A 221,995-nucleotide genomic window follows, 5' to 3' on the forward strand; every position below is an offset into this window, starting at 1 on the left:
GTGAAAGATGTTCGCTTCATCGATGGAGTGAAAGAAATGGAGACTCATCAACAGGCTACTGCATGATCTCCATACACCACATTTGACAATAGCTCGAGCAAGTGACGTTCAAGCGCTAAGGTTCGTAAGAATACCGACTAAAACGAAAAAGGGTCTGACGAAATCATCAGGCCCTTTTGCTATTGGCAAACGTCACTGCTGTTCTGTGTCTTACCACCTTAATAGCCAACCGAACGCACAAAAATGCTATTTAAGATGACCCGAGACTCACTAAGTTGCATAAGGTTCTGATGGCTAAATCTCAATTACACTATCGAACTTGGAAATTCCTCTCTGTGTTCGGCATACTTCTGCCTTCACTTTAGTTGTAGATATAACTCATGACCTTATTAAGCCAGATAGAATCGCAATTTTTGGAATTTATGCAGCAAGAGATGCAAGTCGATGCGGCGCATGACATAAGCCATGTTCAACGGGTCGTAAACACTGCAAAAAAACTGGCTATAGAAGAAGGCGCCGACTTATCTATTGTGCTTCCCGCAGCCTATTTACATGATTGTTTTACCTATCCGAAAGATCATCCTAACCGCAAGCAGAGCTCAATCATTGCAGCCAAAAAAGCGGTCGCGTTTTTAGAAAGTATCGATTATCCGCAGCAATACCATGATGCCATTGCCCATGCGATAGAAGCACACAGCTTTAGCGCTAATATCAGACCCAACACATTGGAGGCAAAAGTCGTTCAAGATGCCGACCGTCTGGACGCTTTAGGCGCAATTGGCATTACTCGCTGTATACAAGTGAGCACTGAGTTTGATGCGCAACTTTACGATGACAAAGACATCTTTGCTCAACAGCGAGAGCTCGACGATAAACAATTCACTCTGGATCACTTTCAAACCAAGTTATTCAAAATCGCTGAAACTATGAACACGGAGTCAGCGAGACGCGAAGCTCAAAAACGCAAAGCCTTTATGCAAGCGTATATAGAGCAATTACACGACGAGGTGACAGCATAAATGTCAGAAAGCTATACGTTAATTAAAGAGCTTAAACGCCAACTAAAGTTAGCTGGGCTGCATTATGCCGATGTTGCACAACACCTTGATTTAAGTGAAGGAAGCGTCAAACGTTTACTCGCTGAAGGTCAACACATTAGCCTTGAGCGCTTAGAGCGAATTTGCCAATTGATTGGCTTAGAAATGGCGGAACTGTTTAAGCTCGCGGCTGCGCACAATAAAGGTCTAGAGTCGCTAACATTAGAGCAAGAAAAGCAGTTGGTTGACGATAAAGCCCTGCTACTCGTGGCGATCTGTGTTGTAAATGGCTATCAGTTTGAACAAATCGTTCAGCAATACACCTTCAATGAGTTGGAACTGGTGCAAAAGCTTGCTCAGTTGGATCGTCTGAACATCATCGACTTGCAGACAAATAACAAAATTCGTTTGCGTATATCTCCGACATTTAAGTGGCAGATGGGCGGCCCTATTCAACGGTTCTTCCAACAGCAAGTTCAAGACGCCTTTTTCCAAAGCTACTTTTCTGGTGAAGATGAACAGTTATCCATGGCAACAGGATTGATGAGCGTACCAACCAACAAGAAGCTGCAACAGAAACTGCAAAAGGTCATCGATGAGTTTTATCAGGCTTGCCAAAGTGATAGCTCTCTCGATATGGACGAAAAGCACGGCACCTCTCTGATTATTGCGATGCGTCGCTGGACGTTCCCTCTGTTTGAACCATGGGAAAGAAAACCTACTCAAAAGTCTCGAAATTAGTAACTCAATAAACAAATGGAGATGAAAGTAACGAATTTCGTTACTTTTGGTGACACCCAACGTCACTTGACAGAGAAAGCTGGTTTAATCGTTCATTGAGCATAAAGTGCTCCCATCTCATTCGACTTTGTTTAATCGGGGCCAGCATGTTTTTCTCAAAACGCTTTTTTCCTTACTTTGTGACGCAGTGTCTTGGCGCACTCAATGACAACATCTACAAAAACGTTCTGTTATTGATGGTGACATACAGCCAAATTGATAACTTACCAATATCCGTTAATCTATTTGTTAATTTGGCGGCAGGCTTATTCATCCTACCTTTCTTTCTATTCTCTGCGCATGCTGGTGCCGTCGCTGACAGCATGGACAAAGCCAAATTAATACGACGTCTAAAGCTCATCGAGCTGGCTATCATGTCTTGCGCAGCAACCGCTATTGCGACCCAAAGTGCTATGCTGATGCTGGTTCTGCTGTTTATGACAGGCACTCAATCGGCCTATTTTGGTCCCGTGAAATACGCCTTGCTACCACAAGCGCTCAAACCAAATGAGCTTGTTAAAGGAAATGCTTGGGTTGAAATGGGCACGTTTCTTTCGATTCTTATAGGTACGCTTAGCGCAGGCCTGCTGCTAGCCATTCCTAATGGTACCTTGATTGCCTCTTGTACCGTGATTGCCTTGTCTTTGCTTGGGTTCATGAGCAGCGTGAATATTCCAACGATGCCTAGCCAATCGAATGACAAAGCGAGATTTGAACCGATTTCTGGTTTAAAGAACACGTTAAAAGTGGCAAAAAAACAGAGAGGCATCTGGATGTCTATTCTTGCCATCAGTTGGTTCTGGTTCATGGGTGCGACTTACCTAACTCAATTCCCTAAATTCGCACGCGAACATTTGTTCGCAGATAGCACTGTCGTTTCTTTACTGTTGGCATTGTTTTCCATTGGTATCGCTACAGGCTCTTGGTTGTGTGAAAAACTTTCCTTCAACCACGTTGAGCTTGGTATTTTGCCATTCGGTATCCTTGGTCTGACCGTCTTTGGCGTCGACTTGCTATGGGCAGTCCCAAGTTATCCATCACTTCCGGTGCACTTTTATGATGTGCAAAGCTTCGTTGCCGAATCCAAACATCTGCGCGTCATGATTGACCTGTTCCTTGTTGGTGTAAGCGGCGGTATCTTTATTGTTCCTCTTTATGCGTTCATCCAATCGCGTTCAAACAAAGGGGAATGTGCACGTGCCATTGCTGCTAACAACATCATGAATGCGTTGTTTATGGTGGTGTCTGCTTTGGTTTCGATCGTTGTACTCAGCGTACTAGAGCTTTCTATTGTGGAACTGTTTGCCATGATGGCAATAGGCAACTTCTTCGTGGCAATCTATGTCTATCGTCAAGTACCGGAATTTACACAACGCTTTATCAGTTATTTACTCAGCCATTGTATGTATCGTGTGTCAGTAGAGGGGCGCCAACATATTCCTGAACAAGGTGCTGCGTTAATCGTGGCTAACCATGTTAGCTATGTCGATGCGTTGATTTTGATGGGAACCTCTACTCGCCCGGTTCGTTTTGTGATGGACAAGTCCATCAGCGAGCTGCCTGTTCTTAAATATGTTTTCCGTCATGCCGGTGTTATCCCTATCTGTTCCCCACGTAAGTGTGCCGATACTCACCGACGAGCATTTGAGCAGATTGAACAAGCGCTAAACGACGGTGAAGTTGTCTGTATCTTCCCTGAGGGTCGTTTAACGTCTAACGGTGAATTGGGTGAGTTTCGCCCTGGTGTGGAAAAAATCCTTGAACGTAACCCTGTTCCTGTCATTCCTATGGCGTTAAAAGGGCTTTGGGGTTCTTTTTTCAGCCACAAAGGCGGACATGCTCTCACAAAACGACCGACTCGTTTTTGGTCAAAAGTGGATGTTGTAATCGGTGAAGTGTTAAGCCCAGCTTCTTTAAATCGTCATCAATTGCAACAACAAGTACAGGATTTACTGGGCTGATACGCTTGCTATACCGATCAAACTTTGCAGCAACACGTAAATATGCACCACAAAGCACAAGTAGTTCCTTGTTAATTAGAGTAGGATATCTACGACGTCATAAATCTAGGAGGTATTATGAGAATCATCATCTTACATGGTCTTTATATGCATGGACTGGTCATGCAACCTCTTAGCCAAAAGCTGCGAAAACTCGGATACGAAACGCAAGTACTCAGCTATAACACTGTTGCTATCGATGAGTCTTCACTGTTTGATTCTATTGATCATTCGCTTAATCCACTGACCACAAACGTGCTCGTGGGGCACAGCCTGGGAGGCTTGATGATTAAGCGCTATCTCGCCAACAGAAAACCGAGCACTAGCTTAATCTCTCATGTTGTCGCTATCGGTTCGCCTCTTAAAGGCGCGTCCATAGTAGGTCGGATTCAAGATCTCGGGTTGGGTGCCATTTTAGGAAACTCGCCACACCACGGATTAAACAAACATGATGACGCGTGGGCTTTTCCGCAAAAACTCGGCAGTATCGCAGGAACGATGCCGATTGGTGCTCGCCCATTGTTGATCCGTAATGACAACACCATGTCGGACGGTACGGTTACCGTAGAAGAGACAAGACTGGAAGGTATGCAAGATCATATCGAAGTGAAACAAACGCATACGAGTTTGATTTACAACACCTTCGTGCCGCAGCAGATTGATCACTTTATTCGCACAGATTATTTCCGTCGATAGCACACTTTTCCATCATACAGATGGAATCGACTTTCCAAGCTATTCAGTTCGCAGTACTATCCTAGCTCCACTTCCTCACAATTTGGATGAAGTGGCACATTTTTAATTGTTCTCAGGGCGGGGCGAAATTCCCCACCGGCGGTATACTTTTCAAGTGAGCCCGCGAGCGCTCGATTCGTCGAGGTCAGCAGATCTGGTGAGATGCCAGAGCCGACGGTTATAGTCCGGATGAAAGAGAATAAGAATACACCAGTATCGCGAGTAAGATCGCGTTGAATGCTGGTGCACTTCTTTTTGATCGTATTTTACGACGATCTCTCATACCGCCCTGATTCTGGTGAAATTTAGGAGTTAACCATGAATCAGTCATCACTACTTGCCGAATTCGGCGACCCAATTACTCGCGTTGAAAACGCACTTATTGCTTTAAAAGAAGGACGTGGCGTACTACTTCTTGATGATGAAGATCGCGAAAACGAAGGCGATATCATTTATTCAGTCGAGCACCTCACCAACGAGCAAATGGCGTTGATGATCCGCGAATGTAGCGGCATCGTTTGTTTGTGCTTAACAGATGCTCAAGCAGACAAACTGGAACTGCCTCCAATGGTGGTAAACAACAACAGTGCAAACCAAACCGCATTTACGGTTTCTATTGAAGCGAAAGTTGGTGTAACAACGGGGGTTTCAGCAGCAGACCGGGTGACGACCATTAAAACGGCGGCAAACCCGCATGCGAAACCTGAAGATCTTGCTCGCCCGGGCCACGTATTCCCTCTGCGCGCACGTCCAGGTGGTGTAATGACTCGCCGTGGTCACACAGAAGGTACGATTGACCTGATGCAAATGGCAGGGCTTCAACCCGCTGGAGTACTATGTGAAGTGACCAACCCAGATGGCACGATGGCAAAAGCACCAGAGATCGTTGCGTTTGGTCGCCTGCACAACATGCCAGTGCTGACTATTGAAGACATGGTGATGTACCGCAATCAGTTCGAGTTAAAACTGGCATAATTAAATCCCAGCTCTGAAAGAAGCCGCGCATTTGTGCGGCTTTTTTGATCGATCCTCTTTGCGCTTGAGTAGTTATACTTATTGAAAACAAAGGGAACAACACCATGAAAGGATTACTGAAACTCGTCGCTCTCGTTGGCTTTATCTCCATGACTTCGCTTACTCTTGCATCTGAGTGCCCTGATATTCTTCAAGGTAAGCAAAGGTTGTTAAACTCAACAGAAGAAGTCGATCTATGCGAAAGCTTTAAGGGAAAGACACTACTAGTCGTCAATACAGCAAGCCAGTGCGGCTTCACTCCTCAGTTCGAACAGTTAGAAACCCTCTATCAAACTTACAAAGAGCAAAACTTCACGGTTATCGGTTTCCCGAGTAATGACTTCCGACAGGATAGAGGAAGCGAAACAAACACAGCGAAAGTCTGTTATCTCGATTACGGGGTCACCTTTCCAATGATGGCTCGCTCCTCAGTATTAGGCGTAGATGCAAACCCCGTATTCAGCGAGATTACTAACCAAGCTGGCATCAAACCAAAATGGAACTTCTATAAGTTTCTAATTAGCTCTGAAGGCAAAGTTATTGCCACTTTTCCAAGCTCCACATCACCGACAAGTACTACGCTTACCAATATGATAGAGCAACAATTGTAAGGTGACGACCATGACAACACGCTCAACCATGCAACAACTCGGTTACTTAGGCCTGGTTCCATTTGTGTTTAGTTTAGGGCTGATTTTCACTGACATTTCACTCTTCAATTTAAGTGGCCAGCAATTTTTCATCGCTTACAGTGCCGTAATATTAAGTTTTTTATCCGGCATCCTTTGGGGGAATGGCATTGAGCATTACTACCACCGCCTTAGCAGAAATATATTAATTCTCAGCAACCTTTTTGTCTTACTCGCTTGGGGCGCATTATTGCAGGGTCACAAACACTACGCGGTCGCTACCCTACTCTTAGCAATTGGGTATCTTGCTGTTTGGTATGCAGAAAAACTCGTGAGGAAAGTCGAACAAGACGCCGAGCCCAAGGGATATCAAGGAATGAGGAGCAAACTGACCTTCGGCGTAATCGTAATGCACGGATTGGCTTTAGTTTCATAACCTGGTCTGTCCAGTACTAAGATCACAAAAAAACGTCTTTTTATAAAACAATGTTCATTTCGTGAATGCACACATATTTTGAACACTGTTTTGTTTCATTTATGAATCAATCCACATATAAGTAATTCAAAGCATTCACAAAGGATATGAATATGTTTTTTCGCAAACTTTTGTTTAGCACTGCGATGATCAATGCAACGACAGGTTGCGTGTCTTACCAGGCACAACAAGCCGCCGCTCAAACAGTAAATAATACAGGAGCCGTGCTTACCAATGTGATTAAAACTACGATTGCTCAGCCATGTAATGTTGCAGTCACTGCTGCTAGCTTGTTTTATCCGCATGCCATATTTATGACTAGTGTTCCGACTCAAGCATGTACAAGCGTTCTTAGATAATACGAGTGTGATAAGCATAAAAAATGGCGACTCTACCGTCGCCATTTTTAAGCATCAATGCTATTTACAGTTACAGCGTCAATAAGTAATTAACTAATTGATTGTACTCGTCGTAAGTACGAATTTCGTTGGCCAAAACAATGTATTTATTGTTCACAACCACACCCGGAACCCCTCTTAACGTGCTGGCAGAGAATTGCTTATCAAAGCCCTTCTGCATTGAGTTTACGGCAAAGCTATTGTAAGCGGCATCAAACTTCTTACCTTCTACGCCATTATCAACGAAGAGCTGTTTCAGCTCAGCTTCATCTTTTGGCGCTTGTCGCTTTTGATGAATTTGGGCAAACATGGCAGGAATCATTGTATCTTCAACCCCGAGCGACACCATCGTCGCGTAGGACTTGGCCATCGGAATCGCCATATCTCCGCCCATGAACCCCACATGTACCTTTTCAAACTTTGCCTCTTTTGGCAGAGCAGGTTTTAAACGCTCAATAAGCGACTCAAACTTGTAACAATGTGGGCAATAAAAAGAAAAGAATTCCGTCACAACAGGTTTCGATGCTTTCTTAACATCCAGAACTTTGTAGTGCTTCCCTTCTTCAAATTGCGCTGCGTGAGCGGTAAAAGTCAGTAAAAGTGCACTACATAAGGCAAGTAGTTTTTTCATTGTTTATTTCCTCGTGGCATTCAAATGCCAAATCATTTCATTTGGTAAAAAGGGGGGGACCCCAAGTAATTTGAGATGGGAAATTAAACAATCGGAGGGCGATAAAGCTTGGTGATCACTGTCACTACTTTTTCGACTAGAGGCCTATCAATCAATGCAAGGCTATAAGGAAGAAGCAGTAAGTCGTTTTGAGATAAGTTGGCGGGAATTTTGACCATGCAGGAAGAGCTACAACTCGTGTGAGACTGTTGCACCTTATTGATAGTTGACTCATCGTGATGTGATTCTACGCAATCGTCATTGACGCCAAGTTGTTTGTGCAGAGCAGCCTGTTGAACAATAATATCGCGTACTTCAATTGTTTTCACCGGGGCTGAAGCCTTCGCCATAGGAGCGACACTGCTCAAAAGCATAGCGGCTAAACAAACTATCGCGGTCAACAATGTACGGTTAAACTTCAACATAGCTACATCAACAAAAATGGTGATTTAAGATAATACATGATAACGGTTTGACTTCAAGATACGAACTCTGAGTTCCGCCTCGCCTAAAAACTTGGTACGTTAACGGTTCCTTACCCTTGAGGCTTCTCAATACCGCTCCCCTCTCACAAGAACTCATAGCGATTAAGCTATTCATCATTTAGATAGTTCTTCACCTGATACCAGCGACAATTCGATAAAACTTGAAATCGTTATGAAACACGAGTAATAGTTAGAACAGTTTTTGTACGAACAAGGAAAGATCAATGCTTAAAAAGAGATTCTTTAAGACAAAAGATGAAGTTGAAGTCACGTTCGAGCTAGATAAAGACCAGTGGGACTCCATTCATATTGCTGGGGATTTTAACAACTGGCAGCCAGAACCGATGAAATTAGTGAAGAAAAGCCGTCAATTTAAATTTAAAACGCGCTTACCTAAAGAGCAGAATGTTCAGTTCCGCTACTTGCTCAATGATGCAAAGTGGGAAAACGACCCTCAAGCCGACGCTTATGTTCCCAATGCTTTTGGCAGCGACAACAGTGTCGTGTGCACCACCGAATAAAACGTAAGTTCACTCTAATATTCCATATTAAGGCGCAACAGTTGCGCCTTTTTTAGACACTTCATAATGTGATTAATGATTAAGTTTGAATCATTACTTGGGGTATTTATCGAATCAACTCATCCGATAACCTTATTCTGAGAAAGCTTTATTTGAAATAATTCGTAAATTTGTTTAAGTTCCAGTGATATTAAATATTGTATACATCACTCAAATGAACGCACAACAAGTCAAACCATCTTTAATCATTGTGGAAGACGATCCCAAATTACAAGCTATGCTGGGAGAGTATTTTGTTGAACAAGGTTTCCAGGTCAAATGTATCGACAACGGGACAGACGCACCGGAAGCGATTATTGACACACAGCCAGACGTGGTTTTGTTAGATTTGATGCTACCTGGACAAGACGGCCTGAGCGTATGTCGTCAAATCCGTGAATGCTACAAAGGCAAAGTGTTGATGCTGACAGCGAGTGATGACGACTTCGATCACGTCGCCGCATTAGAAATTGGCGCCGATGACTTTGTTACCAAGCCAATCAAACCTCGTGTGCTGCTGGCACGCATTCGCATGCTATTGAGAAGAAAAGAGGCAGCCTCTACCGAGTCCGAAAACGGTCTACAAATTGGAGTGCTGTGTTTAAACCGATTACGTAAATCATGCGTCATGAACCAGGAAGAAATTGCGCTGACTGACGGTGAGTTCGATTTATTATGGGTTCTCGCAACACACGCAGAAAAAACACTCTCACGTGAGTGGTTAACGAAAACACTACGTGGTATTGAGTACGACGGTACAGATCGCACCATTGACAACCGTATTGTGACATTGAGAAAAAAATTAGGCGATGCTTCTTGCTCTCCACAAAAAATCATTACGGTTCGCGGCAAAGGCTACCTATTTATGCCTGATGCATGGAATGAATAATGAGACGGATTTATCTGGAAAGCTTTGTCGGTCTTATCATTCTATTTATGGTGAGTTTGTGGGGTTACGAATTCTTAGTCTATGAGATCAACACAGATTACGATTACCTGCTACAAGAGCAAGAAGGTCAAGCTTTCCACGATCTTATCTATCCTATCTACGAAGAGCACGGACTAGAATACACTCAACAACAGCTTGAGCAATTTGCCACGTCCAGCCATCGCTTGTTGATTCCTCACACGCTCGAAGAACTTCCAGAGGACATCAGAAAAGCATTTGAAAGTGACACCTCTGTTAACGTTGCTTACGACGAAGAAAGGGATATATGGTTCCGCCTAGATGCGGACACCCCTATTTTCAAAATGATCGATGATCCAGATAGCTCAGTTATTCAGGCGATTAACTTTGATGACAACATTGTATGGTTATTCTTTTTAGCCGGATTTGCTCTGTATTGCATACTGCTGATCTGGTTTTTGAGTCGTCGAATTCGTGAGTTAGAAAGAGTCACGGTCGAGTTTGCTTCAGGCAACTTCAAAGCACGAGCAAGCACCTCAAGCGCCAAATCCGTTGGGACACTGAACAAAAGCTTTAATACGATGGCTGACAAAGTTTCTCGCCTGATCACTAGCAATAAAATGCTGACCAATGCAGTTGCGCATGAATTACGCACTCCTATTTTTCGTTTACAGTGGCAAGCTGACTTGTTATCGGACTCTACATTAACCGAACAACAGAAAAAGCATGTACGTAGTATCGTCGAAGACATTGACGAGATGGAAGACATGGTTGAAGAGCTGCTTTATTACGCCAAAATGGAACGCCCAGATACGGCGTTGCAAACAGAAAACGTAGCACTCGCCAAGTTAGTTAATGAGTTAAAACAGAGATGGCAAAAAGAGACCAAATTATCTATCTCAGTCAATGAAACAAACTCTGAAAACGCGCGCGCATTCGCCGATCCAAAACTGCTAAAACGTGCTTTGGATAATCTGCTACGCAATGCAATGCGATACGCAAATACTCAAATTATGGTTGAGATAAAAAGTGATCAGCAAAGCTACTTAATCCATGTACATGATGATGGTATAGGTATAGAAGAGCAGCATTGGCCTCACCTTTTTGAAGCATTTTATAGCGCCGATGAGTCCCGAAACAAAAACACCAGTGGATTTGGGCTTGGTTTGGCGATCGTCAGGCAGATAATGGAACTTCAACATGGTGAGGTTTCGATTTCTCATAGCCCACTTGGTGGTGCTTGCTTCACACTTCGTCTTCCAAAATCAGACAGTTAAGTTAACGTCTTTCCTCCTTTACAGAAGACGACACTTCAATACACTCCAGCGACAGAGCTCAACAATAAAACAGTGTACATTTAATCCATAAATTCACAGAACAAATGGATAATACTCATGTACAAACCTTTTATTCTGGTTATGACGTTTGCCTCTACTCTTAGCGCTTGTACTTATAATCAAAAGCCTGTTGTCGACATGACCAATGTTGATCCTGCTAAATATGAACAAGATTTTCTTTATTGCCAAGGGTATGCGGACAACGTAGACAAAACGGAAGCTGCAAAATCTGAAGCCGCTAATGGCGCAGTTACAGGTGCACTAATTGGGGCAGCAGCTGGAGCGCTAGAAAGCGGGATAGGTGGGGCTGCTGTGGGTGCCGCTGCAGGCGGTGCTGTAGGAGCAGGGGCCGGAGCGTTGAGTGGAAGCAATGACTCCACCAAAACACAATCTCTTGTACTGCGAAAATGCCTTCAGAATAAAGGCTATACCGTCTACGACCTTGATTAATTCAACTCTTTTTTCTTATTCAAACCCTATATCGTTGTGTGATGAATGCCATTCACAAATGTTTCACGCAAGAACGATTAGTCTCATCTCATCGTTTGGATAGATGCACAATCTAAATTATTAAGCTGTAGTAAGGTCATATTTTGAAGCCAGGAAAAACAGGTCTACGCCGTGTCATGGATGCGACCGGCTATTCATTTCAGGGATTGAAAGCCGCATGGAAATACGAAGCCGCCTTCAGACAAGAATTGATTCTAGCCTTAGTGCTTTCCGTCTGTGCTTTTTTCCTTCCAGTCACCACATTTGAAAGAGTACTGATGATCAGTAGCCTGTTATTGGTCCTGATCGTCGAACTTATTAATTCCGCCGTAGAAGCGGTTGTCGACCGTGTTAGCGATGACTGGCACGAGCTCAGTGGTAGAGCCAAAGATATCGGCTCGGCTGCAGTATTTGTTGCGCTCACTCTTGCCCTTTTTGTTTGGGCTTCGTTCTTGCTCTAATTTTGATTCAAGACATTTACTTATGAAGACACATAATTTGCAACAGAAAGGTATCTCGTACGTTACCTTTACTTTCTTGTTGGCACTCTATTTCGCGCTGGTTGTAAACATTCCTATTTACAAAGAGCTGAATGGTATTTTTTCAAGCCTAGATAATGTCAAAATTGGTTTTATTATTACGATACCCATTTTCTTTCTTGCCGCGCTCAATTTCCTTTTTAACTTATTTAGTTGGCCTTGGGTTGGAAAGCCATTCTTTATTATTTTGCTCATAATTTCGAGTATGGTGAGCTACGCAAGTTACAACTATGGCACACTTTTCGATTCTGGAATGATTGCTAATATTGCTGAAACCGACTCGAGCGAGGCAAGCTCTTACTTGAGTACTTATTCTGTAATCTGGACGCTACTTATGGGGGGCGTCCCTGCGATGATTGTCTATAAGGTCAAGTTGCAATCTCAGCGCCACCAATTGCTGTATTTTTCTCTCACGAAGTTGGTGTCGATGTTGTCATCTCTTGCAGTAATTGCTGTTATTGCCAGTGTTTACTACCAAGACTATGCATCTGTCGGGCGCAATAACAGCTATCTGAAAAAAATCATTATTCCCACTCAATTCGTTTACAGCGCGACTGGGTATGTAAAGGGGAAATACTTCACCACGCCAGAGCCGTATCGCGAGATTGGAATCGATGCAAAGCAGTCAGATAGCGCAGTAAAGCAAGCACAGAACAAGCCGACACTACTGGTGTTTGTTGTCGGAGAAACCGCTCGAACACAGAACTACCAACTCAATGGCTATAAGCGAGAGACAAACCCTTACACCAGTAAGCTGGATGTGATTTCATTTCAAGAGGTTGCGTCTTGTGGCACTGCAACTGCAGTATCTGTGCCTTGCATGTTTTCTCAGCTCACGCGAAGCGAGTTTGAACGGACCAAGGCAGATAACCAAGATAATGCTCTCGACATCATGCAGCGCGCTGGAGTTGACCTCATCTGGAAAGAAAATGATGGCGGAGACAAAGAAGTCTCCCACAAGATCAAGAAAATTGAAGTGAACCGAAAGCAAGCAAGTCCTCTGTGTAACGGTCAAACCTGTTACGATATGGCGCTGTTAGATCACTTTGATCAAGAAGTTGCGGATATGCACGGCAATCGCGTTGTCGCCATGCACCTTATAGGAAGCCATGGTCCTACCTACTTCCAGCGTTATCCTAGAGACAAAGCGTTTTTCAAACCAGACTGCCCACGTGCAGATATAGAAAACTGTAGCGTCGAACAAATCGTGAATACGTACGACAATACGATACGCTACACTGATCTTGTGTTGGCTGAAACCATCAACAAACTCAAAGCATTAGAGTCTCAATATAATACCGCTCTCATCTACGTATCGGATCATGGTGAATCATTAGGCGAAAACGGATTGTTCTTACATGGCATGCCTTACGGCCTTGCACCAGACTTCCAAAAACGTGTTCCTTTGCTCATGTGGCTATCTTCCGGCTTTAAGCAAGTGAAACAAATCAACACCGACTGTTTGTCGAATGAAGCGCAAAAGGCAGGACAGTACTCACATGATAACGTGTTCCACTCTTTATTAGGCATTATGGATGTACAAACCCAAGCCTACGACGGCAAGTTAGATATATTCAAAGACTGCCGCACGACTTCCTAAGTGGACCAATAAAGCCTGACTCAAAATGTGAGTCAGGCTCTTTTCTAACAAGGCATTTAAACTCATCAGCTTGCCAAGCGTTATACTACAACCTGCCATCCATACATCGAAATAAGGACTAGGATGAAAATTGGTATTATTGGTTTAGGAGATATTGCTCAGAAAGCATACCTTCCCGTTATCACTCAGCTTCCAAATATCGAACTTGTATTTTGTACCCGCAACGCAAATGCACTTGAGAGTCTGGCTACGCAATATCGAATCTCAGAGACCTGTCAAGACTACCAGCAGCTTCTGCACTTTGGCGTAGATGCTGTCATGATTCATGCTGCAACAAGCGTACATCCTCAAATCGCAGCATTCTTTTTGCAGAATGGAATCCCAACCTTTGTCGACAAACCATTAGCGGACAACGCTGATGACGTGGAAAAACTGTACGATATTGCCGAAAAAGAAAAACAACCACTTTATGTGGGCTTCAACCGACGTCATATTCCGCTTTACAACCAACACATGCCAGAGGTACAGCAAGGCAATATTTCTGACCTAAAATCGCTACGCTGGGAAAAGAACCGCCACCAACTACCAGGCGATATTCGTACCTTTATATTTGATGATTTTATTCATCCATTAGACAGTATTAACGTGACAGCCAAGACCGATTTAAAAGAGGCTTACATAACGCATCAGCTTGAAGGTGACCAATTGGCGCGTTTAGATATTCAGTGGCAACACGGAGATACTTTACTCCACGCTTCGATGAATCGTCACTTCGGTATGACTATGGAACGCGTTCAAGCTTGTTATGCTAACAAAGCAGTGGAATTCGACTCTTTCGTTGAAGGGAGACGATGGCAAGCGAACCAAGAGCAAAAAATCAATTTGAAAGATTGGACGCCAATGCTGACGAGCAAAGGTTTCCATGCGATGTTGCTCGACTGGTTTAACGTCGTTGAATCTGGAAAAATCGCCAGTGAAGTAGTGAAACGCAACATTGCTAGCCATCAGTTAGCAGAGCAAATTTGTCAATATATCGAGAAAGTTACCTCTAGGTAGCTTAATTCTTGGCTATATGCTTAATCGAGTATTACGCTCTATACTAAAACAAACGTAGCTTCAGGGAGTCATTCATTCTCTGTTAATACTTATGCGGCTATTCTATCAAGCAAGTGAATGAGGGAACGGATCACGTTTATTAACGGAGTGGTTCTAGTTTTACATTACTATACCCTCAGGAACCTGCATCGTCATATTCAAGAGTAAAGGAAATATAATGAGAACACTCGGTAACATCATTTGGTTTGTATTTGGTGGCGTATTTATGGGGTTGCTATGGTGGTTTTTCGGTATCTTAGCCTTTATTAGCATCATCGGAATACCTTGGGGGCGTGCGTGTATCGTTATGGGTAATTTTTCCTTTTTCCCATTCGGAAAAGAAGCCATTTCACGCGATGAATTGACCAATGAAATGGACATTGGTACGAGCCCTCTAGGCGTTATCGGCAACGTCCTTTGGTTTGTCTTTGCAGGTCTTTGGTTAGCAATCGGTCACGTACTTTCCGCCGCAGCGTGTTTTGTAACCATCATTGGTATTCCGTTTGCACTCCAACACCTGAAGCTTGCGGTTATTTCACTCGCACCAATTGGTAAAACGGTTGTGTCGTCAGAAGAAGCTGCAATGGCTCGGTACAATATCAACCGCTAACAAACAGCCAATATACTTTCTATCCTCTGGGCAATCGTGCTCAGAGGGCAACTCCCGTCAAAAGTAAGCCTATTATCGCTATCGCATATTCAATAATGGTTGATTGTATATCCATACCGTCACCTTTAAGTTGAAGTTCACCCTAGCTCTGTACTACTTTACTTTTTTATTAATCAATGGATTAGCTTAACCCTCCAAGCTCACCCACGCTCAAAAATCAGTATTATTTCCGCTCATCTAAATTGAGTTCATTTACGAAAAGTCGAACTATAAGCATAGTTGATATTAATGATTTTTGACGATAAATAACTCACACCAATCCAGCGATAGTTCCAGCGTTTACTTTTTCTCAATAAACGTAAGCCGTTACGAAAGCGGGTTTCTTCCCGATCAAAGCCACCACTTCGCATCACTATCGCTTTTCTTTAAAAGGCAACAAATATTCGTTGTTATCTTGAGTAAATTATTTTGTTTGTCGCATTTAAGTTCAATCAATATTATTCGCGACATCAGAGAAATAGACCATTGAGCTCCTTAGCATTTATCACAGACATAGAACGTAAAGCCCCTTTTTTGCTCGTTTTTCTTTTTACAAATGTTCTAACTCAACGTCTATTCAGACAGGAATACACCGTGGATAAATATCAAGCTGCTTATGCCAAACGTCTAGAGAAGTTAAAGGGTAATCAATCTCCAAAAACGATAGCCCGTCTTTCGGCTTGGGAGGCATTTCTTAACAAAGAGTACGAACTCCAAGACTTAGAATACCAACTATCAGACGCAGCACACCTACACTATGAACAATCTCATGTGAAAAATGATATTTCTTTTAAGGCGTTCAAGCGGGCGTTCTATAACGAATCCATCAAAATCTACAACCTAACCGATGGCGCCTCTATACAGAAAGTATTCACTCCGCTGCTCGCATTAACGACAGTTTGGGTGCTATTTATCTGCTTTTTTGACAAGTGATCATCACTTTTATTAGAACAATAAACTTAGGGCGCTTGCATCATGATTCAAAACGATAACCAGACGCACAACGCCCCACTTAAATATAAAAAAGGAGTTTGATCTTGTATGTCTAAGATGACACTTCTTTTAATTACAACAACGATCAGTATCGGAATTACAGGCGCCGCTTTCTGTGTGGGAGTGACATATTTATTCAGTGCGTTTTCACTAAATGAGCTGCTCAATAACCTGTAACTCCCTAGGCTTAATATGAAAAGGGCATCCATCGATGCCCTTTTCTTTTACTTAAGGAGATGCCCTAGCACTTGGGTATAAAACCGTTATGCGTTAAGCTGCATTCTATTCATCCAATAGGTAAAGAATGGAACACAGTGATGGAACAAGTAGGAGAGCGTGCGTTGATTGTCGAAGGTGGGGCGATGCGAGGCGTATTTTCTTGCGGCATACTCGATCATTTTCTCGCTAACGAATTCTCTCCATTTGATAGCTTTTGGGGCGTATCGGCGGGCGCAAGTAACTTGGCGGCGTATTTAGCTAAAATGCCCGGGCGCAACTTAAAAATCTATCTCGATTACAGTTTAAGGAAAGAATTCATCTCACCATCTCAGATTCTACGTGGCGGCGATATGATGAACTTAGATTGGATGTGGAACGTCACTCTCGAAGAGCTTGGCATCGACAAGTCCGCACTAAAAGCGGATTCGAGACCTTTCTTTTTAGGCGTAACACGTCAAGACAATGGCCAAGCCGAGTACCATACTCCTAATGTCGACGAGCTCGCAGAAACAATGAAAGCCAGCAGCGCACTTCCCGTACTTTACCGAAATGGTGTCTTACTGAACGGTACCCGATACGTTGATGGTGGGGTTTCTGATGCACTTCCTGTCGCAGAAGCAATAAAGCGAGGAGCCAAAAAGATTATGGTTTTACGCAGTCAACCCTCCAGCTATCAAAAGCCGAAAGGAAAGTTCAGCGCACTAACCAAACGGATGTTGAAAGAAACGCCAGGATTAATTGAGCCGATGTTGACGCGTGAAGTTCGCTACAATCAAACGTTAGCACTGATCGACAATCCACCATTGGGAGTCGAAATCATCCAAGTTTGTCCTCCTGAATCATTTAAATTAAAACGATTGAGTCGCTCGCCAGCACCATTGCGTCAAGCTTATGAGTTAGGTATTGAAGCAGGAAAAGAAGCCATCATGCGATGGAATCAGAAGTAGAAAAAAGCCACGTGGATTAGACGTGGCTAACGCAAATTCGATGGCAGTGGATTATCGTATTTGCTTCTGGTCGAGCCCAATGGTCAGGCTCAAAACTGTTGATAACTGCGCTACTCACAGAAAAGGGAATTAGGATATTGATGCTAGTAGGTTTCAAACAATCCTGAATTGTAATCTTGGATTGCTTGTTCTATTTCTTCCATGCTATTCATTACAAAAGGGCCATAGTGAACCACTGGTTCATTGATTGGTTCGCCAATAAAAATCAGAGCACCACTCTCCTTTTCGGCTTGTAATTCAACCCATTCACCTTTCGATAGAATCGCCATTTCGCCTTGATTGATCTCACGATCTTTTACCTGAATACGACCTTTATAAACGTAAATCATCATGTTGTGGTCTTGCTCCGTGGTCAAATTCAAAGCGTGACCAACCATCGCTCTCCAATCGGCCACCGTGGCAGCAACACCTGTTTCTGTTAGAGGCCCCTGAATACATTCGTTGTCTATAGTCAGATGACCAGCAATCAAGCGTACAACGCCCGAGCTTTGAGTTTCGAATTCCGTTATCGTTTCAGGTTGAAATTCATGATATTGAGCCGGTGCCATCTTATTTTTCGCAGGCTGGTTTATCCAAATTTGGAAACCATGCAATTCACCTTCCTGCATAATAGGCATCTCACTATGAATGACGCCTCTTCCTGCCGCCATCCATTGAGCGCCACCAGAACGAAGCTCACCAACATTATCCATGTGGTCACGATGCTGGAAATGACCTTTCAACATATAAGTAAGCGTCTCGATGCCGCGATGCGGATGAGGAGGAAAGCCACCCACATAATCAGCACGGTCGTCAGACTTAAGTTCATCCATCATCAAAAATGGAGAAAAACTCGCATTATTAAACCCTGCTACTCGACGAATTTTCACTCCGTCACCATCAGCAGTGGGTTGTGAGTGAATAAGCTGACGAATTTCTCTGAATGTGCTCATACTATTTCTCCTCGTTTACCTTTGTGGCCGCTTGCAAACCGCATGTTCAGCCATGGCTATCGATATGGTTCTATTTTAGATTGAAGAAAAATAATCATGAGCCTTGCTATTTGAGCTACTTATTCAAATTTTTCGAACAGCCCACTTATCCAAGCTGTCGACATATATTTAAAAATAAGTGTAGCTATTTCCTAAACAAGGTGTATAGTAGGCCTTGGCTCTTAGAAGAGAGCTGTTAATGCAACATTTAGTTTAAGTTTCCTCTCAGTAAAATCTTGAATCCCCCAATTCAGACACCTGCGTACAACTTCCTCTTGATTGAACATTCAATAGCTTAGAAAAGATCCACAAAACAAATTCAAATTTTAATGTTTAATTCAAAGGTATTTTTATGTCTAAAGTAAACGGCTCAGTAAAATGGTTTAACGAAACTAAAGGCTTTGGCTTCCTATCTCAAGACAACGGTGGTCAAGATGTATTCGTACATTTCAACGCTATCGTTTCTGACGGTTTCAAAACACTGACTGAAGGTCAGAAAGTAAGCTTCAACGTAGAGCAAGGTAAAAAAGGTCCTCAAGCGACTGAAGTAACTCCTCTATAAGACTGCTTTTCTTGGTGTAGCATGCCCATGCTGCACCAAATCTCTCTCCTTCAAAAATATTCTCACTTTAATCACTCAGCCTAATATCAGGCATTGCTTTGTGCTACCTAAAATAAATAGGATAGTACTGCTTAATTTATTATTTATAGGAAAAATCATGTCCTCAAAAAGAACAGGCCGTCAAAGGCATTGGTATCAATTACTTAACAAAGACAAAATCACTAAGAAACAGGAGAATAAATGTTAGAAATTGAATTTAATCTAGAACAACCTCACACCTCTTGGAACGCTAAAATACATCAATTAAATGGTGATATTTTACGAAGGCACGTATTACCTAAGCTTCATTCTCATAGCTACATGATCGATTTTGAATATTGTGAGAAAACGCAATCTGGAACTATTCTCTGTGATTCAGGTTCAAAGTTAGGAAGTTTTACTGTTAACTAATTCAGTTTTCATGCATTAATGAATGATGCAACTAATTTGGAAGGTATCCAATGGCTAGAAAAAGTAAGAAGCAAGCAGAAAAAGACAAGAAAGAGTCGGAGCAAAACGCGGCGGCGGTAAAACAAAAAACGCGACGCCGTATAGAAGACATTATGGAACAAAGAGAATTTGACAAGTTATTTGATCTATAAGCTATCCTTGACTCTTTCAATTCTCTCTCTGCTCCATCGTTGTGCAAGGTACCGCCACCTACCTTTGCTCAAACGAAGCCTCACTCTTTTCCTCGCTTATAACAACACGATAAGCCTCGTGCACGCCCAAAAACCAATTTGCTCCTCTATACCCAAGTGACTTATACGGTTGCCAGTTACTTTTCTTAGAAAAACCCTTCGACTACTGACAACTAGGTTATTTGCGTATAGCCAAATTGAGAATTTTGCGTATAATCGCCTCGTTTGCTTCGTATAACCCCAATGATATGGTTTGGGGGTCTCTACCAGTTCCCGCAAAGTGCTGATTACGAAGAGTTGAGATCATCGTGGGTCTTACTCTTTGTGATAGCGTTCGATTTATTCCTATCTATACCTATTCTTAGAGTAACTGCATCCACAATACACATAAGGTGGAATATGAACGCATTTATTCAAGGTCTTCCAAAAGTAGAGCTGCACTTACATATCGAAGGTTCACTTGAGCCAGAACTTCTCTTCAAGTTAGCACAACGAAACGGCATCGACATTCCTTACTCTTCTCCGAGTGAACTACGCAGCGCGTATCAGTTCGAAGACTTACAGTCATTCCTTGACCTTTATTACCAAGGGGCGGATGTTTTGCGTACAGAGCAAGACTTTTACGATCTCACTTGGGAATACTTACTGCACTGTAAAGCGGATAACGTTATTCATACCGAAATCTTTTTTGACCCACAAACGCATACAGAGCGCGGTATTGACTTTGACACCGTTATCCACGGGATCGCCCGCGCACTACAAGATGGGCACGAGAAGCTCGGCATTACTTCACAAATCATTGCGTGTTTCCTCCGTCACCTTTCAGAAGAAAGCGCTATGGAGACTCTGCAAGCCGTTCTGAAACACCGTGATAAGATCATCGGTGTCGGTCTAGATTCTTCAGAACAAGGCCATCCACCAGCTAAGTTCAAACGAGTATTTAAACAAGCGGTAGAAGCAGGCTTACTGACTGTTGCTCACGCAGGTGAAGAAGGCCCCGCACAAAACATTACCGATGCAATTGAAATGCTTCACGTCAGCCGCGTGGATCATGGTGTTCGCTGTGTTGACGATGAAGCATTAGTCGAGTCGTTAATTGAAAGCAAAATGCCACTGACGGTATGTCCATTATCGAACCTTAAATTGTGTGTATTTGACGATATGAAAGATCACAATATTGTCGAGCTACTGCGCAAAGGTGTCGCTGTGACGATTAATTCGGACGATCCGGTATACTTTGGTGGTTACATGGCAGATAACTTTTTAGCCGTCAACAACGCACACCCAATGAGTAAGAATGAACTAGCTCAATTCACAATGAATGCGATTGATGCTAGCTTCATCGATAATGAGTTGAAAGCGAAGTATCGCCATCTCGTTAGTCAATACGTAAGTCAGCATGAAGCGTTGTAATAAAGCCATCAGTGCTAAATCTTGGGTCAAACACTTAGGTGTTAAAACCTTACAAAAGCTCTGTGGTTAACCGCATTTATAAGCGCTAGACTGAGAAAGCTAAACTAGCACACAAAAAGGAATAAAATCATGATTCAACAAGGCCAAGCTCTACCAGTTGCGACTCTAAGCGAATTGACTGCCGATGGTATGGTTAACCACGACGTGACTGAGCTGTTTGCAAACAAGAAAGTCGTACTCTTCGCTGTACCTGGCGCATTCACCCCAACGTGCTCGGAAGCTCACCTACCAGGCTATGTGGTATTAGCCGACGAGTTGAAGGCAAAAGGTGTTGATTTAATTGCGTGTGTTTCTGTAAACGATGCATTTGTGATGCAAGCTTGGGGCGAAGCTCAAAACGCTTCAGAAATCCTGATGTTGGGTGATGGCGACGCAAGCTTTACTAAAGCATTGGGACTTGAAATGGATACCGGTGGCTTTGGTGGTATTCGCTCACAACGCTACGCCATGATCATTGAAAACGGCATTGTGACCAAACTTAACGTTGAAGAACCAAAAGAGTTTGAAGCAAGCAAAGCAGAAACGATTTTAGCGGCGCTTTAAGCTTACCCTTAGATACAAAAACGGAAGCCATCGCTTCCGTTTTTTGTTGGCTAACGCATTCTCACAACACTCGTTTGTTGCTTACGCTGCATTTCCGCAAAAGTCAGCACAAATGGGGATGATTGCTTTACGCGGCTCGGCAGTGAAGAAAGCGCATTGTAGGCATCCTGTTTCGTTTTAAAATCGCCAACAGTTACCGTATACCAACGCGTGCCTCGGCTGTTTTTCCAGTTAACCCAAACCGGATGCTTAGGATCGATATAACGAATGTAATCTTTCACATCTTTTTCTTGCTTTAGCGCGAGTACCTGCATCGTGTAATGGTTTGGGTTTAAATAACCATACGCATCCTGAGAGGTCATTACTCCAACACATTGGCCACTATCGACCTGCTGCTGGTAAGGCATAGCGCAGCCCATGAGCGATAAAATCAATGTCAAAGATAAAATCTTGTGCACGTGTCACTCCATTTTTGTTCTAGTTTCTTTTTTCTCGCACTCAAAAACACAAAAACGCTTCTAATTAGGCGAAAATAGCCCCTTACAAGAAGGTTCGATGTTTTAGCACAACGAGTATTCCAAAAAAGTAAGGCGACCACGTTGGCCGCCTTAGTAAATTGATTTAATAGAACAATAACAAGATAGAGTGATAATGGCAGAAGTTAGCTGTTTTTTAGAGCCAACTCGCGACCAATTGCTTAAACCAGTCTAAAATTCGCTTGAATAAGCTGCCTTCTTCCACTGATTCCAACGCAACAAGTTCGGCCTCATTCACAACTTTACCTTCGACTTTGTAAAGCACTTTACCAACCACTTGTTGTTGAGAAATTGGCGCTACCAAATCGCCATTATATTCAACTTCAGCTTTTAGCTTTTTCACATCCCCTTTTGGTAAAGTGAGATAAACGTCTTTGGCCACGCCTACTTTAAGCTCGTCTTGTTCGCCCATCCAAACTCGAGCGTTCGCAACTTCCGTTCCTGCCTCGGTTGGCATTACCGTATCGTAAAAGCGGAAGCCATAACTTAGCAGTTGTTTGCTTTCGGATTCACGGATATTCTCACTTTTTGCTCCCATCACAACAGCAATTAAACGCATGTCACCTTGAGTCGCTGAAGTCGCTAGACTATAACCAGCACCGCTTGTATAACCAGTTTTCATGCCATCGACATTCATACTGCGATCACGAAGCAAACCATTGCGGTTATATTGCGTAATGCCGTTGTAGGTAAACGAGGTTTCGCTATACAGTGGGTAGATATCAGGTAAGTCACGAATAATAGCTTGACCCAACTTGGCAATGTCATAAGGTGTTGAATATAAACCGTCACTGTCTAGACCATGAGGGTTGGTGAAAGCCGTGTTATTTAATTCAAGCTTAGCAGCCCAACTATTCATCAAGCTTACAAACCCTGACTCACTACCTGCGACATGTTCAGCAATGGCCACACTAGCATCATTACCTGATTGAACAACCAGGCCACGGTATAAGTCAGATAAAGAAACGGAAGTATTGACTTCAATAAACATCTTTGAGGAATCTGGGAAGTTTTTTGCCCAAGCATTTCGGCTAATGACGACCTCATCATCCAAAGTAATATTACCTGCGTTAATTTCTTGACCAGCCACATAAGCCGTCATTAACTTCGTTAAGCTCGCAGGATTTAGCCGTTTATGTGCATCACGTTCAACCAGCACTTTCCCAGTGTGAAAGTCCATCAAAACATAACCACGAGAACTGAGTTCCGGTGCATTTGGCACAACCGTTGGTGCTGCATAAGCCAACGAAGATACAGCAGCGAACCCTGTAATTAACACTGTGTTTAATATAGTACTTTTTCTCATCATGACATCTTATCTTAGTAGCATTTAAGGCTTACAAACGGTACCCGAATGAATTCAAAGCGCAGGGTTACCTAGGTAAAGAGCGAGTATATTGAAACGGCGCTCAGTTACAGCCACCTTGTTACGATTAGTTACTTTTACTCAATGTTTGTCGAGAATAATGAGAGGTAGGTAGAGCTTTCGTCTAGAAAGATGAGACAAGAGGCGAGAAATCATGCCGTTATGCTATGTAATTAGTGTTCAGAGAAAAAACCGTACAAGCCAGATCTAAAACTAAGCTTGTACGGGAAAAGATAGCTAAAAATTTTATCACTATCTAACTAGGGGCAACTAAAAAAATCTACAATTCAATTAATAATCCGAACTAATAATTTACTAACCAATGCTTCATCTCGGTCATAACAACATAATAATTTATTGTCAGAATTTCAGATAAAAATAAAAATTTAATTTATATATAACCTAAATATTATCTATTACTAGACAGGAGAAAAGTATAATTTCCCTTTCTTAAAACTAAGGGAGGCTTTTTTCGATGCCTTTGAGTTTGTATCGTCATCAGTAAACTGAGTGTAACAATGAGGGATAAGGCATCCGGCTTTAGCACGAAAAGATAAGCCACTGTTATTTAAGTTCACTCTCTGCTTTTTTATCACTAAAGACTTTAAATTTCGGTTACCTTCAGTTTGTATAGCAATTCTTTCACGTACCCCAACCCAGTACGAATCAAACGACGACATTATACATATCCTCTTTCATGGTATAAGCAGTTGTAATTAAACATTGCTCAAAGCTAGATGTAGAATTCAGTAAATTATTTAAATTTTATTTATCTATAAATTTTAATTTAAATAGATTAACCTGCACATTCCACACAAAATAAAAGGTTATGTCAAAGATTAATTATCATTAAGTTTATTTATACTAGATATAAAATTAAGTTATAAATTTAAGGTTATCTAAAGTATAAATTTTTAGAATATCATCAGCTAATAGTTAATAGAAATGCAGAGGGCTTGTTGAATATGAAAACGACAAATAGAAGCAAAGAACCATCTATAGATTGAATAATCCTCAACGAGGTTACAATTCAAATAAAAGTAGCGCATCTAGTAAGATGCGCTATGGATTTGATCAGTTTTGGAGTATGAGTTCGGATGAAAACAAACTTACTTGAAGTGACTGAGCCAAGATTGCTTATGGTTTAAGCTTCAATACCTTATCAATATCTTCTGCGCTGTGACGTTCAGGTAACTGCTCCCACTCTTCTCCCCATGAGCGATTCACAATACGACCACGCTGGACAGCTTCTCGCTCATCAATCGCTTTCGCCCAACGTACAACGTTTTTGTAACTCTCCGCATCTAAGAACTCCGCAGCATCATACGCGCGACCCAGTACCAAATTGCCGTACCATGGCCAAGTAGCGATGTCTGCGATACTGTACTCATCGCCTCCTAGGAATTCATTGTTTGCGAGGCGCTTGTCTAATACATCTAACTGACGTTTTGCTTCCATTGTAAAACGGTTGATTGGGTACTCGAACTTCTCTGGTGCGTACGCGTAGAAGTGACCAAAACCACCGCCTAGGTATGGCGCAGAACCTTGCAGCCAGAATAACCAGTTCATTACCTCAGCACGCTTAGCGCCTTCTTTTGGTAGAAAGTGACCAAACTTCTCAGCTAGATAAAACAAGATGTTGCCAGATTCAAACACGTTCACTGGCTCAGAACCCGAACTGTCAACCAATGCCGGAATTTTAGAGTTTGGGTTAACAGCTACAAAGCCAGAACCAAACTGGTCGCCGTCACCAATCTTGATCAGGTATGCATCATATTCTGCTGCCGTTACGCCTGCCGCCAAAAGCTCTTCAAACATGATCGTCACTTTCTGACCATTTGGTGTACCCATTGAGTAAAGTTGGAATGGGTGCTCACCAATTGGAAGCTCTTGCTCATGACGTGCGCCAGAATCCGGACGGTTGATGCTCGCCCACTGACCGCCGTTTTCATTATCGTTTGTCCAAACTTTTGGTGGAATGTATTCGTTAGCCATTGTTATCCCTTATTGTGTTTGAATGCATTATCAAACTGGCAAACTCAGTGCGCCAGCAAGCATGATGAAGTAACCCACCGCATTCGATAAATGGGCATATCCAAGATATTAGGCCGGAATCTTCAAATAAAAGTCCTGACCTTTCACTTAATTAGAACCTTTGGTTATGGGATTTTCTTTCACGCTATAAGGAAAAAAGTTGTGTTAATGTGAGTTAGGTTCGAGATGCTAACAATAATGAGTAAGCCCAACTCGGCGGCGCATCTCTGTTTGGTGATTTAGAACAACCGCTTAACTTTACAGTCACCAAGAGTGAAGTTGTTTTGGATACCTTAGTTCAAACCACTTACGTGCGTGAAAGGTAATCTACCTAGGTAATTTGAACAAAAGAAAAACGCCCTTCATAGAGATATGAAGGGCGTTTTTGATGCCTACTGAGGAACTCTTATATCAAAAGGCACGTATATCAAAAGGCACACCGCTTGATATGACCAATTATAAAGAAGACTCAAACAAGCCTGTAATACCTTTCAAAGGGAAAAGCCTTGCTTGCTCCAACCCTCTCAACGTTACCGTATTGAGGTCATCAATAAAGAAACGACTGGTCATCGTGTGTTTGCCACCATTAATGAAAATCTCGATGACAGAATTGTCGATATATATCTCAATCGTCTGCTTAGCGTCCAATCTTGGTGCTTTTCGAATGCTACCAAATTCTTCTGCGTACAAGTGCGACATGTGACGACGATCCAGCATAAACTCGTGCTCTGTCGCACTAAAGACGATGTTGTCACCTTTGAGGTTACTCAGCTCAAGTTCAAAACCATCACCCACAAGGTCTAATTGGATCAAACAACTTGTGCTTTCCAGTGTATGGGATTGTGCAAAGACCACCTCTTCTTTTCTTAAACTCTCCAGCTCAGGGAGTGGAGTTTGAACAAGAAAACCATCTTTCAACGTTAGTTCTCTAGGAAGAGACAACATTCCTGCCCACTGGTGTGTGACCGATGGTGTGTCGATTTCTGGCAACCCTATCCATGCAATAAGAATGCGACGCCCACTCTCATCTAAATAGGTTTGGGGGGCGTAGAAATCAAACCCATAATCTGGCTGTAAAATATCTTGGTGGTTTTCTAAAGTCATCGACTCTAGGTTCAACTGATCACCCACGATATACGCGACAGAATAGATGTTTTTGAAATCATAAGGATTACTACTGCTCACACCCTGTGGAGAAAACAGCATCACCGATTGACCATTAATCTCAAAGAAATCAGGACACTCCCACATGTACCCAAGGTCAGAAAACTTGGTCTTGATAGGACCTTTATGCTGCCACGTTTTCAAATCTTTGCTTTGATAAAGCGCCATTGAGCCATGCTCAGTTTTGGTTTGAGCACCCACCACCATCAAATAGTCGTCGCCTTTCTTCCAAACTTTTGGATCACGAAAGTGCTCCGTGTAATGTTCGTTCTCAATGACCACACCGTGCTTTTCAATGTTGCCGTCTGAATCCATGGTGGCAAAACACTGTGTTGGGATTCGATTCCAATTTTGGTCACGCTTGTTGCCAGTAAAAAACAGCAAAGCCTTGTTGTTTTCCACCAAAGCGCCGCCCGAATAGACACCATGTGAATCGTAGTCTTGGTCAGGATGAAGACCCACGCCATGATCAGTAAAATAGATGAAGTCTTTAGTAGAAAGGTGATACCAATACTTCATTCCATGGACTGGTCCCACAGGCGTCCACTGGTAAAAGATGTGGTGCTCACCATTGAAATAGCACAACCCATTTGGGTCATTTAACAGCCCAAATCTAGGGGCGATGTGAAAACTAGGAAAGCCTTTATCTTGCTGACGTAAAAGTGTCATTTCTTCGATATCACACTGAGGGATTTGCTCAAGTCGGCGATATCTTTGCTCTACAGTCCAACGGTTGTTTAAGCTCATAATTTTTCTCAACTGAAATTGGATCTGGAGATCATTGCCCAATAAATTGCAGCAATTCTGTCTGGGTCGGAAGCGCAGTCATTGCGCCTTTTTGCGTCGTCGCTAATGCACCACAGCCATTTGCCCATTGAATCGCAGAGCTAACAACAGGATGATTTTTCCAATCGTCATGCTGAGACAGACATGCCAGTAGCCCTCCGACAAAAGCATCACCCGCACCTGTGGTATCAATCGGACTAACGACTTGACCAGTGATCAGCTCACTCTGACTTTCAAAGACGCGCCAAACGCCTTTCGCACCTTGTGTCACCAAGACCAACGCAATATTCAAAGCGGCTATTTGTTGTAAACCCTGTGCCATCGATGTTGAGTCAGTTAAGAACAAAAGCTCCTCTTCAGAGAACTTAACCACATCAGCCATCGCTACAGCTTTCATTACGACAGCTTGGATTTCTGATTGATCTTGCCACACTTCATCACGCAAGTTAGGGTCAAAGCTAATGAAACCACCAGCGGCTTTTGTTCTTTTAATCGCCTCAAATGTGCTGCTTCGACTTGGCTCATTTGCCAGTGAAATCGAGCAAACATGTAGCCAGTCACCTTGCTTAAAGTTTGGGATGTCTTCAACAGACATAAACTGATCAGCGCTCGGTTTTACCATAAACGTAAAGCTGCGCTCACCTTGATCGTCTAAATCCACCACCACTGTTGATGTTCTTTGCTCAGGATCTTTAACGAGAAACTCCGTGCACACGCCCTCTTGATCCAGCGTCGATTGCATGAAGCGACCAAATGAGTCATCCCCCACACGTCCAAAAAACGCACTCTTACCAGATAGACGAGCAATTGCTACGGCGACATTCGCTGGTGCACCACCGGGACATTTGAGTAAAGAAGTCTCAGATTCCGGTATTAGATCGACAACAGCATCACCAGTTACCCACACTTGATTCATCTTGCTTACCTTAAAATTAAAGCCCTGATAGTCCAACGTGTTAAACACATTCACTACCAAGTAAAAATTGAAAAAGGCTAGCCAAACCATGAGTGCTTGGCTAGCACCCCAAACATTTAGGAAAAGAAGTGGATTTTGGGTGACTCCACCCTTCAGGAGTTCAGATTAAGCCGCTGCTTTTTTACCGACTTTAGCGCGGTCACGCATACCAAGAACAATGGTGAGAACAAATGCGGTCAAGAACGCGATCACCATACCCGCGATGTAGTACCCAATCTTATCTGGCGTGATGGAAATGATGCCAGGAAGACCAGCTGCACCCAATGCCTGAGCTTTCACATTAAACATTGTGATGAACGCACTTGATAACGCCGCTGCGCAAACTGCCGCAATAAATGGGTAACGTAGTTTTAAGTTAACACCAAACATGGCTGGTTCTGTAATACCCAGCAACCCCGTAACACCAGATGGAATCGCAATACCTTTCATCTTCTTATCTTTGCTCATCACGCCCACCGCCAACGCTGCCGCTCCTTGAGAAACGTTAGACATCGCCGCAATAGGAAAGATAAAGGTGCCGCCCGTCGTCGCAATATCCGCAAGAAGTTGAGTTTCAATCGCAATGAAGCTGTGATGCATACCAGTAATAACAAACGGAGCATAAATAAGACCAAATACCGCACCACCAACAAAGCCAGCTGTGTTGTATAGCCAGTTCAGACCATCACCCAATAGGAAACCGATATCACGCGTGAACGGACCGACGACAGTAAACGTCAGCAAACCCGCTATGAAAATCGCCAGTAATGGCGTTAAAAGGTTGTCTAAAACAGAAGGTATGACTTTACGTAAGCCTAGCTCAACCTTCGCAAGAATGAATGCCGATACCAAAACCGGTAACACTGAACCTTGGTAACCCACTTTTTGGATTTCAAAACCAAGAATATTCCAAACCGGAATGTTGCCAGACACAGATGCGCCGCCGAATCCCCAACCATTCAGCAAGTCAGGGTGAACCATCAACATACCTAGCGCTGCCCCTAAATATGGGTTACCGCCAAACTTCTTACTGGCTGAAAATGCCAGCAGAATAGGCAGGTAAACAAACGGAGCGTTCGCAAACGTGTTGATCATGTTCGCCAAGTCTGTCAGTCCTGGGTTGGCCTCAATCAAGGATTTACCATCAATAAACAAGCCTTGGGCAGTCAGTAGGTTGTAAATACCCATCAACAAACCGCCAGCGACGATTGCGGGAATGATTGGGACGAAAATATCAGACAGCCCTTTCACCGCGCGCTGAACGATGTTTTGTTTCTCTGCGCCAGCAGACGCAACGTCGTTGGTGGACATTTCACTCATCCCCGTCAACTTCGCCATTTCTGCATAAACTTGGTTTACGATGCCTGATCCAAAAATGATTTGGTACTGACCTGCAACTTTGAACTGCCCTTTTACCCCTTCAAGGCTATCAATCGCTTGTTCATCTATTTTTTGCTCATCTGCAACGGCAAGGCGTAAGCGTGTCGCACAATGCGCAAGTGCGGTGATGTTGCTTTTACCACCTAATAGAGTTAACAACTCTTTTGCTACTGCCGGATAATTCATTTCATACCCCATTGGATTATTATCTGAGCTTGCGAAATTTTCGGGAACGTTTGCAAAACAGATTTTTGCTCAATAAAACCAAATGATCAAAGATAAAGCAGAGAGAATGTGAGAATGATCGTCAAATTCTCTCCCTAAGAGCAGTATAGGAGGTTAGAATCGCTACTTATCAAAGAGCTTTTCATCTTCTCTTTGCAAACAATCCCAAAAACGAAAAACAGAATGGATAGGAATAATGGCGAGTCTGCATGATGTCGCCCGTCTGGCTGGCGTATCAAAATCAACAGTGTCACGGGTTATAAACGATGAGTATGGCGTAAAAGAAGCGACAAAACAGAAGGTCCGCCAAGCAGTAGCGGAGTGTGGCTATGTGCCGAACCAAGTCGCTAAAGATCTAAAATCTCAAAAGACCAATCTGGTTGGTGTCATTGTTCCTCGGGTTTCCTCTCATGCCACATCCCAAGGTGTCGATGGATTAACCGATGTCCTTGAAAAAGCTGGGAAACATGTCTTACTTGCTAGCACTCACCAAGCCCACGAAAAAGAACTGGAATACATTCAGATCTTTAACCAAAAACGGGTTGAAGGGATCATTCTTTATGCCACCCACCTCGATTCCAAGCTGGTAAAAGCAATTCAAAACTCAGCCGTCCCAGTTGTGCTCGTCGGTCAAGATGGTTCCATGTTTAATATTCCAAGCATCATTCATGATGACGCACGAGTAGGGTTTGAAGCGGGAAATAGACTGGTTGCAAAAGGTTGCCAAACCATGGGTTTTATTGGTGTGCAAGGTGACGATATCGCGGTAGATAAGCAACGCTCTGAAGGATTTGTTCAAGCGCTACAACACCATGGTTTTGAGCTCGCCTTCCATGCTCGTGGTGACTTTACAATCGATTCTGGCTATTCATTGGCAAAACAACACTTAACAAAGAACCCTAAGCTAGATGGCTTGTTCTGTGCGACAGACCGTATTGCTATCGGTGCGATGAGAGCGATTCAAGAGCTCGGGTTAACACCGGGTAAAGACGTTTTAGTGCTAGGAGTTGGTGATGATGAGCTCGCATCAGTGTGCACCCCAACCTTATCAACATTTAACTATGCATTTGATAAAGCAGGGGAAAATGGTGCGAAACTATTACTAGATAGAATTGCCAACAGAAGTTTTGAAATGAGTAAGATGGTACTAACCTTCAAAACAATTGAGCGTCAGTCCTGTTAATGAAAAAGCGCCAACTGAAATCAGTTGGCGCTTTTCTTATTACTCTTTTTACTCTTTTTACTCTTTGTCGGTTAAAGCCCTTTAGAACCAAGTTTCCATTTGCAGTGCAAACAGAACTTCACCGCCATCACCCATCGTTGCAGCGCCCGCATCCTGGCTAATCGAGTAGCCATTCAAGTCTTCGCTCCAATCAACGTAGCTAACAGCAAAACGTAGCTCCGGACGGTCAAAGAAACCTGCTGCGGTAGACATCTTAAGCGTTGGTGCAATTGTCGCTTTGTAAAAACTGCCACTTGCTTTATCAATCGCATTGTCTAGGTCCATGTATTGGTATGAGCCTTCATAAACCATCTCAAAGTTTTGTGTAAACTCTTGCGCTAAGCGGATGTTGAACGATGCCCAAGTAAATTCATCATTTTTAGCAAAGCGATCTTGGCTGTGTTCTGCTAGCAACGCAGGTGCTACACGCCAGTTGTCGCCGATGCGTGTTACACCATAACTGAACAAGCGTACGGCTTTTGCGTCTTCTAGCAAATCACCGTTTGAACCAATGCCTTTAAGTTCTGCACCCAGTCCATCACCCACCAAAATACCAGTTTTAGAGAAGCCTTCACTCATGCCAAAGAAGTTATCGCCATGGTAAGCAAACATCGCATGTAAACCTTTGTCCGCAGCTCCTTCTACGCGATCATTGTTATCAGCTGACGTCATGCCGCTCAGCATCAATTGCCAATTACCAAAGCGGTTGTTCATTGTCGCGATATAGTTTTCAACATCAGTTGACGAGCTATCAATCTCACCAAAATCACGACCATAGATCGAGAAGTTTGCTTTCCATGAATCGTTCATTTGGACGTCATACACGCCAGCACCAGTACCAGATAGGAAAACGATATCCGAGTCAAAGAAGTGAATGTCAAAGTTATCACGGTCAAATCGTTTACCTGCCCAAAACGTTGCGTCAGCAAACGCACTTGATTCAGAGAACATGCTCAACTTGTTTAGCTCAGCATATGCCTGACGAACGTTTAATTGACTCTCACTCGCTGTCCATTCGTTATTGGTTTCCGTACTATCTGCCAACATGATTCGGAACAATGCGCTGGAACCATCATCTGCAAAGCGTTTGTGAATAAGGTTTGCTTCCACATAATGATCATCCTCAACCCCTAATCGTCCAATTGGCGCGCCAATAGCACCAGCTGCCGTCATGTAAGGACCAGTACCCACTGCACCATTCAGATCATCATTAATGAGCAGCCCGGAACGAGCGTAGCCATGAAACTCAAAGCTTGAGGCTTTCTCATTTGCTTCTGTGGATACTTTTTCTGTCTGTTCAAGTCTCTGTTCTAATTCATTAATTCGCTTTTCAAGAGCGTCAACATCTGTTGTTGCGAATGCAGGTGCTGTAACCAGCCCAAGCGCTACTGCCATCGTCAAAGTGTGTAGTTTCATTTCCATAGTCTCACGTAAATTTATACTTAGGTTATTTGCAAACGCTCCCAAGTAAAATTGCAAACTTATGGTGACTTTAAATACCCATCTAAAGTCTGAATTTCAGAGCGCTCAGACTCAGAGCGTCTCTACCACTTGTATCAATGAAGGCGATAATATATAAAAATTTCGGGAACGTTACCGCAAGGAAGCGTTTTTGTTACTTCTATCACGTTCAATTGTGTTAATTACAGAAAAATCATTAACCAGCGCACATTTGAATGGTAATGAGAAACAGGCATTGAAATTCAGCCTTATTAACAGGTGGCATTGTGGCAGAGACGTTGGCTCAACGTCTTTTATAGATTGTCTTGTGGTTAGAGCGCACAAAAAACTTCATAGAATCAGTGAGAGCATTGGCTCCATGCATTTTAATATCTACAAAACTCATTTTTTGAACATAAATGAGTTTTGTAAAATCCAATAATCTTGCTCATGGTCACATCGGTTTCGAAAAGCCACTCATTACCAAAAAGTAATCAAGCTAATGTAGTCTAATGCATCTCAACGTTATTCTCTTTGGCGACTAGTAAGTATTTAATTTGATGTTGAAAATCTGCCTCAATTATCTCTTCTCGACCTTTGGACATAACGGTGTCGTAAACCATGTTTACATATTCATACGGCAGATATTTATCAAAAACATGAACTATATCGTCGTTAATTAAAATTTCACCGTAACAAGCTAAGTCTTCATCAAACGTATTTTGGTAACAAGATATTTTAGAACTATCCCATCCAGAGTAAAATTTGACACTCTTGACATCGTCATACATCGCAATGAATAACTTTTCGATTCCAAGCTTTCCTTCAGTCTCAAACCTCGACTCAAAGTTAACATAGCCGATAGCAATACCTTCATTAGAAGCTGAGTAATCTTTATTAACTCCGTAGTGGACTTGGTTTTCTCTAAGTTTAGAATTGCCAATAGCTTTCCAAGTTAGACGGTTCCCATCAATATTTTCACCAAATGTAAGCTCTTCTTTGACCTCAATAATTTGGTTCGCCAATTGGTAAGTTAAAGGCAGGTCAAGATCCGGAACGTTAGTGGCAAGACTTAGACCTTTCCTGCTATGTTTTTCGTAAATTACCTGATGTTTTCTTGGCTCGGAGTGAGAGCTTACAACTATCCATCCGCTTTCTTCAGTAGATGGGTTAGTTGATTCGGAGTTACAGCCCAAAATAAGAAGAGTTGACGCGCTAAACAGTACAGTTTTTAAGTACATAGTGAGTATTCAAAGTTAATTATTTAGTGGCATTATCATTTAAAACAATATCATGGGCAATAAAATCATACTTTAATACCTCAATAGTTATTCTATTTCGAAGTTAATATTTTTGATTAGCTAAATTGCTAGGTTAATAACAGAGAACGATGCCAGAATGAATTACGTGTTCTAACTCTATACTTAATCATACAAATCCGGCAGTGCGAAACGAATAAAGTGAACGAGTCAAAAGCCCGAATAGCGTTACCCAACAAAACGCCCTTCACATAAGTAAAGGGCGTTTGTTATTTGAGATTTTGGTTAGCGAGCTATAACACCAACCCACCATCAATCTTGAGCACTTGTCCGGTTATAAACGCACTTTTATCAGACGCTAGAAACGCAACGCCATTGGCAATGTCTTGCGCCGAGCCCATGCGTCCCAGAGGCGTTTTACTTTCCATCATTTGAATGACTTTTTCAGGCAAGCTCTTTGTCATGTCGGTAGCGATAAAACCTGGAGCAACACAGTTGACTCGGATTTGAGCGCCTTTTCTTGCGAACTCTTTCGCCCAGCCTTTGCTCATCGCTATCACGCCACCTTTACTCGCGCCATAATTACTTTGACCAATATTGCCATCCGTTCCCACGATAGACGAAATACTGACAATACTGCCTGCGCCTTGCTCTAGCATGACAGGTGCAACTCGCTGGGTGAGTAAAAACACCGCCTTTAGGTTCACGTCGATAACGCTGTCCCAGTCTTGCTCTAACATGTCTGGCAGCAGTGCATCTCTCGTTATCCCGGCGTTGTTGACCAGAACATCAATGCGTTGATGTTTCGCGACGATGCGGTCGACCACTTCACTTACCGCTGCGGCCTCACAGAGATTCACTTGATAACTTGAAAGGTTTGGCGACTGACTCCACTCCACAGGCGAGATATCTAGTCCCACGACGTGGAATCCATCTTCGAGTAATTGCTCGCAAATGGCCTGCCCTATACCGCGAGCAGCCCCTGTAACGACGGCGACTTTTTCGTCTTTCATCTTGGTCTTCCTTAAATGTTGAGAGTACAAATCTTGCTTGCTCCTAAGCGCTTATCGTTATGTGGTTTTGTGCTTCTCATACGCAAAGGGGTTTATTTAGATAATGAAACTATAGGAATATTCTGGAAGTAGGATGTGAATGAATCAAGACAACTTGATGATGTTTCAGCCCGTATTATTCCTAGAATCAAGATAGAAATACGATGGAGAGCCCTAAGCCTTTGAAGAAAAAAGCACCAACAATGCCAGTGGTGCTTTGAGTAAATGCCGTGTTAATGCTTTGTCTCTAACAAGACGTGCCTTTTGAAGGGTGGGAGCAGGTTAAATATCACTCCGATGATAAACAACGTAATAACAATCGTCGCACCGCTCGGTAAATCATACTTTGCAGAAGCTGCTATCCCCAGCAGAATACCAATTGTTCCGATACCTAAACTGGCGATTAAAAAACGTTTACCTTTAAGGCTTGCGGCACATAAAGCTGGAATCACAAGCAAGGCAAACTCCAAGTAAATCCCTGTCAGTTTGACGGTGATAGGCATCAAAATAGCGAAGATGAGGTAAAAACCGCAACCATGCATAAACTCCGGTTTCAGCGTTAGCAGCAATAACATTGCCCCCGTAATTGCAGCCAAAGGCCAAACATCTTGCCATGTTGACCACAGTAGCTGACCATTCAAGATCCCTTGAATAAAATCGGCACCGTGTGGGTCTTTGCTAACCAGTAATACTGCCAATGAAGCAGACACAACAAACAAGCTGCCGATCATCGATTCTAGGTGAGGATGGTTACGCTTTTCAAGCGCAGCAATAACACCACAAAGCACCAAAGACATCATCCAAGGACCAAGCATGCTGCCAAGCCATGATTCGGATAGCCAAGGAGAACCAGCATACCAAGAAGAAGAGTTCAGCCAATAGTGACTTAGCGCTGCTCCCAATGCTGCGACCTGAGCAACCGCCAGATCGATAAAAATGATCTGCCGCTGTAAGACTTGTTGCCCCAGAACGATGTTGCCAACTAACGCAATTAAGCCACACAAAACCGCTGGCGCTAACCAAAGGTATTCACCCATAATTAAAATTTCACTGAACTGGGTGATACCAACGTGGCGAGCAGATCAGTAATCACTTCATCATAGAGCTCATCTAAGCTTTGCTGTTTTGAGACCGTCAAAGGTAACTGCGCTACAGGCTTATCCGTTTGTTGCTTTAACCACATAGCCGGACGTTGATCTTGATGAGATGAAAACACAATAGCGTCAAACTGTTTGGCATCCAATTGAGTTAAAGATTGCAGATGCGACGTCGTTGGCGATATCCCCGGTTTCGGTTCAAGATCCGCGACTTGAACCATACCTAGCCAATCAAATAGGTATCGGTAAGTGGAGTGATATCCAACGACCCGTTTCCCCTGTAATGGTTGAGCTTTTTGTTCCCATTCATTGAGCTTTTTTTGCCACTGCGCGCGAAACTTCATACCATTCACTTGGTAACTTTGCGCGTTGTCGGGATCAATCGCTTTTAAGCGCTCCGTTACTTTGCGAGATAACGGAATCATGTCATTTGCCGCAAATTGAACATGTGGGTTTCCGTGCGCATGGATATCCCCCATGCTGCGGTCAACATGATCATGAGAGTCCAACATACGCACGAAATCGGTCGCATAAATCATGCTTTGAGCACCATTTTGAACGGCACTATTGCCACTTCGATTTTGAAGCATCGGCAACCAACCTACCTCCAACTCAGCGCCAGAGCACATCGCCATGTCAGCTTGGCGCATCTTGGCAATTAAAGACGGACGAGCTTGAACATAATGCGGATCTTGCTTAGCCGTGGTTGCTGAGTAAATGGTGGCGTTTGGGGCATGACTTTCAAGAAAAGCTTTCCATTCAGGCTCACAAACGAAAATGTTGAGAGCTAAAGCAGGCGAAGAGATGATGGCAGATCCCGCCGCCATCATCACTAAACTGCATTTACTTATCGCAAGTTTAGAACGCATGTGCACCGTGCGCTCCAAATGTCATCACGTATTGCAGAGTAAACACGTTGTCTGTTTCGCTGTCTTGGTTATCAATGCGAGTGTATTGCGCACGGATCGTACCGAAATGAGAAGAATCCCATGCGATCATCGCATCCATCTCTTTATCATTCAGTGCTGTGAAATGCATATGATCGCCGTGTGCGTGGCCATCATAGCTTTCTGCTTCGCCGTAACGTAGGCCTGCAGACCAGCTTGGGTTGAAGCGATAAACGCCCGAAACATAGTATGCGCTTAAGTTGTCTGGTGACTCTGCATCGTTCTTGTATTTGCTGTCTACTACACCGTCTAACAACATGTATTCCGCAGATAGCGTGAAGTTGCTGTACTTGTAGTTACCATCTGGTGCCCACTTCCACACAAAATCTGCGCCGTATAGGTTCGCACCCGTTACAGCCGCAGCGTGGCTGTGGTCATGTTCTTCTTCGTGACCATGACCATGGTCGTGATCTTCGAATTCTTTAACTTTACCATTTTCGTTACGCAGGTAACTTAAACCAAACTGCCAACTTGAAGATTCAGAGAAATCATTACCAAGCTTCATCGTTGTCGTGTAAACACCAACTTTAGAGCCATCTTCAACAGAAGACATCTTGTTGCCGCTTAATGCTTCTACACCAAACTTCACGTAAAGATCGGTTGGCAGAACGATGTTTGCGCGTACACCGTCATCATAGTAATGCGAACCAAGGAAAGTACGGTAAGCAATTGGGCGTTCAACGAAACTGTCAGTGTGCATATGTTGATTGTTGAGGTAACCGAAGTCAGATAGGAATCGACCTGCGCGCACGTTTACACCGTATGGCAATGCCAAAGTTTCGATGAATGCTTCTTCAAGCTCTAATTCTGTCTCATCGCCATGACTTTCAAGAACAGCGGTCAACGCACCGTGAAACTTATCGTCAATATTTGATGATAAGTTCAATTCCGTATGGCCTAGGCCAAAGCCTTCTTCGCGCTCAGAATTATGACGTTGACCATCTTGGTAGTAGCCATCAACAACAACACCAATCTGTGGGTTCGATAATGTATCGGCAAAAACAGGGGACGCAAAAATGCTACCGATCGCGAGAGAAACCAATTTCTTATTCACTACTTCTTTCCTTTTGTTATGTTATAACATTTAATTTTGCGATGTTATAATATAACAATTATCATTACACAAGCAGAAATTTAACTTGGTTCCGACAGCGAGCTCGTATTCAATCCCTGATTTTGACTATCAACAAGTGAATCAATTGATGTTTTTTATACGTATACTATTGAGAGTCAATCATTAGATAAGTAATGGAATTTCAGTATGTTGAATATGGATTTCTCGACAAGAATCGTGATAGAAACGGGGGAACAGAAGTGGATCGCCAGCCCTTCCAAAGGCGTGTGGCGTAAACCTTTGGAAAGAGAAGCCAAAGAATCGGGGCACACCACCAGCGTAGTGAAGTATGAGCCAAACTCGCACTTTTCGACTCATCCTCATCCTCACGGAGAAGAAATATTAGTGCTCGAAGGAGTGTTCTCTGACGAAGATGGTGACTACCCTGCTGGAACCTACTTGCGTAACCCTCCTGGAAGTCAACATGCGCCCTATAGCAAAGAAGGCTGTGTGATTTTAGTTAAACTAAATCAATTCAATTCTGATGATCTTGAAGCAGTTCGCATCAATACGAACGAAGCGAATTGGTTACCTGGCATTGGTGGGCTGGAAGTCATGCCATTGCATGATTTTCAGCATGAACATGTCGCATTGGTTAAATGGCCGAAAGGCGAGAAGTTTCAAGCACACCGTCACTTTGGTGGTGAAGAAATTTTTGTGTTATCGGGGGAATTTAAAGACGAGCTAGGAACCTATCCTCCCTACTCTTGGATACGCAGTCCACATATGAGTGAGCACTTTCCTTTTGTAGAGCAAGAAACGATCATTTGGGTAAAAACAGGCCACCTGCCACTCCAAGCTCCTGCTCAGCAATCCTAATGTTGGAATACTTGGCATCGTCCCTTGAAACTAAAATCGGCTCGTAGATTACGAGCCGATGATCATTGCGTCGCTAAGAGCCCATAATTCTCGAGTGGAGCCAATCTTTGAGCTCAGCTCGATTATGTTTTAACACGTTCATTTCGTGATCATCAATCGGGCTTCCTTGCAGTTCTAGTACGCGGATTTCCTTATCTAAAGCATTGTAGTTTTTAACGGTTTCAGCAAATGATGCATCGTTTTCGGCAAGCTGAGTAATGGTATCCAAATGTTCTGGGAATTCATGAGTTAATGAGTGATTTTCACCTAACATAGAGACCTCTTGGCTAGAGTTATTGATGTATATCTCCGCTCATTTTTTGAGCGACACATTCTTAACCATAGCACTTCATTGAGCACAATATCGTCGATTTGAGCACACTTTTACTGAACTTCTTAATGATGGTTCGTCGCTGTTTTCGGTCCGGTAACTCCGCTCGTTGTTATTCTGTACTTTGTCAATAATCGGCTACATTTAATACACTTCTCATAAAAAGGTACATCTAATGAACAGCATGAAAATTGGCCTAATCAGTGCATCAATAGCCGTTGCACTTATTGGCTGTAATTCAGACAGTGACTCTGTCAGTACAATGACTCCTGTTACTTTGTCCGTATCAGATGCCCCTATTGATGACGTATCAGAACTGGTGATCACATATAACAAAGTTGCATTTCTTCCTCTGGATGGTGGCACACCACAAGTATTCGATGTGTATAAAACAGACGAAGAAGGCAATTTGGTCGACGAAGATGGTAACCCCCTTCCCGAAGGTGAAGATCCACTCCCACTAAGTGTTAACTTACTCAACTTCCAAGGCAGTGACGCGCAGGAATTGGTGGATGATGAACTGATACCAACTGGTAATTATAAACTCTGCGTGTTTGCTAATGATGGCGATCATCCAAACTACCCATCGTATGTGATTGACGAAGCGACAGGAAATCAAATCCCACTAACCGTCAAAGGTGATGGGGCTTGCCCACAAGGTGTCGGAAAGGATCCTGATTCTGGGGTACTGTTCTTTAACAACACCTTTGCAGTCAACCCTGACAGTAATGAGTTCGTAGTTGAATTTGATCTGCGCCGTGGCTTAAAAGACGGAACAGGCCAAAATGAAGGCTACAGCATTCAACGCACCTCCGTCACTTTAATTAACACGGTTACAACGGGGGAGATTCAGGGTGATGTCGCAACATTGACCTATCAAAGCTGCGAAACGGATACCCCAAGTGCAAACGGATATGCGCACGCGATCTACTTATATCAAGGAAATATCGCTGAAGAAAACATGGGGCCATTTGCCGGCGCAGAAGGCCAAGCAATGCCAATCGCAGCAGCGAACGTGGTTCAAGATGTTGATGATGCAAATTACGAGTACGAATTCGGTTTTGTAGAACCTGGTACTTACTCGGTCGGTTATACCTGTACGGCAAATGACGATTCTGAAGAAGGTATTGTCGCTGGCGAAACTTTCAGCATTTATCAATCAACTAGCGGACTTAACGTATCCGTTGGTACTAATACAGACGCAAACTTTTAAGATCCCCTAGAAATGGCAGAGTCAGCACAAGCTCTGCCTTTTCTTCATGGCGTTCTTGGTCAGCTCTTTGCTCACCACAAATCGACTCACACGATAATACGTTCGTTTTCATCCTTAGAAGAAGCTAATGGGTAGATAGAAATCCAGCTCAAACGCCTCATCATGGCTGAGAAAGTGATTTTTATGATAATGGACATAAGCGGGCGTAGAACGCTGTTTAAAGCCAGAGTTAGGCAACCACTTCTCTAATACCATACTCAGTTGAGGAAGAAGCTCACCATATACTCCCGTTAAGCGAAAGACGGCATGTAAACCGCCTGGGATGGTCATTTGATTCACGACGCCACGCACTTTGAGCGGCGTATCAATCTCCATACAAGCCACATAGCGACACTTGTCGAGTTCTACCCAAGCAGGGTTGGAGTGATGCAAGCCGTATTGAACCGAAAAGTCCCGATTCTCAGAACTTGCCCACGCTTTCAAAATCAGCCACGCATTGCGAATGGAACGGTTATAGCCTTCATGCCGCACATACGCCGCAAAGCGTTGTGGAACCTCCATAATTTTAGGTTCTGGCAACTCGCGTTTAGCAACACGATGATAACCCGCTGCCACTTCCGGATCCTTCAAATACGGTTTTTCTGCGACTTGTAAATCATGCTTTCTCCACGCACCAGGTGACATAGCGAACGTTGCTTTAAACGCTCGGCTAAAAGAAGATACCGAGCTAAATCCGCACTTGTTAGCAATGTCTAACACCGATGAGCTGGTATCAAACATCAGTTGATTGGCGGCGTATTCCATTCTTGTACGGCGGATATATTGATGGATAGACTCCCCTACCACGTCTTTAAAAATACGATGGAAGTGTTGTTCAGAATAGGCTGCTACATCTGCTAGCTCTTTAGCCGATAACTCTCTGCTAATGTCCTGATGAATGTAAAACAGCACGTCATTGATTCTGGAAACTTGTTGATGGCTCACGGCGTAAACTTTCGCTCAAATAGCATAAATGGACATATTTAACAGCATAAATGGACACACCAAGCTTGGCAATTTACCTATACTATTTCTGACATAAAAAAAGACAATTACGAGAAGCACAGCACATGGAAATCGCACAGTCATTACAACAAACTAAGTCATCCTACATCCGAGAGATCCTCGCAGCAGCGAGCGATAAGAACGTCATTTCTCTTGCGGGTGGCTTACCGGACGAAAAAACCTTCCCGATCGACTTAATGAAACCGACGCTCGAAAACCTCGCGAACATGCCAGAGGTATTTCAATACGGCGCAACAGCAGGCTACGCACCGCTACTTAACTTTTTGACCGATTATTACCAGCTACCAGAATCTCATTTGGCGATGATCACAACGGGTTCTCAGCAAGGGCTAGATTTGATTGCGCGTGCGTACGTGAATCCGGGCGATAAAGTGGTGATGGAAGCACCAAGCTACCTTGGAGCCATGCAGGTATTTGGTTTAGTGCAAGCTAACATCGTGACCGTTTCGCAAACAGAATGTGGTCCAAACCTTGAAGAACTTGAGCAATGCTTTGCTACGCAGCAACCGAAAATGTTCTACGCCGTGCCCGATTTTCACAACCCAACGGGCGTATGCTGGGCGCTAGAGACTCGCCAAAAAGTTGCCGAACTTTGTATCCAATACGACGTTGCATTCATTGAAGACGCACCATACCGCGAGCTGCGTTTTTCTGGTGAAGCACTGCCGCTGGTTTCGGAGTTCTGCCCGCAGCACTCCATCGTATTGCGTTCATTCTCCAAAATCGCCTCACCAGGCTTGCGTATTGGTGTGGTAACGGGCAAACGCAGTTACCTTGAGCCACTCATCAAAATCAAACAAGGTGCCGATCTGCACTCTAGTATTCCTATGCAAGCTTTGCTGCATGGTCTACTGCAACATGACAACTTCGAAACGCACATTTCAACCATCTGTGCGCTTTACAAATCGCGTTACGATGTCATGTTTACTGAGCTGCAAAAACAGCTGCCGGAAAGTTGCGTACTCAAACCTGTCGATGGTGGTATGTTTGTCTGGGTAGAAATTCCAGAATGTGACACGTTCGAACTTGCGAAAACCCTTCTCGCAAACTGGGTTGCTGTGGTGCCAAGCCCGGTATTTTATCCGGAAGGTTCAAAGGTAAAAGCCGCTCTGCGTCTTAACTTTACCAATGCCACACCAGAAGAACTGACGACTGCTGTCACTCGACTTGCGGATGTACTCAACGCTTTGTAATTAAGCGCATGCGTTAGAATCTGCCTTTGAGATTCGAAAAAGTCTCAAAGGCAGCATCAAAAAAGTTCCCCAAAAAATTTTATATTTTTCTCTCAAATCAACTCTCTACAGTAAGTGCCTGTTTTCTCTTGATCCTCTCACTCATATAAAAATGAGAACCTAATCACGTATTTGATGGTTAGAAAAGTTACGTCTATCTTTCAAACAAAAGACATCAACTTCGCAGCATTAATGTTCTCAATTTCAGACACTTTACTCAGTCGTGGCTTAGCGATTGAGAAAACGACTAGAAAGCATCTGCGGGCATACCCACTACGAAGGATTGACCAGAACCATTCTGAATGTCGCGAGCCAATCTTTTGATTGGCAATTACGTCAGTGAATCGCACCAAATGACAGAGGGGTTATCAGGATGAACACTCGAACCACGACAGGACTCGTCGCCACTGGCTGGTCCGTTATCTTTTCACTTTTTACCGCATTCGCCGCGTATGCGAATACGTCTCCAAACTGTAGTGATGTTTTAGCGGGCAACACAACTGCCGTATCGCAAAAAATGATGGTTTTACTGGGCGAAGACATCACTAAATCCAACCGCATCACCACGGTGATTCCGGCCGAAAACAATCCATTTGTGACCGAAGCACTGGTCTCGGTTTCCAACGACGTGTCACCCAATGGACGTTTGCCACAAAAGACATTGGAAGAGATCAGAAAAGTACGCTCAGATTTAGAAAAAGCCGCACAGGAAGTGAACCGATTACAAGGTACTTTTGAAGTCGCATTTGTTAGCTTGATTGATGGTTACTGCCAGTTCTCGAACCACGAACTTACTCAGCATGCCAAAATCGACTTTGACCATTTGGAAGGTCTCACGTTATATTCAATCCCCGCTTTGTTAGCAATGGTGGATCAATCTTACGCCATGGCAGAAAATAGAATTGCTAGCGAGCAAGAACAGTTAAGCAACATCGAGAAAGAACAACAGAGACAGAAACAGCAAGCCAGTGCTGCCGCAGCAGCACGTTACCAAGACGGTAACGTGTTGGTGAAAGTCGAGAATTTTGATGGCTCTAATGTGACGTTTTCCGTCACTAACGTCGGTTCACAAGGTTCATTACAGCCAAACTTCAACACGTTTAATGCCTATCGCACCGAAAGCGGAGAGCTAGTATATAAATCGGAGTCTTTGTTGAACTTAGCAGATACTGCGGGTAACACGCTTGAAACCATGGGAATCGCAGAGCTCTCATCACGAGGGGGAAACAACTTGTCAATCTCTCCGGGTGAAACCCGAAAATTCGTCACCAGTATCGCGTCAGAAGTCGCACCACACGCACAGTTAAGCTTAGAGTTCCCGGCCAAAGTATTAAATACCGAACAAGACTTCACGCTGTCATTTTCTGACACGACGGCTGTGGCTACAGCGAATGTAAATTAGCTGAAAAGTGCTCATCACAACGCGCACAGACGTAAACTTGTTGTTTGGCAGCAAGATCAAAGACAGGCACATTTCGCCTGTCTTTACTTTCGGAAAAGTAAAATTATCACTGTTTGCACTTATAAGCATTAGCAAACATAGTAACCGATGTGGAGAAGTCCAACGGCTCATATAAATACAATGTATCTGCGCCCAAATCTGCCGCTTTGATGCGCATTTGGTTTAACGTACCCCAAACCATATCTTTATCTGCGTGCAGCCAATAATCATAAAAGTGCCCTTCCGAGCCAATTACCGTTCCCATTAGCTCGCAGTTTTCAATCGCATTCACGTTGTCCCAAAGCACTTGGACTTGCTCAGATTCTTGGGTCGGGAACGTCACACATCCCGTCAATGATGCCGCTAACGCAAGACACATCACTCGCTTTTTCATAGTCATATCGCCTAAAAATTATTTAGATGGCGGATTTTATGAATTGCTTATGTGATGACCAACAAAATATTTCTATCGCCCCTTTAAATAGAAATAATGGAAGCGAAGAAAACTCTAAAGGCAGCGTATACCGCTAGTAATCACATGACATCTAAGATAAAACAGTAGCGATAATATACGGATGAGGGATAGAGTTTGGTTTCTAAAAATAAGCTAATTCGCTATACGGCTACGGAAGTCGCTGATGCATTTGAAAAAGAAGATGAGCTCATTAAACAAGTTCAGTCCAACCAACTCTCGCAAGTGCTATTACTTTGGCAAGTAAAAAGCCCGACGCTCGTGCTTCCCGCAGGTAAAAAGTGGCCTATTTCTAACGACTTAGAACATGCGTTAAATGCGTCTGGCTGGAAACTCTTTTCCCGTAAAACTGGTGGTGCCCCCGTCCCTCAAGTACCGGGTATTATTAATCTATCCCACATCTATCACTGGCCAGACGGTGAGCCTTACGACATCAAGAAAGCGTATCTCGATTTGTGTGCGATTTTGACAGTTTTCTTTGAGCAGCAGGGCGTGAAAGTAGATGTCCATGCTACGCCTTATTCCTACTGTGATGGCGAGTACAACCTCAATATTGGTGGTCAAAAAGTTGTGGGAACCGCGCAGCGCGTTTTACTGAAAAAAGGCGGTGGACAAGTGGTGTTATCACAAGCATGCATTCTGATTGATGCCGACGTTGAAAAGGTTGTCGCACCGGTAAAATTGTGTAATCAACTTTGCGGTTACAACGATTATATTCGTGGTGATGTCCACACACCGCTCTTCAATCATATATCCGACCGCCCCTCGATAGATTCACTCTTTCAGCAACTGACTAGCGCGTTTTTAATGCATGCTAAAGGCAACTAAAGGCGCGTTAACAACCAAAAGGAAAGGAGCTTTTCGCTCCTTTCCTACTCAATCAACCGACGTTAAAAGCGAACTTCCACTTCGACCCCTTCGATCCATCGACTTTTTTCCAACGGCTCATCAAAGCTCAGTGTGACTTTTAAATAGGCAGGCTGCCCTTCAAATGGGCTTTGAAGTTCCGAAGGCAATTTGTTCACAACCTCAACCGGCTTCGATACCGTCGCATTAAACTTTCGACCATCAGGAAATACGACTTTTGCTTTGGTTTCCATATTGCTGTATTCGAGGTATTTAGGATTTAGAAAAGCCGTAATTTCAGGTGTCACGTTGCGAGCAATCGTGAGCAATGGCGTATTTTCCGATACATTTTGCCCCTCATGCACATGAATATCGAGTACACGACCGTTCATAGGAGAACGGAAGGTGAGATCTTCTTGTTGAGCACGCTTTACTACCAGCTCACGCATTAAAGAACGATACTCTTGTGTCACTGGACCAGCCAACTCTAACTCTTCCAAGTTACGCATCGCATCCACATAAGCAATTTTCTGACTGCTTAACTGATTACTCAGTGAGTTATTCACACTCACAATAGCCGCGTAATCCACCTCAGACACTTGCCCTTTCTTTCTGTAAAGGTCGTATTTTTTCTGAATATCACGGACCTTCTTCAAGCCTTCGGCTGAGCTCTCAATAGCACTTTTGTATAGCTCACCAGTACTTTGCACCTGATTTTTAGACAGTTTCACCAGCTCATCTTTAATGAAATCAATCTCTTTGTTCAACGCATTATCTTTTAATAACAGTAGCGCTTGATCCTGACTCACTTCCGTACCGACATTCACAGGCACTGGCCCAACAATGGCAGAGCGAGTTGCCGTCACCGTAAGTGGATGTGACGTGATAATGGCAGGCGCCGTCACTAACACTTGCGTTCTAAACAAGTAATAAGCCATAAACAAAAGCGGACTGATTACAATCGCTAAAATCAAGTACCAACGGAGACGATAACCGCCACGCTTTGCCTGTCCGTAGACGACTTTCATCCCGTTCTCAGACTGCGGTTTGTTTTTCTTATCTAAGTGAAAGTTAACTTTCATACTAAAACTTTTTACCTCGCTTCAATACCCACCAAGGTGCCATACTCGACTCTTCATGACTTCTCCTCACAACTTCATTAACCATTGAGAAAGCGGTAATCAAACGCATGAAAAACTGGTAGACAGGGTAAAGAAATAACCATTTCGCTGACTTCAAATCCTCTTTTTTTCTCTCTGATACAAGCCCAATGTAGACAACAAAAATCAGAGAAGATAAGAAGAGGTAGACAAAATAGAGCATTAGCATCAACGCCAATACAAATTTAGGTGGATAGACAATCACCATGTACACGCTAAATATCACCACAAGCAGCGGCAATAAAACGTTTTGAATCACGCCATAAGCCAAAGTGAATAAAAAGTTCCCCCAACCAAGTAGCCGTGGAGACAACCCTTCATTGTGTTTACGCAAAAACAAAAACAATAAATCGCCATCCCAACGCAGCCGCTGCAATACCAAACCTTTCAGCGTATCTGGTACATCAGTATGGCCGATGGAGTGCGTCGAAAAGGCCAATTTATTATCAGGGTAACGACGTTTGTATTGCTTCAAGCGCATAGTTAAGTCGAGATCTTCTGCGGTATGCGTATCCCAGCCCCCCACTTGCTTAAGCAAGTTCTTCCGAAACGCTCCGAAGGCGCCAGAAATGTTATTGAGCACTCCCCATGTCGCCATCCCCGTTTTACCGGCTTGCATCGACAGCATGTACTCCAAGGATTGCATTTTGGTCAACAAGTTGGCGTTGTGGTTGCGAACTCTTAACGCACCACCGCTCGCAATCACATTTTTATCCGCAAACTGTTTCATCATGGTGAAGACCATGTCGTTATCGAAAGACGTATCTCCATCCACGTTAATGACGATTTCACCGCTAGCCATTGATAAGCCGGCATTCAGTGTTGAAACCCGGCCTCCTCGTTGCCATTTTGGCAACACGCGTACTTTACGATTACGAACGCCTGCATGCCTTTTCTCACCATTTAACGCGGCATGATAGGTATCTTGGTTTTGTACCGCCCCATCAACCACAGCAAGTACTTCAATATGACCTGGGTAAACTTGCTCAACTAACGTATCGATAGTGATCCCAATCGCATCACCTTCACCATAACAAGTAATAACGAAACTCACTGAAGGAAACCGCTTTAATTCTCGGTCTTCTTGCGCATATGACCAACGAAATATCCCTGTTAGCACCAGCAAATATAGAGGTAGCTCGATAATGATCATGACGGGAAACAGTAATAGCCATAACTCTTCATTATGAAGTAGCATGCCTCGAAGATAGTCGAGCAGAACGAGACTATCTTGCAGCATAAATCTCACCCATCAGCGACTCCATCCAAACAGAAACACCGTCTTCAATGATCGGATCGGGCAGGTCCCAAGCAAAGACATCCAACTCAAACTCTTCGTCTTCAACAAGTTCACCCAGATCCGATAATTTTTGCTGTAAAATGGACAGGCTCGCGTTGGTCGTATTTGGCATTAGGACAAGCAAAACATCCTGTTTGTACTGACAACAGATATCGGTATCTCTAAACAAGCCGCTAAGACGACGCGTCAGTTGATCCATCAATGAGAATAATTTTGCATCGCCATATTGCTTACCGTATTCATCGATCGTCGGTAAATGCAGTCCAAGTAGAAGGTGCTGTTCTTTGTGTCTCAGCGCGACTTTATTTAACCATGCAAGCAAATTTTGGAAAAAGCTGACTTCCACTTTGCCTTTGATCGAGAGCTCAGGAGCTTGAATGGACTTGCCGTGTTGTAAAATGTATTCACCCACTTCACCAAGTCGATATTGGTAAATTTTCCGGACAACAAGCTCTTCGACTTTGATCTTTGAGCCACAACTTAAACATTGACTGATCGTCGCAGCTTCAACAAATAAACTGGAGCAACTATTACAAACGTGGTTTTCAAGCGGGCGATCATAATCAACGCCGATATGGCGCAGCTGGGTCAAACATTTAGGGCACTCAAGCTTTCCACGGCGCTGAAAGCTGTGTTGTTCACCAACATGGCCACAAGTGAAACAGTGCAAAGAGCTTTGAGAATCGATATCGATGCTGCTGCAATCCGGGCACACCTCTACATAATTCAAGTGTCCGCTGTTGCAATGAGAACAAACACGAATTCTATCGATCAGTACTTCCGCTTCTAATACTCCGCGACCTTGCTCTGAGAGCACGTATCGATAAGTCGAATAAATATCAGGAAACAACATATCGATGATTGGGTACGAATAAACCGACATAGACTCTAAACTTTTTAAAGCAGTCACTCTTCGCTGACGATTGACCCCAAGCCAACCAATCAAAGGGTCTAACACTTCCGGTTCATCAATGGCATCGAGCTTATTTTGAATAGATCGCCAAATTTTTATTGATTCTCTAACTTCAAATACACCGTCGGTAACGCATCGAGAATAAGGGGTTTCCACGGAGACATAAACCGCCCAAGACCAACGCCCTTTCTCCTGATAAAACGCTTTCAGAGCAGTATCTATTTGGTGTGGATCTTGATAAGCAATACACACCATGCCACCGAGTCCCGTTGCCACCTCATCAATATGATTAACCAAAACCATATCTTCAGCTAACTCACTGACAGGCTGTTCACCAACCCAGTAGAAATTGTTATTTATTGACGACATTTTATTAGTTCTCACAACCACAAAATTAATTCATAACATCAGAAATATAGAACTTGCAGTAACAAAGCACTCTAGGTAGACAAGCCTTGCCACCGTTAAATACAACAATAGAACAAATATTTAGAGAGCTTTAACTCAGGCAGTAAAAGCAGAAAGATCTCTGAATAAAGTGTGAAGGAGGCCGTGAGTAGAGAAATCGGATAGCAAAGCGCATAGTACAACCTTTTGTTAGCAAGCTGGGATAATAGTGCGATTTGATGCTGAATGAGATCCTTGCATTCACATCAAGCTCATTGTTTTATATCAGTCGATTCCTTTCTGCTCAGCATTTAACCATACCGTCATGTGTCAAATCTGAGACTTGGTAATACTTTACTAACTAATTTCCATTAAAATTGAGTGGCAAAACACTGAATAACATTCAATCATTCTGATTATTTATCAAACAAGTATTTTTAAGCCGTTTGAGTGATTAATAATCACCATTTGTCTCGCTGTTTTTTCCGAAAGAACACGTAACACATTAAAACTACAGAATGAATCTACGTCACTTTTCTATGCTCTTTTTTGTTCAAAAAAGAAATGAGATCCAGTTCAAATATTTATCCATAACAGAATTAGTTGAAGCCAGCGCGTAAAAGCCTCAGAATGTCGCACTTTTCGTACCGATTTGTTTCGGCGCGTTGTTATCTAACTCTACAATTGAGAATCATACATATGGGTTTTACCTCTTTAGGTCTATCTGCTCCAATCCTTAAAGCTATTCAAGAAAAAGGCTACGACACCCCTTCGCCAATTCAGGCAAAAGCAATTCCTGCTATTTTGGAAGGGAAAGACGTAATGGCAGCAGCGCAGACTGGTACAGGTAAAACTGCAGGCTTTACGCTACCGATTCTTGAGCGTTTATCGAACGGCCCTCGCGTTCGTGCTAACCAAGTTCGTGCACTGATCCTAACGCCAACACGTGAGCTTGCAGCTCAGGTACAAGAAAACGTATTTATGTACGGCCGTCATCTTCCACTAAGCAGTGCGGTTGTTTTTGGTGGTGTGAAGATCAACCCGCAAATGCAGCGTCTTCGCAAAGGTGCGGATGTGTTGGTCGCGACACCAGGCCGCCTGATGGATTTGTACAACCAAAATGCAGTGAAGTTCGACCAACTGGAAGTGCTAGTACTGGACGAAGCAGACCGCATGCTGGATATGGGCTTTATCCGTGACATTCGTAAGATCCTAGCTCTGCTACCAAAACAGCGTCAGAACCTACTTTTCTCTGCAACTTTCTCGGATGAAATCCGCGACCTTGCGAAAGGCTTGGTGAACAACCCGGTTGAGATTTCCGTAAACCCGGCAAACTCGACGGCGAGAACGGTTGAGCAAAGCATCTACCCAGCAGACGTGAAGAAGAAAGCACCGATGTTGGTTAAATTGATCAAAGACGGTGATTGGAAGCAAGTGCTGGTGTTTACGAAAACGAAACACGGCGCAAACCGTCTGGCGAAGTTCCTTATCGAACAAAACCTACCGGCTGCTGCCATCCACGGCAACAAGAGCCAAGGCGCGCGTACCAAAGCACTGGCGGATTTTAAATCGGGTGAAATTCGTGTATTGGTCGCGACGGATATTGCTGCGCGCGGTATCGATATTCCTCAATTACCACAAGTGGTGAACTTTGAGCTACCTAAAGTGGCAGAAGACTACGTTCACCGTATTGGTCGTACTGGCCGCGCGGGCGAAGTAGGTAAAGCGATTTCACTTGTATGTGCGCTAGAAGCATCTGAGTTGTTTGCGATTGAACGTTTGATTCAAGAAGTGCTACCACGTAAAGAGTTGGAAGGTTTTGCGCCAACCAATGTGGTACCAGAATCTAAACTGGATACTCGTCCAATCAAACCGAAAAAACCTAAGAAGCCGAAGAAACCAAAAGCGCCAAATGCTGCGGGTGAAAACGCTCCAGCAACCGAAAAGAAAGCAGGCAATGGTGCAAACAAACCTAAACGTCGCTTCAACAGTGGTAACAACGGCAACAAAAACAGCACCAACCAAGGCGGTGAGGGCAAGCCTAAAGGCAACCGTGAAGGCCAAGGTCGTGCAAACAGTAAACCAGATGACCGTAAACCTAACGGCAACAAGCCAAATGGCAATAAACCGAATGGAAATAAACCAAACGGTAATAAGAGTGGCAACGCTGGTAAACCGTCTGGTAACCGCAAGCCAAACAATGCTAAGCCTGCAGGAAACAAACCATCAGGTCAGCGCCGTAAACCTCGTCCGCAGGCTGCAAACTAATCTGTAAACGGCCACTGATAGCAAATACAACAAAGCCGCTGATAATCTCAGCGGCTTTGTCTTTCTTAGAACACAATTTTTAGAACAAAGCTTTGTTAAAACAGCCTACATTAAAGGTGTGATTCGAATATCTGCGATTTGCGCTTCGTTCTTTTCACCCTCAATACCACCAGCGTAGATGTAGGTTTCATTCGATGTGAGGTAACTCATATTGAAGTGGTCCTTCAGCGCGATCTGATAGGTTTTCCCCTGCTCCAACGTCACTTCAATTGGCGTTGAGTAACGCATACCTTGGTTTTCACCAATATGGCCCATCTGCAAGTAACCTTGACCAACCACTTTACCTGCATCATCCAATACCTCTAACAGTTTCACGGTGTTCGTGATACCGGTATTAAGTTGTCCTAGGTTATTGTTGTACCAAGCATCGAACTGGTAAGTGCCCGTTACAGGAGCTGTAAACGACTCTACACCTTTTACGATGCCGCTGTCTTTGCTCACCGTAACCACTGAGACATTGTCTTTGAGTGGCTGATATTCGCCAGCAAGTTTGATGCGGCTCTCTTCACCGACACAAACTGGTTGGCTTGGGTTAGAACGGAAGCCTTTATCGTTAATGCTTTCAGCCAAATAACAAGCAAAACCTGTTGGCGTATCGGAATAAGATTGAGCAATCACGTTCTTTTGAATCAGCTCGCCATTGCGATACAAGTTCACGTTGTACTTGCTCGTCACGTCAATCGAAACCGAATTATCAACGCTTTTTACTACCAGTTTTGGCTCTTGCGGAGAATAAACGCGGCTGTCTTCACTCACATACGGTTTCACACCAGAAACTAAAGTAATGCTGCTATCTACATTCACAAGCGCGCCCAGTGTCACGTGGAAATGCCCCTCTTCGTCCATCGTGACATTTTCAACTGGGTAGTAGCCTGTTTCATCTTTGCTTACTTCAGGCAAGTCAATCGTTACCGAGTAGTTCTTTCCTTTGAAGGCAAAGTTTTCCAACGTGATTTGTTCAGACTTAGCCAACAAGTTATTGCGCACCCAACTTGTGATAAATGGCTTCACTTCCAACTTACCTGTTTCGGTATGGATGCCAAATAGGGTCTCTACCACCATGTTCAAGTAGCCACCCACAGACCAAAGCTGACGCTGAGAGTTAATCACTGGGCCATCCAAGCTCGGATCTTCGCCATGATCACTATGGATGATGAATGACTTACCAGAAAGCCACTCTAAGTTTTCCATGTTGGATAAATTGGTCGCTGTACCACGAACCAACGATTGAATGGCATTGTTCGCCGCAGCCACGTTTTGTGTTTGATGCGCGGCGCGCAAGCTGTACGCGGTAACAAATGGCCAAATTGCGCGGTTATGGTACACAGGCACATCCGGTTGTTGAGGGAAATAAACCGGCACGCCAAACTCACTGTGTGGGTAATTGGCCATGATTTGTTTCGCCTGCGCATCACTTGCCACGCCACTGATGATCGCAAGTGCTTCGCCCAACATGTCGTATTTGTCGACCGCGATGTCTTTGCCATTATCAAACAAATAGCTTACGTACATACCGCGTTCGGCATTCCAAAACTGCTCGTTGATAGCGGTTTTTAACTGCTCAGCCCAATCGGTGTATTTGACCGCGTTGGTTGAATCGTACTTCTCTGCCAACTTAGCCGCGAGCTGAATCGCGCGGTAGTGAACCACGTTTGTCGATAACGCTTTGCTGCTACCAATCGCATTGACATCGTTTGGCGTCCACGTTGAATACGTTTGCTCACGCCAATCGAGGAATGATTGCTCACCAGTGTATAAACCAGATTTCGCATCAAAAGCCGCCAGGCGATCGGCTTCAAGTGTATTACTGATGGCTTTATATGCGCGCTCAGCAAACTGGTTGTACTCTTCTCCATCCAATGCCGAAAGTAAGCGTTCTGCACCAAGCGCCCAAGTCGTGCGGTCGGTACTGATTGGCCAGCTGCCGCCAGTGCCCGTGTCTTGCACAATCTGCTCGCCATCATATTGCTGATCAGTCGTGTCGCGGAAAGCAGACAATTTAAAGTTAAGACCATTTTGCACGCGAGTTGGATTCATCAAAGCAAGCGAAAGGTCTGCTGCGTACGCCAAATCACGCGTCCACACGTAATGCCATTTCGCGCCCGTCTCAAAAACTTCCGCTTTGATTGGGTTGTTGTAGTTGTAATTGCCATCTTTGATTTCAGAAACAGCAAGCTGGTCTAGCTCTTTCATCGTCAACGCAAACAACGCGTCAAACGCGACATCACCCGACACCACTCGCGGCCCTGTTTGTTCATTAATCACTAAGCCTTGGTCGAGCGCATCACGCAATTCTGTCGTCGTTGAAATACCAAATTCACGCTGCTTGGCTTTTGGGTCTTTCACCGAGAAAATCACGGTATCACTCGAGTCATCGTAATTGGCGAACAGTTTCACTTCTTTACTCTGATGCCCTTCATGCACCATTGCAGGGTCGAGAATCGCATCAGAGTAGTATTTTTCCGCTTCTTCTTGCGTTGCTTTTGTCACAGTCATTGTCGCGCGACTTTCATCGGCAAAGCTCACAGAAAACTTGTAATACCCTTTGTCTTCAAACGTGATCTCAGAGTTGCAATCATCGTTCATACACGCTTCATTTGTGTCTGGTTTTGGCAGGTACTCCTGAGCTTTATCGAACGCCGCGGGCTCCTCAAAATAGGTGTATTGGATCTGCCAACCCGGATCAGCAATCTTGAACTGATTGCTACCTCGAGCGACGCGCAGTACGGTTTCGTACTCGTTATTACCCAAATAGTTTAGCTTGGCATGCTCTGCCGTGCCCCAATCCCCATTTAAACCACGTAAATATAAGTCGGCTGAAATAATTGGTTTGTCGACCTGCACAGGCGCATCAGAGGAATCTGACCCACACCCAGCAAGACCAATACAAGACGCGACAGCAAGCGCAATAAAACTCGGTTTCATGTTCATCCCTTAGATTGTTGTTTTAGCGACAGTCTAAAGAACACCCTTTTGAGGGGAAAATAGGAAGTCAGGAGCGAGCTATAGATAACATCTATACGTCAAACCCCAACAGTGATGTAGATCTATGAAATGCGCATAATTTCAATCAAATGAGATTACAGATTTGTGATTTATAAATGAAATTGTGCAAAATACCCCTCGTTATTAGAGGGGAAAGAAAATGGACAAATCTCTGCAGCAATTTTTACTGGTTGCACGCTGCCAAAGCATCAGTGCTGCGGCAAGAATGGCAGGGTTAAGCCAGCCAACGGTAACAAGCAATTTAAAGAAGCTAGAAGAGAATCTCGGCGTGACGCTGTTTGAACGTCATCCTAATGGCATGGTGTTGACCGAATACGGACGCATCCTCTATCGCCATAGCAACGCGATGCAGCATGAATACAACCAAATGATGCAAAGCATTGATGAACGGAAACAGTACCAAGTCGGAAAAATTAAAATGGGTACTGGCGATGCGTGGTGGCCGCTGTTCGTCAAACAAGCTCTCAATGAACATCTGACCAAGCAGCCATCGGCATCTACGCACGTCGAATTTGGTAACCACTTAGGCTTGATGGATTCATTAATCAACGAACAGATTGAATTCTTCATCGGCCACGAGATTGTCGGCTTGTCGTCTAAATGCGATGTTACGTTTATTCCGCTATTTCAAACGGTTGATGCCTATTTTGTTTCCCCAAACCACCCACTTCTAGGGAAAACCGTCACCGAAGAGATGCTGCACGAATACCCCGCTCTTTCGGTCACTTATGACGCTAAGAAATTCGCTCACGTCATCGATAACCCAATCCCGAAACAAAATGAACGCGAAAGGCAGCAACTGGATGACAGACCGACTTACGAAGTGGATTCTCTGCTCGCCAGTATTGATGTACTGAAAGAAAGCGTCGCGGTGATGTCTTATACCGGCCACCTGAAACCATATTTGGAATCTTTTGGCTTACGATGCTTAACCATGGAAAACGAACCAAACCCTGGCACCGTCGGGATTTATCGCCACCGCCGAGAAACCTCGGAATCGCATCTAGATCTGATTGCTGGCATCACTCAGCGCGCTAAATTGCTCAACTAGAAAGTCCAAAAACAGGCGAACTCTTTTCGGTTGATATTGGCGGCTTTGATAAATGACATGCAGATCCGCTTCAGCGCCTTGCGAAAAGGCGCTGAAGTTTTTCATATACCCATCCAAAACCGTTACTAAACGTTGTTGTTTTAGGTCTTGCTGAATATCTAAAATCGATTTCAACGCAATCCCCGCACCGTCCAACGCCCATTGTCGAATCACTTCACCATCATCAGAAAAGCGCTTTGGCGTGACCGTGATCGTTTGGTGAGACTCTTCATCTTTAAAGTGCCACGTTTTTAATTCTTCATTGCTGCGCACCATGGCTAAGCAGCGATGATCCGCGAGATCTTGAGGACAGTTGGGGATACCTTGCTTCAACAAATAATCAGGTGACGCGCACAGTACGCGTTGACTCGATGCCAGCTTGCGCGAAATGAGATTGCTGTCCGCTAACTCGCCGTAACGAATCACTAAATCGAGCCCCGATTCAGCCAAGTTCGACAAATTGTCATTAAGATAAAGATAAGGCGTCACATCCGGATATTGCTCAGAAAAAGCCGACACCATCGGCGAAATAATTTGTTTGCCAATATCTCGTGGAGCTGAAATTTTCAACGTTCCGCGCACTTCCGAAATACCCGTTTGCAGTAAGTTTTCCGTCTCTTTCACGCTATCAATGATGTTCAGACAAGCTTGATGGTACATTGCCCCTGCGTCCGTAAGTGATACGTGGCGTGTGCTTCGGTTGAGCAGCTTTACGCCATAGCGTTCTTCTATCGCTTGCAGCCTTGCCGTTACCGACGCCGGAGACAAACCTAACTCCCTTCCCGCCGCTGCCAGACCTTGATGTTTAACGATGCTGACAAACAACGTCATATCCGAAAACTTATCCATCTTCGCGCCCTTATTATTTGGAAAAACTGAATAATCAATTCAGATATTACCCAATTATCAAATTAAATCGAATCCATATACTGACCCTATCGACATTGTTTAGACCCAGAACGTTATGTGACAGGGCAAAGTTAAACGCCGTAACGCTGTTCAACGCACAACAACACGCCCTGCCCAGCCAAGAGATAGGAAACAAAAATGAAACTGTACATTTATGAACATTGCCCCTTTAGCGCCCGCGTCCGTTTTGTTGCAGGCATGCTGAATATTCAGCTCGACGTCATCAACATTGCTTATGACGACGAGAGCACCACCACAAACATCATCGGCGCAAAACAAGTTCCTCTTTTGATCAAAGACAATGGTGAAGCCATGGCGGAAAGCTTAGACATCATCAACTACTTCCTTGAATTGGCATCTTCCAACGAAAGCAGCCAACCCTCAACACCGGTTTTAGACTGGCAAAAACAAGCGTTTTTACCGCTACAAAAAGTCGGGTATCCGCGTTGGTCAAACATGACATTACCGGAATTTGCAACAGAAACCGCTAAACAAGCATGGCGTGAAAAAAAAGAAACCGAAGCGTTAAATTTTGAAGCTTTGATTAACGATACACCTGCGATTGCGAAAGAAGTCGCCGCTTTGATAGAACAAACCAAACCCTTGCTCAACCTAAGTTCAGAAAAGCAAACATCACTGGTTGATCAGGCCATTATGTTCTCCATTCTACGCGGTTTTTTCAGTGCGCCCGAAGTGCAATGGGATCCAGCCGTACTTCACTGGATGGCAACCGCTCGTAAAGCGACCAACGTGCCAGTACTTATCTGAGGAGCGCAACATGAAACAAAGAACAAATAAGCTGTTTGAACCAGCTCAACTGAAAGCGTTGTCACTACAAAACCGTATTGTCATGGCACCAATGACTCGCGCACGCACCACTCAGCCGGGCAACATCCCGAATGAGATGATGGCAACGTATTATCAACAGCGCGCTTCTGCCGGGCTGATCATTTCCGAAGCCACACAAATTTCGGACGATTCTCAAGGTTATTCGTTCACCCCTGGCGTTTACACCGATGCGCAAGTGGCGGGCTGGCAGGGTGTGACCCAAGCGGTCAAATCACAAGGCGCAGCGATGTTTTGTCAGCTATGGCATGTGGGCAGAGTGTCTCATCCAACATTCCAAAATGGTGAACAGCCTATCGCGCCATCTGCGCTCGCTCCGGTAGAGACGCAAGTTTGGATTGCGGACGAACAAGGCAACGGCAATATGGTCGATTGTGTTGAGCCACGCGCAATGACACAAGCGGATATCAACCGAGTTGTCGGTGATTTCGCGAACGCAGCCAAACGCGCCATTGAATCGGGTTTTGATGGTGTAGAAATCCACGGCGGGAATGGGTATCTGATCGATCAGTTCTTAAGAACCAACTCAAACCATCGAACAGACAACTACGGCGGTTCACGAGAAAATCGTATTCGTTTTCTTATCGAAGTAGTGGATGCAGTTATCGCCGCTGTTGGTGCGCATCGAGTTGGAGTGAGATTGGCACCATTCATTACGTTTAAAGATATGGACTGCCCAGATATAGTGCCAACAATCTTAGAGGCATCAAAACAGCTACAGGAGCGCGACATTGCCTACTTGCACTTGTCCGAGGCCGATTGGGCCGATGCACCAACGATTCCCGAGACGTTTCGAATCGAACTTAGAAAGCGCTTTCGCAACGCTATTATTGTTGCAGGTCGCTACGATCCTCAACGAGCAAACGAAGTGTTAGAGAAAGGCTACGCGGATCTTGTCGCATTCGGACGGCCATTCGTAGCAAACCCAGACTTAGTCTCTCGCTTGCAACATCACCATCCGTTGGCAGAACTCGATGGCTCAACGTTGTTCGGTGGAAACGAACGAGGCTACACCGATTACCCTGCTCTGCAACAGGAATACGCAGAACAGGCCTAACAAAAAAAGCCCCAACCTAGCTGCTACGGTTGGGGCTGTCACCAAACTAGAATTGGTTTTAGCTAGCTTAATCTGGCTAAGAGTTAAATCACTTCTAACGCGCCGCTGCGCCAAGGTTCGATAACGACTTTGATGTGATCATTTGGCGTCATTAACTGTCTAAACGCATCTTCCACACCATCGATTCCCACTTTGGCGGTAAGCATTTTCTGCCAAGGCAACTTGTGTTCGGCAATCGCTTGTAGGCATTGCTCAAACTCGTGCGGTTGATAGTAGTAAGAGAATCTCAAATCGAGCTCTTTTACCGTCGCGTACGCGTAGTTAATGGTCGCTGGAGCCGTATGAATGCCTGATACAACGATTCGAGATCGGGCAGGAGCACGGCGCATGAAGTCATCAATTAAAGTATGTTTGCCCACACACTCATAAATGACCAGACGTGAGTTCATCGCGTACCGCTCAGCAACGGCGATCTCGTCTTCCTTGTTCGGGTTGATCAACCGATCTGCGCCAAACTCGCTGGCAAGTTGCAGCTTCTCTTCCTGAAGATCAACCGCAAGAATGTTACTCACGCCGCGTTGTTTGAGCGCTGCAATCACCGCCAGCCCTATAGGGCCACAACCGACAACCAGCGCTGTTTCTTCCGTTTCGATTTCACTGCGATTGACCGCATGCAAACCGACCGCCAGCGGCTCGGTTAACGCTGCCGCTTCAGACGGCATTTCGTCGGGCACTGGCAGTAGGAGCGCTTCATCAAGTAGGAAATACTCAGAGTAAGCGCCGTAAGTACCCGGAGTGACACCAACGCCTGCGCCATTTTGGCTGAGCAACATCGGCACAGAGGTGACTCGGCTACCGACAGGCAACGTTTGCTGCGTATCGGCACCGTATTCGACAATTTCCGCACAGAATTCATGTCCCAACATCACTTGAGCGTGCTCACCTACTTCATCAGGCATCAACCCGAGCTGGTGGAATACATCAAACACCTCATCCGCGTGTCGAGTAATGTGTAGGTCGGAGCCACAAATCCCACAGGCGAGACTACGAACCAAGACTTGTCCCGCTGCGGGTTTGGGGATTTCGACTTGCTTCAGGCGGACACTACCATCCTGCATTACGATACTGTTCATCTGTTGCATGGGGTTACTCCGCTAGCTCATCACTCAGGGCAGCAATCGCACCCGGTTTGATATAGCGCGCAGTGAAGCCTTGCGCTTTGGCAGCGGCAACCACCACTTGCTCAATCCAACCTGCATCCATGATGTTGATAAAGTTACCCTCTTCGTCAAAGTTAATGTTCGCACCTTGGATCACCATAAAGCCATCTGCGCCACCCGACTCTTCTGGACAGTGAAAGGTATGAATCGAACCGCCCGGCTCATATAAGTAGCTACCAGCGGTTTGGACTTGGTCTGGATACTCGATGTAGTGCCACGCGCCACTCAGTGTATAGAAATGCACCACACCAGTATGGAAGTGCTTAGGCAGAGTGATACCCGGTTTGAACTTGGCGCGAATCACCCACGTACCATTTTCTGGATCAAGAAACAGCGGGTAAACATCAACGCCCGGTAGCGCGTCTTTGATGATCGACTCTTCATTCGTATTAAAAGTTAATAGGAAATCTTGATGCTGAATAACTTCTGGTAATGACATAACTTACATCCTCACTATTGCTGTAATTTGGCGTGCTCGCCTATTCCATCTACCCCATGAGTGGGTACTTAAAATTCTCGAAACCGTCAGATGCGCTAATGGTGCAGCCGTTGATACAGTTTGCTTTTTCGCTGACAAGAAACGCCACCACGTTGGCAATCTCTTCTGGTTGCGTGAAGTTTTGACGCATCTGTTCTTTGCGGATGTGGTTCCACAAGCCAATCTCTTCGTATTGCCTTAACATCGGAGTATCAACGCGTCCCGGAGCGACCGCGCACACACGAATATCCAGAGGCGCTAACTCTAAAGCGGCGCATTTGGTCATCATATCGACTGCGGCTTTACTGACGTTGTAGGTAAACGTCATCTCGGAGGCCATTTGGGCGTAAACGGAAGAGGTATTGAGGATCACGCCCGGTGTCCCTTGCGCTTGGAATTGTCGTCCAGCGGCGAGAATTCCATAGTAAACGCCGTTTTGGTTGACTTTAGAGATAGGCTCAAAGTCGGCGATAGGATCATGTTCAAGCAGAGGTTTCGGTGCGCCGATGCCTGCATTGTTGACCATGATGTCAAGTGAGCCAAATTGTTCGACCGCGTACTTCACCATGGCTTCGACTTGTTGGTAATCGGTGACGTCCGCAACAAAGGTTTCCAACTGCTTAGAGCCAAAACTTGCGTACATTTGCAGTGATTGCTCTGAAATATCGACAGCAAGCACTTTGGCTCCTTGCTCTCTTAGCTTTGCAATAATAGCTTGCCCAATTCCACCCGCAGCGCCAGTCACGATGGCAGTTTTATTGATAAGTTCCATACAGCTTCTCATCCATGCGTTGTTGTTATCGAAATGTAACTTAGATCAACTCACTGGCACTCACTTGACCTTTTACGAAGTAAATTTGATATATTGCGATTTACAATCTGTTAACATTTAAAAATCGAGACATGTATATCGTACGAAGTGGCGCTGCCGATAAGTTTGATAGCTTGGTTTCAGAATTAGGTCAGAATCCGCAAGAGATAATGGCCGCTGCTGGCCTGTCTGCCGCGCAGTTTCGCGATCCCGATACCTATCTCGCTTATCCAAGATTGGCTGAATTGCTGGAGGAAGCGGCTGCTCGTTGTAAGCAACCGTTGTTTGGTGCGTTACTCGCCGAGCGCCAAAACCTGCAAAGTTTAGGCGATTTGCCGATGCTGGTTTCTCGTGCTGAAACGGTCGGTGATGCATTGGCGCGGGTGAATGATTATCTCTATCTGCATTCGTCAGGCGTTACTCTCAACATGACGCCACAAGATGATTGGGTACGATTGTCGCTCAATATTGATGTGAATAGTGACCGCGGTATTGCGCAGTTGATGCAGCTAAGTGTGTCACACTTAGCCATGTTTATCGCCAGTTTGCTCGATATTGAAGCAAGCCACTTCGCGCTACATTTGACTCAAAACGCAACATTGGAAGTAGAGCAAAGCAAGTTTGCCCAACAGAACAAACTGCGTTTTGGTGATAAGTTTGACGGTGTATTGCTCAAAGCCAACCTGCTCAACGCTAAGAATCACCAAGACGAAGACGCACTGGATCGCCACTTTCAACAGCACCTCAAGTATTTGCAAACCCGCTATCCTAACAATCTGAGTGATCAAGCAGCGAATATGATTGGTCGTTTGTTGTCGACGGGAGAATGCAGCGTGGAGCGCGTTGCAAGAGCATTAGACCTGCACCCAAGAATGCTGCAAAGCAAGTTAAAACAACAGGAAACAAGTTATCGACAGTTGTTACAACAAGTACGACAGGATTTCGCCGAGCAGCGTTTAAGTGAGAATATTCAGAGTATTACCGATATCGCATTGCAACTGGGCTATGCAGAAACTGCGGTATTCAGCCGCCACTTTCGCAGTTGGACAGGAAAGTCGCCCAGCCAATGGAGACTGGAGAACAGGATAAGTTGAACCAGTTTGAGAGCATAGATAAAAAGCCGCTGATATTCAGCGGCTTTGAGCGTTTAGTCGATACTATCGAAACGCTAGATCACGTAAGAAAAGTGAAATCGAAGGGAAGAAAATCAGCATCACGGAGACCAAAAGCAAGATGAACACAAACGGTGGTGTCCCGCGAATCACTTCCACATAAGGACGTTTAAACACGGCAATCGCGGTAAAAATATCACAACCGAATGGCGGCGTTGCAGAACCTATCGCTGCTTGCAAGGTCACGATGGTGCCGACCAGTACTGGGTCAATGCCAGAGGACTTAATCACAGGTGCAAAGATAGGGATCAAAATCAGCATCACTACGATTGGATCAACGAACATACAACCAATAAAGAACGCAATTGAGATAACGACCAGTAACTCGGTCTGCGAAAGATCATTAATCCCGATCATACCCAACAATTCTTGCGGGATCTGGGCAAATGAAATTACCCAAGAAAAAGCAGCCCCTGCTGCGACTAAGATAAATACCACCGCGGTAACCATGCCCGTAGAAAGCGCGATTTCGCCAAGCTCCTTCCATTTCACTTTACGGAAGATAACCATTTCTAATAACACAGCGTACAACACCGAAACCGACGCCGCTTCGGTAGGGCTAAATACTCCAGCATAAATACCGCCAACAGTAATGATCGGAAAACCAAATGGTAAAACCGCTTTACGTATTGTGGTCCAACGTTCTTTCCAGCTGGCTCGCGGGGCATTTTCTACAGAGCTTTTACCTGCATAAAAATAACAGTAGGCAGAAAACATCAATAAAATCACGATCGCCGGTCCAATACCAGCAATAAACAGCTCAGCAACCGATGTTCCAGACACCACACCATAGATGATCATACCGATACTCGGTGGAATAAGGAGCGCTAAGTCAGAGGCGTTAATAATCAAAGCCAGAGCAAAACTGTCTTTGTAACCATACTCCAACATTTTCGGTCGCATAATAGAGCCAACAGAAACAACGGTGGCTTGTGTAGACCCCGATACCGCACCAAACATCGCACAGCTAAGCGATGAGGTGATCGCCAGACCGCCACGAACGTGCCCAACAAACGCCATTGCGACATCTAGCAAGCGCGTTGCTGCCACGCCTCGGGTTATAATTTCTGCCGCGAGAATAAACATAGGCACAGCGATCAACGCAGCGGGTTTGATGCCAGCAAGCATTTGCTGGATCATAAAATCTGGCCCCAAGCCAAGAAAAACAATAAATCCCAACATGGTCGCCGCTAATAGCGGTACCAACATCGGAAAGCCAAAAGCCAACAACGTGATCATCGTTGCAACAAGAGCGGTCGTCATAGCGCTTTCTCCTGCTTAGTGGCAGAGCCGACGCCATCTGGTCGAGATGAGCGTGAAAGCTTTGTCAGCGTTATGAAACGTTTGATATGGCGACTACCCACACGCGCGAACTGAACCGTGCTAAAGAAAAGGCCAATCGGTGCGATTAAGTACACCCAACTCAAAGGTACTTGCATTGCAGGAGAAAGACGCCCCATTTGGCTCACCTTGCCAATGTATTGCCACGAATACCAAGTTAGCACCGCCACCAATGCTGCGGTGAGTAAATAAATAATGCCGTTGGCTAAAGTTTGTATACGCTTTGGAAGCATATCGGTAAATGCCGTCATACGGATATGGCGAGATTGGCGGGCAGCATAACTGCAACCAATAAACGTGACGGCGATAATGAGGAAATAATTGAGTTCTTCTGAAAAGTAGATGCTTTGGCTAAAGAGGTAGCGCCCTAACACGTTAGCAATTGAGTTCAACGCAATAAGAAGCACCGAGCCAATGAGCAGTGCCGCCTCCGCTTTCTGTATATATTTATCTAGCCACTGAAAAATCCCTTTCATCCGCGCTGCTCCTGATCAACAAAAATGTTAATGAAACGTTATCTTCTTCATGACAATCAAGTCAATCAGGTGAATAAGAAAGATTTTCTGAACTTGGCGCTTTCGCAGAAAAAATTGGTCAGAGCATACTGCTCAGACCAAAAAGTGAGAGGTTGGAGGGTTTGTATCGAGAATTTCTGCAATCACAGATAACCCATGCTTGATGTAGCCTCGATTAGTCTCTGCTCCCAAACTGATTCGCACGTAAGGCATTGGCTGATTAGTATCGAGAACAAAAGGTTTATACCCCGTGATCTGCACCCCAGAACGCTTAGCCGAAGCGACCAGATCATCACTGCTCCACTGCTCGGGTAACCTCAACCAAATGTGCTGACCATTCGGGTGTGAGCTATAAACATGCCCTTCTAAGGTGGCTTTTGCTATTCGCTGGCGCTTGGCAAATTCATTGACTTGAAATCGAATAAGTCGATTTAATGTACCGTTTTCGATCCACAAATGAGCGACTTCAAACGGTAACGGGGTCGCAGACCAACTCGTCGCAGCTAAACGGCCAATCGCATGCTGCAAAAAATGACGTGGGACCGTTAAATAGCCCGTACGCATACCTGGCGCTACGACTTTGGTTAAACTGGTAACATAGAAAGCCTGCTCGGGTAACAGTGCGGCGAGAGGTGGGACACGATTGGGCTCTAGTGCCCCATACACGTCATCTTCAATCACGTAGATCTCATACTGCTTCGCAATATTTGCTATCGCCTCTCGCCGCGAAATATCCATATGCGCACTATTCGGATTGGCCATGCTCGGTGTGCAACACAGCGCCTTGATTGGTTTGTGTTTACATGCCCATTCAAATGCATCCGGCGTGATACCAAACTCATCCATCTCAAGCGGCTGTAACTTAAATCCAAGCATTCTCGAGCGAGAGATCAAGCCATGATCGACTAAGTGACCACAAGCGACTAAATCACCGTGTTCAACAACGGTGCTTAAAGCCAAGGTCAAGCCATGGCATGCACCATTTGTGAGTAATATTTGATCGGTACCAACGTCTAACCCTTGGCTACTGAGAAATCGCGCTCCGGACTCAATATGATGAGGCTGACCTGTTACTGGCTTTGCTTTACTGATCAAACTGCGATTGTTTGTTTGCCCAGCAATGTCCATTAAAGCCTGATTAAAAAGCGTAATGTGGCGATCGGTTACTACCGGATGAGCGATCGACATATCAATTTCATCCGGCGTTTCTTTCATCTCTTGCGTCAGCATGAACTCCGTGTCCGTGCTTTCATCCACAAAGCCTGATTTTACAAACGTACCGTTTCCCACCCAAGACTCGAGCGCACCTTTTTTCTCTGCATAACCATATGCATGGCTGACGGTTTGTACGCTCACGCCAATTTGCTCCGCAAACTCACGATGTGTGGGTAGTCGAGTACCGGGTTTTAGGTAACCACTGCGGACACATTCGACAAGATAATTGCCAATGGAGATGTACTTAGCGGTGCCTGGGCGAATGATCGGGTTCAAAGAAATTGTCATGACACAATATTTTAATTGATTCATTTTTAATGCTCATTGTAACTTCAATTTAACAAATGGCGAGTTTTTAGCCATCAAATGCGGTGTAATGCACAAAAATGAGCCACAATTGTAATGATTGACATGAGAAATATAGATTCAACAAACATGTTAAATGGCATCGTTTAATCCAAACCCAGCCGCAGTGGTGAGTTGCAATAGTTTTAAACGCAGGTCTGGCTGACCTGGTGGAAGGTAGAAATACCTCAACGTCTCCGAAGGCCCATAAGGCGTCGGATTTTTAACAAGGAGAAAATATGAGAGGCGTTGCTTTGCATTTTACACTGGATGAATTCCAGGACCGATTAACAAAAGTTCGGCAGTCGATGGAAGAGCGAGAGCTGGATGTCCTTATCATTCACGATCCTTCTAACATGGCATGGCTGACTGGTTATGACGGTTGGTCTTTTTATGTCCCACAATGTGTCGTTGTAGGATCATCTGGCGAGCCTGTTTGGTTTGGGCGCTGCCAAGATGCCAATGGGGCATACAGAACTGCGTATATGTCGGCAGAAAACATCACCTACTACCCAGACCATTATGTAATGAACCCACCATTACACCCAATGGATTTTCTGGTAGAAGCGGTACTCGCTCCGCGTCTTTGGGATCGCGGTCGTATCGGGGTGGAAAAAGATAACTATTACTTTAGTGCCACCGCTTACGAGTCACTCACCACGCACTTGCCGAATGCTCAACTTCTCGATGCAACCGGGCTAGTCAATTGGTGTCGCGCCGTTAAATCTGATCAAGAACTAGCTTATATGTTCCGCGCAGCTCGCATTGTTGAAAACATGCATCGTGTCGCGTTCGATATGATCGAGCCAGGATTGCCGAAACATCACCTTGTCGCCGAGATTAACCGCCAAGCAGTACTTGGGCATGAAGATCACTTTGGCGATTACACCGCGATCGTACCGCTTTTGCCATCTGGTTCTGATGCTTCTGCACCTCACCTAACGTGGGATGATAGGCCTTTCAAAAAAGGCGAAGGTACTTTTTTCGAAATCGCTGGCGCGCATCGCCGTTACCATTGCCCACTCTCTCGCACTATTTTTCTTGGGGAACCAGACGACAAATTCAAACGTGCAGATGAAGCATTAACTTTAGGTCTCGAAGCAGGCTTAGAAGTCGCAAGACCAGGCAATACTTGCGCCGACATCGCCAACGCATTGAACCAAGTCCTCGATAAAGCAGGATTCTCACGTGAAGGCGCCCGCTGTGGTTACCCAATTGGTCTGAGCTACCCTCCTGACTGGGGCGAACGAACCATGAGCTTGCGAGACACCGATAAAACCGTATTAAAAGAAGGCATGACATTCCACTTTATGCCGGGGCTATGGTTTGAAGATTGGGGGTTAGAAACCACCGAAAGCATTGTGATCACCCGTGATGGTGCAAAAACACTGTGTGATTTTCCACGCCACTTATTTGTTAAACACTAATTTTTCAAACCGTAAGTTCTGTTGAACTAGGCTTAAGAACAAAAAGGACTTGATATGCAAAAGAGCTCGATCACAGCCACCGTAGACTTTGACCGAGAAGGCGTGCAGCACGGCTTTTTAGCGCTACCCTATTCCCATGATGACTCCGCTTGGGGAAGCATCATGATACCTATCACCGTGATCAAAAATGGTCTCGGGCCAACGGCGCTGCTTACTGGCGGTAATCATGGTGATGAATACGAAGGTATTACCAGCCTGCTTAAATTGGCAAACTCGCTTCAAGCAGAGCAAATCCAAGGTCGCGTCATTATTGTGCCAATGATGAACTTACCTGCGGTACAAAATGCCTCGCGCACATCGTCTATCGATAAAGGGAATTTAAATCGCAGCTTTCCCGGAAACCCTGTAGGCTCAGTTACCGAAAAAATCGCGGATTACTTTACTCGTTACTTAGTACCCATGTGCGATTTTGCGTTAGACATTCATTCAGGTGGTAAAACGTTAGACATCGTGCCTTTCGCCGCCGCCCATCGCCTCGACAACCTCGATCAAGAAGAAGCATGCATCTTAGGTGCGAAACTGTTTGGCGCACCTTACACCATGATCTTGCTCGAAATGGACGCCACCAGCCTGTATGACACCGCAGTGGAATCTCAAGGCAAAATCTTCGTAACCACAGAGCTCAGAGGTGGCGGAACCAGCACTCCAGAAACCATCGCTTATGCCGACCGAGGTATTCGTAACTTCTTGCGTTTTTCGGGCAACTTATCAGGTGATTACGAAAAACCAACCCTGCCAACCAGGCTGCTTGATATGCCCGATGCAAGTTGCTACGTGCAAAGCCAGCACAACGGTATCACCGAATACTTATTTGAGCTTGGCGATACCATCAAACAAGACGATGTACTGGCAAGAATCTATTCAACCGAGCGTACAGGGAGCGACCCAATCGAATACAAAGCGCAGCGCAGTGGGATTTTTGCTGCGCGTCGTTTCCCTGCCATGGTCAACATTGGTGACACGGTCGCCGTAATTGCCGAAGACTGTGGCGAATTAAACTAACTCTTACTAGGGCGTATTGACCTTTCGCGATTAAATTTTGTTCGAGGTAAAATCGTTTTAGGCGCGGCGAAGACTATGCAGCCTAGTCATTCTAAGCAAATGGTCTTCAACAAAGCATAAAACGATTTTTGCGGGGGCGCCTAGCTCGAACCCTTCGGGCAGCCTTTGTGGTTCATTTCTACTGCGTTATCGGCTTTTTATGTAGGCCACCCACAAAGCGCTGCAAAAATCAGCTCGAAAGGTCAACACGCCCTAAACACGACACAACATCGGGTCTGGTGTATCACCTGCCGTTGGTGAATTGACTCACAAACTGATTAAGGAAGAAATGGATGAATCCGATGAAACACAGCTACCTAACGAGTGCCGTATTGATCGCTGCCAGCTTTGCCACCAGCAATGTTTATGCAGAGACGTGGAAATTCGCTCTAGAAGAAGTCAAAGGCTCGGTGCAAGATGCTTATGCGCAAGAGTTTAAAAAGCGCATCGAAAATGCAACCGATGGCGACGTCACAGTGGAAGTCTATCCATACGGTACATTGGGTCAGTCAGAAGATCTTACCGAGCTTACTGCGAACGGTATTATCCAATTTACCAACGCATCGCCAGGTATTTTTGGTTCATTCGTGCCCGAAATGCAGGTTTTCTCCATCCCTTACCTTTTGTCGCAAGACAATGATGTGAATAAAAAAGTGCTGAGTTCAAGCCCTACTATCTATGACACACTCGGCGGAAAGCTAGAACAGAAAAACCTCAAACTTCTCACTATGTATCCAGAAGGTGAAATGGTGTGGACGACCAACCGTGAGATTCGTTCTCCAAAAGATTTTGATAACTTCAAAATACGCGTGATGGCATCGCCAATGCTGGTTGAGACTTATAAATCGTTTGGAGCCGACCCTACGCCTTTACCCTACTCAGAAGTCTATGGTGCTCTGCAACTTAAAATGATCGATGGTCAAGTAAACCCCGTTTTTGCTATCGAAGAAATGAAGTTCTACGAAGTGAATGACTACATGATCTGGGCAGGACAACAACAATTTACTACTACTGTCATTACCAACAACAGTTGGTTCGAAACCCTCCCACAAGCCCGCCAAGATCAGGTCAATAAAGTCATCGCTGGTATGACTGACTTTATATTTGAAAAACAGGATGAGTTTAACCAAAAACGTCTTGATCAAATTAAGCAAGCAAAACCAGATATGCAGATGATCAAACTCGACAGTGACGAACGTGCAGCATTTAAACAAGCCTCTATGCCAATGCGGGACAAATACATCGAGCTTACAGGCGACAGCGGTAAAGCGGTGCTGAGCTCACTGGAACAAGAGTTCAATCAATAACAGAAAAAGGAGTGGCCTTCGGGCCACCTTATAGCGGTTGACCAGTCATCAACTATTCTGAACTGATTGGTATTTTACAGGGAGACCAATTATGCGCCTCGATCGCTACGACGTAAAAATTTTACAAATACTTCATGACAATGGCCGTATTACCAAATCTCACCTTGCCGAGGCCATTAACCTATCTGTGAGCCCTTGCTGGGAGCGTGTCAAAAAACTGGAAGAAGCAGGCATCATTGAAGGCTATGGGGCAAAAGTAAATACCGATGTTTTGTTCAAACGAACGTCGGTCATGGTTGAAGTTACGCTCAAAGAGCACAGCGCCCAAGCGTTCAAACGTTTCGAGCAACTGGTTCAACACTCACCAGAAGTCACTGATTGTTATGCCACAGGCGGCGGTGTCGATTACATACTCAAAATTCAGTCGGAAGATATTGATCAATATCAGCGGCTTATCGACAACTGGTTAGAGTCAGAAGTGGGCATTGAGCGCTACTTTACTTACATCGTGACGAAAACAATCAAACGTGATGCAGGCACATTAGAAGTGAACCAAAACGCCTTGTTCTAAAAGGGAAAACACGCTTAAAAGACAACCAGAAAAATCACCATATCTAACGGTGTGGAAAAGAAAGTTTTGATGGTTTAAACCTCGGCATCAGAAATTATTTCGGTCACTTCTCCATTACAGTTTAACTATGGACAACGACGCTGGGAGAAGGACTCATGACAGCACTGCACAGCTCACATGCTGAGGAATTAAAAGCCTCGCACGACATGATGGCGATAATGAAAGACGTACGTTTGGTGAGAGGTTTAGCGTACGTAAATGGCAAATGGGTAAGTGGTGACCAATTTCATCCGGTGGATAATCCAGCGGATGGTACGGTCATCGGCTACATTACCAAGCTATCTCAGCAACAACTCTATCAAGCGATTGATGAAGCCGACCAAGCCTTTCGTCAATGGCGAAAAATGCAAGCAGAAGAACGCGCTGAAATTCTCATGCGTTGGCACGATCTGATTTTAGAATCAAAACAAGATCTTGCTCGTTTGATGGTTATGGAGCAAGGCAAAATATTAGGTGATGCTTTGGGTGAAATCGACTACGGCGCATCCTTTGTTCGCTGGTTTGCAGAGGAAGCACGCCGCAGCTATGGCGAAACCATCCCAAGTCATATTCCGAATGCGCAACTATCGACGATACGCGAGCCGATTGGTGTCGCAGCTCTGATTACACCATGGAATTTTCCTAATGCAATGGTCACCCGTAAAGCCGCCGCAGCATTAGCTATAGGCTGTCCGGTGCTCATCAAACCTGCCAGTGAAACGCCTTTCTCCGCATTGGCCTTGGCAGAATTAGCAGACCGAGCTGGCTTTCCACCTGGTGTATTTAACGTGATCACTGGCGATGCGGTGATGGTGTCACAAACCTTGTGTCACTCCGATAAAGTCAAAGCACTCTCGTTCACAGGTTCAACTCGAGTGGGTAAGTTGTTGCTGCGCGACGCGGCACAAACCGTGAAGAAGTGCAGCATGGAGCTCGGCGGTAATGCCCCTTTCATCGTGCTGCCAGATATGGATGTCGAGCAAGCAGCCAAAGCTGCCGTGGATGCCAAGTTTCAAACAGCAGGACAAGACTGCTTGGCCGCAAACCGTATTTTCGTCCCCGAAGATAAGTACGAAGCATTTTTGGAAGCGTTTGCCAAAGAAATGAGCCACATCGTTTTAGGCAATGGTTTAGATGAAAAAGCCACCATGGGGCCGCTGATCAATCGCACTGCGGTGGATAAAGCGCATGATTTGGTGCGTGACGCACTCGACAAAGGCGCGCGATTGGTAGCGGGATACCACCAGCCCGTATCAGGCGAAAACTTCTTTGCGCCGACATTGCTGGCCGATGTCACCCCAGACATGGCGGTGTATCGCGAAGAGAATTTTTGTCCTGTGGCAGGCGTGTTGCCTTACCAAGACTTAGATACCGTGATTGAAATGAGCAACGACACTGAGTACGGCTTAGCTGCCTATGTTTATGGTCACGATATTCACCAAATTTGGCGCTGCATGCGTGGTTTGGAATTTGGCATGGTGAGCGTGAACTCCGTCAAGATGACTGGCCACCCTATCCCATTTGGCGGTGTGAAACAGTCAGGGCTTGGACGAGAAGGCAGTCGCCACGGCTTTGAAGAATACAGTGAAATCAAATACTGCTGTTTAGGCGCTTTACCAACCGTCAGTGGCAGTTAAGGCACGAAATATGGATATCCAATTATTCGAGGAGAAGGATCATGAGCAACAAAACCCAACAACTTTTAGAGATCGACCGTCAGAGAGTATTTCATGCCTCAACCCACCTGAAGCAGTATGCGGCTGGGGAGCTTTCGGGAAGAATTATCTCGAGCGGAAGCGGAATACGCATCACCGATTCAGAAGGCATCGAGCTGATAGACGGCTTTGCCGGGTTGTATTGTGTGAACATTGGCTATGGCAGGACTGAAATGGCCGATGCTATTTATGAACAAGCCAAAGAGCTGGCGTACTACCACACTTACGTCGGTCATACGAACGAAGCACTAGTGACACTGTCAGATCGCATCATCAAAATGGCGCCTGAAGGCATGAGTAAAGTCTACTACGGCATGTCAGGCAGTGATGCGAACGAAACTCAACTTAAGTTGGTGTGGTATTACAACAATGCTCGTGGTCTACCAGAGAAGAAAAAAATTATCTCCCGTGATCGCGGCTACCATGGCTCAAGTATCGCTTCGGGTTCAATGACAGGGCTGCCTCTTTTCCACGCACATTTTGATTTACCACTTGAGCGCATCAAGCACACCATGGCGCCGTATTACTATCGCCGTGAAGACGAGAGCATGTCTGAGCTTGAATTCTCTCAATATTGTGCGGATCAACTCGAAGCGATGATCTTGGAAGAAGGCCCAGAAACGGTAGCAGCGATGATTGCGGAGCCAGTGCTCGGTACTGGTGGTATTGTGCCACCACCAGAAGGGTACTGGCAGGCGATTCGTAAAGTACTCGACAAATACGATGTACTCTTGATTGCGGATGAAGTGGTCTGTGGCTTTGGCCGCCTCGGCTCCGATTTTGGCTCACTGCACTACGACATGAAACCGGATCTCATCACGGTAGCAAAAGGGTTAACCTCAGCGTATCAACCGCTGTCTGGCGTGATCGTCGGTGAACGAGTTTGGAGTGTGCTAGAAAACGGCACCGACCAATGGGGCGCTATCGGACACGGTTATACCTACTCCGGTCACCCAATGGGAGCGGCAGCCGCGAACTGCAACCTCGATATCATTGAACGTGAAGGCCTGGTGCAAAACGCAGCCGAAGTCGGCGCTTACTTGCAGCAACGTATGGCGGAGACGTTTAACGATCATCCATTGGTCGGTGATACTCGTGGCGTTGGCTTGTTGCATGCGTTGGAGTTTTCTTCAGACAAACTCCGCCGAGCACACTTTGATCCAAACTTGAAAGTGGGTCCGCAAATCGCGGCAGCCTGCTTAGAGCAAGGCTTAATCGCTCGTGCCATGCCACATGGTGACATCCTCGGCTTTGCTCCACCGCTTATCGCGAATCGTAATGACATCGACACTATTGTCGACAAAGCGCACCAAGCGGTCAATAAAGTGATGGATAACCTCGTCACGTCTAAACAGTGGCAGCCAAAATAGCCGCGAATTAACCAACTCACAAACCTACCAATGATTACCGCCCCCTCTGACCAAATTAGAGGGGGCGGTCCTAAGAGACGTACTACATGGAAACACAAGCAATCTTTGCCGCAAAGAAAGCGATTAACGGATTAGTCAGTCGCACACCATTACTTCACTCACCACTGTTATCGCAACAATATCAATGTGAAATTTGGTTAAAACTGGAAACACTACAACCTATTGGTGCTTTTAAATTGCGTGGAGCGACTCATGCCATGAACAAACTGAGTGAGGAACAAAAACAACATGGCGTCGTCACTTGCTCTACTGGTAATCACGGCCGTGCCGTGGCTTATGCTGGGCAACGACTAGGAGTCCGCACCGTGATTTGTATGTCCAATTTAGTGCCACAAAACAAAGTCGACGCAATTAAAGCATTAGGCGCAGAAGTTCGAATTGTTGGGCAAGCTCAAGACGACGCGGAGCGAGAAGCATTGAGGCTAACAGAAGAAGCGTCGATGACCTATCTCTCACCATTCGAACACCCAGACATCATCGCCGGACAAGGGACCATTGGGCTAGAAATCATTGAAGATCTTCCTGATGTCGACGTCATTTTCGCCGGGTTATCTGGCGGCGGATTGATTGGTGGTATTGGCTTAGCCGCAAAATCAAACAGCAGCAAAGTGAACGTGTATGGCGTTTCCATGGACAAAGGCGCTGCGATGGTAGAAAGCATTAAAGCAGGAAAACCAGTACAAGTTGAAGAGCACGAATCGTTTGCTGACAGCTTAGGTGGCGGCATAGGTTTAGACAATCGCTATACCTTCAAACTCGTGCAAGAAGTCATGGATAAAGCGTTTTTAGTCAGTGAACACAACATCGCCAAAGGCATGGCAGATATTTTCGATGCAGAAAAATTTGCCGTAGAAGGCGCAGCCGCAGTGGGGCTTGCCGCCATTCACCAGCATCAACTGGACTTACGCGGTAAGAAAGTCGTTTTGGTGCTCAGTGGAAAAAACGTCTCTTCAGACACTTTTGAGACGGCATTAAAAATTGGCCGCCAAGTCAAAGAATAACCGAGGTCGTGCGAATGAAAATCTATAATAAATCTCAGATAGAGCAAGTGACTCAGTTAGATCTTAATGCGTTAGCGGCCGTGGAAAATGGCTTCAAAGCACTTGGGCAAGGCAACATCACCATGCCTCCGATTCTTAGTATGGCAATCGAAGAACATAACGGCGAAGTGGATGTAAAAACGGCGCATATCAAAGGCAATGAGCGCTTCGCGATAAAAATCAGCCCAGGTTTTTTTGATAACCCAAAACTGGGACTACCCAGCCTAAATGGTTTGATGGTGCTCTTTAGCGCGAAAACAGGGCTGGTTGATAGCGTATTGTTTGACGAAGGGTATCTAACCGACATTCGTACTGCTCTCGCCGGCGCTATCTCCGCGAAATACCTGTCGAACTCAGAAGCATCCAAAATTACGGTTATTGGCAGTGGGCTTCAAGCAGAACTCCAAGTCGCTGCAATAAAATTAGTTAGGCCAATCTCCCAAGTGAACATCTGGGCAAGAGACAACACAAAATCGCAGGCTTACAAACAACGTATGGAGCAACGATACGATCTATCCGTATCCGTACACTCCTCTATCCAGCAAGCATGCCAAGAAGCCGACATTATTGTCACGACAACACCATCAAAAGAACCTTTGCTGAATTGGGAAGATATCCCATCCGGAGCACACGTGATCGCTATGGGTTCAGACAGCCCTCATAAACGTGAGCTTGCCACCTCAGTCATCCTAAACGCTGAGCATCTGGTGGTTGATCGAATCAGTCAGTCAGAATCACTTGGCGAATTACGTGGTGTAGACAAACCGCTCACCCGTAGCCTAGTCGAACTTGGCGACATCATTTGCGGCAAGCACCTCTACTCAAGGCGTGTTGACGATGTTTCGGTATGTGATTTAACGGGAACTGGCGTTCAAGACACCGCAATCGCTGACTATACCGCTCAACAACTCACCAGCATTCAATCCACGATGTAACTTATTCCCTGTGACTTTGGCGGTGGGCAACCACCGCACTTTTTGAGGGCCGTAACATGCCAGAGCTCTGTACGTTTCAATCTTTAACCACTCAGTTTGAGTTTTCGGCGGATGTATCCGCTTATCAACGTTCAATCGGACTCATTCAACTCGCGACCGACTATGTGCTAGAAAACGAATGGCGCGAGCATTTACCCGCAGATGTTCGCTTATACACTTCACGCTTTCTCACTACAGGTACTGTCGATCCTCTGCACTTAACAGACATGCAAAACAGTATCCGCGAGTGTGTACGCACCATCGTGCCAATGTGGCCAATCAACGTCATGGCGTTTGGCTGTACGTCAGCTAGTGTGCTCATTGGCTCCGATAAAATCACTGATTTAATTCGTCAAGAGAGACCCGAAGCCATAACAACTAACCCTTGGCAAGCCGCACTGAGAGCGCTTGAACACCATCAAGCTCAAAGAATCGTTATGCTGACGCCGTATACTAATGACGTCAATCACCCACTTTATGAGTCCATGACCGAACATGGCATTGACGTTCTGGCCTTTGGGTATTTCAATCTCGACTACGATCCCCATATCCCAACCATTGGAGGACAAGACATAGAAAATGCCTTAGCGCAGCTGCTTGAGTCGATTGATTGCACTGTGGACGCGGTATTTATTTCATGCACGAACATGCGAGTCATGCATCTACTGCCTTATTTCTCAAGCCGCTTTGGTATTCCTGTACTAAGCTCCAACCAAGTGATGCTTTGGGACGCATTGCGTTTGCTTGAGTCCGATAATTTCTCCGACGTGTCATCATCGCCCTTTCCTTGCTGATAAGGACTCGCTAAAATGCACAAAATTGCGCACTAACTGGATGAAACATGGCAAAACTTACCCTTCAAGAACAAATGCTGAAAGCTGGCTTAGTTAATGAAAAGAAACTAAAGAAAGCGAAGAAAGGCTCTAAAAAATCACGCGTTCAAGCACGCGAAGTAAAAGCGGCGGTTGAAGAGAATAAACGCCAACAGTTAGAGCGTGATAAACAATTGAGCGAACAGCAAAATGCCGAGCGTTTGAATAAAGAGATCAAAGCGCAAATCAATCAATTGATTGAGATGAACAAGATCGACTTAAAAGATGGCGATATTAAGTACAACTTCACCCATGGCACCTTGGTTAAGTCACTGTATGTTGATGCTCTCATCCGTGAACAGTTGATTAAAGGCATTCTAGCCATTGCGATTGTCGGTGAAAGCTACGTTGTCATTCCACGCGGAGTAGCGAATAAAATTGCTCAACGTGATGAATCCGTCATCATCGAACAGAAAGAACCAGAATCGGACATTCCAGCAGAAGACGACCCATACGCAGATTTCGTCGTGCCAGATGACTTGATGTGGTAACAACAAACAATAGATGCATCAACGAAAAGAGCCGCTGATATAACATCAGCGGCTCTTTTTAATAGAAAAAATACGCTATAGAAATGATGTGCGTTATTGCTTGCTTAGTAGCAAATTCACACCAGATGCGGCTAAAAACAGCGAACATCCCCGATTAAAACGTTTTGCCATTTTTGGATTTGAAAACCAGTGTCTAAGGTACAAACCAAAAATCGCGTAAATTGAAATGGCGACCATTTCTAAAATCAAAAACGTGGAGCCAAGGGCAAAAAACTGCTCTTGAACGTTGGCGTTCACGTCTACAAACTGCGGCAAAAATGCAGTAAAAATAAGAATCGCCTTCGGGTTACCGGCGGCAAGCGTAAACTCTTGTTTCGCAAGCCCTGCATAGTTGCGTGAGTTAGTTAACTCAGAGATCGGGCTCGATTCCGAACGCCAAAGGTTGAATGCAATCCACAATAGATACAACGCCCCCACCAGCTTTAACGCTAAAAACAGCATTTCTGATGTGTACAAAATCACGGCGAGCCCAGAGGCAGACAGCGCGATCATGCCAGAAAATGCCGTAATACGCCCTAAACTAGCGACAAACGCGGCACGAAAACCGTAACAACGCGCATTATTCATTGCCAATAAGTTGTTTGGGCCTGGAGTCATATTCAGAGCAAAGCAAGCGGGAATAAAAAGGAGGAGCTTCCAAATATCCATGATAAAAAATGGCCTTAATTTTTAGTAATAGCCCGCACCGTAACATTGGCTGCTAGAATGAGTAAATAAAAATTCTACGCTAGAGCATTTCCGCTTCAAACCGAGCTGCTCTGGCTTGCGCAATCGTACAGTGCGTTTCTGTCATCAACTCTGCCAAGGTGATATTTGGGTTTTGCACCACCAACCGAATCAGTTTTTCTTCTAACGGTTCCAGTTTGTCCTGATGAACGGATAACCCTTTCTCCAACTTTTTCATCACAAACCTTAGCTCTTCACACTGCCCTGCTTTTAGCTGATCAAGTAACGCTTTTAAGTTCAAAGCTTCTCCAGAAACTTGCCAATGACGAGAACGCCTAACTCGCTTAACGTCACACCCGCAATCCGCCGCAATGACTTTAATGCGTTTAGCATTCTCACCGCCAATGCGATGAATCAGAGAGGGAAGCGAAACAATAATGTTGTCATCGTTCATCCGTTACTCTCCCACCACTGACACATTCTCTCCAACCCAACTGAGTAGCTGTTTGGCGGCTTTGGAGAGTACCTGATTTTGGCGCACAATGTAGCCGAAATCGGTGTTTGGAAAACTAGGTAAAGGCGTAACTTCTCGGGAAAGCATTAGCCTCGGATCAAGAGAGAAATCCGGCACAATGGCGGTCCCAAATCCTGCTTCTGCCCAGTCGATTTGTGCTTCCACACTGCCCACTTCCATCACGCGATGCTTAGGCAGATTTAACTCAGGTAAAGACGCATCTATCAGCTCACGGGTTCGCGTGTCGTGCCCTAGCAGAATCAACGTCTGGCTCTCTTTTCGATTGTCCTGCCACTCAAAAATGTTATCGCCAAACGCACACCAGTGAATTTGCGTGAGAGGCGTAAAATGCAGCGGTTGACTCTCTTTTTGTGCGATAACAAAGCCGATATCGGCACGCGCACTTTTCACCAAATCCACCGCTTGAGAAGACGTGGTATTGAACAATGCCAAGTCGATACCCGGGTATTCACTTTTGAATTGCTGGAACGGTTTGATAAGCAGTAAACGTGAAACGATATCGCTCGCCGCAATAGAAAGCGTCCCCTGCGTAAGATCGTTGATGGCATTGAGATCCGACTGACAAATTTGCAGCTCATTGAGCATTCGCTGAGCCGTATCTAACAAACGCTTTCCCGCTTGCGTCAACTGCACAGGATTTCGCTCAATCAGTTTAGTGCGCGTGGCCTGCTCCAACTGTTTGATATGCAAACTTACGTTCGGCTGCGTCATGTGCAGTTCCGTCGCTGTTTTGCCGAAATGTTTTACCTCTGCAAGAGTTACGAAGGTTCGCAGCCAATTCAAATCTAACATTGCCAATTCCGATATGAGATTCTTATCAAGCTAATGAGTATAATTAATTTCTCTTATTATGGCGAACACCTTAAGATTTTTGCATCTGTTTTTGGAGATTAAATTATGTCGTCTATCGTTGTTGTGGGTGCAAACTGGGGTGATGAAGGCAAAGGCCGCATCGTTGACTTTTTGGCAGAGCAAGCTTCTGCGAGCATTCGTTTTCAAGGTGGTAACAACGCGGGTCACACCGTGGTTAACGACCTAGGTACGTTCAAGCTGCACCAGCTACCAAGTGGCGTATTCAACCCTGACTGTTTGGCAGTATTAGGTCCGGGTATGGTTATCAGCCCTGCGTTGCTGTCTCAGGAGATTGCGGAAGTTGAAGAAGCGGGCGTAAAAGTGAATATGTGCATCTCTGATCGCGCAACACTGTGTCTACCTCTACACGCACTAGAAGATACGCTGGAAGAACAACGTTTAGGCGACAAAGCATACGGTTCAACTCGTCAAGGTATTGCACCTGCGTACGGTGACCGCGTAATGAAGAAAGGCATTCTTGTTGGTTGGTTGAAGCAACCAGAAGTATTGGTTGAACGCCTTCAATTCATGATGGATTGGAAACTTCCGCAACTGCGTGCGCTCTACCCAACATTCGAGTTTGAACAAACCGCTGAAGAAATGGCGAACTGGTTGCTAGAAGTGTCTGCACCTTGGCGCGATTCAATTTGCAACGTAACGCTTCCTCTGAAAGCGCTACAAGCAAAAGACAAAACTCTATTGTTCGAAGCGCAGCTTGGCGCGGGTCGTGACCTTGTTTACGGTGAGTACCCTTGGACAACGTCTTCTAACGTTGTATCAATGTACGCGGGTATCGGCAGTGGTCTTCCAGCACTTCGTCCTGAACGCGTTATTGCGGTTGCAAAAGCATTCAGCTCATCAGTAGGTACTGGTACGTTGATCACTGCAATGGAAGAGCAAGATGCTTTCCGAGAACTTGCAGGCGAGTTCGGTGCAACTACAGGTCGTCCGCGCGATATGGGCTACTTCGACGCAGTCGCTACGAAGAACGGTGTTGAACTGCAAGCAGCAACTGAAATTGCGCTAACTAAAGTAGACTGTTTGACTGGTCTTAACGATCTGAAAATCTGTGTTGGCTACGAAGGCGACCACAGCGAAAACCCAATCTGGCCTCAAACTGCATCTCTTGCGCCAATCTACGAGAAGATGGAAAGCTGGAGCGAGGACATCACAGGTTGTCGTAAGTTTGAAGAGCTTCCAGTAGCAGCACAGAAATACGTTCTACGCATTGAGGAACTGATGGGCGTACCAGTAAAAATGGTGTCTGTGGGTCCTGGTCGTGAACAAATGATTATGCGATAAGATGTGAATTAACACATCATTGGCAAGCGGCTTTTATCTGTTCCGGGGTAAAGCCGCTTTTTTTTACACTGTAAACTTTGAAGAAATTGCACTTCTCAATTCGTGTTTAGTAACCTAATCGCGCCTCCCTTCCCTCTTTATTTATCAATCAATAGATTAGAGCATATAACGCATTGTGCACGTTATTAGTACATCTCACTTGTTAAAGAAGCACGTTATTTAAGTTAATTGTTTGAATTAATGTTCTTTAACTGATTGCTTGATCACGATCTTCATCTGCAATTTGTTGAACTAGTGCTCAAAAAATCTAACCCGCTGTTTTTAGGATAGATGAGTTCCCCAACATCCAACCTAACAGCAGGTGATTCCCATGACGAAAAATCTTTTCCGCCTCAGTACGATAACTCTCGGTTTATGCATCAGTTCGTTCTCTTTTGCGCAATCCGATCTTCCGAACATTAAAATCCTTGCCACTGGTGGCACCATAGCTGGAGCAGGTCAATCTGCGACAGAGTCAAACTACACCGCAGGTAAAGTCGGTGTCGAATCATTGATTTCTGCCGTTCCGAGCATGACCAACATTGCCGATATTTCCGGAGAGCAAGTGGTCAGTATTGGTTCACAAGATATGAATGATGAGGTATGGCTTAAATTAGCCAAACGAGTCAACGAACTGCTCGCTCAAGATGATATTGACGGTATCGTCATTACTCATGGTACCGATACATTAGAGGAAACCGCTTACTTCCTTGATCTGACCGTCAAGAGCAAAAAGCCAGTCGTGATTGTCGGTGCAATGCGTCCTTCCACCGCAATGAGTGCTGATGGCCCAGTTAATTTATACAACGCCGTCGTGACAGCAACCGATGAAGATTCTGAAGGGCGCGGCGTGTTAGTCGCGATGAATGACACTATATTCGATGCGCGAGACGTAACTAAAACAAACACCACTTCCGTCAGTACTTTCCAGTCACCTAACTTTGGCCCTATCGGCTACATTCATAATAGCGATGCCAAATATCAACGAAGCCCAGAGCGTAAACACACCACAGAAACACCATTCGATGTATCAAAACTCAACACACTACCTAAAGTAGGCATTGTTTATAACTATGCAAATGCGTCGAGCTTACCAGTCAAAGCCTTTGTGGATGCGAAGTTTGACGGTATTGTAAGTGCTGGTGTGGGTAATGGTAACTTGTACCACACGGTCTTTGATGAGCTAGAAAAAGCGAGCAAAGATGGCCTTGTTGTTGTAAGAAGCTCCCGAACGCCTAGCGGCTCAACCACTTTGGATGCTGAAATTGATGACGACAAATATGGCTTTGTTGCCTCAGGCACACTAAACCCACAAAAAGCACGTATCTTACTGATGCTGTCACTTACTCAAACCAAAAACTATCAAGACATCCAAAAGATGTTCCAATACTATTAATTCTGTGTAAGGCATCTTTAGATGCACAAGAGGAGGCATTACTCGCCTCCTCTTGCACACGACAATGTTGGCGCCCCGTATTAACCAAACAAACGGCGTTTCATCCCTGCTTTTTCAAGAATACGCGTTGTGATCTCTTCCACAGATAGAGAGGACGTATTGATGTATGGGATCGCCTCTCTTCTAAACAACGCCTCTACGGTGTCTAGCTCCAACTTACACTGCTCAGTACTGGCGTAATCACTTCCAGACAAACGATTCTCACGGATTTCAGTCAAACGTTCAGGGTCGATAGTAAGCCCGAATAATTTATGACGATGGATCTCAAACTCAGGCAACAAGCGCATCATCTTCACGTCTTCCGCGATAAATGGATAGTTCACGACACGCAAACCAAACTGCATCGCCATATATAGGCTGGTGGGGGTTTTCCCGCTGCGCGATACTCCCAGCAGGATGATATCGGCTTGCTCCAACCCTTTTAGCGTGATGCCATCATCATGCGCCAATGTATATTCAATGGCCGCGATACGATCGAAATAGGTATCGGAATCTTTCCCCACACTGCGAGAACGCTGCAACTTGGGTTTTGGCGCCATCTGAATGTCGTCTTGCACTTTCTGTACAATGCTTTCCAACACATCGTAGCTGTATGCAGGCGCTTCCAGCAGCATTTCACGTACGTCTGGCACCACGATAGAGAAAAACACCAGAGGTTTGACGCCATTGCGTTGGTAGGAAGTTTCAATTTCTTTTACAACGTCAGCAACTTTGTCCTGGCTTTCTACGAACGGAAAGGTTTTTTCGTTAGGAATGAACGGAAATTGACCGAGAACAACATGCCCTAATGTCTCACATGTTATCGCCGTACCGTCAGAAACATAGAACACATCACGACTTTGGTTATTTATTTGCATTTCTGTTTAATTTTTCAAAATCTTTTGAGTAGGATGGTAAACATAATATTAATAAATCAGTTTGGCTTTCAGTTAGGTTCACCACAGCTTTAAAAATTCTTTTGAATTTTTTTCAGCCAGAACGTAATCGTTTGCCTTTGATATCAATCTAAATGAAGCAATGTATGGTCAAAGTGTAATAACAGCCAACATGCGATTGTTTAGAGCGATTTAAGTCCCCCTACTAAGCTGCAATGTTTCTGGAGAAAGACATGCAAAAGAACACCCTCTGGTTCAATGGCCTATCCATGGATGATGTCGACAAAGTCGGCGGTAAGAATGCTTCACTTGGCGAAATGGTTTCTAACCTAGCGAACGCAGGCGTTTCTGTACCAAATGGTTTTGCGACAACCTCATACGCGTTTAACCAATTCCTTGACCACGAAGGTTTGGATGAGCGTATTCACCAATTACTTGATGAACTAGACGTTGAGGATGTGGAAGCTCTGCGTAAGACAGGTGCAACCATCCGTCAATGGGTATTAGAGGCCCCTTTCCCTGCGGACCTTGAACAAGAAATCCGTGAAAACTACCAAGAACTGATTGAAGGCAACCCTGAGCTTTCAGTCGCAGTTCGTTCGTCTGCTACAGCAGAAGACCTGCCTGATGCTTCTTTTGCTGGTCAGCAAGAAACGTTTTTGAACGTGAAAGGCATCGATGCAGTACTAGAAGCAACTAAGCACGTTTACGCTTCTCTATTTAACGACCGTGCGATCTCTTACCGTGTACACCAAGGTTTCGACCATCGTGGTATCTCACTATCTGCGGGTATCCAACGTATGGTGCGTTCAGACAAAGCTTCTTCGGGTGTGATGTTTACGCTTGATACTGAGTCTGGTTTCGACCAAGTTGTCTTCATCACCTCTTCATGGGGCCTAGGTGAAATGGTCGTTCAAGGCGCAGTAAACCCTGATGAATTCTACGTTCATAAGCCAATGCTTGAAGCAGGTGAGCACCCGATCGTTAAGAAAACATTTGGTTCTAAGTTGATCAAAATGATCTACTCTGACAACCAAGAGATCGGCAAACAAGTTGATATCGTTGATACTTCTGATGAAGAGCGCAACACATTCTCACTGAACGACGAAGAGATCAAAGAGCTCGCCAAACAAGCGATGATCATCGAGAAGCACTACCAGCGTCCAATGGACATTGAGTGGGCAAAAGATGGCATCGACGGCAAGCTGTACATTGTTCAAGCGCGTCCTGAAACCGTATGTTCACAAACGGAACAAAACGTGATTGAGCGCTACGAGCTACAGAACAAAGCAGATGTTTTGATTGAAGGTCGTGCAATCGGTCAACGTATCGGTAAAGGTGCAGTACGTTTGGTTGACTCTCTGGACCAAATGTCATTGGTTCAAGAAGGTGATGTGTTAGTTACAGACATGACTGACCCAGACTGGGAACCAGTGATGAAGAAAGCTTCTGCTATTGTTACCAACCGTGGCGGACGTACTTGTCACGCAGCAATCATTGCTCGTGAACTTGGTATTCCTGCAATCGTTGGCTGTGGCGATGCGACAAGCAAACTGACTGATGGCGCAACAGTGACAGTATCTTGTGCAGAAGGCGAAACGGGTTACGTTTACCAAGGTGAACTTGAGTTTGATGTAAAACGCTCTTCTGTTGATGAACTGCCACTACTGCCGACCAAAGTGATGATGAATGTGGGGAACCCAGATCGCGCATTCGACTTTGCTCAGATTCCAAACGAAGGTGTTGGTCTTGCTCGTCTAGAGTTCATCATCAACAAGATGATCGGTATTCACCCGAAAGCATTACTTAACTTTGATGCGCAAAGCGATGAGCTAAAAGCAGAAATTAAACAGCGCATTCGTGGTTACAAAGATCCTATCGATTTCTACGTGAGCAAGCTGACTGAAGGCATCGCGACTATCGCTTCTGCTTTCTGGCCAAAACGCGTCATCGTTCGTATGTCTGACTTTAAGTCGAACGAATACAGCAACTTGGTTGGTGGTAATGCCTACGAACCGCATGAAGAAAACCCAATGCTCGGCTTCCGTGGTGCGTCTCGTTACATTTCTCCAGTGTTTGAAGATTGCTTCGAGTTAGAAACTCAAGCTATCAAGCGCGTTCGTAACGAAATGGGTCTGAAGAACGTTGAAATAATGATCCCATTCGTGCGTACACCAAGCGAAGCTGCATCAGTGATTGATTTGCTAGCGAAGTTTGATCTGCGCCGTGGCGACCAAGGTCTTAAAGTCATCATGATGTGTGAACTGCCATCCAACGCGGTACTTGCCGATGAGTTCTTGAAGTACTTTGACGGCTTCTCGATTGGTTCAAACGACATGACTCAGCTAACGCTTGGTCTGGACCGTGACTCTGGCGACGTTGCTCACCTATTTGATGAGCGTAACGCAGCAGTGAAAATCATGCTGAAAATGGCAATAGACGCAGCAACCAAAGCTGGTAAGTACGTGGGTATTTGTGGTCAGGGCCCATCAGATCATGAAGATTTGGCGGAATGGTTGATGGAGCAAGGCATCAGCTCTGTTTCACTAAACCCAGACACCGTTATCGATACTTGGTTACAGCTCGGTAAAGTTAGCAGCAAGTAACGCGCTAAAAACTCAAGCCCTCACACTCCCCTTGTGAGGGCTTTGTTATTCATACGTCATTTCGCAATCAGTTCGTGATTCCTCTCTCAAGATCGCCATTTAGTCAATTTCATTATCAAAGTCTGATGACCTAGAATGAATGATGTATCGACAACTCCAGAGAGAATTTGATGAAAAAGTCTATCGCACTCATTACCACATTGATGCTCCTAGCATCTCCCGCTTACGCAGATTGGGATGATATTTCCAACAAAATGTCTGAGCTAGGCGAAGCGGTTTCTGATACTGCGCAAGATGCTTGGGACGATACCAAAGCCTTTTCAAAACAAGCGTGGCAAGATTTCACGAACTGGTCCGAGGAAGCAATCAATACCGCGGGCGAGTGGACAGAAGCTAGTATCGAGAAAAGCAAAGAATGGATAGATGCAGCCGACAAGAAAATTGATGAACTGATGGAAGGTGACACGCCAGAAGAAGCTCGCCAAGCCGTAGACTTAATGGCGGATAGTGCTTTGCTCAAGTTGTTTAATGAAAAGCCGGAGGCCAAAGCCATTTACGACAACGCTTACGGCTACGCGGTCTTTGATTCTCGTAAATTGTCTTTATTGTTTCACACCAACTCAGGGTCAGGTGTCGCAGTCAATAAGGAAACAGAAAAACGCACTTATATGAATATGTTTGGTTTGGGCGTCGCACTTGGGGCTGGCGGCAAGTTTTACCAACAAGTGATTCTGTTTGAAAGCAAAGAAGACTTTGATACGTTCGTCAACGAAGGATGGGAAGCGACCAGTGAAGCCTCTGCTGTAGCTGGCGAAGACTCAGAGCAACTTTCAAAGCAATTTAACAGTGGCGTCGCCGTTTATCAGTTGAATGCAAAAGGCTTGCTCATCGATGCCAACGTGTCTGGTTCTAAATATTGGGTTAACGAAGAGCTCACCAACTCGCAGTAACGCATAGCAACTAATTGCTTAAACAGAACGGTTGTTATGCACCCTTATCAATAAGTTAACGCAGCTATGACTCCTCAAAACTGAGTACTTGTGCAACTTTCTCATGGGAAGTCACCAGAAGATGGTGACTTCCCTTTCTCGTTGGATGGCTTTTCGTTATGCTTGCCCAAAACCATCTGCGATTCGGTATCCCATGCCTGACAATAACTTTAATAATCTGCTGGCAGAAGCAATTTCTGCTCTTAATACGCCTAACTTTACTCCTAAGCTTATGCGTGTCATTCGCACTCTTTTTCATTTTGATTGCGCGGTTATTTTAGGTTATCGAGAAGGTAAACATCCTATTTATCTCTACGACTCGATTGAGAACGAGCGAGAGTTACTTTTTCAACGCTACCTTACTGACTCATTTCAAAATGACCCTTTTTTTCTCAAACTAAACGAGACAAAGCAACAAGGCGTATTTACGCTCAAAGACGTAGCACGCAAAGGCGTAGATTTTACTTCCTACTGCGAACAGTTCTACCATCAGACAGGGTGGAAAGACGAACTGAGCATGCTAGTCGAAGTCGAACCTGGCCGTTGGGTCATGCTGTACTTCGGGTATATGAATGATGGAAAATACTTTTCTCAACAGCAAATCAATAAATTAAAGCCCTACTTCCCGATAATTCAATCGCTTTGTCAGCAGCACTGGAAACAAACGGAGTTTACCTTTTCTGAGCCTGTTTTTGCCCAGAGTGCTTATTCTGGCAGTATGCGATTGGCCATTGAGCAAGCTTTAGCAACATTTGGCGTAGAATCACTCACTCGTCGCGAGCAAGAGGTGGCTTCACTTCTCGCTCAAGGGTTTGACACCAAAGAAATTGCCGCGCGGTTACACTTAGTGCAAGGCACAGTCAAAAATCATCGAAAACGCATTTACTCGCAGTTAAATGTGTCTTCATTGAGTGAGTTATTCCAGCTTTTCCTCAATCACCTCATTCTCCATTCAAGATAAAAAACTGTCCCTTAAGGGATATATCGACAAAAGGTGTCGCGTTTTAGTCTGAATACAACAACCACTAAGACAGACAAAAAGAATGACGACACCATTACTGCAAGATTTACAAGATCGTGGCTTGATCGCACAAGCCAGCGATTTGGAAGAAATTCAGACACTTCTCTCACAGCCACAAACCGTTTACTGCGGCTTCGATCCTACAGCAGGCAGCTTGCACATCGGCCACCTCGTGCCTTTGATTATGCTTAAGCGCTTTCAAGATGCCGGACACCAGGCTATAGCCTTGATTGGCGGTGCAACGGGCATGATTGGCGACCCAAGCTTTAAAGCGACCGAGCGCAGTCTGAATTCTTCAGAAATCGTCTCAGGTTGGGTTAACGATCTTTCGAATCAAATTCAGCAGTTGATGAATCACCAACTGGCCAAGCCAATGATCATGGTGAACAACGCTGACTGGGTGAAAGCGATCAACGTCATCGACTTCTTCCGCGATGTAGGTAAGCACTTCTCGATCAATACCATGATCAACCGAGAGTCGGTAAAACAACGCCTGCAACGACCTGACCAAGGTATCTCCTTCACCGAATTTAGCTACGCTCTGCTGCAATCGTACGATTTTGCCGAGCTAAACCGTCAATACGGTTGCCGTCTGCAAATCGGTGGCAATGACCAATGGGGAAACATCGTCAGCGGGATCGATTTAACTCGTCGCCAAAATGGTGAGCAAGTATTTGGCTTAACTCTGCCGCTGATCACGAAATCCGATGGCACCAAATTTGGCAAAACCGAAGGCGGCGCAGTATGGCTAGATCCTAGCAAAACCTCGCCTTACGCCTTCTACCAGTTCTGGCTTGGCGCAGAAGACGCCGACGTTTACCACTTCTTGCGTTACTACACGTTCTTGAGCTGCGAAGAAATTGCCAGCATTGAAGCGCAAGACCAAGCAAGCCAAGGCAAGCCGCAAGCACAACGTATTCTCGCTGAGGAAATGACGCGATTTGTTCATGGCGAAGAAGGTCTAGCCAGTGCCGAACGCATCACGCAAGCTTTATTCAGCGGTAATGTGCAACAACTGAGTTTGGGTGAATTAAAACAGTTGGAGTTAGATGGTTTACCAAGCATTGAGAGCGCACAACAAGATTTGGTTGAGCTGTTGATTGAGTCGGGCTTAGCAAGCTCAAAGCGTGTTGCACGCGAACACATCAGCAACAACGCCATCAGTGTAAACGGAGAAAAAGTGTCGGCTGATAACCCGAGTTTAAGCTTCCCACTGTTTGACCAATACTGGTTACTGCAACGCGGTAAAAAGCACTTCTGCCTCGTAAAGCGTGCCGCTTAACAAAGCATTGGAGTGACACCTCACAAGGCAAATTGATATAGCGAGTTAACTGACAAGACTTTATAAGGTTAGCTCGCTCTAGTATCGGCTGTGCATACCAAAATGATGAGACATTCCATCTTCCATTCGGCCGCCTTTCCAGCCACCAGCACCGAATAAATTAAGCACATCTTGAGCGGTATAATCGGCACCAGAAAAGAAGTCATTCGCCACATCAGAGCGGATGGCTTGCAACTCTGGTTGATTTTCCAAATCAAGATCTTGCGGATTCGCGAACAACGCCAACGCAATTTTTTGTTGGCACGAGCTTAACTCGCAAGTGCTCGTCTTTACCTGACCGACGGAAAAGTACTCACGACTGCCGTATCCCACCACCAATCTGGTACTCATTAGTTTAATCACTTTCTTAATGCGGCGACGTTGTATAAATCTCAACATGTTGAAGCCCTTATTTATATTTCGATAATTAATAATAAGTTTTGTATACCACACATCAATACTCTAGAGTGTCAGGGTTTAGCACGGCGCTCAAAGAGTATGGAGTTCAAGAGTGAAAATTGACGATCTAAAACTGTTCACCAAAGTCGTCCAACTTGGCAGCTTTACAGCGGCAGCCAATGCTTTGGACTTGCCACGAGCAAATGTTAGCCGACGCATTGGAGAACTGGAACGTTACCTCGGAACACAACTTTTTCACCGCACCACTCGCAGCCTTTCGCTGACAAACAAAGGCGATGCCTACTACCAAGATCTGCAAAAAGTGCTCACCTTGCTTGATTCGGCAAACCAGCAAGCCAGTAACGAAAGCATCGAGGTCAGAGGCAAAATCAAACTTGGCCTTCTGCCAGAAACCTATGAACCTCTTCAACCCATTTTGTTTGAATTTCAGGATCAATACCCGCAGGTTGAGCTCGACATTCGCAATATCAACAATGGCTTTATTGATATGTTTCAGCAGGGGTTGGACATCGCGCTGCACGGCGGCATGCTGTTTGATTCAGACATTGTCGCCAGAAAGATCTTAACGCTAGACCGATGTGTCGTTGCCTCACCGAACTATCTTCAAACTCACGGCACGCCCGCTACATTAGAAGAGTTGAGTGATCATCAGTGCATTTGTTTTCGTTGGCCAAATGGCAATGTCGACAACCTTTGGCACTTTCAGGAACAAAACGTAGCGCTCAAACCGAAACTCATTTCCAACAACATCGGCTTTATCAAAAGCTCCACAGTGCTTGACCGCGGCATCAGTTATATCCCAAAACTGTTGGTAAAAAATGAGCTCGAATCCGGTGCATTGGTGCAAGTATTGTCTCAATATGCCGTCACAGAAGAAACGGGGTGGTTACTCTACCCTAAGCCGAAAACGCTGAACCAAGCTAGCCGGTTACTTATTGAACATTTGTGCAATAAAATCCCAAAACTTTTGTAGCTTGCATTTATTGTCATAAAATTCGTGACATTGAATCATGCGTACGCATGATTATCTGAACATCTGTGAATTATAAGATGGCGCCGAAATTATGGAGCCATCTTATGAATCATCAAATTAAAACCGCCGCGCTGAGCACTATCGCGCTCTCTCTACTCGGCTGTAATCAAACTCAACCTCAGGTTGAGGAGCCTAGCGCATCCAGACCCGTTCAAGTGATTGAAGTCAACGAAAGGAATGAAGAACTCAACAAATCATTCAGCGGGATCGTAAAAGCAAAAGAAACCGCCTCACTCTCTTTTCGTGTACCTGGCACCGTGGAAAGCGTGTTCGTAAATAAAGGCAGCGTGGTAGAAAAAGGCCAAGTCATTGCCACGCTGGACAAGCACGATTACCAAGTCTCACTAGAAGAATTACAAGCGCGCATGTTAGAAGCGCAATCAGCACACAAACTCGCGAAAGCCGAGTTAAAGCGCGTAAAACAAGCAACTTCTGATGATGCCATTGCCAGCGTAAACTTAGATCGAGCCATCAGCAGCTACGAACGTAGCGTCTCTGCCGTCAAAGTGGTTGAGAAAAACATCCAACGTGCAAAAGATGCCCTACGTTACACCACTCTACGTGCGCCATTCCCTGGCATTGTTGCCGACGTTTCTATTGATCCACATGAGCAAACCTTGCCGGGTGGCAGTGTTGTGTCAATTCAGCAAGAAGGCAGCTGGGAAGTCGACATCGACGTGCCGGAAAATATGATTGCGCAATTCGCACTAGGTCAGCCAGCATCGTTGACTTGGTATGATTCGGAGCAATCCTACCGAGCAACCGTGGCAGAAATCGCGCCGAAGAAGCACCTGCTCAAACAAACCTATACCGTCACGCTAGACATCGATTCGATTTCCAGTGCGCTATTCAACGGTAAAGCAGTCACGGTTAATACCGCGCTCAACACCAGTCACTCAAGCCATTGCTTTCCTTACTCTGCAATTTTGGGTGAGAAACAAACTCTACACGTGAATGTGGTTCGTGATGCGGTTATTCATTCAGAGCCGGTCAACCTTGACTCTATCGACGCATACCAAGCGTGTGTGACCGGAAGTTTTGAGCAAGGCGATTATGTGGTGATCAGCGGTAGCCATTATCTGAGCGAGGGCGATGCCGCCCCAAACCTGACCATCAAGACGTTGTAGGTGCGAATCCATGATCAATTTAGCTGAATTCGCGATTCGCCAACGTAAGTTCGTTCTGTTCTTTATCGTATTGAGCGTGATCGCTGGCATCTATTCTTACTTCGACTTAGGCAAGTTGGAAGACCCGAGCTTTACGGTAAAAACTGCGGTAGTCGTGACCCTTTATCCGGGTGCATCTGCCGAAGAAGTCGAGCACCAAGTCACCGATACCGTGGAAACCAAGTTGCAGGAAATGGCAGAGTTGGATCGCTTGCGCTCATTGTCTCGCCCAGGTTTGTCTATGGTCTTTGTTGACCTCAAAGAGAGCCTTAACTCCAAAGCACTTCCGCAGGAATGGGACTTATTGAGACGCAAAGTGGACGATGTAAAACTGCAGCTGCCTTCCAGCGCGCAGATCAGCGTAGTACAAGACGAGTTCTCTGAAGTCTACGGCATGCTTTTCTCTATCCACAGCACAGATGCTGCGCCAGAAGAGTTGCGTCGCTACGCCGAAGAGCTGCAACGCCAAATCAAAGCCGTCGACGGCATCAAAAAGATCGAGCTACACGGCGTTCAACCTCGCGTTGTGCACATCGATATGCCAGACGAGCGCTTGGCTCAATATGGTTTGTCGATCGCACAAGTTTGGAACCAACTGAGCACACAAAACAGCACGTTCGAAGCGGGAAAATTCGATGCAGGTACAGAACGTATTCGTATTGCGCAAACCAGTGAGTTTCAGTCTCTAGAAGACATTCGCAATTTAATCATCAATGGTGGCACCGGCGAGTTTGGCTCGGGGTTGATTCGCCTTGGTGACATCGCCGACATCACCATGGGTTATCAAACACCAGCATTGGCAGAAAACCGCTACAACGGAGAGCCCGCTGTCACCTTGGCGGTGAGCCCAGTTCAAGGCATTAACGTGGTGTCACTTGGCGATACGATTCAAGACATCATCGCTAACTACCAAGCATCACTGCCGCTGGGTGTCGACATCTCGACCGTTGCTTATCAACCTGAAGAAGTACAAAAGTCTATCGACGACTTTGTTGGCAACCTGCTTGAAAGTGTCGCGATTGTTTTTGTGGTGTTGTTGGTCTTCATGGGTTTTAAGAGTGCAACCATCGTTGGCGCAAGCTTGCTCCTGACGATTTTGCTCACGCTTGTATACATGAACATCGCCAGCATCGATTTGCACCGTGTCTCGCTAGGTACGTTTATTCTCGCACTGGGCATGTTGGTGGATAACGCCATTGTGATCACCGATATGATGATCGCCAAGCTCAACAAAGGTATCGAGCGAACTCGCGCCGCGATTGATTCCGTCAAAGAAACCGCTGTGCCACTTTTAGGCGCAACTGTCATCGCGATTATGGGCGCAAGCCCAGTGTTGTTCTCCAAAACCGACTCCGCCGAGTTTGCGAGCTCTGTGTTCTACATTGTGGCATCGTCACTGTTGCTTTCATGGATCGTCGCGATGACGTTTACGGTATTAATGGCGTGGATGTTCATCAAGCCAAAAGCTAACAGCGAAGAGACCAAACCGAGCCGTTATAAACAGTTGGTATTCTGGACGGTGGACAACCCGCGTAAAGCATTAGCCGCTTTGGTTCCGTTGATTTTAGTCACCGCCGTGGCAATCCCGTATGTGGCCGTGAACTTTATTCCTCAGTCGGATCGCTCAATTGTGTTTCTCGATTACTGGCTACCCAATGGTGCCAAGATTGAACAAACCTCGGCAGACATGCGTAAAGTTGAAGAATGGTTGGTCGCACAACCAGAAGTGGAAAGTATCTCTAGCTATGTCGGCACCAGTGCACCTCGCTTCTCGGTAACGGTAGAGCCTGAGCCGCTCGACCCTGCCTACGGGCAGATTCTGATCAACACCAAAGACTACGAGAGCATCAGTTACTTGGTGACGCGTGGTGATGATTGGCTGAAAGAGGCGTTTCCGGATGCCGAACCTCGCTTCCGAGCACTGAAGTTGGCAACCAAAGATAAGTTCGCGGTTGAGGTGCGTTTTTCTGGTCCGGATGAAACCGTATTACATCAACTAGCGGCGGAAGCGAAAACGATTTTTGCTTCAAACCCTGATGCAAAATACATTCGCGATGATTGGCGCCAAGAAAGCAAAGTGCTCAAGCCGATTCTAAACCAAGACAAAATGCGTCAAGCAGGAATTAACCGCGCCGATGTCGCTTTCGCGCTAAAACGCGCATCAGACGGCATGCCGCTCGGACAAATGAACCTGAATGATGAGTTGATTCCAATTCAGTTACGTGGCACATCGCAAAACATGGCGTCACTAGAAACGCTACCTGTGCGCTCTCTACTTGGCTTTAACAGCGTTCCGCTTGGTCAAGTGGTGGATGGATTCGAACTGGTCACCGAAGAGAGCATGATTTGGCGACGCGACCGCGTGAAAACCATCACGGTTCAAGCGGGTGTGAGTCGAGACTCCACACCAGCGAATGTAAGAAATGCCATTAAAGATCAGGTTGAAGCTATCCAACTTCCGGCGGGTTACAGCATGGAATGGGGAGGCGAATATTACGATGAAGACAAAGCGGTCACCGACATCATGAAGCAGCAACCAAAAGCAATGCTGATCATGGTGATCATTTTAGTCGCGATGTTCAACGGCTTTAAGCAACCAATCATCATCCTCGCAACGCTACCACTGGCAGCATCAGGGGCTGTGTTTGCTCTGCTTGGATTCGATAAACCATTTGGCTTTATGGCGCTGATCGGAGCTATCACGCTGACCGGGATGATCATCAAAAATGGCATCGTACTAATGGATCAAATTGAGCTCGAACGCGCAAATGGCATGAGCTTGTCTGACGCCATCAAAGAAGCCACAGTCAACCGTACTATGGCCATTTCTATGGGTGCGTTAACGACCGCGCTCGGCATGATCCCGCTGCTGTCAGATCTGCTGTTTGACCAAATGGCGGCAACCATCATCGGAGGCTTGGCAGCCGCAACCATATTGTCACTGTTTGTCATGCCTGCGCTGTATCGCCTTGCTTACAAAGAAAAAGCACCATCCACACAAACCAACGCTGAGCTAGAGGAGGCGTCATCGTGAAAAAATTCATTCTAACGCCTGTCGTTCTAGCCCTAAGTTTAGCGGGCTGTGCAGTGGGCCCCGACTACCAAGCAGCGACCACCAGCATGGCAGAAACCTACTTGAACGCCGAAAATGCAGGGTTGAGTACCGATTCACAACCCGTTGAGTTTTGGTGGACTAAGTTTCACGATCCGGTGTTGAATCAAATGGTTCAAGACATGCAGAGCCAAAACATTCCGCTGAAAGTGGCGGCCGAGCGGGTGAAAATGGCCAACAACTATAAAACCATGGTGGAGTCATTCAAGGTTCCGACAATTAATCTCGGTGCGGGTTACATGAACTATCAGTTCAGTAAAAATGACTCTTCACTCGGTCCGATATTGAATCCACTCAGTGATTCCGTGTCGGGTCTGCCACCTCAAATTGGTAACGTCACCCTAATGGATAATCAGCACGATGGCGTATTTGCAGGCGCGAGTATAGCTTGGGAGGCTGATCTGTTTGGGCGCATCGACCGCCAAGCGAACGCGGCGCAAATTCGTCTCGAACAAGCTCAGATTTATCAAAGCGGCTTGAACACGGTGATCACGGCGGATTTGATTCACAACTACTTGCAATACCAAGGCGCGAGTGAGCGCCTTGAATTGGCAAAGTCGAACTTAGAAGATCAACGACGCACACTCGACCTCGTCGGAAAAGTCGTGCGCAGCGGCTACGGTTCTGATCTCGATTTAGCCCAAGCAAAGGCCACACTTGCGGCAATGGAATCGCTCGTTCCGCAGTTAGAGATTGCCCAACAAGCGCACAAACATCGTTTAGCAGTATTGCTTGGTGAGCCGCTAACGCAAGTCGAAATCCGTCTGTCTAAGCAACATAGTGTACCTGTCATGCAAGACATGGTGCCGGTCGGTTTACCTTCCGATCTGTTGAAACGTCGTACCGATATTCGCTTAGCCGAGCGCGAAATGGCCGCGCTCAATGAAGAGTTAGCAGCAAGCGTTGCTGATCAATATCCGAAGTTCTTTTTGACGGGCGCTCCGGGGTTGTCTGCGTCAAGCTTTGACGATCTTTTCAGTAGCGATTCTTTCGGTTGGATGGGCGCGGCAGGCGTAAGCTGGAACTTGTTCGATGGGGGTCGTGGCGAGGCAATTGAAGCCATCAACCAAGCGCGTTTTGATTCGGCGACATTGTCTTATCAACATACGGTCGAGGCGGCTTTGGCAGAAACCGAATCCTCGCTGTTTGCTTATGGTCGCAGCCAAGAAAATCAGCGTCGAATCGATGAGGCATTGAAAGCCACCAATAACGCCGTCAACAAAGCCAAGTCATTGTACCGAGCTGGCTTGATTGATCACTTATCGGTTTTAGATGCGCAACGTCAGCAACGCATGATGCAAGATCAGCGAGTCGCAGCAAAGTTACAAACCGCACAAGCTACGATTGCGCTCTACAAATCACTTGGTGGTGATTGGACGCTACAACCAGAAGCACAACCCGAAACGAATGCCAAACGTTAGGTTTCTTACAAGCCTCACACCTTTGCATCATAACGGATGCCGTTAAATCGGTTAAAAAGAGGCCACTTAGATGGCCTCTTAGTTTGTGAGGCAAATATTTCTACCACCTATACCCTCTCTCGGTTGTATAATGCATGCTCTGAAATATTTTGTTACGTTACTTCGGTAACCCTTGGATTACAACATGAACAACAGCAGATGGGTCGGCTTTATAGGCGGCACGATTGTCTTACTTAGTACCTTTATCCTCTTCGGATCTTCCGTCCACGCTGCTTGGTACCGAATCCCTGCGGAAGCCATTCATGGTATCGCCTTCACTCTGGCTTTTGGTTTAGGGTTAAACAGCCTACTGGCGTACGCGACGGCAATGCTTACTCTCGCAGCGCTATTCTACATAGGTTTTGTTGTTGGCTACCGTATTCATCAGAAACTTAAATAACCTTCTGTCTCAACCTGAGCTTAATAACGGATACTTAATAACTAAAAAGGGAGCAAAGGCCCCCTTCCCAGATATCAGCATATAGATGTTCTATGCCCGTTTTAATCATTGAGGTGGTATACCCTCAACGACTGTTGCATGCCTAAAACATCATCACCTAAATACTCAACCGTCATTGGAACGTTGGTCAGCAGAGTAAAACTGGAGTCACTGAACCTTCCATCAACATCACTTTCCAAATGAACAAAAAACGTAGGCTTGTCAGCAATCAATGTAATTTGGCTTCCTTCAATAGAGACATCAATATTGGCTTTTGCCATAGGCAAAGTTTTCAGCTCATGAGTGCAAAACCATGTGTTGCTTATTCTGTCTTCACCGATTTGCGCTTCAACATAGAAGAAGCCTGACGTAAGCTCATCCTTCTCAACCGATTCATCCAATTGCCACAAAATCGTATTGCTGTCTGCTATGACCGTTTGTTCTAAGCTCCAACATTGCTTTTCTTCCCCTTGCCAATCTACCCACTTGAGCAGTGCGTTGACGCTTGCGGGCTCTTTGGCATCATTGAGCAAATGCAGGCTCAACTTGCCTGTATGCTCGGAAAATACCAAATACTGCGGCGCAAAAAAGCGTTTTGCATGGTAGTGCAACTGCTTCCAACGACCACTGTATTCCAAGCTAGACCAAGAACTGACAGGCCAGTTGTCGTTGAGTTGCCAATACAACATGCCGCGACAAACTGGAGAAATGGCGCGCCAATGATCGCACGCAGTTTTGATCGCGATTGCCTGCTGAACTTGGCTTAAATACAGCATGTTCTCGAATCCAGAAGGAAAACGAAAATAACGCGTGAACATCTCTGTGATGATACTGTTACCACGAGGATTCTTCTGATGTTGTTCAAAGGTTAGGGACGTGATATTCCAATCTTGCTCCGGGACAAACTGCTTAACTTCTGCAAAAGATGGCCAAGATTGAAAACCAAACTCAGAGCAAAAACGAGGATTCACGTCAAGGTAGGCATTGAATGATTTTCCTGAGTGCCAAACGTCCCAAAAGTGCATATCGCCTTTACTATCATCATGCCACGCGTCACCGAAATCCAGTTCACCATTACACGGGGAACTTGGCCAGAAACGACGAACGCTATCTTGTTCGGTAATCACCTGCTCAATCATGCGGTTGAGGCGATCGTAGTTAACCGTGTATTTGACTTTATTGTGCTTGGATTCTTCATACCAACCAATGGCACCAATCACTTCATTATCACCACACCAAAGTGCTATTGATGGGTGCTCCTTAAGCCTCGAGATTTGGTATCGAAGCTCATCTTCGACCTCTTTTAAGAAGTCATTATCAGATGGATACAGTGAACATGCGAACATCATGTCTTGCCACACCAACAAGCCGAGCTCATCACACAGATTGTAAAAGATCGCGCTCTCATACTGACCACCGCCCCATACCCGAATCATGTTCATGTTAGCATCAACCGCACTTTGCAAAAGGTTGCGATAACGTGTTTCGCATTCTCGCCCCGGCATTGCGTCAACAGGGATCCAGTTGGCACCTTTGGCATTAATTGGTACGCCATTGACGATGAATTCCATCGCAGAGCCATGTTCATCAGCTTGGTTATTTAGGGTTAACTGACGCAAACCAACGTTGCGCGTTAACTTTTGCTCTCTGCAAGAAATGGTAATGGGGTAAAGATAAGCTTCGCCATAACCTGATGGCCACCAGCGTTGAGGCTCCGAAATGTGGAACTGGCAGTGATAGTGGCCACTTCCTTTTGTTTGAATACATTGACGCTCACCATTAAATTCAACAATCAGTTCATGGCGTTGACTGTCCGTTTCCACTTCAACTACTACATCAAGAAACACACTCTCATCGGCTTGCCATTGCTGCTCTGTCGAGAAGCCTTTGAGCCAAAGCTCATTCACAATGTCGATTTGAATGGGGTCGTAAATACCCGATACCATCAAGCAAATGCCCCAGTCCCATCCGGAATGACATTGCGTTTTTCGGATCAAATTCATGTGCGGAATTTGATTATTTCCCATTGCGGAAGGGATTGGGAAAGGCAATTTTTTAGCACGTTCCACACCTTCTATATCGACTCTTGCGAATTGAACAAGAACAGTATTTATGCCCTGTTTTAAATAAGGTTTGATATCAACTCGTTGTTGAGTAAACATGTTGCTGCAAGTTAGTGCTAACTCACCATTAATATAGAAGGTTGCCAAGGTATCGACACGAGTTAGCGTCATCCAAACTTGCTTGGCAGACAACGTAAACGCGTCGACTTCAAACTCACGCGAGATATGCCACTCACACTCTTCAATCCAACGAACTTTGTTTTCATTATCGGCAAAATAAGGATCCGGAATGCGCTCTGCTTGTAAAAGCGCCGAAATATTATCGCCCGGAATAGACATTGGAATTTCAATATCGGGACGCTGTGGCGAGGTAAGTAACCACTGTCCATTAAGTTCGAAGTGAGCCATTGAGTAAACCTCAGTTTGGAGAAGAAACATGTTTGCTCAATGTAATCCTGAGTAATCCATGCAAAAACAAGGGAAATGTTATTTACATACGAAATGCGGTGCACTTCACGTAAAAACACTTTCCTTTGATCTCTACCCAAAAATCAGCAACTTGGCTAACCTGTTAAAAATTAATCGAAATCTAAGGTTATATTTGCAACTTCGACATGTTAACATCATCGGCTTTTTGAACATCCTCACACTTTTCGTCGAAACGATGTGAGGGGAAATGCACGGCTTCATAGCCCTAAAAAGCGAAGTAATTATGTCAAATATGACGAATGCCGCCTCCCACACAGCGCCTATTCAGGATGCTGACTATTCTGCTATTCATCCCCCATCTCTGCTCAAGCGCCTCGAACTCACCAATCCTGTCTTTTGGTTAAGTGGTAGCTTCCTCACTCTATTCGTTTTACTTGCCCTAACGAATACCGACTCTCTAACCGCAATGGTTAACACCGGCTTCGGCTTTGCTACTAAATATTTCGGAGCTTACTGGCAAGTACTGCTTCTTCTGAATTTCCTTATTGGTTTGGCTCTTGCGTTTGGTCGCACTGGTTATGTGCGTCTAGGTGGTCTAGCGAAACCTGATATTGATAACTTTAAATGGTTGTCAATTGTACTCTGTACCCTACTTGCAGGTGGTGGTGTGTTCTGGGCCGCTGCTGAGCCTATCGCGCACTTTGTGACTGCCCCACCTTTATACGGTGAAGCCTCTCCGAAAACTGCCGCAATCAATGCTCTATCTCAGTCTTTTATGCACTGGGGCTTCTTAGCTTGGGCGATCCTTGGTGGTCTATCTTCCATTGTCTTAATGCACTTGCATTACGATAAAGGCCTGCCTCTTAAGCCGCGTACTCTGCTTTACCCTGTGTTTGGCGATAAAGCCATTAAAGGCTGGATTGGTGATGTTGCTGACGCATGTAGCATTATTGCCGTAGCAGCAGGAACAATCGGCCCTATCGGCTTCTTAGGTTTACAAATTAGCTACGCGCTAAACTCATTGTTTGGCCTGCCAGATACGTTCGTAACTCAAAGCATGGTTATCATGGCAGCGATCCTGATGTATACCCTTTCCGCACTAAGCGGTTTGAGCAAAGGTATTCAAATCGTCAGTCGTTACAACATTATTTTGTCTGTGCTGTTAATTGGTTACATCCTGTTCTTTGGACCGACAAGCTTTATTGTTGATGGCTACGTACAAGGCGTTGGTCGCATGGTAGATAACTTCTTCCCAATGGCGCTTTACCGTGGTGATACGGGCTGGCTAAGCTGGTGGACAGTATTCTTCTGGGGTTGGTTTATCGGTTATGGCCCAATGATGGCGATCTTCATTGCTCGTATCTCTCGTGGTCGTACAATTCGCCAGCTGATCATGTCTATTAGTATCGCAGCACCGCTGATTACTTGCTTCTGGTTTAGTATTGTTGGCGGTAGTGGCCTTGCGTTTGAGCTTGATAACCCTGGCTTGATTTCATCTGCGTTTGAAGGCTTTAACTTGCCTGCAGCACTGCTAGCGATTACCGGTGAATTACCTTACCCAATGATCATTTCGGTTCTGTTCCTGATCTTAACGACAACATTTATCGTGACGACGGGTGACTCAATGACTTACACAATCAGTGTAGTAATGACGGGCTCAACAGAACCAAACGCAGTGATTCGCTCATTCTGGGGCTTGATGATGGGTATTGTCGCTATTGCGCTTATCTCAATGGGCTCTGGTGGTATTTCTGCATTGCAGTCTTTCATTGTGATTACCGCCGTGCCTGTGTCTTTCATTTTGCTACCAAGCATTTGGAAAGCGCCTGGCATCGCAAGTAAAATGGCAAAAGAGCAAGGACTAGTTTAAACCGCCTCTCTAACCAATATGCGAAAAAGAGCCCTTCATTGGGCTCTTTTTAATTCTGCACTTTATCCTACGCTATCAATGCGAATCATCACTGCATCTGGACGCCAATACTCGAATTCGCAGTCCATTAATTTGCCATCTTGTTTGTAGTTTACTCGACGAATTTTCAGAACCGGCTGTCCTTCAGCCAAGTTCAACGCTTTAGCGACATGAGCAGGTGCTGACGTTGGAATCACATCAAAACGAGAGCGCTTTGTCTCGTAGCCATACTTCTCACGATAAATACCCGTCAGTGACATGATGAGGTTCTCGGACAATATACCTTCAAACAGTGCTGATTTGAGTATATTTTCAACAAACAATACCGCTCGCCCATCAATAAAACGTAACCGTTCAATCACATAAATTGGGGTAATTCGCTCAACCTCTAACGATTTTGCATACTCACCTGCGGCCATTTCACTTCGCACGTTGAGTAACTTGGTTTCTGCAATACGATGCTGCTCTCGAATCATTTGATGGAAGTGAGAACGAGACAACGGGTTGTAACAGATCCGCTCCGGAGATACATACCAGCCACGACGCTCTTCTCGGTAGATCAGGCCTTCAGTTTCTAAAGACACCAATGCATCTTTGATAGTGATTCGAGTCGTAGAAAATAGCTCACTGAGCTCCCTTTCTGATGGCAGCTTTTGCCCTTCCGACATGATGCCGGAAAGAATCTGCTGCTTTAAGCTGCTTCTAATTTTTCCTAATTGGGTACCAAATTGGCTGGTGCCTGTCGCTCTCATTCTGATCTAGTCCAACGATAATTTGATGAACAACATAAGGCGTGTGCGTAACAAAAATATGACATTAATCAACAGAACACATACCGAGCGTATGAAATATAAGTGCCATAGAAATTAATAAAAACTGTCAAATTACTTGCTCTAAATCGTCACATTCCATCCATAGCATACAAAGCGAACTTACTGACCTAGTCCAGAAGGATGGAGACAATGAAAACTTTGCTAAGTCGTTCAATTACTGCACCAGCGGCAATCATCGCGGTAACGCTCGCAGCACCAACAGTAGCGAAAGAAGCCGATATTGAGTCATTGGTTACCGCAGCACAAAAAGAAGGGGCGGTTTACAGTGTAGGTATGCCTGACAGTTGGGCGAACTGGAAAGACACTTGGGCTGATTTAAAGTCAAACTACAACCTTAAGCACCAAGACACAGATATGAGCTCGGCTCAAGAAATCGCAAAATTCGAAGCTGAGAAGAAAAACGCGACCGCAGACATTGGTGACGTAGGCTTTGCCTTCGCACGTGTAGCGGTTAAAAAAGGCGTCACTCAGCCATATAAACCAACAACTTGGAATGACATTCCAGATTGGGCAAAAGACGAAGATGGTCATTGGGCACTTGCTTACACTGGCACTATTTCTTTTATCTCCAACAATAACCTCGTAAAAGACGCGCCAAAAACGTGGGATGACCTATTAAAAGGCGACTACAAAGTGACCGTAGGTGACGTCGGCGTAGCAGCACAGGCAAACAACGCGGTTCTCGCCGCAGCGTTCGCCAACGGTGGGGACGAATCCAACCTCAAGCCTGCGCTCAAGTTCTTTTCTGAACTCGCGAAGCAAGGTCGTCTTTCATTTACTGATCCGAACATCGCCAACCTAGAAAAAGGCGAAGTGGAAGTGGCGATCATGTGGGACTTCAATGCGTTGAACTATCGCGACAAAATTGACCGCGATCGCTTTACAGTGAGCATTCCTCAAGATGGCTCTGTGATTTCTGGTTATACAACCATAATCAATAAATATGCGAAGAACCCTAATGCAGCAAAACTTGCTCGTGAGTACATCTTCAGCGATCAAGGGCAAATCAACTTAGCAGAAGGTTATGCGCGTCCAATCCGCACCAACATCACACTGCCTCAAGCAGTGCAAGACAAGCTAATTGCTAACGACCAATACAGCAATGTTCACCCAGTGACTGACTTCTCAGCTTGGGAAAAGTCCGCGCGTAAGCTGCCACGTCAATGGCAAGAAAGTGTCTTAATCCACCAGCAATAAGAGTAAGTCGTTATGAGCAATAAGGTCATCCTTGTTGTTCTAGATGGACTGAACTATCAGGTAGCCCGTGATTGTATGGGCTACCTCAATGGTCTTCTAGAACAAAGTCGTTCCCAACAAGAAACTCGCGCAACGCTTTATCCTGTGCAATGTGAGCTGCCCTCTATGTCTCGCCCACTTTATGAGTGCATTTTAACGGGCGTTCGCCCTGTAGAAAGCGGCATCGTAAACAACAATATCGTTCGTCTATCCAAACACGATTCCATTTTCAGTTTGGCAAAAGCCCAAGGCAAAGTGACCGCTGCGGCTGCCTACCACTGGGTAAGTGAGCTTTATAATCGCGCGCCATTTGAACCAGCTCGCGATCGTTTCACGCATGATGAAACCCTGAATATCCAGCACGGCTGCTTTTACCATTGGGATCATTATCCTGATGAAGCCTTGTTCCTGGACGCAGAGTATTTACGTCGAAACTATCAACCTGATTTCTTACTGATCCACCCGATGAATATCGACGATACAGGACATAAGTTTGGCCTAGACTCTCGCCAATACCGCAATTGTGCGCGAGGTGCAGACATTATTCTTTCCAACTACATCGAACAATGGCTTGCTGATGGGTATCAAATCATTGTGACCAGCGATCATGGCATGAACAACGATCTTTCTCACGGTGGGATTTTACCTGAAGAGCGAGAAGTTCCTCTGTTTGTCATTGGCGATAAGTTTACCCATCAGGATTGTCATATTAAGCAAACTGATATTTGTGGCACCGTTTGTCAATTGCTAAACCTTGACCACACGAAGCCATACACTCAGGAATTGTTAGCACTATGAGCAGTTCTGTCCTCTCCCCAAGCTCTAGCGAATCTCGCTCAAATTTGGCAAGTACTTGGTTAAAGCGCTTTAAGCCAGCCATTTGGTTAGTGCCTTTCGCGCTGTTTTTCTACCTATTTCAACTCGCACCGATGATTTGGGTACTGTTAAACAGCTTTATCTACGATGGCGAGTTTGCCTTAGATAACTACATTGAAGTGCTCGACTCTGCCTTTATGATGCAGGCGTTTGGCAATAGCTTGTGGTTAGCGGTGTGGTCGAGCATTTTTGGCTTAGCCATTGCGACTTTGTTGGTCTCTTCTCTACGCAGAGTCGATTCTAAAGTCCGCGACGGTGTGATTGCGTTTACGAACATGAGCAGCAACTTTGCAGGCGTACCTCTGTCATTCGCTTTTATTATTATTTTGGGCACCAATGGGGCGATTACCCTTTTGCTCAAGCAGTATGGCTTACTCGGTGATTTCGACCTTTATGGTAAATGGGGCCTGCTGGCCATTTACATCTACTTCCAAATCCCGCTGGCGGTGTTGTTGCTCTACCCTGCGTTCGACGCGTTGAGTGATGATTGGCAAGCAGCTGCTGCGCTACTGGGAGCCAAAACATCGCAGTATTGGGCGAAAATCGCTCTGCCAGTGCTCTCACCAGCCTTGTTCGGTACCTTTATTATCTTAATAGCCAACGCGATTGGCGCATATGCGAGTGTTTATGCGTTGACCTCCGGTAACTATAACGTCATCACAATTCGAATCGCGAGTCTGGTATCGGGAGACCTGTTCCTTGAACCGAATCTCGCCGCTGCGATTTCGGTGATTCTAATGGCGTTACTTGCCTTTATCACAGTGATTAACCAATGGCTCATTTCGAAAAGCTATGCAGGTAGGAAGTAGTCATGCACAACGTTAATACTCGATTCCATAAAACAGTGGTTTATTCCATTGTTGGGATCATGCTCATCCCGATTTTAGCGACCTTTGTCTATTCGCTTTCATCACGCTGGGGCGCCACGGTGCTTCCGGATGGTTTCACTTTTGATTGGTACGTTAAATTGCTGACCGACCCACGTTTTTTGCAAGCGTTTGGGCGTTCGCTGTTTATTTGTATTGCTTCGCTAACCCTCAGTGTGCTTCTGGTTCTGCCAGCGATATTCGTGGTGTTTTACTACTTTCCGAAGCTCGATAAGATCATGAACGTATTGATTTTACTACCATTCGCTGTACCACCAGTGGTGTCGTCCGTCGGCTTGCTTCAACTTTATGCTGACAGTGAAATATCTCTTATCGGTACTCCTTGGATTCTAGTAGGTACTTACTTCACCATCGCGTTACCGTTCATGTATCGTGCGATTTCTAATAGCTTCGAAGCAATTAACCTCAATGATTTAATGGACGCGGCACACTTGCTAGGGGCAAGCACAACCAAAGCGTTTTTGATGGTCATTTTACCTAACCTCAAAAAAGGATTGATGGCATCGCTTTTCCTTTCATTCTCATTTCTATTGGGAGAGTTTGTGTTCGCCAATATTTTAGTTGGCACACGTTATGAAACCCTGCAAATCTACTTGTATAACATGCGTCAGACGAGCGGCCACTTTACGTCTGCCTTAGTGATGACCTACTTCCTATTTATTTTTTTACTGACTTGGTTGGCAAGTCGTTTCAGCCGAGGAGTCAAACAATGAGCTACGTAGCAGCGAAAAATCTGACTAAACGTTTTGGTGATAACACTGTATTTGAGGACATTCACTTTAACATCGAGCAAGGTGAATTCATTACGCTTTTGGGCCCTAGCGGTTGTGGTAAATCGACGCTACTTCGCAGCCTTGCTGGGCTTAACCCTGTCGATGGAGGCGAGATTTGGGTAAACGGAGAAGATATCACGCATCAAGCCCCGCAAGAGCGTGGTATTGGGATGGTCTTTCAATCGTATGCGCTGTTTCCCAATATGACCGTTGAAGGCAACATTGCATTTGGCTTAAAAATGAAAAAGCTTGCGAATGATGATATTCGACGTGAAGTGGCTAAAGTCATTAAACTGGTGGATCTGGCAGGTAAAGAAAGACACTATCCGCATCAACTTTCTGGCGGTCAGCGCCAGCGTGTCGCACTCGCCCGAGCGTTGGTGGTGAAACCTCGCATATTATTGCTTGATGAGCCACTTTCTGCGCTTGATGCCAAAATCCGCAAACATCTTCGTCAGCAAATCCGAGATATTCAGAAAGAGATGAATCTCACCACTATCTTCGTAACTCATGACCAAGAAGAGGCGATGATTATGTCTGATCGTATCTTCCTAATGAGTAAAGGGGAAATTGTTCAAGCAGGAACACCTGAAGAAATTTATACTCATCCTGCTAACGAGTTTGTGGCCGGTTTCATGGGACACTACAACCTTGTAGAGGCCAATAAAGCCAAGCAACTCTTCAACATTGATACCGAATGGAAAGTAGCGATTCGCCCAGAGTCTATATATGTAAAAGAGCAAGGTCGTCAATATGATAGCCACATCTCAGCGCCACAAGTAGGTACGATCACCAACCACCAGCTTCTAGGTAATGTTATTCGCTATCAAGTGAACGTTGAAGAGTGTGAGCTCACTGTTGACTTACTTAACCGCTCTTCAGAACGCTTGCTAGCGAATGGCAGCCAACTAGAGCTACTCTTTAACCTAAACGAAATTCAACCAGTGAGAGCCTAAACATGTCCAAACCTTTGTATGTTTTTGATATGGATGAAACCCTAATAAACGCTGACTGCGCAATGATTTGGAACGAGTTTATGGTTGAGAGAGGCATCGCGACTGATCCTTTATTTATTAAGGAAGATCAGCGTCTAATGGCCTTGTACTCTGAAGGCAAAATGGACATGGAAGACTATCTAGCGTTCTCCATGAAGCCACTAGAAAACATGCCGATTGAAGAAGTAAACGCCTTGGTTGAAGAATGTGTTGAAAGCCATATTTTGCCTAAACAGTTTCCTCAAGCCAAAACCCTGATTGAGCAACTGTCTCGTGATGGTATAGATATGGTTATCATCTCTGCCAGCGTCACTTTTTTGGTGGAAGCCGTTGGTCGCCGTCTTAATATTCCAACCGCACTCGGCATTGATTTAATCGAGAAAGACAACCGTTATACCGCTGAAGTCGACGGTGTCCCTAGTTATCGTGAAGGTAAAGTCACGCGCTTAAAACAGTGGCTAGAAAATCAGCCTGAGCCTTATTCTGAAATCCATTTCTATACCGATTCAATCAACGATTTGCCTTTATGTGAATACGCAGATTACACCTACCTGGTAAATCCATGCTCACGCCTAAAAGAACACGCGAATCGATCAAATTGGACGCTATTACGTTGGAATTAGCCTTCGGTCTTTATAGCAATAAAGGGCAGCGAACTGCTGCTCTTTTCCTTTAATTGCCTGGTTATACGTGAACTCAAATTTGAGACCATCGAAAAACAAACACACCAGTAACAAAATGGCGTAATCCATGTCGAATTATTAAAAATAATGAAGATTTAGCAGTGTGATATGACAAGATTTATATAACCAAAATGGATAAAGAAAGGGCCATCTATATCTCATGATGTATTCAAATTCGACAGTCAAGCATTCCAGGAACAATAGAACAACATATTCACAATCCAGACTAACGATAATGAAAACATTGATTGAAGAATTAACATTTTAACAATCATTGCAACAATGTTAACTTTAGCTCCGTTGGTCGCGCTGGTGGTAAGCCTCTCACCAAGCCTATTGTCAGTTTTATATGGACGTTCGACCACCTCCAAAATGAATAGACACCCAATTTGGTGCCCTTTATTACGCCCGCAGAGGAAATTCTTTGCGGGCTTTTTTCTTCCAGCTTTATTGGTCTGGTAGTAAAAACAAAAAAGCCAGCCTTAAAAGGCTGGCAAGTAGAGCAACAAGGTCAGTGCTTACTGCTAACTAACACCGAACTCGTATTGGATTCATTTTCGTCTGTTAGTCTCTTTATCGGCGGTTATGACTTGCTTGCTTTCTCTTTGTGGCACGTTACCTTTACTAACTGTTCTTGCTCATCTTTAATGTTTTTCACGATACGCTCATCGCGTGCGTGTATGGCATCCATATTCATTTGCTGAATATCTGCTACAGCTTCATGCTTCATTTCAGAAAAGTCCTGACGTAAATCTGAGCTCCACTCCTCTTTGTCTAAAGTGTTAGCAGCAGCGATTGGTGATGACATTACAACAATAAGACTTAGAGTAGATAGAAATACGCTTTTCATAATAAGCTCCTTGAGGATTAGCAGTTCGTTTTAGTTACCATTTATATATTGCACATACGATGCCAACTTTTACTTTGTTATTTTTCAACAACTTAACCAATCCCATATATTCATCATTATCTCCATCTGGTAAATTTCGCTAACCAAGTGTTAAATTAACCAGGGGAATCAAACAATCGAAAGGTATTCATAAAAAGAATAATTTATCAGGAGATTTTCTCGTTGTTCTTTCATCGAATAAATTACGTAACAACCCACTCTAGAACTGCTTTGAATCAAAATACAGAAATAAAAAAGCAGCCCGAAGGCTGCTCCTAATCGTTAACATCAAGCTTGTTAACTCTATATATTTACTTCAACGCTCGACGTCACTGGCGACTTTCTGAAACGATTGATAAAGCGATGAATAAACCCCTTAATCGATCTGAAAATATTTTTAATATCTTCAAGCATTAAATACAAACAAGGCACCAGCACTAAAGTCAGAACCGTTGCGTACAACACCGCAAAGCCCAAAGCTACAGCCATTGGTATGACAAAACGCGCCTGCAAGCTCGTTTCAAACATAATCGGCAATACACCCGCAAACGTCGTTATGGAGGTGAGCGTGATCGCTCGAAAGCGTGCACAGCCCGCTTCAACCACCGCTTGTTTGATGTTCATACCCTTTGCTCTCACTTGGTTTACGTAATCTGTCATAACTAGAGAGTCGTTGATAACCACGCCAGCAGCGGCGATCAAACCAAATGTCGACATCATACTGATATCCAAACCTAGCCAGAAGTGGCCCCAAATCGCCCCCGTCAGACTAAATGGAATGACTGACATTACAATCAACGGTTGGGTGTAACTTTTTAACGGTACGGCTAACAAGATGTAGACGATGATCATGCCTGCAATAAAGAACAGAATCTGTTCATTACGCTGTGCTGCCTGCTCTTCAATATCACCACCCAATTCCGTTTTCACACTCGGGAAGACTTGCTTCATGTCCGGTAAGATATTGTCGTCGATGACCTTCACGATTTCTTGAGGTTCAACCAATTCTTCGTCTATCGAACCATAGACATAAACGGTTTGATACCCGCCTTCACGCCGAATGCTACTCACGCCCGGCTGCTCGTTGATCTTAACCACATCACCCAGCATGACCTTCTTACCTGCTGGCGTGGTAATCACAGCGTAACGTAATGATGAGAATGCTTCACGTGTCAGTTGCGGGTAACGCACCATAACTTTGATTTCTTCACCATCACGAATAAGACGCTGTGCTTCACCACCGTAGAAGCTGCCACCCACTTGCTCTGCGATCATGGTGAGATCCAGTCCGAGATCGTACGCTACAGGCGCAAGAGAGAGGAGTACTTCTTTGCTTCCTGAATCAATAGAAGATGAAATATCGTATAACCCTTCTTCCTGCTGTAAACGCTCTATCAAGTAACGCCCAGCCTCGTTCAATTCATTAATATTAGAACCAAACAGCAAGTAACCAAACTCATCTCTGTCACCGCCACCCGCGCTCTGCTCGCGGATTTTGATGCTCTTCATTCCAGGAATAACTGGCATAGCTTCACGCCAACGTCGAGCAAGTTCAAATGTATTGAACGGGCGTAATTCCTCATCAACCAATGGCACCAAAACACGGCCTTCGGTACGACTTCTGTTGTATGAAAGCACATCACGAATCATACCTTGACCATGTTCTGCGATGGTCTCTGATTCAATTTTTTGCATCACACGTTCGATGGTCTTAAGAGCGCGGATTGTTTGCTCACTTGAAACGGTATCGTTCATTTCAATAGTGATCGCAGGATAATCAGTAGGCACTTTAGGGTTAGGGATCACCCGAACATAATTCGCGTTGACCAAAGCCGCACTGATCAGCAGTAAACCGCAAAACACAGCAAACACGGTCCAGCGCCAATGCGTACATGTCGTTACAAAGTTACGATACGTACCGTTTACAAAGCCAAAAAAACGTTGGTTAAATCGGTCACGCCAGCCACCAGGTTTAACTGGCTTAAAGTGGGTATGTGCGAGGTGAGCAGGAAGGATTAACTTTGATTCAATCAAACTGAAGATCAAACAAAGAATCACAACACCCGCGATACCATAGAAGAAAGCACTATCAATACCGCTAGACAACAAGAAAGGGGCAAACACGGCAATTGTGGTTAAAACGCCAAAAGTAGCTGGCGTGGCAACACGTTTGACACCGCGAACCACATTTTCGACGCCACCGCCTTTTTCTTCAATTTCGCTGTAGGCGCTCTCTCCCATCACGATGGCGTCATCGACCACAATACCGAGCACCATAATGAAGGCAAAAAGAGATACGATGTTTACCGTGATCCCTAATGCAGGCATCATCATCACCGCGCCAAGAAAACACACTGGCAGCCCAATCATTACCCACATTGCCAAGCGAAAGCGCAAAAAAATGGTCAGCATAATCGCCACTAGAGCTGCGCCTTGCAGCAAGTTTTTCAACATCATGTCGAGACGACCATTTAAATAATAGGTCGTATCCACTAAGACTTTGAGCTTAACGTCCTGCGGTAATGTCTTATTTTTTGCTTCGATATAATTACGAACAGACTCGGCAACAGGGATAATGTTCTGATCACGAGTCGCTTCAACAGACATGTAGATCGCATTTTGCCCTGAGTATTCAAAGTAGCGCTCTTCTTCCGTAAAGCCATCTTTGATCGTGGCGATATCTTGCAGTAAAACCTTCGCACCATTTGCGCCAAGCTTTACAGGAATATTCCTAAATTCATCACCACGGTAGTACTGATTTTCAATCCTTACTGCGATCATCCCTGAGTTTGTTTTGACTTCGCCCGCAGAAAAGTTGGCAGAATAACGACTGATCGCGCTGCTGATATCGCTCAACGTCAAGTCGTATTTACGAAGAACGAGTGGATCAACTTCAATCGCTATCTCTTCCTCTGGTGCACTCAAATACACCAACATGACATTTTTGAGTTGAAGTAATTCATCCTCGACTTGCTTAGCAATGGGTTTGAGCTCTTCAAGCGGTCGGTCCCCAACTAACCCCATTTCTATCACATCTTGACGCCACTCAACTTGGTAGACATTGATCGGTTCCATACCGGCAGGTAAGTTGGATAAAGTATCAATGCGTTGATTTACATCATCCAAGACACGCTTGATATCAGCATTAACGTCGACCTCGATAGAGACATACGCGCTACCTCTAGAGGCCGTTGAGACCGTTTTTTTAATCCCGGTGACATCTTTAATCGATTCCTCAACCTTAACGAGAATGCTTTCTTCAATTTCTTGAGGTGAAGCGCCAGGATAAGTCGCACGAACATCAATGTAGTTAACCTCAATATTCGGAAACATCTGCCTTTGAATAAAGAGAAAACTCACCACACCCATGATGATGATGAACACCATCAAAAGGTTGGCAGCGACGGGGTTATTCGCAAAATAGGCAATTAAGCCCTTTTGTTTAGTATCTTCCATGACAAACTCCTACTTACTGTACGACGGTTTCGGAGTCGTCACTCTTTTTTGCGATTTGTACCGCCATGCCTTTTTGAGGGTACTCCGGCAAGGTAAGTACCAACTTATCACTTTGCTCTAAGCCTTCCCCCACGAGTAAAAACTCACCTTCTGCTCTCAAGACCGTTACCGTCCGAGGTTGAAGTTGATTCTCACCATTCACTACCCATACCGTGCGATTTTTGACTAATTCCTGTGGCAGGCGATAGATATGCTTTAGCTCCTTACCTGTGAAGCTCACTTCAACGTAGGAGCCAAATTTAATTGGAGGCTGCTGATTATCAATACCATATGGGTCAGCGATTTGAATGACCATGTTAATCATTCGGGTAGCGCTATCAATCATGCCTAAATCACGAACAACTCGACCTTCTCTAGTGGTAGAAAATACACCTTGCTGCGTCACTTTCGCAGTGAGCTCATCAATGGATTCGGGTAAAAATGCACTATCAAAACCGGCGATTGGTACGTGCACCTCCGCCACTTCAATGTTGTTTAGCGTGGCAACTCGAGAGCCAGATGTGACAAATTGACCAACACCAATATCACGCTCAACAACCAGCGCATCGTAAGGTGCAACGACTTTGCAATTTTCTAAATCTCTTTTTGCTCGTTTGAGTGCCGCTTGAGCCGACTTCACTTGCGCTTGCGCGCTCAAAACGTGAGGCTTACGTAAATACAGGTCTGTCACTTGCTTATCGCTCAGTCTCTTAGCCTGGCGTTTTGCCACTTCCGCTTTGGCTTGCTCCTCAATCAAGCTCGCACGTGCGCTAGCTAAATTGGCCTCGGCTTGCAAAACCGACGCTTCGTAGTTGTCACTTTCAATCGTGAACAGCACTTCTCCTCGTTTCACGATCCCACCCGTTACAAAATTAGGGTGCCAACTTATCACTTCACCACTGACTTGCGCGGAAAGATGTGTTTTTTCAAAAGGGACTAACTCACCATGGCTGGTTATCACCACTTTATGATCGGTAGGAAAAAGAGAAGAGGCCTGAACGGTAGGCTCTGTAATGGCATCTTTGGTTGACTCTTTTTCCGGAGCTGTCGCAGCGATTGCGGCATATCCTGCATAAGATCCACCAACGACAACGAAAGGTAAAAGCCAACGTAATACGGGTTTTGCTAACATCGAAAATCCTTTTTTATTGTTGTTTTCATCACCATGCTTTTATTAAATCTTTGACTCCCTGTAAGCATGATGGTGAGGGAATTACATTTGAATAGACGTCAAAGCAGCGCGTACCTTGCTTTTTCGGTTGCTAACTACAGAGTTATTGCCAATTCAAAGTTAATAAAATTAACAAAAAATTAACTAACTTCGCAAGTTGCCCTGACTTAACTATTCTTTTAAATAGCAAGGGACGTGCCAGGCATTTATTCATTAAAATTCAAATAGTTATTATTACTCAACTATTTTAACCAGTGTGCTATTGGTCATAATCACCAGATATTAGTGATTATGACCAATTCAGACACAATCATAATTAAAATAAATGATTATCTGCGTTCAAAAAGGTGAACTTAATCCCGAGAACATGACAATTCATTGATTAATAGCCCGTTATCCAACCTTGTTGGATGCACGCTGCGGCAACTTAGGTCTATAATTTCTGATAAGTAACACTCTGTAAGACAAGGAAATGTACTTTGTTACATACACTCGCTAAGCTGCTCTTCCCTTCTTTATTCACAATTTTATCGGCATGTTCATCCGTGTCATTGAACGATCCCAGTGAAAAATCCACTAGCTTCCAACTTGGGTATCAAGGTGACTCTGTGCTTGCACAGTACTTTGAAGCTTACGGGAAAGACCCAAAGTCAATCACTGGCTTTTCTCCTTTAAATCAAGGACACGATGCCCTTCTTGCTCGCACTTCTCTAATCGAGTCCGCACAAAAAAGCCTTGATCTTCAATACTATATTTACCGTGGTGACGAAACGAGTCAGCTAATAACGTGGCGCTTGTATGAAGCTGCAAAGCGTGGAGTCCGAGTAAGGCTGTTGCTTGACGATATGCAAAAGCGAAACGATGACGTGATGGCTGCCCTCAATGCACATCCTAATATCGAAATCCGCTTATTCAATCCGCATCAGTATCGCGACTCCCGCTGGTTCGCTCTTGCTAGCGATTTTGAACGTCTTAATCGTCGTATGCATAATAAGTCTCTGATTGCAGACAGTGTTTCTGCCATTGTCGGGGGTAGGAATATCGGCAATGAGTACTTTTCTTTTGAATCACAGGTCGAATTTGGTGATTTTGATCTACTGCTCTATGGTGAGGCGGTACAACAAACTGCAGATCAGTTCGACCTCTACTGGAATAGCGCCTATGCGATACCAATGGAATGGATAACACCGGACTCACAGCAAATTACCGACCTGGTGATTCAAAAGCAGGTCGACAAACTCCAGCTAGAGGAAAAGTTCTCAACCGGCCGTTATGACTTCACTAAACTGGATATGTACCAAGCTCTCAAACAAGGCAATCTCAAGCTCTACTGGGGAGAAGCAAAAGTATGGTTTGACTTACCCGATAAAGTTGCGACCCGAGAGAGCCAACTTATTGATAATTTAACGGAGCTGGTTAAAAGTGTTGAACATTCATTTGTTCTTATCTCCCCCTATTTCGTCCCAACCGAAGTCGGCACACAAGCATTGAGTAACGCGGCCAAGCGAGGCGTTGATATCACGATAGTGACCAATAGTCTCGCCTCTAACGACGTGTTTGCCGTGCATGGTTGGTACGCAAAATATCGAACAGACCTACTCGAAGCTGGGGTCAAGCTATGGGAAGTAAAAGCGAGCGCGAAACTCAAAAGCAAGTGGAGCCTAACGGGGAGCAGCAGAGCAAGTTTACACGCAAAAGCAATGACGATTGATGACAAAACGCTGTTTGTTGGCTCGATGAACTGGGATCCACGTTCAGCCGCTTTGAATACCGAAATGGCCGTTGTTATCGAACAGCCAGAATATGTGCAAATGTTTCTAGAACAACTGCCGAATCAATTGTCGAATAACGCCTATGCCTTAACTCTGCGCGACGGAGACATTGTCTGGACTGACATAAAAACAGGCAAAGAATATGATTCTGAACCAGAGGCTGGAGTATGGCGAAAAATGGGCGCTTGGTTCTCCGGCATATTGCCAATTGAAGATCAGCTATAACAATTGCCAATGTTTCAAAACCTCCCCGATAAAGCAATACAAGAATGGACACTAGATTTGGGGAAACACAATAAATACAAGGAAGTTCAATGTCAGCACAATGGAACGAGTACTATCAGAAAATTTTAAACCAACCTCACCGCCCAAACGTGGAAAATGCCGTAAACCTACTGAAACTCGAGAGCAAAGTCGCTCTTGATATTGGCTGCGGAATAGGTCGAGACAGTCATTTCCTCCTCGAACAGGGGTTTAACGTTCACGCATTTGATAGCCATGAAGATGCAGTAAAAACTTGTTTAACACGCTTTGAAGACCATAAGCGTTTCTCAATTTCACAGTGCTGTTTTACTGAGTTTGACTACCCTCAATGCAGCCTAGTTATCGCGAATGCCAGTTTGTTCTTTTGCCCGGACGAAAGCTTTGAGCAAGTTTGGACCAAAATAGACAGTGCCTTACAACCTGGCGGTATCTTTTGCGGTGATTTCTTAGGAGTAAAAGACTCCTGGGTTGCATCAGAAATGCATCCGAACATTACCGCATTAACGAAAAAGGAAGTGGAAAGTTTATTCGCGGATTACGAACTCATTTCATTGAATGAAAGAGATGAAGACGGAACCACGGTAGTCGGAAGCCCAAAACACTGGCACATGTTTAGTGTAACCGCTCGCAAGCGCTAAAAGCGGTCTCTCAAGAAAGCAGCACTTCAAATCAGTGCTGCTATCAGCGATTAATTGACTGGATAAACCACTTCAAAACGCTCCAAAACTAGCGTACGTTTCTCATGCCAATCTATTTTCAACTCATCGCATTCAGCTTTAAAAAATGCAGTATGCGCGTCACGCCACCAGTTTAAGGTTCTATCACCTTCGCCTTCTGCGTAGGCAAACTCTGCGGTTACATCCTCATATTTGCATGTACTTACGTCAGTAATTCGTATCACACAAACGGGGTCACCGTTCCAATTCGTGACGACTTGTAAATGGCCGACTTGTGGCATGCTTTCGCCATGCTCTCGATACCAAAGCTCCATACTGCAAGAGGCGGTTTCTGTCCAATTCGAACCAAATCGGCGCATACATTGGCGTTGTATTCATCGGCACAATAATAGTCAGCACTAACTGATGGTACGGCAGCTCTTTGTTCTGGTGATAATAATTTTAGATACTGCTCTAAGTAATCCTTAGCTCGCGCGTCCATGCTCACTCCATTAATCATAAATTCGCAAGGAGGATAAAAGATATCACGGCAAATAACCACCAGGAACAAACTGAAAAACAACAAGAATATGACTTTCACGTAGACGACAATTATTTCTTTTGTAATAACTTTGCTAAACGTTTGTGCTATTTGCTATTGTTGCATGGTCTATCTGTACTCTTCTCGTGAAAGGACGTTTTATGCGCTTATTTATTGGTATTTTTTTCTCGCTGATACTTGCCTTGCCGACAATGGCATCGGACGAAAAGTATTCAGAATCGGATCTGTTAGATAGACCATTAATGGAACGCTATATTTTAGATGAGCTAAAAGCACTGCGTCAGGACTATCAGAGCCTAGAAAAACGAATGATCACAGAGATCACCGACCGCGAGTTGACGGTTGCGGATAAATCGTTGAACTATGCCAACGTGACCGTAACCTACTTCTTCTACATCATCGCAGGTGTCGCATCGCTGATCGCCTTTGTAGGCTGGCAATCTCTGCGTGAGTTTAAACACAACACCAAAGAGATGGCGGATAAACGATTAGAAAAGATCGCCCAAGAATACGAGAAGAAATTTGTCGCACTGGAGCGAGATTTAAAACGCAAAACTCGAATTATCAGTGAAAACAATAAAGAAATTGAGAAAATCAACGAGATCCATAACTTATGGTTGCGTGCGCAAAGCTCACAAACACCAGAGCAACGTATTGAAATCTATGATGAGATCTTGCTGATTCGCCCAGGTGATTTAGAAGCGTTGACTTACAAAGCAGACGCCGCGATGGAAATCAACGAATACCACTGGGCACTGAGCATCTGTAACCGCGTACTTGAAGTCGATTACACCAATGGTCCGGCACTGTATCAACGTGCTTGTGCATACTCTCGTCTTGGCATTGAAGAGCAAGCCATTGAAGACTTGGAACGCGCTATTGAATACAGCCCATCTATTCGTGACTTGCTTGCCGAAGAGCGAGACCTCGAATTGCTGCATGGTAACGAGCGCTTTGAAAAGCTCTTACACCTAGCAAACGAATAATGGAATGAGCAGCATGAGTAGTCACTTTAACTTAGAAGACGCCAGCCAAGTGTTGGTTGGCGCTTTTGCCCTCGCCGTACCCATCTCTTTTTCTGAAGAGGCGTGGCGACTAGGTGAAAGCTTGCCAATGGCAAACCTGCTCATGCTGTTAAGCCTTTCTGTCATTTTCCTCAGTTTTTTCGCCTATCAAAGCGTGTTCCAAAGCCACATCAAAAATCGCGTATCCATTTTTATTTTTCGTGTGGTTATCGCGTACCTCATTGCGGCCGTTGTGGTGGCGTTAGTTCTTTTCTGTCTTGATAAGCTGCCACTAATGAATGAGCCTTTGGTTGCGATAAAACGGGTCATCGTCATCACAATGCCGGCGTCAATGGGTGCAATTGTGGTGGACAGTTTCGACAAAGAATAGGTATAACATCTACTCTTCTAACGTTAAGTTAGAACCCGAGTGGTCTTTGCCTAACACATCTTCTGGGTTTCGCAGTGCGCAGGTTTCTAACGACAAACACCCGCAGCCAATGCATCCGCCCAAATCGTTTTGCAGGGCTTTGAGCTTTTGAATTTTTTGCTCCAACTGTTCATGCCAATGGCTCGCCATGACTTCCCATTGCTGTTTGTTTGGCGCTTGATGTTTCGGCAGCTCATCTAGCGCATGTTTGATTTCTTCTAACGACAACCCCACTTGCTGCGCCGCTTTAATCACCGCAACACGGCGCAACACACTGCGATGGTAGCGGCGCTGATTACCTTGATTTCTCCAGCTCGAAATCAGTCCTTTTTGCTCGTAAAAATGTAGGGCAGATACTTTCACTCCAGAACGTTTTGCCACTTCTCCTACGCTGATTTCCATCCTTGACTCCCTGTGTATCAATTTTGTTAAAAAATGCTTTACCTCAAGTTTACTTGAGGTTTTAAAGTTGCACCATCTTAATTAACGCTAAACCCAGATGGTCTCGAAATAATGCGTTCGGAATGAACAAGTTGGTCGACAAACATAGCACCGTTATAAGTCAACGTTTTGAAATCCAAAGGGAACTTGAGGCAAACATAATGAAAAATAAAACTCAGCCGTACTTAGCAGGCCGCTTCTTCGACAGTATCTCCTCTGGCTTATTCATGATGGCGCTGCCATGGGTCATGCTTTCCGAACCTAACATGGGTACATTCGTCGCTTTAGTTTCTCTGAGCTGCACCGCGATTTCTTTTCTGGCAACGCCTTTCTTTTCCACTTTAGTTGACCGACATTCACGCAAAGTACTACTCGTGCTCAATCAATGGATTCAATCGGGCATGGCTTTGGTGGTGTTCATTGCTTATTGGTTGGGTTTTGAGTCCCACTGGCTGCTGGCTTTTGCGCAATTGGTGTACTGGGTTTCGAGTAACTTTGCATGGACGACCAACAACGCCTTCACCCAAGAAAATTATCAGCATCACGAATACGCAAAAATTTCGGGTCAGCAAGAAATTGTAATGCAATCCACAACCCTCGGAGCTGGCGCGTTGGGTATTGTTTTGCTTGAAATGTGGGGCATGAAAGAGTTTGCTTTGTTTGCGGCCAGCGCATCCGCTTTGGCGGCGATGTTTTATATTCTGACGCCGTATACCCAACAATTGAGGGCATCAAAGTCCGTTGCTTTCATCGCACAGCTCAAAGAGAGCAAACAAATATTCCGTCTCGAACCCCGCTTTTATGGCTTTATTCTGCTCTCTTGCCTCTCTTATCCTGCATTGACGTATTTGAGCAAATTGGTGCCGATTTGGTTTTCTGAACAAGGCATCTCTGGCGATTGGTTTGCAGGGTTCAACATCAGTTTTGGTCTCGGCTCGTTACTAACAGGTTTCATTGTCACCAAAGTGCTAAGCCGTGCTCCCCATAGCCACATTATGTTTGCTTCGATGGTCATGGTATCTCTAGCGTTTATCGGAATGAGTTTTGCGATGACCCCTCTAATCATCTTGTTGTTTACGGCGCTGTTTGGCGTATTTAACGCGCTAAATCGCATTGCGAGAGTCAACTGGATGCATCACACCGTAGCGGTTCATCAACGAGGTCGCGTCGATGGCGGTATCAGCATGTTTTCCACCACCATTCAATCTCTCAGTTATGTATTAATCGCGATGTTGAGTCATTACGAGCTAACACAATACGGTTTTGCAATCGCAGCTGTTGTCATGGTATTAGCAGTGGTATTGATGGGATTACTCAGCCGAGACGTTGAGCCGTTTAACGATCTGCCCCTTCATGCAGCAGCAAAGTGAAGCATAGAAATTGAGAAGTTGAGAAATTGAAAAAGCGAGATAAGAAGGCAACCAACATCGTCTTACTATTTTTTACGCCAGCACTTTTGCCTCTATCGCTCATCAGCAAGGTTGGGTATTCTGAGGCGACCAACATGAGCAGAAGGAATTCGCAGTGAACTTAAGACAATTGGAAGTCTTTTACGCCATTATGCAAGCAGGAACGGTGTCTGGTGCTGCTCGCTTACTGCACGTTTCCCAACCTAATGTCACTCGAGTTCTCGCCCATACAGAACAACAACTGAGCTTCGCTTTATTTGAGCGTGTAAAGGGACGTCTCGTTCCCACTCAAGAAGCCAAAGCCTTATTGCCAGAGGCAGAAAAGGTCTATCAACAACTCGGACAATTTCGCTCTCTGACCAACAAAGTCAAACAGGGAACTCAACATTTACGAGTCGGTGCCCCGCCTGTTTTGGCTGCGCACTTGTTAGCGCCGACTGTCGCGTTGTTGTCGAAAGAGCACGGCATCTCCTTTGAGCTCTTAACGGCCAATCGCGATGAGCTGTGCTCCGGGTTGCTGAAACATGAATTGGATGTCGCCATCGCGTTCGGTGAAGAAACACCACCAGCGATCATGGGGCACGTGTTATTGAAAGAAAACTTAGCACTGATCGCTCCTAAAAGCGCAGCGATACCCGCAGAAAAAGTCGTTATTTTAGAAGAACTCATCAGTCACGATTTACCCATTATCGGTTTAGATAGCCGAGACCCTCTGGGCTTATTGCTGCATCAAACCTTGTCGGCGCGTGACGAGCATTATCAACATGCCATCACCGTACGCAGCTACTCCGCGGCGGCTGAACTGGTGAAACACCAAGCAGGGTTCGCCATTGTAGACCCATGGACTGCAAAACAATATCGCCAAGATGATGCCGTTTCCGTGCATGCTTTGGAGCCAAACATGTCCTTCTCTGTCTCTATTTTATTCGCAGAGCACACACCTCAATCCATTGCGACAAAGCAATTTATCACCGCCCTAAAACAACAGATGGTTTAAAGGTATAACCTGAAGTTATACCTGCCTAACAAATAAGCATTCGGTTTCCTAAATCAGTCTGGCTACATTAATGAGCAATAACGATGACGAAGGGAACCATCATGCAAATTGCTCAACCTTACCTACTCTTTCTTGGCGATGTAACCGATCCACTCGCAGCAAAAACTGCGCGTGGCATTTACCAATGGCGACCTGAGATTTGTCTTGGCCAAATCCGCCTGACGCCAGAAACCGTATCACTTGGTTTAACCGACATGACACTACAACAAGCGCAGCAGCAAGGAGCAAAAACGCTGGTGCTTGGCACAGCAAACCCGGGAGGCGTCATTCCCGAAACTTGGCAAGCTACCTTACTTGAAGCGGCAGAAATGGGATTTGAAATTGCATCGGGCATGCACCAACGTTTGGCGGAATTTGCTCCTCTTGCCGATCTAGAACAACGCGGATTAACCAAACTGTATGATGTTCGCCATTATGATGCCCCGCTCAAGGTCGGCAATGGCAAAGCTCGCGCAGGCAAGCGAGTACTTACTGTAGGAACAGATTGCTCCGTTGGCAAAATGTACTCTGCCCTCGCCATTGAACACACATTAAAGCGTAAAAACTGTCGCGCAGAGTTCAAAGCAACGGGTCAAACTGGAATTCTCATCGCAGGCAGTGGCATTTCGATTGATGCCGTAGTTGCCGATTTTATCTCCGGCGCAGTAGAAGCGATCAGCCCCGACTTCACCGACCACGATTGGGACATCATCGAAGGGCAAGGTTCGTTATTTAACCCTTCGTTTGCTGGCGTAAGTTTGGGCTTACTTCACGGCGCACAAGCGGACGCTCTGGTACTGTGCCATGAGATTGGTCGCCCGCACATCCGCAACTTACCACATGCGAGCTTGCCAACCATTGAACAAACGATAGAAGCGAATCTGGCCGCTGCCCGCCTAACAAATCCAAAAGCTCAATTAGTGGGTATTTGCTTAAATACTTCGGCGATCAGCGAAGAAGATGCTGCCCAGTTATGCCAGGATTGGAGCGACAAATATCAGGTGCCCGTCACCGACCCTGTGCGTTTTGGCGTTGATGCGGTTGCAGATAGGCTCCTTACGATTTAGGAAACATTTACGGTTTAGAAAATAACTGCGGTTTAGGGAAAACTAGTGAGATGAAAATTCATGTAGAACCCGTCACGATTGCTATGGCGACACCATTTCGCATCTCTCGCGGCAGTCGGACAGAGTGCCACGTAGTCCGCGTGACAATTGAACATCTGGGCATGATCGCACAAGGAGAATGCACGCCATACCCTCGTTATGGTGAATCGTTTGAATCGGTAATTAAGGCGATTTCTCACGCCGCGCATGAACTGCAAAGTTTGTATGCCAAAGGCGAAGCTGATGTCATGGCTCTCAAAAGCCAGCTTCAATCATTATTGCCCGCAGGAGCGGCAAGAAATGCGTTGGATTGCGCGCTTTGGCATCTTCTTGCGCTTTTGAACCACAAGCAGCAGGTTCACGACCTCTTTACGCTACCTGAGGCGATTGTGACAGCGATGACGATTTCTATCGACACGCCGCAAGCGATGGCAAAACAGGCGCAAGCTTACCTTAGCCAAGGCGCAAAACTGCTTAAGGTAAAACTGGATGGTGAAAACGTGATTGAGCGCGTTGCAGCAGTACGCGATGCCGCACCGCACGCACAAATTGTCTTAGATGCGAATGAAGCGTGGCAAAACCTCGACCTCGCGACGGTATTTGATCAACTCGAACCGTTTAATATCACCATGATCGAGCAACCGTTGCCACAAGACTGCGACGACGCACTCGCCAGCATTTCGCACCCCATTCCACTTTGCGCCGATGAAAGTTGTCACACCAGAGAGCAATTACATCAGCTGGTTGGCAAATATGAAATGGTGAACATTAAGCTAGATAAAACGGGCGGGCTCACAGAAGCACTATTACTAGCCGACGATGCAAAAGAACTCGGTTTTAGCCTCATGTCCGGTTGTATGTTGGGGACTTCGCTGGCGATGCGTGCTGCGTTACCCATTGCTGCTCAGGCGAGCGTTGTCGATCTTGATGGCCCGGTGTTGCTCGGACAAGATATAACGCCGAGCTTAGTTTATCGCGACGGCGAAATCGTTCTTTCCAAATAGCCTAAACAATCCAGAGGTTTTGCTCCAAAAGTCAGAACCTCTGAGTTTATGATCTCGATAAAAAAACAATCAGCCCCATCATGAAATAAGTCACATAAATTATACGGTTATTACGGCATGCTAAGATTACAGTAGTCCAATAAGGTGGTCTTATGCATCGAGTCATCCGGAAAATGACATGGAAGACGAATAGGCGGTAATCCCGCCCTACTCCAATGCAGTGCGTGGGTTTCTCTAACAACCCACTTCCTAGCAATTCGTAGGTTTTTCACGCCATCTTGCAAGGAGGCTCTATGCCTATAAACAAAATACGCAATATCGCTTTCGTCGGCCAAACCGGGACCGGTAAAACCACGCTGATAGAAAAACTGCTCTTCACCTGCGATGCCACTCACCATTTAGGCAGCGTAGAAAAAGGCGATACCGTTACCGACTTCGACCCTCAATCCATCCAATATCAACACAGCATTGAAGCAACGCCAGTCGCACTGCGCTGGAATAAACATCGGCTCAATATCATCGACACTCCGGGACAAAACGAGTTACTTGGCCGTACGATCAGCGTCTTTCCTGCCGTTGAAACATCCGCCCTTGTCATCGACCCTCAAACCCCACTAAACCAAACTTCCGATCGCTTATTCACCTTTGCTAAAGAGCAGCAAAAATGTCAGATGATCATCATCAATAAGCTCGATAACCACGGTAGTCAGTTAGAAAGATTGATGGAGAACATCGTTGAGCATTTTGGGAACCACTGCTTGCCGATCAACTTACCTTCGGCTGACGGGGAATCTGTAGTTGACTGCTATTTCGAACCAGAATTGGGACGAGAAACCTTACTTGCGACGGTAGATGAAGCTCATGAGACCTTGATTGACCAAGTTATCGAAGTCGATGAAGAACTGATGGAACTGTATCTGGAACAAGGCTCCGAACTCACCGCAGAGCAACTGCATGATCCGTTTGAAGAAGCACTGAGAACTGGACATGTGATTCCGGTCTGTTTTGTCTCAGCACAAACCGGCGCGGGCATCGAGCTTCTGCTTCGTACCTTGGCGGAGATCATGCCCATGCCAAACGAAGGTAACCCTCCTCTATTGGAAAAGAACGGCAAAAAAATCAAAGTAAATTGCGAAACTTTAGAGCACACCGTCGCACACGTGTACAAAGTCAGCGTCGACCCATATATGGGAAAACTTGCCTACTTACGTGTGTATCAGGGTGAAATCAATGCGGGCAGCCAGCTTTATATTGGCGAAAGCAACAAGGCATTTAAAGTTGGGCACTTATATCAACTGCAGGGCAAAGATAGAACCGAGATCCCTCGTGCGCTTGCGGGCGACTTCTGCGTTTTAGCCAAAGTGGATGATCTCGAATTCGATTCAATCGTTCATGACTCTCACGAAGAAGATGGTGTTCAACTCAAAACGTTGGATCTTCCTGACTCCATGTATTCTTTGTGCTTGAAGCCTCTTAAGCGTGGAGATGAGCAAAAATTAGGAGATGTGCTGAATAAAATTGCCAGTGAAGATCCTTCGCTGCGCATCGAACATCGTGCTCGCACCAACGAAACCATCATCAGCGGCCAAGGGGAGTTTCACCTCAAAGTCGCATTAGAAAAGATGGCGAACGTGTACAAACTGGACGTCGAAACCTGCCAACCAAGCGTCGAATACTTTGAAACCATCACCAAACCTGCCGAAGGGCATTATCGACACAAAAAACAAAGTGGCGGTGCAGGCCAGTTTGGTGAAGTGCAATTGAAGGTTCGTCCACTCGAACGTGGCGCGGGATTTAAGTTCATCAACAAAGTGGTGGGTGGCGCTATTCCAACCGCGCTCATTCCTGCTGTTGAAAAAGGTATTTTGCAAGCGTTAGAGGAAGGCGCGATTTCTGGCAACCCAATTAAGGATGTGGAAGTCACCGTTTATGACGGTAAATATCACTCCGTCGATTCGAAAGAAATTGCATTTGTCATCGCAGGTAAGAAAGCCTTTTTAGATGCGATTAACAACGCTGATCCTATTGTGTTAGAGCCAATTGTCCAAATGGAGTTACACGTCCCAACCACAAACGTCGGTGACGTGTCTGGGGATTTGTCAGGTAATCGAGGATTAATAGAAGGCACTGAACCGATCGATGGCCAATTCACGTTGTTGAAAGCTAAGTCACCAGTAAATGAGCTGCAAGATTACGCTCGTCGATTACGCTCCATCACTGGTGGTGAAGGCAGCTTTAGTATGACCTTAAGCCATTACGAGCCTGCGCCACCAGCAGTGCAAAAACAAGTCTGCCAAGGCAGTGCTCAACAAGGTTAATTCCCTACGATTCAAATCAATCAAATAAAAAAGCGCCCTCAAAATGAGGGCGCTTTTAGGTAAATTAAAATTTATTTATCGAGAGACAAACCGATCTGACTGATTTTATTTTCAAACTCTTCGATGCTGTTCGCTTTGTAAGTCGGAGCACCGTTAAAGTAGCGCGGTTTCTCTGGCAGCATCGCATTTTTCAGCTCTTGTTCTTGACCGACATTGTCATGATAAACCGTTACACGATTTGGAATATCCTGCTTTATTACAGCCATATTGGTTCTCCTTGTTTAAATCGAATATTAAGCGTAGAACGTGGTTAACGATGCGTAAAAGCCACTGTGTAAAATTTAGACACCAGCGACAATTTTATACTCAAACCATTGCATTATTTTGTTTCAATGTTCTCTTTAAGTATTCTTGGAGCACACACCTTTCGCGTTTAAGGTAAGTGAAGGTTCCACCATCAAAAGACAGGATGTCTCATGTCAAGGCAAGAGCTTAACCAGATGGGCAGTGCCAAAGTTTATCTGGTAGAAAAACACGGCATTTCATTCATTGAAAAGCAGCAGGTAGAACAGGTTGAGGTCGCTTTTTATCAACACCAGGCTAAACCATTCAATGAACTTGGCATTCTTGTACCTGAGCTCATTGATTACGATCACCAACAAAATACGTTACGAATCGAGTATATCCCGCACTCTTTCAATCAAGAATTCCTGCTTGAAGAGCCGCGCGTGATAGAACAACTAGCTAAAATACATAGACTATCTCCGACATCAAATGGTGTTTATCATCCTCATCAGTGGGCACAACCAGCCACTTCCCAAGCTTTAAGCACGCTCAAACTAGACGCAAAAACAGAGCGGTTCTTTTATCAGCTACAAGAGCAATCCGGCCCGCTTTTCAACGCCAAAAATTTGATCTCTGGAGACACCAATGCCGGGAACTGGGGGCGACGAGATAATGGCGATTTGGTGCTGTTCGACTGGGAACGTTTTTCGACAGGGCATATCGCGATAGATTTAGCGCCACTAGTCAAAGGCATGGGCACACTCGAAGATTATCTTGGTGTGGCGCATACCTATACCAAGACGGCAAAGCAAGGCGATGTGAGTAATTTAGCAAGAACGATTGCAATAGCTAAAACGTGGATGGTGGTAGAAGTGGTGAACATACTGGTCTCGAGACAGAACCCGCAGACCAGTAAATACATTGACTGGTTTAAACACACCTTACCGAAATGGGCAAAAGATCTTAGCGCTCAGATGACGAGTTAGGTTCGGATATTTGATACAAACGTTTTTCAGGCTCTGCACAAGAGGTTTCACAATTGCACACCTTATCAACACCGACATTATTCAATCCGCCACAACTCCCTTGAATACGCTTGTTGTGGAAAATGACGCCAAGCGACATCAACAAAATGATTGCGAGAAAACCAAGAAAGGTAAATAACCAAACCATATTAACCTGCCTTATTAGCCATCGTCTTTAGCCTAAGTATAGCAGGGCGAGATGTCACTTTAAGTAGCCCTGCTGGTGCTTTCGGTCTTGCCAGCAAGGAGGGTTTGGATTTTTTGCCACCACAACCACAGGAACCGCAACCGCCTTTTGGCTTGTGAGCATTTTTCTTATGATTGTTTGAGGGACGACCTTGAGACGGCTCAATGAGAGGCTCTCTTGGAACCGCAAGTACATCTTCCAATGAGCTACGGGTAGAAAGCCTGAATACTTGCGTGCCACTACGAAGTAATTTGGCTAGTGCGCGTTCACCGATATTTCGTACAAGTACAGCATCCACATTGTACTCTTGCAGAGACTGAATTAACTGAGACTTCGCATTGCAACCTGCTTGTGGCATCGAAGCAATGTTCGCTAAGTTTTTCAGCATACCGTCAGTATCAGAATAAATAGCAATATATGGTGCTTTAACAAAGTGGTTTGCCACCCGCTCACCATCATTAGGAATAGCATAAATCATAAGTTTGACTCCTCATCCGGAAAAACTAATGCATGACCTTCAACTAAACTTTTTGCGACTTTCAATCTTGCACTTTTTACTGTGTTACCAAAAGTTTGTCTAGAGACGCCCATCTGTTCAGCAGCTTGCTGCTGGCTAAGACCCTCTAAATCGGCCAAACGCAGTGCTTCTAGCTCTTCTGGTAATATGGCGACTTGCTCCAACTGATGAAATGGCACGCCATTGGGTTTGAAACAATGGTGTGCAGCACGTCCGCATATTCGTCTTTCTATCTTTGGTCTTGCCATCATTATCCCTCGAAAACACAGGGTCAAATTACGCCTTAAACTGGCATATGCCAATAACATTTTTAGCATATGCCAATAAACTAAGTTTGCAAAAATCGACACGATAAATACGTAAGACATCAGGATTAATTAGACATCTAAGAATTGACAAACTTTGGTGACAAACGAGCAAAAAGATCAATTCTAATTATCTAGATAATAAAAACGTTAGTTTGCGCAGACTTTTCATACAAATACGCGCTAATGTATTCATTTTATTGGAGAAGAAAAACTATAATCCGATCAAATCATTCATTTGAACACTAATGATTATTTTATTAAAAGAGTGTCTCCCTAAGTAACTATAAAGTGCAGGTCGACTGCATTGAAATGAGCCTAAAGGGTAAAACAATAGATGGAGGACCTATCGAACCACCAATCATTACTTGGTCTACGATCCCAGCCATTCTTGCTGAATCACGTCTCTTGAGGCCACCTAGATATATCAGAAAAGGAAGTAAATATGTCTGACTCGAATTGGCTCAGCGAATTCCCAGAAATGGATCGCTCTGATCTTAGAGCGATTCGCAAAACACTCGATGGCGCCTACCGAGATTTCTCTCGTGAATATGGTGAACTTATCGAGTCTCTCTTTGATCCGCTCCTTTCATTTCTTGTCTGGTTTGAAAAACTGCTTATTTCAACACCTTGGGTCGTTGTTTTAGGCGTCTGCACCGCCCTCGTTTATGCCGCTAGTCGCTCTTGGAAACTGGCTATCGCATGTTTTGGCTCACTTATCCTGATTGGCTACTTCGGCATGTGGGAAGACACAATGCGCACGCTCAGTATTATCACGGTGTGTACCATGCTGGCAATCACACTCGGGATCCCTATCGGCATCGCCATGGCGCGCTCTAATCGTATTCAGTCAGTTGTGACACCATTACTCGACGTCATGCAGACCATGCCGGCATTTGTGTACCTCATCCCAGTTGTGATGTTACTCGGGATCGGGAAAATTCCTGGCCTCATCGCAGTAGTGATCTACGCGATTCCACCTGTTATTCGTTTAACTAATTTGGGGATTCGTTTGGTAGATAAAGAAGTGTTGGAAGCCGCAACCGCATTTGGTGCCAGCAGTAAACAGCGGCTTTTTGGGGTCCAACTTCCGCTCGCAATGCCAACCATCATGGCGGGAATCAACCAAACGATCATGATGGCACTGTCGATGGTCGTCATCGCATCGATGATTGGGGTAAAAGGTTTGGGCCAGCCCGTTCTTAAGTCGATTACCAATCAATATTTCACTCTTGGTCTTTTAAATGGTCTAGCCATTGTCGCCCTAGCGATTCTTTTCGACCGCGCTTCACAAGCGTATGCGAAACGCACTCAAGCCCATCTAGGAGATTTAAAGCATGACTAGTCCACTTATCGAAATCAGCGGTCTGTATAAAATCTTCGGACCCAAACCCAACAGCGTGATTGAGCGCGTCAAGTTGGGACATAGTAAAGAACACGTGTTAGCGGAAACGGGCCACACGGTCGGGCTAAAAGACATCAACCTCCAAATTAAAAAGGGCGAGATTTTCGTCATCATGGGTTTATCCGGTTCAGGAAAGTCCACCATGATTCGCCACTTCAATCGCCTAATCGATCCAACCATGGGACAGATTTTGGTGGAAGGGGTAGATGTCATGCAGCTTTCTAACAAGGAGTTAGAGCAGTTTCGTCGTCATAAGATGTCGATGGTGTTTCAACGTTTTGGCTTATTGCCCCATCGCACTGTTATCGACAACATCGCTTACGGTTTGGAAATTCAAGGAATAAGTAAAGAAGCGCGCTTATCAAAAGCAAACGAATGGTTGGATACCGTTGGATTAACGGGTTATGAGAACCAATACCCAGCTCAGCTATCAGGTGGTCAGCAGCAACGCGTAGGCCTCGCGCGAGCATTGGCAACCAACGCCGAAATACTGTTAATGGACGAGGCATTCTCAGCGTTGGACCCACTGATTCGGAGCGAAATGCAGGATCAGCTGGTAGAGCTGCAACAGAAGCTGCACAAAACCATTATTTTCATTACTCATGATCTAGATGAAGCACTGCGCCTTGGCGATCGCATTGCGATCCTTAAAGACGGTGAGCTTGTGCAACAAGGTTCACCAGACGAAATATTGCTGCATCCTGCCGATGAGTACGTTGAAGCCTTTGTAAAAGACGTCAATAGAGCGCGAGCATTGACGGTTGAGACTGTGATGCAGCCACCTTCATATCGCATTGCCGCTAAAACCATTGAAGAAGCGCTCAGTGAGATGAAACGTGTTAAACGTAATTATGCTTATCATGTGACCGATGCAGGCTATCAAGGCGTGATAACGCAACAAGGGTTACTAGACGCGACTAAGTTAGCTCAACCCCCAAGCTGGGATGATGATATCTATGAAGAAGTGCCTATCATCTCTCCCCATTCAGCCATTGAGCAAATATTGACTGAAACCATGTCGTGCGAATACTCACTGCCCGTTGTCGATGAGCATGGTCATTTGAAAGGTGAACTAGAGCATCGTACTGTTGCTGATCTATTCGCTTATGAAGACAGCACAAAACGAAGCACCTCACGTTCAAACATCGATAAGGCCTCTTAACTGATTTAATAAAACAGCTCACAGCAATGTAGGCTGTTTTCACTATCTCTGCCCCCCTCTAGATATTTATTTGTAGACTCAAGCTTGATATCCCAATCAACATTTACATTGTTCTGATTTTCCTGACAATTTCATGCTCATATTCGGTTTTATTGACATAGATAGATCATTCTATTGCTTTTTGATGACGCAAATACCTGATAAATGTCTACTATTACTCTCATACAAAATCTTGATTTAAAGAGGGATAAAATGAAAAAAACAATGTTGGCACTAACAGGCGCGGTAATCATTCTTGCAGGCTGTCAAGATGAGAAACCTGCCGAAACAAGCGCAGTTGAAGTACCTCAAGCGACGGAAACTGAAGTCACTACTAGCGCAGAAGTTACTACAGAGACAATTGACACGCTGCCAGTAGCAGAAGAACAAGTCATCACTGAAGAAACATTTGTAGACTCTGAGCATAACGCACAAAATGCCCTGGACTGGAACGGCACATATAAAGGTACGCTTCCATGTGCGGATTGTTCAGGTATCGACATGACCATCACACTAAATCAAGATGGCACTTACGTACTTGAAGAAAGCTACCAAGACAAAGAAGACGGTCAGTCAAAGTCTGAAGGCCAATTCACTTGGGATGCAAACGGCAGCATCGTAACGTTGACAAACGAAGATGCGCCAAACCAATACTTTGTTGGTGAAAATGTACTTATGAAGCTAGACATGAATGGCGAAAAAGTAACAGGTGACCTAGCACCGTTATACAATTTAACGAAACAACAATAAGTCAATATCGATACCTGATAAATAATCTAAATCCGAGCTACCCCAGCTCGGATTTTTTCTTTCCATCGACGGCGGTTGTCTTTCTTACCTTCCTTCTCCGATCTTACATTCCGCTTCTTATCCTGATGGTTCATTACATTTCCATACGCTTTGCTGATAGAGGCTTACAACTTCATTTTGTACAGTGTTCAAAACAAATCAGAACAACTCGGAAAAATGATGAAAAAGACATTAATTGCACTACTAACTCTGACTGCTGCTGGTTCAGCGGTTGCTGGTGATACTTATATTCGTAACGGTAACATCTACAACAATGAAGGTGGCTGGAACGCGGAAGTCGGAGTGGCTCATGGCAGCGATCTTTTCAAAGATCAAAAATACAATACAGCTCCAATTCTAAATGGCGGTTACCATGGTGACGACTTTAACGCCGATCTAAGTGGCATTAACTACCGCTTCTTCGGTAACACCAATGAATTAATCAACATGAGTGCTTACCTTGTTGGCAGTGGTGTCATGCGTGACGGTGATATTGCAAAGAGCCTGAAAGGCACGGATAAACGTCGCTTTGCTGTCGATTTAGGTTTGAACACTGACTTTACGTTAGATCAACACAATGTGATTTCAACATACCTTCAGCATGATATCAGTGGTGCTTACAAAGGTTACTTAGCGGGCGCGACTTACTTCCACATTATGAACTTCGGTAGTGTTGATTTTGTTCCTTTTGCTAACCTAACTTATCAAAGTGAAGACTACGTAGATTACTACTTTGGCGTAAAACAACGCGAAGCAAATGCAAACCGCAAAGCGTACAAAGGTGATTCAACAGTAAGCTATGGTTTAGGCTACAAGCTAGTCATGCCAATCAACGATAACTGGCAAGTGAGCCAAATGACACAATACGCTCGCCTAGGCAGCGGTATCAGCGATTCCTCGATTGTTGATAGTGCAAACCAATGGGTTGTTGGCGCGAGTGTGTCGTACAACTTCTAACTCTACATTCCACATAAAGCCATCATTGCGATGGCTTTATGTATTCATACTCTGTGCTCACCGTGTCGAAATATGCTAGTTAAAGTGAGCTATCCAGAGACGATGCAAATCGCTATAACCCGTATTTTTCACCTGAACACCGCGCACTTGCTGTGTTTTTGTCACCTCTTCATAGCCAACAAATAAAGGCAAATAAAGATACTGCTCTCGTAACGCTTTTTCTACGCCTAAAAGAGATTGTAAAGATTGAGCATTTGCCATGGCTTCGCGAAGGTTTTCTCGATGGATCAACATCTGGCTTTGATCAAAACTAAAACGCAAACCTGTTGCTATCGATAGCCATTCAAATATGCCATACTCAAACGGCGCTTCCATGACTTCTTCAATTAGGAGCAAGTCCGCTCGATGTGATACGACTTCAGGAAAACTAATGTCATCAATAATGACGATCTCTAGCTCTAGTCCCGTCGCCCTAATCACTCGGTGCAACCACTCAGAGTGACGAATTAAACTTGGTATCGTCCAGACTGGCTCAGCTAGCGCTACTTTACCTTGTAGCTTAGGCGTCACAATAGCCTCTGCTATTAGTAAATCTTGCCCTTGAGTCACTAACTGAATGCTGTCAACGGCACTTTGCGCCTCATAGATTCTCTTTTGCGCATTGATGTAATCGGCAAGTTGATGCCAGTCTTCTTTTGCGAGATTAGAGTCCGCGCGCTCCCGATAGGTCAAATATGAAAATGCGCTGATTTTTTCCACTTCAACGTGATCAGAAGTTTGGTTAAAACTCAACATATTCAAGGTCTTAACATTACCATGAGACAGCGTAATTTGGTCTAACAATGCGCGCGCTGAAAAATATTCTTTGTGTGCTTGAAGAAGCATACTCTCTTGGTTCCAACCACTGATTTTAAATGGTCCGGTGCCTATGTGGTAAGAATAACCAGAACCGAAAGAAACAACATCTCGACAAAGAATAGAAGCGTGAGGAGTGGCTAGCATGTATGGAAAAAACATGTTCGGATGTTTCAATGTAATTTTTAAGCAGCTCGATGTTTCGGCAATCACACTGTCAATACACTGCCAGAGCTCGTGTACTGGTCCTTTTATTTCCTTAAGTCTTTCGATGCTCCAAACAACATCTTGTATGCTGAGAAGTTCGCCATCGTGACGATATATTCCAGGCCTCAACCATAACGTCATCACATTGCCTTCCATTTTCCACTCATGTGCTAGCGAAGGCTCAATGCCACCATTGGAATTTTGAGTCAGCAAAACATCATAAACACTTTTCGCCACATGCAGTTCAGTATGACGATAAGTATTCGCAGGATCGACCTTAGACACCCAAGGGTAAGAGGAGATCAAAATAGCGTTATTTGACTCATTCAACTGGTTCACTTTTTCAGAGGCAATCGTCAGCGCCCTGACAGCACTTTGGCCGAACCAATCGATAAGTTTTGTTATCGAGTTCATTCTTCCCCGACCAAGCTCCTCAACCAAAAATTCGGTCATCGCTTGTTGAAGGGAAATAGTAATATTCAGACGACTAGCGTTACTTCTGCCAATTGCAGGTTTCCAATCTACCCAACCGTAAGAGGCAAGCTTTTTCATCACAATAGAAACATTGCGCCTTGACGTACAAATTACCACTTCAAGCTCAGACAGCGTAACGAAGTGATATTGATGAGGTTCAAAGTGCTTTAACAGTAGATCCAGATACCTAAGATTGACATCGTTCACAAAGATTCCTAAGAGTTATTCCAAAGCAAAAAAATAGCACAGGACGCTTAGCAACTAAACTTCCTGTGCTATATCTAAACATATTCAAAGCTTGGACTCAGCTCGACCAACAGAAGTCAAAAACGTGTACTAAGCCAAGAGGTAACTTGAATAAGTATTCTTAGAAACGGTAGCTCATACCTACAGAGAACACATTGATGTCTGCATCAACCGTTACTTTTTCATTGCCAAATTTCGCAATGTCTAGCTCAGGCATCATGTATTCCCATTCAACTTGCAGAGCAAAGTTTTCAGTAATAGCGAACTCTGCACCTAAACCGTACATGCCTGTTACAGTGCTGTCAGAAATGGTGGTATGGCCTGCGCTACCGTCAATCACAGAGTTGCTAATTTTGAATTCAGCATTGAAGTAAGAAAGACCAGCTTTAGCAAAAAGGTTGAAACGATCACCAATAGGTAGAGTCGCTTTTGGTTGAATCGATAAATACTTCATATCACCAACAGTAACAACTTTGCCGTCTAAAGCATCGTAGCCACCAATGGCTGCTTCTAGAGAAATGTATTCGTTGAATTTGTAACCACCGAATACTTTGCCTGAAAGGCTTGAGTCATCTTCAAGTTTAAGTTTAGTGCTAGCGTTAGTACCACCACCATTGATAGAGCCATTAACATCACCAAACGATGCTTGACCTACCGATGCACCAACGTAAGGAGCTGCGTTTGCAACAGAACATGTTGCTAGAAGGGCTGTCATTAGCCATGTTTTTTTAAACATTGTATTTCACTGCCTGTTAATTATTGAGGTTGTGTTTTGCCCATCCTTAAGCACGTCATGCTATCCATTTCACTCGGTTTCAAAACCAAGTTGATGTTAATGAATAAAAACTCAATAAAACATGAAATATTTAAACACAACTTTGCCACTTTCTTTCTTAATCATGACAATTTAGTCATTTCACAAGCACTGTTGCTTCAACCAATTAGTGAGTTTGATAATTTCCGCCTGCTTGGCTCGGCTCTTTTTATGAATAAAATAAAAGCTGTCCCCCGTCTCTAATCCATGAGAAGGGATATACACCAAATCATGCGCTTTATCTCTTTCATTGAGCATAAAATCATTCGCAAATGCGATGCCTTGGTCATAACGTGCAGCCTCAATTGCCAACAACATATGACTAAAATGTTGAACATCGACATCTTTTGGCAAAGTGTAACCACCCGCTCTGCACCACTCTGCCCAGTCTTTTCCTCTCTCACGATAAATAGAGTCTGTCGACAAAATAGGATATCGCCAAAGCGCTTCTGGAATGGGTTGATCTTGTAACTCTTTCCAAATTTTATGGCTGCATACCGGATACAGCGTTTCCGCGTATAACTTCACCGACATATAGTTGCGCTTTGGCTTCTCTACCGTGATAAAACAATCACCAACGCTATCTGTCTGCTCAGGATCACCAACAACCATATTGAGTGTCAGATCGATTTCCGGATGTAACCGCTTAAAATCAGACAAACGCGGAATAAGCCACTTTACGGCAAGCGAGCTATAAATCGCTAAACGTATGCTGCCTTTGTCCCCTTCTCTCACCTTTTGGCTGGCCATCGCAATAGAGCTAATTGCCGGGCTAATATCCTCTAAATAACGAGCACCAGTATCCGATAAAGAGAGCTTTCTTCCTTGACGAATAAATAATGACTCGCCCAAATAATCTTCCAATAATCGTATCTGATGACTAACGGCACTTTGCGTCACATTCAGCTCTTCAGCCGCAAGCGAAAAGCTAGAGTTTCGAGCGACAGATTCAAAACAGTGAACCGCTCTGAGTGGTGGCAATTTCATTATCTAAAAATCTCATACTTAAACTAATAAATATCACTTCACTTCATCCTATGACATCACCTACTCTTTGGCAAAGAAAGAGGAGAGGAAATAAGTGAAAGTTACATCGGTCGGCGCAGCTATGCTGCTATTAATTGTTGGGAATCTCATTGCGGTGCTTTCGGACTCTTTAATTAAAAGTGTCGGAAATGAAGTGCCTATTTTTCAGTTTGTCTTTTTCCGACAAATTTCCGCAGTGCTTTTCCTACTGCCTGTCTGCTTGCTGACAAAAAAGACTCATTTTCTTGAAGGATTTAAATGGCATGCTGTCCGCGCTCACGTGTGGTTGCTTGGTGCTATATTTATGGTTTTGGCGATTTCATCTTTACCGCTCGCAACTGCGAACGCAATCTTCTACGCCGCGCCATTGATCATGTTGCCGCTTGCAGCAATCTTTTTTGGAGAACAGTTATCTAAGCAATCGGTCGCCGCTGCGATAATGGGCTTTGCCGGTGTATTGGTCATCATTCGTCCAGACCAAATCGATTGGGCAGCGATTTCAGCTTTAGTTGTTGCAATTACTTTAGCAATCAATAACTTGCTCATTCGAAAACTGCCAAAAAATCAGTCTGTGATGCAAACGCTATTAATGACAAACTTGGCAGGTATTCCCGTGGCTTTCTTACTTGTTCTGATCGAAGCGGAACCTTGGGACTGGAGTGCTTTCCCTGTCGCTGCTGGCTCAAGTTTGTTCATCATGATTTATGCGGCAACATGTGTGATCGCTTACCGCTCGATTGATAGCAACAAAATTGCCAGCGCTGAATACAGTGGCTTAATTGGTGCCGTGTTTGTGGGATTAATCTGGTTTGGAGAAGTGCCAGACATATTCATGGCGATAGGAACAATAATGATTGTTGTGCCGCTGGTTTGGCTTTCTAAACGAGAACGTCGCAAGAAAAAGCTGCAAGCTCAGCAAGAGCGAGAACAAAAAGAGGCGCACGTTACTTAAAATCGCGCTCTATCTCAAGGACTAAAAAACCGAGTCGTAAGTGCTCGGTTTTTTTATGTAGCTCTAATCCATTCTGATGTAAGCGACCACATGAGATAAAAACTGCCTTGCAAAACGATCATTAAACCGGATGCGATATTCATGATCGGCTTCCGATACTAAACGCCAACCTTCAGCAAAGTACGCTTTGATATCATCGACCGCTTCGTCTTCATTTTTGATGTGTTTCGCGTTCCACTGATAAGTGCAAGAGACAACGATCAGCCCACCAACCTTAGTGGTTTTTTTTAGAGCATTGATCACGCTAAGTGGCGACTCACATTGATCAATCACATTTAAACATACGACTAAATCAAAGCTAGACTGGAGAGTATCGTGCTCAAAAGGTTGGTTAATCAGCGTCAAATCAACATGAGCACATTTTTGCACGATATCTCTATTCTCTACTTCTAACGTGTTTATGGTGTTCACATCGTACAGATAAGTTAACTCGACCCGTTGTTCTTCTATTAAAAGCTGCTTAAAGCCATCCATTAACCTATTTGAAGGCTCAACCAGCGTCGCTTCTTTAAGGCTAGGTAAGCGTTGCACTAACTCATAATAGTTTCTTCCCAGGGCCGCCCCAACCTCAAGTAGGGAACACGGCTGAACGCCGCTCTCAAGTGCCGTCTGCGCAATAAAGTCAGCGACTTGGGAACAATGTGGTGATGACAAAAAAGAGAGTGGGACTTGTTTTGAGCGACTGGTTATCGTCTCAATCTGCTTATCTTCGATGAACTTGTCGAACCATTGCGCTTCGAAATAACCAGCTAAACCGCGATCGGTCAGGTAAAAATCTTCCATGTTTTTTCCGTTCGTACTTTTCGAAAAGTGATTGTATCGAACGCTGAAATTAGCTGGTAATTCTGGCTGCACATTCCCGCGGGAAAATAGATGAAAACACCGCTTATGTGAAAAAGCCCTTTCATCTCAAGATAAAAGGGCTTGTTAATTACTTCGGTTGGGGAGCTAGTTATTGCGGAAGAACAACTTTGCCATCTTGAATTGGGAACGTTTTTGTCGCTGGCTTGCTCGCTAAGCGAACCGTCGTTGGCGCACCTGAAACTTCATAAGTGACATCGTAACCCACTACTTTTTCAGATGTTGTGTATTCTGTGTGGCACTGCTTTTTCGTCGTTGTCACTACATCGCCTTGTTGCACGTTCTCCTGAATCTTACGACCCGTTAATGCACCAGCGATCGTACCAGCTGCAGTTGCAATCACTTTACCTGAGCCGCCACCGATTTGGTTACCCAATGCCGCGCCAGCTGCTGCGCCGCCGACCGTACCAATTATTTTATTATCATCCGTAGGAGCAACTTGCTCCGTTACTACCACGTCTTTACATACTTGGTGTGGATTTTTCACGGTTTCAGTCACCGCTTCAACCAAAGTAATGTTTGCTTGGGTTGGAGCTGGTGGCGTTTTGTCTTTACAGCCTGCTAGTACAGCAACAACTGCCGTTGCAATTGCGATAGATTTCATATTCATGATTTACATCCCAGTATGGTTTGCTTTGATGAGCGGTATAGTAAATCGCAATTAGGAAATCACATCAGGCGAAAACAAACCCTCTGTCATTAACGAGTAAAGAAACACTGTTTTATAAAAGGTACGTCAAGAAACACTCAACAGAATGTCAACTAAGCTAAAACCGTATCATTACTGATTATGGTTAGGCTTGATTAACCTATGAGGCTTATTTTTAAGCCAAGCTTAAAAACAGTTCGTCATCCGTTAAATACTTATGACGGTGACTCAGGTTACGCACGTGCATAAACATAAAGTCAGGAAAACCAGGAGCAATAATGTTGTTTGGTTCCCAGCATACACCGCCAACAAACACATATCGCCCTTGCTTGTCATCTTCGTGAAGGGGGTTATTAAGAGGAGAAGAAAACTCTGCGCGACAACCTTCAATCACACAAACAATTTGTCCTTTAAAAAGGCCGATCACGCGCTTAACAAGATTTGCCTTGATGCCACATTTCCATGCTTGACGAGTGGCCATCTCATAGCCATATTTTCGGATCGCTTTCTTTTGCAAATGTACTACTAGGTTCATTTTGACTCCTGATTCAAGCAATTACGCGAAGCCCAAAGTCATAAAAGCAGATAGACGTCTATACCCGAGTGACCTCATGGTACATGGGAATAAACTACGTGATTAGACTGAGTTTAGTGTCCGATGAAAATACACCTTCCACGATGCTGTAACTTATCGATTTACACCAATCATAGGCACATAGCACATCAAAAAAACAACCTCATTTTCGAGTGCTTTCCTACGCTGTATCTGGTTACTTCTGCGTATTACTATAACGAAATCACCCTCTACGTTTGTCTATATAAATTTGTCGTAACGATAGAGGGTGCTTATCAAGAAGGAGGGATAACGCCTACGCGTCGATGAGATAGTTTTGACCTTCAGTTTCTAGACGATCAATCAGTTTACGACACTCATTTAAATCAAGAGGTTGCTCGAAGCGGCGCTTGAGGTTCATCAAAAAGAAGATATCTTCACACATGGCTTTCTCAGGTTCGTCACTGATTTTTGCGACTGGTGAACCATTGCACGTGACCATTTTGATCACGATAGAAAGTGGCTGGTAGGCTTCACCCGCTTTATTGACATAATCACCCATATCATTCGCAAGAAAAGTACCGATACCGAAACTCACCTGAATACGTCCCTGGAAATACTCGCAAATATCTAACGCTTGTTCGAAGTTAAGTCCGTCTGTAAACACCAGCGTTTTTGTTAACGGGTCTATATTAAGCGACTGATAGTGTGCAATCATTTTTTCACCCCAGCTATAAGGGCAACCACTATCGTGACGTACACCGAAATACGCGTTACTTAGCTCTTCATCAAAGTCTTTAAGGAAGGCATCAATACCAATCGTGTCGGTCAGTGCAATACCTAGTGCACCGTTAAACATTTTTTGCCAACGTTGCAAAGCCACTTTTTGCGAATCTCGCACATTCACCAGAGCTTGATGGCCCATAAACCATTCATGAGCAACGGTACCGATAGGCGTTAAATTCAGTTCTTTTGCTAAGTGGTAGTTGCTTGTTCCTGTCAAACATTCCGGCACTTCCTGGCACAAGAACTCCATCATGGTGCGCTGAGCTTGAAAGGAAAAACGTCGACGCGTCGACATATCAGAAAACTTAAAGTTAGTGATGTTACGACGCTTTAGTTCGGATTTTAGGTACCGAACTTTTTCTCCTAAAACGGTGGTAAATTGCGCTACAGGGATATCTGACCAACGCTGACGGCTACGAACTTCAGACACGATACTCATTATGATCGTTTCGTACAAAATAGTATCTCGCCACAAACCATTGATAGTAATGCGTAACTGGCTTGAGCCATCAGCCATGGCTTTATTATGGAAAGAGACATCACTTTGCGGGTTAAACCGGAAATGGCGCAATGCATCAACAAAATCAGGATTCAGGTAAGGCGCGACACGCTTGATGTATTCGATTTCTTCTTGCGTAAATTGAATGTCTTGCAGTTTAAGAACTTCTGCTTTTACCTCTGGTAGCAGTTCAGAGAGATCTTCCTCGCTACGCACAATAAACTTGTATGACACCATCGCATCAGGGTAAAGCGCTGTTACTGCGCTCATCATATTGACTTTGTAAACATCAAAATCCAAAGCGCTTTGAATGATGCGGGAAGAAAATAGTTTGGTGGTCATTAGGTGCCCTTCTACACGCCCTTCCTGGGTATATAACTTTTTGTTACTAACTAATTTGCGTAAACAATAAACACCCATCTATAGTTTGTCAACTTTTGTTACTAACCACTCATTTTTATAAGGTTTTTCTGTCTAGAATTCACACACAGATTGTGAATAAGTCAGATTCATTCGTAGATTTATACTCAAGGCGTACTATGAAGCACTACCAAAAACGTTTCGCACAACTCGTTACTTACCCATTGATTGACCACTTGTTATGCGCTAGATTACTTACAAATCAATATTAGGACCCAACCATGATCGTATCTGTCGACATTATTCCATTCAGGCTATCTGGCTGTGCCGATAAGGGATTGGAAGTGTTGTTGATTAAACGTTCAAATCCAAATCGGCCATACCATGGAGTCTGGGCACTACCGGGCGGATTTGTCTTTGATAAAGACTTAACCAGTGAAGGCGGACGCCCGGCCGATGAAAACTTTGACGCGGCGCGTCGCCGAATTTGCCGCGAGAAAATCCATACTTACCCTCGTCACTTTAGTGAAGCGTTTATCGACGGCGATCCCAAGCGTGATCCAGAAGACTGGAGCTTAAACATTACGCACTACGCCTTGGTCGATCGTAACAATGTAGAGCAAATCAACAATGCAGGTGTACCAGAGTGCCAACTTAAATGGTTTTCGCTACAGTCTATACTCAATGGAGAAGAGACCCTCGCGTTTGACCATCAAAAAACCATTGAAAAAGCGTGGCAGAAGCTTCGTGCATCCATTGAATACACATCGGTTCTTTTGTTTGCATTAGACAAAGAGTTTTTGGTTGCCGACATCATTTCTGCTTATCAAGAGTTTGGTATTGATATTAGCCGAATGACGATTAAGCGCCGCTTGATAGATTCAGGCGTACTAAAACCCACCAATAAAGTCGCTTCTACCAACAAAGGCAAAGGTGGAAAACCCGCAATGGTATATACGCTGACCAGCGACGAAGTAACCTTTTTTCAAAACTGTTTGCGTGGATAAACGCAGGCAATCAGACAGACAAGGAGTCTGCCATGACTGTTCGAGTAAACTATCAAACTACAGCAGTGATCGACGTTGATCCAGAGAAAGGCTTTAGCGAGTTATGTCCAAATGAACTGCCCGTTGCAGGTGCGTTGGAAATCGTACCGGAGCTTCTGAGTAATCATGCCAAAGGCCGATTAAAACTGGTCAGTCGTGACTTACACCCACCAAAAGCAAAATGGGATGCCGAAACACCAGCCAACATGCTTGAACCCGTCGGTCTACCCAATGTGGATATAAAATGGAACCGCCATTGTGTACTTGGCACAACAGGTTCTGAACTGCTAGACGGTTTACCACCTGTTTTGGACTATGATTTTCAAGTTAATAAAGGCATGGATCCTGATGCGCATCCTTACGGTATTTTCTTCCATGATATTGCCGATACTAAAACGACAGGTGCACATGAATTTCTAAAATTCAACGGGATTGATACCCTAGTGATCGGTGGTCTCGCGCTAGATTTTTGTGTGAAGAAATCCGTCATGCAAGCACTGGATCTTGGCTACAATGTGGTGGTCAACCTTGCTTCAACTCGCGCAGTGCTGCCTGATAATGTTGAAAATGTGCTGACAGAGCTCAAGGATCAAGGCGCATTATTTGTCGAAAAAGCGGATGACATCATCGTAGAAAAATTCGCCTAGAGACGATAGTAACCGAGAAGGATTTCACTATGCATCAACATGAAAAATTGAATTACGTCGAATTTGGTTCCACCAATATTAACGCTACAAAACAATTTTTTGAGCGTGCCTTTGACTGGACTTTTATCGATTATGGTCCTGAATACTCTGCATTTTCAGGACAAGGGTTAGATGGCGGATTCTTCAAATCTGAGTTTGTAAACCAAACCGCAAATGGTGGCGCACTTTTAGTGTTTTATAGCTCAGATATTCAGGCCACGCAGATAAAAGTTGAGCAGCATGGTGGAAAAATTATCCGCCCTATTTTCGAATTTCCCGGCGGCTGCCGATTCCACTTCACCGAACCAAGTGGAAATGAATTCGCAGTATGGTCGGAGAGCAATTAGTACTTACCCCAACACCACTTCCACACCTAGCTTTTTGATTTGCTCAAGGTCGCTTTTCGGAGCGGCTTTGTCAGTTAACAACACCGATATTTCGTTGGTATTTCCAATTGAAGAAGGATAAATCTGTCCAAACTTACTGGAGTCCGTCAGTACGATGTTACGTCTATTCTTTGCCAGAATGGCCTCTGCGATGTCGGCACGCATCATGTCTCGGCTAGTAAAACCAGTGTCTTGGTGAAATCCGTCTATACCCAAGAAAGCCGTGCTGAAGTGAATGTTCTCAATACAGAGTTTGGTGAGCGGGCCAACGAGGCTCTCACCTTGATGCTGATACACACCACCAAGCAAGATGATGTTAGCTGAGGTGTTACGGATGAGATGGGCGATGTACGCCGATGGGGTAATGATGGTCACATCGCCGCGTTCAGCTAAAGTGCGAGCCAAGAGCGCATTAGCACTGCCGCCCTCGATCAATACGGTTTCGTTTGGTGATACCAAGTCCGCCGCTTTATTTGCAAGTGATTGTTTAATATCGAAACGGACTTCTAATCGGGTATCAATATCATCACTTTGCAATGCGGTAGCTGCGCCGTGTACGCGCTTTAGATAGCCCTGTTGCTCCAGAAAATTCAAATCCTGCCTGATGGTCACGCCCGACACGCCGATAATGTCAGAAAGCTCCGTGACTTGAACGCGTTTACGATCATTCACTAATTGCAGGATTTCATTTTGTCTTGGGTTCACAGGCTCACTCCTTATTAATGAGCTTGCAGTATACGCCCGAACACTTTCATATGAAAGCAGCCTGTGAACGATAGAAATAAGCGAAGCTGCGTTACACCGTAAGCTCTAGACGGTTGCCATCCGGATCTAATACGCAGCTTTCGTAGTAACCATCACCCGTTTGTCTCGGACCGTCGATCCATTGGTAGCCATCATCTACTAAGGTTTTGGTTAATTGTTCCACCGCCTGCTCTGATCCTAAAGCGAAGGCAAAGTGTGCTAATCCTGTTATCTGCATCGCATGAGATTTTTCACAAGCGGTCACGCCTTCCATCGACATTAACTCCAATCGTGCACCACTTTCAAACGAAAGAAAGTAAGATGAAAACTGCTTAGTTGGGTTGTGGTATTTATCGTTAGACATCACGTTAAAATATTTCTCATAGAAGGCTTTTAACTCTTCCAAACGTTCTGTCCAAATCGCGATATGTTCAATTTTCATTGGGATTCCCCTTAGCTCTTAACTGCGCTCAATCTAACGAGGAAAAGCAGCACAAAAAAGAGAGCAAATCACCACCGAGTTGTTCCTGTTTTATGTCCGAACTGCTCATCGATGAGTCATTAAATCTATGGTTGGAGTTGTGTTTGAGCGAAAGTGATGTCCATAATGGCGCAAAGTTTTACAGGATAAAATGATGGAAGAGATTTACTTCGCAGGCGGCTGCCTTTGGGGCGTTCAAGAATTTATGCGTCACCTTCCCGGCGTAATTAGCACCGAAGCAGGACGAGCAAATGGCACGACGGATAACACTCAATCCGAATACGATGGTTACGCAGAATGCGTGAAAACCCAATTCGACCCTGAACAAGTTTCGGTTGAAACTTTAATGGGGTATCTGTTTGAGATCATCGACCCGCACAGTGTTAACAAGCAAGGTAAAGACGTAGGTGAAAAGTACCGTACCGGTGTTTATAGCCAAAACGAGCAACACCTAACGATTGCTAAAGCGTTTATCGCAGCAAGACCGGATGCCGATAAAATCGCCGTAGAAGTGCTGCCACTCACAAACTACGTGCCAAGTGATGATGAGCACCAAGACCGACTCACGCGCTTTCCAAACGACTACTGCCATATCCCGTTAGATTTGCTGCATAAGTACAAAAATCCGTCTTAATGGATAAGCCAAATCCAGCGTACTAACCCCTCCTAACCTCCTCTTGGCTTCAGATTCGGAGCTGACATTCGCCAATGTGTCTCAAGGGGAGGGACTAGCTAAGTTCACTAGCAGTTCTCCTAAGCCATCACTCCGCTCCGCGACGAAGGAGCGTGGTGATAAATCTATTGCCAACGGGCAACCTGTACCATTGAACCCGACAAGCGCTCAAAACAAGAGTGCTGCTCGCTTTATGTCTTTTCTCAAAGAGATAGAAAATAGAGCTATTAAAAGGGTTATTGGAGGAGATTTAGCACAAAGCCTCTTTTTTATAGCAAAATTGAACCATATTTGATTCCCTTCTCGTTTATTTTTAAGCTTCATTATTAATTTCAAAATAACTGGAATATAAATCACATAATAAATTTTATAATATTCCTCGTTATTAATGACGGCTATCACACTTAAGCTTGGGTGATACAAAAGTATAGTTATTGTATTTTTTTTACTATTTCCGAAAACCACTTCATTAATTAAATTTGACTCATTACTTCAGTACCAATGAGTCACAAAATGATTACAGAACTAACAAACGTCAATTTAATTAACGGCAACCTTCAAGCAAATAATAAAAAAGAAGTCTTTGAAGAGCTAGCGCAAATGCTATTCGAAAATAATCGAATAAGCAGCAAAGAGGCTTTTTTAACCGACATCGAAGCACGTGAAGCATTAAGCGTGACTTCAATGGACGGCATCGCATACCCACACGCAAAAAGCAAAGCGGTGACAGAGCCTGCAATCGCTGTTGGCGTAAAGCGCGAAGGCATCGAGTATGGCGACGAAGAGGGAGTCAAACCAACCGTATTCTTCATGATTGCTTCACCTGATAACGGTGCCGACCACCATATTTATGTTCTTCAAGAATTATTCGGAAAATTTAGCGAAGAGTTTATTGAAGATATTCATAACGCAAAAGACGAAAACCAAATACTAAATATTTTAATTAATTCATAAGGCGTGAAATTATGAGTACAATCACAGCTCAAGCTAGCAATAATAGCGATTTCAAAAAACTCCTAAGTACCATGAAAGGTCACCTTTTATTCGGTACTTCTCACATGCTTCCATTTATCGTTGCGGGTGGTGTACTACTGGCGCTGGCGGTAATGGCATCAGGTAAAGGTGCGGTTCCTGCGGACGGTTTATTGGCGGATATTTCTAATATCGGTATTAAAGGTCTGGTGCTGTTCCCAATTATTCTTGGTGGCTTCATTGGTTACTCAATTGCAGACAAACCGGCACTTGCTCCAGCGATGATCTCTTCTGGCATCATGGCTGACATGGGCGGCGGCTTCCTAGGTTGTATCGTCGCTGGTTTTATCGCTGGTGGTGTAGTTCTACAACTTAAGAAGATCCCTCTTTCTGCTAACATGACTGCGTTGGGCGCTTACTTTATCTACCCGCTTGTTGGTACGCTTATCTCTGCAGGTATCGTTCTTTGGGGTATCGGTGAGCCAATCAAGATCTTCATGGCTTCTATGAACGAATTCCTAGCTTCTATGGCTGGCGCCTCTAAAGTGGTTCTAGGTACGATTCTTGGTGGTATGACTGCATTCGATATGGGCGGCCCTATCAACAAAGTAGCAACGCTATTCGCTCAAACTCAAGTTGATACTCAACCATGGCTAATGGGTGGTGTTGGTATCGCAATCTGTACGCCTCCTCTAGGTATGGCACTAGCAACATTCCTATTCAAAAAGAAGTTCACTAAACAAGAGCAAGAAGCAGGTAAAGCAGCAGCAATCATGGGTTCTATCGGTATCTCTGAAGGTGCTATCCCATTCGCAGCAAACGACCCTGTACGCGTTCTTCCTTCAATCGTTGCTGGTGGTATCGTTGGCTGTGTGTTCGGCTTCCTAACAGACGTACTACTACACGCACCATGGGGCGGTCTAATCACAGCACCTGTATCAAGCAACATCCCAATGTATGTTGTGGGTATCGCACTAGGCTCACTAACAACAGCAGTTATCGTTGGCTTCTGGAAACCAGTAGCTGAAGAAGAAGCAGAAGACGAAATCGCAGAAGCAGCACCTGCACAAGCTCAAGCGGCTCCAGTAGCAGGCGAAGGCGAGTACGACATCGTAGCAGTAACATGTTGCCCATCTGGCGTAGCACACACATTCATGGCAGCGAAAGCACTAGAGAAAGCAGGTGCAGCAGCAGGTCTGAAAATCAAAGTAGAAACTCAAGGTCAAAACGGTATCCAGAACCGCATCACTGACCTAGATGTAGCAAACGCGAAGCTGGTTATTCTAGCTCACGATATCCAAGTAAAAGACGCTCACCGCTTTGCAAAAGCAAACGTTGTTGAGTGTTCAACGAAAGAAGCGATGCGTAACGCAGCGACTCTTGTGAAAGCTTAAACCTTAAGCTCCTCCCCCTAAGAGCCCTTTCCCCCAAAGGGCTCTATTTCAAGTTTTTAAGTTTTAGTAATACCCCTGATTTTTTTAATTATACAACCCTACAATTTACAAGGCCTTAAAAATGAAATTCAAACCTTCCCTACTCGCTTGCGCAGTTCTCAGTGGTCTAGTCGGTCTGACTGGCTGTAACGACGACACAACCAACATTTATGAAGGCGGTGACACCAACCCTGCACTGCCGGATATTCCTGACGGCGGCAAGCCAGTATGTCCTCCAGTTGGCGATGGCGACTGTGATGACAAGCCAAACCCAGAAACACCTGAAATCGACATGGGCGTTCACATCCCAGTAGATTTCGCCGATATGGACGTTACACGCTACGTCAACCCATTCATCGGCACAGGTAACCTAGGCAACACCTACCCTGGTGCAACCACACCACACGGCATGGTGCAGCTTTCTCCTAACAACGGTTCTAACGGCTGGGAATACATTTCAGGCTACTACTACCACGACGCACGTACTTCCGGTTTCTCTCATACCCACCTTTCCGGAGCAGGTGCTGGCGACTTGAACGACATTCTCGTCATGCCAATCAACTCGCGTTCGGATTACATGATTGATGAAGGTTCAGCAACGCTAAACCTAGAAGCGTCTCGCTTCCAACATCGTGACGAGCAAGCGACAGCAGGTTACTACAAAGTCGATCTATTGGATTACGACATCAAAGCCGAGTTAACGGCGTCGGATCGCGTTGGTGTGCACCGCTACACCTTCCCTCGTGATGAGAAGTCAGAAATCATCGTGAACACTGGCTTCAAAATTAACTGGGACTACACCTCTGATTCTTACTTGAAATGGGACAAAGACAATAACCGTCTAGAAGGTCACCGTTTCTCTGACGGCTGGGCACCAAGCCAAAAAGAATTCTTCGTGATGGAATTCGACCAACCAATCAAAAACGTTCGCTTTGCTTACTACGATAAAGAGCAAGGTCGTTACATGGACGTGCCCGAAGGCATTGCAGAAATCGGTAACGAGACACGCGGCAAGTACCAATACGCGCGCGCTTACGTTGAATTCGACACATCCAAAGACGGCTTAACGGTTGAAGCGAAATTGGCGCTATCAAACGTTGAGATCGGCGAGAACGGAAAATCAGGTGCTTCTCTTAACATGACAGAAGTTGCGGGCATGAACTTCGACCAAGTACGCGAAGCGGCAACGAAGAAATGGGAAGACGAACTCGGCAAGATCCAAGTCTCTGGCGACGAAGATTACAAACAGACGTTCTACACCGCGATGTACCACTCGTACCTAGGTCAAACCATTCACTCTGACTTAGATGGTCGCTACCGCCAAGTTCACCAAGGTCGTAACGCTTACCCAGATGGCAACACACCTTGGGGCGACAAGATCGATACGCTGAAAGAATCGATCCGCACTGCCGATGCCAACAAAGATGGCAAAGCAGACTTCACGCGTTACGACACTTTCTCTTTGTGGGATACCTACCGCGCAGTTCAACCGTTGTCTTCGATTCTTGAGCCAGACCGCTTAGCAGACGTGGTTCTGTCTATGCTGTCTTATGCCGAAGAAGAATGGGTAGATGACAAAGGCAACGTGCGCAAAGGTCGCCTGCCTGAGTGGACATTCAAAGGCAACGAAACAGGCATGATGATGGGCATGCACTCAACGCCTGTGATTCATGATGTGTTGTCGAAAGGTTCACTAGAAAAACGCATGATCGATCTTGGCTTCACAGAAGCAGAGCGCAAAGACGTAAAAGAACGTTTAGTTGAAGCAATGATCACTGACGCGCGCGCCGCAACGAGCCAAGGCGTAGCATGGATCAAAGAGTACGAAGAACAAGGTTACGTGCCAGCGCAATTGCACGACACTCCACCAGATTCTTACGGCGGTCACTCACCATTTAAAGACTCTTGGACAGCATCTTACTCGCTTGAATACTCAATGAACGACTGGGCAATCGCGCAATCGATCAAAGAAGTATTTGGTGAAGAAGATCCACGCTACACCGAGTTCGCTAACCGTTCTAAAAACTGGCAAGCGCAATTCGACTTCGGTGGTAAGCAATACCAAGGTTGGTTCAAAGCCCGTGACTACGATGGCGAGTTTATCGACGCAGGTTGGGTAGACCCAATCACCGGTCGCGCGGTTGGTAAAGACTGGCGTCCAGACATGTTCAACTGGGCATTCTCTGAGTCTAACGGCTGGCAATACTCGTTCAGTGTTCAGCACGACATTCATGGCTTGATTGACCTGATGACGCGCTTCGACAAGACACAAAACCCTGAAGCAGAACGCGGTGACTTGTTCGCAGCTCGCTTGGATGAGTACTGGTCAACCTACCCAGACCGCAACGCTGGCGACAACCAATTCCCAGTGTTCAACACAGGTAACGTTGGTCAGCACGTTCAAGGTAACGAACCAGATATCCACGTGCCGTACTTGTACAACTACGTAGGTCAACCTTGGAAAGGTCAGGCAGCCATCGCCGCAGCAACCAACATTTGCTACAAGAACACCGCTGACGGCATTTGTGGTAACGACGACTTCGGTACGCTCTCTGCGTGGTTCGTGTTCCGTGCACTTGGCTTCTACCCAGTGAACGCTTCTTCTGGCATCTACGAAATCGGTACTCCGCTGTTTGAAAGCGCGTCTATCGATGTCGGCAACAACCAGAAGTTCACGGTGACTGCGAAGAACGTTAGCCGCGAAAACATCTTCATTCAATCGGCTCGCTACAACGGCAAAGACTTCAACCGTACTTACCTGACTCATGACGAAATCATGTACGGCGGTGAGTTGGAGTTCGTGATGGGCGACAAACCTAATCAACGTTGGGGCTCTCTAGAGCAAGATCTTCCACCAGCACAAGGCATCGGTGAGTTCTTGCATGAAGACGAGATGCCAGCAGGTTCTCGTTAATCCCAATAGTGACAACTCAGCCGGGGGAGCGCATCTCCCGGCTACCCCTACAAGCAAATTTTATAAGCAGTCCTTTATAAACAGTCTCTTATAAACACTTTTTATATACGAATAACGACAAAACGGTATGCACATGTTTAAACGTAATCTTATCTCTTTGGCTATCCTGGTTGGTCTGACGGGTGGCTTGGCTGGCTGTAACAGCGACAACGATTCTTCCTCTTCACTGCCGGGCGATCCAATTGTTGATCTTGCGGTATTGAAATACGTCGATCCTATGATCGGCACAGCGGCTTCTGGTCATACATTCCCGGGCGCGACGGTACCGGCAGGTATGGTTCAACTGTCTCCAGATACTTTCATCGGTTCTAACACAGACCATGAATCAGGACTTAACCCTTGGCACTCGGCATCTGGCTACTGGGATTCATCCAACTACGAAACTGGCGAAGTGGTTAACACTGACGTTCCGCTGTACGGCTTCTCCCATACTCACCTTTCAGGTACAGGCGCAACGGACTTAGGCGACATCTTGGTTCTGCCATACGCAGACATGGCGAACACACAACTGAACTCTTTCGACAAAGCCAATGAAGAAGCAAGCGCAGGCTACTACAAAACCAAGCTAAACCAAGGTCAAATCGAAGTAGAACTGAGCGCAACCAAACGCGTTGGTTTGCACAAATACACCTTTGCTGATGGCGCAGACCGCAACGTGAAGTTCGATTTAGGTCATACCCTAATGAACAACAACGGCAAGTCTTTGAAGAACAAAGTAGAAGTGGTGGACGAATACACCATTCGCGGTCGTAAAACATCAACAGGCTGGTTCCAAGGGCAAGATCACCAAGGTCAAGACATCTTCTTCTACGCGAAATTCAACCAGCCAATCGCCAAAGCACTGCTGGGGGAACAAGATCTAGAACCAACCCGCGAAATGCGTAATGGTGCGGTTTACTCAGGCGATGATCTGACCGCTTACCTAAACTTCGGCACAGGCGAAGAGCCAATTGAAATCCGCGTGGGTATCTCTCCAGTTAACTGGCAAGGCGCACAGAAAAACTTAGAAGCGGAAGCACCAAGTTTCGACCTAGCACAAGTGAAAGAAGACGCAGAATACGCGTGGGCTGAGAAGCTAGCGAAAATCAAAGTTGAAGGCGGTACAGACGCAGAGAAAACCAACTTCTACACTGGCATGTACCACATGATGATCGCACCAATCGAGTTCTACGATGTGGATGGTCAATACGTGGATATGCTTGGCACAGTGCGCACACTGAAAGATGGCGACACGCCAAACTACTCGATTTACTCAACGTGGGATACGTTCCGCGCGGTTCATCCAATGTGGACCATCATCGACCCAGACCAAGCAACGCTATACGTGAAAGACTTGATTCGTAAATCTAACGACGAGTTTGGTTTATTGCCGAAATGGGAAGGTCACGGCTCAGAAACTGGCACCATGATCGGCTACCCATCGGCAGCGATTCTTGGCGATGCGGTAACCAAAGGCTTGATTGATGCCGAGCAGGCTTACACCGCATCAGTAAAATCAGCTCGATACACACCGCATGAGTACCCACAGATTCATGACGACATCCTAAGCTCACTCATGGCTGGTCAGTTGAACTACCACGAGAAAGAACAGTGTGTTCGTTACCCGAACTGGAACTCAGTATCGTACTCGTTGGAATTCTCATTCTACGATTGGACGATCGCAGAAATGGCGAAAGCTGCTGGCGATATGGACGCGTACGAAGAGTTCAAAGCTCGTTCTTACAACTCTTTGAAACACTGGGATGCAGAAGCAGGTAACGCAGACGGCACGGGCTTCTTCGTACCAACAGAACTGAAAGAAGGCGACCCATGTGCGCTGAAATACGCTTCAACTGACTTCGACCCTTACAAGTCTGACGCGTTCTACTACACAGAAGGTAACGCGTGGCAGTGGCAATGGGCGTTCATGCAAGACTTAGACAAGCTGACTGAAATCATGGGCGGCACGCAAGGTCTGAACGACAAGCTGAACAACCTATTTACTGCCGATCCAAATGGCGGCGAAGCGCACCAAGACATGACAGGCTACATCGGTCAGTACATTCACGGTAACGAACCTTCGCACCACGTCATCTACTTGTACAACCGTACTGAAGAATCTTACAAGGCGCAGGAATACCTAGACCAAGTTTACGACCAGTTCTACAAACCGACGCCAGACGGCATCATCGGTAACGAAGACGTAGGTCAAATGTCGGCTTGGTACTTGATGTCAGCACTGGGCTTCTACCAAATCTCGCCAACCGATCCAACCTACAGCATCGGTCGTCCAATCTTCGACAAAGCGACGGTAGACATTGGCTCTGGCACCTTCACGGTAACGGCTGAGAACAACGGTCCAGACAACATGTACATCAAAGAAGTGACCATCAACGGTAAGCCTCTGGATGTGTACAACACCTTCCAGCACAGCGAATTCAAAGCAGGCGGCGAACTGCACTTCGTGATGACGGCTGACAAGTCTGAAGCAATGCAAGCCAACCTAGGTGAATAATGATTTTGAGGGGACCTTATGTCCCCTTTTCTCGTGGAATAAAAACAATGAAACTAAAAAGAACCCTACTCTCTACCGCAGTGTTAACCGCCATGCTTGGTCTTGCTGGTTGTGGCAGCGACTCTGATCCAGAAACTCCGGTTATTTCTACCCCTACTTTGGAATTCGTTGATACCTTGATCGGCACTAAAGGTCTTGGCAACGTCAACCCATCGCCAGTGATGCCAGAAGGTATGATTCAACCGTCACCAGATAACTTCGATCCAAACGGTTGGAATGGCAAAGGCTCGCCTGTCGAATACGACCCAGTACACAGCTTGCTTTCTGGCTTCTCAATGACCCACATTTCTGGCGCAGGTAAAGGCGACCTAAACGACTTCGCTTTCTTGCCATACACAGGTTTCAATACTGATGCCGTGACAATGGATAAAAGCTCGGAAGTGGCAGAGGTTGGTTACTACTCGGTTGACCTTGTAGAAACCGGCGTAAAAGCTGAACTATCGGCAACCGACCGCGTGGCGTTCCAACGTTACACCTTCAAGCCGGGTGAAGACCGCAAAGTACGTATCGACCTGCAACACGAACTGTTGGAGCAATACGGCAACCACTCTCGCAGCATCTACTACAAACGCGTTAACGACACCACAGTCGTAGGCGCGCGTACTTCAAACGAATGGGGTCAATGGCAAACCGTGTTCTTCGCGGCAGAATTCTCTGATCCAATCATTGAAGAGAACCTGTACACCAAGTTAGCTTCTGAGAGCAAACTCACCCCAACCGATGCTACCGAAGTCGGCTTGGAAGATTACCGCGGCTACGCAGAGCACAAACCAATGCCGGGCGAGCCAGAACCTGACCCAGAACGTTTGGCAAAACGCGCAAACGATGTCCTGACTCATTTGAACTTTGGTAAAAGCGATGAGCCATTAGTGGTCAAGGTAGCGATTTCTGGCACTGGCGTTGACGGCGCACTGAAAAACCTAGAAGCAGACACCAACGGTTGGGATTTCGACAACGTCGTACAACAAAACCGTGTGGCTTGGGAAAACATCCTTGGCGAGTTTGAACTGAAAGGCGGCAACAAAGCCGACAAGACCATGTTCTATACCTCGCTCTACCGTACGTTTGTTGCTCCATTCCTATACCAAGACGTGGATGGCAAATACCGTGGCATGGATGGCAAAGTGCACCAAGCAGAAGATGGCTTAGTGAACTACTCAGTGTACTCAATGTGGGATACCTTCCGCGCCGCACACCCACTGAAAACCATCATCGACAAAGACCGCGCGATTGAACACGCACGCGATCTATTGAACAAATACCAAACGGGTGGCGTGCTACCAAAATGGGAACTGCACTCGGATTACACTGGTGAAATGGTCGGTCATCCTGCAGTCTCAGTTATCGCCGATGTCATGGTCAAACACCCAGAAGCCTTTACCGCAGCTGAGTTTGATTTGGCGTTGAAAGCCGCTGACGAAACGGTCAACTTTAACCTTGATAAAACTGAAAGCTGGGTGCCTTACCAAGATGCTTGGAACGGCGACAAACGCTTCACAGTAATGACGCGTCATAACGACTACCAAGAAGACGTCGGCTATATTCCAGCCAACACTAAATGGGCGCCGGACTCTGGCGAAAAACCGGGTTACGTGGAAGGCTTGAAAGTCGATAAATACGACGAGCTCGTGAACGAATCGGTGTCTTACGGTCTTGAGAACGCATACTACGACTGGTGTATCGCTCAGATCGCTAAACTTGCGGGCAACGACCAACAGTACGACCGCTACATGGCTCGCTCAGAGTCGTTCAAGAACTACTTCGATTACAACCCAGAGCAATACGGCAAACTGCAAGACACCAAAGGCAACGCATTGGGTGCAACGGGCTTTATGCGTCCGGCTTACATGAACAGCGGCAGCAAGGTTTGGGCGAACAACCTGAAAGCCGAATGTTTGGACGAGAACATGGCACTGTCTATCCCAGACGGTATGGACTACAACGCGTGTAAAGACCGCAAAGCGCTCAACGAAAGTGACGTGTTCTGGCCTTACCGTGCTGAGCACCGTGGCGAAGACTTTACCGAAGGCAACACTTGGCAATGGACATGGTTTGCACCGCACAACTTGAACGGTCTAGCCAACGTGATGGGCGGCGAGCACATCGACCGCACTGACTTCTCTCTTCCAGAAGATGTAACCGAACAAGGCAAAGCGGCATTCCTCGCTAACTTGAATGCGCTGTTTAATGCGGACTCCAACGCCGACACGAGCCAATCACACGATATGTCAGGCTACATCGGTCAGTTCGTGATGGGTAACGAGCCTGATCACCACGTGCCTTACCTATACAACTGGACGGCCGAGCCTTGGAAGACACAAGAAATCGTCGACCAAGCGATGAACGAGTTCTACCACCCAACGCATGAAGGTCTGATTGGTAACGAAGACGTCGGTCAGATGTCGGCGTGGTACGTGATGTCTGCATTGGGCTTCTACCAAGTCACACCGGGCGAAGCAAGTTACACCATCGGTCGTCCTCTGTTCGACAAAGCCGTGATTCCAGTCGCGGACGGTAAATTCACCATCACCTCAGAAAACAACAGCCAAGAGAGCATCTACGTTAAGTCGGTGACCATCAACGGCAAACAATTGAGTGACAACTTCAGCTTCGCCCACAGCGATTTGAAAGACGGTGGTGAGCTGCATTTCGTGATGACTTCAGACAAATCTGAAGCGATGAAAGCGCAGTAGCTGACACCCATTCAAATAACGCCCCCAAATTACTTGGCGTTGTAACTAGGCGACAGCGCTGCAACGTCAAGTAGTACGGGGATAAAGGGGTACACCCTCGCCCCTTATTTTCTGTAGAACCTTCACTTCTGTGGAACCATAAAAATGAAACTAAAAAGAACCCTTATCTCTACCGCTATTCTCGCTGCCATGTTTGGTCTTGCTGGCTGTAACAGTGATGACGACAACAGCAACTCTGGTACACCATCCCTCGACACCACGCTAACCCAATACGTCAATCCATTGATTGGTACAGGCGCAGATGGCCACACCTTCCCTGGGGCGGTTGTGCCTTACGGTTTGGTACAACTTTCTCCTGATACTGAAATGGAAGGCTGGGGCTCTGCTGCCGGTTACTTCGACCACGGCAAACTGACTGAAATCCCAGTGTATGGTTTTTCCCACACTCACCTTTCTGGCACAGGCATTACCGACCTTGGTGATATCTTAGTTCTGCCTTTCACCAAGAAAGAAAACGCCGTTTTCAACACCTTCGATAAAGACAACGAAACCGCAGAAGCGGGTTACTACGCGGTTGAACTGAAAAAAGGCGAAATCAAAGCTGAGCTAACTACCACGCAACGTGTTGGCTTCCACCGCTACACCTTCAAAGAGGGCACTACACCACACATCAAGTTCGATTTAGACCACACCCTCAACAAAGGTCACTTCAACAACCGCACCATGAAGGGTGATTTGGAGTTCATCGACGCTTACACCATTCGCGGTTTGCGTAGCTCGAACGGTTGGGCGAACAACCAACACGTGTACTTCTACGCCACCTTCAACCAACCTATTGTCAAAGCCATTGCTCTAGTTGACGGCGCAGAAACGGAAATCGATGTAAACAACGACAACATCGACGCAGTGAAAACCATCGCTTACCTAGAATTCGCACCATCATCAACACCGTTAGAAATCCAAGTAGGCTTGTCACCAACAGGCACAGAAGGTGCGGAGAAAAACCTAGAAGCAGAAGCAGAAGCAAAAGACGTGTCATTTGATACTGCGCGCGCTCAAGCCAACGACGCATGGCACCAAGAGCTTAGCCGCATGATGGTATCTGGCGGCACGGAAGATCAGAAAGAGATCTTCTACACCGCGCTTTACCACGCTTCTATCGCGCCAATGATTTTCCAAGATGTCGACGGTCAATACCCTGCGATGCGAACTCGCATTCAAAAAGACGCGGGCGACACACCAAACTACTCCGTGTACTCCATGTGGGATACTTTCCGTGCAGCGCATCCACTGAAAACCATCATCGATCCGGAACGTGCCGAAGAGTTTGCCAACGACCTGATTCGTAAATACGAAGACGGTGGCATCTTGCCGAAATGGGAACTGCACAGCCATTACACGGGCACTATGATCGGCTTCCCTGCGGTCTCAATCATTGCTGACGCGATGGCGAAAGGCTTAGACATCGACTCACAACTGGCTAAAGAAGCGGCTGAGTTTACGGTGCGTTACCACGAGGCATCTGAATTCCCAGATTGGACGGAAGACAACAACATCGGCGCAGCAAACGTTGTGCAAGTGAAGGTGTACGAAGAAAACGGCTTTGTTCATCACGGTTACTGGAACAGTGCGTCTTACACGCTTGAGTTTGCATATGGCGACTGGGCAATGGCAGAAATCGCGCGCATGGCTGGCGATGTAAAACTGCAAGAAGAGTTTATGACTCGTGCCGACAACTGGCTTAACCATTGGGATGCAGAGACAGGCTTCTTACGTCCGAAAAACCACCCGCTAAGCTCATCACCAAACAAACCGCCTTTGGAGTTCAACCAACCAATTGATGAAGAGCGTTTGGATGAGTGTGAAATGGTTGAGTGGCCAGAAGGCTCAGGCGTGATGAAAGAGAAATGTCCGCTGCTACCGTTCGACCCTTACTACGTGGACGAGTTTGCCTACACCGAAGGGAACGCGTGGCAATGGAAGTTCCAACCAATGCACGATTTCAACCGTCTGAAACAAGAAATCTACCAAGCCGACTTGGCGCAAGGCAAAGACACCACACCTGAGAAAGCCTTCCGTGAAGACTTGGACGAGCTATTCAATGCGCGTTCTTCAAACACAGGTGAAGAGCTGCCAGACCTAACGGGTTACATCGGTCAGTACATGCACGGTAACGAGCCATCGCACCACATTCCTTACCTATACGCGCTAACGGATGAGCCATGGAAAGCGCAAGAGTATCTAGACCGCATCATGTCAGAGATGTACACCAGCGAGCCAACCGGCTTGATTGGTAACGAAGACGTGGGTCAGATGAGCTCTTGGTACTTGATGTCGGCAATGGGCTTCTACCAAGTGACGCCTGCGGATCCGGTCTACACCATCGGTCGTCCTATGTTTGATGAAATCACCATTCCAGTGGAAGGCGGCGAGTTCACAGTCATCGCAGACAACAACAGCCCACACAATAAGTACGTGAAGTCCGTAACCATCAACGGCAAACCGCTGGATGCCAACTTCACCTTCAAACACAGCGAAATCAAAGCGGGCGGCGAGCTTCACTTCGTCATGACGGGTGACAAGCAAGAAGCGCTTCAAGCTCAGTAACGTTTTATGTAATTCGTGTTTAAAGAATAAGCAGATAGATTAACTCAGTGGCAGGAAGTGATGCGCTTCCTGCCTAAGGAATCAAGATTATGAACTTTACGAAAACCGCTATCGCCACCGCAGTGATTGCAAGTGTTATTAATTTGGCTGGCTGCAACGATGACGACAATAACACCTCACCAAGCGTCGATACTTCCAACCTAAAATACGTCGACCCATTCATTGGGACAGGCTTTAACGGACACACCTTCCCGGGTCCTGTTGTGCCAGAAGGCATGGTGCAACTTTCTCCAGATACCGAGCTGATCGGCTGGCACTCTTCATCAGGTTACCACTTCGATAAAAAGACCCTATTTGGCTTCTCCCACACTCACCTATCCGGCACGGGGATGGGCGGCTTAGGTGACATTCTGTTCCTGCCATTTACCGAAGACAAAGCCAAGTACATCGAAGACAGCGACGACTACCACGAAGCGATTTCGGTCAAGATGGACAAAACCTCAGAAGTGGCAGAAGCGGGTTACTACTCTGTGAAGATTGCAGAGAACGGTATCAAAGCTGAGCTTACGGCGTCTGAACGTGTCGGCTTCCATCGTTACACCTACCCGCAAGGTCAACCACAACGTTTGAAGATTGACCTCAACTCCATCCTTAACAGTGACTGGGGTTCGACCTCTCTGCGCAACAAACTGACGGTGAGCGAAGACGGTCATACCATCACAGGCGAGCGCGATGCAGCGCACTTCTCTGGCTGGGCGAAAAACCAAAAAATCTTCTTCTATGCGACTTTCGATAAGAAGATCAAAGACGTTTACATCCTTGCCAATGGCGAACCTGTTGACGGCCTAACGGCAGAGCATGTTTCTGAATTGATTTACGATGACCAAGGTAATCCAGTTAAGCGTGTCAAAGCGGACGTCACTGCCTACATCGAATTTGAAGATGAAGGCTCACAAGAGTTGAATGCTCAAGTGGCGTTATCTGCGGTTGACCCACAAGGTGCAGAAAACAACTACGATGCCGAAGCCAATGTCTCTTTCGATACTGCGCGCAGCAACGCACGTGAGAAATGGGCAAAAGCGCTCAACTTCTCTATCGAAGGGGGCACGGAAGATCAGAAAGAGATCTTCTACACTGCGCTTTACCACACCAAGATTGCGCCGATGGTGCATCAAGACGTAGATGGTCGATTCCGAGGCATGGGCAAAGGCTCAATTCGTGAAGGCGAAGGGGAATACTCCATCGCTTACGGTCAAGCAACGGAAGAACAGCCAAACTTCTCGGTTTACTCTCTATGGGATACCCAACGTGCATTACACCCACTGAAAACCATCACAGAGCCAACTCGCGCGGTGCAATACGCGAAGAACCTAGTTCAGAAGTACACTGAAAGCGGCTTGCTGCCGAAATGGGAGCACTTAGGTGACGAAACAGGCACCATGGTTGGCTACCCAGCGGTAGCAGTGATTGCGGATGCGATGACCAAATTCCCAGAAGAGTTTACTCAACAAGAGAAAGAGTTGGCGCTGAAAGCCGCGATCGACTCTTCGACTTACGACAACTACCCGGCACTACAAGCCGATTGGGATCAAGGCGTCTTGGATCGCACTTTAACCAAGCACATCGATTACATTGAGAAAAACGGCTTCACGCCTGCCATCCAACGTATCGATGGTGAACCAGTCTTTGAAGACTACACGGTTGAGTCTGTTTCTTACGGTCTAGAAAACGCGTTCTACGATTGGGCTATAGCACAAATTGCCAAAGCAGCCGGTGATACTCAAGCGGAAGAGCAATACCTTGAACGCTCAAAAGGCTACAAAAAATACTTCGATTACAACCCAACTGAATACGCAGAACATGGCGTGACGGGCTTTATGCGCCCAGTGATGATTGATGAAACCTTCATGACGCCATTCGACCCATACGGCACAGAACACGAGACAGGCAACTACACCGAAGGTAACGCGTGGCAGTGGACTTGGTTTGTACCGCATGACATCGCGGGCTTAAAAACCATCATGGGTGGCGATGCTGAGTTCCAGAAAAACCTAGAAGCAACCTTCACCGCAGAAAGCCAAGGCACTGAAACACCGGATATGTCTGGTTTGATTGGTCAAGTTGCGTTTGGTAACGAGCCTTCACACCATATTCCTTACCTATTCAACTGGACCGCAGAACCATGGAAGACGCAACAAGTCGTCGACCACATTCTTGATGACATGTATTTCGCTGCCCCAGAAGGCGTAGTTGGTAACGAAGACGTGGGCGCCATGTCCGCTTGGTATGTGATGTCTGCATTAGGCTTCTACCAAGTGAACGCAGCAGAACCTATTTACACTGTGGGTCGTCCGCTATTTGACAAAGCAGTGATTCCGGTGAAAGGCGGCACGTTCACCATCACCACAGAGAACAACGCCGATGACAACATGTACATCAAGTCTGTCACCATCAATGGCAAAGCTTTGGATAACGGTTTCTTCTTCGACCATTCCGAGTTCAAACCGGGTGGTGAGTTGCACTTCGTGATGACGGGCGAGCAATCTGAAGCGATGAAAGCGCCTCAATAACCTTCACTTGAAATGTGTTCCTCAGGCCAAATCAGTCTGAGGAACACAAGCTCAAATCAATCCCTTCCACTAATGATAGTGTCATTTCTGCTGCTGAAACTTCTTTGCAACCCGACGAATTTTGTCCGCACCACAACGGCGTAAATTCATCTCGGTTTTGCTTCTCCATAAGCGCTCTTAACTGAGTCATTTCAATGGATGCATATGGGAATTTCGGCGCAGACTCACAGATGTAGCCTAGCTCCGACATCGCACGATTCACAATGCCTCGTGCAGGTCGGCCCGAGAAAACATTAGTCACCGCCGTATGCTGCGCGCGCTCACTGGCAATGGCATATCGATGTAAAGACGATGTTTTCGCCTCATCACACAACAAATAGGCGCTGCCAACCTGCACGGCACTTGCCCCTAACTTCAGCGCGGCTTCTACACCATTTCTATCGGCAATTCCTCCTGCTGCAATAACAGGCAAATTCACGCGCTTGACGATTTGCGGTAACAACGCCATCAAGCCTAATTGAGTGGATAAATCATCCGATAAAAACATGCCTCGGTGTCCACCAGCCTCCAAGCCTTGGGCGATAATGCCGTCAACGCCTTTTGCTTCTAGCCAAAGTGCTTCGTCCACCGTGGTTGCTGACGAAAGGATCTTCCCGCCCCACCCTCTAATTCGAGCTAACAGATCATCGTCTGGCAAACCAAAGTGGAAACTGATCACTGGCGGTGTAAATGGTTCAATCGCGTCAGCAATATCATGATTGAAAGGCATCCTTGTCGGAGCGTTTGGCTGAGCCTGCACGGTTGCACCCACTTCAGCAAAATACGGTTGCAGCGTTTTTTGCCACTCTTCGTGCTTGTTGGCGTCATATTCCGGCATTTCATGGCAAAAGAAGTTGAGGTTGAACGGTCGATTGGTCGCCTGTTGAATAAGTTGAAGTTCTTTAACGATGGCGTCTTTGTTCAGCATTCCACAAGGTAACGAGCCAAGCCCGCCAACATTACTGACAGCTATGGTCATTTGGCTGTCTTGCACGCCGGCCATTGGCGCTTGAATAATCGGTAACTCTGTTCCCAAAAGTGTATTAAATACCTTGTTTATCATGATCTTTCCTTGAAAACTTAACCTTTACCTGTGATGGCTCTGCGCCATAGTTATCCAGACTAGACTTTCACATGATTAACCACTTATAAAGTTAAAGTGATGCATTTGTGCGCTATGCACTTTTGATAGAAATGACAAAGGGAGCACATGGCTCCCTTGATGTAGTGGCGAACAAGAATTGAAATGGCTATCGTGCTACATCTGATTCAAGCTCTAATTCTGCAACAGAAAGCATGGCAAACTCTTCCTCGGCGGTTGCTGCCACCAATTTGTTGCGGCTGTACAACCCATAATAAACACCACCGATAAGAAACAATCCCATTGTCATGAAAAAGGCTGAGGGATCAAAAGCATAAACACCTGTCATTGCGATCAAAGAAAGCACCAGAGAAATACTCGAAGTAATTATCCCGCCAGGCGTTTTATATGGGCGAGCTAACTCCGGCTGTTTAATTCGCAATAAAATATGGCTCAAGGACATTAATGCGTACGATACCGTCGCACCGACAACAGCCATCGCCAAGATTAAGTCCCCCTCCCCCGTAAGAGAAACCAAGAACCCAAAAACTCCCGGAACCAAAAGCGCACGAGAAGGCACTTTTTTGTCACTGGTTAATGACAAAGTTTGCGGCAAATAACCCGCGCGGGAAAGCGCAAACACCAAGCGACTGTAACCATAAATGATAGAGAAGAAAGAAGCGATAAGACCAGCCAATCCAAGTAAGTTCACGGCCATTGCTATCGTTGAATTGCCTGTAAGCTTCAGCGCGTCAACTAATGGCACCGCGCTATCGCCTATGACCTTTGAACCAACCGCACCAGCCAAAAGAACGACTACCAGAGTTGCGGTTAGTAATAAAAACAACATCGCACCAATGATGCCTTTTGGAACATCTTTCGCCGGATTTTTTGCTTCCTCTGCCGCTAAAGGTACACCTTCAACCGCAAGAAACAACCACATTGCAAATGGCAACGCCGCCCACACGCCATACCACCCAAACGGCAAGATTTCTGTTGCCTGAGCCGTCGCCGGAGCAATATCGAATAAGTTATTCACATCAAAGTGACCAATAAGCACACCAGCAGTAATTAGAATAGCTAGCACAGCCAAACCGCTGATGACCATCATTACTTTGAGAGCTTCGCCAACCCCTGCCATGTGAATAGCGATAAAGACGGCGTAGAAAAGTGCGTAAACAACAGGGCCATCGATACCAACCAATTCATTCACTGCTGAGCCAATAAAAATTACTATCGCAGCAGGTGCGAGCGCATATTCAATCAAAACTGATAAGCCAGTGAAAAAGCCACCTGTCGGCCCCATCGCCTGTCTTGCGAAGCTGTAACCACCACCCGCAGCAGGAATAGCCGCAGACATTTCAGCTAAAGACAATACTAGCGTGAAATACATTACTGCCATCGCGATAGCAGCAATAAGAAAGCCTCCCCATCCTGCTTGAGCGATGCCAAAGTTCCAACCGGCGAAGTCACCAGATATAACATACGAGACACCTAAGCCAGCAAGTAAAATCCAACCTGCGGTGCCTCTTTTTAGCTGCCTTTTGGCCAAGTACTCCTGATGTTTAGACATAGTAAATCCTTCTACTTTGATGAAATTAAAAAGTTGTCGCTGTGTTTATCTTCAACGCTTGCGCCACTTGGCTCATTGATGTCGGAGCGATCTTTCAGGTTCACTCCTGACAGTTGTAATTTTCGAGCCTCCTTGAGCAAGTAAAATGCGCGTTCACAGGCATCGTCATAGTTGAGCCCCTGGGGACGCACATTGGAAATGCAGTTTCTTTGGGAATCTTTAGAGCCTCGTTTAGCCCCCCAAGTGAGATACATACCCATGCTATCCGGAGAAGTTAAACCTGGCCTCTCTCCAATTAAAACCAGCACGGCCTTAGCGTTAAAACATTCACCAACATCATCCCCTACCGCTACTCTTCCTTGCTTTACGATTGTGATAGGTGCGAATTTCCATTGATGTTCATCATCAGCGCTTAAAAGAGAAATCAATCGAGTAACAACAGGCACTGCATGGTTTTGAATTGCGACGGAAGAAAGTCCATCAGCAATAACAATCGCAAGATCAATGTCAGTGTTATGCTCATTTGCTATCGAGTTGAGCGTTTGCCAAGAAGATTCATTGAGCTGCCTTCCTAAATCGGGCCTTTGCAGGTACATAAGCCGATCACTCACTTGGCTGCTCACTACCACTGGAGGCTCTAAGGTATTTTCAAGAATCGAGTAAGAGTCCGACAAACCAGCAACGAGAGACTCAATATTCAAACTGCAATGCACTGCATCCATAGCTTGGGCATGATCCAGCTGAAATGAGAGTAACTCGTTGGTTGGTACACTGTTCCCGCTACGACCCAGAGCGATCCGAGCAGAGGTGAAGTCGCGTAACTTGCCCCAAGGGTTGTGTGTGACAACTTTAGACTCATCTTGTGGGGACTGAGCAATGGTGATTACTTTACCCATGAGAATACCCCTTATTCAGTTGATTTATTGCTCCCGAAAACGAGCGAGAGATTTGCTCACTTAACCGAACGTCTTGCACGCTCTCGAAAATCTGCATCTCCATTAACCATTGTTCAAACTCTGGTGCGGGCTTCAAACCGAGTACTTTTCTTGCATAAAGGGCATCGTGAAATGAGGTAGTTTGATAGTTGAGCATGATGTCATCAGACCCTGGAATACCCATGATGAACGAGCACTCGGCCACGCCTAACAGTGTCAGCAAGTTATCCATGTCATTCTGATCGGCATAGGCATGATTGGTGTAACAGATGTCGCAACCCATAGGTAAACCAAGCAGCTTCCCACAGAAATGATCTTCAAGCCCAGCACGAATGATCTGTTTGCCATCAAACAGGTACTCTGGGCCAATGAACCCAACGACTGTATTAACCAACAAAGGATCGAACTGTTTCGCGACAGCATAAGCACGAGCTTCGCAAGTCTGTTGATCGACCCCATGAAATGCATTCGCAGACAACGCTGTACCTTGTCCGGTTTCAAAATACATCACATTGTTTCCTACGCTACCTCGATTCAAAGACAATGCCGCTTCATGGGCCTCTTTCAAAATCGATAAGTCTATTCCGAAGGTATCATTCGTTCCTTGCGTGCCGCCTATCGACTGAAAAACGAGATCGACTGGTGCACCCATTTCAATGGCTTCGATCGTGTTCGTGACATGAGTTAACACAAGACTGAGTCGGTATTTGATAGTGTTGAATCACCTCATCCATTAAGTTCATTAACTTGATAGCTTGAGGCACATTATCTGTTGCCGGATTGATACCGATAACCGCGTCGCCATTTCCGTACATCAGACCATCAAAAATGGTCGCTGCGATACCGTTGAGAGAATCAGTGGGGTGATTCGGCTGTAAGCGAGTAGACAGGCGACTCGGCAAACCAATCGTATTCCGAAAAGCCGTGACAACTTGGCATTTTTTAGCAACGAGAATCAAATCCTGGTTGCGCATGATCTTACTGACTGCAGCCACCATTTCTGGCGTTAAACCTTGACGAATTTTAGCCAACGTTACACCATCGGCTTCTTCACTCAGCAGCCAATTTCGAAAATCTCCGACCGTTAAGTGCTCAATCGGTTTAAAGGCTTCAAGGTCATGCGTATCGATAATTAGGCGAGTGATATCGTCGCTTTCGTATGGAATGACCGCCTCGTTAAGAAACGTTTTAAGTGGTAACTCAGACAGCGTCATTTGTGCGACTACACGTTCTGCCGCTGAGTGAGCGCAAACCCCGGCTAACGCATCACCTGAACGCTCCGGTGTCGCTTTCGCCATCAAGTCTGCCAATGACTTAAAGTTATAGACTTTACTGCCTTGTTGCCGACGATAAGTTGCCGTCATTGCTCTTCCTCTTCACTATTTGGTTCGCTTTTTGCTGAACTATCAATAAGCTTTAAGAAAGTATTGCCAAATGTGTTCCGTAGCGTTATCAAAAACTGGCAACATTTATAAAACACTAATAAACAATGAGTTACATAAAAACTGCTCCAACATGACTCACAAAAAAGGAATGAGCATCACAAGGATGAGTGACCAAACACCCCAAACCGCACCAATGCTGTGCATCCATCACACAAAGGATGCAAACCAACAAGCTGCAAGCCTAATAAACTGGCAACAGGAATACGATCAACTCAGCGATGGCCGATTTTTAGGTCAAATTCGAGAACGACGATTTCCCAATTTCCATGTATTTCGTGAAGACAGTAACCGCTCACTAAGACAGCAATGCAGGGTTGAAGAAGGGGGAATTTGGTTGGGTTTGAGTGCGGAAAATAAACCGCTACACCTAAATCACAGCCAGCTTTTGCTTAGACAAGGTGGTGCAGATTTTGAGTTAATGACACCTGAACAGTTTTCTATCTATGGGATAGTACTCGACAGAAAACTGGTTCAAATCATAGAAAAACAGCTCGAGTTAGACGGTATCGGCTGCAACACACCGCACTTAGCGGGACCAACAGAAAAGCACATTCAACAACTTAAATTCTACTTGGGTACTTTGCTCGGTCCCACTGAGTCGCGATGGTCTGACAGCACACATCTGGTGGTTTTAAAAGACATCGTACTCGAACTGTTCTCAATCAGTTCACCAAGCGCAAGCCACCCGATATCAATCTCTCATCGTCAGCATGTGATGCGCCGCATAAAGCAACAGCTACACGACTTAGATTACAGAACTCCGATCACCGTCAGTGAACTGTGTGACGCTGTGCACGTCAGTCGCCGAACACTGCAGTACACTTTTGAACATTGCTGTAATACTTCGCCAAAGCAATTCATACACCGAATGCGGCTGAATCAAGTACGTAGAGTGCTACAAAGCCCTGAAGATAATCGAACAATTGCAGAAATCGCTTTTGACTTTGGTTTTTTTCATCTCGGGCAGTTCAGTCAAAGCTACAAGCGGCTATTTGGTGAGACGCCCACTGAAACGAGAAAATGGGAGTCCAGCAAATAAAATGACAGGCAGTATATTCTTTCAGATCCTGCGTTGGGGCCATGTTATGCAGTCGCAATGATTTGCTGAAACTTAGCATGAAGCTCTTCAAGTGCCGCTTCAACATCCGGTTCTGCGCGGCTCAAGTGCGAGATTAACGTCATAAAATAGCAGTCAAAAATCAGCGGTATTTTTCCCTCAAGGACGCAGCTTCCCTTTACAGATTGAAACAAAGCTTGGTTAAACGACTGATAATAATCCAAATCCCAAATCACTTCTTTCAACAAAGCTCGGCTCAGCTCAACGTTCGCAAAATAGTAGCGATAGTATTTCTCCGTCAGCGCCAAACCAATGTCGATATCGGTTTTGCCTTCCACACTGACTAGCGTTTCTTGGCTGATCTGTTGCAGTTGCGTCAGCATCCCTTCGCGCAAAATCGACAGTTTGGTCGGGAAGTGGCTGAACACCGTACCATCGGCGACTCCTGCTTCTCTCGCAATCTGCCTTGTGGTCGTCATGTCATAGCCATTCTGAGCAAAAGATGCCCACGCGGCTTTTAGGATTTTGTCTCTGGTTTGTTGTCGCTTCGTCATTGATGTATCTGCTTAATGAGCCTGAAAGGATCATACCTTGAGCGGCTAACATTGACAAATTGAGCGCGCTCAATTATAAAAAAATGAGCACGCTCAATTTTTATATAAAAACAAAAGGAATCGCTCATGTACATATTAAACAAACTAGGCCAAGGATTGATTTTCTTGCCGACCATATTCTGCTTTTCTTATATTTTAAGACCAATATTGATGGTGATTCTCATACCAGGCGGGCTCGCACTTTTGGCGTTAATCGGTGGGGCAGAAGTCAGAGCAGAACTCAAAGCCATGTTGCTTGAGGAGCTTTTTGGGGTCAGTCCATCACACACCACCTCGAAAAAGGCGTGAGTGCGCGAGAAACGTTGGCAAGGTTAAGCAAAAAACAAAACGCGCAAGTATCGAGATCTCAATACCTGCGCGATATAAATGTGGTGAAAAGAGGACTGGCGTTAATCAGTATTCATGTTCTGACCGATTCGCCATAAAACGCCACTAGGGTCAAACAAACAACATTCGCGCATGCCCCAAGGTTGCTCGACCAGCTCAGTTAAACGCGAACCAAATTCTTCATGACCTACTTTGGATAAGTGCTGATGCCAGCTTTCTGCGTCTTCTACGAGCAAGTGCATCATGAAGTTGTTGCCGTGTTCTGGCTCATAAAAATTCTGTAAAAGAAACGCGCAACTGCCTTGAGAGAAGTACGCCACATCACCGAAGTCTGACGCCATATCAAAGCCTATCGCCTCATAAAAACGTTTTGAGAGCGCGTAATCTTTCGCTGGAACAAATGATTTGATTTCAACAATATTGAGGTTTTCCATTTCCAATTTCCTAAGCCCTTTTCCATCAAACTGACTGACGTAATCACGCTCTACGCCTTCTATTCGCCTTGCGTATTTTGCTGCGATGGTAGTGGTACACACTCTACCATTTGCGTTTGTAACCACGTGATGAATTTATGTTCGAGTTCTGTACGCTTTTTATCTTGGCTCAATAAAACATAATTGCAACCTGATAGCACAAAACCAAATGGCGCGACCAAATTACCGCGCTTAATATCGTCCATAACAAAAGGATACGATCCCATCGCCGCGCCTAAGCCATCCACCGCGGCTTGTATGCAAAAATAAAAATGCGCAAATGATTGCTGAGTATTGTCGTTGAAGGTTTCACAACGCGTTGATTGCTGCCAATCCGCCCAAGCATGCGGCCTAGTTTGGCTATTCAACAATCGAACTGCATCCAAATCGTCTTGAATGGATTGCCAATACTCAGGAGAAAATACTGGCCCCACCCACTCTTCCACAAGAATGGTTTTGTTGTAATCGTGCTGCTGAGCAAAATCGTCTCGACGAATCGCCATCGAAAGCCCTGTCGATCCTAATGTTACCGGGCCTCCAGCCGTCGACAAACGAACATCAGCACGGTGTTCATCATTAAACGCAGCAAGCCTTGGCATCAACCAACGCATGGTTAATGTCGGTTCACAAGACACTTCAAGATGCTGATGCTTTTCTTGAATGAGTGTATTCACGCCTGTTTCTAGCGTTTGGAATGCCGTTTTTGTGTATGTCTTGAGTAATTCGCCTTCTGCCGTCAACACGGATTTCCTGCCCTCTTTCAAAAACAAAGGTTGCGACAGATATTGCTCAAGTTGCTTGATCTGCTTACTCACGGCTCCGTGGGTGATGTTCAGTTTGTCAGCCGCTTCAGTGTAGCTTGAAGAGCTCGCCGCAACGTGGAAGACATAGAAAGATTTTAGGTGGCGCATCTGTGAGCTTTTCTCACCAATATGGGAATATTTTTCGATTATAGTCAGTAACAAAGACGCCTACAATTCCGCTACATCACAGACTTCATCATTCAAACAGGAAACCGATATGGAATTTGTAACTCTTGCGCTATTGGGCGTGCTTATTGTTATTAGCCCTGGCGCAGACTTTGTTTTGGTATTAAGAAACAGTTTAAATCAAGGACGAGAAGCTGGCGTGTACAGTGCGATTGGTATCAGCATGGCGATAAGCATCCACATCGCTTACTCCATGCTGGGGATCAGTTACTTAATTTCACAAAATGAATGGTTATTTAATCTCGTACGCTACCTTGGGGCTGCTTATCTTGTCTACCTTGGGATTAAAGGAATATTCTCCTCGCAGCCTGCGTCAAACTCAGAAACCATTCAACAGAGCGAGTATTCAATGTGGCGATTTTTCATGCAGGGATTTCTGTGTAATTTACTCAATCCTAAGACGATGCTATTTTTTCTGAGTATTTTTAGCCAAGTGATTTCTCCCGATTCTAGTCAGCAACATATCGCCTTGTTTTACGGGATTTATATGATTGCGCTGCACGGCATTTGGTTTTCTATCGTTGCAGTTTTATTCACGTCCCCCCAATTACAAGCCTTCTTGTTGAAGATTAAGCATCGACTCAATCAAGCATGTGGGGCGGGATTGGTCATTTTCGGCGCGATGCTGGGCTTAAAGACTTAATACGTTTGCGATCAGATTTCGACCATAAAAAATGCGGCTACTAGAGCCGCATTACAATCCACAAACCTTCGGTCTGATAAGTGAAACGTTTATTGAGTGATAACGGTTAGCGTATCCCAATCAATCGTGAAGCGAATTTGTGCCTCAGTGTAGTGGCTCGTTGTACCTTGATCGTACCAGTTACACGCATTGCGAGAGAAACCTTCTTCAACTTCTTTCATGCCAGCTCGTGCGATCATCTCCGTTTTTGGCTCTTCTCCGCGCTCAAATTCTGGTGTGAACACGTACTGGAATTTCGGTTTGAAACCGTAGATCAAACGCGGCAAGTTCTCTTCGGGTAATAGGTTCTCGTTTGAACAACCTGTGTAGTGGTAAACACCCGCCCATTTACCGTAGTACTGGTAATCGTTGGTGTAAATTTGGCTAAGAGAGGTGGTCCACTTAACGCCCATACCGCGTTCCATGGAAGCCTTTGGTTTGGCTGCGGTGACGTAATCCTTACTTGAGTAGCGAGACGTATAAGCCACACCCAGGTCGGTCGTCAACGAGCCAGAAAAACTTGGTGCTGAGCCCGGTGTTGCAGTCGCGGTTAAGCCGATAGACGGAGCAACCGTGGTTGTCGATACGGAAACATCATTGGCTTCGTTTTGCGGTGAGTAATCCTCACTAAATACCGGCGTGCCACCAGCTTGATAGATACTGTAGTCGAACGCGACTGGGTAGTTTTGAGTAAAACGGTCCACAATCGCAGCATCGTAAGTGTGTTTTACACCCGGATTACCTGGTACATAACCATTCCCTAGAGTGATCACGCGAGCCGCTTTTTTGTCGTTCTTTGAATTATGGAATAACTCAACCAGTAACTTCATTTGCACACGGCTACCACGAAACGCGTACGGGAAAAGCTCAGGCTCGCTTTGCATCACGACCTCATAGCTTTTTTTCACGTAACCTTCTAGCGCGATGTCATCAATCAAGACACTTTCTACAACCTTGTTATCAGAAGCAGCGGCAGTAGCGGAAATCCCTAACATTAAGGGAAGCAGTATTTTCTTATTCATTATTTTATTACCTTACTTGGGAACAGTCCCAATTTAAGCTAACACATTGAACAAGTAGCAACAATCAAACGAAAACGATTCACATTATCAATAATTTGACCTACACCCAGAAATGAAAAAAAAACAGCCAACTTACGTTGGCTGTTTCGATGCAGTTAATGAATGGCCCGAGCGTCCCCTTTAAGTAACTGAGACAGATCGATAGTGAATATCGTCACTGTCGGACGTTTAGGCAGAGCATTTTCGATCGAAAACTCTGGCCCAGCTGGAACGAGGGGGAAGTGAATAGCAGTCGGCCACGTTGACGAAGCCTCATTACCGCCCGGCTCAGATATTGAGAAAGAAAACGCAGGTAAACGGGTCATAACACTTACCTCAAATGACTGATTCGCGGGCTCAAGCGAGCCCGCTTAGGTTTTGCAATGTTATTGTTGTTTTAACGCCTACTTAATCACTAACGATTGATAACGTTAGATATCAAGTTCTTTGTCTTCAACGTGGTTGGTGATCATCGCTTCAGTCGTGATCATCAAGCCAGCAACAGACGCCGCGAATTGAAGCGCTGAACGTGTTACTTTCGCAGGGTCCAAGATACCCATTTCGATCATGCTGCCGTATTCACCTGTTGCAGCGTTGTAACCGTAATCGGCATCACCCGCTTTGACAGCATTCGCTACGACTGAAGCTTCGTCACCTGCGTTGGTTGCGATTTGACGGAGAGGCTCTTCCATCGCACGTAGCGCAACTCGGATACCCACGTTTTGGTCATCGTTGTCACCTTTTAGATCCGCCAATTCTTTCGCGATCTTAGTTAGGGCAACACCACCACCAGCAACAATACCTTCTTCAACCGCTGCGCGAGTAGCGTGTAGCGCATCGTCCACGCGGTCTTTCTTCTCTTTCATCTCAACTTCAGTTGCAGCGCCGATCTTGATCACCGCTACGCCGCCAGAAAGCTTCGCAACACGTTGTTGAAGCTTGTCTTTGTCGTATTGAGAAGTGGTTGTTTCGATTTGTTTTTCAATCGAAGCCACACGATCAGCAATCGCGCTTGCTTCTGCTGCGCCACCCACAATAGTTGTTGTGTCTTTGATGATGGTCACTTTCTTCGCGCTACCTAGTTGCTCTAGCGTTGCTTTTTCGAGTTCTAGGCCGATTTCTTCAGAGATGACCGTACCTGCGGTTAGTACCGCAATGTCTTCCATCATCGCTTTACGGTTGTCACCAAAACCAGGTGCTTTCACCGCAGTCGCACGCACGATGCCGCGCATGTTGTTCACAACCAATGTCGCTAGCGCTTCACCTTCGATGTCTTCAGCAATGATCAATAGCGAGCGAGAAGATTTCGCCACTTCTTCTAGCACTGGCAATAGCTCGCGGATGCTGCTGACTTTTTTGTCCACCAATAGGATGTAAGGGTTGTCTAGCTCTACGCTGCCATTTTCTTGGTTAGTGATGAAGTATGGCGACAAGTAACCGCGGTCGAATTGCATACCTTCAACCACAGACAATTCGTTGTCTAGACCTTGGCCTTCTTCCACCGTAATCACGCCATTGCGACCCACTTTTTCCATCGCTTCTGCAATGATTTCACCGATCGCGCGATCGCTGTTTGCAGAAATGCTACCCACTTGGGTAATGGATTCTTTGTCGCTGCATGGCTTAGACATTTCACGTAGTTTCTCAACCGCCGCTTCAGTGGCTTTGTCGATACCACGTTTTAGGTCCATTGGGTTCATGCCAGAGGCTACCGCTTTAAGACCTTCATTGATGAAAGATTGCGCCAGTACAGTAGCCGTCGTTGTACCGTCACCCGCTTCATCATTCGCTTTGGACGCCACTTGTTTCACCATTTGTGCGCCCATGTTTTCGAACTTGTCTTTCAGTTCGATTTCTTTCGCTACAGACACACCATCTTTAGTGATCGTTGGCGCGCCGTAAGATTTATCAAGCACAACGTTGCGGCCTTTAGGGCCTAGTGTCACTTTTACTGCGTCCGCCAGTAAGTTCACACCTTTCAGCATTTTTTGACGTGCGTCATTAGCAAATAATACGTCTTTTGCAGCCATAATTATCTCCTCAAAAAACTACTACAAAAATAATTACTCAACGATTGCTAACACATCAGATTCGGACAGAATCAAGTATTCTGCGCCGTCAATTTTCTCGGTTTTCACGCCGTAACCGTCATTAAAAATGATTTGGTCGCCCACTTTGACTTCCATCGCAGCGCGTTCGCCATTTTCAAGGCGTTTACCTAAACCAACAGCAATGACTTTCCCGCGGTTTGGTTTTTTCACCGACTGAGAAGTTAAAACGATTCCCCCTTCAGATTTATTTTCCACCTCTTGTCTTTCAACAATTAGCTTGTCATTTAAAGGACGAATTTTCATTTGAAGTGCCTCCTACTTAGAACCAAAAATAAAAGACATAGTTTGAACATAAAGATGGATTAACGAGTCGTCTGCTCGTTTTCGATGAAAATAATAAGGTCGAAAAATTGGAGTTCAAGGGGGAAATTCAATAAAAATTTTTTATCGAACTAAATAAAATTCTCTATCAAAAATTCTCATTCACCATCCGTCAGAATGAGTCTATGATGAAGGCTATTTTACGCAGTGACACACATAGTTTGATAAGGATGACGAAAGAATGAAAAAGGCAATTTCTCTGTTTCTTGCAACGCTGAGCTTAGGGTTGCTCGCTCCTAATGTAGCGGCTTCTGAACGCGCGGAACAAGGATGGCTACTGATAGAGCAAGGCGCAATGATCGTCGATGTGCGCACTCCGCAAGAGTTCTCTGAGGGGCATTTAGACAATGCGGTGAATTTCCCTCTATCTGAGCTTGATAAACATTTTAAAGACGTCAAAAAAGATCAATTGATTGTGCTGTATTGCCGCAGTGGTAACCGCTCGGGCCAAGCCTATCAATATTTGCAATCGCAAGGGTTCACAAATCTGCACAATGCAGGCGGCTTAGAAGAACTGCAAGACGCAAAATAATCATCTCTGTTCTAATTTCAAAAATAAAAGTGCAGAGGGCGTTGCAGACTTATTGCAACGCCCTCTGTTACTAAATAATTCTCTTCCGCTACTACTCTATTTGGGCCCGGCCTCAAACTGAGTCAGGTTATCCGATATCTCAAGCCACGGCGCTTTGGACGCGACAAAAATATGGAAATTTGGCTTGTGGGATGGAGCATCATCCAAGACACCTAGGCGAATATTGACAATCCCATTGTTCTTTTTCGAATACAGGCTCGATCCACAATGGCGACAAAAACATAACATGGTATTTTCGCTTTTCTGATAAGTTTGAATATCCTCTTTTCCTTGGATAATGAGCAACTTATCTAGAGCAATACCGCCCGCCGATGAATAGTCAGAGCCAGTAAATTTTCGACATTCCGAGCAATGGCAATTTCCCATGTACTTGAATTCATCTGCCACTTCCAATTTCACCTTACCACACAGACATGAGCCTTTGAGTACTTCCATTTGAGTCCCTTTTTGTTATGAATCTAATTGAATTAGACGAATACACCGACACCATGCCACTGCAATGCGAAAAATTAAAGGCAGGTAATACAGGTTTTCAAAAATGAAACGAAAATGTAAAACACTCTACTCAGAGGAAAGATAGGTGTGCTCAGCACGTGAGAGCTCAAGCTATTGTCGATACAAAAACACCAAGCAAGACGCTTGGTGTTTTCTTAATATTTTGTCTAACACAGTCATCGCTCTTAATGAGAGACGCCGTGTTGAGAAAGTGTAGTGCTTAGAAAATGCAGTGCTTAGTAAAGCTGGTGGCTTCGTTTGCACTCCAGTCACCTTTTGGCTTATCTTTCAAGTTCTCACACCATTGCTCGCTGCCCACACCATCTTGAAGAACACAGTGCTTCGCAAAGTCTACTGCGTTGTCTGCTGTCCATTCTGTTTTTGGCTTATCGCGCATGTCGTTACACCAGCCTTCAGTGCCCACTTCATCACTACAAGCGGTTAAAGCAGAAGCCGCCAACATCAGCATGACTAGTTTTTTCATAAATTTAAGGTTCCAGTTGCAAACAATATTAAAATAAAACTCAATCGCTTCAACAAATGCCCATTCAACTGTCTGAACTAAGCAGTCACTTGTTGAAGTGACTTTTGTATCAACTATAACGAAATTATCAGTCTACGTGTTAAGACACCGAAAAATTATTGAGCCAAGCTGCGTAAATGACACCATAAACACCTATAGGCAGCGCGCTTGCGTTAATGCGCTGATCTTAGAAGACCCCGTGCCAAAACATGATAAACGTAACTCTAACGCCATTTGCTCAAAGTGCTCGACTACCGCTTGAGTGCTTATGGTAGCCGCTTTCAAGACTGCGCCCGCTTGCCCAACGAGATTGGCGCCCAAATGTATGGCTTTCGCCGCTTCAAGTCCGTTATGCACACCACCTGAGGCGATCAAAGGTAATGTAGGATGCTGTGCTCGTATTTGAGTCAAACATTTTGCCGTTGGGATGCCCCAATCGCGGAAAAGTTCGGCTGCACGCTGCATTTTCGGGTTATCTTGGCAATAGCCTTCAACCGCGCTCCAACTTGTGCCACCCGCGCCCGCTACGTCAATGGCATCCACACCGGCGTCAACCAATCGCTGCGCAACGTGACCACTTATACCAAAACCGACTTCTTTGATAATGATCGGAACATTCACGCGAGATTTAAGCTGCTCGATAGCGTGTAAGACCCCAATCCAATTATGGTCGCCATTTTTCTGAAACGCTTCCTGCATTGGGTTTACGTGTACAAACAACGCATCCGCTTGAATGGATTCAACCGCACGCTGCGCATTATCAAGTTTACCTTTGTCGCGCAACTGAGCGGCTCCAAGGTTGGAATAAAGCGGCACATCTTTGGCTAAATCACGAATGGTTTTACCTAGACCTGCGTGTTGGCGCTCTTCTAAGCTAATACGCTGCGACCCCACGCCCATCGCAATGCCTAATTCACTGGCAGCTTCAGCCAAACGACAATTGATCACTTCAGCGTCTTTCGCTCCACCTGTCATCGAGCTAATCAAAAACGGCAGCGCCAGTCGGTGGCCAAGAAACTCTGTCGAAAGGTCGATCGCCTGAAAGTCACATTCTGGCAGCGCGCAGTGTTCAAACTCGACAGACTCAAAGCCCGCCGTTTTATGCTTCATGCTCATGTCATGATGTAAAACAGCGTCTAGATGTAAATCTTTTCGGTTAGTTTGCGGAGCCATAATGCCACCCTAAAGTTAAACAGTCGCGCAGTATTGCGATCCTTATCAGTAACGTCAATGCGAATTTTCTGAATTCACGAGATTACTTTTCCGAAACCAGTAATGAATCACGACTTACTCTGACATTATAGGAAGAGAAACTCGCCTTCCGTTTTAAACAAGCAGGCGAGTGTTTCACCAAGTTGAAGTAATCAGCGTGCGAGACACCACGATAAAAATGGGCCGCATACTTCTCTAATTTACTTTGCGCTTTCTGACAGAATCAGAGACACAACGGTGCTTGTGGTGGTTGGAGCAAACTGCTCAGGGTCATCACAGAATTGAATTTTCCCTTTTTCTTCAACGTGGAACAACGGCACTACCGAGTTCCCTTTGTGATGCGCTAAATAGTCTTGATACGTAAAGTTGTCGCTCAATTTCGTGTGTTTTATCTCTGCACCGCGGCTCAACAAACTGGCCAGCTGCGTATAGCTTACGTTACCGCCCATCAGCAATTTACCGTGGTACTCCTGAGCCACGGAGTGCTTCTCGCTACCATTGCCGTTGGTTTTCACTTTTTGCAAGCAGTGAACTTTATCTTCACCAAACTCGTCGACAAATTGCATGCAAGCCATAATGTTGAAATGCTGGTCAGGCGTTAATGCAACGACTTGTCCCACCCCTATCAGGTTCAAATTGTCATCTGCGTGACTAGAAATCGGATTCCCGTAGTAGTAATCCAGCCCCAACATACGAACTTGACTGATGTACTCCCAGTTGGAATCGGTCATCAATATACGGCGGTCATAGCGTGCCAACGCTTGACCAATTTCTCTTGCTACTCGGTTAGCACCAATCAACAAGAAGCCGCGTGGTGCTGGCTCCGCGACGCCCAACATCAATGCGACAGGACGTGCCGTTGCACTTTGTAAAACAACCGTTCCGATGATCACCATGAAGGTCATAGGAACCAGTAAAATCGCTTCATCAATACCGTATTCGGTCAATTTGATCGCGAAAAGAGACGAAATAGAGGCAGCGACAATACCGCGCGGTGCAACCCAAGACAGAAACAGTTTATCTTTAAGTCTCAAGTTACTGCGGATGGTTGAGAGGAAAATCGACAACGGGCGCGACACCAACTGCATAAATACAAACAGCAATAACGCGCCACTACCCAGCGCAGCAAAATCATCCAAGCTGATGCGTGCAGCAAGGAAAATAAATAGGCCGGTGATCAGCAATATGGTCAAGTGCTCTTTAAAGTGCAGAATTTGTTGAATATTGATGCCCTTTGCGTTGGCAAGCCACATACCCATTACAGTAACCGTGAGTAATCCGGCTTCAGACTCGATATGGTTGGAGACGGAAAATACGCCGAGCACGATCATCAAAACCGCAAATGGCTGCAAGTATTCCGGTAGCCACGCACGGCGCATAATCGTTGCGACTGCTGCGCCAGAGGCCGCACCAAGAATGACGCCCACGGCAATGAGCGTCCCGAACACTTCGACGCTATTTATCGCGCTGTGCGATACGATGAACTCATAAACCATCACAACAAAAAGCGCACCGAGTGGGTCAATCAAGATCCCCTCCCAACGTAAAATATTAGCAAGCGTACTGTTAGGCCTTACCGTCCGAAGAAGTGGCACGATCACCGTCGGACCTGTTACCACGGTTAAGCTGCCGAACAACATGGCGAGCTCCCAAGTAAAACCGAGGAAATAGTGCGTCGCAATACTGGTTGCTGCCCACGAAATGATGGCCCCGATGGAAACGATACTCCAGACTGAGCCACTCACACCGCGAATTTCTTTAAAGTTTAGGGTCAAGCTGCCTTCGAAAAGAATCACTGCAACCGCCAATGAAACCAACGGAAAGAGCAAATTCCCTAAAATCTCATCTGGATTTAACCACTGCATAAATGGCCCGACAATCAACCCAGCTAGCAGCAAAAATAAAATCGCTGGTAAGCGCAATCGCCATGCCAACCACTGACAACCTAAACCAATGACCCCAACCGCTGATAGAACCAGCGCTTCATTACCCACTTGCATTAATCATTACCTGTTTTGTCTTTTTTCGCGTGAATGCGCTATACCCAAATAACCTCGCGCGTGCGGTTCAATAAGCATGACTTGGCATGCAGACTAAACGGTTTACCTTCGACTCTTCGACAGCATGCCTCTGAAATGCACATTTTTGAGGTCACTTGGGTATCGCATCAGAATTATGAATATAGTTGAACCCCAATGACTTAACGACTCATTTCTGTTCATCAGGTCTTAAAGTGACACACAAGTATGTCGCTTCGTCGAATTCATCATTACGCATTGAGTTTCATTATGTAGAATGATTCTTAAAGAAAGCGCGGAACCTAGCACTATATGAAGCTAAGGCAAAGCGCTTGGACTAAGCTTTAACGTACGTGCTTAAAGTTAAGAATCGTGTGTCACGCGACGTACGCAAGGAGAAATGGATTGTACGTAATACTAGCACTATTCATGGCATTGCTCGCCATCCTCATCGGAGTGAAAGCCGCCAACCGAGCAGCACTTTTAGAAAAAGAGCTAACCAAACTTCGTGAAGAGGTAACATCACTGCGAGTCAGTCTAAATAAGGACTCGAACCAACCAACGCGCCAACAATCCAGTGTTGAAGAGGTAACAAAAGAGGCAAACTCCTCATCCTCTAAGGAGCATGACCCGATTACCGACCGAGCATCTTATCCAAACGCAACACATCAAGCTCAATACCAGACAAGCGAAGTTCAACTGGACGTTTTTAGTCAAGAACAAGAGTCTATATTGCCAAGTAGAGTGCAGAGTCTGTTTAGCAACATTCAAGAAAACTGGTTGGTTTGGGTGGGAGCGCTGGCAATGCTAATTGGTGGGGGATATCTCGTACAGGTTATTGGTAGTCACATTGAGTTTTCGCCACTTATGCGTGTGTCCTTTGCGTTTGTACTCTCGTTACTTATGGTGCTTGTTGGCGAATGGTTCCACCGCAAAGAACAACAAAATCCTCAACGAGCAACACGAGCCCAAGGCTTTACTTATGTGCCTGCCGCCGTTACCGGAACCGGGCTAACTGGCATTTACTGCACGGTTATCTTTGCGTTTGTTGTTTATCAAATGCTGACGCCTAGTGTCTCGCTTATCATCTTAGCCGCTGCTGCATTTTGTAGCTTGGCTCTATCTTTACAGCAAGGACCGTTGATGGCGGTGCTTGGTCTGATTGGTGGATACACCGCACCGTTATGGATTGGTGGAAGCGAGCCTAATTACTTCTTATTAGCTGGGTATATCAGCGCGATCTCGGTCGCGGCAACATTGCTAATGCAAAAAGTGCGTAGTGCATGGATTTCTCCAAGCATCGCGCTTCCACATGTTGTTTGGATGCTGTTGCTCATTGAAAGCATGCCGCTTGAGACGCTTTTTTCTTGGCTGGCTATTTATCTCTCCATTACTCTTTATCTTATTTTCGCCGTTCCAAGACTGGGTTGGACACTCAATCCTCGTTATCATCACTGCCAGAATAAGTGGACAAATCCGCCGACCGCTACCTCTCTCGCGATTGCGTTATTGACCTTTTCGGCTGTCACTAGAATGCCAGAATTGGACACACTACAAATGGTGTACTGTTATGCGCTGCTCGTTGCGACAGTATGGCTCCCAGCGGTTCGCACAGGTTGGTCATTGCGCGTATTTTTGCCTTCCATATTGGTCTCTGCGACCACACTTGTTGTCCTTACTGTCGCGTTTGACGCTTTGTATATGCCAGAACATGGTGCCAGTATCTTACTCGCATTGGCCACCAGTATTGCACTGATCTGCTGTCGAACTTATTGCCAGTCACTCAGTGACCGATCGCAACTCAGCGGCGTACTTCTGTTGGTACTGGCTCCAGCAATAAGTTTGATTACGTTGTTTTATATCGACGAATTTATGCAAGGCTACCTGTGGCACTGGACTGCATTCTGCGCATTGGTGACCGTTTATTACGTTGTACTTGGTAAACGCTTGCATTCGCTAGCATTGGAATGTTCAGCCGTCATGCACGCTTTAATTGTAGGCGTCGCCTTTGTTTGGTTAAGCGATACCTGGTTGACGACAGCAATCTCGATACAAGTTGCGGTAATGGCGTTGCAGACGCAATCAGGGGTATTTCGCCCCGCAAGTTGGGCGATTAAAGTGGCGATGGGGATACTGGTCATCCGCCTCACACTTTTACCCTTCATCCCTGAATGGCAACCCGTAGAAGCAGGACATTGGGCTTGGGTTATTGTGAGTTACCTACCGTCTCTCATCATCCTGCTCTATGCTCGAGCAACGCTAAAGCAAGTGGACCTCGAACTGACCAACTGGTTTGAAGGCGCATTTTTGCATGTATTCTTAATGGCGCTATTCACCCAAACCAACTACTGGTTAACTGGGCAGTACGGCTATTTAGGACACCTTGATTTCACCAGCGCCATCGTTTTTGCTAACCAAGCGTTGGTTATGGGTATGGTGTACAGCTACCGTAGCCAATTTGCACAACGCTTAAGCCGCATCTATGAAGCCTACAGCTACCTGCTTTGGTGTGCCTTCGCATTGCTGATAATTTTGCTTAATACGGCAGAGTCGCCATTGGTGACTGACAACGTCTCAGCACAAGCACTTCCCGTCATTAATATGCTAAGCGTCGGCTGGTTGCTGCCAGCTTGCATCCTACTTATCGCAACCTTTAGAGGCTGGAATACGTTACAGGTTCATCGATTTGCGGTTGCTAGCCTAGGCTTTGCACTTGCTGCTATTTGGTTAGGTATGTCTATCCGTCAATTCTGGCAAACCACATCCATGATGTTGTACCAACCGACCAGCATGGCAGAACTGTTCAGTTATTCAGTAGCAGGTTTGCTCGTGGGTGGATTGCTTACTTGGCGCGGTGTGACACACAGAGGGTTGATGATGCAGCGCGTGGGCCTAGTGGTTTTAGCTTTTGTCGCACTAAAAGTATTCTTATGGGATGTTAGTTCTCTGGATGGGTTCTGGAGAGCAATCAGCTTCTTAGGTTTAGGAGCATCTTTAATCGCGCTTGGGTGGTTATTCCAGAAATTGAATCGCTCGGTGGCAAAAGCACTCGAACCATAAACAAATTAAAGAGAGATTCCCGACAATGCGCCGTTATCGTTATTGGGGGGCGATAGCGATGCAAAGCCGGGAATCATTGGAGTGTTCGTTATTTTAGCAACGCAACAACCGTATGACGACGCACGTTTGCTTGTGCATTCAACGCTTGGAAAGTCGAGGTAAACTCACCAGACTTCTGCACAAAACCATCCAGTTTTGCATTCACATCATCCACAGAAAGCTGCGCGGTTTTATTTTGAATTGAGCGCATTTGAGTATTCAACTCTCCATGAAATGCTTTCGCTTCCTGCAAGCTCGTTTGCACTTGTCTTAGGTGCTGGTTCACTTTGGCAATCGTCTGTTTCATGCCATCGCGTGATGCCAAATCAAACCCAAGTTCTGCAATACCATCTGGCTCTGACTTTAGATTCAGAACGTTCGGCTGGCCCGCAGGAAAACGGTGCCCTTCGCCCGTGACCATCACTTTCTGCTGCATTTGCTGATAAGCGTTGTCTCTGGCTTCAAATAAAATACTGCCATCGTCAGCTAATGAGGCACGCATACCTAAAGCAATCAAGCTTCGATCAAGCATTTTGACAGTTCGAGCACCATCGGCTTGTCCATCGAACTGAATCATTACCGCTTGACCCTGAGGGAAATCCAAACGAATTTGCTCAGCTTTGTCACTTAAGCGATGCACGTTCAAGCCAGGAATAGAAAAGCGACGAATGTCTGCTTTATCTAGCTTTAAATGCAGTTCGTTGTTGAGCACTTTCTGGCCGTCGAAACGAGCATGCTCCACAACGTTCTGAATGGTGGCTTTAGAACGAACCAATGTATCCTGCAAGCCAGGTACATTTTGCACGCCTTGATTCACCGCTTGCGTCAAACCACGTTTAATTTGAGTCAGCTCTTTGCCAATCACCTGCAACGATTTCGATGCGATCTGCACTGCCGTCGCTTGCTGCTGACCCTGGGTCAGTTGAATCCCAGAGACAGAGTAGGCTGACGCAGTGTCAGCCTGAACTTGCGCCGGGCGCGGTTTAATTGCAGTACTTGAGTCTGCAGAACGGGTCGGCATGATAGAGGCTTGTTCTTGCCCACCCAAGCGTATGCTATGGGGTCTAACCTCTACTGTACTCATTACCATAAAAGAACTTCCTAACCTTATAGACGGTCAAACAACGATAGATCATTGATCTTTACATAGCTCGCTTGTGTTGCTTGCAAAGCCGCCATGTAATTGCTCAAGCGTACCGATGCTTCACCGTAATCCAGAGCTGAGAGGTCACCTGATACTTTATCGACGAACAGTTTATTCTCACCATGAGCACCGCCAACCAAATCTAGGTTATTGTGTCGGCCACCAATCTCCGTCATCGTGCCAAGTACGCTTGCCAACGTATCATCAATGGCACTCAGGCTTGCGTCCACTTCAGCTTGGAAATTCGGACTCGGGTTCTCAAATTCTGTAATTAGATTATTAATTTGATCCAGTACGTTTTTGCCGCCACCAAGGTCCAAAATGTCCTTTGCCGTCATGTTGGAATCCATCGTTACGCCTTTCGCAATCGTCACGACACGTTTATCGCTGTTGCCCTCGATGACATAACTACCGCTTGCACTGTTTATAGCAGGGGTGTCAGTTTTGGTGCCTGAAAATAGGTAATGTCCTTCTTCATCCTGAGCATTGAAAGACGACTCAATTGAATCACGATAGCTCTTTAGCTCCGTGATCATACCGGTACGGTCTTGATCAGTCAGTGAGCCATTCGCGCCCCACAATGCAATGTCACGCATGCTCATTAGGCTCTCTTTCACTGAGTCTAAATGTGTTTCTTGACTCGAAAGCGTGGTTTTGACGTTTGCGATATTGTTTTGATATTGGGCGATGGCACTGTTTTCACGATCCAAATTAAGCAGCTTAATCGATGCCATTGGATCGTCAGATAGCTTAGTTAGACGCTCACCTGTCGTCATTTGTTGTAGCACGTGCCCCAGACCTGCATTGTTACCTTGCAGGCTTTGCAGCATCATTTGGCTAAATTGATTGTCACTGATTCGCATCTGGGTTTCCTTTAGAATAACTGCAATACAGAATCGAACAGCTGATTCGCTGTGCTGATCACTTTCATGTTGGCATTGTGTGCATTAGCAAACGTCATTAAGTTAGCCGCTTCTTCATCACTGTTAACGGCACTCACATTGTCACGAGCCGCATGTGCTTGCTTGTTCATGGCTAACTTAGCTTGGTAATCGGCGTCTGCTTGGCGTGCTTTAATCGCGGTTTGACCCACCATAGAACTGAATGCGTCATTCAAGCTCACAGAGCCATAGCCAGTCACAGAAACAGGCTTGTTGCTTAAATTAATCAACGACTGCAACACATCCGCATTACCTGGCGTACCATCACTTGAAAAAGCAAGCTCACTTGGAGTTAACTCAGTGATATCCAAACTTGCCGCTGGGTTGGCAGGGTCGTAACTGAACAATGGTTTACCTGGGTTACCATTTAAATCTTGTCCAGTAGCGAGCACAGCGTTGTATTCATCCGCTAACGCTTTCGCCATGTCATTCAAAGCCAATTGGTTTGGTTTTAATACATCGGTTTGATAATCATTAATCGCACCTAATTTGCCACCAAGAGAGTCACCAATCGCAAAACTTTGGCTTGAGAATGTTACGTGTAAGTCTGCTACGTAAGGGTCACTAGGGTCTGGAACGGCTGCGAGTTTGCCATGGTCCGTGCCCATCACAAGTGGCTGACCAGAGGTCAACGTCACTTGAACACTGCCGTCAGGCTGTTCTGTTGTTCTGATTTCGATGGTTTGAGATAACTCGCCGATCAATTTATCTCGTTCATCCATAAGTTGCGATGGGTTGCCGCCTGTTCCTTGCATTTCAACCAGCTGCTTGTTTACCTTCGCGATGTTTTCCATGAGGCTATTCGCGTGGTTGAGTGCCGCATTACGCTGATCGCTCATATCTTTATGTTGATTGTGCAAAGACTCGGTCAGCGTATTAAAGCGGCGTGCCAACGCTTCAGATTCGTTGATGATTTGTTGACGGTAAGGGATCGACTCAGGCTTAACCGTGGCATCGTTAAGCGCAGCGTTTAGAGAGTCCAAACCAGCAGAAATACTGAAGCCATCGGCCCCTAGCGTATTTTCCAATTGGCTCATGTTGCTGGTGTAACCAGAAGCGTACGCCGCCATACTGTTAGTTGACCACGTTTGCTTAATCAGAAATTGGTCTGTAACGCGGCGAATGCTGGTGACCTCTACCCCTAAACCAGGGCTTAAGCGATTAGCTTTTCCGTCATCGACTGATGCCATCAACGCTTGTTGACGACTGTAGCCCACAGTATTCACGTTCGCCACGTTTTGTGCCGTTACGTCTAAGGCCACGCGGTTCGCGCCTAAACCTGAAAGGGCAATATTAACTAGGTTCATTTACAGCTCCATTTTCCTGATCAACGGCTGAGAAAACGCGGTAGTCATACCGGCCTCACCGAGCACCTGTTTTACAGAGGCGACGGCTTGAGAGGCGGTATTAAATAAGCTTGAGTTCCCCTCAATCTCGTTAGCATCAAGCTGTGAGATAGATTCAGAATTCGCACCTTTACCATCGTTTGCAGATGAGATGTTACGCGCAGCATCAAAGGCGACTTCGCGCATAGAGGGGCTAAGTTGCTGGATGAGCATATTGGCAATGCCAGAGCTCTGCTTTTTTGCCAGTTCCATTGCCAGTTGCCCATCGTACATATCGCGGAAAACACCTTGCTGTTGACTCGCAAACGGGCTGTCTTTATCCGCTAGAACATCGCTGCTGCTGCGCATTTGACGCAGCACCATTTGTAAAAACATCGCCTCAAATTGACCCGCCACTACTTCAAGCGCGCCTTCCTGATCTCGACTCTGCTTGATATTGGCAAGTGCGCTGTTGTCGTGATACAGCATCGAATTCAGTTGAGTTTGTTCATTGGTACTGTCTAGTTTCATCCTTAACTCCTTAAATCACGACCAATTCAGCGTTCAATGCACCCGCTTCGCTCAGTGCTTGCAGGATAGACATTAAGTCAGTAGGTGTGGCACCTAAGCTGTTTACCGCAGTCACAATAGTGTTGAGCTCCGTGCCTGGAGGCCAAATCACCATTTGAGCTAAATCTTCGTTCACATCAAGATCCGTTTGGTTAACGACTTTCGTATCGCCATTTGCAAACGCATTTGGCTGACTGACTTGTTGTGATTCAGAAATTCGCACGGTTAAGTTGCCATGGCTCACTGCTGCCTCACTCACTTTGACACTCTTACCGATCACGACCGTTCCCGTGCGAGAGTTAAAGACAATTCGAGCTGGCTTGCGGCCTTCCACGACGCTCATTTCTTCAAGCATCGACATCATCACTACGCGCTGTTGGGTATCTTTTGGTGCACGCATATCAATGCGCGCTTTATTGATCGCAACAGCAACGTTAGGCCCAAAAGTATTGTTAATTTCACGCGCGATATTTTTTGCCGTCGTGAAGCTTGGTTTACGCAGGTTTAAGGTGACTTCATCACGCTGGTTGAAATCAGTTTTGATTTCTCTCTCTAACGTCGCACCATTCGGGACGCGACCTGCCGTTGGCGTATTAACTTCGACTTTGGAGCCACTTCGCCCTTCTGCTGATAAACCGCCCACCACGACGTTTCCTTGTGCAATGGCATACACTTCACCATCAATACCGCGTAAAGGCGTCAACAATAGCGTACCGCCACGGAGGCTTTTCGCGTCACCAATTGAAGACACGACCACGTCCAAAGTTTGTCCGGGGCCCGCCATTGGATCAACGGTTGCTGTCACGCTCACAGAAGCCACATTTCGTAGCTTAGGGTTCATACTGTCATCAATTTGAACCCCAAACTGACGGAGCATGTTGGTGATAGATTGAGAAGTAAATTTCACTTGGTTTCGGTCACCCTGGCCAGCTAAGCCAACCACCAAACCATAACCGACCAATTGGTTTTCTCGAATGCCGCGCACATCGACCAAGTCCATGATCGGAATTTCCACTTCAGCATGTGAAGTGGTTGGTAATCCCAAGGTCAACACCAATAGGAAAGACGTAAAGAAAGATTGCATTGTCTTCATTAGAAAGGTACCCATGGGCTGTTGAAGAATTGAGTTAGCCATCCGGCTGCGTTGCTGTCAGCCAGAGCTCCGCGACCTGCGTAAGTAATTCGTGCATCAGCAATTCGTTGAGAAGAAACTTGGTTGCTGCGATTAATATCATCCACACGAACAATGCCAGTGAGACGAATAAACTCATCTCCCTGGTTTAGGCGCAGCCATTTTTCGCCACTGATACGCAATACACCATTAGGTAACACCTCGTGTACCGTTACGGTGATAGCACCTTGCAGCTTGTTACCCTGTGAGCTTGAAGCGCTGCCATCAAAGTTGCGGCTGCCATCGACACTAACCCCTAACTCATCGAACGTTTTCGTTCCTATGGTCGGCGCCGCGAAATTAACCGCTGAGCTTTTGCCAAACTTCGTACCCGCTTTTTTGCTCGATGAGGTTTCTTCTGATAGTTGAACCGTTAACACATCGCCAACTCGGTAAGCACGACGATCCTGAAACAGGGTCATCGTGTATTGGTGACGATAAAGGCTACCAGACTGGGTTTCCGGCAACGTGTAATCGAGCATTGGTGGTGCGTATTCCTCGGCATTTGGCTCAGGCGGAATAAATTCCTGACGGCCGGCACATCCCACCAGCAACACGGCGGCTACTGCCCAACTCTTAGAAAGCCATTTCATTGCTTTTTCCTTCATCATCACCAATTTCATACTTACATTGATTGCGAAACAAACTTCAGCATGTCATCTGCAGCAGAGACCACTTTCGCATTCATCTCATACGCACGTTGAGTCGTGATCATGTCGACCATCTCTTCCACTACTTGTACGTTTGAACCTTCCAATGCACCTTGCTTGATGAGGCCTGCGCCATCTTCACCAGCAATCAGTTCATCTGCCGGGCCGCTGGCTTCCGTTTCACGGAACAAGTTACCACCCACGGCCTCTAAGCCTGCTGGGTTAATGAATTTTGCGAGCGTGATTTGACCAAGCTGCTGTGGCGTTGGATCGTCCGCCGTCGTTGTTGTTACCGTGCCATCAACACCAACAGAGAATGAAGAGGCATTATCTGGGATCTGAATTTGTGGCTCTAACGGCAAGCCTTGGCTATTAACCATCAAGCCTTCAGAGTTGACATGGAACTGACCATTACGTGTGTACATGATCTGTCCATCCGAGTTTTCGATTTGAAAGAAACCCTGTCCCATAACGGCAAGGTCCAACTCTTGTGTTGTATTTTGAGTGTTACCTTGCGTAAACACTTTTTGCGTGCCAACTACGCGAACACCGCTACCTAGCTGAATACCACTTGGCAACTCGTTAACTTGGTCTACTTGAGCACCAGGTTGACGCTGAATGCTGTAGAAAAGGTCTTCGAATACAACTCGGTCACGCTTAAAGCCAACTGTATTTACGTTCGCTAGGTTGTTAGAAATGGCAGTCATTTTCGTGTCCTGCGCTGCCATGCCTGTTTTACTTACCCATAATGCTGAATGCATTTTTTATTACTCCTTGCGGGGCGAGACTTATCTCGCCGCCATTAATTTATTACCAGCTTGTGCCAACGTCTCGGCCGTTTTCATCATGCGAACTTGCATCTCGAAGTTACGCGTTAACGACATCACGCTAATCAACTCATCAATGGCAGATACGTTACTGCCCTCGATGTGCTCAGGAGAAAGTTGCACGGTTTCATCGGCAGCGAATGGCACGCCATCTACACTGTGCAGTAGGCTGTCACTCTCTTTTTGAAGTTGGTTCATTTCTGGTTTAACCAACTTCAACGTTCCCGCGACGATTTCTGCGCCACCACCTGGTGGAATCACGGATACTTGACCACGCTCGCTGATTTCAATCTTTTGATAATCAGGCACAACCAAAGGCCCATTTTCACCAAGAACAGGAAAACCATTGATGGTCATGGCACCAAAAGTGTCGACTTGGATATTGCCCGCTCGCGTGTACGCTTCGTTACCCGCAGGAGTTTCAACAGCAAGATAACCCTCACCCATAATGGCGACATCCAACGGGCGTCCCGTTTTCATAATGTCGCCAGAATCAAAGCGCGTTGAGGCAGAGTTGGTCACAACCATAGTGCGACCATCAAAACCTGGGCCTTGCATTTCTACACTGCGCACGCGCTCCATATCCGCTCGAAAGCCAGCAGTATCAGCGTTTGATAAGTTGTTTGAACGCACGTGCTGAGCCTTAAGAACTCGACTCGCACCTGACGTTGCAGTAAATAACAAGCTATCCATGCAAAACTCCCATTACACCGCGTTAAACAAAGCTTGAGTTAGCTTGTCGCTGGTAGAGATGGTTTTCGCGTTTGCTTGGTAGTTACGCTGTGCGGTCATAAGCGCCACAAGCTCACTGGTTAGGTCAACGTTAGAACCTTCTAGCGCACCTGGGGTTAAATCACCCAACGTACCTGAACCAGGGACACCCGTGATTGGCGCACCAGAGCTAAAGCTTTGAGTCCACGCCGTACCACTCACTTTTGCTAAACCTTGTGTGTTGGCGAAGTCTGCAAGTACAACTTGACCTTGCAGCTGTGATTGGCCGTTAGTGTAGGTCGCGTAAACCATGCCATTACCTTCAACGCGTACTCCTGCAAGCTCACCGGATGTGTAACCGTTCGGGCTGTTAGTACTTACGCCGAATTTCGCACCAAACTGCGTGCTGCCTTTTAAGTTAATGTCGACACTCATCGCATTTGCGCCTGCCGCAGGGAATGAAACATTAAACGGAGCCGTCGGTGAAGAAAGCGAACCGTCTTTGTCAAACGTTACTGGTACCGTTGTCACTGGTGTTGCGCCACCATCCACTTGAACATTCACTTCCCAAGAGTTAGAAGCGGTCTTAGTGAAGTACTGGGTTACCGTGTGCGAGTTACCCAGCGAGTCATAGACTTTTGTGGTGTAAGACGAATTGAATGAGTTTGGATCGTCCGGATTAAACGGCGTTACCGTTTTATCAATGGCAGACGCACTTGCATCAAAGTTTGCAACAAAATCAAGACCGTCTGTCGCTTTTGCATTCAGTGATGACGTAGATACTTGGATATTGCCCACAGAGCCTGTCATCAGGTTGTTGTTGCTATCCACACTGTAACCTTGCAGTTTTGCGCCACTGTTAGCTGTAACAAAGTTATCTTTATCTGTCGCGAATACACCTGAACGCGTGTATAGCGTTTGACCCATGTTGTCTTTAGTGACAAAGAATCCGCCACCGTTGATCGCCAAGTCCATCGCACGGCCAGTTCCTGAGATACTGCCGTCTTTGTCGAAGTTCTGTGAAATTGACGCGACTTCTACACCACCAGGTTGCATGCCGTTGTATACTGCGGAGAATTCTGTGCGGCCACCTTTAAAACCATACGTTGATGCGTTGGCAATGTTGTGACTGATTGTGTTTAGCTCTGTGTTGGTCGCGTCCAGACCACTTAGTGCGATGTTAAAACTCATAAAAAGACCTCTGATTTCCCTATTTGGTTAAGCACCAAACTGAGTGATTTGATAGAAAGGAACGTTGCCAACGCCATGGACATTGACTAATGCTGCGCCGCCAGTATTTGGAATACGCACTTGCTCAACAGTGCCAGCCATGAGCACATTTGGACTTGCTTGCCCTTCTTGCACTTCTACTGCCACTGAGTATTTGCCTGGTTTAAGACCAAGTTCTTCAGGATTAATTGAAAAGTCGACGTCACCTTTGCCGTGAGCACCTAATGGCACTTTAGTAGATTGACCAAACTCATCTTTCACAACTAACGTCACTTGGTTTGAGCTATGAGCGAGTTCGATTTTTCCGTTCTGTACGCCTTCACCAAGCTCAAATTCTTTGGAGTTGACGTAAACAGTTTGTCCGACGAGCCCCGCTGTCGATAGCACTTGCATGTTGTCTAGGAGAATCATGCTCTGTTGCATTGTCTTGGACATATTCTCGGTACTTTGAACTTGAGAGAATTGAGCCAACTGACCAACGTATTCCGTGCCATCAAGTGGGTTAAGTGGATCTTGGTTTTGGATCTGCGCCACCATCAAAGAAATGAATTCGTTCTCTAATGAAGAAGCACTGTTCATATCTTTAGGATTTGGTGCAATGCCATTGTTCTCTTTTGCTTTAGTGCTCACAGGAGCATCAGACGATAAAGGTGTATATTGTGCGAGACTCATTAACTGCCCTGCCCTAATCTAAGCAGACCTTGCTGCATACTTTTCACATTTGATAACACTTCAACATTGGTTTCGAAGCTACGTGTCGCTGACATCATGTCTGCCATTTCAGCCACGACATCGATATCTGGGTAATACACATAACCTTCACCATTGGCCAACGGGTTGTTTGGCTCAAAGCGTTTCTCGGCTTCTCCCGCATTTTTCACAACGTCAACAATGCGAACTTCAGCATTGGGATAAACCCCGTTTTCCGTTGTCAGCTGCGCTTTTTGGTACACAGTCGCGAATACGGGCTTCAGCGCTTTATAAGCGTCATCTGGATTTGCAGACACCGCGTCCGCGTTAGCTAAGTTACTGGCGACCGTGTTAAGACGCACAGTTTGTGCCGTCATCGCGGATCCAGTGATCGAGTAAATATCAGTGAATGACATAATTAACGTCCCTCAATCGCTTTCGTTAAGCCATTAAATTTCATGTTGAGAAACGTCAGGCTAGTTTGAAAGTCCATGTTGTTTTGCGTGAATTTCGCTTGTTCAACACCCAGTTCTACAGTGTTGCCATCTTTGCTGTTCTGGTAAGGCACCGAGTATTGGGCCTGAACCTGAAACTTAGGCACTGGTTTGTTCACACCGCCCGCAGCCACCTGGTTCATTACGGTGGTGAAACTTAGGTCTTTCGCCAAATACCCAGGGGTGTCAACATTTGCTAGGTTACTGGCAAGGACTTTGGTACGCTGAACGCGAAAATTAAGTGCCTTTGGATGTACACCTAAAGCATTTTCAAATGTGATCGCCATGCATCTTCCTTACAGTTGGCTCGAATACGCCAACATACAAACAAGATGCGTGCCATAAAAAATAGCTATATATATCAATGATTTACAAACAAGGATGGAAGCCAAACTTCCGGCTCACGGAAAGCATTAAAAGCAAGGGGAAAGTGCTTACTTCCTCAACATTAATGCTAACTCTGCTTGCTCTAATACCAGGACAAACTTTCGCCAACACCTCTGGCAGAACCCTAAGCGTTGAGGAGATAAAATCCGTTGTAGCAGAGCATTTCAAACAAGAAGTGGCCCAAAATGCTCACTCTAACCAGTGGGGAGAATACCAACTGGATTTCGACATGTGGGTACCAGGCTCGGCGAATCACCTACCTGAGTGTGAATCGCCTCTGGTCATCACTGGTCGCGACAATCAAGCGTTGCCAGTTGGAAACCTTAAGCGCTCAGTAAGTTGCGATGACATCGCTTCACCCTGGCGAATTAACGTCACGATAAAATCTTCTCTGACACTGCCTGTCTTGGTTGCCACAACCACGGTCGGTCGAAATGAAGTTGTGACTGCCAAGCACGTTAAACTGGAAACGCGCACCATCTCGCGACAAGACGATTTTTATACTCGCCCAGGACAAGCAATAGGCTTAGAAACCTCTCGCCGTTTACGTGCAGGGCAAGTGGTCAACCCATCCAATTTATCTGCTCCACCTTTAATCGAAAAAGGCAATGAAGTCATAGTGATTGCGAGCAAAAATGGATTTAGCGCCAGCACGAAAGGAGTCGCCTTAGAAGATGGTGCGAAAGGGCAACAAATTGAAGTAGAAAACCTAAGTTCTGGCAAGGTCATTAGAGCTGTCGTAACCGGGTTAAACCAAGTTCATACTCAATTTTGATTTTGGACTCAGAGTAACATTTTTTAATTTTGGCTCTCGTCAGTAACGCTGAACTTCGAGTACAAAAAAAATATTTAATGTTTATCACATCCTAACCGCCTACTTAATTTAGAACATGATGATGAGGACCACAGCATGAAAATCGACAAAGTCGCGGGCGGTCATGTCCCACAAACAAAATTACAGCAAGCAAGCAAACAGCCTGTCGACGTCGTCGAACAGAGCAAGGTACACGAGCCTGCATTTCAAGCGAATACCGTAGCGATAGATCGCGCTCAAGCTGAAATGGCATCACTACCTGATATTGATATGGAAAAAGTAGAACAAGTACGTAACGCATTAGCGCGTGGCGAACTTAGCCTAGATACCAAAGCACTATCAAAGGCGATCATGCAATTCCATACAGGTCACGAGTAATAACACACTAGGAAGAGATCATGGCAAGCGCAGTATCGCAGCGAATTCAACAATTTATTCGCTCAATACCTGAGGATATCAAGCTCTATCAACAACTTATCCCTTTGCTTCAACAGCAAAAAACGTTGTACTTAAAGTTTGATGGTGAGGCACTGAGCAACAATGTTCAGAAACAAATGCCAATACTCAATAAACTTAGTCGCTCAGCCAGTGATAGAAGCCAGTGTATGCGAGAGCTGGGGTTAGCGTGTAATGACGCCAGCGTAAAACGAATTTTCAATGCTTTGCCTGCCCAAATAGGTATGCAAGCTAGAAAACAATGGGCGCTATTGGAAACGTTGGTAAGTCAGTGCCAACAATACAATCAGGGCAATGGCCACAGCTCTGCGGCGTTCCATGAGTTGGTCAGTCAACTCAAACAACCTGTGCAACACACTTATGAAGATAAATCGTTCTAAACGATGTTCGTCTTGCCTACAGATTCAGTCGCCATCTCGGCTGAGTACTGTAGGCCTTTTTATTTTTATCGCCTTACTATCCTGCTTTTCAATCACCAGTCAGGCGAAACCAAGCCCAGCTGATATTCAAACGCAATATCAAGTTTTAGCCCCATACAAGCCACAAATCGCCAAGCGTCTCGATTCATCCAGCCTGGTGATTCATCATATTTTCAAACAACTGCAAAGCCACTCTTTACCAAAGAGTCTAGCCTTAGTGCCAATGTTGGAATCCTCTTACAACCCCAAAGCCGTTTCTCATGCCAACGCCGCCGGACTTTGGCAACTGATACCAGCAACAGCTCAACGATTCGGGTTGACTGTAGATACAAAACAAGACGATCGCTTTGATACAGAAGCAAGCACAGCTGCAGCACTCAAGTATCTGACGTTTTTATACAACAAATTCGATCAAAACATGGCGCTGACATTAGCGGCCTACAATACAGGCGAAGGGCGTGTCGCACGCGCTATTCAGCGAGCTGGCAGTAACGACTTCCAGAAGCTCACACTACCTAAAGAGACTCGCCAATACGTTAGTCGATTCTTCGCGCTGGAAAAGTTGATAGATATCGGTCAGTTACAATCCTCATCATTTCAGCCTTTACTCTTATTTGCTTCAGATGCTCCGATGGTTTCGCAACCGCTGATCGACTTTAGTCCACTACCTCCGTTGGTCAATTTGTGATAAAAATCACGACAAAATCCAATGTCAGAAAAACGTAAAATTACAAGATCGTGTTCGGCCAATTTGAAAACTCGTGATCTCTATGCAAACGTGTGCAAAAAAGTTGAGGTAAGGTATCTCAAAGATAAGAAAGAGTCGTGGTTTATTAAAAGGTACCCAAATTGCGCTTGCCAATTGGGTAGATATGCGTCACATTGCGTTTGCAAAAAACATGAAAACCAATGGTTGGACCTAATAATTATTTACACACTAAATGTAAAACAGCTATTGTTTTCATAGTTCGAAACAAATTTAAAATATCAAGATGACGCTTCGCTTGCGCGTCTGGAATAAGTCCGGGTTCCGGGGGGGAGTCCGGACTTTTTTTATCGATTTAAAAGCTGACCTATCAACAGAACAATGAGTGGGTAAGTCACTATGAGGCAAGCTAAGTTATTTATAGTAATTCTTTAGAAATCAACTGAAGCAAAAACGTTTCGCGCTCGATGCTCATGCCTTTTTTCGGGCTTTCTGCCATGGTCTTTTCATTGTGCGCTATCGCTTCGTGAATGTTCATCCATACTGGACGCATTCCATTTTTAACTTCATAGTCTTCATAAGCCGTTTCGCCTAACTCACGATCGATTTTACATGTATAGCAATACGACACCATGTGCATTACGTCAGCGTCGTCTTTGTACCAAGGACGAAATTCCTCAAAGATCCCGAAAGGCTTAATACCATGGATATTCTGCGCGCCGGTTTCTTCTTCTAGTTCACGAACTAGTCCAGCAATCACATCTTCACCATCATCAATACCACCACCAGGCAAAGTGTAGTCATGGTAACGCTCTGTATAGAGCAACAACACATCTTCACCATCTAGTACGATGGCGCGTGCCGCATTGCGCTGGAAAATAATTTTGTCGTCCAAGTGCTCAATGTCCGGATGAACGGTCGATTTTAAGTGTCTCATCGAAAATACCACTGTCATGTTTTGCGCGCATATTACCGAACTTCACGCTTTAAATCATCGTTGTCGGTCCAAATGCGTTCAAGACATTGGTTTGAACGCAACGGTTCTAACCTTCGTAACAATCCGCAACAAATAGAAGTGTGACGTGATAACCAGTAAAAGATGAGAATATCTAAATTCTTATACGTCCCTCTTACTTTTAACATCGATAAGACAATAATCTCTGAAAGTTGCCTATAATCAATACAATACTCGCCCACCCCATGCGGAGATAAAGAATGAAAAAGACAAATTTAATGATGGCTATGGCTGCAACGTTGGTACTGGCTGGTTGTTCAACTTACGAAGGTGCCACTCGCTCGACTGAATATACCTCCGTCGCAAATCCTGCAGCCGTTTACTGTGTTCAGCAAGGTGGTGAGTTGGATACCGTTTCGGAAAATGGCGAACGTGTGACTTACTGCGTGCTGTCTGACGATAACCGTGTCGAGCAATGGGAATACTATCGCGACAATCATAAAGAAAGTGAGAGTGGCGACTACTAAATTTTTTTGTCGACACGTCAGATTCCCTCTATCACTTAGGAGCCTTTAGGCTCCTTTTTTATTTGATTTATCAAAACTTTCTCACTTCATTTTTACATACCTCTGACTTTACCGCATATCGACACTATATCGAACAGTGTTCTATTCTTGACATTCCTCTGACATAGCTTTCCACTTGGACAATAAAATCCCAAACACAGATCACACTAATTCACATTTCTTCCACATTTTCTGGAACAGGTGAGCAAGATGAAAACACAAATAGTAAAAGAAGCCGAGTCAGCCCCAAGCAACGTTGTTACTGAAGAGTCAAAGCGCATCATTTATAAATCGAGTTTAAGCGCATTGATGATTGTCGCTATCAGTATTCTCGTTAACCTCAGTCTTCGCCTTGATTATGTCGTGTTGGGTTCAAGCCTTGGTGAGCTTTCCATAACAGAAACACTCCAGCTTGTGATGCTCGCGATTGCATCGTGGTCATTTTTCAGCCTATCTAAACAACAGCCTCAGCTAAAGCATGCGGCCATTTTGATTGCCGGCTTTTTCGCGGTGCTCATTATTCGTGAAACAGACTATTGGACAGACATGATTCGTCATGGTTCTTGGGTTTTCCCTGCGCTCGCTGTCACCGCACTGGCTTGCGCCAAAGCTTACCAAGGTGGTAAAGGTACCATGAACGAAATGGCGACCATCTTAACGGTTCCCCACATGAAACTGTTAATTGGTGCCGTGATGCTATTGTTGGTCTTCTCTCGCTTGTATGGCATGGGCAGTTTTTGGCAACAAGTGATGGACGAGAACTACATCCGTGATGTTAAAAATATTTCAGAAGAAGGCATGGAACTCCTTTGCTACTGTTTGATCGCATTGAGCGCAGTCCGCACAAAACGCGAACTTAGTGAATAGACTCAGGATCCAAGCGGCGGTTCAATGCAGTTAATATCGGATGAACGATCCTTAACGCTTGTTCCGCAGCTCCTACAGATTCATCCAAGGCCGTCATTTCGATGGCCTTTTTCATGTCTTCAATCTGTTGCAAACTATCTTTATCGAGTGGTAAAGCGAGCAATTGCTGAATGGCATGTCTCGCGATCATAAGCGGCTTCTTTCGGACAACCGATAAGTCTCGTAAAAATGCTCCCTGCTTGACCCCTTCTAAATAAACTCGGTAAGTCGTGAGTTCATCCAGTAATAAAAATGCCGCTGCCATAGGCCCTTTATGTGGGTATGGTACGCTGATATGTTTGTTGATATCCAATGGTAAGTTGAGAGTAACGCCCATGGATGCGCACTCAGATTTTAGTACTCGTAATAATCCCTGCTCATCCATCAAGGTTTGGATTTCTATGATTCGCTCAAGGTGGTAGTCATTCGACAACAAGGTGACCTCAACCGAACGCGCTGACCATAACTGGAACAAACCACTATCACACAAAACGCGAGAAGCGTAACGCATGTTCTGGAACGTATTCAAAGATCGATTTTCTAAAAGTATTTGATGTTCAGGGAACGGATGCACAGCGGCCGCATTTAGAGATTTAAAATAACTGTACATTGCATCTGCTTCAGAAATGCATTGGCCTTGCGTTAATCCACCACAAAAAATAATCGCCGTTCGCTCTGTCGGCAATGACGCAATCGCATTAGATAAGGCTTCGACTCTTGTTACCCCCTCAACGGTCAATCTGCTATTGACGAGGCGTTTACCTAAAACGATGACCACATTGTCTAACTTCATTTCAAAATCTCGCGCTTAGTTGGCAGTGTTACAAAAATCTTCTTTCACTCCCGGCCTACAGGCTTTAACATCTAGTTAACAACACTGTTCTAGAGACCTTTATAAAGGTTCACTGCTAAAGGAAGTCAATTATGCTGTCGATTTTCGATATATTTAAGATTGGTGTCGGGCCTTCTAGCTCCCACACTAATGGTCCTATGCTTGCCGGATTCCATTTCACTCAACTAGTTAGCGACTCTATGGCGAAAGTGCATCGGGTGCAAGTGGACCTTTATGGCTCATTATCGCTCACTGGTAGAGGGCACCACACAGACCGAGCCACTGTCCTTGGTTTGATGGGAAATAAACCCGATACCATCAAAATGAGTAGCGCTAAAAGTGCGCTACAAAATACTATAGACAACAACACGCTGCTACTCGCTGGTACGCACCAGATTGAGTTTAGCTACGACCATGACATCGTCTTTCATAGTGACAACCTTCCCCTGCATGAAAACGGAATGACGATTACCGCACTAGACGCTGCGGGAGACCAAGTGGCGTTTGAAATTTATTATTCCATCGGAGGCGGATTCATCGCCACCGCTGACGAACTAGAAAACGGCACGCAACAAGATGAAGTCGCGGTACCATTTCCTTTCACATCAGCGGATGAGATGCTGGAAAAAGCCGAGACTAACGGTTTTAGTTTGGGAGGTATGATTCTACAAAACGAACTGGCATTCCGCTCAGATGAAGAAATTAGCCAAAGAGCAGAACAAATTTGGAAAGTGATGTCGCTCTGCATGCAACGTGGTTTCGATACGGAAGGGATTTTAGAAGGTGGTCTCAATGTCACTCGTCGTGCACCAAACCTTTTGAAAAAGCTCGAAGCCAACGCTGCAGTTGAGAATGATCCAATGGAGATCATGGATTGGATTAACCTCTTTGCCTTTGCGGTTAGCGAAGAAAATGCAGCTGGCGGACAAGTCGTTACTTCTCCAACTAATGGCGCTGCAGGGGTGATTCCGGCGGTATTGATGTACTACCATCGCTTCATCAAAGAGCTTGATATTAAACAGCTGAAAGATTTTCTCGCAGTCGCTGGCGCTATCGGCATCTTATATAAAACTAACGCGTCAATTTCCGGCGCCGAAGTGGGTTGTCAGGGAGAGGTCGGGGTTTCTTCATCCATGGCAGCCGCTGGTTTAACGGCGCTCAGAGGCGGCAGTAACGAGCAGATTTGTATAGCCGCGGAAATTGCGATGGAGCATTCATTAGGAATGACTTGTGACCCGATCGGCGGCTTGGTTCAAGTGCCTTGCATTGAAAGAAATGCCATGGGCGCAATGAAAGCCATTAATGCCTCACGTATGGCATTAAAGCGCACGAGCAAATGCCTTATTTCATTAGATAAAGTTATCGAAACCATGTATCAAACTGGTAAAGATATGAACAAAAAATACCGTGAAACTTCCTTAGGTGGCTTGGCCGTCATTCATATGGCACCGCCATGCGAATAGTCAAATAAGCCCGCTATATCATTGCTGGCGATGCACTTCGTCAGCAATTTCCTTTCTCGCAAGACCTCTTTTTATTTGCCGTAATCCTATAAAACCCCATTAGCTCCAATCAGTAACAAATACAACAAAATTAAACAAAAATAGAATTAAGCACTGCTTTATTCAAATTTATCTAGAACAACACATTAGCATTTAGCCATATAAGCATTAGAAAATATAGTGCAGCATTTCCACGTTATGCGACAATTATTTCAATACTCAATCTTTCGTTTCATTACTATTTAATAGAAATAACAATACCTACCTTCCTCCGCTAATGTGAGTACAAAATTATGTGGAATAAACTCAATAAATCCATGATGTTCTGCCAAATGATGTTTGGCTTATCATTTTACGGTGTATTAGTAAGTCTAACTCGATTTTTTCTAGAGGATCTAAATTACAACGAAGCCGATACGATGATGATCGTTGGTGCTTTTTCGGCGATCGGGCCACTTTTCGCGATCGCGGGCGGCTTTATTGCAGATAAGTTTTTAGGCGCTTATCGCTCACTTTCTATCGCATATTTCGCTTTTGCATCCGGTTACGTATTACTCGTGTTGGGGGCTTCTGCTTCTAACGTTCCACTTTCAATGTGTGGTATTGCGCTCGCCAGTTATGGCCGCGGCCTGATGTCACCCTCTTACCCTAGCCTCTATAAACGAACGTTCAAATCACAAGAAAATTTTGAAAAAGGATACCCAATCAATTATTCAGTGAATAATGTTGGCGCCTTTTTAGGTCAATATTTGTTCCCAATGATTGTCCTTGTGATCGGCTTTAATGGCGGTTTTACCATCTCTGCTGTTATGGCAGCAGCGGCATTGATCATGCTATTGGTATTCCGCAAAGATCTTGTTGGCGTAGCCTCTGAGCTTGATCAAAAAACCGTAAGTTTAAAAAACTGGGTACTTTTTGCATTGATTTCATTGGCAATGATCGCGTTGGTATTTTTCATGTTTTCAAACATGGATATTGGCCAAAATATCGTATACGCCATCGGAGGGGCGGCGATCGCATACTTCATATCTCTGATGCTTAAAGCAAGCAAAGCTGAGTCTTTGAAGATGGGGACCATCTTAATTGTGACCTTGCTGACAACCTGTTTCTTTGTTTACTACGGACAAATGATGACCTCGATGAACATGGTTGCTATCAACACATTAAAAGGCTCTCTATTTGGTTTTATTCCGCTCGAACCAGAAGCAGCAATGGCAATGAACCCGCTTTGGTGTATGGTTGGTGGTCCTATCGTAGCTGGCTTTTTTGGGTTGCTGGAAAAGCGCGATATCTACCTCTCTACCGCGACAAAAATCGCCTTGGCATTTGTACTGACCGCGATAGCGTTTGGTATCTTGACGTTTGCCGTGACTACCGTGGGTGAAGATGTCGTGATCATGCCAGAAATCTTTCTCGCTATTCACTTCTTCCAGGCGATTGCAGAAGTCATCGTGGGTTCGATGGTCGTAGCGTTTATTCTTTCCGTCGCGCCGAAGCACATCGAAAACTTCTCTGTTAGCCTATTTTCTGTGGCAATCGCATTGAGCGGTATTATTGGTGCTGCATTTTCAACCTCTATCGCGTTAGAGAAAGGACAGACCATCACACAAGACATTGTACAAAACGTATATGGTGATTATTTCCAATTACTCACTGTCCTTGCTGTCGTGATGGTCGCTATCGCAATGGCAGCGTCACTCATTATTCGCAAGATGCTTGATGCGGCGAAAGAAAGCGATACTCAAGCGCAACCAGTCGAGATCGAAGCTGGGGTTGAAGTTCAAAGCTGAGTTTGATGATTTACCTATCTCAAAATATAAAAAATGCCGCGATATTCGCGGCATTTTCTTAACAACAACATGTTCGATTAATCACGTCGACCACGAAGTTCAATTTTTTGTGTAGCAGCATCCGTTTGGATGATTACCCCGCCATAGGCCGTTTCATTTCGACCTTTCAGCGTCAGTTGAGAATCTGCGCGCTCGACGTCGACCTGATTTTTCGTAGCCATCGTCATATCAATTGTGCCCGTGTATGACCCATCGCCAGCTAATGCTATGTTTGTTGAGCAAACCATCAAACTAAGTGCGATTAATTTTTTCATACGTCACCTCTGTTTTTGTTCTTACTTTCTTTCGATGAAAAAACTGTAACAACAGAAACGTGTTCATACGAGGAAAGTCATCATTTACCAAATGGAAATCCAAACCACTAAATTGATATGACCAAGCCTATTTGCTGTCCACCGTCGCCTTCAATAAACCATAAGATACGACAGCATGCTTAAATTGACCGAACGTTGTCTTTTGTTCAGCAATCCAGAGATATGATTTCTCAGCAGAAGACAAATGAGACGATGTATGAGCATTAATCTGGACATTCAAAACGTATTGGTACTAAAACGGATGTATGAGTTACGTAGCGTCCGATTGGTGGCAGATTCACTCGGAAAGACATCAGGATCAATCAGCAAAAACCTGACAAAAATGAAAGCGCAGCTCGATGACCCTTTGTTCATTCAGACTAAAAATGGCTTTGAACCGACCGCTTTTGTCGAGGCGAACATGCCACATTTTGAACAAATCCTCACCAGTATTGATTCCATCAAACCACAGAGTTTTTCACCCGCTAATTTTGACGGCTCGATCACTATTTATGCGAACACATTGTTTTGGGATTACTTTGGTGACAAGTTTTACTTAGAATTACTAAAACACGCCCCAAAAGCAAAGTTCTCTTGTTTACGTTGGGGGAGCGACGCGAAAAAGCGATTAACTGAGGGTGAAAACGCTATTGCGATTCATTATTTTGATGAGGATCTTCCGCAGTCAATTATTCAAAACGAACTAGGTCGAGGAAAAGCCGTATTTTTTGTTCGAGATGAGCATCCCGCTCAACATTTCCAAGAGCTAGAAAACTATCCCTTTTTACTTTTCAAAACGCCGGGATGGAACGACTACCGATACCCGTTGTTGGAAAGGCTCAACCATATGGGGTTCCGAACCACACCTAAGGTAGAAATTGAACACCCTGCGATGATTCAAAAAGTGCTCCTACAAACGGATCATTTTGGTATAACCATGAGTGGACATGTGCCTAAGGGCTGCCGAAGTATCGCGCTTCCTGGCGGGTTAGAGCTTGATGTTCGCTACGTGATGAGCTGTCGTCGATCACAACAGCAAGCCCCGATAAACCAGTGGTTATTCAATGTCATTAAAGATATCACCCAGCCCTAACCTAAAAGTCCTAGGGTGATGACTTGTCTATGTTTTCTTAGGTACTCGATATCGTTGAGGTAAGCGGTATGATGGCAATCTTCTAGGTTCGCTTGAAACCTATCATCACCTTGAGCTGCGACCCCTCTCATACAATCAACTAATGCGGAGAGTCGATGTGTCATCACCTCCACCAGCTCTTCCCGTTCCAATCTCGAACACCCATAAGCGTCACAGAAGAGTTTTGCACGCTGAATTTGTTGCTCCAAACAGCCCATTTTATCGTGCTCATCGGTTTTAAATGGTGCCCAACCATAGACCGAAAAAGCGACATCCCAAACTCTTGGTGCCGGATGCGCCGTATCAAAATCAAACACACCAACGACAAACTCTCCATGGAGTGCCACGTTATATGGCATGAAATCACCATGACAAATCACCTCTTGTGGTGTTCGTGGTGGCAGCATCCAGTGCAGCGTTTCATTTTGATATTGCTTAAGGAAACCCTCAGATGCATCGTGCATATCGCGTAACATTTTTGCCGCAGATTGGAGCGCGGAAACAGAAGCAATGTTGCCAATCAATGGATAGTTGTCAGTCTCTCCTTCGACATAGCTAACCCACTCTTTTCCTTTCTCAATACCAACCGCTTTAGGGCATGCCGTAAAGCCTCGTGAATGAAGATAGGTAAGTAGCTGATGGATAGTCATCGTCCAATAACTGGCAGGACGAGATATCAAATTCCCTTTTCGATAGATGGCATTTTCTCTACCGCCTTGCATTGTTTCCATAACAGTATCCTGTGTGGATTAAGCGCGCATCAGATAACGTAAAGCTAGATCATCATACACTCAAAGCTTTTAGAGAAGGTTGACTGACCCTATAAGAAACCGCGCATTTTGTTAGGTAAATCGCAAGAATAAGTACCGCTGTAAAAATAGACCGTAAAACATCAAAGGCCTTGTATTAACCATTGGGCAAAGGTGTTTACGTGTGACTTTTCTGATGCCCTAACCATCATATAGTGTGCGCCGGAGCTGGGCATACGCCAATCTCCGATTTGTACTAATATCCCTTGTTGCAACTCATCCTCAACAAGAAAGTCTCTCACCAGTAAGACACCAAGTTGATTAGTTGCAGCTTGAATAGCAAGCAATGAATGTTCAAATTCGGCTATCACTTTGCTCACCTTGCCTTGATAACCTTGGTACGCAAACCATACCTGCCAAGATTCATGATAACCCCCGGTGCAAATTTTAGGTGTTTGAGACAACTTCGTGAGGTCATCAATCGGATTTAACTGAATAAAGCCGGGGCTTGCTACAACGATCCAGTTTTCTTGGGTAAGCTGAATAGCTTGTTGCTCTTGCCAATCGCCATCTCCGTTAATAATTTCTATATCTGCAATCGCACTGGCGTTTGGAACCGTATTCGCGGTTGTCGAGATCTTAAAGGAAACATCTGGAAATTGACGCTGAAAATCGGCCAGTCTTGGCATTAGCCATTGCGAGCAAAAACTGTGGGCGACATGTAAGGTAATTTGCTTGTTCTGTGGGCGAGTAAATAAATGATGGGTCGAGGTTGATAAGGTTTGAAGCACATGGTTAACCACAGGCCAGTATTCTTTTGCTGAGCTGGTTAGCGTAAGGTGCGTACCCTTGCGCTCGAATAATGTTGCATTTAACTGCAGTTCTAGCGATTTCACCTGCTGACTGACGGCCGCACGGGTCACATTTAGCTCCTCTGCGGCTTTAGTGAAGCTCTGTAATCGCGCCGTGGCTTCAAACGCTCGGAGCAAATTAAGCGGCGGTAAACTTTGCATAACACTCTCCCAAATACTTGGCAGCCATGGTATGAACTGGTGATGACAAATTGATGAAAGTGCTGAGTTTGTTAAGTGGGATCAAAAAAGCCAGCGTGATACACGCTGGCTTTTGGAACTGTCTCTTAAGCAGGAATTATTCTGCTTTCTCAGTGGTTTGGTATTCAAACGCAGGGACAACTACTTCAACACGACGGTTCATTTGACGACCTTGACGTGTTTCGTTGCTTGCTACTGGGTTAGCTTCACCCATGCCTTTCACTGTCATACGCTCAGCCGCAATACCTTTTGCTTGGAACTCGTCAGCAACGGCTTTCGCGCGTTTTTCTGTAAGTTGCTGGTTGTACGCAGCAGAACCCGTCGTATCACTGTAACCCGTGATCTCAACTTGAGCTTGTGGGTAAGTGTTCATCAGATCAACGGTACCAGAAAGGGTCGATGCATCTTTCACTTCTGCACTTTCTAGGTCGAATTGTACTGTCGCTGTTGTTTGAGCAGGGTAAACATGCTCAACAATACGTGTTGCAGGGCGTGTTTCTACTACTTCCTCAACCACTTCCTCTTGAACTACTGGCTCAGAGCCGAACTTGTAGTTAAAACCAATACCGAAGAAATCTGAATCCATATCTTCAATCACGTCATCAGACATATCTTGGTAACGTTGGTATTCAGCACGTAGGCTCCAGTTGTAGTTGATTTTGTACTCAGCACCTAGAGAGCCTGTTGGTACGAAATCTTTTTCATCACCTGCCATCATGTATGCAGCACCAACTTTCGCGAATAGATTCCAAGAATCCGTTAGCGGTAGGTTGAATTTAGGAGCAAGAGTCAACGCCCAAAGATCACCGTCAACGGTGTTTAGGCCCGGCTTTTTGAAGTTTGCAGTGAAGTCACCAAGGTAATCAACACCGTACTCTGCTGCAACGTACTCGTTGAAGCTGTAGCCCAGATGCATAGATGCTGCAAAACTGTCGTCGTCACAAGGTTCGTTTAGGTAACACGCATCATTTAGAGAGTTGTAACCTACTTTACCGCCCATGTAAGTGTCAGCAAGTGCAACGTTTGAGATCACACCACCAGCAAGTACAGTAGCCACTGCTATAGCGATTTTTTTCATTATTCTTTTCCTTTTTCTTGTACACAAAGCAACACATCGAGGCAGCATACTGCCGTAAAATATGAAGCCGTAACTTTCTCTTTTCTTCGAACAGAAATAGCTAAATAGCGTAGGAAAGAATCAAAAAATGATATTCAAACGCCAATGACGTAAAACGGAGAAAGATAACCTCAAGACCATCTATTCATGAGCTTCATCCGCATACCCAACCGAGAAATAAAGTCTCGTTGCGTTGGTTTAGCCATAGTCAATTCGTTGCGGAGAATATCACAAAATAGCCAGTTTTCTGTGACGCAAATCACCATAAAACCCCATTTTCTCAAATTTAAGAATCGACATTTAAGCCTGTGAATGGCAACAAATTTTTACAGGAGAGAATGGATATCGAAGGCATAAAAAAACAGCTCATTTAAAATGAGCTGTTTTCGAAATAATGAACAGACGTGAACTTATCGAACTAGATTTTATCCGCCACGGTAAGCGTTGCAGCTAAGACATCTTGCCCAAATAATACACTGCGTTCTGGTGACCAACCATAAAGCGGATCTGGGTGATTGTTGTTGTCTTTAAATGGCATCTCGATCGTGTACGACAGGCATTTGAACTGCTCCGCGACCCAGTTTGAGCCTACCGTCAAATTCGCTTTACCCGGCTCATCTTTATCATAACCAATCTCATCTTGGAACTCAGGTGTAATAGTCAGTAACGCTTGCTTAAATGATGCCTCTAAAGCGGCAAGATTTTCATCGTAAGAAGGAATACCTTCTGAGCCAGCGACGAAGTTATACGGTATCGCTTCATCACCATGGATATCTAAAAACATGTCAACACCCGTTTCCAGCATACGTTGACGCACAAGGTAGACTTCTGGACTTTTCTCCATAGACGGAGTTTGCCACTCACGGTTCAAGTTCACGCCTACCGCGTTCGTACGTAAGTGACCACGAATACCACCGTCTGGGTTCATGTTTGGTACCACGTAAAGCACTGCTTTTTCCAGTAATGCACGCGCAACCGTGTCATTTTCGTCCAGTAGACGTTGGATCATACCTTCCATAAACCATTCAGCCATGGTTTCACCCGGATGTTGGCGTGCAATCATCCAGATTTTCTTTTTGCCTTTTTCTGGCTCACCAAACGTTAGCAAGCTCATGTCATTGCCGTCTAATGTGTGGCCTAATGTTTCTAGTTGGCAGTGGTGCGCGCTTTGTGCCATGTGTAACAAATCTAAATGACGATCGTATGTGTAAGGCGCAAAGTACGCGAAGTAAATTGAGCTACGCTCAGGGATAACAGTGAAAGTCAGCGTGTCGCCATCGAACTCTGCTGGTATACGGAACCATTCTTCACGGTCGTAAGACGCCACGACATCGTAACCTTGCCACCCTTCTGGATAAGCCGACTTAGCCAAATCAAGCAGTTTGATCGTGTGCGACTGCTCGGCTTCGGTTTCTAGACGGAAATGGAACCACTGGTAGAATTCCGACATATTGTCATTAGGGATTTTAAGTTGGATGTCATTTTTGTCGTCCGCTTTCACTACGTGAATGCTACCGCTATCGAAGTTGCTGAATACTTTCATTATATTACTCACCTTTTAAATCTGAGCTTGAAAGACAGAGGCTAACACAAGGCTACATCGCCCCCCAATGACTTTCACTGCAAACTGTCTCGTTTGTGGCTAAAGTCTTCAGTTTAGTCGAGCTTATCCGCTTTGCCTGCTGGTCCTGCGAGTTTCGCTAGCCATTTATCCCAAACAAACGGATGTTTCTCATTGTCTTCCGCTTCCTCTTTTCTGCGAACAGCATTTCGTACCATCATTGCTCCCAGCCAACGTATTGGTTCTGGTGGGAAATACCCAAGCGGTCCTTGCGCTAAACCACTTCGCGTCCATTCGTTATCTAGCCCTAACACCAACGACGATAAAATTTTTCCACCCATTCGAGTTTGGGCAACGCCGTTACCTGAATAACCAAACCCGTAAAAGACATTACTTTGCTCATCCAATTGGCCAAAAAAAGGAAACCCAGTTGCGGAACGATCCGAACCGCCAGTCCAAGAGTACTCAAATTCAGCCCCTTTTAAGCGAGGAAAAAGGTTGTCGAATGATTTTTTTAGTAGCGTTTGATAACGCGTCGGCTTGTTAAACATCGCGTCAACTTGGTTGTTGAAAGAGAACTGATTACCGCCTTTTCCTAGCATCAAACGGCCATCTGGCGTATCTCGGTAATAATGTACGAAGATGCGTGAGTCCAACACACTCGAACCTGCTTGCCAACCAGATTGAGACAAAGTATCACCAAGCGGTTTGGTAATAACCATATCCGAAGACACCACAACAATGCTGTTTTTGAACTGCTTAAATTGCTCCACCATCCATGCATTTAATGCCAACACCACCTGCTGCGCTTGAATATTTCCTTTAGGTGTACAGACGGTGGCAGGTTTTCCATAATCTAGACGCGTCATTGGCGTGTTCTCATAAACTTCTACACCCAGATCAATAGCAACACGGCGTAACCCTCGCGCGAGTAAGGCGGGTTGCACGTTAGCAGCAACCGGAGAGTGGTAGCCTTCAATATGGCGAGGTGAACCCGCATTAGCACACAGTTCCTCCACCGAGCAACGACGCCAACTGTTCACATCTAGCCGTTGTAACTCGTCGACAACTGGTTGCATTCCTCCAGCTTGCGCTCGGTTTGTCGCCGTATAATAAACACCGTTGAGTGATAGCTGTGCATCAATCCCATGTTGCTTGCAAAATGCGTCAATCTCCAACACCACTTGTTCCGACTCTTTTACCAACCAAACAGCATGTTCTTCACCGAATAACCGTTTTAACGTCGGGAACTTGGTAGACCATGTCAGCATACAGCCGCCATTCGCGCCAGATGCCCCACTGCCACACAAGCCCTTTTCGATAACAACCACCTGTTTTTCAGGAGATTGCTGCTTAATCATAATCGCTGTCCAAAGTCCGGTGTAGCCACCACCGACAATAGCAACATCTGTATCAATATTTTGATGTAATGGTTGCGGCGTTTCTGGCTGTTCAGCTTCAATGGCCTGTTTGAACCAGTATGAACTGTGTGTCATCGGATATCCTTGTTAGTGCTTTGCATCGTTTCTATAAACACTTTACAAACGATGAGCACAATCAACGAGCAAGAATATATAACGCTGAGCGATAGCAAATGTTGCGCTGAGAGAGTGGAAGTTTCCGCTATCAATGAATACAAAAATGGGGAGCAGCGCTCCCCAAAACAAACAGCAAGGATATAAATTATCGGAAAATCGAGACCGTCTTACTGGTTAGTATTTACCGGTTTCACGCATGCGGTACTCGTATTGAACATTGAGAATAGGCTGGTATACAACTTGCCCGTCACTTTGCAAGAACTCATTCACCATGACTTTTGAGTCAGTGATAGAAAACGACTGGCGATCAACATACTCTGTAAGGCTTGTAAACTCGTCACGAAGCTGACCTGGTGATTTGCTTTGATAGTTCTGAATCATGTCACGACCCATTTCATAAGCCGCTTGTTTGCTATCCATAACATCACCATGGATCGTTTCGGTATCGTTTGTCCACTGATAGCCACCAGCAAAAACAACAGAAGGTGCAGCAGTCAGAGCAATCATACTTGCTAAAGTCATTAAGCGTTTCATAAACCTCTCCTTACTTACCTTTATATCGGACCTAAATTGGCTCGATATTTATAAGGTACGTATAAAGACCAGAAACACGTCAAAATAATTTCAAATAACGTTCAATTCTTGTTCAACTCATTTCACTTTAACTTAGCAACACGGCATCATACTCTGCCAACACGAGCATTTTTCTACCTCGTAATCACAACGTTCAAAGTGGCTTCCAAACTGACATTTCCTTACCAACCCATACAATACCTAAGGTCAATTTTCTCTTAGAATCCCAACAAAAGAACAGTGTTCAAAACCTTACATAAACGTCGGGCACAGCAAAACCTCCCCTTTTAGTAGTGCTTTGCATTTCCCCCTTTTTCGGGTTCTTCGCTGCTCGTCCGTCGGTTCTTAATTGTGGCTGTTGAGCACACGTTAATCTGGAGTGAAAATGACCGCGAACAAATCCATTTTTTACCATAGCAAATCAATTTACTCAGATGATTATGCTGATGTCTATAAGCCAATTTGGACCTACAGAGCTAAGTTCATCTTGCGCGCACTTTACTACAAACGAGCGTTTAAGCACCTGTCAGATAATATTGAATCGTCATTGCTAGAGATGCTTTGTGCACGTACGCACCGATTTTTAGAAAAACCGTTTCGTCCCTACATCATCAAAAATAACTCAGCGTTCGATCGTTCAAACCTAGTGGTTGATCACTACAAAACCATTTCAGAGCTGTTTTCTAAACAGACCATTGAAGAGATCTATACCGATTCAACTGGCTTAACATTAACATCATTTGAAATCGACGAGACATTGTACTCTGTGCGATTGGTGTACGAAGCGCGTTACCAAAAAGAAGGCGACATGAGCCTAGTGCTACACAGCGCGGAGGATGGCAACTTCTATACGCTCTCATTTACTCTCGGCCACATAGAATCTGGACGCAGCATTATGATTGGCGGCTTGCAAGGGCCACGCAGCAGTGAAGAGAACAACGCAAAAATTAAAAAGTTAACTCGTAAGCTTTACGGGCAAAGACCAAAAAGCTTGATGGTGAGTTTGCTCACTTTACTCGCGCAAATTTGGGAAGTGAATACGATTCTAGCGGTAAAAACACAATCCCATACTTATGCTGCACGACGCTACAGTAAAGGACGAATCAAAACGGATTACGATGCACTCTGGCAAGAGTTGGGCGGCACCGAATACAACCGTCATTTCTACTCACTCGATGTGAATGCCCCGCGTCGTGATATCGAAGGCATGTCGCGTTCTAAACGCTCGATGTATAGACGTCGTTACGAATGGTTAGACAATACCAAAGCGGAGTTCATGGCAAGGCTACGTTAACCCAACGCAGCACATGACGTTTTGTTTTTCATTTTATGATTCGGAGTTTTTATGTCTTACAAGTACGCCGTTGCATGCTTACTGTCCGCACTTTCCTTAACGGCTCATGCACAACCACCCCAACATGTTGTTGGAGCAAATTTAGGCTACGGTAATGTTAGTTACGATGTGAACAATAGCCATGATGAAGGTGACATGTTCCTTGGTGATGTATATTACCGTTACATGTTCGATCACAACTTTGGCATTGAAGCTGGCTATAAGGGCGCATTTAACGGCATTGGCTCCGTACTTATCAGTCCCTTAACAGAAATCACCGATGTCAGTTATGGCGGACCTCGACTCAGCGGTTACGCAAGTTACCCTCTGGGAGCTGGTTTTGAGCTTTACGGGAAAGGCGGTATCACTTACTACACGTTGAGTTATACATTTAAAAATAATGGTCAGAGCAAAGAATATGATGAGTCCAGCCTTGGAGGCGAGGCCGCTGCTGGTGTCGCTTGGGCCTATAAACACTTTGGTTTGAACTTGGAGTACAACTACGCCAAGAATAGCGACTTTGATTCTGGCGGTGTGATGTTTGGTGCACAATTGCGATTTTAAAAATTTAGCTGTGCCAAGGCACCGAATCGACATCGGTGCCTTATACCTCAAGCAGGGCTCAATGACAGAATGATTCCGCTCAGGATCAACAGCACCCCGACGCCTCGCGTGAAATACCATTTTTCAGCCAACAACCACACGCCCATTAATAAACCAAATACAATGCTGATTTGTCGCAAAGCCACAACAAGGCTGACGTTATCAGTCATGGTCATCGCAAACAGCACCAAGCCGTAGGTTGATGCCATCATGATGCCAGCCATGCTCGCACTTTTGCGAATCATCCAAGCGGTTTGTAGTTCTTGCTGACTCCCCGAAACAATACACCACAATAAAACCGGTACTCCCATAACCCAAAACTGCACGCCTAGATAAAAAATCGCGCTATAGTGGTCGTTAAGAATGGTCGATGTTTGTTGAGTTAGCAGATTCAGTGCTTGCTTGTCCACAACGGAGTAACCCGTCGTGCCAAACGCCGCAATCAAGGCCCAAAACACACCAACATTCAGGTACTCCCCAAAAGTAATTTGACGAAAACTGGTCACTGGAACTAGGACACAACCTAAAGTAATAAGCAGGAAACCCAACCACTGCTGAGCGTTCAACTCATAACCTAAGGCGACGGTGAGTGCGCCCACCATCATTACAGGAAGTGCTCTCGCAATCGGATAAATCACTCCCACATCGGCGTGCTTGTAGGCCACGATCAAACCAACCAAATAGACGATTTGAGATAAACCACTGATAAACAGCATTCCCCAAAACACGTTGGGCAACGTCGCCCAGCCAATGTTAAAGAGATACCAAATAAGATAAGGCGTGAGCAGAAGGCAAGCAGATAAACTTGCCGCCATCGTAAACGCGAGCCCTGAACCAGCATTGCTTTTACCAAGAATATTCCAGCCAGCATGCATAACCGCAGACAATACAACGAGTGCGATTGCCAAGAGATCCATTCCGTTTTCCTGTTTATGATATTTAGATACCCTCAAGGTGCTTGGGTACAACAAAGGCCCCAATATGGAGCCTTTGAATTTGAGATATAAATTGCTCGCTACCAACTAGACAGATGCCCAGCAAACAGAGATTAATTCAGCTCCGCGACAGACTCGATGCTGATGGCATCATGACGCCAGTATTCGATGTCACAGTCAATCAACTCGCCATGTTGGTTGTAGTTGATACGTTCAACCACCATTGCAGGCGTACCAGACGTCGCGCGCAATGCCTGTGCCACCTCACCCAACAAAGTACTAGTCGAAATTCGGTAACGAATTTTTTGATACGTCACACCGTAGTGTTCACGATAAATGTCGGTTAACGAGTTTGATAAATCATAAGACAATAAGTTGGGAAATATGTCTGGTCGAATGTAGTTCGTGACATAAACCACCGGACGCTCTTCTAGGTAACGAACGCGGTCGACACGAAATACGTCTGAAAACGGCTGAAGGTCCAACAAACGAGCGGCCAATTTATTAGCCAAGGTGCCTTTTGCGGCTATCACTTCTGTTTTTGGCACGCGATTTTGCGCTTTTGCCATGTTTGGGAAGTTCAACGTTTGGGTTGGGTCGTAACGCAATGGCTCAGGTGAGATAAACCAACCTCGGCGGTCTTCGCGATAGATTCGACCTTCTGCTTCGAGCAGTGATAAAGCTTCACGCAAAGTGACGCGTGTAGTATCGAACGATTCCGCCAACTTACGCTCTGCTGGCAGTTTTTGACGCGGCGATAGCATGCCCGCTTCAATCTGTTCAACAATCGAATCTTTAATTTTTACGTATTGCACGAAGTGTCCTTATCTTTTGCGCCAAGCTTGTGTGCGATTCTCTAACAATTTACCCAACGTCATCTGAACAATCTTCGCAATTGCGGCAGCAATCATGATCATCACCGCCATTGCCGCAGCAGCGCCAGTTTGACCTGCATCGTCCATATTCAGAATTGAGACCGAAGCTGGAATCGTATCGGTTGAGTAAAGGAATACTACCGCAGAAGTGGTGGTCAATGCATTAACAAACAAGTAAGCCGCAATGTCCAAAGTCGCAGGTAAACACACAGGTAATGTCACTTTAAAGAACAACTTGTATTGAGGAAGCTTCACCGATGCCGCCGTGGCTTCAATCTCCGATGGCAACTGCTTTAGCGCTGTCAGGGCGGTCATGTGACCCACGGTGTAGTAATGCACTACCGTGTTAATCACCAAGAATGCCATGGTGCCATAAAGCACGTTCAAAGGATTGTTCGCATCATTGAAGTAAAAGATGTAACCCAAGCCAAGCACCATACCCGGAACCGCCATTGGCACCACGCTAAGCATTTGCATCACCTGACGAATTGGACCAAACGCACGCCCTTTCTCAATGCAGTAAGCACCGACAAAGATAATGGCTGTACCAATAACTGCCGTCCAACCTGCCAGCGTTAGCGAGTTGAAGAATGGGCTCCAACCGTAAGTGCTCATTTCGGCAAAGTTGTAGTTGTTTAGCGTCAGCGCTTTGTTCCAAGGCCAGAACGTAACTAACGAGCCATACACCGCCATGCCAAGCACAGCCAGCACTGCAATAGAAATGATGCTGCAGTAAACCAAACAGATGCTGTCGCGCGCTTTGTTGGGTTCTGGCTGATAAGGCACTGAACGTGTGTCGAATAAGCTCTTTTGTTTTTTCTGTACCCAGCGGTCTGCACCAAATGCCATTACCGCAGGGAATAACAACATAATGCTGGTCACCGCACCCATGGCAAAGTTTTGTTGTCCCACAACTTGCTTGAAGATGTCAGTCGCCAGAACGTTGTAGCTTCCACCAATCACTTTCGGCACACCAAAGTCCGTGATAACCAGCGTAAAGACGACGATAAGCGTACTGATCAAACCGTATTTCGCCGCAGGTAACGTCACCATAAAGAAGGTTTTGATTGGTGAGGTTTTAAGTGCGCGGGCTGCTTCATACAAGCGAGCATCTGAAGTGCGCAGCGAAGTAGTTAAAATCATCAATGCATGAGGGAAGGTCCAGAAAATCAAACCCATCGAGATACCAATCACGCCGTAAATCGAGTTTCCTAACAACATCTCTTTGGCAATGCCTTGATTACCGAAAAGGAAGATCAAACTGATCGCCGGCAACAACGAAGGCGCAAGAATTGGCGCAGTGCCTAGGATTTGAAACAAACCTTTAAACGGCATACATGAACGAGTCAGCGCGTAGGCATAACCAAACGCAAGCACACCCACTACCGAGGTCACTATCACGCCCAAAGTGAAGGTGTTTCCCACCGACACCCACAAGCTTGAAGAGGAAAAGTACGTCGCAAAGTTTGCCAGACCGACAAATTCGCCATTGGCATTTTGCACACTCTTGGTCAACATTGCCCAAAGCGGCATTAAGATGAACAGCACCATCATGGTCGACAAACCAGCGAGCAAACCGAACAACACAAGGTTGTCGCGGCTAACACGTCCGAGTAAGGATTTTGCTTTGTCTTGTGTAGTCAGGCTATTCATCGTCATTGTCTTCGCATCCATGTTTACACCTACGCCGCTAGCGCTTTATCAACCGAGGGCACGGCGTAACCATGCAGCCCTTCTTCAGCAAACTGGATGTAACGTACATCGCCCGCCTTGATATTGAGTTTTTGAACCGTTTCCACAGGCACATCCACGACGATGGTTTTCGTTGAGCTGTCGTTTTGCAATACGCAATCAATGCGGAAAAACGCCCCCAAAAACTCGGTAGCCGTAACTCGCACTGGTAAAGAGTTGTTGTAGTTTTCAACGAACTTGATGCTTTCAGGACGCACCGCAAGGTCGAAGCGGTCACCACGTTGGATCATACGATTGGTCAAGCTTGGCGCTGGCATCAAGGTTTCAGCAATGCGCACTTGGGAGTCCGTTGCAACGGAGGTTTCAATAAAGTTCATGCTGCCGACAAACTCAGCAACAAAGCGCGTGGCTGGTTGTTGGTAGATTTCTTGAGGTGTGCCAACTTGCTCAATCACACCATGGTTCATTACCACGATACGATCCGCCATCGACAACGCTTCGTCCTGATCGTGCGTAACCATGATGGTGGTGATGCCCAGCTTGCGTTGCAGCTTACAAATCTCGTCACGTAAGTGAACACGTACTTTTGCATCCAGCGCTGACAGCGGCTCATCAAGCAGCAGTAGACCCGGAGACAACGCCAATGCACGAGCCAAAGCAACACGCTGCTGTTGACCACCAGAAAGCTGGTTAGGGAATTTCTCGCCAGAGGTCGGAAGACCAATGGTTTCTAGCCAGTAATCTACTTTCTCTAACGCTTCTTTGGTCGACATGCCTTGGTTCTTCAAACCCACCGCAATGTTCTCTTGCACAGTTAGGTTCGGAAACAGCGCGTAAGATTGGAATACGATACCGAAATCACGCTTCTCTGGTGGCAAGAATGTGGTCTCTTGACCGTTTTGAAAAATCGCACCAGACGTTGGCAAGTCTAAACCTGCAATAGCACGTAATAGAGTGGTTTTACCGCAGCCAGAAGGACCAAGAAAACAAACAAACTCGCCCTTTTCAATCGCTAGCGAGATTTTCTTTAATGCAGTGAACTGTCCGAATTGCTTCACGACATTTTCGATATTGAGATAAGGTTGGTTAGTTGACATAACACACGCTCCAAATGGTATATACCAACTTTAGTTTTGGAGTGTTACGTTCCAATGACAAATTTATAGCCAGAAGATGACAAATAGATGAAGGGCGATGAGGTTTGTTTAAGTGATAATTAGAGATTTCCGACTCACTCCTTCGTCGCTCTCGAGAATGACATCATGAGTGCGGATAGAAGCTCCCAACGTTCTTAAGTCCGTCATTCCAGCGAACCTAGGTGAGACTAGGAATCTACTTGCAGCAAACTTTGAAATAACAGAGAAAACAAAAAATCCACCTCAACCGAGGTGGATTTCAGTATTCAACTCAAAGCAAATTCGATTAAGACTTTGGCTCTGATTTCGCGTCGAACTTCTCAGACCATGCCGCTAGAATCTCTGCACGCTTGCTACCCATTTGCGCGAAGTCCATCTTCGCCATGTTCTCTTGAACATTCGGGAAGTTAGATACTGTCGCTTTCACTTCTTTATGTGCAACCACTGGGTACATTTCTACGTAAAGCTCGTTTGCCGCTTTAGAGATTGACCAGTCGACAACACGTTTCGCTGCATCCGACTCTTTCACTAGACCAACTGCTTCTGATTCCCAGCCGATGCCTTTTGGTGTGATAACCGCTAGTGGTGCACCTTGTGTTTTCAGCTTCGCGCCGCGGCTCGCCATCGAAATACCGATGGCTACTTCACCCATACCCGCTTGAACACATGGCTTAGAACCAGAGTGCGTGTAGTGTGCAATGTTCTTGTCTAAGTCACGCATGTAGTTCCATGCCTGATCTTCACCCATGTTTTGTAGCCAAGCAGAAACCTGCATGTAGCCAGTGCCTGAAGACGCTGGGTTCGGCATTGCAATGTGACCTTTGTAAACCGGCTTCGTTAGGTCTTCCCATGACGTTGGTTTCGGGAGGTTAAGTTGTTTCGCTACCGCTTCGTTGAAACAAACTGCGTTAAAGAACGCATCGTTACCGAACCAAGCTTGGTTTGATTGAGGGTCGTTTAGGTTCGCGTGCAGCTCTTCCAAACCTTTTGGTGTGTAAGGCTTAAGAAGACCTTCATCTTTAAGCAGTGCCATTGACGAGCCAGCAAGACCCCAAACCACTTCCGCTTGAGGGTTGTTCTTTTCTGCCAGCAATTTCGCCGTCATGATACCGGTGGAATCGCGAACCCACTTAATCTTGATATCTGGGTTATCTTTCTCAAACGCAGACTTGTATTTAGCAAGAATGTCAGTTTCGAAAGCGGTGTAAACCGTGACTTCCTGTGCTGCCATTGCATTCGTAGCTAGCAGAGAGACAAGTGCAGCCAGCGATCCTTTCATCAAACGGTTTTTCATCATTTTCTCCAGTTAATTTGGCTAAGTTTTCATTTGGTCTGTACCAGTTGACGATATACACCCTACTGAGCCTTTGTGACGAAATCATGACCATTAAATGGCAGTTTTACGAAAATTTGCGATGAATAATCGTTCAATTGATCCGCAATTTTCTGGATATTAAAGTTTTATGAAATTGGACATTCGCCTATTTACTGCCCTTTTCTTCCTCGCTAGAGTTAACTCGAAATTTGGTGTATACCAATTAGCTTATTCTGATGGAAATCGAGATGAAAAACGAATACCTACTACTGACTCCAGGTCCTCTATCTACTTCTGAAACAGTACGTGAAGCCATGCTAAAAGACTGGTGTACTTGGGATGATGAATACAACAAAGACATCGTAGAAGTGATCCGCACTAAGCTTGTAAAACTGGCGACGGAGCAAGACGGCTACACCAGCGTACTAATGCAAGGTAGCGGCACCGCATCAGTAGAAGCAACGATTGGCAGTGCCATTGGCAAAGATGGAAAATTGTTGGTTGTCGACAACGGTGCTTACGGTGCGCGTATCGCTCAGATCGCTGATTATCTAAATATTCCATGCCATGTAGTTTCCCCAGGCGAAACATCACAGCCACACTTGAACGAGGTGGAAACTGCATTGGCATCGGATCCTACAATCACACACGTGGCGATTGTTCACTGTGAGACAACCACTGGCATGCTTAACCCAATTGAGGCATTTGCTTCTGCGGCAAAAGCACACGGTAAAGTGGTGATTCTCGATGCCATGTCGAGCTTTGGTGGTATTCCTATCGATATCGCTGAGCTAGGCATCGATTTTATGATCAGCTCAGCGAACAAATGTATCCAAGGCGTACCGGGCTTTGGCTTTGTGATTGCGAAACAAACTGAGCTAGAAAAGTGCCAAGGTCAGGCACGTTCTTTGAGCCTTGATCTTTACGACCAGTGGCACTGCATGGAAGTGAACCACGGCAAATGGCGTTTCACGTCTCCAACGCACACGGTTCGCGCTTTCTATCAAGCCTTGCTAGAGCTGGAGCAAGAAGGCGGCATTGAGGCTCGTCATCACCGCTACCAAACTAACCAGAAAACACTGGTTGCAGGTATGCGTTCTCTGGGTTTCGAACCACTACTGAGTGATGACCTTCACTCGCCAATCATCACCTCTTTCTACTCTCCAACTCACAGTGATTACCAATTCAAAGCGTTCTACACGCGTTTAAAAGAGCAAGGTTTTGTGATTTATCCGGGTAAGGTATCGAATGCAGATTGCTTCCGTATCGGCAACATTGGCGAAGTTTACCCAGCAGATATCGAGCGCTTGATCGGTGCAATTGAAAAAGCAATGTACTGGCAAGTTGCGTAAAGCAACTTTCTGATTGAGAGAGCGTTATGACTCAGAATATCAAACCGACTCATTTCCGCAGCGAAGGCGATGTCAACACGACACCAGCGCGCCAAGATTGGAATGCATCGATGTACGACGAACGCACGCAAGCATTACTAAAGCGTGATTCGGAGGTCTTTCTTCATCAAGCCATGTCGACGCCGTGCTTAGATACCTTGGAAGCAGTAGAAGGCATCTACATCCAAGATGCTACCGGCAAAAAGTACATGGACTTCCATGGCAATAACGTCCATCAGCTGGGCTACGGTCATCCGCATGTGATTAAACGTGTGCAAGAGCAAATTGCCAAACTGCCATTTTCACCACGTCGTTTTACCAACGAGACCGCGATTGAATGTGCCGAAAAGCTTACCCAAATCTGTGGCGGCGAATTGAACCGCGTGTTGTTTGCTCCGGGTGGCACATCTGCGGTTGGCATGGCACTTAAACTAGCGCGCCACATCACGGGCAACTACAAGGTGGTGTCTCTGTGGGATTCCTTCCACGGCGCATCATTGGATGCCATCTCAGTAGGTGGCGAAGCGTGTTTCCGCCAAGGTATGGGACCACTAATGGCAGGTGTTGAGCGCATTCCACCAGCCGTATCTTACCGAGGTGCTTTCCCTGTCGCAGACGGCAGCGACGTGCACTACGCCGACTACCTTGAATACGTGATTGAGAAAGAAGGCGGCGTGGGCGCATTTATCGCAGAAGCGGTTCGTAATACCGACGTACAAGTACCGAGTAAAGCCTACTGGAAACGTATCCGTGAAATCTGTGACAAACACAATGTCATGCTGATCATCGACGACATCCCTAACGGTATGGGTCGTAGCGGTGAATGGTTTACCTACCAAGCTTACGACATCGAGCCAGATATGCTCTGCATCGGTAAAGGTTTGGGTGGTGGCTTAGTGCCTATCGCAGCCATGGTCACCAAAGACAAATACAACACCGCCGAGCAAATCTCCATGGGTCACTACACTCATGAGAAAAGCCCTATCGGTTGTGCTGTGGCACTGGCAACCATGGAAGCCATTGAGCAAGACGGCTTGCTAGATAAAGCCAAAACCGACAGCCAGTTCATGCGTGAAAAGCTGCTAGAGATGAAAGCCAAGTACCCTGTGATTGGCGATGTTCGTGGCATCGGCATGTTGTGGGGCATTGAACTGGTCACCGACCACGAAAGCAAAGCACGCGCGTATGACGAAGCGGAAGCTGTGCTGTACCAATGCCTCAACAACGGAGTGAGCTTCAAGGTATCGCAAGGTAACGTGATTCAGCTCAGCCCACCGCTGATCATCACTCGCGAACAACTGACAGAAGCGTTGGCGATCTTCGAAGAAGCCATCGCCAAAGTGTGTAAAGACTTTAACTACTTCTAACCTCAACAAAAACCAATTTATCCAGAGCGCGGTTCCAACGTGTAGGCAAGCACTCTGGCAAGCAAGAAAAAGGATTGAACATGAGCAAATCACCAATTCAAGCAGTGATCTTTGACTGGGCTGGCACTATCGTCGATTTCGGCTCTTTTGCGCCAACCAGTATCTTTGTGGAAGCGTTCAAACAAGGCTTTGATTTTGATATCGATCTTGAAGAAGCGCGTGAACCAATGGGTCTTGGTAAGTGGGATCACATCCAAGCTGTGGGTCGTATTCCTGCCGTTGATAAGCGTTGGAATGAGAAGTTTGGTCGCTCAATGACCAGCGAAGACATCGACGCTATCTACGCAGCCTTTATGCCTTTGCAAAAAGCAAAAGTGGCTGACCACGCAGAACCAATCCTCAACGCAGTTGAAGTGGTAAACGGTCTGAAAGACAAAGGCATCAAGATCGGTTCTTGTTCTGGTTACCCTCGCGAAGTGATGGACGTACTGATTCCAGTTGCAGCGGATTACGGCTACCAACCAGATTACGTAGTAGCAACGGACGATCTGCCACAAGGCGGTCGCCCTGCGCCGTTCATGGCACTGAAAAACGTGATTGAGCTTGATGTAACCGACGTTAAAGCATGCGTCAAAGTGGACGACTCAGCACCAGGCATCTTTGAAGGTCACAATGCGGGCATGTGGACGGTGGGTCTGCTACTTTCTGGTAACGAAGCAGGTCTGACATTTGAAGAATACGAAGCCGCAGACGAAGCAACCTTAGAGAAAGCTCGTGAAAAAGCACGCGCGAAGTTTATCAAGAGTGCACCTCACTACTTAATCGACACCATCTCCGATCTGCCAGAGGTGATCGTAGATATCGAACAACGCCTAGCCGCGGGCGAACGTCCGTAGTTTTCGCTCGTGAATTCAGAATGTAAAAAGCCTCTCCATATTGAGAGGCTTTTTGTATTTATGGAAAGCGGAGGGGTCAATTAATCGCGGTACTTGCTCGACGCTTTAGCTTAAAGCCCATACTGGTTGGCCTTTCTTCTGGCTCACCTTTGATGGCATGCAACAGTTTTTCTGCCGCCTTGGTGCCCATGCGCTCGTAATCAAATTCTGCCGATGTCAAACTTGGGTAAGCGTGCTCCCCCATAGAAGAACCTTCAAGGCAAATAATGGCAATGTCGGTCGGGACTTTGAGAACACGGCGATGGCACTCAAAGAGCGCACCAATTGCTATCTCCTCATGGCTACACACCAAAGCATTCAAGCTTGAATCGCGCAGCAATAACTTCGCCAATCCTTCCGCACCCAATTGTGAAGATGGCGCTTCATGAGTCGTCAGAAAATGATCTGGGGTGAGATAGTTTTCAATCATCGCACTTTGCCAACCGTGTAACTGGCGTTGCAACGTTGAGTGATTCCCGCGCGCCCCAATAAAACCAACGTTCTTAAAACCTTGTTCAATCAGGTGTCTGGTACAGGCCTTACCCACTTCGAAGTGATCCACGCCAATGTTGAGATAACTGGCCTTTGAGCTCAGTTCGGTAATCTCTAACACTGGCGTATTTGATGCCTCTAACAGTTGATGCGTTCGCTGACTATGCTCACTTCCAAACAGTACAACGCCCGCAGGACGGCTCTCTAAAAAAGTCGAAAGCAACTTTTCTTCTTGCTCAATCGAGTAGTCGCTGTAACCCAGCAATAGTTGATAACCCGCTTTGTTTAACGCCTGTTGGAAGCTTGGTAAGAAATGCGCGCATGCTTTTTCAAACAGTGACGGAATGATTAGAGCGATGGAATAACTTTCTGCAGATGCGAGTGCCCCTGCGGCTTTGTTCGGGATATAGCCGAGCTCATCAACCACTTGTTGAATTTTTTCTCTCAGCTTATCGGATACCAGCTCTGGCGTTCGTAATGCTCGCGACACCGTCATCGTGCCTACGCCTGCTTGTTTGGCGACATCAGCCAAAGTGACATTGCCGGTACTTCTTCGTTTGCGAGGTTCGCTCATTGTTTTTATTTAATGTTCTCTAATTTCAGCTGCAACATCTTATCACAGCGCTTTAATGGTTTTGATATTAGCGCATTAGAACTCGAACACCAGCACATGAAACTTCGATGCCTGATAAAAATGATAGCGCTATCACAATTAATGGTAGCGCTATCAGATAGCGCTACCATTTGTGATCACTCTCAGGTTTTTCTGGCAAATTGATCGATAAAGTACGCAGCAACAAAACAACAAATCGGAAACATTCCAATGCTACGTGAACTGATTACCTCTGATGTCATTCGCATCCATTCTGACGCAACCGACTGGAAAGATGCGATCAGCAAATCTTGTGAAGCTTTGATTGAAAATGGCGCGATAGAACCAAGTTACGTTGAGGCAATTTACCGCTCGCACGAAGAGCTTGGCCCTTACTACGTGGTAGGTCCGGGTATGGCGATGCCACACGCTCGCCCTGAAGATGGCGTTAACCGTTTGTCACTGGCGATCACGGTGATCCAAAACGGCGTCAACTTTAACTCTGAAGAAAATGACCCAGTAAAAATGCTGGTCACGCTAGCGGCAACGGACAGTAATAGCCACGTTGATGCGATTTCGAAACTGGCGGAATTGTTTATGAATGAAGAGCATGTAGAGGCCATCTGCAACGCTCAAAGCAAAGAAGATGTTCTTGCGATCATCGACAAATACTAAGTTTTACTCCTGACATACCCCATTCACAAATGGGTATACCCCCTATAAAAAAGAAAAGGTCTGAATTATGAAAATTATGGTTGTTTGCGGTCACGGTCTTGGTACTAGCTTAATGATGGAAATGAGCATCAAAAGCATCGTAAAAGAATTGAACGTCGATGCCGCAGTGGATCACATCGATCTTGGCTCAGCAAAAGGCACAAGTTGCGACATTTTCATCGGCACAAAAGACATTGCAGAACAGTTGGAAGCACTTGGCGTTGAACAACGTATCGTAGCGCTTGATAACATGGTCGACAAAGTCGCAATGAAAGAGCGTTTATCTGTGGCACTTCAAGAGCTTGGCGCTCTATAAGGTGGTGTTATGGAATTCTTCAGTTTCTTAATGAACGATGTCCTATCAGAGCCAGCGGTTCTGGTCGGTCTCATCGCTCTAATCGGCTTAATTGCTCAGAAAAAACCGGTCACCGAGTGCATTAAAGGCACGGTAAAAACCATTCTTGGTTTCATCGTGCTTGGCGCAGGTGCAGGCTTAGTTGTGAGCTCGCTAGGCGACTTTGCGACCATTTTCCAACACGCATTTGGCATTACAGGCGTGGTACCAAACAACGAAGCTATCGTCTCTATCGCGCAAGAAGCGTTTGGTAAAGAGATGGCGATGATCATGTTCTTCGGTATGTTGGTGAACATTCTGATCGCTCGTTTCACGCCGTGGAAATTCATCTTCCTAACAGGTCACCACACACTATTTATGTCGATGATGGTAGCAGCGATTCTGGCATCTAGCGGCATGAAAGGTGTTCCACTGATCGCGCTTGGCTCTGTGGTTGTGGGTTCTGTAATGGTGTTCTTCCCTGCGATCGCTCACAAGTACATGAAGCAAGTTACAGGTTCTGATGACGTTGCGATTGGTCACTTCTCTACCCTTTCTTACGTGCTAGCTGGCTTTATTGGCAGCAAGTTCGGTAACAAAGAACACTCTACTGAAGAGATGAATGTCCCTAAAAGCTTGTTGTTCTTACGCGATACGCCAGTGGCTATCTCGTTCACCATGGGCATCATCTTTGTGGTGACGTGTTTGTTCGCTGGCGGTGATTTTGTCCGTGAAGTCAGTGGCGGTAAACATTGGTCTATGTTTGCGCTAATGCAATCCATCACATTTGCAGGTGGTGTGTACGTTATCCTGCAAGGTGTACGTATGGTTATCGCAGAAATCGTTCCTGCATTTAAAGGCATCTCAGACAAACTGGTTCCAAACGCAAAACCTGCACTGGATTGTCCGGTTGTGTTCCCATACGCACCAAATGCGGTATTGGTGGGCTTCCTATCTAGCTTTGCAGCCGGTCTAGTGGGCATGTTCCTGCTGTACGTGATGGGGCTTACTGTGGAGCTATGCTGATTTCTGGTGTATGGAAGAGAAGGGAAGTTGCGGTGTAATCTGTTGATGTAGTTCTCGCCAGAACAATTAACAGAAAGGTA

Annotated in this window: 203 protein-coding genes, 4 pseudogenes and 2 riboswitches; of the genes and pseudogenes, 111 read left to right on the top strand and 96 right to left on the bottom strand. The window is 45.5% G+C overall.

What is annotated here, in order from left to right; all coding sequences use genetic code 11:
- The first annotated feature begins 380 nt into the window (after positions 1–380).
- From B7360_RS07875 to B7360_RS07910, 8 genes are all read left to right on the top strand, one after another.
- Complete coding sequence (locus B7360_RS07875; RefSeq protein ID WP_085343223.1) at positions 381–1,019, top strand: HD domain-containing protein; 639 nt, start codon at positions 381–383, stop codon at positions 1,017–1,019.
- Positions 1,020–1,778 (top strand): helix-turn-helix transcriptional regulator, encoded by a 759-nt coding sequence (locus B7360_RS07880; protein ID WP_085343224.1) that lies wholly within the window; start codon positions 1,020–1,022, stop codon positions 1,776–1,778.
- Positions 1,779–1,924: 146 nt separating this feature from the next.
- On the top strand, positions 1,925–3,778 hold the full coding sequence (locus tag B7360_RS07885; protein ID WP_085343225.1) for an MFS transporter: 1,854 nt from the start codon (positions 1,925–1,927) through the stop codon (positions 3,776–3,778).
- A 117-nt stretch (positions 3,779–3,895) separates the two neighbouring features.
- Positions 3,896–4,513, top strand: a complete 618-nt coding sequence (locus B7360_RS07890) for a cobinamide adenolsyltransferase (protein ID WP_085343226.1) — start codon at positions 3,896–3,898, stop codon at positions 4,511–4,513.
- A gap of 104 nt (positions 4,514–4,617) precedes the next feature.
- A riboswitch (FMN riboswitch) is annotated at positions 4,618–4,757 on the top strand.
- A gap of 113 nt (positions 4,758–4,870) precedes the next feature.
- On the top strand, positions 4,871–5,527 hold the full coding sequence (gene ribB, locus B7360_RS07895) for a 3,4-dihydroxy-2-butanone-4-phosphate synthase (RefSeq protein ID WP_006741191.1): 657 nt from the start codon (positions 4,871–4,873) through the stop codon (positions 5,525–5,527).
- 149 nt (positions 5,528–5,676) lie between these two features.
- On the top strand, positions 5,677–6,177 hold the full coding sequence (locus B7360_RS07900; protein WP_371343671.1) for a glutathione peroxidase: 501 nt from the start codon (positions 5,677–5,679) through the stop codon (positions 6,175–6,177).
- 10 nt (positions 6,178–6,187) lie between these two features.
- Entirely contained in the window at positions 6,188–6,631 is a 444-nt protein-coding gene (locus B7360_RS07905; RefSeq protein ID WP_085343227.1) for a DUF3429 domain-containing protein, read from the top strand.
- A gap of 152 nt (positions 6,632–6,783) precedes the next feature.
- Positions 6,784–7,029 (top strand): hypothetical protein, encoded by a 246-nt coding sequence (locus B7360_RS07910; protein WP_085343228.1) that lies wholly within the window; start codon positions 6,784–6,786, stop codon positions 7,027–7,029.
- A gap of 70 nt (positions 7,030–7,099) precedes the next feature.
- Here the strand turns inward: B7360_RS07910 and B7360_RS07915 are convergent, their stop codons facing one another.
- Positions 7,100–7,699: a thiol:disulfide interchange protein DsbA/DsbL gene (locus B7360_RS07915; RefSeq protein WP_005373667.1), complete on the bottom strand. Its 600-nt coding sequence runs from the start codon at positions 7,697–7,699 to the stop codon at positions 7,100–7,102.
- Positions 7,700–7,782: 83 nt separating this feature from the next.
- A complete protein-coding gene (locus tag B7360_RS07920) occupies positions 7,783–8,163 on the bottom strand; it encodes a hypothetical protein (protein WP_031780538.1) in 381 nt (126 codons plus the stop codon).
- 284 nt (positions 8,164–8,447) lie between these two features.
- On the opposite strand from B7360_RS07920, the gene B7360_RS07925 reads away from it, so the two are divergent.
- The 10 genes from B7360_RS07925 (at position 8,448) to B7360_RS07970 (ending at position 17,558) form a co-directional block, all read left to right on the top strand.
- Complete coding sequence (locus tag B7360_RS07925; RefSeq protein WP_005396349.1) at positions 8,448–8,744, top strand: isoamylase early set domain-containing protein; 297 nt, start codon at positions 8,448–8,450, stop codon at positions 8,742–8,744.
- 214 nt (positions 8,745–8,958) lie between these two features.
- Complete coding sequence (locus B7360_RS07930; protein WP_005396348.1) at positions 8,959–9,672, top strand: response regulator; 714 nt, start codon at positions 8,959–8,961, stop codon at positions 9,670–9,672.
- The gene (locus B7360_RS07935) at positions 9,672–10,967 is read left to right on the top strand and encodes an ATP-binding protein (protein WP_085343229.1); all 1,296 of its coding nucleotides are present in this window, start codon (positions 9,672–9,674) and stop codon (positions 10,965–10,967) included. The genes B7360_RS07930 and B7360_RS07935 overlap by 1 nt, the downstream gene beginning before the upstream one ends.
- A 117-nt stretch (positions 10,968–11,084) precedes the next feature.
- Positions 11,085–11,477, top strand: coding sequence for a glycine zipper family protein (locus B7360_RS07940; RefSeq protein WP_085343230.1), 393 nt, complete (start codon positions 11,085–11,087; stop codon positions 11,475–11,477).
- 143 nt (positions 11,478–11,620) lie between these two features.
- The gene (locus tag B7360_RS07945; protein WP_012842368.1) at positions 11,621–11,977 is read left to right on the top strand and encodes a diacylglycerol kinase; all 357 of its coding nucleotides are present in this window, start codon (positions 11,621–11,623) and stop codon (positions 11,975–11,977) included.
- Between the two features lie 22 nt (positions 11,978–11,999).
- Positions 12,000–13,655, top strand: a complete 1,656-nt coding sequence (locus tag B7360_RS07950) for a phosphoethanolamine transferase (protein WP_085343231.1) — start codon at positions 12,000–12,002, stop codon at positions 13,653–13,655.
- Between the two features lie 123 nt (positions 13,656–13,778).
- Positions 13,779–14,711 carry a Gfo/Idh/MocA family protein gene (locus B7360_RS07955; RefSeq protein WP_085343232.1) on the top strand — a complete coding sequence of 311 codons (933 nt, stop codon included), beginning with the start codon at positions 13,779–13,781 and terminating at the stop codon, positions 14,709–14,711.
- 217 nt (positions 14,712–14,928) lie between these two features.
- Positions 14,929–15,360 carry a YccF domain-containing protein gene (locus B7360_RS07960; protein WP_005373685.1) on the top strand — a complete coding sequence of 144 codons (432 nt, stop codon included), beginning with the start codon at positions 14,929–14,931 and terminating at the stop codon, positions 15,358–15,360.
- Positions 15,361–15,993: 633 nt separating this feature from the next.
- Complete coding sequence (locus B7360_RS07965) at positions 15,994–16,332, top strand: hypothetical protein (protein WP_006741201.1); 339 nt, start codon at positions 15,994–15,996, stop codon at positions 16,330–16,332.
- A 377-nt stretch (positions 16,333–16,709) separates the two neighbouring features.
- Positions 16,710–17,558 carry a patatin family protein gene (locus B7360_RS07970; protein ID WP_085343233.1) on the top strand — a complete coding sequence of 283 codons (849 nt, stop codon included), beginning with the start codon at positions 16,710–16,712 and terminating at the stop codon, positions 17,556–17,558.
- A gap of 143 nt (positions 17,559–17,701) precedes the next feature.
- On the opposite strand, the gene B7360_RS07975 is transcribed toward B7360_RS07970, so the two are convergent.
- Positions 17,702–18,550 (bottom strand): pirin family protein, encoded by an 849-nt coding sequence (locus tag B7360_RS07975; protein WP_085343234.1) that lies wholly within the window; start codon positions 18,548–18,550, stop codon positions 17,702–17,704.
- A 391-nt stretch (positions 18,551–18,941) separates the two neighbouring features.
- Between B7360_RS07975 and B7360_RS07980 the strand changes: the two genes are divergently transcribed.
- The 5 genes from B7360_RS07980 to B7360_RS08000 all read left to right on the top strand — a co-directional run bounded on the left by B7360_RS07980 (position 18,942) and on the right by B7360_RS08000 (position 21,847).
- Positions 18,942–19,151, top strand: coding sequence for a cold-shock protein (locus B7360_RS07980; protein ID WP_005396336.1), 210 nt, complete (start codon positions 18,942–18,944; stop codon positions 19,149–19,151).
- A 240-nt stretch (positions 19,152–19,391) separates the two neighbouring features.
- Complete coding sequence (locus B7360_RS07985) at positions 19,392–19,601, top strand: hypothetical protein (protein ID WP_053807947.1); 210 nt, start codon at positions 19,392–19,394, stop codon at positions 19,599–19,601.
- A 50-nt stretch (positions 19,602–19,651) separates the two neighbouring features.
- On the top strand, positions 19,652–19,792 hold the full coding sequence (locus B7360_RS07990) for a PA3496 family putative envelope integrity protein (RefSeq protein WP_005396335.1): 141 nt from the start codon (positions 19,652–19,654) through the stop codon (positions 19,790–19,792).
- Positions 19,793–20,041: 249 nt separating this feature from the next.
- Positions 20,042–20,141: riboswitch (purine riboswitch) on the top strand.
- Between the two features lie 89 nt (positions 20,142–20,230).
- Positions 20,231–21,244, top strand: a complete 1,014-nt coding sequence (locus B7360_RS07995) for an adenosine deaminase (RefSeq protein WP_085343235.1) — start codon at positions 20,231–20,233, stop codon at positions 21,242–21,244.
- A gap of 129 nt (positions 21,245–21,373) precedes the next feature.
- Positions 21,374–21,847: a peroxiredoxin gene (locus tag B7360_RS08000; RefSeq protein ID WP_005396331.1), complete on the top strand. Its 474-nt coding sequence runs from the start codon at positions 21,374–21,376 to the stop codon at positions 21,845–21,847.
- Positions 21,848–21,897: 50 nt separating this feature from the next.
- On the opposite strand, the gene B7360_RS08005 is transcribed toward B7360_RS08000, so the two are convergent.
- From B7360_RS08005 to yghU, 3 genes are all read right to left on the bottom strand, one after another.
- Entirely contained in the window at positions 21,898–22,305 is a 408-nt protein-coding gene (locus B7360_RS08005) for an SPOR domain-containing protein (protein WP_006741205.1), read from the bottom strand.
- Positions 22,306–22,519: 214 nt separating this feature from the next.
- Positions 22,520–23,689, bottom strand: a complete 1,170-nt coding sequence (locus tag B7360_RS08010) for a D-alanyl-D-alanine carboxypeptidase family protein (RefSeq protein WP_085343236.1) — start codon at positions 23,687–23,689, stop codon at positions 22,520–22,522.
- A 1,197-nt stretch (positions 23,690–24,886) separates the two neighbouring features.
- Positions 24,887–25,744 (bottom strand): glutathione-dependent disulfide-bond oxidoreductase, encoded by an 858-nt coding sequence (gene yghU / locus B7360_RS08020; protein WP_085343237.1) that lies wholly within the window; start codon positions 25,742–25,744, stop codon positions 24,887–24,889.
- A gap of 254 nt (positions 25,745–25,998) precedes the next feature.
- On the opposite strand from yghU, the pseudogene B7360_RS25375 reads away from it, so the two are divergent.
- A pseudogene (locus B7360_RS25375) lies at positions 25,999–26,109 on the top strand (dihydrofolate reductase); the annotation flags it as partial.
- Positions 26,110–26,239: 130 nt separating this feature from the next.
- On the opposite strand, the gene B7360_RS08030 reads toward B7360_RS25375, so the two are convergent.
- The 3 genes from B7360_RS08030 to B7360_RS08040 all read right to left on the bottom strand — a co-directional run bounded on the left by B7360_RS08030 (position 26,240) and on the right by B7360_RS08040 (position 30,254).
- Entirely contained in the window at positions 26,240–27,694 is a 1,455-nt protein-coding gene (locus tag B7360_RS08030) for a sucrose-6-phosphate hydrolase (protein ID WP_085343238.1), read from the bottom strand.
- A 31-nt stretch (positions 27,695–27,725) separates the two neighbouring features.
- Positions 27,726–28,649 carry an aminoimidazole riboside kinase gene (locus B7360_RS08035; protein WP_085343239.1) on the bottom strand — a complete coding sequence of 308 codons (924 nt, stop codon included), beginning with the start codon at positions 28,647–28,649 and terminating at the stop codon, positions 27,726–27,728.
- Positions 28,650–28,814: 165 nt separating this feature from the next.
- Complete coding sequence (locus B7360_RS08040) at positions 28,815–30,254, bottom strand: sucrose-specific PTS transporter subunit IIBC (RefSeq protein ID WP_048624798.1); 1,440 nt, start codon at positions 30,252–30,254, stop codon at positions 28,815–28,817.
- A gap of 235 nt (positions 30,255–30,489) precedes the next feature.
- Here B7360_RS08040 and B7360_RS08045 point away from each other — a divergent pair, with 235 nt between their 5' ends.
- Positions 30,490–31,476 carry a LacI family DNA-binding transcriptional regulator gene (locus B7360_RS08045; RefSeq protein WP_009698245.1) on the top strand — a complete coding sequence of 329 codons (987 nt, stop codon included), beginning with the start codon at positions 30,490–30,492 and terminating at the stop codon, positions 31,474–31,476.
- An 81-nt stretch (positions 31,477–31,557) separates the two neighbouring features.
- Here B7360_RS08045 and B7360_RS08050 read toward each other — a convergent pair whose 3' ends face one another.
- The 6 genes from B7360_RS08050 to B7360_RS08075 form a co-directional block, all read right to left on the bottom strand.
- Complete coding sequence (locus B7360_RS08050; RefSeq protein WP_085343240.1) at positions 31,558–32,931, bottom strand: carbohydrate porin; 1,374 nt, start codon at positions 32,929–32,931, stop codon at positions 31,558–31,560.
- A 533-nt stretch (positions 32,932–33,464) separates the two neighbouring features.
- Positions 33,465–34,196, bottom strand: coding sequence for a hypothetical protein (locus tag B7360_RS08055; RefSeq protein ID WP_085343241.1), 732 nt, complete (start codon positions 34,194–34,196; stop codon positions 33,465–33,467).
- Positions 34,197–34,507: 311 nt separating this feature from the next.
- The gene (locus B7360_RS08060; protein ID WP_005392780.1) at positions 34,508–35,227 is read right to left on the bottom strand and encodes a beta-ketoacyl-ACP reductase; all 720 of its coding nucleotides are present in this window, start codon (positions 35,225–35,227) and stop codon (positions 34,508–34,510) included.
- Positions 35,228–35,499: 272 nt separating this feature from the next.
- A complete protein-coding gene (locus tag B7360_RS08065; protein ID WP_085343242.1) occupies positions 35,500–36,303 on the bottom strand; it encodes a metal ABC transporter permease in 804 nt (267 codons plus the stop codon).
- A gap of 2 nt (positions 36,304–36,305) precedes the next feature.
- Complete coding sequence (locus B7360_RS08070; protein ID WP_085343243.1) at positions 36,306–37,232, bottom strand: metal ABC transporter solute-binding protein, Zn/Mn family; 927 nt, start codon at positions 37,230–37,232, stop codon at positions 36,306–36,308.
- Positions 37,222–38,364, bottom strand: coding sequence for a hypothetical protein (locus B7360_RS08075; RefSeq protein ID WP_085343244.1), 1,143 nt, complete (start codon positions 38,362–38,364; stop codon positions 37,222–37,224). The genes B7360_RS08070 and B7360_RS08075 overlap by 11 nt, the downstream gene beginning before the upstream one ends.
- A 207-nt stretch (positions 38,365–38,571) precedes the next feature.
- On the opposite strand from B7360_RS08075, the gene B7360_RS08080 reads away from it, so the two are divergent.
- Positions 38,572–39,243, top strand: a complete 672-nt coding sequence (locus tag B7360_RS08080) for a cupin domain-containing protein (protein WP_085343245.1) — start codon at positions 38,572–38,574, stop codon at positions 39,241–39,243.
- 73 nt (positions 39,244–39,316) lie between these two features.
- Here the strand turns inward: B7360_RS08080 and B7360_RS08085 are convergent, their stop codons facing one another.
- Positions 39,317–39,556, bottom strand: a complete 240-nt coding sequence (locus tag B7360_RS08085) for a YdcH family protein (protein WP_005392770.1) — start codon at positions 39,554–39,556, stop codon at positions 39,317–39,319.
- Positions 39,557–39,788: 232 nt separating this feature from the next.
- Here B7360_RS08085 and B7360_RS08090 point away from each other — a divergent pair, with 232 nt between their 5' ends.
- Positions 39,789–40,826 carry a DUF4382 domain-containing protein gene (locus B7360_RS08090; RefSeq protein ID WP_085343246.1) on the top strand — a complete coding sequence of 346 codons (1,038 nt, stop codon included), beginning with the start codon at positions 39,789–39,791 and terminating at the stop codon, positions 40,824–40,826.
- Positions 40,827–40,940: 114 nt separating this feature from the next.
- On the opposite strand, the gene B7360_RS08095 is transcribed toward B7360_RS08090, so the two are convergent.
- Positions 40,941–41,810, bottom strand: coding sequence for a GyrI-like domain-containing protein (locus B7360_RS08095; RefSeq protein ID WP_045606594.1), 870 nt, complete (start codon positions 41,808–41,810; stop codon positions 40,941–40,943).
- 125 nt (positions 41,811–41,935) lie between these two features.
- Here B7360_RS08095 and B7360_RS08100 point away from each other — a divergent pair, with 125 nt between their 5' ends.
- Positions 41,936–43,084, top strand: a complete 1,149-nt coding sequence (locus B7360_RS08100) for a PLP-dependent aminotransferase family protein (protein ID WP_005392764.1) — start codon at positions 41,936–41,938, stop codon at positions 43,082–43,084.
- A gap of 412 nt (positions 43,085–43,496) precedes the next feature.
- On the top strand, positions 43,497–44,525 hold the full coding sequence (locus B7360_RS08105; protein WP_085343247.1) for a hypothetical protein: 1,029 nt from the start codon (positions 43,497–43,499) through the stop codon (positions 44,523–44,525).
- 106 nt (positions 44,526–44,631) lie between these two features.
- Here B7360_RS08105 and B7360_RS08110 read toward each other — a convergent pair whose 3' ends face one another.
- On the bottom strand, positions 44,632–44,958 hold the full coding sequence (locus tag B7360_RS08110; RefSeq protein ID WP_025592803.1) for a DUF4156 domain-containing protein: 327 nt from the start codon (positions 44,956–44,958) through the stop codon (positions 44,632–44,634).
- Positions 44,959–45,153: 195 nt separating this feature from the next.
- Between B7360_RS08110 and B7360_RS08115 the strand changes: the two genes are divergently transcribed.
- Positions 45,154–45,864 (top strand): lipoate--protein ligase, encoded by a 711-nt coding sequence (locus B7360_RS08115; RefSeq protein WP_085343248.1) that lies wholly within the window; start codon positions 45,154–45,156, stop codon positions 45,862–45,864.
- Positions 45,865–45,926: 62 nt separating this feature from the next.
- Here the strand turns inward: B7360_RS08115 and B7360_RS08120 are convergent, their stop codons facing one another.
- From B7360_RS08120 to B7360_RS08130, 3 genes are read right to left on the bottom strand one after another with little or no spacing between them, the layout of a single operon-like run.
- Complete coding sequence (locus B7360_RS08120) at positions 45,927–46,964, bottom strand: HlyD family secretion protein (protein WP_085343249.1); 1,038 nt, start codon at positions 46,962–46,964, stop codon at positions 45,927–45,929.
- Between the two features lies 1 nt (position 46,965).
- The gene (locus B7360_RS08125; RefSeq protein ID WP_085343250.1) at positions 46,966–48,282 is read right to left on the bottom strand and encodes a glycosyltransferase; all 1,317 of its coding nucleotides are present in this window, start codon (positions 48,280–48,282) and stop codon (positions 46,966–46,968) included.
- Complete coding sequence (locus B7360_RS08130; RefSeq protein WP_085343251.1) at positions 48,269–49,624, bottom strand: diguanylate cyclase domain-containing protein; 1,356 nt, start codon at positions 49,622–49,624, stop codon at positions 48,269–48,271. The genes B7360_RS08125 and B7360_RS08130 overlap by 14 nt, the downstream gene beginning before the upstream one ends.
- A gap of 717 nt (positions 49,625–50,341) precedes the next feature.
- On the opposite strand from B7360_RS08130, the gene B7360_RS08135 reads away from it, so the two are divergent.
- Complete coding sequence (locus tag B7360_RS08135) at positions 50,342–51,910, top strand: DEAD/DEAH box helicase (RefSeq protein WP_085343252.1); 1,569 nt, start codon at positions 50,342–50,344, stop codon at positions 51,908–51,910.
- Positions 51,911–52,015: 105 nt separating this feature from the next.
- Here B7360_RS08135 and B7360_RS08140 read toward each other — a convergent pair whose 3' ends face one another.
- Entirely contained in the window at positions 52,016–54,895 is a 2,880-nt protein-coding gene (locus tag B7360_RS08140; RefSeq protein ID WP_085343253.1) for a Six-hairpin glycosidase-like protein, read from the bottom strand.
- 220 nt (positions 54,896–55,115) lie between these two features.
- Here B7360_RS08140 and B7360_RS08145 point away from each other — a divergent pair, with 220 nt between their 5' ends.
- The gene (locus B7360_RS08145) at positions 55,116–56,027 is read left to right on the top strand and encodes a LysR family transcriptional regulator (protein ID WP_005392753.1); all 912 of its coding nucleotides are present in this window, start codon (positions 55,116–55,118) and stop codon (positions 56,025–56,027) included.
- Here B7360_RS08145 and B7360_RS08150 read toward each other — a convergent pair.
- Complete coding sequence (locus B7360_RS08150; protein ID WP_085343254.1) at positions 55,980–56,915, bottom strand: LysR family transcriptional regulator; 936 nt, start codon at positions 56,913–56,915, stop codon at positions 55,980–55,982. The genes B7360_RS08145 and B7360_RS08150 overlap by 48 nt on opposite strands.
- A gap of 198 nt (positions 56,916–57,113) precedes the next feature.
- Here B7360_RS08150 and grxB point away from each other — a divergent pair, with 198 nt between their 5' ends.
- Both grxB and B7360_RS08160 read left to right on the top strand, forming a co-directional pair.
- Positions 57,114–57,743 carry a glutaredoxin 2 gene (gene grxB, locus B7360_RS08155; protein WP_085343255.1) on the top strand — a complete coding sequence of 210 codons (630 nt, stop codon included), beginning with the start codon at positions 57,114–57,116 and terminating at the stop codon, positions 57,741–57,743.
- Between the two features lie 10 nt (positions 57,744–57,753).
- Positions 57,754–58,878 (top strand): alkene reductase, encoded by a 1,125-nt coding sequence (locus B7360_RS08160; protein ID WP_025547529.1) that lies wholly within the window; start codon positions 57,754–57,756, stop codon positions 58,876–58,878.
- Positions 58,879–58,961: 83 nt separating this feature from the next.
- Here the strand turns inward: B7360_RS08160 and B7360_RS08165 are convergent, their stop codons facing one another.
- The 3 genes from B7360_RS08165 to B7360_RS08175 are packed head-to-tail and all read right to left on the bottom strand — an operon-like array spanning position 58,962 to position 61,348.
- Positions 58,962–60,020 carry a zinc-binding dehydrogenase gene (locus B7360_RS08165; RefSeq protein ID WP_085343256.1) on the bottom strand — a complete coding sequence of 353 codons (1,059 nt, stop codon included), beginning with the start codon at positions 60,018–60,020 and terminating at the stop codon, positions 58,962–58,964.
- Between the two features lie 4 nt (positions 60,021–60,024).
- Entirely contained in the window at positions 60,025–60,537 is a 513-nt protein-coding gene (locus B7360_RS08170) for a 2,4'-dihydroxyacetophenone dioxygenase family protein (RefSeq protein ID WP_085343257.1), read from the bottom strand.
- 49 nt (positions 60,538–60,586) lie between these two features.
- On the bottom strand, positions 60,587–61,348 hold the full coding sequence (locus B7360_RS08175; RefSeq protein WP_005392740.1) for an SDR family NAD(P)-dependent oxidoreductase: 762 nt from the start codon (positions 61,346–61,348) through the stop codon (positions 60,587–60,589).
- A 131-nt stretch (positions 61,349–61,479) separates the two neighbouring features.
- Here B7360_RS08175 and B7360_RS08180 point away from each other — a divergent pair, with 131 nt between their 5' ends.
- Positions 61,480–62,481: an AraC family transcriptional regulator gene (locus B7360_RS08180; RefSeq protein ID WP_085343258.1), complete on the top strand. Its 1,002-nt coding sequence runs from the start codon at positions 61,480–61,482 to the stop codon at positions 62,479–62,481.
- Positions 62,482–62,544: 63 nt separating this feature from the next.
- Here the strand turns inward: B7360_RS08180 and B7360_RS08185 are convergent, their stop codons facing one another.
- The 3 genes from B7360_RS08185 to B7360_RS08195 form a co-directional block, all read right to left on the bottom strand.
- Positions 62,545–63,822, bottom strand: a complete 1,278-nt coding sequence (locus B7360_RS08185; protein WP_005392736.1) for a TRAP transporter large permease — start codon at positions 63,820–63,822, stop codon at positions 62,545–62,547.
- Entirely contained in the window at positions 63,819–64,376 is a 558-nt protein-coding gene (locus B7360_RS08190) for a TRAP transporter small permease (RefSeq protein WP_074190438.1), read from the bottom strand. The genes B7360_RS08185 and B7360_RS08190 overlap by 4 nt, the downstream gene beginning before the upstream one ends.
- A gap of 132 nt (positions 64,377–64,508) precedes the next feature.
- A complete protein-coding gene (locus B7360_RS08195) occupies positions 64,509–65,942 on the bottom strand; it encodes a PLP-dependent aminotransferase family protein (protein WP_085343259.1) in 1,434 nt (477 codons plus the stop codon).
- Positions 65,943–66,214: 272 nt separating this feature from the next.
- On the opposite strand from B7360_RS08195, the gene doeA reads away from it, so the two are divergent.
- The 10 genes from doeA to B7360_RS08245 all read left to right on the top strand — a co-directional run bounded on the left by doeA (position 66,215) and on the right by B7360_RS08245 (position 76,942).
- Complete coding sequence (gene doeA, locus B7360_RS08200) at positions 66,215–67,402, top strand: ectoine hydrolase DoeA (protein ID WP_085343260.1); 1,188 nt, start codon at positions 66,215–66,217, stop codon at positions 67,400–67,402.
- 54 nt (positions 67,403–67,456) lie between these two features.
- Positions 67,457–68,464 carry a N(2)-acetyl-L-2,4-diaminobutanoate deacetylase DoeB gene (doeB, locus tag B7360_RS08205; protein ID WP_005392729.1) on the top strand — a complete coding sequence of 336 codons (1,008 nt, stop codon included), beginning with the start codon at positions 67,457–67,459 and terminating at the stop codon, positions 68,462–68,464.
- Between the two features lie 332 nt (positions 68,465–68,796).
- Positions 68,797–69,810 carry a TRAP transporter substrate-binding protein DctP gene (gene dctP / locus B7360_RS08210; protein ID WP_085343261.1) on the top strand — a complete coding sequence of 338 codons (1,014 nt, stop codon included), beginning with the start codon at positions 68,797–68,799 and terminating at the stop codon, positions 69,808–69,810.
- Between the two features lie 91 nt (positions 69,811–69,901).
- Positions 69,902–70,381, top strand: coding sequence for an Lrp/AsnC family transcriptional regulator (locus tag B7360_RS08215; RefSeq protein WP_006741393.1), 480 nt, complete (start codon positions 69,902–69,904; stop codon positions 70,379–70,381).
- 155 nt (positions 70,382–70,536) lie between these two features.
- On the top strand, positions 70,537–72,057 hold the full coding sequence (locus B7360_RS08220; RefSeq protein WP_085343262.1) for an NAD-dependent succinate-semialdehyde dehydrogenase: 1,521 nt from the start codon (positions 70,537–70,539) through the stop codon (positions 72,055–72,057).
- A gap of 41 nt (positions 72,058–72,098) precedes the next feature.
- A complete protein-coding gene (locus tag B7360_RS08225; RefSeq protein WP_053808062.1) occupies positions 72,099–73,505 on the top strand; it encodes an aspartate aminotransferase family protein in 1,407 nt (468 codons plus the stop codon).
- Between the two features lie 86 nt (positions 73,506–73,591).
- Entirely contained in the window at positions 73,592–74,566 is a 975-nt protein-coding gene (gene eutB / locus B7360_RS08230; protein ID WP_085343263.1) for a hydroxyectoine utilization dehydratase EutB, read from the top strand.
- 14 nt (positions 74,567–74,580) lie between these two features.
- On the top strand, positions 74,581–75,540 hold the full coding sequence (locus tag B7360_RS08235) for a cyclodeaminase (protein ID WP_085343264.1): 960 nt from the start codon (positions 74,581–74,583) through the stop codon (positions 75,538–75,540).
- Between the two features lie 56 nt (positions 75,541–75,596).
- Positions 75,597–76,373 (top strand): Asp/Glu racemase, encoded by a 777-nt coding sequence (locus tag B7360_RS08240; RefSeq protein ID WP_085343265.1) that lies wholly within the window; start codon positions 75,597–75,599, stop codon positions 76,371–76,373.
- A gap of 47 nt (positions 76,374–76,420) precedes the next feature.
- Positions 76,421–76,942, top strand: coding sequence for a DUF2058 domain-containing protein (locus B7360_RS08245; RefSeq protein WP_006741387.1), 522 nt, complete (start codon positions 76,421–76,423; stop codon positions 76,940–76,942).
- Between the two features lie 93 nt (positions 76,943–77,035).
- On the opposite strand, the gene B7360_RS08250 is transcribed toward B7360_RS08245, so the two are convergent.
- The 3 genes from B7360_RS08250 to B7360_RS08260 all read right to left on the bottom strand — a co-directional run bounded on the left by B7360_RS08250 (position 77,036) and on the right by B7360_RS08260 (position 78,995).
- The gene (locus B7360_RS08250) at positions 77,036–77,650 is read right to left on the bottom strand and encodes a LysE family translocator (protein ID WP_006741386.1); all 615 of its coding nucleotides are present in this window, start codon (positions 77,648–77,650) and stop codon (positions 77,036–77,038) included.
- Between the two features lie 79 nt (positions 77,651–77,729).
- Positions 77,730–78,122, bottom strand: a complete 393-nt coding sequence (locus tag B7360_RS08255; RefSeq protein ID WP_085343266.1) for a ribosome recycling factor family protein — start codon at positions 78,120–78,122, stop codon at positions 77,730–77,732.
- A gap of 3 nt (positions 78,123–78,125) precedes the next feature.
- Positions 78,126–78,995: a LysR family transcriptional regulator gene (locus B7360_RS08260; protein ID WP_085343267.1), complete on the bottom strand. Its 870-nt coding sequence runs from the start codon at positions 78,993–78,995 to the stop codon at positions 78,126–78,128.
- 105 nt (positions 78,996–79,100) lie between these two features.
- Here B7360_RS08260 and B7360_RS08265 point away from each other — a divergent pair, with 105 nt between their 5' ends.
- Positions 79,101–80,357 (top strand): adenylosuccinate synthase, encoded by a 1,257-nt coding sequence (locus B7360_RS08265; protein ID WP_085343268.1) that lies wholly within the window; start codon positions 79,101–79,103, stop codon positions 80,355–80,357.
- 370 nt (positions 80,358–80,727) lie between these two features.
- A complete protein-coding gene (gene ansB, locus B7360_RS08270) occupies positions 80,728–81,792 on the top strand; it encodes an L-asparaginase 2 (protein WP_085343269.1) in 1,065 nt (354 codons plus the stop codon).
- Positions 81,793–81,872: 80 nt separating this feature from the next.
- Here ansB and B7360_RS08275 read toward each other — a convergent pair whose 3' ends face one another.
- A complete protein-coding gene (locus tag B7360_RS08275; RefSeq protein WP_005392709.1) occupies positions 81,873–82,709 on the bottom strand; it encodes a pyruvate, water dikinase regulatory protein in 837 nt (278 codons plus the stop codon).
- Positions 82,710–82,960: 251 nt separating this feature from the next.
- On the opposite strand from B7360_RS08275, the gene ppsA reads away from it, so the two are divergent.
- The 4 genes from ppsA to tyrS all read left to right on the top strand — a co-directional run bounded on the left by ppsA (position 82,961) and on the right by tyrS (position 88,625).
- The gene (gene ppsA, locus B7360_RS08280) at positions 82,961–85,333 is read left to right on the top strand and encodes a phosphoenolpyruvate synthase (protein ID WP_085343270.1); all 2,373 of its coding nucleotides are present in this window, start codon (positions 82,961–82,963) and stop codon (positions 85,331–85,333) included.
- A 170-nt stretch (positions 85,334–85,503) separates the two neighbouring features.
- Positions 85,504–86,283 (top strand): hypothetical protein, encoded by a 780-nt coding sequence (locus B7360_RS08285; RefSeq protein ID WP_006741381.1) that lies wholly within the window; start codon positions 85,504–85,506, stop codon positions 86,281–86,283.
- Between the two features lie 193 nt (positions 86,284–86,476).
- Entirely contained in the window at positions 86,477–87,283 is an 807-nt protein-coding gene (locus tag B7360_RS08290) for a response regulator transcription factor (protein WP_046876144.1), read from the top strand.
- Between the two features lie 82 nt (positions 87,284–87,365).
- Positions 87,366–88,625 carry a tyrosine--tRNA ligase gene (gene tyrS, locus B7360_RS08295; RefSeq protein WP_085343271.1) on the top strand — a complete coding sequence of 420 codons (1,260 nt, stop codon included), beginning with the start codon at positions 87,366–87,368 and terminating at the stop codon, positions 88,623–88,625.
- Between the two features lie 78 nt (positions 88,626–88,703).
- On the opposite strand, the gene B7360_RS08300 is transcribed toward tyrS, so the two are convergent.
- A complete protein-coding gene (locus tag B7360_RS08300; RefSeq protein ID WP_085343272.1) occupies positions 88,704–89,063 on the bottom strand; it encodes a DUF6559 family protein in 360 nt (119 codons plus the stop codon).
- A 112-nt stretch (positions 89,064–89,175) separates the two neighbouring features.
- On the opposite strand from B7360_RS08300, the gene B7360_RS08305 reads away from it, so the two are divergent.
- The 5 genes from B7360_RS08305 (at position 89,176) to B7360_RS08325 (ending at position 96,255) form a co-directional block, all read left to right on the top strand.
- Entirely contained in the window at positions 89,176–90,057 is an 882-nt protein-coding gene (locus tag B7360_RS08305; RefSeq protein WP_005392703.1) for a LysR family transcriptional regulator, read from the top strand.
- Between the two features lie 104 nt (positions 90,058–90,161).
- Positions 90,162–91,244 (top strand): efflux RND transporter periplasmic adaptor subunit, encoded by a 1,083-nt coding sequence (locus tag B7360_RS08310; protein WP_085343273.1) that lies wholly within the window; start codon positions 90,162–90,164, stop codon positions 91,242–91,244.
- A gap of 10 nt (positions 91,245–91,254) precedes the next feature.
- On the top strand, positions 91,255–94,317 hold the full coding sequence (locus B7360_RS08315; RefSeq protein ID WP_085343274.1) for an efflux RND transporter permease subunit: 3,063 nt from the start codon (positions 91,255–91,257) through the stop codon (positions 94,315–94,317).
- On the top strand, positions 94,314–95,816 hold the full coding sequence (locus B7360_RS08320; protein ID WP_085343275.1) for an efflux transporter outer membrane subunit: 1,503 nt from the start codon (positions 94,314–94,316) through the stop codon (positions 95,814–95,816). The genes B7360_RS08315 and B7360_RS08320 overlap by 4 nt, the downstream gene beginning before the upstream one ends.
- A 184-nt stretch (positions 95,817–96,000) precedes the next feature.
- Entirely contained in the window at positions 96,001–96,255 is a 255-nt protein-coding gene (locus tag B7360_RS08325) for a hypothetical protein (RefSeq protein ID WP_046875806.1), read from the top strand.
- Positions 96,256–96,356: 101 nt separating this feature from the next.
- Here B7360_RS08325 and B7360_RS08330 read toward each other — a convergent pair whose 3' ends face one another.
- Positions 96,357–98,765, bottom strand: coding sequence for a glycoside hydrolase family 2 protein (locus B7360_RS08330; RefSeq protein WP_085343337.1), 2,409 nt, complete (start codon positions 98,763–98,765; stop codon positions 96,357–96,359).
- Between the two features lie 304 nt (positions 98,766–99,069).
- On the opposite strand from B7360_RS08330, the gene B7360_RS08335 reads away from it, so the two are divergent.
- Positions 99,070–100,656 carry a BCCT family transporter gene (locus B7360_RS08335; protein WP_005392697.1) on the top strand — a complete coding sequence of 529 codons (1,587 nt, stop codon included), beginning with the start codon at positions 99,070–99,072 and terminating at the stop codon, positions 100,654–100,656.
- Between the two features lie 62 nt (positions 100,657–100,718).
- On the opposite strand, the gene B7360_RS08340 is transcribed toward B7360_RS08335, so the two are convergent.
- The gene (locus B7360_RS08340) at positions 100,719–101,447 is read right to left on the bottom strand and encodes a UTRA domain-containing protein (protein WP_074189836.1); all 729 of its coding nucleotides are present in this window, start codon (positions 101,445–101,447) and stop codon (positions 100,719–100,721) included.
- Between the two features lie 210 nt (positions 101,448–101,657).
- Between B7360_RS08340 and B7360_RS08345 the strand changes: the two genes are divergently transcribed.
- From B7360_RS08345 to B7360_RS08370, 6 genes are read left to right on the top strand one after another with little or no spacing between them, the layout of a single operon-like run.
- Positions 101,658–102,725, top strand: coding sequence for an ABC transporter substrate-binding protein (locus B7360_RS08345; RefSeq protein ID WP_005392695.1), 1,068 nt, complete (start codon positions 101,658–101,660; stop codon positions 102,723–102,725).
- Between the two features lie 12 nt (positions 102,726–102,737).
- On the top strand, positions 102,738–103,562 hold the full coding sequence (locus B7360_RS08350; protein WP_085343276.1) for an alkaline phosphatase family protein: 825 nt from the start codon (positions 102,738–102,740) through the stop codon (positions 103,560–103,562).
- On the top strand, positions 103,559–104,449 hold the full coding sequence (locus tag B7360_RS08355) for an ABC transporter permease subunit (RefSeq protein ID WP_085343277.1): 891 nt from the start codon (positions 103,559–103,561) through the stop codon (positions 104,447–104,449). The genes B7360_RS08350 and B7360_RS08355 overlap by 4 nt, the downstream gene beginning before the upstream one ends.
- Before the next feature lie 2 nt (positions 104,450–104,451).
- Positions 104,452–105,240, top strand: a complete 789-nt coding sequence (locus B7360_RS08360) for an ABC transporter permease (protein WP_085343278.1) — start codon at positions 104,452–104,454, stop codon at positions 105,238–105,240.
- On the top strand, positions 105,237–106,256 hold the full coding sequence (locus B7360_RS08365) for an ABC transporter ATP-binding protein (protein WP_085343279.1): 1,020 nt from the start codon (positions 105,237–105,239) through the stop codon (positions 106,254–106,256). The genes B7360_RS08360 and B7360_RS08365 overlap by 4 nt, the downstream gene beginning before the upstream one ends.
- 2 nt (positions 106,257–106,258) lie before the next feature.
- Positions 106,259–106,918: an HAD family phosphatase gene (locus B7360_RS08370; protein ID WP_085343280.1), complete on the top strand. Its 660-nt coding sequence runs from the start codon at positions 106,259–106,261 to the stop codon at positions 106,916–106,918.
- 643 nt (positions 106,919–107,561) lie between these two features.
- Here B7360_RS08370 and B7360_RS08380 read toward each other — a convergent pair.
- The 3 genes from B7360_RS08380 to B7360_RS08390 all read right to left on the bottom strand — a co-directional run bounded on the left by B7360_RS08380 (position 107,562) and on the right by B7360_RS08390 (position 112,494).
- A complete protein-coding gene (locus B7360_RS08380; RefSeq protein WP_046873807.1) occupies positions 107,562–107,828 on the bottom strand; it encodes a hypothetical protein in 267 nt (88 codons plus the stop codon).
- A 342-nt stretch (positions 107,829–108,170) separates the two neighbouring features.
- Positions 108,171–111,323: an efflux RND transporter permease subunit gene (locus B7360_RS08385; RefSeq protein WP_085343281.1), complete on the bottom strand. Its 3,153-nt coding sequence runs from the start codon at positions 111,321–111,323 to the stop codon at positions 108,171–108,173.
- 13 nt (positions 111,324–111,336) lie between these two features.
- The gene (locus tag B7360_RS08390; RefSeq protein WP_085343282.1) at positions 111,337–112,494 is read right to left on the bottom strand and encodes an efflux RND transporter periplasmic adaptor subunit; all 1,158 of its coding nucleotides are present in this window, start codon (positions 112,492–112,494) and stop codon (positions 111,337–111,339) included.
- A 518-nt stretch (positions 112,495–113,012) separates the two neighbouring features.
- On the opposite strand from B7360_RS08390, the gene B7360_RS08395 reads away from it, so the two are divergent.
- Positions 113,013–114,530: a phospholipase D family protein gene (locus B7360_RS08395; RefSeq protein ID WP_085343283.1), complete on the top strand. Its 1,518-nt coding sequence runs from the start codon at positions 113,013–113,015 to the stop codon at positions 114,528–114,530.
- A gap of 89 nt (positions 114,531–114,619) precedes the next feature.
- Entirely contained in the window at positions 114,620–115,207 is a 588-nt protein-coding gene (locus B7360_RS08400; RefSeq protein WP_085343284.1) for a bifunctional 2-polyprenyl-6-hydroxyphenol methylase/3-demethylubiquinol 3-O-methyltransferase UbiG, read from the top strand.
- A gap of 50 nt (positions 115,208–115,257) precedes the next feature.
- On the opposite strand, the pseudogene B7360_RS08405 reads toward B7360_RS08400, so the two are convergent.
- A pseudogene (locus B7360_RS08405) lies at positions 115,258–115,727 on the bottom strand (ASCH domain-containing protein).
- 200 nt (positions 115,728–115,927) lie between these two features.
- Here B7360_RS08405 and B7360_RS08410 point away from each other — a divergent pair.
- On the top strand, positions 115,928–116,773 hold the full coding sequence (locus B7360_RS08410) for a tetratricopeptide repeat protein (protein WP_005392681.1): 846 nt from the start codon (positions 115,928–115,930) through the stop codon (positions 116,771–116,773).
- 13 nt (positions 116,774–116,786) lie between these two features.
- Positions 116,787–117,182 carry a DUF2391 family protein gene (locus B7360_RS08415; RefSeq protein WP_005373896.1) on the top strand — a complete coding sequence of 132 codons (396 nt, stop codon included), beginning with the start codon at positions 116,787–116,789 and terminating at the stop codon, positions 117,180–117,182.
- A gap of 9 nt (positions 117,183–117,191) precedes the next feature.
- Here the strand turns inward: B7360_RS08415 and soxR are convergent, their stop codons facing one another.
- Complete coding sequence (gene soxR, locus B7360_RS08420; protein ID WP_005392679.1) at positions 117,192–117,623, bottom strand: redox-sensitive transcriptional activator SoxR; 432 nt, start codon at positions 117,621–117,623, stop codon at positions 117,192–117,194.
- A 200-nt stretch (positions 117,624–117,823) separates the two neighbouring features.
- On the opposite strand from soxR, the gene B7360_RS08425 reads away from it, so the two are divergent.
- The 5 genes from B7360_RS08425 to fusA all read left to right on the top strand — a co-directional run bounded on the left by B7360_RS08425 (position 117,824) and on the right by fusA (position 124,535).
- Positions 117,824–119,032 (top strand): MFS transporter, encoded by a 1,209-nt coding sequence (locus B7360_RS08425; protein ID WP_085343338.1) that lies wholly within the window; start codon positions 117,824–117,826, stop codon positions 119,030–119,032.
- A 154-nt stretch (positions 119,033–119,186) separates the two neighbouring features.
- A complete protein-coding gene (locus tag B7360_RS08430) occupies positions 119,187–120,068 on the top strand; it encodes a LysR family transcriptional regulator (RefSeq protein ID WP_085343285.1) in 882 nt (293 codons plus the stop codon).
- Positions 120,069–120,169: 101 nt separating this feature from the next.
- Positions 120,170–121,174: an N-acetyltransferase DgcN gene (dgcN, locus tag B7360_RS08435; protein ID WP_085343339.1), complete on the top strand. Its 1,005-nt coding sequence runs from the start codon at positions 120,170–120,172 to the stop codon at positions 121,172–121,174.
- Between the two features lie 50 nt (positions 121,175–121,224).
- Positions 121,225–122,217 (top strand): N-acetyl-D-Glu racemase DgcA, encoded by a 993-nt coding sequence (gene dgcA / locus B7360_RS08440; RefSeq protein ID WP_085343286.1) that lies wholly within the window; start codon positions 121,225–121,227, stop codon positions 122,215–122,217.
- A 293-nt stretch (positions 122,218–122,510) separates the two neighbouring features.
- On the top strand, positions 122,511–124,535 hold the full coding sequence (gene fusA / locus B7360_RS08450) for an elongation factor G (RefSeq protein ID WP_085343287.1): 2,025 nt from the start codon (positions 122,511–122,513) through the stop codon (positions 124,533–124,535).
- Between the two features lie 71 nt (positions 124,536–124,606).
- Here the strand turns inward: fusA and B7360_RS08455 are convergent, their stop codons facing one another.
- Positions 124,607–124,801 (bottom strand): hypothetical protein, encoded by a 195-nt coding sequence (locus B7360_RS08455; protein ID WP_085343288.1) that lies wholly within the window; start codon positions 124,799–124,801, stop codon positions 124,607–124,609.
- A 210-nt stretch (positions 124,802–125,011) separates the two neighbouring features.
- Between B7360_RS08455 and B7360_RS08460 the strand changes: the two genes are divergently transcribed.
- Positions 125,012–125,806 (top strand): phosphotransferase, encoded by a 795-nt coding sequence (locus tag B7360_RS08460; protein ID WP_085343289.1) that lies wholly within the window; start codon positions 125,012–125,014, stop codon positions 125,804–125,806.
- On the opposite strand, the gene nqrM is transcribed toward B7360_RS08460, so the two are convergent.
- The 3 genes from nqrM to B7360_RS08475 are packed head-to-tail and all read right to left on the bottom strand — an operon-like array spanning position 125,784 to position 126,797.
- Positions 125,784–125,993, bottom strand: coding sequence for a (Na+)-NQR maturation NqrM (nqrM, locus tag B7360_RS08465; RefSeq protein ID WP_085343290.1), 210 nt, complete (start codon positions 125,991–125,993; stop codon positions 125,784–125,786). The two genes, B7360_RS08460 and nqrM, sit on opposite strands and share 23 nt — an antisense overlap.
- Before the next feature lies 1 nt (position 125,994).
- Positions 125,995–126,510: a NifB/NifX family molybdenum-iron cluster-binding protein gene (locus B7360_RS08470; protein ID WP_048624742.1), complete on the bottom strand. Its 516-nt coding sequence runs from the start codon at positions 126,508–126,510 to the stop codon at positions 125,995–125,997.
- Complete coding sequence (locus B7360_RS08475; RefSeq protein WP_005392669.1) at positions 126,507–126,797, bottom strand: DUF134 domain-containing protein; 291 nt, start codon at positions 126,795–126,797, stop codon at positions 126,507–126,509. Before B7360_RS08475 ends, B7360_RS08470 begins: the two co-directional genes overlap by 4 nt.
- 502 nt (positions 126,798–127,299) lie before the next feature.
- On the opposite strand from B7360_RS08475, the gene B7360_RS08480 reads away from it, so the two are divergent.
- From B7360_RS08480 to ompV, 4 genes are all read left to right on the top strand, one after another.
- On the top strand, positions 127,300–128,199 hold the full coding sequence (locus B7360_RS08480) for a proline/glycine betaine ABC transporter permease (RefSeq protein ID WP_046873819.1): 900 nt from the start codon (positions 127,300–127,302) through the stop codon (positions 128,197–128,199).
- Positions 128,192–129,421, top strand: coding sequence for a glycine betaine/L-proline ABC transporter ATP-binding protein (locus tag B7360_RS08485; protein WP_085343291.1), 1,230 nt, complete (start codon positions 128,192–128,194; stop codon positions 129,419–129,421). Before B7360_RS08480 ends, B7360_RS08485 begins: the two co-directional genes overlap by 8 nt.
- Positions 129,422–129,673: 252 nt before the next feature.
- Positions 129,674–130,210, top strand: coding sequence for a copper resistance protein NlpE (locus B7360_RS08490; RefSeq protein WP_046873821.1), 537 nt, complete (start codon positions 129,674–129,676; stop codon positions 130,208–130,210).
- Positions 130,211–130,429: 219 nt separating this feature from the next.
- A complete protein-coding gene (gene ompV / locus B7360_RS08495; protein ID WP_074189814.1) occupies positions 130,430–131,206 on the top strand; it encodes an outer membrane protein OmpV in 777 nt (258 codons plus the stop codon).
- A 75-nt stretch (positions 131,207–131,281) separates the two neighbouring features.
- On the opposite strand, the gene B7360_RS08500 is transcribed toward ompV, so the two are convergent.
- The 3 genes from B7360_RS08500 to B7360_RS08510 all read right to left on the bottom strand — a co-directional run bounded on the left by B7360_RS08500 (position 131,282) and on the right by B7360_RS08510 (position 134,789).
- Entirely contained in the window at positions 131,282–132,949 is a 1,668-nt protein-coding gene (locus tag B7360_RS08500) for an ABC transporter substrate-binding protein (protein WP_085343292.1), read from the bottom strand.
- A 160-nt stretch (positions 132,950–133,109) separates the two neighbouring features.
- Complete coding sequence (locus B7360_RS08505; RefSeq protein ID WP_005373936.1) at positions 133,110–133,724, bottom strand: outer membrane beta-barrel protein; 615 nt, start codon at positions 133,722–133,724, stop codon at positions 133,110–133,112.
- A gap of 180 nt (positions 133,725–133,904) precedes the next feature.
- The gene (locus B7360_RS08510) at positions 133,905–134,789 is read right to left on the bottom strand and encodes a LysR family transcriptional regulator (RefSeq protein WP_005392662.1); all 885 of its coding nucleotides are present in this window, start codon (positions 134,787–134,789) and stop codon (positions 133,905–133,907) included.
- A gap of 94 nt (positions 134,790–134,883) precedes the next feature.
- Between B7360_RS08510 and B7360_RS08515 the strand changes: the two genes are divergently transcribed.
- Positions 134,884–135,780, top strand: a complete 897-nt coding sequence (locus tag B7360_RS08515) for a DMT family transporter (RefSeq protein ID WP_046873824.1) — start codon at positions 134,884–134,886, stop codon at positions 135,778–135,780.
- A gap of 63 nt (positions 135,781–135,843) precedes the next feature.
- On the opposite strand, the gene B7360_RS08520 is transcribed toward B7360_RS08515, so the two are convergent.
- The 4 genes from B7360_RS08520 to pncB all read right to left on the bottom strand — a co-directional run bounded on the left by B7360_RS08520 (position 135,844) and on the right by pncB (position 139,530).
- Positions 135,844–136,623 carry a methyltransferase domain-containing protein gene (locus B7360_RS08520; RefSeq protein WP_085343293.1) on the bottom strand — a complete coding sequence of 260 codons (780 nt, stop codon included), beginning with the start codon at positions 136,621–136,623 and terminating at the stop codon, positions 135,844–135,846.
- Between the two features lie 169 nt (positions 136,624–136,792).
- The gene (locus B7360_RS08525) at positions 136,793–137,311 is read right to left on the bottom strand and encodes a glycine zipper 2TM domain-containing protein (protein ID WP_005392659.1); all 519 of its coding nucleotides are present in this window, start codon (positions 137,309–137,311) and stop codon (positions 136,793–136,795) included.
- 214 nt (positions 137,312–137,525) lie between these two features.
- Positions 137,526–137,885 carry a hypothetical protein gene (locus B7360_RS08530; RefSeq protein WP_006741341.1) on the bottom strand — a complete coding sequence of 120 codons (360 nt, stop codon included), beginning with the start codon at positions 137,883–137,885 and terminating at the stop codon, positions 137,526–137,528.
- A 334-nt stretch (positions 137,886–138,219) separates the two neighbouring features.
- Complete coding sequence (gene pncB, locus B7360_RS08535) at positions 138,220–139,530, bottom strand: nicotinate phosphoribosyltransferase (protein WP_085343341.1); 1,311 nt, start codon at positions 139,528–139,530, stop codon at positions 138,220–138,222.
- Positions 139,531–139,829: 299 nt separating this feature from the next.
- On the opposite strand from pncB, the gene B7360_RS08540 reads away from it, so the two are divergent.
- From B7360_RS08540 to B7360_RS08550, 3 genes are read left to right on the top strand one after another with little or no spacing between them, the layout of a single operon-like run.
- On the top strand, positions 139,830–140,555 hold the full coding sequence (locus B7360_RS08540) for an NUDIX domain-containing protein (protein WP_085343294.1): 726 nt from the start codon (positions 139,830–139,832) through the stop codon (positions 140,553–140,555).
- A gap of 32 nt (positions 140,556–140,587) precedes the next feature.
- The gene (locus tag B7360_RS08545; RefSeq protein ID WP_005392655.1) at positions 140,588–141,241 is read left to right on the top strand and encodes an isochorismatase family protein; all 654 of its coding nucleotides are present in this window, start codon (positions 140,588–140,590) and stop codon (positions 141,239–141,241) included.
- Between the two features lie 29 nt (positions 141,242–141,270).
- Positions 141,271–141,627: a VOC family protein gene (locus B7360_RS08550; protein ID WP_046873826.1), complete on the top strand. Its 357-nt coding sequence runs from the start codon at positions 141,271–141,273 to the stop codon at positions 141,625–141,627.
- Between the two features lie 3 nt (positions 141,628–141,630).
- Here the strand turns inward: B7360_RS08550 and B7360_RS08555 are convergent, their stop codons facing one another.
- Together B7360_RS08555 and B7360_RS08560 are read right to left on the bottom strand one after the other, a co-directional pair.
- Positions 141,631–142,371: a DNA-binding transcriptional regulator YciT gene (locus B7360_RS08555; protein ID WP_053808097.1), complete on the bottom strand. Its 741-nt coding sequence runs from the start codon at positions 142,369–142,371 to the stop codon at positions 141,631–141,633.
- Positions 142,372–142,462: 91 nt separating this feature from the next.
- Entirely contained in the window at positions 142,463–142,852 is a 390-nt protein-coding gene (locus B7360_RS08560; RefSeq protein WP_085343295.1) for a VOC family protein, read from the bottom strand.
- 193 nt (positions 142,853–143,045) lie between these two features.
- Here B7360_RS08560 and B7360_RS08565 point away from each other — a divergent pair, with 193 nt between their 5' ends.
- The 8 genes from B7360_RS08565 (at position 143,046) to B7360_RS08605 (ending at position 159,367) form a co-directional block, all read left to right on the top strand.
- The gene (locus B7360_RS08565; protein WP_085343296.1) at positions 143,046–143,525 is read left to right on the top strand and encodes a peptide-methionine (S)-S-oxide reductase; all 480 of its coding nucleotides are present in this window, start codon (positions 143,046–143,048) and stop codon (positions 143,523–143,525) included.
- A gap of 552 nt (positions 143,526–144,077) precedes the next feature.
- Positions 144,078–144,518, top strand: a complete 441-nt coding sequence (locus tag B7360_RS08575) for a PTS sugar transporter subunit IIA (RefSeq protein ID WP_085343298.1) — start codon at positions 144,078–144,080, stop codon at positions 144,516–144,518.
- Positions 144,519–144,529: 11 nt separating this feature from the next.
- Complete coding sequence (locus B7360_RS08580; RefSeq protein ID WP_085343299.1) at positions 144,530–145,930, top strand: fructose-specific PTS transporter subunit EIIC; 1,401 nt, start codon at positions 144,530–144,532, stop codon at positions 145,928–145,930.
- A gap of 121 nt (positions 145,931–146,051) precedes the next feature.
- Positions 146,052–148,883 carry a GH92 family glycosyl hydrolase gene (locus tag B7360_RS08585; protein WP_085343300.1) on the top strand — a complete coding sequence of 944 codons (2,832 nt, stop codon included), beginning with the start codon at positions 146,052–146,054 and terminating at the stop codon, positions 148,881–148,883.
- A 133-nt stretch (positions 148,884–149,016) separates the two neighbouring features.
- Positions 149,017–151,437: a GH92 family glycosyl hydrolase gene (locus B7360_RS08590; protein ID WP_025553349.1), complete on the top strand. Its 2,421-nt coding sequence runs from the start codon at positions 149,017–149,019 to the stop codon at positions 151,435–151,437.
- A gap of 47 nt (positions 151,438–151,484) precedes the next feature.
- The gene (locus B7360_RS08595; protein WP_085343301.1) at positions 151,485–154,190 is read left to right on the top strand and encodes a GH92 family glycosyl hydrolase; all 2,706 of its coding nucleotides are present in this window, start codon (positions 151,485–151,487) and stop codon (positions 154,188–154,190) included.
- 144 nt (positions 154,191–154,334) lie between these two features.
- The gene (locus tag B7360_RS08600; RefSeq protein WP_085343302.1) at positions 154,335–156,797 is read left to right on the top strand and encodes a GH92 family glycosyl hydrolase; all 2,463 of its coding nucleotides are present in this window, start codon (positions 154,335–154,337) and stop codon (positions 156,795–156,797) included.
- Positions 156,798–156,886: 89 nt separating this feature from the next.
- Positions 156,887–159,367 (top strand): GH92 family glycosyl hydrolase, encoded by a 2,481-nt coding sequence (locus tag B7360_RS08605; protein ID WP_085343303.1) that lies wholly within the window; start codon positions 156,887–156,889, stop codon positions 159,365–159,367.
- A 31-nt stretch (positions 159,368–159,398) separates the two neighbouring features.
- On the opposite strand, the gene B7360_RS08610 is transcribed toward B7360_RS08605, so the two are convergent.
- From B7360_RS08610 to B7360_RS08625, 4 genes and pseudogenes are all read right to left on the bottom strand, one after another.
- Positions 159,399–160,469, bottom strand: coding sequence for a nitronate monooxygenase family protein (locus B7360_RS08610; protein ID WP_085343304.1), 1,071 nt, complete (start codon positions 160,467–160,469; stop codon positions 159,399–159,401).
- Positions 160,470–160,656: 187 nt separating this feature from the next.
- A complete protein-coding gene (gene eat, locus B7360_RS08615; protein WP_085343305.1) occupies positions 160,657–162,060 on the bottom strand; it encodes an ethanolamine permease in 1,404 nt (467 codons plus the stop codon).
- Positions 162,061–162,071: 11 nt separating this feature from the next.
- The gene (eutC, locus tag B7360_RS08620; protein ID WP_085343306.1) at positions 162,072–162,956 is read right to left on the bottom strand and encodes an ethanolamine ammonia-lyase subunit EutC; all 885 of its coding nucleotides are present in this window, start codon (positions 162,954–162,956) and stop codon (positions 162,072–162,074) included.
- Positions 162,949–164,359, bottom strand: a pseudogene (locus B7360_RS08625) (ethanolamine ammonia-lyase subunit EutB). Before B7360_RS08625 ends, eutC begins: the two are co-directional and overlap by 8 nt.
- A 184-nt stretch (positions 164,360–164,543) precedes the next feature.
- On the opposite strand from B7360_RS08625, the gene B7360_RS08630 reads away from it, so the two are divergent.
- Complete coding sequence (locus B7360_RS08630; RefSeq protein WP_085343307.1) at positions 164,544–165,479, top strand: helix-turn-helix domain-containing protein; 936 nt, start codon at positions 164,544–164,546, stop codon at positions 165,477–165,479.
- A 44-nt stretch (positions 165,480–165,523) separates the two neighbouring features.
- On the opposite strand, the gene B7360_RS08635 is transcribed toward B7360_RS08630, so the two are convergent.
- Positions 165,524–166,051, bottom strand: a complete 528-nt coding sequence (locus B7360_RS08635) for a TetR/AcrR family transcriptional regulator (RefSeq protein ID WP_085343308.1) — start codon at positions 166,049–166,051, stop codon at positions 165,524–165,526.
- A gap of 126 nt (positions 166,052–166,177) precedes the next feature.
- On the opposite strand from B7360_RS08635, the gene B7360_RS08640 reads away from it, so the two are divergent.
- On the top strand, positions 166,178–166,399 hold the full coding sequence (locus B7360_RS08640) for a hypothetical protein (protein ID WP_025791583.1): 222 nt from the start codon (positions 166,178–166,180) through the stop codon (positions 166,397–166,399).
- 101 nt (positions 166,400–166,500) lie between these two features.
- Here the strand turns inward: B7360_RS08640 and B7360_RS08645 are convergent, their stop codons facing one another.
- A complete protein-coding gene (locus tag B7360_RS08645; RefSeq protein ID WP_005395273.1) occupies positions 166,501–166,872 on the bottom strand; it encodes a VOC family protein in 372 nt (123 codons plus the stop codon).
- Between the two features lie 59 nt (positions 166,873–166,931).
- The gene (locus B7360_RS08650; protein WP_062888890.1) at positions 166,932–167,822 is read right to left on the bottom strand and encodes a LysR family transcriptional regulator; all 891 of its coding nucleotides are present in this window, start codon (positions 167,820–167,822) and stop codon (positions 166,932–166,934) included.
- Between the two features lie 109 nt (positions 167,823–167,931).
- Between B7360_RS08650 and B7360_RS08655 the strand changes: the two genes are divergently transcribed.
- Entirely contained in the window at positions 167,932–168,543 is a 612-nt protein-coding gene (locus B7360_RS08655) for a LysE family translocator (RefSeq protein ID WP_031812114.1), read from the top strand.
- Between the two features lie 89 nt (positions 168,544–168,632).
- On the opposite strand, the gene B7360_RS08660 is transcribed toward B7360_RS08655, so the two are convergent.
- From B7360_RS08660 to B7360_RS08675, 4 genes are all read right to left on the bottom strand, one after another.
- On the bottom strand, positions 168,633–169,604 hold the full coding sequence (locus tag B7360_RS08660; RefSeq protein WP_006741319.1) for a leukocidin family pore-forming toxin: 972 nt from the start codon (positions 169,602–169,604) through the stop codon (positions 168,633–168,635).
- 155 nt (positions 169,605–169,759) lie between these two features.
- Positions 169,760–169,969 carry a hypothetical protein gene (locus B7360_RS08665; RefSeq protein ID WP_085343309.1) on the bottom strand — a complete coding sequence of 70 codons (210 nt, stop codon included), beginning with the start codon at positions 169,967–169,969 and terminating at the stop codon, positions 169,760–169,762.
- A 105-nt stretch (positions 169,970–170,074) separates the two neighbouring features.
- Positions 170,075–171,673, bottom strand: coding sequence for a chaperonin GroEL (groL, locus tag B7360_RS08670; protein WP_085343310.1), 1,599 nt, complete (start codon positions 171,671–171,673; stop codon positions 170,075–170,077).
- A 33-nt stretch (positions 171,674–171,706) separates the two neighbouring features.
- The gene (locus B7360_RS08675; RefSeq protein ID WP_085343311.1) at positions 171,707–171,997 is read right to left on the bottom strand and encodes a co-chaperone GroES; all 291 of its coding nucleotides are present in this window, start codon (positions 171,995–171,997) and stop codon (positions 171,707–171,709) included.
- A gap of 259 nt (positions 171,998–172,256) precedes the next feature.
- Here B7360_RS08675 and B7360_RS08680 point away from each other — a divergent pair, with 259 nt between their 5' ends.
- A complete protein-coding gene (locus B7360_RS08680; RefSeq protein WP_085343312.1) occupies positions 172,257–172,607 on the top strand; it encodes a rhodanese-like domain-containing protein in 351 nt (116 codons plus the stop codon).
- Positions 172,608–172,703: 96 nt separating this feature from the next.
- Here the strand turns inward: B7360_RS08680 and B7360_RS08685 are convergent, their stop codons facing one another.
- The 4 genes from B7360_RS08685 to B7360_RS08700 form a co-directional block, all read right to left on the bottom strand.
- A complete protein-coding gene (locus tag B7360_RS08685; protein WP_005395284.1) occupies positions 172,704–173,102 on the bottom strand; it encodes a GFA family protein in 399 nt (132 codons plus the stop codon).
- Between the two features lie 280 nt (positions 173,103–173,382).
- On the bottom strand, positions 173,383–173,646 hold the full coding sequence (locus tag B7360_RS08690) for a DUF3012 domain-containing protein (RefSeq protein WP_005395285.1): 264 nt from the start codon (positions 173,644–173,646) through the stop codon (positions 173,383–173,385).
- Between the two features lie 192 nt (positions 173,647–173,838).
- Positions 173,839–174,858 (bottom strand): type 2 isopentenyl-diphosphate Delta-isomerase, encoded by a 1,020-nt coding sequence (gene fni / locus B7360_RS08695; protein ID WP_006741316.1) that lies wholly within the window; start codon positions 174,856–174,858, stop codon positions 173,839–173,841.
- 239 nt (positions 174,859–175,097) lie between these two features.
- Complete coding sequence (locus B7360_RS08700; protein WP_005395287.1) at positions 175,098–176,897, bottom strand: sodium:proton antiporter; 1,800 nt, start codon at positions 176,895–176,897, stop codon at positions 175,098–175,100.
- 447 nt (positions 176,898–177,344) lie between these two features.
- Between B7360_RS08700 and B7360_RS08705 the strand changes: the two genes are divergently transcribed.
- Positions 177,345–179,975 (top strand): DUF2339 domain-containing protein, encoded by a 2,631-nt coding sequence (locus tag B7360_RS08705; protein WP_085343313.1) that lies wholly within the window; start codon positions 177,345–177,347, stop codon positions 179,973–179,975.
- 88 nt (positions 179,976–180,063) lie between these two features.
- On the opposite strand, the gene B7360_RS08710 is transcribed toward B7360_RS08705, so the two are convergent.
- Genes B7360_RS08710 through flgB form a run of 12 tightly spaced genes read right to left on the bottom strand, consistent with a single transcriptional unit; the run spans position 180,064 to position 190,054 of the window.
- The gene (locus B7360_RS08710) at positions 180,064–181,104 is read right to left on the bottom strand and encodes a hypothetical protein (RefSeq protein ID WP_012842382.1); all 1,041 of its coding nucleotides are present in this window, start codon (positions 181,102–181,104) and stop codon (positions 180,064–180,066) included.
- A 17-nt stretch (positions 181,105–181,121) separates the two neighbouring features.
- Complete coding sequence (gene flgL, locus B7360_RS08715) at positions 181,122–182,021, bottom strand: flagellar hook-associated protein FlgL (protein ID WP_005395290.1); 900 nt, start codon at positions 182,019–182,021, stop codon at positions 181,122–181,124.
- An 11-nt stretch (positions 182,022–182,032) separates the two neighbouring features.
- On the bottom strand, positions 182,033–183,406 hold the full coding sequence (gene flgK, locus B7360_RS08720; RefSeq protein ID WP_085343314.1) for a flagellar hook-associated protein FlgK: 1,374 nt from the start codon (positions 183,404–183,406) through the stop codon (positions 182,033–182,035).
- Positions 183,407–183,955, bottom strand: a complete 549-nt coding sequence (locus B7360_RS08725; RefSeq protein ID WP_005395292.1) for a rod-binding protein — start codon at positions 183,953–183,955, stop codon at positions 183,407–183,409.
- Between the two features lie 10 nt (positions 183,956–183,965).
- Positions 183,966–185,087, bottom strand: a complete 1,122-nt coding sequence (locus tag B7360_RS08730) for a flagellar basal body P-ring protein FlgI (RefSeq protein ID WP_031780462.1) — start codon at positions 185,085–185,087, stop codon at positions 183,966–183,968.
- Positions 185,087–185,758, bottom strand: coding sequence for a flagellar basal body L-ring protein FlgH (gene flgH / locus B7360_RS08735; RefSeq protein WP_085343315.1), 672 nt, complete (start codon positions 185,756–185,758; stop codon positions 185,087–185,089). The genes B7360_RS08730 and flgH overlap by 1 nt, the downstream gene beginning before the upstream one ends.
- A 32-nt stretch (positions 185,759–185,790) precedes the next feature.
- On the bottom strand, positions 185,791–186,576 hold the full coding sequence (gene flgG / locus B7360_RS08740) for a flagellar basal-body rod protein FlgG (RefSeq protein ID WP_005395297.1): 786 nt from the start codon (positions 186,574–186,576) through the stop codon (positions 185,791–185,793).
- Positions 186,577–186,603: 27 nt separating this feature from the next.
- Positions 186,604–187,335, bottom strand: coding sequence for a flagellar basal-body rod protein FlgF (flgF, locus tag B7360_RS08745; RefSeq protein ID WP_006741308.1), 732 nt, complete (start codon positions 187,333–187,335; stop codon positions 186,604–186,606).
- Positions 187,336–187,347: 12 nt separating this feature from the next.
- Entirely contained in the window at positions 187,348–188,544 is a 1,197-nt protein-coding gene (gene flgE / locus B7360_RS08750) for a flagellar hook protein FlgE (RefSeq protein ID WP_005395301.1), read from the bottom strand.
- A 27-nt stretch (positions 188,545–188,571) separates the two neighbouring features.
- Positions 188,572–189,255 carry a flagellar hook assembly protein FlgD gene (gene flgD / locus B7360_RS08755; protein WP_005395303.1) on the bottom strand — a complete coding sequence of 228 codons (684 nt, stop codon included), beginning with the start codon at positions 189,253–189,255 and terminating at the stop codon, positions 188,572–188,574.
- The gene (gene flgC / locus B7360_RS08760) at positions 189,255–189,689 is read right to left on the bottom strand and encodes a flagellar basal body rod protein FlgC (protein WP_005395305.1); all 435 of its coding nucleotides are present in this window, start codon (positions 189,687–189,689) and stop codon (positions 189,255–189,257) included. The genes flgD and flgC overlap by 1 nt, the downstream gene beginning before the upstream one ends.
- A gap of 2 nt (positions 189,690–189,691) precedes the next feature.
- Positions 189,692–190,054 (bottom strand): flagellar basal body rod protein FlgB, encoded by a 363-nt coding sequence (gene flgB / locus B7360_RS08765; protein WP_085343316.1) that lies wholly within the window; start codon positions 190,052–190,054, stop codon positions 189,692–189,694.
- A gap of 77 nt (positions 190,055–190,131) precedes the next feature.
- On the opposite strand from flgB, the gene flgA reads away from it, so the two are divergent.
- The 4 genes from flgA to B7360_RS08785 all read left to right on the top strand — a co-directional run bounded on the left by flgA (position 190,132) and on the right by B7360_RS08785 (position 192,531).
- The gene (flgA, locus tag B7360_RS08770; protein ID WP_006741306.1) at positions 190,132–190,929 is read left to right on the top strand and encodes a flagellar basal body P-ring formation chaperone FlgA; all 798 of its coding nucleotides are present in this window, start codon (positions 190,132–190,134) and stop codon (positions 190,927–190,929) included.
- Between the two features lie 135 nt (positions 190,930–191,064).
- The gene (gene flgM / locus B7360_RS08775) at positions 191,065–191,346 is read left to right on the top strand and encodes a flagellar biosynthesis anti-sigma factor FlgM (protein ID WP_085343317.1); all 282 of its coding nucleotides are present in this window, start codon (positions 191,065–191,067) and stop codon (positions 191,344–191,346) included.
- Between the two features lie 20 nt (positions 191,347–191,366).
- The gene (gene flgN, locus B7360_RS08780; protein WP_085343318.1) at positions 191,367–191,804 is read left to right on the top strand and encodes a flagellar export chaperone FlgN; all 438 of its coding nucleotides are present in this window, start codon (positions 191,367–191,369) and stop codon (positions 191,802–191,804) included.
- The gene (locus B7360_RS08785) at positions 191,785–192,531 is read left to right on the top strand and encodes a lytic transglycosylase domain-containing protein (protein ID WP_085343319.1); all 747 of its coding nucleotides are present in this window, start codon (positions 191,785–191,787) and stop codon (positions 192,529–192,531) included. Before flgN ends, B7360_RS08785 begins: the two co-directional genes overlap by 20 nt.
- 436 nt (positions 192,532–192,967) lie before the next feature.
- Here the strand turns inward: B7360_RS08785 and B7360_RS08790 are convergent, their stop codons facing one another.
- Positions 192,968–193,486 carry an NUDIX hydrolase gene (locus B7360_RS08790; RefSeq protein WP_005395311.1) on the bottom strand — a complete coding sequence of 173 codons (519 nt, stop codon included), beginning with the start codon at positions 193,484–193,486 and terminating at the stop codon, positions 192,968–192,970.
- A gap of 278 nt (positions 193,487–193,764) precedes the next feature.
- Between B7360_RS08790 and B7360_RS08795 the strand changes: the two genes are divergently transcribed.
- Together B7360_RS08795 and B7360_RS08800 are read left to right on the top strand one after the other, a co-directional pair.
- Positions 193,765–194,031: a DUF333 domain-containing protein gene (locus tag B7360_RS08795; RefSeq protein WP_005395313.1), complete on the top strand. Its 267-nt coding sequence runs from the start codon at positions 193,765–193,767 to the stop codon at positions 194,029–194,031.
- 249 nt (positions 194,032–194,280) lie between these two features.
- Positions 194,281–194,937 carry a hypothetical protein gene (locus tag B7360_RS08800; RefSeq protein ID WP_085343320.1) on the top strand — a complete coding sequence of 219 codons (657 nt, stop codon included), beginning with the start codon at positions 194,281–194,283 and terminating at the stop codon, positions 194,935–194,937.
- Here the strand turns inward: B7360_RS08800 and B7360_RS08805 are convergent.
- The gene (locus B7360_RS08805) at positions 194,927–195,769 is read right to left on the bottom strand and encodes a YdcF family protein (RefSeq protein WP_085343321.1); all 843 of its coding nucleotides are present in this window, start codon (positions 195,767–195,769) and stop codon (positions 194,927–194,929) included. The two genes, B7360_RS08800 and B7360_RS08805, sit on opposite strands and share 11 nt — an antisense overlap.
- A gap of 131 nt (positions 195,770–195,900) precedes the next feature.
- Here B7360_RS08805 and B7360_RS08810 point away from each other — a divergent pair, with 131 nt between their 5' ends.
- Both B7360_RS08810 and B7360_RS08815 read left to right on the top strand, forming a co-directional pair.
- Positions 195,901–197,271: an L-serine ammonia-lyase gene (locus B7360_RS08810; protein ID WP_005395319.1), complete on the top strand. Its 1,371-nt coding sequence runs from the start codon at positions 195,901–195,903 to the stop codon at positions 197,269–197,271.
- A 332-nt stretch (positions 197,272–197,603) separates the two neighbouring features.
- Positions 197,604–199,100: a peptide MFS transporter gene (locus B7360_RS08815; protein ID WP_085343322.1), complete on the top strand. Its 1,497-nt coding sequence runs from the start codon at positions 197,604–197,606 to the stop codon at positions 199,098–199,100.
- A gap of 77 nt (positions 199,101–199,177) precedes the next feature.
- On the opposite strand, the gene B7360_RS08820 is transcribed toward B7360_RS08815, so the two are convergent.
- A complete protein-coding gene (locus tag B7360_RS08820; RefSeq protein WP_085343323.1) occupies positions 199,178–199,414 on the bottom strand; it encodes a hypothetical protein in 237 nt (78 codons plus the stop codon).
- 256 nt (positions 199,415–199,670) lie between these two features.
- On the opposite strand from B7360_RS08820, the gene B7360_RS08825 reads away from it, so the two are divergent.
- A complete protein-coding gene (locus B7360_RS08825) occupies positions 199,671–200,546 on the top strand; it encodes a LysR family transcriptional regulator (protein ID WP_085343324.1) in 876 nt (291 codons plus the stop codon).
- Here B7360_RS08825 and B7360_RS08830 read toward each other — a convergent pair.
- The 6 genes from B7360_RS08830 to B7360_RS08855 all read right to left on the bottom strand — a co-directional run bounded on the left by B7360_RS08830 (position 200,543) and on the right by B7360_RS08855 (position 207,136).
- Positions 200,543–201,316: a phosphotransferase enzyme family protein gene (locus B7360_RS08830; RefSeq protein WP_085343325.1), complete on the bottom strand. Its 774-nt coding sequence runs from the start codon at positions 201,314–201,316 to the stop codon at positions 200,543–200,545. The two genes, B7360_RS08825 and B7360_RS08830, sit on opposite strands and share 4 nt — an antisense overlap.
- Before the next feature lie 161 nt (positions 201,317–201,477).
- On the bottom strand, positions 201,478–202,347 hold the full coding sequence (locus B7360_RS08835) for a LysR substrate-binding domain-containing protein (RefSeq protein ID WP_085343326.1): 870 nt from the start codon (positions 202,345–202,347) through the stop codon (positions 201,478–201,480).
- 136 nt (positions 202,348–202,483) lie between these two features.
- A complete protein-coding gene (locus B7360_RS08840; protein ID WP_005395330.1) occupies positions 202,484–203,464 on the bottom strand; it encodes an OmpA family protein in 981 nt (326 codons plus the stop codon).
- Between the two features lie 457 nt (positions 203,465–203,921).
- The gene (locus tag B7360_RS08845) at positions 203,922–205,046 is read right to left on the bottom strand and encodes a M14-type cytosolic carboxypeptidase (RefSeq protein WP_085343327.1); all 1,125 of its coding nucleotides are present in this window, start codon (positions 205,044–205,046) and stop codon (positions 203,922–203,924) included.
- Positions 205,047–205,159: 113 nt separating this feature from the next.
- On the bottom strand, positions 205,160–206,560 hold the full coding sequence (locus tag B7360_RS08850) for an FAD-dependent oxidoreductase (protein ID WP_085343328.1): 1,401 nt from the start codon (positions 206,558–206,560) through the stop codon (positions 205,160–205,162).
- 216 nt (positions 206,561–206,776) lie between these two features.
- The gene (locus B7360_RS08855; RefSeq protein WP_005395335.1) at positions 206,777–207,136 is read right to left on the bottom strand and encodes a DUF3316 domain-containing protein; all 360 of its coding nucleotides are present in this window, start codon (positions 207,134–207,136) and stop codon (positions 206,777–206,779) included.
- Between the two features lie 424 nt (positions 207,137–207,560).
- On the opposite strand from B7360_RS08855, the gene B7360_RS08860 reads away from it, so the two are divergent.
- The gene (locus tag B7360_RS08860) at positions 207,561–208,469 is read left to right on the top strand and encodes a VirK/YbjX family protein (RefSeq protein ID WP_085343329.1); all 909 of its coding nucleotides are present in this window, start codon (positions 207,561–207,563) and stop codon (positions 208,467–208,469) included.
- A 51-nt stretch (positions 208,470–208,520) separates the two neighbouring features.
- Positions 208,521–209,072: a porin family protein gene (locus B7360_RS08865; RefSeq protein WP_085343330.1), complete on the top strand. Its 552-nt coding sequence runs from the start codon at positions 208,521–208,523 to the stop codon at positions 209,070–209,072.
- A 47-nt stretch (positions 209,073–209,119) separates the two neighbouring features.
- Here B7360_RS08865 and B7360_RS08870 read toward each other — a convergent pair whose 3' ends face one another.
- The 5 genes from B7360_RS08870 to B7360_RS08890 form a co-directional block, all read right to left on the bottom strand.
- Entirely contained in the window at positions 209,120–210,028 is a 909-nt protein-coding gene (locus tag B7360_RS08870) for an EamA family transporter (RefSeq protein ID WP_085343331.1), read from the bottom strand.
- A 131-nt stretch (positions 210,029–210,159) separates the two neighbouring features.
- A complete protein-coding gene (gene phnR / locus B7360_RS08875) occupies positions 210,160–210,861 on the bottom strand; it encodes a phosphonate utilization transcriptional regulator PhnR (protein WP_053808131.1) in 702 nt (233 codons plus the stop codon).
- A gap of 9 nt (positions 210,862–210,870) precedes the next feature.
- Positions 210,871–212,595 (bottom strand): putative 2-aminoethylphosphonate ABC transporter permease subunit, encoded by a 1,725-nt coding sequence (locus B7360_RS08880; protein ID WP_085343332.1) that lies wholly within the window; start codon positions 212,593–212,595, stop codon positions 210,871–210,873.
- Between the two features lie 8 nt (positions 212,596–212,603).
- A complete protein-coding gene (locus B7360_RS08885; RefSeq protein ID WP_085343333.1) occupies positions 212,604–213,710 on the bottom strand; it encodes a putative 2-aminoethylphosphonate ABC transporter ATP-binding protein in 1,107 nt (368 codons plus the stop codon).
- A 325-nt stretch (positions 213,711–214,035) separates the two neighbouring features.
- A complete protein-coding gene (locus tag B7360_RS08890) occupies positions 214,036–215,046 on the bottom strand; it encodes a putative 2-aminoethylphosphonate ABC transporter substrate-binding protein (RefSeq protein WP_005384363.1) in 1,011 nt (336 codons plus the stop codon).
- Between the two features lie 266 nt (positions 215,047–215,312).
- Between B7360_RS08890 and phnW the strand changes: the two genes are divergently transcribed.
- The 3 genes from phnW to phnX all read left to right on the top strand — a co-directional run bounded on the left by phnW (position 215,313) and on the right by phnX (position 218,718).
- On the top strand, positions 215,313–216,416 hold the full coding sequence (gene phnW, locus B7360_RS08895) for a 2-aminoethylphosphonate--pyruvate transaminase (protein WP_085343334.1): 1,104 nt from the start codon (positions 215,313–215,315) through the stop codon (positions 216,414–216,416).
- A 26-nt stretch (positions 216,417–216,442) separates the two neighbouring features.
- Positions 216,443–217,822 (top strand): aspartate aminotransferase family protein, encoded by a 1,380-nt coding sequence (locus B7360_RS08900; protein ID WP_085343335.1) that lies wholly within the window; start codon positions 216,443–216,445, stop codon positions 217,820–217,822.
- Positions 217,823–217,902: 80 nt separating this feature from the next.
- The gene (phnX, locus tag B7360_RS08905) at positions 217,903–218,718 is read left to right on the top strand and encodes a phosphonoacetaldehyde hydrolase (RefSeq protein WP_085343336.1); all 816 of its coding nucleotides are present in this window, start codon (positions 217,903–217,905) and stop codon (positions 218,716–218,718) included.
- Positions 218,719–218,794: 76 nt separating this feature from the next.
- Here phnX and B7360_RS08910 read toward each other — a convergent pair whose 3' ends face one another.
- Complete coding sequence (locus B7360_RS08910; RefSeq protein ID WP_025501411.1) at positions 218,795–219,823, bottom strand: LacI family DNA-binding transcriptional regulator; 1,029 nt, start codon at positions 219,821–219,823, stop codon at positions 218,795–218,797.
- 249 nt (positions 219,824–220,072) lie between these two features.
- Here B7360_RS08910 and B7360_RS08915 point away from each other — a divergent pair, with 249 nt between their 5' ends.
- From B7360_RS08915 to B7360_RS08925, 3 genes and pseudogenes are all read left to right on the top strand, one after another.
- A complete protein-coding gene (locus B7360_RS08915; protein ID WP_005463973.1) occupies positions 220,073–220,516 on the top strand; it encodes a PTS sugar transporter subunit IIA in 444 nt (147 codons plus the stop codon).
- A 67-nt stretch (positions 220,517–220,583) separates the two neighbouring features.
- Positions 220,584–220,871: a PTS sugar transporter subunit IIB gene (locus B7360_RS08920; RefSeq protein WP_005463968.1), complete on the top strand. Its 288-nt coding sequence runs from the start codon at positions 220,584–220,586 to the stop codon at positions 220,869–220,871.
- A gap of 9 nt (positions 220,872–220,880) precedes the next feature.
- Positions 220,881–221,903 (top strand): annotated as a pseudogene (locus tag B7360_RS08925) (PTS ascorbate transporter subunit IIC); the annotation flags it as partial.
- Positions 221,904–221,995: the final 92 nt, after the last annotated feature.

The sequence above is a fragment of the Vibrio sp. ArtGut-C1 genome, assembly GCF_002105475.1.
Taxonomy (GTDB): Bacteria; Pseudomonadota; Gammaproteobacteria; order Enterobacterales; family Vibrionaceae; genus Vibrio; species Vibrio diabolicus.

Coding starts and splice junctions, on each gene's coding strand:
- B7360_RS07875 (WP_085343223.1), top strand. CDS start 381: ATGACCTTATTAAGCCAGATAGAATCGCAATTTTTGGAATTTATGCAG.
- B7360_RS07880 (WP_085343224.1), top strand. CDS start 1,020: ATGTCAGAAAGCTATACGTTAATTAAAGAGCTTAAACGCCAACTAAAG.
- B7360_RS07885 (WP_085343225.1), top strand. CDS start 1,925: ATGTTTTTCTCAAAACGCTTTTTTCCTTACTTTGTGACGCAGTGTCTT.
- B7360_RS07890 (WP_085343226.1), top strand. CDS start 3,896: ATGAGAATCATCATCTTACATGGTCTTTATATGCATGGACTGGTCATG.
- ribB (WP_006741191.1), top strand. CDS start 4,871: ATGAATCAGTCATCACTACTTGCCGAATTCGGCGACCCAATTACTCGC.
- B7360_RS07900 (WP_371343671.1), top strand. CDS start 5,677: ATGACTTCGCTTACTCTTGCATCTGAGTGCCCTGATATTCTTCAAGGT.
- B7360_RS07905 (WP_085343227.1), top strand. CDS start 6,188: ATGACAACACGCTCAACCATGCAACAACTCGGTTACTTAGGCCTGGTT.
- B7360_RS07910 (WP_085343228.1), top strand. CDS start 6,784: ATGTTTTTTCGCAAACTTTTGTTTAGCACTGCGATGATCAATGCAACG.
- B7360_RS07915 (WP_005373667.1), bottom strand. CDS start 7,699: ATGAAAAAACTACTTGCCTTATGTAGTGCACTTTTACTGACTTTTACC.
- B7360_RS07920 (WP_031780538.1), bottom strand. CDS start 8,163: ATGTTGAAGTTTAACCGTACATTGTTGACCGCGATAGTTTGTTTAGCC.
- B7360_RS07925 (WP_005396349.1), top strand. CDS start 8,448: ATGCTTAAAAAGAGATTCTTTAAGACAAAAGATGAAGTTGAAGTCACG.
- B7360_RS07930 (WP_005396348.1), top strand. CDS start 8,959: ATGAACGCACAACAAGTCAAACCATCTTTAATCATTGTGGAAGACGAT.
- B7360_RS07935 (WP_085343229.1), top strand. CDS start 9,672: ATGAGACGGATTTATCTGGAAAGCTTTGTCGGTCTTATCATTCTATTT.
- B7360_RS07940 (WP_085343230.1), top strand. CDS start 11,085: ATGTACAAACCTTTTATTCTGGTTATGACGTTTGCCTCTACTCTTAGC.
- B7360_RS07950 (WP_085343231.1), top strand. CDS start 12,000: ATGAAGACACATAATTTGCAACAGAAAGGTATCTCGTACGTTACCTTT.
- B7360_RS07955 (WP_085343232.1), top strand. CDS start 13,779: ATGAAAATTGGTATTATTGGTTTAGGAGATATTGCTCAGAAAGCATAC.
- B7360_RS07960 (WP_005373685.1), top strand. CDS start 14,929: ATGAGAACACTCGGTAACATCATTTGGTTTGTATTTGGTGGCGTATTT.
- B7360_RS07970 (WP_085343233.1), top strand. CDS start 16,710: ATGGAACAAGTAGGAGAGCGTGCGTTGATTGTCGAAGGTGGGGCGATG.
- B7360_RS07975 (WP_085343234.1), bottom strand. CDS start 18,550: ATGAGCACATTCAGAGAAATTCGTCAGCTTATTCACTCACAACCCACT.
- B7360_RS07980 (WP_005396336.1), top strand. CDS start 18,942: ATGTCTAAAGTAAACGGCTCAGTAAAATGGTTTAACGAAACTAAAGGC.
- B7360_RS07985 (WP_053807947.1), top strand. CDS start 19,392: ATGTTAGAAATTGAATTTAATCTAGAACAACCTCACACCTCTTGGAAC.
- B7360_RS07990 (WP_005396335.1), top strand. CDS start 19,652: ATGGCTAGAAAAAGTAAGAAGCAAGCAGAAAAAGACAAGAAAGAGTCG.
- B7360_RS07995 (WP_085343235.1), top strand. CDS start 20,231: ATGAACGCATTTATTCAAGGTCTTCCAAAAGTAGAGCTGCACTTACAT.
- B7360_RS08000 (WP_005396331.1), top strand. CDS start 21,374: ATGATTCAACAAGGCCAAGCTCTACCAGTTGCGACTCTAAGCGAATTG.
- B7360_RS08010 (WP_085343236.1), bottom strand. CDS start 23,689: ATGAGAAAAAGTACTATATTAAACACAGTGTTAATTACAGGGTTCGCT.
- yghU (WP_085343237.1), bottom strand. CDS start 25,744: ATGGCTAACGAATACATTCCACCAAAAGTTTGGACAAACGATAATGAA.
- B7360_RS08030 (WP_085343238.1), bottom strand. CDS start 27,694: ATGAGCTTAAACAACCGTTGGACTGTAGAGCAAAGATATCGCCGACTT.
- B7360_RS08035 (WP_085343239.1), bottom strand. CDS start 28,649: ATGAATCAAGTGTGGGTAACTGGTGATGCTGTTGTCGATCTAATACCG.
- B7360_RS08040 (WP_048624798.1), bottom strand. CDS start 30,254: ATGAATTATCCGGCAGTAGCAAAAGAGTTGTTAACTCTATTAGGTGGT.
- B7360_RS08045 (WP_009698245.1), top strand. CDS start 30,490: ATGGCGAGTCTGCATGATGTCGCCCGTCTGGCTGGCGTATCAAAATCA.
- B7360_RS08050 (WP_085343240.1), bottom strand. CDS start 32,931: ATGAAACTACACACTTTGACGATGGCAGTAGCGCTTGGGCTGGTTACA.
- B7360_RS08055 (WP_085343241.1), bottom strand. CDS start 34,196: ATGTACTTAAAAACTGTACTGTTTAGCGCGTCAACTCTTCTTATTTTG.
- B7360_RS08060 (WP_005392780.1), bottom strand. CDS start 35,227: ATGAAAGACGAAAAAGTCGCCGTCGTTACAGGGGCTGCTCGCGGTATA.
- B7360_RS08065 (WP_085343242.1), bottom strand. CDS start 36,303: ATGGGTGAATACCTTTGGTTAGCGCCAGCGGTTTTGTGTGGCTTAATT.
- B7360_RS08070 (WP_085343243.1), bottom strand. CDS start 37,232: ATGCGTTCTAAACTTGCGATAAGTAAATGCAGTTTAGTGATGATGGCG.
- B7360_RS08080 (WP_085343245.1), top strand. CDS start 38,572: ATGTTGAATATGGATTTCTCGACAAGAATCGTGATAGAAACGGGGGAA.
- B7360_RS08085 (WP_005392770.1), bottom strand. CDS start 39,556: ATGTTAGGTGAAAATCACTCATTAACTCATGAATTCCCAGAACATTTG.
- B7360_RS08090 (WP_085343246.1), top strand. CDS start 39,789: ATGAACAGCATGAAAATTGGCCTAATCAGTGCATCAATAGCCGTTGCA.
- B7360_RS08100 (WP_005392764.1), top strand. CDS start 41,936: ATGGAAATCGCACAGTCATTACAACAAACTAAGTCATCCTACATCCGA.
- B7360_RS08105 (WP_085343247.1), top strand. CDS start 43,497: ATGAACACTCGAACCACGACAGGACTCGTCGCCACTGGCTGGTCCGTT.
- B7360_RS08110 (WP_025592803.1), bottom strand. CDS start 44,958: ATGAAAAAGCGAGTGATGTGTCTTGCGTTAGCGGCATCATTGACGGGA.
- B7360_RS08120 (WP_085343249.1), bottom strand. CDS start 46,964: ATGAAAGTTAACTTTCACTTAGATAAGAAAAACAAACCGCAGTCTGAG.
- B7360_RS08125 (WP_085343250.1), bottom strand. CDS start 48,282: ATGCTGCAAGATAGTCTCGTTCTGCTCGACTATCTTCGAGGCATGCTA.
- B7360_RS08130 (WP_085343251.1), bottom strand. CDS start 49,624: ATGTCGTCAATAAATAACAATTTCTACTGGGTTGGTGAACAGCCTGTC.
- B7360_RS08135 (WP_085343252.1), top strand. CDS start 50,342: ATGGGTTTTACCTCTTTAGGTCTATCTGCTCCAATCCTTAAAGCTATT.
- B7360_RS08140 (WP_085343253.1), bottom strand. CDS start 54,895: ATGAAACCGAGTTTTATTGCGCTTGCTGTCGCGTCTTGTATTGGTCTT.
- B7360_RS08145 (WP_005392753.1), top strand. CDS start 55,116: ATGGACAAATCTCTGCAGCAATTTTTACTGGTTGCACGCTGCCAAAGC.
- B7360_RS08150 (WP_085343254.1), bottom strand. CDS start 56,915: ATGGATAAGTTTTCGGATATGACGTTGTTTGTCAGCATCGTTAAACAT.
- grxB (WP_085343255.1), top strand. CDS start 57,114: ATGAAACTGTACATTTATGAACATTGCCCCTTTAGCGCCCGCGTCCGT.
- B7360_RS08160 (WP_025547529.1), top strand. CDS start 57,754: ATGAAACAAAGAACAAATAAGCTGTTTGAACCAGCTCAACTGAAAGCG.
- B7360_RS08165 (WP_085343256.1), bottom strand. CDS start 60,020: ATGCAACAGATGAACAGTATCGTAATGCAGGATGGTAGTGTCCGCCTG.
- B7360_RS08170 (WP_085343257.1), bottom strand. CDS start 60,537: ATGTCATTACCAGAAGTTATTCAGCATCAAGATTTCCTATTAACTTTT.
- B7360_RS08175 (WP_005392740.1), bottom strand. CDS start 61,348: ATGGAACTTATCAATAAAACTGCCATCGTGACTGGCGCTGCGGGTGGA.
- B7360_RS08180 (WP_085343258.1), top strand. CDS start 61,480: ATGTATATCGTACGAAGTGGCGCTGCCGATAAGTTTGATAGCTTGGTT.
- B7360_RS08185 (WP_005392736.1), bottom strand. CDS start 63,822: ATGACGACCGCTCTTGTTGCAACGATGATCACGTTGTTGGCTTTTGGC.
- B7360_RS08190 (WP_074190438.1), bottom strand. CDS start 64,376: ATGAAAGGGATTTTTCAGTGGCTAGATAAATATATACAGAAAGCGGAG.
- B7360_RS08195 (WP_085343259.1), bottom strand. CDS start 65,942: ATGAATCAATTAAAATATTGTGTCATGACAATTTCTTTGAACCCGATC.
- doeA (WP_085343260.1), top strand. CDS start 66,215: ATGAGAGGCGTTGCTTTGCATTTTACACTGGATGAATTCCAGGACCGA.
- doeB (WP_005392729.1), top strand. CDS start 67,457: ATGCAAAAGAGCTCGATCACAGCCACCGTAGACTTTGACCGAGAAGGC.
- dctP (WP_085343261.1), top strand. CDS start 68,797: ATGAATCCGATGAAACACAGCTACCTAACGAGTGCCGTATTGATCGCT.
- B7360_RS08215 (WP_006741393.1), top strand. CDS start 69,902: ATGCGCCTCGATCGCTACGACGTAAAAATTTTACAAATACTTCATGAC.
- B7360_RS08220 (WP_085343262.1), top strand. CDS start 70,537: ATGACAGCACTGCACAGCTCACATGCTGAGGAATTAAAAGCCTCGCAC.
- B7360_RS08225 (WP_053808062.1), top strand. CDS start 72,099: ATGAGCAACAAAACCCAACAACTTTTAGAGATCGACCGTCAGAGAGTA.
- eutB (WP_085343263.1), top strand. CDS start 73,592: ATGGAAACACAAGCAATCTTTGCCGCAAAGAAAGCGATTAACGGATTA.
- B7360_RS08235 (WP_085343264.1), top strand. CDS start 74,581: ATGAAAATCTATAATAAATCTCAGATAGAGCAAGTGACTCAGTTAGAT.
- B7360_RS08240 (WP_085343265.1), top strand. CDS start 75,597: ATGCCAGAGCTCTGTACGTTTCAATCTTTAACCACTCAGTTTGAGTTT.
- B7360_RS08245 (WP_006741387.1), top strand. CDS start 76,421: ATGGCAAAACTTACCCTTCAAGAACAAATGCTGAAAGCTGGCTTAGTT.
- B7360_RS08250 (WP_006741386.1), bottom strand. CDS start 77,650: ATGGATATTTGGAAGCTCCTCCTTTTTATTCCCGCTTGCTTTGCTCTG.
- B7360_RS08255 (WP_085343266.1), bottom strand. CDS start 78,122: ATGAACGATGACAACATTATTGTTTCGCTTCCCTCTCTGATTCATCGC.
- B7360_RS08260 (WP_085343267.1), bottom strand. CDS start 78,995: ATGTTAGATTTGAATTGGCTGCGAACCTTCGTAACTCTTGCAGAGGTA.
- B7360_RS08265 (WP_085343268.1), top strand. CDS start 79,101: ATGTCGTCTATCGTTGTTGTGGGTGCAAACTGGGGTGATGAAGGCAAA.
- ansB (WP_085343269.1), top strand. CDS start 80,728: ATGACGAAAAATCTTTTCCGCCTCAGTACGATAACTCTCGGTTTATGC.
- B7360_RS08275 (WP_005392709.1), bottom strand. CDS start 82,709: ATGCAAATAAATAACCAAAGTCGTGATGTGTTCTATGTTTCTGACGGT.
- ppsA (WP_085343270.1), top strand. CDS start 82,961: ATGCAAAAGAACACCCTCTGGTTCAATGGCCTATCCATGGATGATGTC.
- B7360_RS08285 (WP_006741381.1), top strand. CDS start 85,504: ATGAAAAAGTCTATCGCACTCATTACCACATTGATGCTCCTAGCATCT.
- B7360_RS08290 (WP_046876144.1), top strand. CDS start 86,477: ATGCCTGACAATAACTTTAATAATCTGCTGGCAGAAGCAATTTCTGCT.
- tyrS (WP_085343271.1), top strand. CDS start 87,366: ATGACGACACCATTACTGCAAGATTTACAAGATCGTGGCTTGATCGCA.
- B7360_RS08300 (WP_085343272.1), bottom strand. CDS start 89,063: ATGTTGAGATTTATACAACGTCGCCGCATTAAGAAAGTGATTAAACTA.
- B7360_RS08310 (WP_085343273.1), top strand. CDS start 90,162: ATGAATCATCAAATTAAAACCGCCGCGCTGAGCACTATCGCGCTCTCT.
- B7360_RS08315 (WP_085343274.1), top strand. CDS start 91,255: ATGATCAATTTAGCTGAATTCGCGATTCGCCAACGTAAGTTCGTTCTG.
- B7360_RS08325 (WP_046875806.1), top strand. CDS start 96,001: ATGAACAACAGCAGATGGGTCGGCTTTATAGGCGGCACGATTGTCTTA.
- B7360_RS08330 (WP_085343337.1), bottom strand. CDS start 98,765: ATGGCTCACTTCGAACTTAATGGACAGTGGTTACTTACCTCGCCACAG.
- B7360_RS08335 (WP_005392697.1), top strand. CDS start 99,070: ATGTCAAATATGACGAATGCCGCCTCCCACACAGCGCCTATTCAGGAT.
- B7360_RS08340 (WP_074189836.1), bottom strand. CDS start 101,447: ATGAGAGCGACAGGCACCAGCCAATTTGGTACCCAATTAGGAAAAATT.
- B7360_RS08345 (WP_005392695.1), top strand. CDS start 101,658: ATGAAAACTTTGCTAAGTCGTTCAATTACTGCACCAGCGGCAATCATC.
- B7360_RS08350 (WP_085343276.1), top strand. CDS start 102,738: ATGAGCAATAAGGTCATCCTTGTTGTTCTAGATGGACTGAACTATCAG.
- B7360_RS08355 (WP_085343277.1), top strand. CDS start 103,559: ATGAGCAGTTCTGTCCTCTCCCCAAGCTCTAGCGAATCTCGCTCAAAT.
- B7360_RS08360 (WP_085343278.1), top strand. CDS start 104,452: ATGCACAACGTTAATACTCGATTCCATAAAACAGTGGTTTATTCCATT.
- B7360_RS08365 (WP_085343279.1), top strand. CDS start 105,237: ATGAGCTACGTAGCAGCGAAAAATCTGACTAAACGTTTTGGTGATAAC.
- B7360_RS08370 (WP_085343280.1), top strand. CDS start 106,259: ATGTCCAAACCTTTGTATGTTTTTGATATGGATGAAACCCTAATAAAC.
- B7360_RS08380 (WP_046873807.1), bottom strand. CDS start 107,828: ATGAAAAGCGTATTTCTATCTACTCTAAGTCTTATTGTTGTAATGTCA.
- B7360_RS08385 (WP_085343281.1), bottom strand. CDS start 111,323: ATGGAAGATACTAAACAAAAGGGCTTAATTGCCTATTTTGCGAATAAC.
- B7360_RS08390 (WP_085343282.1), bottom strand. CDS start 112,494: ATGTTAGCAAAACCCGTATTACGTTGGCTTTTACCTTTCGTTGTCGTT.
- B7360_RS08400 (WP_085343284.1), top strand. CDS start 114,620: ATGTCAGCACAATGGAACGAGTACTATCAGAAAATTTTAAACCAACCT.
- B7360_RS08410 (WP_005392681.1), top strand. CDS start 115,928: ATGCGCTTATTTATTGGTATTTTTTTCTCGCTGATACTTGCCTTGCCG.
- B7360_RS08415 (WP_005373896.1), top strand. CDS start 116,787: ATGAGTAGTCACTTTAACTTAGAAGACGCCAGCCAAGTGTTGGTTGGC.
- soxR (WP_005392679.1), bottom strand. CDS start 117,623: ATGGAAATCAGCGTAGGAGAAGTGGCAAAACGTTCTGGAGTGAAAGTA.
- B7360_RS08425 (WP_085343338.1), top strand. CDS start 117,824: ATGAAAAATAAAACTCAGCCGTACTTAGCAGGCCGCTTCTTCGACAGT.
- dgcN (WP_085343339.1), top strand. CDS start 120,170: ATGCAAATTGCTCAACCTTACCTACTCTTTCTTGGCGATGTAACCGAT.
- dgcA (WP_085343286.1), top strand. CDS start 121,225: ATGAAAATTCATGTAGAACCCGTCACGATTGCTATGGCGACACCATTT.
- fusA (WP_085343287.1), top strand. CDS start 122,511: ATGCCTATAAACAAAATACGCAATATCGCTTTCGTCGGCCAAACCGGG.
- B7360_RS08455 (WP_085343288.1), bottom strand. CDS start 124,801: ATGGCTGTAATAAAGCAGGATATTCCAAATCGTGTAACGGTTTATCAT.
- B7360_RS08460 (WP_085343289.1), top strand. CDS start 125,012: ATGTCAAGGCAAGAGCTTAACCAGATGGGCAGTGCCAAAGTTTATCTG.
- nqrM (WP_085343290.1), bottom strand. CDS start 125,993: ATGGTTTGGTTATTTACCTTTCTTGGTTTTCTCGCAATCATTTTGTTG.
- B7360_RS08470 (WP_048624742.1), bottom strand. CDS start 126,510: ATGATTTATGCTATTCCTAATGATGGTGAGCGGGTGGCAAACCACTTT.
- B7360_RS08475 (WP_005392669.1), bottom strand. CDS start 126,797: ATGGCAAGACCAAAGATAGAAAGACGAATATGCGGACGTGCTGCACAC.
- B7360_RS08480 (WP_046873819.1), top strand. CDS start 127,300: ATGTCTGACTCGAATTGGCTCAGCGAATTCCCAGAAATGGATCGCTCT.
- B7360_RS08485 (WP_085343291.1), top strand. CDS start 128,192: ATGACTAGTCCACTTATCGAAATCAGCGGTCTGTATAAAATCTTCGGA.
- B7360_RS08490 (WP_046873821.1), top strand. CDS start 129,674: ATGAAAAAAACAATGTTGGCACTAACAGGCGCGGTAATCATTCTTGCA.
- ompV (WP_074189814.1), top strand. CDS start 130,430: ATGAAAAAGACATTAATTGCACTACTAACTCTGACTGCTGCTGGTTCA.
- B7360_RS08505 (WP_005373936.1), bottom strand. CDS start 133,724: ATGTTTAAAAAAACATGGCTAATGACAGCCCTTCTAGCAACATGTTCT.
- B7360_RS08510 (WP_005392662.1), bottom strand. CDS start 134,789: ATGAAATTGCCACCACTCAGAGCGGTTCACTGTTTTGAATCTGTCGCT.
- B7360_RS08520 (WP_085343293.1), bottom strand. CDS start 136,623: ATGGAAGATTTTTACCTGACCGATCGCGGTTTAGCTGGTTATTTCGAA.
- B7360_RS08525 (WP_005392659.1), bottom strand. CDS start 137,311: ATGAATATGAAATCTATCGCAATTGCAACGGCAGTTGTTGCTGTACTA.
- B7360_RS08530 (WP_006741341.1), bottom strand. CDS start 137,885: ATGAACCTAGTAGTACATTTGCAAAAGAAAGCGATCCGAAAATATGGC.
- pncB (WP_085343341.1), bottom strand. CDS start 139,530: ATGACCACCAAACTATTTTCTTCCCGCATCATTCAAAGCGCTTTGGAT.
- B7360_RS08540 (WP_085343294.1), top strand. CDS start 139,830: ATGATCGTATCTGTCGACATTATTCCATTCAGGCTATCTGGCTGTGCC.
- B7360_RS08545 (WP_005392655.1), top strand. CDS start 140,588: ATGACTGTTCGAGTAAACTATCAAACTACAGCAGTGATCGACGTTGAT.
- B7360_RS08550 (WP_046873826.1), top strand. CDS start 141,271: ATGCATCAACATGAAAAATTGAATTACGTCGAATTTGGTTCCACCAAT.
- B7360_RS08560 (WP_085343295.1), bottom strand. CDS start 142,852: ATGAAAATTGAACATATCGCGATTTGGACAGAACGTTTGGAAGAGTTA.
- B7360_RS08565 (WP_085343296.1), top strand. CDS start 143,046: ATGGAAGAGATTTACTTCGCAGGCGGCTGCCTTTGGGGCGTTCAAGAA.
- B7360_RS08575 (WP_085343298.1), top strand. CDS start 144,078: ATGATTACAGAACTAACAAACGTCAATTTAATTAACGGCAACCTTCAA.
- B7360_RS08580 (WP_085343299.1), top strand. CDS start 144,530: ATGAGTACAATCACAGCTCAAGCTAGCAATAATAGCGATTTCAAAAAA.
- B7360_RS08585 (WP_085343300.1), top strand. CDS start 146,052: ATGAAATTCAAACCTTCCCTACTCGCTTGCGCAGTTCTCAGTGGTCTA.
- B7360_RS08590 (WP_025553349.1), top strand. CDS start 149,017: ATGTTTAAACGTAATCTTATCTCTTTGGCTATCCTGGTTGGTCTGACG.
- B7360_RS08595 (WP_085343301.1), top strand. CDS start 151,485: ATGAAACTAAAAAGAACCCTACTCTCTACCGCAGTGTTAACCGCCATG.
- B7360_RS08600 (WP_085343302.1), top strand. CDS start 154,335: ATGAAACTAAAAAGAACCCTTATCTCTACCGCTATTCTCGCTGCCATG.
- B7360_RS08605 (WP_085343303.1), top strand. CDS start 156,887: ATGAACTTTACGAAAACCGCTATCGCCACCGCAGTGATTGCAAGTGTT.
- B7360_RS08610 (WP_085343304.1), bottom strand. CDS start 160,469: ATGATAAACAAGGTATTTAATACACTTTTGGGAACAGAGTTACCGATT.
- eat (WP_085343305.1), bottom strand. CDS start 162,060: ATGTCTAAACATCAGGAGTACTTGGCCAAAAGGCAGCTAAAAAGAGGC.
- eutC (WP_085343306.1), bottom strand. CDS start 162,956: ATGGGTAAAGTAATCACCATTGCTCAGTCCCCACAAGATGAGTCTAAA.
- B7360_RS08630 (WP_085343307.1), top strand. CDS start 164,544: ATGAGTGACCAAACACCCCAAACCGCACCAATGCTGTGCATCCATCAC.
- B7360_RS08635 (WP_085343308.1), bottom strand. CDS start 166,051: ATGACGAAGCGACAACAAACCAGAGACAAAATCCTAAAAGCCGCGTGG.
- B7360_RS08640 (WP_025791583.1), top strand. CDS start 166,178: ATGTACATATTAAACAAACTAGGCCAAGGATTGATTTTCTTGCCGACC.
- B7360_RS08645 (WP_005395273.1), bottom strand. CDS start 166,872: ATGGAAAACCTCAATATTGTTGAAATCAAATCATTTGTTCCAGCGAAA.
- B7360_RS08650 (WP_062888890.1), bottom strand. CDS start 167,822: ATGCGCCACCTAAAATCTTTCTATGTCTTCCACGTTGCGGCGAGCTCT.
- B7360_RS08655 (WP_031812114.1), top strand. CDS start 167,932: ATGGAATTTGTAACTCTTGCGCTATTGGGCGTGCTTATTGTTATTAGC.
- B7360_RS08660 (WP_006741319.1), bottom strand. CDS start 169,604: ATGAATAAGAAAATACTGCTTCCCTTAATGTTAGGGATTTCCGCTACT.
- B7360_RS08665 (WP_085343309.1), bottom strand. CDS start 169,969: ATGACCCGTTTACCTGCGTTTTCTTTCTCAATATCTGAGCCGGGCGGT.
- groL (WP_085343310.1), bottom strand. CDS start 171,673: ATGGCTGCAAAAGACGTATTATTTGCTAATGACGCACGTCAAAAAATG.
- B7360_RS08675 (WP_085343311.1), bottom strand. CDS start 171,997: ATGAAAATTCGTCCTTTAAATGACAAGCTAATTGTTGAAAGACAAGAG.
- B7360_RS08680 (WP_085343312.1), top strand. CDS start 172,257: ATGAAAAAGGCAATTTCTCTGTTTCTTGCAACGCTGAGCTTAGGGTTG.
- B7360_RS08685 (WP_005395284.1), bottom strand. CDS start 173,102: ATGGAAGTACTCAAAGGCTCATGTCTGTGTGGTAAGGTGAAATTGGAA.
- B7360_RS08690 (WP_005395285.1), bottom strand. CDS start 173,646: ATGAAAAAACTAGTCATGCTGATGTTGGCGGCTTCTGCTTTAACCGCT.
- fni (WP_006741316.1), bottom strand. CDS start 174,858: ATGGCTCCGCAAACTAACCGAAAAGATTTACATCTAGACGCTGTTTTA.
- B7360_RS08700 (WP_005395287.1), bottom strand. CDS start 176,897: ATGCAAGTGGGTAATGAAGCGCTGGTTCTATCAGCGGTTGGGGTCATT.
- B7360_RS08705 (WP_085343313.1), top strand. CDS start 177,345: ATGGCATTGCTCGCCATCCTCATCGGAGTGAAAGCCGCCAACCGAGCA.
- B7360_RS08710 (WP_012842382.1), bottom strand. CDS start 181,104: ATGGTAATGAGTACAGTAGAGGTTAGACCCCATAGCATACGCTTGGGT.
- flgL (WP_005395290.1), bottom strand. CDS start 182,021: ATGCGAATCAGTGACAATCAATTTAGCCAAATGATGCTGCAAAGCCTG.
- flgK (WP_085343314.1), bottom strand. CDS start 183,406: ATGAACCTAGTTAATATTGCCCTTTCAGGTTTAGGCGCGAACCGCGTG.
- B7360_RS08725 (WP_005395292.1), bottom strand. CDS start 183,955: ATGAAACTAGACAGTACCAATGAACAAACTCAACTGAATTCGATGCTG.
- B7360_RS08730 (WP_031780462.1), bottom strand. CDS start 185,087: ATGAAGACAATGCAATCTTTCTTTACGTCTTTCCTATTGGTGTTGACC.
- flgH (WP_085343315.1), bottom strand. CDS start 185,758: ATGAAATGGCTTTCTAAGAGTTGGGCAGTAGCCGCCGTGTTGCTGGTG.
- flgG (WP_005395297.1), bottom strand. CDS start 186,576: ATGCATTCAGCATTATGGGTAAGTAAAACAGGCATGGCAGCGCAGGAC.
- flgF (WP_006741308.1), bottom strand. CDS start 187,335: ATGGATAGCTTGTTATTTACTGCAACGTCAGGTGCGAGTCGAGTTCTT.
- flgE (WP_005395301.1), bottom strand. CDS start 188,544: ATGAGTTTTAACATCGCACTAAGTGGTCTGGACGCGACCAACACAGAG.
- flgD (WP_005395303.1), bottom strand. CDS start 189,255: ATGAGTCTCGCACAATATACACCTTTATCGTCTGATGCTCCTGTGAGC.
- flgC (WP_005395305.1), bottom strand. CDS start 189,689: ATGTCATTCACTGATATTTACTCGATCACTGGATCCGCGATGACGGCA.
- flgB (WP_085343316.1), bottom strand. CDS start 190,054: ATGGCGATCACATTTGAAAATGCTTTAGGTGTACATCCAAAGGCACTT.
- flgA (WP_006741306.1), top strand. CDS start 190,132: ATGATTTACAAACAAGGATGGAAGCCAAACTTCCGGCTCACGGAAAGC.
- flgM (WP_085343317.1), top strand. CDS start 191,065: ATGAAAATCGACAAAGTCGCGGGCGGTCATGTCCCACAAACAAAATTA.
- flgN (WP_085343318.1), top strand. CDS start 191,367: ATGGCAAGCGCAGTATCGCAGCGAATTCAACAATTTATTCGCTCAATA.
- B7360_RS08785 (WP_085343319.1), top strand. CDS start 191,785: ATGAAGATAAATCGTTCTAAACGATGTTCGTCTTGCCTACAGATTCAG.
- B7360_RS08790 (WP_005395311.1), bottom strand. CDS start 193,486: ATGAGACACTTAAAATCGACCGTTCATCCGGACATTGAGCACTTGGAC.
- B7360_RS08795 (WP_005395313.1), top strand. CDS start 193,765: ATGAAAAAGACAAATTTAATGATGGCTATGGCTGCAACGTTGGTACTG.
- B7360_RS08800 (WP_085343320.1), top strand. CDS start 194,281: ATGAAAACACAAATAGTAAAAGAAGCCGAGTCAGCCCCAAGCAACGTT.
- B7360_RS08805 (WP_085343321.1), bottom strand. CDS start 195,769: ATGAAGTTAGACAATGTGGTCATCGTTTTAGGTAAACGCCTCGTCAAT.
- B7360_RS08810 (WP_005395319.1), top strand. CDS start 195,901: ATGCTGTCGATTTTCGATATATTTAAGATTGGTGTCGGGCCTTCTAGC.
- B7360_RS08815 (WP_085343322.1), top strand. CDS start 197,604: ATGTGGAATAAACTCAATAAATCCATGATGTTCTGCCAAATGATGTTT.
- B7360_RS08820 (WP_085343323.1), bottom strand. CDS start 199,414: ATGAAAAAATTAATCGCACTTAGTTTGATGGTTTGCTCAACAAACATA.
- B7360_RS08825 (WP_085343324.1), top strand. CDS start 199,671: ATGAGCATTAATCTGGACATTCAAAACGTATTGGTACTAAAACGGATG.
- B7360_RS08830 (WP_085343325.1), bottom strand. CDS start 201,316: ATGGAAACAATGCAAGGCGGTAGAGAAAATGCCATCTATCGAAAAGGG.
- B7360_RS08835 (WP_085343326.1), bottom strand. CDS start 202,347: ATGCAAAGTTTACCGCCGCTTAATTTGCTCCGAGCGTTTGAAGCCACG.
- B7360_RS08840 (WP_005395330.1), bottom strand. CDS start 203,464: ATGAAAAAAATCGCTATAGCAGTGGCTACTGTACTTGCTGGTGGTGTG.
- B7360_RS08845 (WP_085343327.1), bottom strand. CDS start 205,046: ATGAAAGTATTCAGCAACTTCGATAGCGGTAGCATTCACGTAGTGAAA.
- B7360_RS08850 (WP_085343328.1), bottom strand. CDS start 206,560: ATGACACACAGTTCATACTGGTTCAAACAGGCCATTGAAGCTGAACAG.
- B7360_RS08855 (WP_005395335.1), bottom strand. CDS start 207,136: ATGAAACGCTTAATGACTTTAGCAAGTATGATTGCTCTGACTGCTGCA.
- B7360_RS08860 (WP_085343329.1), top strand. CDS start 207,561: ATGACCGCGAACAAATCCATTTTTTACCATAGCAAATCAATTTACTCA.
- B7360_RS08865 (WP_085343330.1), top strand. CDS start 208,521: ATGTCTTACAAGTACGCCGTTGCATGCTTACTGTCCGCACTTTCCTTA.
- B7360_RS08870 (WP_085343331.1), bottom strand. CDS start 210,028: ATGGATCTCTTGGCAATCGCACTCGTTGTATTGTCTGCGGTTATGCAT.
- B7360_RS08880 (WP_085343332.1), bottom strand. CDS start 212,595: ATGGATGCGAAGACAATGACGATGAATAGCCTGACTACACAAGACAAA.
- B7360_RS08885 (WP_085343333.1), bottom strand. CDS start 213,710: ATGTCAACTAACCAACCTTATCTCAATATCGAAAATGTCGTGAAGCAA.
- B7360_RS08890 (WP_005384363.1), bottom strand. CDS start 215,046: ATGATGAAAAACCGTTTGATGAAAGGATCGCTGGCTGCACTTGTCTCT.
- phnW (WP_085343334.1), top strand. CDS start 215,313: ATGAAAAACGAATACCTACTACTGACTCCAGGTCCTCTATCTACTTCT.
- B7360_RS08900 (WP_085343335.1), top strand. CDS start 216,443: ATGACTCAGAATATCAAACCGACTCATTTCCGCAGCGAAGGCGATGTC.
- phnX (WP_085343336.1), top strand. CDS start 217,903: ATGAGCAAATCACCAATTCAAGCAGTGATCTTTGACTGGGCTGGCACT.
- B7360_RS08910 (WP_025501411.1), bottom strand. CDS start 219,823: ATGAGCGAACCTCGCAAACGAAGAAGTACCGGCAATGTCACTTTGGCT.
- B7360_RS08915 (WP_005463973.1), top strand. CDS start 220,073: ATGCTACGTGAACTGATTACCTCTGATGTCATTCGCATCCATTCTGAC.
- B7360_RS08920 (WP_005463968.1), top strand. CDS start 220,584: ATGAAAATTATGGTTGTTTGCGGTCACGGTCTTGGTACTAGCTTAATG.